Genomic DNA, 163,829 nt, shown 5'->3' with positions numbered 1-163,829 from the left:
AGAGAGCCCTTCGCGTATGCGAAGGGCTTTTTTCGTTGTAGCTATCCGAAATAAACGTCCTCTTATCACCCAGACGGTATGTGCCTTCATCACTGCATTGAAGCAATCAGCTTATTAAATCGGCTGATGAGGCCATAATAAAACCCGGCACCAGGCCGGGTAGTAAGCTAACTGCACGTCTGATCAGTGAATGACCTGGGACAGGAACGCCCGGGTACGTTCTGATTTTGGATTCGCAAAGAACTCCTGAGGTGGCGCAACTTCGACGATCTCACCCCGATCCATAAAGATCACCCGGTCAGCCACCGTTCGGGCAAAGCCCATTTCGTGGGTAACGCACAGCATGGTCATTCCATCTTCAGCCAGACCAATCATCGTATCCAGCACCTCTTTAACCATCTCCGGATCCAGCGCTGACGTTGGCTCATCAAACAGCATAATTTTGGGCTTCATACAGAGTGAGCGGGCGATGGCGACACGTTGCTGCTGTCCACCTGAGAGCTGCCCTGGAAACTTATGCGCATGCTCGGCAATACGTACGCGTTGCAGATAGTGCATTGCCAGCTCATCAGCTTCCTTCTTAGGGATCTTTCTTACCCAGGAAGGGGCCAGCGTACAGTTCTGCAATACGGTCAGATGCGGAAAGAGATTAAAGTGCTGGAAGACCATACCGACTTCGGTGCGCACGCGCTCGATGTTGCGAACGTCATCGTTAAGGTGGATACCGTCAACGACAATGCGCCCCTGCTGGTGCTCTTCCAGATGGTTGATACAGCGGATGGTTGTCGATTTTCCGGAGCCGGAAGGCCCACACAGCACGATGCGTTCACGAGGTTTAACCTGCAGGTTGATGTCTTTCAGTACGTGGAACTGCCCGTACCATTTATTCACGTTCTCAAGCGAAATCATCAACGCGTCAGAAGAGTGTGTCATAGAGTCAGTCATTTAAAACCTCAGTGCGATGTACGCCCGGTGTGAAAGCGCTTTTCCAGATACTGGCTGTAGCGCGACATGCTAAAACAGAAGATCCAATAGACCAGTGCAGCAAAGACATAACCTTCAGTCGACATACCCAGCCAGGTGGGATCAACGGTTGCCTGCTGGACGCTGCTGAACAGATCGAAAAGACCAATGATGATGACCAGGCTGGTATCTTTAAACAGTGCAATTATGGTGTTAACCAGGCCGGGAATAGTGAGCTTCAGCGCCTGTGGCAGGATAACCAGCATCTGTGTCTTCCAGTAACCCAGCGCCAGTGATTCCGCTGCCTCATACTGACCTTTCGGCAATGCCTGCAGGCCACCGCGAACCACCTCTGCCACATAAGCAGACTGGAAAAGAATCACGCCAACCAGTGCGCGTACCAGCTTATCGATGGTCGTACCTTCAGACATGAACAGCGGCAGCATCACCGATGACATAAACAGCACGGTAATCAGCGGAACACCACGCCAGAACTCGATAAAGATTATCGACAGCGTGCGCACCACCGGCATACGCGAGCGGCGGCCAAGTGCCAGCAGAATGCCCAGGGGCAGCGCCCCCGCAATCCCTACCGAGGCGATAATCAGCGTCAGCGTTAATCCACCCCACTGACGTGTTTCGACACGTTCCAGCCCCAGATAGCCGCCATACAGCAGAAACCAGACAATCACCGGATAGATGACAGCCCAGGCGGCAATGTAGCGTCCACGATAGGGCAGGCTTTTAAGGAACATTGGCACTATCGACAGCAGGCCAATGACCAGCGCCAGATTGATACGCCAGCGTAGCTCATGCGGGTAAAGCCCATACATGAACTGGCCGAAACGCGCATGGATAAAGACCCAGCAGGCACCCTCTTTGGTGCAATCGGCGCGCGTCGTGCCAATCCAGTTGGCCTGAAAGACCAGCCAGTTCAGCGCAGGTGGAATGACGTGCCAGATTACCCAGATGCAAAACAGCGTCAGTAACGTATTAAACCAGCTGGAGAACAGATTTTTACGAGCCCAAAGCCAGGCACGACTGACCAGAGTCGTCGGGACAGGGGGCGTTTCATGCGTAGTTACAGACATAGTTATCCCGTTCTCTTAACGCTCAACCAGCGCAATTTTGCGGTTGTAAACGTTCATAAGCAGCGATATCAGCAGACTGATAATCAGGTAAACGCCCATTGTGATAGCAATGGTCTCAATGGCCTGACCGGTCTGATTCAGCACGGATCCGGCAAACAGCGACACCATATCGGGATAACCGATAGCGGCGGCCAGTGAGGAGTTCTTCACGATGTTCAGATACTGACTGGTCAGCGGCGGAATAATGACGCGCATCGCCTGCGGAATAATCACCTGGCGCAGCGTCACCGGATTCGGCAGGCCCAGCGATCGTGCCGCTTCATGCTGACCATGCGGAACCGACTGAATCCCGGATCGGATTACTTCAGCGATAAACGACGAGGTGTAGATCGACAGTGCCAGCGTCAGTGCCGCCAGTTCAGGAATCATCACCGAGCCGCCACGGAAATTGAATCCGCGCAGTTGCGGCACATCCCAGTGCATTGCTGAACCAAATCCAAGGTGCGCAAGCACAGGAAAGAGGATCAGCATCGCAACGGCTGCGGGCCATGTGCGACGTAACTCACCGGTTTTCAGCTGATGTTGACGGTTGAAGCGGTACAGGCCATAGCTGGCGGCCACGGCCAGCAGCAGCGCGATAACAAACGGCCAGCTGCCCGGTGCATAAGTCGGCCACGGGACGTAAAGCCCGCGATTGCTGACATACGCCAGATCAAACGCATTCAGCGCCTGACGCGGGCCCGGCAGATTGCGTAAGACCGCAAAGTACCAGAAGAAGATTTGCAGCAGGGGCGGGATATTACGGAAGGTTTCGATATAAATATTCGAAAGCTTACGCAGCAGCCAGTTGTCAGAAAGGCGGGCAAGACCTACCGCGAATCCAAGAATCGACGCGAAAACAATACAGAGCGCAGAAACCAGCAACGTATTGGTTAATCCAACCAGAAACACGCGGGCGTAGGTATCTCCCTCCGTGTACTCAATCAGATGCTGAACGATGCCGAAGCCGGCAGTGCGCTCAAGAAATCCAAATCCCGATGTAATGCCGCGATTAGCAAGGTTGATAATGGTGTTATGTACCAGATAACCCACCACACCAACTACTGCGACGATGGCGATGAACTGATAAATCCAGGCGCGAACCGTGGGATTACCAAATGAAAAATCCCTTTTCACGGTTGGGCGTTGTGACATGTTGAAACCTCAGTAACGAAAGCTGGGGTAGGGCACCGCAGAATACGGTGCCCGATTGGTGAGGTCTGTTAACGTACCGGTGGTGCGTACTGAATCCCGCCCTGGTTCCACAACGCATTCTGACCACGCGCGATCTTCAGTGCGCTGTCTTTACCGACGTTACGGTCAAAGCTTTCCTGATAATTGCCGACCTGTTTAATGATGTTGTAGGCCCACTTGTTATCCAGCTTCAGATCTTTACCAAAATCACCCTCAGCACCCAGCAGATGCGCCATGTCCGGGGTGGTCGGCTTCGCTGTCATCTGGTCAACGTTTTTCGAGTTGATGCCCATCTCTTCCGCGTTCAGCATGGCGTAGAGCGACCATTTAACGATGGTAAACCAGTCATCATCACCACGACGCACCAGTGGCCCCAGCGGCTCTTTGGAGATCACTTCTGGCAGGACGATGAATTCGTCAGGTTTGCCGAGCTTGATGCGCAGGGCATAAAGCTGAGACTGATCGGACGCCAGTGTATCGCAGCGACCGCTGTCCAGTGCCTTCGCTGATTCATCAGAGCGATCGAAGGTCACCGGCGTATACTGCATTTTGTTGGCTTTGAAGAAATCCGCCACGTTCAGCTCGGTATCGGTTCCCGCCTGGATACAGACGGTGGCACCATCCAGCTCTTTTGCACTTTTCAGCCCGGCTTTCTGGTGAGTCAGGAAGCCGATGCCGTCGTAATAATTCACGCCCGCAAACAGGAAGCCCATGCCGCCATCACGCGATGAGGTCCAGGTGGTGTTACGTGACAGTACATCCACCTCGCCTGACTGCAGAGCAGTGAAACGCTCTTTCGCGGTCAGGGGGGTATATTTCACTTTGGTTGCATCGCCAAATACCGCGGCAGCCGCAGCACGACACACATCCACATCGATACCGGTAAACTTGCCGCCAGCATCTGCATAGGAGAAGCCCGGCAGGCCGTCACTGATACCACATTGAACAAACCCTTTTTTCTTTATCGCATCCAGTGTGGTGCCTGCGTGTGCCTGCTGAGCAATGGCAACCAGCGAGGCGGCAGCGATCAGCGTAGAGAGCATCATCTTTTTCATAAAGCATCCTGTGTGGCGGGATCATGTTGTTATGTTTGCGCACTTTAATGTGCGTTTTTCCTGTCTGTGGCGGTAAGCCATCCACGACTCTGCAAAGCTGATGCCAGGTTTGCAGGATCCTGAATTCGTATGAAAGAACGGTTAATAATCGGAAGCACCTGGAAAGTTTCGCTAATATGGCGCACCAAAAGGAAGCAATACGAGTCGACCCGATCACATTTAGTGCAAATAGTTTCACTATATGAGAGCAGTGTGAGCGCTCGCTCAGTCAGGAATGTATGAAGAGAAGGCGTTGCTTTTTTATGCGCAGAAAGTCACATGCCCAGCAATGACGGGAACGCGCAATGAGATGAGGATCAGGATAAGTACGAAAACGGACGACGCAGATCGAAAACGAGAGAGTGAAATATCACGGCAGCAATTGCAACTATAGTTACCATATTAGAGGCAACTGTTTCACGCTCCCTGCCATTAGTTTGTGGGCTGTCGCACAAATAAAAACGCCAGCCCGAAGGCTGGCGTGATTAACAGACCGAACTAAAACTCAGTTCATGCCGTATTTTTTCAATTTCTTACGCAGCGTACCGCGGTTGATACCCATCATCAGGGCAGCACGGGTCTGGTTGCCACGGGTATACTGCATCACCATGTCCAACAGAGGCTGCTCGACTTCAGCCAAAACCAGCTCATACAGGTCGCTCACATCCTGACCATTCAGTTGAGCAAAATAGTTCTTCAGTGCCTGTTTAACCGAATCACGCAAAGGTTTTTGAGTTACCTGATCCTGTGAGTTAACGGTAGAAACGGTCAGTACGTCAGAATTTACGCGTTGTTCGAACATAGTTCTTTCAGCTCTTTATTTCGTTACGCAAGATTTTCGAAGTATGCCTCCAACGCCTCCAGCTGTTCGCTGGCATCCTCTATGGCGTTGAATGTGCGCCGAAACTGGTCATTCGGGGCGTGCTCCTGCAGGTACCAGGAGACGTGCTTTCGCGCTATACGGTATCCCTTGCCTGAACCGTAAAAGTCGTGCAGCTCACGTATATGCGAAACAAGCAAGCGCTTGACCTCTGCCATTGGCAGCGGGGCAAGCAACTCCCCAGTGTCCAGATAATGCTGGATTTCCCGGAAGATCCACGGTCTCCCCTGAGCAGCGCGTCCTATCATCAGAGCATCGGCCCCTGTATAGTCGAGCACTGCTCTGGCTTTATGCGGGTCAGTTATGTCTCCATTCGCGATAATCGGAATGGAAACACTCTGCTTAACTGTCCGAATGCTGTCATATTCAGCTTCTCCGTTGAACAGGCAGGCACGAGTGCGACCATGTATCGTCAGAGCCTGTATACCGCAGCGTTCAGCCAATTGGGCAATCGCGACACAGTTCCTGTTTTCAGGATCCCAGCCAGTACGGATTTTCAGCGTGACCGGCACGTTCACTGCGTTAACCACTGCGGAGAGAATGGACTCCACCACGGCGGGATATTGCAGCAAGGCTGAACCAGCCATTTTGCGGTTAACCTTCTTGGCAGGGCATCCCATATTAATGTCGATGACTTGTGCACCAGCCTCAACATTAATGCGTGCAGCTTGCGCCATTTCGCTGGGATCGCAACCGGCAATTTGCACGGCGCGAATGCCTGGCTCATCGCTGTGAACCATACGTAATCGAGATTTGTCGCTTGCCCAGACTTCCGGGTTAGAAGACAACATCTCAGAAACTGCCATGCCTGCGCCCATTTCGTGACACAGCGTCCTGAACGGCCTGTCGGTAATACCGGCCATCGGTGCTGCAATCAGTCGATTTCTCAGCTGGAGGTTTCCAATACGCATGAAGTCAGAATGGCCATACTGTGTCTGCAAGGCGGCGTATATTACGCATTTTTGCAGGAAGATGAAAGGCCAAACTTTGAACAATCAGCAACAAATATCAATGAAATCCGGATGATGATCAGTGCTATTCTTTATTGGTCTTAAATAACAATGACTTACTTATTTATGCTGAAATTGTGAACAAAAGTTTTTCCAGAAAAGTACGTCAATTCGCCAGATAAAAAACGTCACATTCCGTGATTAACGATACAAGCATCCATGACAAATCGGGAAAGCCCGCAACTTACGCTACGGGCTGGCTGAATGTTCTGTTAAGAGACTTTGTTACCGCGACAGCGATATCAGAGTAAACGGACAGGCGCTACATTCAGGCTTTAATCCCGGTAATCCGGCACCACTCCTCTTTAACCGCAACCGGGTCAAGCGCGAACTCGCTGGCATAGGCTTCACAAACGCCTTCTGCCTGGCTCTCAAGCACGCCCGAGAGGCCCAGATGACCGCCAGACGTCGGCAGCACGCTAATCAGAGGGGCCAGTTCACGCAGCGGACCGGCCAGAATGTTGGCCACCACCACATCAGCCTGCAGATTGTCGGGTTGCTGGTGGGGCAGATAGAGCGACAGGCGGTCGGAGACGCCGTTGCGCTCAGCATTATCCCGGCTGGCCTGAATAGCCTGCGGATCGATATCAATGCCAATCGCCTGAGCCGCGCCCAGCTTCAGCGCGGCGATCGCCAGGATCCCTGAGCCACAGCCGAAATCGATCACCGTTTTGCCTTCCAGATCCAGCCCATCGAGCCAGGTAAGGCAGAGCGAAGTCGTTGGATGCGTACCGGTTCCAAATGCCAGGCCGGGATCGAGCATCACGTTGACGGCGTCAGGATCCGGCACATCACGCCAGCTTGGACAGATCCAGAGACGCTCACCGAAGCGCATCGGGTGGAAGTTTTCCATCCATTCGCGCTCCCAGTCTTTATCTTCGATCTGCTCGATCCGGTGACGGAAATCGTTACCCAGCAGCGGATGTTGCGCCAGTTCGGCGGTAATCAGGGACATATCCGTTTCGGCATCGAACAGGCCGATAACGTCGGTATCGCCCCACAGGCGCGTTTCACCCGGCAGCGGCTCATAAACCGGCGTGTCGTGGGTATCCTGAAAAGTTACAGAAACCGCACCGATCTCCATCAGCGCATCGCTCAGCGTTTCCGCATGTTCACCTGAGCTGTTAATTTTAATTTGAATCCACGGCATAACGTCTCTCTTTCCGTCAATGTTGTGGCGCGTCGACCGTTTGCGGTGCGCGTCCAAACAGGTTACCCACTAAAAAGGCCAGCAGGCTTAAAAGCAGGGAGGGCACGATGGGGTGAAAACCCAGGATCTGCAGGTTAAGGCTCGCCATAAAAGCGTAGCAGCCTCCACCCACCACCATGCCGGTGATGGCCCCTGCGGCATTGGCGCGTTCCCAGTAGAGGCCCAGAACCAGCGGCCAGAGGAAAACCGCCTCCAGGCCGCCAAATGCCAGCAGGTTGAGCCAGATAATCATATCGGGCGGGTTCCAGGCCGCAATCAGCAGCAGAATACCCAGTGCGAAAGTAATGGTGCCAGACAGCAGCCGCAGCCGCGTCTCATTTTCCAGCTGTTGCGGGGCGACACGCAAATAGAGATCTTTAATCAGCGTGGCCGACGCCTGTAACAGCTGGGCATTGATGGTCGACATAATCGCCGCCATGGGTGCTGCCAGAAACAGCCCGGCTGCTAACGGCGGCAGCACGGTAATCATCAGGGTCGGAATGACACTATCCGGCACGGTGAGATCGGGCAGTATCGCACGGCCCAGCGCACCGGCCAGATGCATGCCCAGCATCAACACCACCACAACAATGGTGCCCAGAATGATGGCCCGATGCACAGCTTTGCTGTCTTTGTAAGAAATACAGCGCACGGCAGTGTGCGGTAAGCCGATCACACCAAAGCAGACCAGCACGACGAACGAGCTGAGGAAGGTTGGCGTGATAATCTCGCCGGGCCCCTGCGGCGACAGCAGAGCCGGATCGATGTCATGCAGTTTCTGCACGGCCGTGCTCAGGCCACCGGCCTGATGAATCACCGCGAAGAGCAGCAGAAAGGTGCCAATCAGCATCACGATGCCCTGCATAGCGTCATTAAGCACGCTGGCACGGAAGCCGCCGAACGCGGTGTAGAGCGCAATCGTGCCGCCAAAAATCAGCAGACCGGTGTCATACGGGATGCCAGCGGCGGTTTCGAGCAGCCGCGCACCGCCAATAAACTGCACCGTCATGGCACCAATAAAAGCAATCAGCAGACTCAGACTCGCCAGCCAGATCAGCAGCGGGCTCTGATAGCGGGCGTAGAGCATATCATTCAGCGTCACCGCATTATGCTTACGCGCCAGAATGGCAAACTTTTTCCCCAGCACACCCAGCGACAGCCAGACGGCGGGCACCTGCACCATCGCCAGCAATACCCATCCCAGCCCATATTTATAGGCGGCACCGGGTCCCCCAATAAATGAGCTGGCGCTGATGTAGGTGGTAGTAAGCGTCATGGCCAGCACAAACCCGCCCATGGAGCGGCTGCCAAGGAAATATTCAGTGAGGAAGCTGCCTTCACGTCTTTTACGAACGGCAAACACCGACAGCGCGGCAATCACGACCAGATAAATCAGTAACGGCAGGATAATTTCACTGTTCATTTTTATCCTCCAGCGACATGTCGCGGAAAATGACCCGCACCATCATCCAGCACAGGAAAATGAATAACAGGGGCGCAAACAGGCAGGAGAGTTCAAACCAGCGCGGCAGGCCGGTAACACCGATTTCACTGCCACCGAGCCAGGCAGAAAGCCCCCAGGCAGCGAGCCAGAGCAGGGTGAGATAAAGCGACCAGCGCGCCTCTTTATGTGCCTGTATAAAACGAGCATCCATGATTCAACCTTAACGCCAGCGGCAAAAGAAAAAGGCCGGATTAACCGGCCTCAGACTGACTCAGCGTTGCGATTATTTCTCGTGCAAGCCGAGTTTTTTCTCCAGATAGTGGATATTCGTTCCACCGTGCTGGAAGTTTTCGTCGGACATTATTTTCATCTGCAGTTCAACGTTGGTTTTGATACCGTCGATGATCAGTTCCGCCAGCGCATTTTTCATGCGAGCGATGGCCACGTCACGCGTTTCGCCATAGGTGATCAGCTTGCCGATCATGGAGTCGTAATAAGGCGGTACGGTGTAGCCTGAGTAAATATGCGACTCCCAGCGCACGCCAAAACCGCCTGGTGCGTGGAAGCGGGTGATTTTACCCGGACTTGGCAGGAAGGTGACCGGATCTTCGGCGTTGATACGGCACTCGACCGCATGTCCGCGAATGATCACTTCATCCTGTTTGATTGACAGTGGCTGACCGGCAGCAATGCGCAGCTGCTCTTTAATCAGGTCCACACCGGTAATCATCTCTGTCACCGGATGTTCAACCTGAATACGGGTGTTCATCTCGATGAAGTAGAACTCACCGTTTTCATACAGGAACTCGAAGGTGCCTGCGCCACGATAGCCAATCTCGATACAGGCTTTAGCACAGCGATTGCCGATGAAGCTACGCAGTTCCGGCGTGATGCCCGGGCCTGGCGCTTCTTCAACCACTTTCTGATGACGGCGCTGCATGGAGCAGTCACGTTCACCCAGATAGATCGCGTTACCCTGGCCGTCAGCCAGTACCTGAATCTCAATGTGGCGCGGATTCTCCAGATACTTTTCCATGTAAACCATGTCGTTGTTGAAAGCCGCTTTGGCTTCCGCTTTCGTCATGTTGATGGATTGTTCCAGTTCTTTGTCGCTGCGCACTACGCGCATACCGCGACCGCCGCCGCCGCCAGAGGCTTTGATGATGACCGGATAACCGATGCGTTTCGCAAAGGCGCGGTTTTTTTCCATGTCATCCGTCAGCGAGCCATCAGAACCCGGTACGGTTGGAACGCCTGCTTTCTTCATCGCGTTGATAGCAGAAACTTTGTCGCCCATCAGGCGAATGGTATCTGCTTTCGGGCCGATAAAGATAAAGCCGGAGCGCTCAACCTGCTCGGCAAAATCAGCATTCTCAGAGAGGAAGCCGTAGCCAGGGTGAATCGCCACCGCGCCGGTGATCTCTGCAGCAGAGATCAGGGCCGGGATGTTGAGGTAACTTTTTACTGACTGCGCCGGGCCGATGCAGACGGTTTCGTCTGCCAGCAGCACGTGCTTCAGGTCACGATCCGCGCTTGAGTGTACCGCAACAGTCTTGATGCCCAGTTCTTTACAGGCACGCAGAATGCGCAGCGCAATCTCACCACGGTTAGCAATAACAATTTTATCCAGCATGATCTGCCCCGTTACTCGATGATAACCAGTGGCTCGTCAAATTCGACCGGCTGACCGCTTTCAACCAGGATAGCTTTCACTACGCCTGATTTATCAGCTTCGATCTGGTTCATCATTTTCATGGCTTCGACGATGCACAAGGTGTCGCCGGCATTCACTTTCTGGCCAACTTCCACAAAGGCTTTCGCATCCGGGCTCGGCGTACGGTAGAAGGTGCCTACCATCGGTGAACGCACGATGTGACCGCTGATTTCAGCTGGTGCTGCTTCGGCAACCGCTGCAACAGGGGCAACGGCTGTCGCCAGCGCGGGCTGTTGAACCGGCGCAGCGTAAGCCTGCTGCATCATCGGGTAACCTGTGTTTGCAGGTGCACGGCTGATGCGAACGGACTCTTCACCTTCAGAGATTTCCAGCTCAGAAATGCCAGACTCTTCAACCAGTTCGATCAGTTTTTTAATTTTACGAATATCCATGAGTGGGGTTCCGTACTCAGTTTGATTAATTAGTGTGAGACAGGCGTTTTACTGCCGTTTGTAAAGCCCATGTGTAGCCGTCAGCGCCAAGCCCACAGATCACGCCAGCAGAAACATCAGAAAGATAGGAGTGATGACGGAAGGGCTCGCGGGCATGCACATTGGAAAGATGAACCTCGATAAACGGTATTGCTACCGCCAGCAGGGCATCACGCAGTGCGACACTGGTATGGGTAAACGCGGCAGGATTAATGATGATGTAATCCACATTGCCTTTGGCCTCATGAATGCGATCAATCAGCTGAAATTCAGCATTGGTTTGCAGGTGGCTTAACTCCACATTCAACTGGTCTGCCTGACGTGTCAAATCGTCAACGATCTGACGCAGCGTGGTGTGACCATACTTCTCAGGTTCACGTGTTCCCAACAGATTCAGGTTGGGCCCGTTCAAAAGCAGAATATGTAATTTATGCGCCATCGTGCTGCCATCTCCCGCAATCATTGAGGCATCGCGTAAAATACCTTGCGAATCTTCATTTGTCACCTTTCAGGCTAAAAAAGAAGACCCGACGAGCAATAAAGCCGGGCATTATATCCGTTTCGTGTCATTTCGCAGCAAAATACTGGTCTTATCTGCGAAGATGATCGGATGTGGCCTGCGGGCCACATCTTTTATCAGAAAACAGCAGAGGAAAACAACGGGGGAAGTACTAGCGCGGCCACCATTTAAGGAATTTTTTGTAACGCCAGGCTAACAGTATCGCAGCAAGCAAGGCATAGATAAGTGGCTGGGGGGACACCGTTTTCACTGACCAGATATAGTGGATAGGTACCAGAATCGCCACCAGGTAGACCGCGTTATGCAGGGTTTGCCAGCGCTTCCCGAGCCTGCGCTGAGCGCGCTGAAACGAGGTTACCGCCAGGGCCAGCAATATCAGCCAGCTGATAATTCCCAGCGTCAGATAAGGGCGGGAGATCAGCTCGCTGCCCAGCAGACGCAGATTGTCAACGCCCAGCTCCAGCAGGTAATAGCTCAGCAGATGAAGGGAAGCCCAGACAAACGTCCAGACGCCAAGCAGACGCCGGGTGCGAATTAACAGCGGCTGCCTGCCATAACGTGCCAGCGGTGAAACCAGCAGCGTACCCAACAGCAGTTTCAGCGCCATGCGGCCGGTAAAATGCTGAATATCTTTTGCCGGATCGGCGCTCAGACCACCCTGCATTGCGGCAAGAATCAGATAAACCAGCGGCAGCAGGGCTGCCAGATGCAGGATCACCTTGAGCCACATGATCTGTTTTATCGACAGGCGCACCACCTAATAATTCTCCCGTAAATCCATGCCACGGTAGAGCGACGCCACCTGGTCGGCGTAGCCGTTAAACAGCAGCGTTGGCTGATGTTCAACCTTCAGGCTGCCGCCAGGGCCGATAAACCGTTCGGTAGCCTGCGACCAGCGGGGATGATTAACGTGCGGATTCACATTGGCATAAAAACCATATTCATCTGCGGCAATCTGGTTCCAGGTGGTCGGTGGCTGATTCGCAGTCAGCGTGATTTTGACGATCGACTTGATACCTTTAAAGCCATATTTCCACGGTACCGTCAGGCGAATCGGTGCGCCATTCTGCGGCGGCAGCGCTTTGCCATAGACGCCGGTGGTCAGGATGGTCAATGGATGCATCGCTTCGTCCAGACGTAAACCTTCGACATAGGGATAATTAAGCCCACCGCCAATAAAGCGATCTTTCTGGCCCGGCATCTGCTCGGGATCGTACAGCGTCTGGAAGGCAACAAAACGCGCTTTGCTGGTGGGTTCTGCCAGCGAGAGCAACTTATTCAGCTCAAAGCCTATCCAGGGCACCACCATCGACCAGGCCTCCACGCAGCGCATGCGATAGATCCGTTGCTCCATGGCGAAGCGTTTAAAGATGTCATCCATGTCCAGGGTCACGGGCTTCGCCACTTCGCCATCGATAGTGAGTTTCCAGGGCTCTGTTTTCAGCGTGCCGGCATTGGCAGCCGGATCGGCCTTATCCAGCCCGAACTCATAGAAATTGTTGTAGCCGGAAACTTTATCCGCTGGCGTCAGCGTCAGGTCGGCCTGATATTGCGCCGGTTTGGTAAAATCCAGCGGACGGCCTGCTGGCGCGGGTGGGCGATCGTTACCTTTAAACCAGCTAAGAATATCGGCATTCGCCACGCCCGGCATACCCATCGCCGCAGCGCTCAGGCCCAGCGTTTTCAGCACCTGACGGCGCTTCATATTAAAGATGCTTTCCGGCGTTACGTCGGCTTCGGTCAGAGAGGGTATGCGTTTCATGGGGCTTCTCCAGAAGGATGTCATCAACCAGCATGATGACTATCGCTGATATCAGCCAGTTTCGCCCTCAAAATGTGAAATTTCCTGGCTGGCCTGTGCGATGAGAATGCGCTGAAAAGTGTCGGGATCAACGTCAGCCATGATATCCCGACGATATACTTCGGCTTCATGCGACTCGGCGCTGTCGGCAGCGGCAAATTATGCTATTTTGCTCGCGTTTTCGTCAGGCTGACGGTACAAAGTGGGGTGATCCGGTTATCACCGCAGCAATACAGGCACAGGGATGCGATTAACCACAAAATTATCTGCGTTTATTACCTTTCTAAGCCTGCTGGCGATGTCATTAATGCTGGCAGGCAGCGCATTCAGTGTTTTCTGGTTCAGTCATCAGCGGGTTGAACATCGGGCGCAGGTGCTGGCGACCGAACTGGATCAGGCAATGTTCACCGACACGCCAGAACAGCTGCATAACTGGCTCACGCGCATGATGCCAGTAATCAATGCCGAGCAGATTTCCGTTTACAGCGGCAGGCAGACTTTCCTCACCCTCTCCCGACACGAAAACCAGATGCTGGAAGACGAACCCAATCGTTTTCTTCAGGTTGATGTGCCTTTGATGCACCAGACCGGCTTACAGCTGCGGGTTGTCACGCTTGATCCTGCCAAAACCTGGCTGCGATCCATTACCGGAACCTATACGCTGTGCATTCTGTTTACCGTGCTGCTGGTGATGAGTCTGGTGTTGCTGGCGATACATCGCTGGCTCACTCGTCAGTGGCGTGGCATGGAGCATCTTGAAGCGCGGGCAGAGGCGATCATTCACGGCGAACGCGGTGTTGTGCCGAAACGGGTTGTGGATGAGTGGCCACCCAGGGCGAGCCGGGCGATGGATGTGTTGCTGGCAGATCTGCAGGAAGCGGGCGAACAGCGTCTGCGTATCGACACGCTGATCCGCACCTTTGCTGCGCAGGATGGACGCACCGGCCTTAACAACAGGCTGTTCTTTGATAACCAGCTCGCCACCCTGCTGGAAGATCAGGAAAATGTCGGCACCCACGGTGTGGTGATGATGGTGCGACTGCCCGATCTGGACACGATGAAAGATTCACTGGAGCCCGCGCTGGTTGAGGAATACCTGTTTAATTTCGTCAACATGCTCTCCACCTTTGTGCTGCGCTATCCCGGAGCCCTGCTGGCACGCTATTTTCGCAGTGATTTTGCCGTACTCCTGCCGCACCGCAGTCTCAAAGAAGCAAACAGTATTGCCGACCAGCTGATCAACGCTGTTGATTCTCTGCCGCCGATGCGGCAGGTCAATCGCGATGATCTGATCCACATCGGTATCACCGCATGGCACAGCGGGCAGACGGTCCTGCAGGTGATGGAAAATGCCGAGATGGCAACGCGACGGGCAGCACTGCTGGGGGGGAATAACTGGACCAATGGCGCAGGCAATCCTCAGGACGCCGGGCGGGGCAGTGTGCGCTGGCGAACCCTGCTGGAAAACACGCTTAGCCGTGGCGGCCCGCGGCTGTACCACAAGCCTACCGTAAATACCGAAGGTAAGGTGCAGCACCGGGTCATGCTGACCCGTATCTTTGACGGCGATAAAGAGGTGCTGGCCGCAGAATATATGCCGCTGGTGCAGCAGCTTGGCATGGCTGATGGCTGGGATCGTCAGCTGGTGACCCGTATTGCGGCACTCTCTGAACTCTGGCCGGAAGAGACGCTGGTAATGCCGGTGACCATTACCTCGCTTCTGCAACGTTCCTTTGTGCTCTGGCTGCAGAATATGCTGCTGCAGTGCCCGAAAGCGCAAAGAAAACGATTTTTATTTGAACTTGCCGAGGCAGATGTCTGTCAACACATCAACCAATTAGCGCCGGTTTTCCGTGCACTTAAGGCTTTTGGCTGTCGGGTCGCGGTGAATCAGGCGGGGTTAACCGTAGTCAGCAGCGCCTATATCCGGCAGCTGCCGCTGGAACTGATCAAGCTTGATGCCGGTCTGGTGCGCAACATTGAGCGGCGGACGGCAAATCAGCTGTTTGTGCAAAGTCTGCTGGAGGTCTGTAAGTCCACGGGCATTCAGGTGTTTGCCACCGGTGTTCGCACAAAAGCGGAGTGGCAGACATTAGTGGCGCTGGGTGTCGCAGGCGGGCAGGGCGACTTTTTTGCCCCTTCGCTTCCGGTTAACAGTAACGTGAAGAAGTATTCCCAACGTTACCGTATTTGATGATTTGCTGTCGTAATGACGGGAATTCACGGTTTTTTTAAAGGTTAAGCGCTATCTGAATCCCTGACCCTGGTGCCGGAAATGTTAAATTTTATGTCGGGCATGGTGAGGGAAAATAGCGTGAAAAGCAGTGCTGATGGCGTCTGGTCGCCATTCTGCTGTTGCGGATCGCCGGTTCAGATGACTTAAACGCAATCAGGCGTCTTTTTTCACCGAAGCAGAACGTTTTTGCGCCTTGTGGCAGCTTCGTGTGGTTGGTAAAGTAAGCGGATTTTATTTTCCGCCCCCAGCTTGCAGGATTATCCCTTAGTATGTTTAAAAAATTTCGTGGCATGTTTTCCAATGACTTGTCCATTGACCTGGGTACCGCGAATACCCTGATTTACGTAAAAGGACAGGGCATCGTGCTGAACGAGCCTTCCGTGGTTGCCATTCGACAGGATCGTGCCGGTTCGCCGAAAAGTGTCGCGGCCGTAGGTCATGACGCTAAACAGATGCTCGGCCGTACGCCAGGCAACATTGCAGCTATCCGTCCGATGAAAGATGGCGTTATCGCTGACTTCTTCGTGACCGAAAAGATGCTGCAGCACTTCATCAAGCAGGTTCACAGCAACAGCTTTATGCGTCCCAGCCCACGTGTGCTGGTCTGCGTACCCGTCGGCGCTACGCAGGTTGAACGTCGTGCGATTCGTGAATCCGCTCAGGGCGCTGGCGCGCGTGAAGTCTTTCTGATTGAAGAGCCGATGGCTGCCGCAATTGGTGCAGGCCTGCCCGTTTCGGAAGCGACCGGTTCAATGGTTGTTGATATTGGTGGCGGTACCACCGAAGTCGCGGTGATCTCCCTGAATGGTGTGGTTTACTCCTCATCAGTCCGTATTGGTGGCGATCGTTTCGATGAAGCTATTATTAATTATGTGCGTCGTAACTACGGTTCACTGATTGGTGAAGCGACCGCAGAACGTATTAAGCATGAGATCGGTTCAGCCTATCCGGGTGATGAAGTCCGTGAAATTGAAGTACGTGGCCGTAACCTGGCAGAAGGCGTACCACGTGGCTTCACGCTGAACTCCAACGAAATTCTGGAAGCGCTGCAGGAGCCGTTAACCGGCATCGTCAGCGCCGTGATGGTTGCTCTTGAGCAGTGTCCGCCTGAGCTGGCGTCAGATATTTCAGAGCGCGGCATGGTGCTGACCGGCGGTGGTGCGTTACTGCGCAACCTCGATCGTCTGCTGATGGAAGAGACGGGCATTCCGGTTGTGGTTGCTGAAGATCCGCTGACCTGTGTGGCTCGCGGTGGCGGCAAGGCGCTGGAAATGATCGACATGCATGGCGGCGATTTGTTCAGCGAAGAATAATTGCCTCAACCGGCTGAGAACGCAATGATCATGCAGGGGAGTAGCATGTGAACCGGCGAAATCTGTGCCGGTACAGTGCGTTCAGCCCAGGGAAGCACGGTGTTTTGCCGTCGCTTCCTCTCCTGTTGTCGAGGATCACGCAGATTATATGAAGCCGATTTTTAGCAGGGGCCCATCCCTGCAGTTGCGTCTTTTCCTGGCGGTCATCGTGGCTATTGCCATTATCATTGCCGACAGCCGGGTGAGCTCATTCACCCAAATACGCAACTATCTGGATACGTCGGTCAGTCCGTTTTACTTCCTGGCCAATGGGCCACGTCAGCTGCTGGATGGCGTGTCGGAGTCGCTGGCGTCGCGTCAGCAACTGGAGCAGGAAAACAAAGCGTTACGTCGTGAGCTCTTCCTGAAAAACAGTAACCTGCTAATGCTGGGGCAATATAAGCAGGAAAACGCACGCCTGCGTGAACTGCTGGGTTCACCGCTGCGTCAGGATGAGCAAAAGATGGTGACGCAGGTCATCTCCACCGGCACCGATCCTTACACCGACCAGGTGGTGATCGACAAAGGCAGCGTTAACGGTGTCTATGAAGGTCAGCCGGTTATCAGTGATAAAGGCGTCGTCGGTCAGGTTATCGCCGTCGGGCAACTTACCAGCCGTGTTCTGCTGATCTGTGATGCGTCACACGCTCTGCCTATTCAGGTGCTGCGTAATGACATTCGTGTGATTGCTGCAGGTAACGGCTGTACTGAAGATCTCCAGCTTGAGCATCTGCCGGGTAACACCGACATTCGGGTCGGCGATGTTCTGGTGACGTCTGGTATCGGTGGTCGTTTCCCTGAGGGGTATCCGGTGGGCGTGGTTTCCTCAGTGAAAGTGGACACCCAGCGCGCTTACACGGTGATTCAGGCGCATCCGACCGCCGGTCTGCAGCGTCTGCGCTATCTGCTGCTGCTGTGGGGCGCGGATCGCAACGGTGATATGCCGCTGCCGCAGGATGAAGTGCATCGCGTGGCGAATGAACGTCTGATGCAGATGATGCCGCAGGTCTTACCGCCAGCCGGGGAGATGGGCCCGCCAGCGCCTTCCGCACAGATGGGACCACCGGCCCCTTCAGGCGGCAGTAGCAGCGGACAGAGCAGCGGCTCCACGCGTTCACGCGGGGGCCAGCCTTGAGTCGATATCGCAGCCAGGGACGTTGGGTCATCTGGCTCTCTTTCCTGGTCGCGCTGATCCTGCAGATCATGCCGTGGCCGGATGAGATCTATATGTTCCGGCCCTCATGGCTGCTGTTGATCCTGATCTACTGGGTGCTTGCACTGCCGCACCGGGTCAATGTCGGTACCGGGTTTATGCTCGGTGCTATCATGGATCTGATTGCCGGATCTACCCTCGGCGTACGTGCGCTGGCGCTCAGTATCATCGCCTACCTGATTGCCTTTAAATTCCAGTTATTCCGCAACTTAGCGTTGTGGCAGCAAGCGCTAATGGTTATGGTGCTGTCACTGGCGATGGATGTGATTGTCTTCTGGGCAGAATTCCTGGTAATCAACGTTTCATTCCGACCTGAAATTTTCTGGAGCAGTGTCGTCGACGGTATTCTCTGGCCCTGGCTATTCTTACTCATGAGAAAAATTCGTCGTCAGTTCGCTGTTCAATAAGGAAATTTATGGTAACCCTCTATCTTGCTTCCGGTTCACCGCGTCGTCGTGAGCTGTTAACTCAACTTGGCCTGACCTTTGAGCGCATCGTGACTGACGTTGAAGAACAGCGTCAGCCGAATGAAGCGGCGGAGATCTATGTCCGCCGTCTGGCGAATGACAAAGCGCGGGCGGGTGTCAGACTGGCCGCGCAGGACCTGCCGGTGCTGGGCGCGGATACCATTGTGGTACTGAATGGCGACGTGCTGGAAAAACCACGCGATGCCGCCGATGCCCACGCGATGCTGCGTAAACTTTCCGGTCATACGCATCAGGTGATGACGGCGGTGGCGCTGGCCGACAGCCAGCAGACGCTGGATTGCGTCGTGACCACTGATGTGACATTCCGCACCTTAACCGGGCGCGACATCGACGACTATATTGCTACCGGCGAGCCGATGGATAAAGCGGGTGCATACGGTATTCAGGGCAGAGGAGGAAACTTTGTCCGCAAAATTAATGGAAGCTACCATGCAGTGGTCGGATTACCTCTGGTTGAGACAGCGGAGCTGATCAGCCATTTCCAGTCACTGCGTGCCGTAAGGGGTCAACATGACGGCTGAATTACTGGTTAACGTCACGCCTTCTGAAACACGCGTTGCCTATATTGACGGCGGCATCCTTCAGGAAATCCACATTGAGCGTGAAGCGCGGCGCGGCATTGTTGGCAATATTTACAAAGGAAGGGTAAGCCGTGTTCTGCCCGGCATGCAGGCCGCCTTTGTCGATATCGGCCTGGAAAAAGCGGCCTTTCTGCACGCTTCTGACATCATGCCGCATACTGAATGTGTGGCAGGTGACGAAAAGAAAAATTTCATCGTGCGCGATATCGCCGAACTGGTGCGTCAGGGGCAGGACCTGGTGGTGCAGGTCGTTAAAGATCCGCTTGGCACCAAAGGTGCCCGGCTGACCACGGATATTACCCTGCCTTCACGTTACCTGGTCTTTATGCCGGGGGCATCGCATGTCGGTGTCTCACAGCGCATTGAAAGTGAGAAAGAGCGCGACCGGCTGAAAGCGGTGGTGGCAGATTACTGTGACGATCTCGGCGGCTTTATTATCCGTACCGCTGCCGAGGGCATCGGGGAAGAGGAGCTGGCGCAGGACGCGGCTTTTCTCAAACGTCTCTGGACCAAAGTCAGCGAGCGTAAAAAGCGCAACCAGACCCGCTGCCTGCTCTACGGCGAGCTGGCGCTGGCTCAGCGAATATTGCGTGATTTTGCGGGCGCAGCACTGGATCGTATCCGGGTCGACTCCCGTCTGACCTGCGACATGCTGGTGGAATTTACCGGTGAATATATCCCGGAGATGGCCGGTAAACTGGAACTTTACAACGGTAAACAGCCTATTTTCGATCTCTTCGACGTCGAAAATGAGATTCAGCGCTCGCTGGATCGCAAAGTTGAACTAAAGTCAGGCGGTTATCTGATTATCGATCAGACCGAAGCAATGACCACTATCGACATCAATACCGGTGCATTTGTGGGCCATCGCAACCTTGATGAGACGATCTTTAACACCAATGTTGAGGCCACTCAGGCAATCGCCCGCCAGCTACGGCTGCGTAATCTGGGCGGCATCATCATTATCGACTTCATTGACATGAGCAATGAAGACCACCGACGCCGGGTGTTACATTCACTGGAAAGCGCGCTCAGCAAAGATCGGGTCAAAACCGGTATTAATGGTTTTTCGGCGCTGGGTCTGGTGGAGATGACGCGTAAGCGGACCCGTGAAAGCATTGAGCATGTTCTGTGCCAGGATTGCCCGGTCTGCAAAGGGCGTGGCACGCTGAAAACGGTTGAAACGGTCTGTTATGAAATCATGCGTGAGATTGTGCGGGTTCACCACGCGTATGATTCTGACCGTTTCCTGGTTTATGTGTCACCCACGGTGGGTGAGGCGTTAAAAACTGACGAGTCTCATGCGCTGGCTGAAGTTGAAATCTTTGTGGGTAAGCAGGTTAAAGTTCACGTTGAAGCGCTCTACACTCAGGAGCAGTTCGACGTGGTGATGATGTAACGTCAGCCCGTTACCGGTTTTACTGGTTGCCGGGCTGAATAAACGCCCTTGTTTGGGATAAAATGCGCGTTTTAACGCTTTTATCTGAAGACGGTCGGGTATGAGAACCAACTATCCGTCGTTTACGGAACACAAGGAGAGGCGTGAGTGAGGCAGTTGCCGAGGATTTTGTTACTGCTGGTCGCGGCAATCATCGTGATTGTCGCGCTGCTGGTCAGCGGATTGCGTCTGGTGATGCCGCATCTCGACAGCTATCGCAACAACCTTCTGCAATTCATTTCCGACAAAACGGATGTGCCGATCACCGCCAGTCAGTTACAGGGCAAATGGGAGAATTTCGGCCCGACCCTTCAGGTTCGTGACCTCAGCGTTGATCTGCATGAAAACGGCAAACTCACGATTAAACGCATCAATCTGGCGCTCGATGTCTGGCAGTCTCTGCTGCACTGGCGCTGGCAGTTCCGCGATCTGACCTTCTGGCAGTTGCACCTCGACACAAATCGTCCGCTGCTGGATAACGACAAAGAAAAAAACAGCTTCCGTCCGGCGCAGATCAACGAACTCTTCCTGCGCCAGTTTGACCACTTTGACCTGCGTGACAGCACCATCCGCTTCCGTACCCCCTCCGGCCAGCATGCTGAGCTGGCGATCCCGCGCCTCACCTGGGTCAATGAAGATAACCGCCACCGGGCTGAAGGCGAAGTCAGCCTGTCCAGCTTCACCGGCCAGCACGGCGTGGTTCAGGTGCGGCTCGATCTCAACGACAGCAACGGTTTACTGAATGATGGGCGCATCTGGATGCAGGCCGATGACGTCGACATGCGTCCGTGGCTGGGCCGCTGGATGCGCGACAATACCCGTCTGGACAGCGCCCGCTTCAGTCTCGCGGCCTGGGTTAACCTGCGCGATGGTGACATCTATGCTGGCGATCTGCTGCTGCGCAAGGGGGGAGCCAGCTGGCAGGGTGAGACCGGACGGCATCGCATCGAGGTCGATGGACTGACCGCGCATCTGTCACGCTTCCAGAATGGCTGGGTGGTCAATGTGCCGCAGACCCGGCTCAGTACCGACGGCCAGTCCTGGCCCGCCGGTCATTTTTCACTGTTATGGCGTCCTGAAGATAAGCAACTGCTGGGGCCGGATGGTCAGCAGGAAGTGCGGGTACGCGCCACACAGCTGGTGCTGAGCCATATTGCGCCCCTTGTTCCGCTGTTTGCGCCGCTCTCTCCGGCGCTGTTTGAAAACTGGCAGACGCTGCAGCCACAGGGCATCATCGAGGGCCTGGCGCTCGATATTCCATTGCAGCAGCCTGAAAAAACCCGCTTGCAGGTAAAATGGCGTGATTTCAGCTGGCAGCACTGGAAACTCTTGCCGGGCATCAGTCACCTGAGCGGAGAAGTGCGCGGCAGCCTGAACAACGGTCAGGTCAGCGTGGCGATGGGGGCCGCGACCGTACCTTATGGTGATATGTTTCAGGCACCGTTAGAGATCAAACGGGTGACCGGTGCGCTGCGCTGGCTGCGTGATGAACATGGCCTGACGCTGGCGGGCGAAAATCTTGATCTTGAGGCGCGATCGCTCTGGGCGCGCGGCGACTTCAGTTACCAGCAGAATAGCGGCAGTGAGCCCCGTCTGGATATTCTGGCGGGCATCCGGGTGACCGATGCTGGCGATGCGTGGCGCTATTTCCCGGTGCCTCTGATGGGTAACGGGCTGACGCACTATCTCAGTGGGGCCGTGAAGGGTGGCAGGGTGGATAACGCCACGTTGCTGTTTGCCGGTAATCCGGCGCTGTTCCCGTTCAAACACAATGATGGCATGTTCCAGGTCTGGGTGCCGCTTCGTCAGGCGACGTATGCGTTTCAGCCTGAATGGCCCGCGATCAGCAATCTCGATATCGACCTGAACTTCCTGAACGACGGTCTGTGGATGAACGCACCAGTGGCCAGACTGGGCGAGGTCGAGGCACGTAACGTCAGTGCGGTGATACCCGATTACCTGAAAGAGAAGCTGATCATTGATGGTGACATCAGGGGTGAAGGCCAGCAGATTGGTGACTATTTCCAGCAAACACCGCTTAAACCTTCACTGGGTGCCGCGCTGGAGCAGCTGGAAATCAAGGGCCGCGTCGGTGGCCACCTGAATCTGGACATTCCACTGGATGGCGAGCAGGTGCATGCCCGCGGTAATGTCGATCTGAACAACAACTCGCTGTTTATCAAGCCGTTAAAAACCACCATCAACGCGCTTTCGGGACGCTTCCGTTACGACAATGGCAATCTGGCCAGTGAGGATCTGCGGGCAAACTGGTTTGGTCAGCCGATGGGCGTCCGTTTCAGCACCCAGGAGAACCCGGATGACTTTGGCGTTAACGTCAAACTTCAGGGCGACTGGCAACCCGCTAAAATCAGCCAGATTCCGGCCGCCGTCAGCAGGCAGCTGGGCGGACATCTGCCGTGGCAGGGTGATGTTAATATTACGCTGCCTCATCACGGCGGGGCGCGTTATGACGTTGCGCTGAACGGTAATGCTAAAGAAGTGAGTAGTCACTTACCTGCACCGCTGGACAAAAAAGCCGGTGAGGCGATGCCAGTCACCATCCAGGCCAGCGGCGACCTGAACCATTTCGATCTCAGCGGCAGCGTGAAGGCGAACCACCGTTTTAACAGTCGCTGGTTGCTGGAGCCGACGCTGCGCGTAGATCGGGGTATCTGGCTGAATGATGCAGGGAAAACGCCTGCGCTACCCGATCATGAAGGCATGGTGCTGAACCTGCCTGCGCTGGATGGAGAGGCCTGGGTCGCGATGATGGCTGCCGGGGGTGCCACGGGCGGACGCGAATCAGCGGGAGGCGGTGACTTCCGGACCGGCGGCATTACGCTGCCAGGCAATATCACGCTGCACAGTCCGGCGGTCACGCTGGGCGGGCAGCAATGGCATGAGGTTAAGGCGACGCTGGCACAGCGTTCAGGCGGCAGTGGGGAGGTCAGCGTTAATGCGAAAGAGCTGCGCGGTGAACTGGCCATGGCCCCTAAAGCGCCGTGGCAGGTGAACCTGGATTACCTCTACTACAATCCGCAGTGGGATAACGACGCAGGCAAAGGCGGCAAACAGCCTTCTCAGCAAGCCACCCAGATTAACTTCAGCCAGTGGCCCGCCTTACAGCTGCGCTGTAAAGAGTGCTGGGTACTGGGCCAGAAATATGGTCAGGTATCCGCGACGCTGCAACCCAAAGGAGAGACGTTAGCGCTTACTAACGGTAAAGTGGATACTGGCAGCTCGCAGCTTAAAATTAACGGTGAGTGGGTTAACCGTCCGGGCGATCCGCGCACCTCACTGAAAGGTACGCTTAAGGGGCCGAATATTAATAACGCGACCAACTGGTTTGGCGTGAATACCCCGCTGCGCGATGCGCCCTTTGATATTGCCTACGACCTGCACTGGCGCTCTGCACCCTGGCAGCCTTCCGCAGAGACGCTGAGCGGCACCCTGAAAACCCACTTTGGCAAAGGCCAGATTGCGGATGTGAACACCGGCACGGCGGGGAAAATCCTGCGGCTGGTAAGCTTTGATGCACTGTTGCGCAAGCTGCGCTTCGACTTCAGCGATACCTTTACCAACTCTTTCTATTTCGATTCGATTAACGGCACCGCCTGGATCGAAAACGGCGTAATGCGCACCGATAACCTGCTGGTGGATGGGCTGGAAGCGGATATCGCGATGCAGGGGAATCTCGACCTGGTGAAGCGTCAGATCGATATGGAAGCGGTGGTTGCGCCTGAAATCTCAGCCTCTGTCGGTGTGGCGACCGCGTTTGCCATCAATCCGGTCATTGGCGCGGCAGTGTTTGCAGCCAGTAAAGTTCTGGGCCCCCTGTGGAACAAGATATCGCTGCTGCGTTATCACATCAGTGGCCCACTGGATAAACCGGAAATCAATGAAGTGCTGCGTAAACCGCGTGAAACAGACAACAAGTGAATTTGACGCCGTACCGGAATTACCGCAGGCTATGATTATCTGAGCACATAATGAGTGAGAAACGATGACTCTGAACCTGGTAAGTGAGCAGTTACTGACTGCTAACGGCATTAATCAGCAGGACCTATTTTCCCTGTTAGGGCAGCTTTCAGAACGTCGTCTGGATTATGCCGATCTCTATTTTCAGTCCAGCTTTCACGAGTCCTGGGTGCTGGAAGACAAAATCATTAAAGATGGCTCATACCATATCGATCAGGGCGTCGGCGTGCGTGCGGTCAGCGGCGAGAAAACCGGCTTCGCCTATGCCGACCAGATTACGCTGAATGCGCTGCGTCTCTCCTCTGAAGCAGCACGCAGCATCGTGCGCGAACAGGGAAATGGCAAGGCGCACACGCTGTCTGCCGTGATGAACCGTTCGCTCTATTCGACGGTGGATCCGCTGAGCAGCCTGACGCGTGAAGATAAGATTGCCCTGCTGCATCGCGTTGATAAAGTCGCTCGTGCGGCCGACCCGCGAGTGCAGGAAGTCAACGCCAGCCTGACCGGGGTTTATGAGCAGGTGCTGGTGGCCGCAACTGACGGTACGCTGGCGGCAGACGTTCGTCCGCTGGTTCGCCTCTCTATCAGCGTTCAGGTTGAAGATCAGGGCAAGCGTGAACGCGGCGCAAGCGGCGGCGGCGCACGAACCGGCTATGCGTTCTTCCTTGCAGATGAGAATGGCGAAGTCCGCGCTGACGCCTGGGCGCGTGAAGCGGTGCGCATGGCGCTGGTTAACCTCTCCGCTGTAGCGGCACCGGCCGGTGCGTTGCCGGTGGTGCTGGGTGCAGGCTGGCCGGGTGTACTGCTGCATGAAGCGGTGGGTCACGGTCTGGAAGGCGACTTCAACCGCCGTGGCACTTCCGTATTCAGCGGTAAAATCGGGCAGCAGGTTGCCTCTGAACTCTGTACCGTGGTGGATGACGGCACCCTTGAAGGGCTGCGCGGTTCACTGGCGGTGGATGATGAAGGCGTTCCCGGTCAGTACAATATGCTGATTGAGAATGGTGTGCTGAAAGGCTACATGCAGGACAAGCTGAACGCGCGACTGATGGGTGTCAGCCCGACCGGTAACGGACGTCGTGAATCCTATGCGCACCTGCCGATGCCGCGTATGACCAACACCTATATGCTGGCAGGCAAGTCATCGCCGCAGGATATCATTGAGAGCGTTGAGTATGGCATCTATGCGCCGAACTTTGGTGGCGGTCAGGTGGACATCACCTCCGGCAAATTTGTCTTCTCAACGTCAGAGGCTTATCTGATTGAGAAGGGCAAAATCACCAAACCGGTCAAAGGTGCCACGCTGATTGGCTCCGGCATTGAAGCGATGCAGCAGATCTCAATGGTGGGGAATGATCTTGCGCTGGATAAAGGCGTTGGCGTCTGCGGTAAAGAGGGCCAGAGCCTGCCGGTCGGGGTGGGTCAGCCAACCCTGAAGCTGGATAAACTGACCATCGGCGGCACCGCCTGATGTAACCGCAACAACAACCCGCCGCCTGGCGGGTTGTTAGCTTTTACGGTGCTGCTGATACTGTTCAGCCACCTGTTCAAAATAACCGGTCAGATAATCAATGCAGACCTGCACCTTAAGCGGCAACTTATCCTTTTCGGTATAGAGCGCATACACCGGACGCGGATCGGACTGATAGTGCGGAAACAGAATATCGATCTCGCCTGCGGTGATCTCCTCAATCACCCACATCATCGGCACATAGGCGATGCCATTACCCGACTTCAGCCAGCGGATCAGCGTCAGCGAATCATTGGTCACGAAACGTCCCTGCGGTGCCAGGCGGGTTACCAGACCTTCAGGTGCAATCAGCTCGAAATTGTTGTCGGGCCGGACGCTATATTCCAGCCAGGAAAAATTATCGATATCACCCGGTTTCTCCGGCGTGCCGTGCTGTGCCAGATAGCTTTTGGCCGCGCACACCACCATCGGCATCGCGCCAAGGCGACGTGAAAAGAGGCTGGAATCTTTTAGCGCGCCCACCCTGATGACCAGATCCAGACCATCGGCGATCAAATCCGGGGCCGGAACGCCGGTGACGAGATTCACACTCAATCCCGGATATTCCCGCAGCATATCGCTGGTCATACCCGCCAGCACGTTCTGCGCCATGGTCGAGGAGCTGCCAATACGCAACACGCCAATCGGTGTATTGTTAAACGCGTAGAGCTGCTCATGCACCTGCGTCGCTTCCGCCAGCATACGGCGGCAGCCCTGATAATAGATTTTGCCCGCTTCTGTCAGCCCGATACTGCGGGTACTGCGGTTCAGCAGCTTCACCTGCAATGCATCTTCCAGTTTCGCGACGATCTGGCTAATTGATGAGACGCTCAGATGAAGCTGACGCGCCGCCGCGGTAAACGAACCCAGTTCGACCACTCTGGCGAAGACAGACATACCTTTCAGTCGTTCCATTATTTACTCTGGCTTAAAAGTGATTTAGATCACATTCGGTAGAAAACGTATAGTCAGGCGCGTTATTATAAGCGCGCCGGGGTATTTCCCGGTGATTCTTCATTGCCTGATACCCTTCGATGATACGCTATTATTAAGCCAGCTGCGGTTCGGATAGCGCTGCCAGAAGGTTTTCCTGCGACATCTGAAGAGGCAACGAAGTATCCCGGCAAGGTCGAACTAAGGATTTGTGATGAGTGTGCTTCCGGTATTTGTCATGTTTGGGCTCTCTTTTCCGCCCGTTTTCATCGAATTGATTATTTCACTGATGCTGTTCTGGTTAGTGAAACGCGTGCTGACGCCGAGCGGTATCTACGATCTTGTCTGGCATCCGGCACTTTTTAATACAGCGCTTTACTGCTGTGTGTTTTACCTTGTCTCCCGTTTATTAGTCTGAGGTTGAAGTGAAAGCACTCATAAGAAAAATCGCGCGCTACGCGATCACCATCCTGCTGGTCATCATTGCCGTGGTCATTATCTTCCGCGCCTGGGTGTTCTACACCGAATCACCCTGGACGCGTGATGCACGCTTTGCGGCTGATGTGGTAGCGATCTCGCCTGACGTTACCGGTCTGATTACCGAGGTTCCGGTACACGACAACCAGCTGGTGAAGAAGGGCGATACGCTGTTTGTGGTTGATCGGCCGCGCTATCAAAAAGCGCTGGAGCAGGCACAGGCGGATGTTGAATATTATCAGGCACTGGTGAGTGAGAAGCGTCGCGAAGCGGGACGCCGCAACCAGCTTGGCACCTCAGCCATGTCGCGTGAGGCGATCGAGCAATCCAACAACGATCTGCAGACCAGCGAGCATCAGCTGGCAAAATCAGTGGCGACACGCGATCTGGCGAAGATCGATCTTGAGCGTACCACTGTAACTGCGCCCTCGGATGGCTGGGTCACCAACCTCAACGTTTACCAGGGTGAGTTTATTACCCGCGGTTCTGTGGCAGTGGCGCTGGTTCAGCAGCACTCCTTCTATGTGCTGGCTTACCTGGAAGAGACCAAGCTGCACGGTGTTGAGAAGGGCTTCCGTGCGGAAGTGACCCCACTTGGCAGCAACATTGTGCTGCGCGGCACGGTGGACAGTGTGGCAGCGGGAGTCACCAACAGCAGCAGCTCGGTCGACAGCAAAGGGATGGCGACGGTGGATTCCAACCTGGAGTGGGTTCGTCTGGCACAACGGGTGCCGGTGCGCATCCGGCTTGACCAGCAGCCCGGCAATCGCTTCCCGGCAGGCACCACGGCGACAGTGGTCATCACCGGTCAGGCCGATCGCCAGCCTGAACAGGTTTCACCCATGAGCCGACTGTTTAATCGCCTGCGTGAGTTTGGTTAAGAGGGCGATATGATTGAGTTTCTGCGTTTCCCGGTAAAGCTTACCTTCGCGCTGGTGCTGGCGCTGATGGTGGGTTTTCATTTTAATCTCGAAACACCGCGCTGGGCGGTGATGACCGCCGGTATCGTGGCCGGTGGCACCGCTTTTGCGGCCGGCGGCGATCCCTATTCCGGGGCGCTGCGCTACCGCGGTGTTTTGCGTATTATCGGGACATTTATCGGCTGTATCGCTGCGCTGACTATCATGATCGCCACTGTGCGTGCGCCGGTCGTGATGCTGCTGCTGTGCTGCATCTGGGCAGGACTCTGCGTCTGGCTCTCTTCACTCATCAGGGTTGAAAACTCCTACGCACTGGGACTGGCGGGCTACACCGCGCTGATTATTGTGGTAACAGCCAACGCCAGCGGCGGTCTGACGCTGGTGCCTCAGTATGCGGTAGAGCGCTGCAGTGAAATCGTACTCGGCATTCTGTGTGCCATTCTGGCCGATATGATCTTCTCGCCACGTTCGATTAAAAAGGTTATCGACGCTGAAGTCGATTCGCTGCTGGTGGCCCACTACCAGCTGCTGCAACTCTGCGTCGCCCATGAAGATAAAGAAGAGGTCGATAAAGCCTGGAGTGCGCTGGTACGGCGTACCACGGCGCTGAACAGCATGCGCAGCCAGCTGATGATGGAGTCGTCACGCTGGAAGAACAGCAACCGCCGTCTGCAGATGCTCAACACCCTGTCGCTGACGCTGATTACGCAGGCCGCCGAAACTTTTCTGATCCAGAATTCCCGCCCGGACTACATCCCGCCCCAGTACCGGCTGATGATTGAAAAGCCAGCCTCAACGGTTGAAGAGGTGCATAAGCGCATGAAAGTGATGCGGCGGGTAATGGGTGCCAGTGGCAAATCAACGCCGGTGACCCTGACCAGCTGGGTCGGTGCCGCCACTGAATATCTGCTGCTGCTCAAAGGGATTAAAAGCAACAGCCGGATTACCTCACTGGAAGAGGAGATTCTGCAGCGCGAAGTGGTTATTCAGGCGCGTTCTGCTGAAACACATCATGCGATGATCAACGGTATCCGCACCTTCGTTGCGACCGCGCTGGGTTCGCTGTTCTGGCTCTACACGGGCTGGACGTCGGGCAGTGGCTGTATGGTGATGCTGGCCGTCATTACCGCACTGGCGATGCGTATGCCTAATCCGCTGATGATGGCCAAAGATTTTCTCTACGGCATGACGGTCGCGGTTCCGCTGGGTGCGCTCTACTTTATGTATATCCTTCCCGGCACGCAGCAGAGTGCGCTATTGCTCTGCATCGCTATTGGCATACTGGGTTTTATCGGCGGCATCTTCATTCAGCGGCGTCAGCTCGGCACGCTGGGCGCATTGATTGGGACGCTCAACGTGTTGGTTCTCGATAATCCGATGGAATTTCACATTAACGTCTTCCTCGACAATGTGCTCGGTCAGGTTATCGGCTGCTTTGTGGCGATGATGGTCATTCTGCTGATTCGTGATAAATCGAAAGCGCGCACCGGCCGCAAGCTGCTGAACCGCTTTATGTATGCGGCTGTGTCGGCCATGACCACCAATCAGGCGCGTCGACGTGAAAATCATCTTCCGGCGCTCTATCAGCAACTGTTTCTGCTGCTGAACCTGTTTCCGGGGGATATCAATAAATATCGCATTGCCCTGACGCTGATCATCGGTCATCAGCGGTTACGCGATGCGGAAGTGCCCGTAAACGCCGACCTCTCTGCGTATCACCGACAGTTGCGTTACACCGCTGACCGGGTGATCTCCGCCAGCAGCGACGACAAGCGCCGGTACTACTTTGAACGTCTGCTGAAGGAGCTGGATGTCTATCAGGAAAAACTGGTCCATTACGAGGCACCCGTCAGCGTAACAGAGCCGGTAAAACGGCTGGCGACGATGCTGGATAAGTACCAGAACACGCTCATCCAAATCTGAATCTGGCCGCTGCGGCCTGCAGCGGCCTGTCCAATCCCCGCCCATCACAAAATCTGTCGCTTTTGCCAACTATACTCTCCAGACGGAAGAGCAAAACTGACAGGAGCGAATCAATGAAATCACTGCAAGAGAGCGAACTGTTCCACACCGGTTATTTCGCGGACGGACAGTGGCATCAGGCGGCCTCCACCTTTGACGTGACCAATCCGGCGACCGGTGAGGTGATTGCACAGGTCGCAAAAGCCGGTAAAGCGGAAACGGAACAGGCTATTGCCGCCGCGGAGCGCGCCTTTCCCGCCTGGCGGGCGCAGACGGCAAAAGCGCGCGCTGAAATTCTTACGCGCTGGTACCAGCTGATCATTGAGAACAAGCGCTGGCTGGGACAGCTGATGACGACCGAACAGGGCAAGCCCCTGAAAGAGGCTGAAGGAGAAGTGGAATACGCCGCCAGTTTCATTCAGTGGTTTGCCGAGCAGGCAAAACGGGCTAACGGCGAGATCATTCCGCCAGCAAAACCCGGTTCCCGTATTCTGGCCACCCGCGAGCCGATTGGCGTTGTCGCCGCCATCACGCCGTGGAATTTCCCGATGGCGATGCTCACCCGTAAGCTGGGGCCAGCCCTGGCTGCGGGCTGCACCGGCATCATCAAACTTGCCAATAACACGCCACTCTCTGCCTTTGCCCTGGTGGCGCTGGCGAAGCAGGCGGGAGTGCCTGATGGCGTACTGAACGCAGTAGCGGGTGATACTCATGCCATCAGCGATGCGATTATGGCCAGCAAAGCGGTGCGTAAAATCTCGTTCACCGGCTCGACGCAGGTGGGCAAGCTGCTGATGCGTAATGCCGCCGACACCATGAAAAAAGTGTCGATGGAGCTGGGAGGGAATGCTCCCTACATCGTGTTTGAGGATGCCGACATTGATGCCGCCGTGCAGGGTGCGATTGCCAACAAATTTCGTAATGCGGGCCAGGTGTGCGTCAGCGTGAACCGTTTCTACATTCATAACGCCATCTACGACCGCTTCACTCAGCAACTGGCCGCCGAAGTGAACAGGCTTAAGGTAGGTAACGGCATGGACGAGGGGGTGATTGTCGGACCATTGATTGAAGCGTCGGCGGTGGAAAAGGTGGAGCAGCATGTTAATGACGCCGTCGCGAAAGGCGGCAAATTACTGGCGGGTGGCGAACGCCATGCGCTGGGCGGCAACTTCTGGCAGCCAACCGTGATTACCGAGGCGCATGAAGGCATGCAGCTCGCGCAGGAAGAGACCTTTGGGCCGGTGGCCGCCTGTTTCCGCTTTGATGACGAAGAGGATGTCATCCGCCGCGCTAACGCCACGCCGTTTGGCCTCGCCGCTTACTTTTATACCCAGAATCTGCAACGGGTGTTCCGCGTGTCAGCCGCGCTGGAAAGCGGCATGATCGGCATTAACGAATGTGCCGTCTCAACTGAGCTGGCACCATTTGGTGGTGTGAAAGAGTCTGGTCTGGGCCGTGAAGGTTCAGTCCTTGGCATGGAAGAGTATCTGGAGGTCAAAACGCTGCACCTGGGCGGTTTGAACTAACCGACACGAACGGGCGGCGAACGTCGCCCGCAGACGGAGCATGGGAGCCGTCAGCATGAAAATCGAGCGTTTTGATTTTAATGAAATAGTCGATCAGTCCCATTTCTTTCGCCAGTTCAGCGAGCGATTTGCACTGGAGGAGCGCCGCATCTGCGATCTGGATGGATTGTGGGATGTCGTGACAGGGGCGTTGTTGCCGATGCCGCTGGAGATTGAATTTGTCAACCTGGGCAGGGGGCAGCGAAGGCGCTATGGCGCACTGATACTGTTATTTGATGAGGCAGAAGAGGAGCTGGAAGGTCAGCTTCACTTTAATGTCAGATAAATCATCAGATGAAAAAAGGCCCCGGCGAGCGGGGCCAAAGGGTTCGTCATGAAGCTGACGAGGAGTTACTTATAAAGCTGTGCGGTGATGTGATAGTTATCACCGGTGCGCGCTTCAATCACTTTGTAGGCGCTGGCACCCTGTTCATCCGCTTTCTGTGAAAGCTCAGCGCGGTAATCCATTGGCGATCCCGCGGTTCCACTGATGGTCACGGTGCCCGCAGGCTGCAGGTTTTGCGTCTGGTCGCCGGTTACCAGCTGTGCGGCAGATGCGCCGAACGCCATAACGGAAAGCAGACTGACTGTAGCGATGGTTGTTTTGATATTCATGATTATCTCCTCAATACATTCAACAACCTGCGGTTAATCGTCACGGGCGGGTCGTCGGAATGTTTTGATGCCATTCAGGCATCATCACGGTTAATTATTTATAAAGCTCAGCGGTAACGTGCCAGGTGTTATCCTGGTTATTTTCAATGATGCGGTAGTGGCTGGCACCCTGCGCATCCGCTTTCTCAGACAGCACCTGACGAATATGGGTCTGGTCACCATTACGTCCACCAATGCTGATGGTCTGATTCATTGACTGCAGGCCCTGTGCCTGTTCATTGGATACCAGGCTGGCGGCACTGGCACCCACAGAGAACAGGGAGGCCAGGCCCAGTACAGCAATCGCTAATTTCGTTTTCATGGTTAACTCTCCTGAATTTTTTGCTTTAGCTCTCCGGAGCGCAAAAGGGCGCGTCAGACAGAAAGCCACTGGCATTATCGGGTTACGCCTTAGTTATACAGCGCAGCGGTAGCGTGATAATTGCCGTTGTTATAGGCCTCGATCACGCGATAGGCTTTTGCACCCTGCTGATCGGCTTTGTCGCTAAGTTTCTGTTTGATGTCCATCGGTGAACCGGCTACGCCGCTGACACTGATGGTGCCGACAGCCTGCAGATTCTGTGCCTGAGAAGCATTAATAGATTCTGCTGCTACAGCACCGAATGAAAGGGCAGAAAGAATGCTCAGGGTAGCGATGGTAGTTTTTACGTTCATAGATATTTCCTCGTCGTCTATTTTTATCTTTTTAGTTAGTGTGATTTGCATCACGAAAAGAAGTATAGAACTAATAACGATAGAAATTAATACCCCGCTAATAATGTTTTTTTGTGATTCTTTATCCTTATGGCTACTTTTAATAACTTAACGTTATAAAAAACGGGTGAAAAATAGCCTTTGGCCTGTTTTTAATCAGAAAAACAGTGAGATAGATCACTTTAACGTTTAGTGCGAAAGTCAGGGGTGTATCGGACTGGAGTTTGATTTGGATCCGGGCAATGGTGCCGCATCACTGGTGTAAAGCAGTGTAAAATAGCGCGAAAGGTTAAGCAGGGTAAGCGATCTGACCAGTGAACTCTGCGATTAAGAGGCTTGCTGGTGATGTGAAAGCGAGCCAGATGGCTCAATGCTGAACGGGGAAAATGCGCTGACGACCTGGCGCAGAATGACCGGTCGTCAGTTAACGATCAGAGTTCCTGTTCAAACAGGTTAAGAATGGCGCTGTGCAGTTGTTTAACCGTGAAGTCGCGAGCACGCGTTATAAAGATCGTGTCATCGCCAGCAATGGTGCCCAGAATTCCTTCCGATTTACCCAGTGAATCCAGCAGACGTGCAATCAACTGTGCTGCGCCCGGACTGGTATGAATCACCACCAGTGCATCGTTGTAGTCGATATCGAGTACCAGATTTTTTAACGGGCTGGTCGTGGTTGGCACACCCAATTCAGCAGGCAGGCAATAGACCATCTCCATCTTGGCATTCCGGGTGCGCACTGCACCAAACTTGGTCAGCATCCGCGAGACTTTGGACTGATTGATATTTTCAAAGCCCTCATCCTGAAGTGCCTGAACGATTTCGCCCTGGGAACTGAATTTTTCTTCTTTTAATAAGGCCTTGAAAGCCTTGATCAGATCGTCTTGTTTCGATGGGTTTCGCATAGGTTACCAATAAATAGAGAGAATAACCGCGCATCCGCCCGCGGCAGAGTGGTGATTATGCATTTAAATGCATTTTTATGCAATCGGTCGATTGATGAGCAGAGTTCGGGCGGCTAGCGGGCGGCGATAATAGCAAATAAATCCGCTCAGACCAAAACCCCCGTCACAGCCCCGAAAGGCGAAGGTTGCAAAGTTGTTATATTATTGATGGTGTAGTATCAGATGTAGTAACAGAAAACGCACACAGCCGTTCTCTGTCTGACGACGGCAAAGTTGTCGGTCATTCAGGCGCAATCATGATAAGTAACTTTTGAATCCGGCGAGCAGGTGTGAAAACACGTAGAATTAACAGCGGATATTTATCATCGCCTGAGCAGTTGATTAAGGTCTGACACAGATAGAATTTCGGCCCATCTCTGCCCCACCTTAATAAGGAGTTAAGAATGAAAGTTGCCGTTCTCGGTGCCGCTGGCGGCATAGGCCAGGCGCTCGCACTTCTGCTCAAAACCCAGCTTCCCGCAGGTTCAGAACTCTCACTGTATGACATCGCGCCGGTTACGCCGGGCGTTGCCGTTGATCTCAGCCATATTCCGACTGCTGTAGCCATTCAGGGATTCAGCGGAGAAGATGCCACGCCTGCCTTACAGGGTGCAGATGTGGTACTGATCTCTGCTGGCGTCGCGCGCAAACCGGGTATGGATCGCGCCGACCTGTTTAATGTTAACGCCGGCATCGTTCGTAATCTGATTGAACAGGTGGCGACTACGGCCCCTAAAGCGCTGATTGGTGTCATCACCAACCCGGTCAATACCACCGTTGCCATCGCGGCAGAAGTGCTGAAAAAGCACGGTGTCTATGACAAAAATCGTCTGTTCGGCGTGACCACGCTGGATATCATTCGCGCCAATACCTTTGTGGCCGCGCTGAAAGGCAAGCAGCCTGACCAGGTTGAAGTCCCGGTGATTGGCGGTCATTCCGGCGTAACCATTCTGCCGCTGCTGTCGCAGGTTCAGGGCGTCAGCTTCAGCGATCAGGAAGTGGCCGATTTAACTAAACGCATTCAGAACGCTGGCACCGAAGTGGTGGAAGCCAAAGCGGGTGGCGGATCGGCTACATTGTCGATGGGCCAGGCGGCCGCACGTTTCGGTTTGTCACTGGTACGTGCGCTGAAGGGTGAGGCTAATGTTGTAGAGTGTGCTTACGTGGAAGGCGAGGGTGAATATGCCCGCTTCTTCTCTCAGCCGCTGCTGCTGGGTAAAAACGGCATTGCGGAACGCAAGCCAATTGGCACACTCAGTGCTTATGAACAGCAGGCGCTGTCAGGCATGCTTGATACGCTGAAGAAAGATATTGAGCAGGGTGAAGCGTTCGTTAAGCAGTAACTGACGGCTCAGACTGAAAACGCCCGGCTTAGCCGGGCGTTTTGCATTACAGGCCGCCAGATTTAAAGGCGCGGGCGGCAGGTGTACCGTTGCTGGCAGGCAGCTTCTTACCCAGGGTTTCCATGCGCATCTGGAACGGCGGGAACGGCATCTCAATACCGTGCTGCTCAAACCCGAGCAGAATCAGCTGGTGCAGTTCGTGACGCAGCGGCATACGGTGTCCCATCTCGGCGGCATGTACCCTGATCTCAAACAGCTGAATCCCCTGCTGCAGATCGACCAGGAAGGCTTCCGGCGGTGGTGTATCAAGGACATAACTGCACCGCTCAGCCGCCTGCACCAGAATGGTTGTCACCTGCTCACTGCTGACTTTCGCCGGAGCCGGAATGGTCAGTACCACACGCGTCACGGAGTCGGACAGCGACCAGTTAATAAACTGCTCGGTAATAAAAGCCTTGTTTGGCACGATAATCTCTTTGCGGTCCCAGTCGGTGATGGTGGTCGCACGCGTGTTGATCCGGGTGATGCTGCCGGTCAGGTCACGGATCGTCACGGTATCGCCAATACGAATCGGTTTTTCGAACAGAATAATCAGGCCGGAGATGAAGTTGGCAAAAATTTCCTGCAAGCCAAACCCCAGCCCGACACCCAGCGCGGCAACCAGCCACTGCAGCTTCGACCACTCAATGCCGATCATGGAGAAACCTATCAGCCCGCCAACCAGCAGCAGCAGATATTTGGTCAGGGTAGTGATGGCATAACCGGTGCCGGGCGTCAGATTAAGATGCTGCAACAGCGCCAGCTCAAGCAGCGCGGGCATATTGCGCACCAGCTGGGTAGTGATAATGAACACCAGAATGGCGATCAGCACCGAACCCAGGGTGATTGGCTGAATCGACTCCACGCCCTGCACGGAGGTGCTGACATCCCACAGCTGGATATTTTCCAGGAAGCCAAAGGCCGAGTGGATTTCTGACCACAGCACGATCACCGAGACCAGGGCAATCAGCGTCAGGATAGAACGTACCAGCCGCAGCGACTGCGCACTGATCGCATCCAGGTCAATTACCGGTTCTTCAATTTCAATCGCATCGGTGTTCTGAGCGCTTTGCTCTTTCTCTTCTTCACTGCGCGCCCGGTTAGCCAGCATATCGGCACGACGCTGTCGGGCGCGATCAAAACCAAGACGGCGACGCTGAATCAGCATCCAGCGCCGGATAATGTGATAGATAACCAGCAGCAGGAACCAGATGGCGACCGATGTTTCCAGTCGCGCCAGCAGCGCCTGCGCGGTCGCCAGATAGCCCACGGCAGAGGCGAGAGCAGCCATCAGCGGCATGGCGATCATCAGGTTCCACAGCATCCTGTTCACCATATTCTCGCCACTTCCCTCTTTATCAAGATAGAGCGGAATACCGGAACGCTTCAGGCTTACGGTAACAATACTGATTGCCCCGCAGATCAGGATGAAACAGAGGCGGCCCAGCGTCGAAGAGAACTGCCTGTCTTCGAGATTGCCAAAGGCGATCAGCAGCATAATCAGCGGCACAATCAGGCCGATGCTCAGCGAGTAGTAGCGCATGGCCCGCGCCACCCGGTTCTGCGGCCAGCGGAAATGCACAATGAACAGTCCATTGGGTCGGGCAAAGGCGGCGCTGATCATAAACGCCCACAGCAACGGCAGCGTGGCGGTAATGCCATCACCAATGGCCACGGCGATAGGGTAGGGCCAGGCGTTCTGCAGGCCATAACCCAGCGCACCCCAAAGCACGGGCAGCGGCAGCGCCACCAGAATCGACCAGAACACGGTACGGATGGTCAGGCGGAAACGATCCTGGGTAACCTTGCCGACTTTGCTGGCGGAGCGTTCAAGAAACGCATTGAAGTGGCGGCGTGAGCTGATGCTGAAACCGACCAGCAGCAGGGCACCAATAATCGGCAGCACGGAGTTGCGGCTGGTAAACATCATTGCCATCGCTTTGCCAAGCTGACCCAGCGTATCCAGCGACAGCAGACGGGAAAGATCTTTAGCCAGATCCAGCGGATAACTCAGACCGATCGGACTGACGTCAGCGGTCCAGAACAGATAGCGGTGCGTTGCGTCTTTGACTTCCGTCAGCGCATCCTGCAGCTGGGTGTTGCCGACCTTCAGCTTGGTGATTTCCAGAATCAGGGTGTCACAGCCGGAGATCAGGGAGTTGAGCAGTTCACGCTGAGTGCGTAGCTGTGCATCCAGAATACGCTTCTGTTCTGCGGTGAAGGGCTGACCATCGGCCTGCCGTCCTTTGAGCAGCGTCTCCTGACGCTCCAGCAGATCTTCGTAATAGAGACGCTGCACGCGAAGCTGTGCCATCTCATTATCAATCTGCTGGGACTTGGGCATCTCCGGCAGACGCGCAACCTGCGCCCGTAGCGCTTCGCCCAGCAGGCTGGAAGCACCCAGCCATTGTGACTGTTCACGCAGAGTAGAGAGCGCCTGACGCACCTGAATAATCTGGTTGGTGGCCAGCCGCTGCTGCGATGCCACCAGATCCATACGCTGCGCCTGCTGATTCAGCGCAGCAGAGAGTTCACGGTTTACCCGAAACTGATCGCTAATTGCTGGCGGCAAATCACCGCTGTTTTCTGCCAGTTGCTCGGTGCGGGCCAGGGCGACTTCCGCTTCGCGTTGTCGCTGGTCATTAAGCTGGTTGCGCAGTGCCTGCAAATAGTTATCGAGCTGCGTTGCTTTACGCTGGTGGGCTTCAGCCCGCATCCGCGCCAGTTCCTGACGGTTATTGGCGGAGAGCTGTGCCAGCTCAAGTTCATCGACGAGCGCTTTATTTGCCGCACTTTCCGCCTGGCGAGCTGCCAGTTGCAGCTGCCCCTGCGGTGAACTGCTGCTGACGCCCTGCAGCCTGCGTTCACTCTCGGTCATCGCCCGACGCGCTTCCGTCTGCTGCTGCGGCAGCTGCGACAACGAATCACTGATTTCCCGTGCCCGATCCTGCTCCTGCCGCGCCTGACGCCCCTCTTCCAGCAACTGGCTGCTGACCTGCAGAATCTCCTGATCCAGCTCGGCACTGCTCATGTTATTGCGAACGGTTTTCCCGCTGTCGTTCAGTGCAGCGATCTGCTGGCGCAGTTCGCGTGCCAGACGTGGAAAGTCATCAATGACCTGCTGATATTGCGATGCACGCTCCAGCGAGTCGTCGCGTTCAGAGAGAAAGTTTAAGGCTGCTTCAATCGTCTGGATCTGTTCCGCCTGGGCCGGGGAACTTTTGGCCGATTTTATCTCTTCCAGCTGCTGTTTGAGCTGGCTGGCGTCAGGAAGGCTGGCCGCGAAGGCCGGGCTGCTGAGCCACAGGCTCAGCAGCAGGAGGAGAATCGAACGCACAGAGGACACTCAATTTAGTCGACGATGACGTCGGAAATGTCTGTCGCAACCGGCAGTGCAATCGCCAGCGGTTGACCCAGACGGGTTTTACTTTCTGCTTCCAGACTTTCAGCCAGCTTGACGCGACCGGGGGCGAACAGGTTGATAACGGTAGAGCCGAGCTTAAAGCGGCCCATTTCCTGGCCTTTCAGCAGGACCACCGCGCCTTCATCATCCGCTGCCGGATAGTGCCAGCGCTTGATCACACCTTCACGCGGTGGCGTGATAGTGCCAGCCCAGACGGTTTCGATGCTGCCGACAATCGTCGCACCCACCAGAATCTGCACCATCGGTCCGATATCGGTTTCGAAATAGCAGATAACGCGCTCGTTACGGGCAAACAGGTTGGGAATATTACGCGCGGTCAGCGGGTTAACGGAGTAGAGATCGCCTGGCACATAAATCATCTCACGCAGGATGCCGTTGCACGGCATATGGACGCGGTGATAATCACGTGGAGCCAGATAAGTGGTGACGAATTCGCCCTCCACAAATTGCGCTGCCATCCGCTCATCTCCCGCCAGCAGAGCATCAATCGTGTAGTGATGCCCCTTAGCCTGGAAAATCTGGTCGCCATGAATGTGGCCAAGCTGACTGATAGCACCATCTGCGGGCAGGGCGATCAGGCTGGCATCTGCATCTGACGGACGCGCATCGTCTTTCAGCGGACGAACGAAAAAGTCATTAAACGTGCGATAGCTGGCGGTATCGGGCTTGCGCGCTTCCGCCATGTCGACTTTGTAAAACCAGACAAAGATGTCAATGACCAGTTTGGTCAACCAACCACCGCGGCGACTGGCGCCCCAACCGGCAAGTTCAGTCAGCCATTTCTTCGGGAGAATATGATTCAAGCCGAGTTTTAAACGATCAAACACCTTAGCCTCCTGGCTATTTTATGACGTTGTAAAAAAGGGGCGGATTGTAGCAGCGACCCGTTCAGATGGCGACTATACCTGATTTCCGGCACGCTGCACGGTCCGGATGCGCGATCGGAATCCACCTCGCAAAATGCAGCGGCTTATCCGTTCAGACGCGGTTATACCGATTAACTTTCACCCTCGGGGAAATTTTTACGCGTTTTTACCTGCGCCATGCTCTCCAGAATACGGTGGTAGTTATCGAAACGGGAGGCGTGGATTTTTCCCTGTTCGACCGCTTCACGAATCGCACAGCCGGGATCGCTGCCATGTTTACAATCACGGAATTTGCAATAGCCCAGGAAGGGGCGGAATTCAACAAAGCCGTGCGTAACCTGCTCCGGCTCCAGATGCCACAGACCGAACTCGCGCACACCGGGTGAATCGATCACATCACCGCCGTGCGGAAAGTGATACAGGCGCGATGCGGTAGTGGTGTGCTGGCCCAGGCCTGAGCCGTCTGACACTTCGTTGGTCAGAATGGCGACCTGCTCATCTTTGTCGAAGCCGAGCAGGGCATTCAGCAGGCTCGACTTGCCGACGCCAGACTGACCGGCAAAGATACTCACGCGGTCGGTCAGGGCGGATTCCAGGTCATCCAGGCCATTTTTCGCCCGGCTGGAGACCATCACCACGCGGTAGCCAATGTTGCGATAGATATCCATCTGCTGATCAACAGCAGCACGTGCTTCGTCATCCAGCAGATCGGTTTTATTCAGGACCAGCAACGGTTCGATGTCCAGCGTTTCGCTGGCAACCAGATAGCGATCGATGATGTTCAGCGACAATTCCGGCAGGATCGCAGAGACGATGATGATCTGATCGATATTCGCTGCCATCGGCTTCACGCCGTCGTAAAAATCGGGGCGGGTTAATACGCTGGTGCGCTCATGCACCGCTTCAACAATGCCTTTGCCGCCGCTGGTGGCCGGACGCCATAACACCCGATCGCCCGTTACCAGCGAACGGATAGTGCGGCGGATATTGCAGCGGTGGGCGACGCCTGCGCTATCCTCAACATCAGCATGCATGCCAAAGCGACTCACAACGACCCCATCTGCAGCTTCACCAAACAGGTTGTCATCCGCTTCCGGACGCTCTCTGCGCTGGTTGAGACGGCGATCGTGGTTAGCGCTTACGCGACGTTGTTGGCCCTTCGACAGTTTATTTTTACTCACTCACCCTCACAGCGTTAGCCAGATTTCGCCCGGCTGGGCAAAACGTCTATGATACACCTTATTCATCGTGAATGACGACTACAGCAACCGCAGGAAACAGCATGGCTACTGGAAATGAACAGAATCTGATCTGGATTGATCTTGAGATGACCGGACTTGATCCGACGCACGATCGCATTATTGAGATTGCGACGTTGGTGACTGACGCCAACCTGAACATTCTGGCGGAGGGGCCGGTCATGGCCGTCCATCAGTCTGATGCGCAGCTGGCGCTGATGGATGAGTGGAATGTCCGTACCCACACCAACAGCGGTCTGGTTGCACGGGTGAAGGAGAGTAAGATTGACGATCGCGCAGCAGAACTGGCGACTATAGAATTCCTGAAACAGTGGGTTCCGGCGAATGCATCGCCTATCTGTGGCAACAGCATCGGGCAGGATCGTCGCTTCCTGTTTAAGTACATGCCTGAGCTGGAAGCGTATTTCCACTATCGCTATCTGGATGTGAGTACCCTGAAAGAGCTGGCTCGTCGCTGGAAACCGGCGATTCTGCCTGGCTTCAAAAAAGGCGGTACGCACCAGGCACTGGATGATATCCGCGAGTCAGTGGCGGAGCTGGCTTACTACCGCGAACACTTTTTGCAGCTTTAATCGGCGGTGGGTGTGCATGAAATCACCAGGTTGCTGATTTAATCAGCAAACGCGCTGAAAGCGAAAATTTTTGCTTTCAGACGCTTGCAGCAGGAACGATTTCTCGTATAATGCGCACCCCGTACCGGTGAAGAATTTATTAACGGTACAAGGCGCGGGAATAGCTCAGTTGGTAGAGCACGACCTTGCCAAGGTCGGGGTCGCGAGTTCGAGTCTCGTTTCCCGCTCCAGATTTAAAATGTAAGCAGTAACCTCTTTGCGGGAATAGCTCAGTTGGTAGAGCACGACCTTGCCAAGGTCGGGGTCGCGAGTTCGAGTCTCGTTTCCCGCTCCAGTTTTGATTAAGCAGTGCCCTTCTATGCGGGAATAGCTCAGTTGGTAGAGCACGACCTTGCCAAGGTCGGGGTCGCGAGTTCGAGTCTCGTTTCCCGCTCCAGATTTTACATCACCCTTGTTTCAGTCCGTTCTCCGGCTGTTTTTGGCCGTGTGATAGTGATGACTTCCTGAAGGTTATCCACAGCATTACCCCCCATCTTTCGTGCCTGTCAGGGCGATCTGCAAATTGTTTCTGAACAGAGTTATCCACAGCTTTGTGATTTAACCGGAGCGGTAGTCTCATTATTAAATAAACACAAATTTTTCATAAGTTATTGATATTTATGTTTATGCAGATATTTCAATTTGTTATTTCACAGCGAAATCAGCGTTGTTGCAGTTGAATGACAACGGCTTTTTATTTTTATTCACAGCATGTGGAAAACGATAATCAGCGGCTTGCTGTTCAATCATGCATCACGCGGTAAACCCTTTTCTACTGCACGAACCAGCCGTTTCTGCTGGGCTGGCTGCACTTCAACTACCTGTTGCTCGCGTTTCTGCTGCTGCTGCAGAAGTGCCCACTGAATATGTTCATCCAGCAATTCACTCTCACCGAGTCGTTGTTCAAGCACCGGAATGATGGGGGGCGACCAGGGCGCATTACCCAGCGCCACGGCAATATTTCGCAGCCAGCGTAAATGGCCAATACGGCGGATCGCCGAGCCTTCCGTGATGCGTAAAAACTTCGCTTCATCCCATTGAAACAGATCGATCAGCGCCGGAGCATGTAACGCCGCTCGCGGTGAAAAGTCGCTTTCGTCACTCAGTTGTCCATAGCGATTCCACGGGCAGATCAGCTGGCAGTCATCACAGCCATAAATCCGGTTGCCCATCAGAGGACGAAATTCTTCCGGGATAGCCCCTTCCAGTTCAATGGTGAGATAGGAAATACAGCGACGGGCATCCACGACGTAAGGCTCAACGATAGCGCTGGTGGGGCAAATCGTCATGCAGGCAACGCAGCGGCCACACTGTTCCTGCTGCGGGGTATCAACTGGCAGCGGAATGTCGATCAGCAGTTCGCCGAGGAAAAACCACGAGCCTGCTTCCCGATTCAGGATCAGCGAATGTTTGCCGGTCCAGCCAAGTCCCGCTTTTGCCGCCAGCGGGCGCTCAAGCAGCGGTGCCGAATCCACAAACGGTCTGAAATTGAGTTCGCCACAGTGCTGCTGGATCATTTCTCCGAGCTTTTTCAGTCGATTGCGCAATACTTTGTGGTAATCACGACCAAGTGCATAACGGCTGACATAGCCCAGTTGGGGATTTTTCAGCGTGCTGGCAAAGGCCGCTTTGGCCGGAAGGTAGTTCATGCGAACGCTGATGACGCGCAGCGTGCCGGGCAGCAGTTCATGAGGACGCGCCCGCATCATGCCGTGACGCGCCATCCACGCCATCTCGCCATGATACTGCTTATCCAGCCATTCCTGCAGACGCGGCTCTTCTGCACTGAGATCGGTATCGGTGATGCCGACCTGCTGAAAGCCGAGATCCAACCCCCACTGTTTAATCTGTTGTGCGAGTTGATGAAGATCGAGAGGGTATGACATGAGTGACCAGGATTCGAAGAAAAACAGCCGCAGTTTACCATATTCTGTCTGGCCTGCGCAGGCTGTGGCACAGCTTGAGCAACAGGGAGCCGATGCGCTCGGGATTACCCTGTATGAGCTGATGCTGCGTGCCGGGCAGGCCGCTTACACGCATCTGACTGCGCACTGGCCTGAAGCCAGCCACTGGCTGATTCTGTGCGGCCACGGCAATAACGGCGGTGATGGATACGTGCTGGCGCGACTGGGGCAGGCGGCGGGGAAAACCATTACGTTGCTGGCGTGCGAAAGTGAAAAAGCGCTGCCGGAAGAGGCGCAGCTTGCCCGGGACGCATGGCTGGACGCGGGCGGTGAAATCCACGCGGCCGAAGCGGCCTGGCCAGAGCAGGTTGGGGTGATTGTGGATGCCCTGCTGGGAACCGGCAGCCACCGTGCGCCCAAAGAACCCTATGCCACGTTGATTCAGCGCGCCAACGCCCATGCGGCACCGATACTCGCCATCGACATGCCCTCCGGATTGTCTGCCAGCAACGGCACCGCGCCCGGCGAGGTCATTAATGCCAGCCATACGCTGAGTATGGTCGCACTGAAACCGGGCCAGATTACCGGCAAGGCGCGAGACTATACTGGAAAGCTTTTTTATGCCGATCTTGGTCTGGCTGCTTTTCTGGCGGGAGAAGAGGCTCCCATCGCCCGTTATGATGCCAGCGCATTAACCCGCTGGCTTAAGCCACGTAAGCCCACCTCGCACAAGGGCAATCATGGCCGGTTGCTGGTTGTAGGCGGCGATGCCGGTACCGCTGGCGCAGTGCGAATGACGGCAGAAGCCGCATTACGTAGCGGCAGTGGGCTAGTGCGAGTGCTTACTCACAAAGATAACATTATTCCGATTCTGACCGCCCGGCCTGAAATTATGGTCGATGAACTGACGGATGAACGCCTGACGGAGGCGCTGGCGTGGGCTGATGTCATCGCGATTGGGCCCGGTCTGGGTCAGCGCGAGTGGGGGAAGCAGGCGCTGAAGCGGGTTACTGGCAGTGAAAAGCCGATGCTTTGGGACGCGGATGCACTTAACCTGCTGGCAATAAGTGCGGAGAAACGTCAGAATCGCATTATTACGCCGCATCCTGGCGAAGCGGCACGTTTGCTGAATATCGAGACCAGTGAAATTGAGAGTGACCGCTTACATGCAGCGCAGGCACTGGCGCAGCGTTATGGTGGCGTAGTGGTACTGAAAGGTGCCGGCACGCTGATTGCCAGCGAGCAGGGCGAAATGGCCTTTGCGGATGTGGGCAATGCCGGTATGGCCTCCGGCGGTATGGGCGATCTCCTGAGTGGAATTATTGCCTCGCTGGTGGGTCAGAAACTGACGCTGTTCGATGCGGCCTGCGCTGGCTGCGTTGCACATGGTGCAGCGGCTGATGCGGTGGCTGCAGAACGCGGTACACGCGGTATGCTGGCCACTGATTTACTGGATCTGCTGTGGCAGTTTGTTAATCCTGAGATGAATAAAGAAGCATGAAGACCTGTGTTATCTCTTTGCCCGATGAGGCGGCTACGCTCAGTTTGGGCGCTCAGCTGGCGCGCGCCTGTGGCAGCGCGGCAGTGATTTATCTCTATGGCGATCTGGGGGCGGGTAAAACCACCTTCAGCCGCGGCTTTCTGCAGGCGCTGGGCCATCAGGGCAATGTAAAAAGTCCCACTTACACCCTCGTTGAGCCTTACACGCTGGATGACCGTACGCTCTATCACTTCGACCTTTATCGCCTTGCCGATCCCGAAGAGCTTGAGTTTATGGGCATTCGCGACTATTTCAGCGGCGATGCCATCTGTCTGGTGGAATGGCCGCAGCAGGGTGCCGGTTTTCTGCCGCAGCCCGATCTCACCTTAACGCTGCGTTACGTGGGTGAGGCGCGTGAAGCGGAACTGACTGCACAATCTGCGTCCGGCCAGCAATGGCTTGAACACGTTGATCAGGGCAGGGATCAGGCATGATGTCACGGATGAAAAAGGCGCTGGTGACACTGCTGCTGATGGTGCTCTCAGCCCCCCTGTTTGCCGCCACCCTGTCAGATATTAAAGTGGCTAACGGCGACAGCCAGGCAACCATTACCCTGAATTTTGCCGGGCAGCCGGTCTACGGCTTTTTTCCTCTGCACAATCCCGACCGTGTGGTGCTTGATGTGCGCCAGAGCGGCGTCGTTCAGGGACTGCCGCTGAATTTCAGCGGCGAAAACATCGTAAAGCGAATTCGTACCAGCACCCCTAAAGACAAACAGAGTGTGAGGCTGGTGTTTGAACTGACGCAGGCGGGTAAAACCCGGGCAGTCACCCAGCGCAATGGCAACAGCTACAGCGTGGTCTTCACTATTACCGGCAAGCCGCCCGCTGTGACGCGCAGTGTGCCTGCGCCAGTCACAGCACCGACCCGTGTGCCAGCGCAGAGTGCCGCAGCGGCTAACCCGTTTAATTCGAATCCGGTGACGTCGGTAACCAGCACCGCGAGTACCGTACGTCCCGGCACTGTCATCAGCAAGAATGACACCGTGATTGTGGCCATTGATGCCGGACATGGCGGCCAGGACCCCGGCGCTATCGGGCAGCGCGGACTCAAAGAGAAAAACGTTACCATCGCCATTGCCCGTAAACTGCGGGTATTGCTGAATAACGATCCGATGTTCAAAGGCGTCCTGACGCGTGATGGCGACTATTTTATCTCGGTCATGGGACGTTCCGACGTGGCGCGTAAAGCCAATGCCAACGTGCTGGTCTCCATTCACGCCGACGCCGCGCCAAGCCATGCGGCGACCGGTGCATCGGTCTGGGTGTTATCCAACCGTCGTGCCAACAACGAGATGGCAAACTGGCTGGAACAGAAAGAGAAACAGTCTGAGTTACTGGGTGGTGCCGGTGACCTGCTGGCTAACAGTCAGGCCGATCCCTACCTCAGTCAGGCGGTACTTGATCTGCAGTTCGGTCACTCGCAGCGGGTGGGTTATGACATCGCTCAGAAAGTCTTGCAGCAGATGCGCAGCGTAACTTCGCTGCATAAGCGTCTGCCTGAGCATGCCAGTCTCGGCGTGCTGCGTTCGCCCGATATCCCTTCTTTGCTGGTGGAAACCGGCTTTATCAGTAATTCCTCGGAGGAGCGACTGCTAGGCAGTAGCGCACACCAGGATAAGATTGCGCAGTCGATCTATAAAGGTCTGCGCACTTATTTCCTGGCGCACCCGCTGCAATCCATCCCAAAGGAGGAAAACCTGCCGCTGGGCTCGTCGCCAGCGGTTAGCGTCGCCAGCAACCCGGCGACCGGGGTGACGCACTACACCGGCGCAACGCAGCGCCATACGGTAACGCGTGGTGAAACGCTTTCCGGCATTGCCGCGAAGTATGGCGTCAGCATGGACACGCTGCGCGACATGAATACCCTGAAGCGGGATGTGGTCTGGGTCGGACAGCGACTGAAAGTACCGGCCAGTGCAGCCGCCAGCCGGACCGCACGTGCCGCGCCGCGCGGTGTTGTGCGCCACAAAGTTGTGGTCGGTGACTCTCTGACCGGCATAGCCGCACATTACGGCGTCAGCCCGAAAGCGATAATGCAGACCAATAATCTGAAGTCGACCAACGTCATGTTGGGGCAGAACCTGAAAATTCCTGCATCCTGATTGTTTGCCCGGCCAGTGCGCCGGGCTGCCAGCTAAAAGGAAAATCATGCCGATTCAAATTTTACCGCCCCAGCTGGCAAACCAGATTGCGGCGGGTGAAGTGGTTGAACGTCCTGCATCGGTTGTTAAAGAGCTGGTGGAGAACAGCCTGGATGCTGGCGCGACGCGCATTGACGTTGATATTGAAAAGGGTGGCGCAAAGCTGATTCGCATTCGTGACAACGGCTGCGGGATCGTGAAAAGCGAGCTGTCGATGGCGCTGGCCCGGCACGCGACCAGTAAGATAGCTTCACTGGATGATCTGGAAGCGATCATGAGCCTGGGGTTTCGCGGCGAAGCGCTGGCCAGTATCAGTTCTGTCTCCCGTCTGACACTCACCTCACGCACCGCCGATCAAACCGAAGCCTGGCAGGCCTACGCTGAAGGGCGTGATATGGCGGTCACGGTGAAACCGGCTGCGCATCCCTGCGGTACCACGCTGGAAGTGCTGGATCTGTTTTATAACACGCCGGCACGCCGCAAATTTATGCGCACCGAGAAAACCGAGTTCGGCCACATCGACGAGGTGATTCGCCGCATTGCCCTGGCGCGCTTTGATGTCGCGCTTTCGCTAAGCCACAACGGCAAAATGATGCGTCAGTATCGGGCCGTCAGCGAGGAGACGCAACGCGAACGGCGGCTGGCTTCTATCTGCGGCACCACCTTTATGCAGCATGCACTGCGCATCGACTGGCAACATGACGAACTTTCGCTGCGCGGCTGGGTGGCGGATCCCGCCGGTTCGCGCCAGGTCAGCGATCTCCAGTATTGCTATGTGAATGGCCGGATGATGCGCGATAAGCTGATCAATCACGCTATCCGTCAGGCATTCCAGACCCAGCTTCAGGATGATCAGCAGCCCGCCTACGTGCTCTATCTGGAGATCGATCCGCATCAGGTCGATGTCAACGTCCATCCGGCCAAACATGAAGTGCGATTTCATCAGTCACGCCTGGTGCACGATTTTATCTATCAGGGCGTGGTCAGCGTGTTGCAGGCGATGGCGGCACCGGCCTTGCCTGCGGTTCAGGCAGAAGAGGCCGCACCGCGCTGGCAGCCGGAAAACCGTCAGGCTGCGGGCGGTAATCATTTTGCGCAGCCTGCGGCGTCGGCCAGCGAGAAGAAATCCTCAGCCTCCCCGCGTGAAACGCAGCCCGCACCGGCCTGGCAGAACAAAGAGAATGTTTATCGTCAGCGTGAGGGGGCGGTTTATCAGCAACTGCTGAAAACGCCAGTCAGCCCGACACCGCCGCCAGAAGCCCGCAAGCCAGCAGCGCGTCAGGGCGAAAAACCCTCGCCGCTGGCCGCCCATGCCCAGAGCTTTGGCCGGGTGCTGACCGTGTTGCACAACCACTATGCGCTGCTGGAGCAGGGTCAGAAATTAATGCTGATGGCGCTGCCGGTGGCGGCGCGCTGGCTAAAACAGGCGCAGCTTGAGCCGGGTGAAGAGGGGCTTAAACCGCAGCCCCTGCTGATCCCGGTGCGCCTGAAAATTGCCCAGGAAGAGCGGCAGGCAGCAAAAGAAAATAGCCGCCTGCTCAATCAGATGGGCATTGAACTTCAGCCCGAAGGGGACCATGTGACGTTGCGCGCGGTGCCTTTACCGTTGCGAACACAAAATTTACAAATCTTGATTCCTGAGCTGTTAGGCTATCTCGCCCGGCAGCAGGAGAACTCTGCGACGCAACTGGCCCAGTGGCTGGCGCGGCGTCAGGAAACAGAGTCCTCTGACTGGAATCACTCACAGGCGATCAATCTGCTGGCAGAGCTTGAACGGCTTTGTCCTCAGCTACTGAAATCGCCACCTTCAGGCTTATTACAGCCCATAGAGATTGAGAGCGCGGTTAACGCGTTGAAGCATGAGTGAACTAAACCAGGCTGGCCGGCCAAAGGCTATTTTTTTGATGGGACCCACGGCTTCTGGCAAAACCGCTTTAGCCATTGAATTGCGCAAGCAGTTACCAGTGGAACTAATCAGCGTAGATTCTGCCTTAATCTATCGTCAGATGGATATTGGCACGGCGAAACCGTCGGCTGAGGAGTTAGCAGTGGCCCCCCATCGTCTGCTTGACATCCGCGACCCCGCAGAAGCCTATTCGGCAGCGGAGTTCCGGCGGGATGCGTTAGCAGAAATGGCGGATATCGTTGAAGCCGGACGAATACCGTTGCTTGTTGGTGGAACCATGCTCTACTTCAAGGCGTTACTTGAAGGATTGTCGCCGTTGCCCTCGGCCGATCCCGACGTTCGTCAGCGGATAGAGCAAACGGCGCGTGAAAAAGGCTGGGAAGCTTTACACCGCCAGCTGTGTGAAATCGACCCGGTTGCCGGTAGTCGTATTCATCCGAATGATCCGCAGAGACTTTCGCGAGCACTGGAAGTTTTTTTTATTTCGGGTAAAACTTTAACGGAACTGACAAAAACATCCGGTGAAGCGTTACCCTACGACGTGCAACAATTTGCCATCGCCCCCGCGAGCCGTGAATTGCTGCACCAGCGCATCGCGTTGCGTTTTGAGCAGATGTTGGCGTCAGGATTTGAAGCGGAGTCTCGGGCCCTGTTTGCACGAGGTGATTTGCATACGGACATGCCTTCCATTCGTTGTGTTGGTTATCGTCAGATGTGGTCTTATTTGTCGGACGAAATCGATTACAGCGAGATGGTTTATCGGGGAATTTGCGCAACCCGGCAGCTTGCTAAGCGACAGATGACCTGGTTACGCGGTTGGGAAAATGTTCACTGGCTTGACAGTGACGAGCCCCGGCTGGCGCGTGATACAGTGTTACAGGTTCTTAGTGCGAAGCATGGGTGATTGTGTACAATTGATGGGTTATCGTGCGCAAATTTTTACGCAGTTTTTTTCAGAACCACAGGTTCTACTAGCAACAAACAACAAGCATATAAGGAAAAGATAGAATGGCTAAGGGGCAATCATTACAAGACCCGTTTTTGAACGCACTGCGTCGTGAACGTGTTCCGGTTTCGATTTATCTGGTTAACGGTATTAAGCTGCAGGGTCAGATTGAGTCATTTGATCAGTTCGTCATTTTGTTGAAAAACACGGTAAGCCAGATGGTTTATAAGCACGCCATTTCTACCGTTGTTCCTTCGCGCCCGGTTTCTCACCATAGCAATAATACCGGTGGCGGCAGCAACAATTACCATCATGGTGGCAGCAACTCATCTGCGCAGCCACAGCCACAACAAGACGGCGATAACGCGGAATAACGCGTCACCGCACAGCCAGGAACGGAGAACAGCGGTTTTCCGTCCTGGTCTTTTATTTAGCGAGGTTATAGCTTGTTTGACCGTTATGATGCCGGTGAGCAGGCCGTACTGGTACACATCTGGTTCTCCCAAGACAAAGAAACAGAAGATTTACAGGAGTTTGAAACCCTGGTCTCTTCTGCTGGCGTTGAGGCGCTGCAAGTGGTTACTGGCAGCCGTAAAGCGCCACACCCCAAGTATTTTGTCGGTGAAGGAAAAGCCGTTGAAATTGCCGATGCGGTAAAAACAACTGGAGCATCGGTCGTATTATTCGATCATGCCCTTACGCCCGCTCAGGAAAGAAATCTTGAGCGCCTGTGCGAATGCCGGGTCATCGATCGCACCGGACTGATTCTGGATATTTTTGCCCAACGCGCACGCACCCACGAAGGTAAATTGCAGGTTGAGCTGGCACAGCTGCGTCATCTTGCAACGCGTCTGGTACGTGGCTGGACACACCTTGAACGTCAGAAAGGCGGGATTGGCTTGCGTGGCCCGGGTGAAACGCAGTTAGAAACTGACCGTCGTCTGCTGCGCGGACGTATCAGTCAGATCCTGTCTCGTCTTGAGCGGGTTGAAAAACAGCGTGAGCAGGGACGACAGTCTCGTGCCAAAGCGGATATACCAACCGTTTCGCTGGTGGGTTACACCAACGCCGGTAAGTCGACCCTTTTTAACGCTATGACCTCTGCCAATGTCTTTGCCGCAGACCAGTTGTTTGCGACGCTCGATCCCACATTGCGCCGTCTGAATGTTGCCGATGTCGGGGACGTGGTTCTGGCAGACACGGTCGGCTTTATCCGCCATCTTCCTCATGATCTGGTTGCCGCATTTAAAGCCACGCTGCAGGAGACGCGTCAGGCGACGCTGTTACTGCACGTAATTGATGGTGCCGATCTGCGCGTGACGGAAAATATCGCTGCCGTCGATACCGTACTGGAAGAGATCGAAGCGGACGAAATCCCGACCTTACTGGTAATGAATAAAATCGATATGCTCGACGGCTTCGAACCGCGTATCGACCGTAACGAAGAGAACCTGCCGATTCGCGTCTGGCTTTCCGCCCAGACCGGTGCAGGTATTCCGTTGCTATGGCAGGCGCTGTCTGAGCGGCTGTCGGGTGAAATTGCCCAGCACGCGTTACGTCTGCCACCGGAGGCGGGGCGACTGCGCAGCCGTTTCTATCAGTTGCAGGCGATTGAGAAAGAGTGGAATGAAGAAGACGGCAGTGTAGGATTACAGATACGTATGCCCATCATTGAGTGGATGCGTTTATGTAAACAGGAACCGTCGCTGACCAGTTACATTGTTTGATATTGCCCAAACGCATTTACCTTAAAAATTGAAGATTGTCGCATTTCCGTTGCAGGCCCGAATACGCAGGATTTATCCGGGTATTTCGGATTTCAGCAGGGCGGCAACTGAGCAAATCCCTGGACGCTTACGCAGGTAAGTCACCGGGGAGAGCGAAGGCAGCCAGCATCGCTGCAATCCGAAAGATGAAGGGTAAAAATCGTAATTAAAATAAATGGAGTAGAGACATGGCGTGGAATCAGCCCGGAAATAACGGACAGGACCGCGACCCGTGGGGAAGCAGCAATAATCAAGGCGGCAACTCTGGGGGAAATAAGGGAGGACGGGAATCCGGGCCTCCTGATCTGGATGATATCTTCCGTAAGCTGAGCAAGAAGCTTGGTGGACTGGGCGGTGGCAAACAGAGCGACAACGGTCAGCGCGGCTCCGGCAGCGGTGGCAAAATTGTTGGCATCGTGGCTGTTGCTGCTGTGGTCATCTGGGCTGCAAGCGGTTTCTACACCATCAAAGAAGCGGAACGTGGCGTGGTAACGCGCTTCGGTAAGTTCAGTCACCTGGTTGAACCCGGTCTGAACTGGAAGCCGACATTCGTTGATCAAGTGCGTGCAGTCAACGTTGAGTCGGTGCGCGAACTGGCAGCGTCTGGCGTGATGCTGACCTCAGACGAAAACGTCGTGCGCGTGGAAATGAACGTACAGTACCGCGTGACCGATCCGGAACGTTATCTTTATGCTGTGACCAGCGCGGATGACAGCCTGCGTCAGGCGACTGACAGTGCGCTGCGCGGCGTAATAGGTCGTTCTACTATGGACCGCATTCTGACCGAAGGCCGTACCGTGGTACGTAGCGATACCCAGCGTGAAATTGATGAAACAATTCGCCCTTACAACATGGGGATCGCGGTGCTGGACGTCAACTTCCAGGCTGCCCGTCCGCCGGAAGAGGTGAAGTCTGCATTTGATGATGCGATTGCCGCACGTGAAAACCGCGAGCAGTACGTCCGTGAAGCAGAAGCTTACGCTAATGAGGTTCAGCCTCGTGCTAACGGCCAGGCGCAACGTATTCTGGAAGAGGCGCGTGCTTACAAAGAGCGTACCGTTCTGGAAGCGCAGGGTGAAGTGGCGCGTTTCGCCAAGATTCTGCCTGAGTATAAAGCGGCACCTGAAATCACTAAAGAGCGTCTCTACATTGAGACCATGGAACGCGTGCTGAGCCATACCCGCAAAGTACTGGTTAACGATCGGGGTAATAACCTGATGATGCTGCCGCTGGATCAACTGATGCGTGGCGGTCAGGCAACATCGGGCCAGAATGGTCAGAAAGGCGGTAATAGTTCTTCGCTGCCCGCCATCTCCGATCGCAACGCCAGCCGCAATGACACGTCGTCATACAGTCCGGACAATATCATGGATCAGCGTCGGGCGAATGCTCAGCGCAGCGACAGCCAGCGCGAAGGGAGAGAGTAATCGATGCGTAAGCCAATTGTTTTTTTAATTATTGTCGTGCTGGTGGCGCTCTATGCGTCGCTGTTTGTGGTGCAGGAAGGACAGCGAGGCATTGTCCTGCGCTTCGGTAAAGTCCTGCGCGACGGCGAAAACAAACCTCAGGTCTTTGAGCCGGGTCTGCATTTTAAGATCCCTTTCCTGGAAACGGTTAAAACGCTGGATGCACGCATTCAAACCATGGATAACCAGGCCGATCGCTTCGTCACCAAAGAGAAGAAAGATCTGATCGTGGACTCCTACATCAAATGGCGTATCAGCGATTTTAGTCGCTACTACCTGGCCACGGGTGGCGGTGATGTCTCTCAGGCAGAAGTGCTGCTGAAACGTAAGTTCAGTGACCGTCTGCGTTCTGAAATGGGGCGTCTGGATGTGAAAGATATCGTTACGGATTCCCGTGGTCGCCTGACCACTGATGTCCGCGACGCGCTGAATACCGGTTCTGCGGGCAGCGATGATGAAATCGCCACGCCTGCGGCTGATGATGCCATTGCCAGCGCAGCAGCCCGTGTAGAGCGTGAAACCAACAGCAGCGAGCCCGCGCCAAATCCGAACAGCATGGCCGCGCTGGGTATTCAGGTTATGGATGTGCGCATCAAGCAGATCAACCTGCCGACCGAAGTTTCAGACGCAATCTTCAACCGTATGCGTGCTGAACGTGAAGCGGTAGCACGTAGCCAGCGTTCACAGGGTCAGGAAGAGGCAGAAAAACTGCGTGCTCAGGCCGATTACCAGGTGACACGTACGCTGGCTGAAGCCCAGCGTGAAGCGCTGATCACACGCGGTGACGGTGATGCAGAAACGGCCCGGTTGTTTGCGGATTCGTTCAGCAAAGATCCTGACTTCTACGCCTTTATTCGTAGCCTGCGTGCCTATGAAAACAGCTTTAGCGAAAATCAGGATGTGATGGTGTTAAGCCCGGATAGCGACTTCTTCCGATATATGAAGGCGCCCTCTAACGCGACACGTTAAGAACTGATATAACCATCAGGCCGACAATGTTGTCGGCCTTTTTTTTGGGTATCAGAATGAAAACAAGCATCTGGATGGCACTGGCGCTGGTCTTAGTGCTGGAAGGGTTGGGACCGATGTTTATGCCACGCGCCTGGCGACGTATGATCCTGACGATGACCCGCTTGCCCGATCGCCTGCTGCACCGCTTTGGTGGCGGACTGGTCGTTGCGGGCATGGTGATTTACTGCATGCTCAGCCTGCATGGCAATTTGTAACCCGGTCCGTACCGGCTAAATTGTGTCTTTTAGCGGCTTTATGCCCAACATGTTGTAGTGATCAAAACTCAGGCAAAAAAGCGCGCAATCGTGTGCTAAAAGTGCTGAAAACCACGGGATCAGATGGTAGAATCCTTTTTTAAGCAATCGGTGATTTTGAGAAATGGGTAAGAACGTCGTCGTACTGGGCACCCAATGGGGTGACGAAGGTAAAGGTAAGATTGTAGACCTTCTGACTGAGCGCGCGAATTACGTTGTGCGTTATCAAGGCGGCCACAATGCGGGCCACACGCTTGTCATCAACGGTGAAAAAACCGTCCTCCACCTGATCCCTTCTGGCATTCTGCGCGATAACGTGACCAGCATTATTGGTAACGGCGTAGTGCTCTCTCCTGAAGCCTTAATGAAAGAGATGAAAGGCCTGGAAGCGCGTGGGATCCCGGTACGTGAACGTCTGCTGATTTCTGAAGCCTGTCCGCTGATCCTGCAATATCACGTTGCAATGGATATGGCGCGTGAAAGAGCGCGCGGTGCTAAAGCGATTGGTACGACCGGTCGTGGCATTGGCCCTGCTTATGAAGACAAAGTGGCGCGTCGTGCACTGCGTGTCAGCGACCTGTTTAACAAAGAAACCTTTGCTGCCAAGCTGAAAGAAGTGGTCGATTTCTACAACTTCCAGCTGGTTGAGTACTACAAAGAGCCAGCAGTGGACTTCGACAAAGTGCTGAGCGATGTGATGGAAGTGGCTGACATCCTCACGGGCATGGTGGTTGACGTCTCAGAACTGCTGGACAGCGCACGTAAGCGTGGCGACCTGATTATGTTTGAAGGCGCACAGGGTACGCTGCTGGATATCGATCATGGTACTTATCCGTACGTGACCTCGTCCAACACGACTGCAGGTGGCGTCGCAACCGGTTCAGGTATTGGTCCGCGTTATGTTGACTACGTGCTGGGTATCGTGAAAGCGTACTCAACCCGCGTGGGCGCAGGCCCGTTCCCGACCGAGCTGTTCGATGAAACCGGCGAATTCCTCTGTGCGCAGGGTAACGAGTTTGGTGCCACCACCGGACGTCGTCGTCGTACCGGCTGGCTGGATGCGGTAGCGGTTCGCCGTGCAGTACAGATTAACTCCCTGTCAGGTTTCTGCATGACCAAGCTGGACGTGCTGGATGGCCTGAAAGAGGTGAAAATCTGTGTTGCTTATCGCATGCCTGATGGCCGCGAAGTCACCTCTACGCCACTGGCGGCAGAAAACTGGGAAGGCATTGAGCCTGTCTACGAAACCCTGCCAGGCTGGAGCGAAACAACGTTTGGCGTTAAGACGCTGGAAGGTTTACCTCAGGCTGCGCGTGATTACATCAAGCGCGTCGAAGAGGTAACGGGTGTGCCGATTGATATTATCTCAACCGGTCCCGATCGCAGTGAAACAATGATTCTGCGCGATCCGTTCGACGCATAATGATTAAGGCCGGACGCTGTCCGGCCCTTGTTTTTCCACTCTTAGATGCCACTTAATACCCCTTCGCTTGTCAAAGCCTGTGCTGACTGAAAAAAACGCACGGTCAATCACACTCTGGTTTATCATCGTAGTTAATCGAATGGCGATCCGATTTAATCCTGACACCCATTGTAAGGCGAATAACGCAATGCCACGCCTGAAGGTTCACTGAGGTTACTGTGCAGCTCACGAGTTTTACTGATTATGGCTTACGGGCCCTGATTTATCTGGCCTCGTTACCTGAAGGCCAGCAGACCAATATTACCGCGGTGACGAACACGTACGGTTTGTCGCGTAACCATATGGTCAAAATCATTAATCAGCTGAGCCGGGCGGGATATGTCTCCGCGACGCGGGGTAAAAACGGCGGTATTCGTCTGGGCATGCCGCCACGTCAGATTGTAATCGGTGACGTGGTACGCAAGATGGAACCGCTACAATTAGTGGACTGCGCCGCCTGCTCCATCACGCCCGCCTGCCGTCTGAAGCAGGCACTGCACGACGCGGTGCAGCGCTTTTTGCATGAGCTGGATGGCTATACGCTGGCCGATTTGGTTGAAGGAAATACACCACTTTATGAAATCATCCTGTCCAAATCGCCGGCGGAAATAAATAACAAATGACATCGGAGGAACCGCTATGTCAAAAGATCCTTTTCAGGATAGAGAAGCTGAAAAATACGAAAACCCTATTCCAAGCCGTGAATTTATTCTGGCTCTGTTAGAAAAACGTGAAAAACCAGCCAGCCGTGAAGAGCTGGCTGAAGAGATGAATCTGCACGAAGAAGAGCACCTTGAGGCGCTGCGTCGCCGCCTTCGCGCCATGGAGCGTGATGGTCAGCTGGTGTTCACCCGCCGTCAGTGTTACGCCCTGCCAGAACGTCTTGATCTCCTGCGCGGTAAAGTCATCGGCCACCGCGATGGTTACGGCTTCCTGCGGGCAGAAGGTCAGAAAGATGACCTCTACCTCTCGGCAGAACAAATGAAGTTCTGTATGCACGGTGACGTCATTCTGGCGCAGCCGCTGGGTGCCGATCGCAAAGGCCGCCGCGAAGCGCGCGTGGTCCGCGTGCAGGAACCCCGCAATAACCAGATCGTTGGCCGCTACTTTACCGATGCCGGTGCAGGTTTCGTGGTGCCGGACGACAGTCGCCTGAGTTTTGATATTCTCATTCCGCCTGAAGAGACGATGAATGCCCGCATGGGGTCGGTGGTGGTGGTTGAGCTGGTTCAGCGTCCGAACCGTCGCAGCAAAGCGATTGGTAAAGTGACTGAGATTCTGGGCGATGATATGGGCACCAGCCTGGCGGTTGATATGGCTCTGCGTACCCATGAAATTCCGCACACCTGGCCGCCAGAAGTGGAAGCGCAGGTCAGCAAGCTGAAAGAAGAAGTCCCGGAAGAGGCCAAAAAAGGCCGCGTCGACTTGCGGAAACTGCCTCTGGTCACCATTGACGGTGAAGATGCCCGTGACTTTGATGATGCTGTCTACTGCGAGAAAAAACGCGGTGGCGGATGGCGTCTGTGGGTCGCTATCGCCGATGTGAGCTATTACGTTCGTCCTGGCACCCCACTGGATGACGAAGCCCATCAGCGTGGCACCTCCGTCTACTTCCCGTCGCAGGTGGTGCCGATGCTGCCGGAAGTGCTGTCGAATGGCTTATGTTCGCTTAACCCGCAGGTCGACCGGCTCTGCATGGTGTGCGAGATGACCATTTCGACCAAAGGTAAACTCACAGGCTTTAAGCATTACGAAGCGGTGATGAATTCTCATGCGCGTCTGACGTACAACAAAGTCTGGAACATCCTGCAGGGCGACAAAGCGCTGCGTCAGCAGTACGCGCCGCTGGTCAAGGATCTCGAAGAGCTGCACAACCTCTATCAGGTGCTGGATGCTGCACGTGAAGAGCGCGGCGGTATCTCGTTTGAAACGGAAGAGGCGAAGTTCATCTTCAACGCCGAGCGCCGTATTGAGCGGGTTGAGCGCGCTTCACGTAATGACGCCCATAAGCTGATTGAAGAGTGCATGATCCTGGCGAACATCGCTTCGGCACGCTTCGTTGAAAAAAATCAGGAACCGGCGCTGTTCCGCGATCACGATCGCCCGACCGACGAAAGCATCAAGAGTTTCCGCACCGTGCTCAACGAGCTGGGCCTGAGTCTGCCCGGCGGCAACAAACCGCAGCCTGTCGACTATGCGGCACTGCTGAAGCAGGTTGCCGATCGGCCTGATGCGGAAATGCTGCAAACCATGCTGCTGCGTTCGATGAAGCAGGCGGTTTACGACCCGGAAAACCGTGGTCACTTTGGTCTGGCACTTGCGTCGTATGCGCATTTTACCTCGCCAATTCGCCGCTACCCGGATCTCACGCTGCACCGCGCCATCAAATATCTGCTGGCAAAAGAGCAGGATGAAGGTAAAGGCCTGGTCCAGCGTGCCATTAAATACCTGATGCCGAAAGAGCGCAGCGTCGCCAAAGATATGACGACAGCGACCGGTGGCTATCACTACGACATGCCGCAGATGCTGCAACTGGGCCTGCACTGCTCCCTGACGGAACGCCGTGCCGATGAAGCGACCCGCGACGTTGCGGACTGGCTCAAGTGTGACTTCATGCAGGATCAGGTCGGCAACGTCTTCAACGGCGTCATCTCCAGCGTCACCGGATTTGGCTTCTTTGTTCGCTTAAGCGATCTGTTCATCGACGGTCTGGTTCACGTTTCAACGCTCGACAACGATTACTACCGCTTTGACCCGGTGGGTCAGCGTCTGATCGGTGAATCGGGTGGCCGTACCTATCGTCTGGGTGACACCGTGGAAGTGCGTGTCGAAGCGGTCCATATGGATGAGCGTAAGATCGACTTTGCCCTGATCTCCAGCCAGCGCCAGGTGCGTGGTGAAGGTAAAACCGCACGTGATCGGGCGAAGCGTGACGACAACGCGCCAGCGAAACGCCGTCGTAACGTGAACAAAAAGTCCAACTTCGAGCCGGACGCCGCATTCCGGGGAAACAAGGGCAAACCTGCCGCGGCGAATACCGAGAAAAAAAGTAAAAACGTCTCGGAAAAAACCCGTAAAATCGCCGCCGCTACCCGGGCGAAGCGCGCCAGAAAAAAAGCTGAGCCTGAAGGCTGAGCGTAACCTGATGCGCGTACCCGCCCTTTCTCATTGCAGAAAGGGCGGTCATTTATTCATTTCCAACCACTGAGCAGATCGATGAGCGAAATTATTTTTGGTATCCATGCCGTGCAGGCGCTGCTGGAACGTGATCCACAACGTTTCCAGGAAGTCTTTATCCTCAAAGGCCGCGACGATCGTCGCCTGCAACCCGTGGTCGCCGCGCTGGAAGCTCAGGGGATCGTGATCCAGCTGGCCGAGCGTAAATGGCTCGACAGCCAGGTTGAAGGCGGTGTGCATCAGGGCATCGTGGCACGGGTGAAGCCGGGTCGTCAGTATCAGGAAGGCGATCTGCCGGATCTGCTGCAGAGCCTGGAAAAACCCTTCCTGCTGGTGCTGGATGGGGTTACCGATCCGCACAATCTGGGTGCCTGCCTGCGCAGTGCCGATGCAGCCGGTGTTCATGCGATCATCGTGCCGAAAGATCGTTCTGCCCCCCTGAATGCCACGGCGAAAAAAGTCGCCAGCGGTGCGGCAGAAAATGTGCCGTTGATTCGCGTGACCAACCTGGCCCGTACCCTGCGTCTGCTGCAGGAGTACAACATCTGGGTTGTCGGCACCGCAGGTGAAGCTGACCATACCGTTTTCCAGAGCAAAATGACCGGCCCGATGGCGCTGGTGATGGGCGCGGAAGGGGAAGGCATGCGTCGTCTCACCCGCGAGCATTGCGATGAGCTGATCAGCATTCCGATGGCGGGCAGCGTCTCTTCGCTGAATGTCTCCGTCGCTACCGGCGTTTGCCTGTTCGAAGCGGTGCGTCAGCGCAACGCCTGATCCCCGATGTGATCCTCACCACAAATTAGTTTCTGTACCAGGCATAACTGCGCGTCATTCGTATATACCCAAAGGATTTCGGGTTGCATTGAGGCGGCAAGAGAACGAATCCCGATGAGCTTACATGAGTAAGTGATTCGGGTGAGTGAACGCAGCCAACAAAAATGCAGCTTGAAAGACGACGGGTATACTTACTGAGTGACATCCGCGAGGAGTGGTTATGACCTGGACAACACACACCGTTTTTAATCAGCCCCATCCTCTGAGCAACAGTAACCTGTTCCTGTCTGATACGCCGCTCGGCGAGGCACTCTCACGCGAAGGCGCGGGGTGGGATGGGGAATGGCTGGCGTCGGTAGGCCGCCAGCTGGGCAGCGCCGAGTCGCTGGAGCTGGGCCGGCTCGCCAACGCTGAACCGCCTGAACTGCAGCGCTACGATGCCCGTGGCGTCCGGCTGGATGACGTTCGTTTTCATCCTGCCTGGCACCTGCTGATGCAGGGCGTCTGCGCCAGTCGTCTGCATAACCTCAGCTGGCAGCCCACGGTGCGTGAACAGGCCAGCGTAGCGCGCGCTGCACGCTTTATTCTGCATGCGCAGGTGGATGCGGGCACGCTCTGCCCGGTGACCATGACGCACGCCGCCATTCCGCTGCTGCAGACGTATCTGCCCGCCGCGTTTGAGGGCTGGCTCGATCCGCTGCTCAGCGACCGCTACGACACGCATGCACAGCCCGGCGACCAGAAACGCGGATTGCTTATCGGGATGGGCATGACGGAAAAGCAGGGCGGCAGCGATCTCTTTACCAGCACCACCCGTGCCGAGCCGCTGGGCCCGCGCGGCGCGGGAGAAGCCTACCGCCTGACCGGTCACAAATGGTTCTTCTCGGTGCCGCAGAGCGATGCGCATCTGGTGCTGGCTCAGACGCCTGAGGGATTAAGCTGTTTTTTTCTGCCGCGCCTGTTGCCCGACGGGTCACGTAATGCCATCCAGCTTGAGCAGCTCAAAGATAAGCTGGGCAATCGCTCGAATGCCAGCTGCGAAGTGGAATTTCGCGAGGCGACCGGCTGGCTGCTGGGGGAGGAGGGTGAAGGCATACGGCTGATCCTGAAAATGGCCGGTATGACGCGCTTTGACTGCGCGCTCGGCAGTCATGGTCAGATGCGACGCGCCTTCTCTGTGGCGGTCTGGCATGCCCATCAGCGCCAGGTCATGGGGAAAAATCTGGTGGATCAGCCGCTGATGCGTCAGGTTCTGGCACAGCAGGCGCTGCAGCTTGAGGGGCAAACCGCACTGCTGATGCGGCTGGCACGGGCCTGGTCACAGCCCGCCAAACCGCATGAAGTCAACGTTGCCCGCTTATTCACGCCAGCGGCAAAATATGTGATTTGCAAAGCCGGTGCGCCGTTTGTGGCTGAGTCGATGGAAGTACTGGGGGGCATCGGCTACTGCGAGGCGAGTGAGCTGCCGCGCCTTTATCGTGACATGCCGGTTAACAGTATCTGGGAAGGTTCAGGCAATGTGATGTGCCTTGATGTCCTGCGGGTGCTTGCCCGTCAGGGCGAAGTCATGGCGATGCTGAGTCAGGAATTCGAGGCGGTGAAAGGGATCAATCGTCATTTCGATGCGCGCTGGCGACAGCTGCGGCTACAGCTTAGTCACGTTCCCGAAGAGCAGGCGCGAAACATCACCCACATGCTGTTGCAGCTGGCGACGGGCGCTCAACTCCTGAAATACAGTGAGCCACCGCTGGCTGATGCATGGTGCCAGCAGTGGCTCGATCGGCGGGGCTCACGCCCGCTTGACGCAGCAGTCACTGACCGGCTACTGGCCCGCGCCTGTGGCCGGTGAGGCACCGTAAAGAATCGCGCTGGCGTACCACAAACCGGGCATCACCGTTTCGCTCAGCATCACAATCTGATAGTAAGCCGCGCCAGCCTGATTGGCCCGGGCGGCGATGGCCCTCTGGGCATCATCCGGTGAGCCATGCACGTTAACGGTAATGTTACCCAGCTTCGGCAAACCGCCGCTCTGCGCCCGTGAAATCTCCTGCGCCTGTTGGGTGGGTGCAGGCGGGGCTTTTGGCGTGGTCTCAAGTGCGGAACAGCCTGCCAGCAACAGACTTATCATCAGTAAGTAAGCGAAACGCATAGCAAAACCCCTATTCAGGACGAAACAGTAAGTGTATGTCATCGCCCTGAATGACGTCAGGATTTCAGGCTGAAAACGCTGACCAGCTGGGTCAGGTGATGGCCTTTATCACTCAGATTTTGCGCGCTGTTTTCTGCCTGTGCCACCAGTTCGCTGTTCTGATGCGTCGCCTGGCTGATCTGGTTCATCGCCAGATTCACCTGGCCGATACCCGCCGCCTGCTCCTGCGCCGCCACGTTGATCTCGCCCATCAGCGCCTGTACCTGCTCGATGTGGGTCACAATGTCTGTCATGGCATCACGCGTCTGTTCAGACAGCTGGTGGCCCTCTGCTACGTTGCTGATAGAGGTGGCAATCAGTCCATCAATCTCTTTGGCGGCCTGCGCGGAACGCTGTGCCAGCGCACGCACTTCTGCGGCCACCACGGCAAAGCCGCGGCCCTGTTCACCGGCTCGCGCCGCTTCAACAGCCGCATTCAGTGCCAGAATATTGGTCTGGAAGGCGATTGACTCAATCACGTGCGTGATATCCGCAATGCTTTGCGATGACACCTTAATCGCCGACATGGTGTTGACCGAGCGTACCACTGTCTGGCTGCCATGACTGACGATATCGCTGGCTTCGGCTACCAGTGACATCGCCTGACGCAGGCTGTCAGCAGTGTGTTCGACCGTGGCACCAAACTGCTCCATGCTGGCAGAGGTCTGCTCCACGCTGCTGGCCTGACGTCCGATTTGCTCGCTGATGTTATGACTGCTGGCCGCGATGGTGTCCGTGCCGTCGCTGATCTCCTGCGCCGCACCGCGCACCTGGCCGACAATTTTTTCCAGACCATCGCCAATGCCGTTAATTGCAATGATCAACTGGCCCACTTCATCGCGACGGCGGGTATCCATATGAACCTGCAGATTCCCGGCGGCATACTGCTCCGCCAGATGGATCACCTGCTGCAGCGGACGGGTAATCGCCCGACGGCTGTACCAGACAAACCCCAGTGCGAAGATCACCACCAGAACCAGTCCGGTCATCAGGAACAGGTTACGGCTATGGGTAATCGGGGCGAGCAGACTGGCACGGTTAACTTCACCGGTAATCACCCAGTTCCAGCCTGGCAAATGCTGCCAGGCCAGCATCTGCTGCTCACCGTTGATCTCCACCTGCTGCATACCCTGCGGCTGCGTCAGGAGTGGCTGCAATGTCGCGCTATCCCAGTCTGGCCGTTTTCCTTCGTTGTGCTGATCGAACAGATACTCGCCCTGAGCCTTGCCAGGCGTACCGTTGAGCACAAAGAAATGACCGCTTTCACCCAGCCGGCGCGCCAGGATTTTTTCACGCATCAGGGCATACTGCTTATCAATGCCAACACCGACAAACAGGATAGCGACGACGTTGCCACTCTCATCTTTTACCGGCTGATATTGGGTGATGTAGCGATGGCCGAACAGTGTCGCCAGCCCCCGGTAGACTTCGCCCTGATGGACACTTTTCCAGGCGGCGCCACTGCGGTCAAGCTGCGTACCGATTGCGCGGCTGCCATCCTGCTTTTTCAGGGAGGTGGAAATGCGGATAAAATCATCGCCATTGCGCACAAAAATGGTCGCCACGGCGGCGGTACGTTCGGTGAAATCGTCTACGGCGGTCTGGTCGAGGTTCAGCGTTTTTAACCCGGCGCGCAGCACCGGCGTCGAAAAGTCACCGACCTGCACGTGGGCGCTTTCATCCAGGCTAAAGCGCTTAGGCAGAAAGCTGGTGAACAGGTCGGTATAATGAGACACCTCTTCGGTCAGGGTGGCGTTAAACATGGTGGCCATTTCACTGATGCCCTGCACCTGATTGTGCATGTCATCAATGGCGAGATTTTCCAGCTGGCGAGAGGCGTTGTGGCTTTGAGTCAGTGTCAGTACCAGCAACAGCAGTGCTACGCTGAGAGACGTCAGTACAGACAGCTTAACTCCGAGACTCAGTCCGCTGAGAGAGAGACGCTTCATAAATTACCTTTGATCACATTAGGGGAATACACGATCAACGGCAGAGCACGGGAAAAGTTTAGGACGAAATCCGGCGACGAAGCGCAGCGGGAGGCTTCGCTATTTCAGCGTCAGAACATACACTTGATGGGCACGTCTTGCCCCCGCTCAGGAGAGACCATGATTGAACTCACCACAGAAACGCTGGCCGGTATCGAATGCCTGCACGCCACGCCTGCCGGACAACGGCATCAGCCACTGCCGACCGTGCTGTTTTATCACGGCTTTACCTCCTCAAAAGAGGTTTACGCCTACTTCGCCGTTGCGCTGGCGCAGGCGGGATTTCGGGCAGTCATGCCGGATGCCGAGCTGCACGGCGCGCGTTATCACGGTGACGCCGATGCACGGCTGGGTCGCTTCTGGGACATTCTTAAACAGAACATTGATGAGCTGCCGCTGCTGGAGGCCGCGCTGCGTCAGGAGAATCTCATCGCGGGTGCGCGTTTCGCCGTGGCAGGCGCGTCGATGGGGGGCATGACGGCTCTGGGTGCCATGGCACGTTATCCGCAGATTCAGTGTGTCGCCTGCATGATGGGATCGGGCTATTTTATGCAGCTTAGCGAGTCGCTGTTTCCGCCGAAAGTGGCCGATACGCCGGACCAGAAGGCGCAGGTCGCGGCCCGCATGGCCCCGCTGGCAGACTATGATCCCTGTAACCATCTGCAGGCACTGGCAAACCGTCCGCTGCTGTTGTGGCACGGCGAGGCGGATGAGGTGGTGCCGTGGGCGGAGAGCGTACGGCTGGAGAGGGCGCTGCGGGATAACGGGCTGGCGCAGCATCTGACCTCACTGTCTGAAAAGCAGATTGGGCATAAGATCACCCCATCCGCATTGACGGCGCTGGTCAGCTTTTTTACACATCAGCTCTGAACAGACGGGCGGCGAATGCCTCTGCCGCCCGGAGATTACCGGCACTTACCAGTGTGCAGACGATTTTTCTGCTGCTCTGGCAGGCGCATTGACCGGGTTTCTTTCCGGCGTGTCCAGCCGGTTAACGTAGACATAACCCGATGCCGCTTCGCTGCTGTGACTTCTCATCTGCTGCGCACAGTCAGCATAGCTGGCAAGAGCGGGTGGAGACAGGAAGAGACCCAGTAAAGTGGCGATGACGAACGTTTTCATGCCCGACTCCTCACTTCAGGGAACACACTCTGAGAGACGCGACTAAGCGAACCGTCGCGTTCTTATTAAGTTTAGCGACTGAGCATATTATCGCCAGATCGTTACTCTGAACCTCTTCTTCAGCGTTTTTGAACAAACCGGTATTAACCCGTTGTATTTCTGTCATTAGCACAAAAAGCCACGGTATCTGGCACGCTACCGGCAATTTGTTTAAATGTGCGCTTGAGTTCAGGGGCCGTCACCAGTATGATTACGCGTCAATTTTTCAGCCGCATTCTCAGGCTGTGTCCCACAAGCGCTCGTTACGGCGAACGGTTGTGGGACACAGCCTATAACGTTCCTTGCTTCCATGGGCCGCGGCTGACCCCGACAGGAGGCTGAATAATCCGTAAGGAGCAATTTCGATGCGTCATTACGAAATCGTATTTATGGTTCATCCTGACCAGAGCGAACAGGTTCCTGGCATGATCGAGCGTTACACTGGTGCTATCACTGGTGCAGAAGGCACGATTCACCGTCTGGAAGACTGGGGCCGCCGTCAGCTGGCTTACCCGATCAACAAACTGCACAAAGCGCATTACGTTCTGATGAACGTTGAAGCGCCGCAGGAAGCGATCGATGAGCTGGAAACGAACTTCCGCTTCAACGACGCCGTTATCCGTAGCATGGTTATGCGCGTTAAAAACGCGGTAACTGAAGCATCACCGATGGTTAAAGCGAAAGATGAGCGTCGTGATCGTCGCGAAGATTTTGCTAACGAATCCGCTGATGAGTCAGATGCTGGGGATTCTGAAGAGTAATCCATCGTGACGGTTAATCGACTTCGCCTGTCTGGCACTGTGTGCAAGACACCGGTAAGAAGAGTTAGCCCGTCAGGAATTCCGCACTGTCAGTTTGTGCTTGAGCACCGCTCAGTGCAGGAGGAGGCCGGGTTTCACCGGCAAGCCTGGTGTCGTATGCCTGTTATTATCAGCGGCAGCGTCCATCAGGTGATTACTCAACATATAACGGTCGGCACGCAACTCACACTCGACGGTTTCATTAGTTGCCATCAGGCACGAAATGGCCAGAGCAAAGTGGTGTTCCATGCCGAGCAGATTGAATTGATAGATTCTGGAGACTAGCCTAATGGCACGTTATTTCCGTCGTCGCAAGTTCTGCCGTTTCACCGCGGAAGGCGTTGTTGAGATCGATTACAAAGACATCGCAACGTTGAAAAACTACATTACCGAAAGCGGTAAAATTGTCCCGAGCCGTATCACCGGTACTCGTGCAAAATACCAGCGTCAGTTGGCTCGCTGCATCAAGCGCGCGCGTTACCTGTCTCTGCTGCCGTACACTGATCGTCATCAGTAATCGGCAACTGTCCATTAACGACTTTAAGAGGATAAGGTAATGCAAGTTATTCTGCTTGATAAAGTAGCAAACCTTGGCACCCTGGGTGATCAGGTTAACGTTAAAGCGGGCTATGCTCGTAACTTCCTGGTACCACAGGGCAAAGCTGTTCCTGCTACCAAGAAAAACGTTGAGTTCTTCGAAGCACGCCGTGCTGAACTGGAAGCCAAACTGGCTGACGTTCAGTCTGCAGCTGCTGCACGCGCTGAGAAAATCAATGCACTGGGCACGGTCACCATCACGTCTAAAGCAGGCGATGAAGGTAAACTGTTCGGTTCAATCGGTACCCGCGACATCGCTGATGCAGTGACTGCAGCTGGCGTTGAAGTGGCTAAGAGCGAAGTTCGTCTGCCGAACGGCGTTCTGCGCACTACCGGTGAGCATGAAGTAGACTTCCAGGTTCACAGCGAAGTATTCGCTAAACTGAACGTGAAAGTTGTTGCTGGTTAATTTTATTAACTGAGCACCACATCAACGCCGGCCCTGTGCCGGCGTTTTTGTTTTTATCCCTTTCTGTTGGCTGCGGTTCGCGTCACTGCGCACGAATAAAGCTGCCATCTGGCTGACGGGTAAACAGCACCGGGCCGTTTGCGCCATCCACTGTCAGTCCGGTTACTGTCCCCTGCGCATCCTGACGAATTTTAACCTGCTGACCGCTTTTCAGTGAGCTGAGTGGCTGATCGCTGCCTTCCACCCGCGCCATCGCAAACACATCATTGACCGGCAGACTGTTGTCACGAAACAGCTGCGCCAGCGTCTGACCGGACGCGATGGTCAGGTTGCGCCACTCCCCCTGAGAGTCGGCTTTTGGCGTCTGCTGAGCGGGTGAAGAGGAGGACGGGCGGCTACCGTCGTTATCATAAATATCCGCCTGCATCGGCACCTCTTTTTCCGCCGAAGGGGTAACAGACTGCTCAACCGGATAGCGCAGCGTGCTGGCAGGCCAGAGAAACGCCACCAGCATAACCAGCAGGGCGGCCACAATGCCACGACGGTGCGGTGCAGGCAGCGGGTCCATCCAGCGAATGTTATCGGTGAAATGCCAGATACGCTGAAGCCAGGTCGGCAGGCGGGATGACGCGTCTGAAGCCATTCGGGGTTCCTCCTCTCCGGCAGGCTGCTGAGGCCTGCGTGCGGCCAGCCAGGTCTGCAGCCGGGATACAATATGTTGTGCACGCATCCTGCGGCGGCGTGGGGCAATCTGGCCCATGTTTGCTCTCTTATTCAGGTACTACAGACGGGGTAATCCCCGTCGATAGTTATAGTATGGGCAATACCGGCGCGAAGTGCCTGCCAGCATTGATAAATTTGACGGCTCTATTGTTTCTCTTTCATCAGTAAAAGTCATCTGCGACGCAGGGCATTTTACGCCAGCGGCCTGCGCTGCTATGCTGCCGGTTCGAATTTATCCGAGAGTGAAAGGAACGAAGATGACTACCCCTTCTTTCGACAGCGTCGAAGCACAAGCAAGTTACGGTATTGGTTTACAGGTTGGCCAGCAGTTGCTGGAATCTGGTCTGCAGGGTCTGCAACCAGAAGCACTGCTCGCGGGTCTGCGCGACGCGCTGGAAGGGAACTCGCCGGCCGTACCGGTTGATGTGGTTCATCGCGCACTGCGTGAAGTGCACGAACGCGCTGAAGGCGTGCGTCGTGAGCGCACCGAAGCCATGGCAGCAGAAGGCCAGGCGTTCCTGCAGGAACATGCACAGCGTGAAGGCGTGAGCAGTACTGAGTCAGGCCTGCAGTTCAGCGTGATTACGCAGGGGGACGGTCCAATCCCATCACGTCAGGATCGCGTACGTGTTCACTACACCGGTAAACTGATCGACGGCAGCGTGTTCGACAGCTCGGTTGCCCGTGGCGAACCAGCGGAATTCCCGGTAAGCGGTGTTATTCCTGGCTGGATCGAAGCACTGACTCTGATGCCGGTTGGCTCAAAATGGGAACTGGTTATCCCACAGAGCCTCGCGTATGGCGAGCGCGGTGCGGGTGCCTCTATCCCACCCTTCAGCACCCTGATCTTCGAAGTTGAACTGCTGGAAATTCTGTAATCGCCGGACGCTGCAACCACGCCGGTTGCAGCGTTTTCTCCCGCCTTATTTCTGCTGTAAATTTACCTGCCATAGCGCAAAGCCGATCGCATCTGTCCCTTTGGGCTGAAGCGGATACTGCGCATGTTGCTGAATAAATCCGGTCGCTTTATCCCCCGGTGCCGTTTCAAACTGGATATCGAGCGGGGTCGATGAAGTAATCGGGGCCAGACGCCAGTTATTGTCCGCCTTTGGCTGAACTGCACCGTGTGCTTTGGTTTCAGCACTGATATAAGCCGCAACCACAGCGCGGTTCTCATCCGGCGAAGCAAAGGCGATGGACTTATCGCCGGTGCCAGCAAACTTGCCGCCATAGGCACGGTAGTTATTGGTCGCGACCAGGAAAACAGCCTTCGGATCGACGGGCTTACCCTGCCAGCTAAGCTGACGGATACGTGAAGCGTCAGGGTGGATCAGCTTGCACTCCGCGTCGTAGCGTGCGGGCTGGGTCACATCAATCTGGTAATTCACCCCATCAATCACATCAAAGTTATAGGTGCGGAAATCCCAGTTGATCAGCGACTGCGTTTCAGGGCTGTGCGGATCGATCTGGTTAAACTGGCCCGCTGAGCACTCCAGCCACTCTTTTACCTGCGCACCGGTGACTTTCATCACCACCAGCGTATTGGGATAAAGATAGAGATCGGCAGCGTTACGGAAGGTCAGCGCGCCTTTCTCCACTTCGGTATAGCTGGACGGATCGTTTTTACGTCCGCCTGCTTTAAACGGCGCAGCAGCAGAGAGCACCGGCAGGCGGCCCAGATCCGGATCGCCCTGTATAAAGTGCTCCACATAGGCACGCTGTGCATTATTGACGATCTGCACTGTGGGGTCGTCCTGGACCAGCGACAGATAGCTGTACATCACGTCAGCGGACTTACCGATGGGTTTTGCCACAAACTCCCGCGTTGCACGGTGATCGTCAGCCAGCACCTTCACCAGCGCCGGATCCTCGGCGGCCAGCGATTTCTTCGCGGCGATGTCGTAGACTGGCCTCGCCTCGGCTTTGCCGCTGCTCACCTGCCAGCGTCCGCCCTCATTGTTCAGCACCAGGTCTACCACCCCCAGATGATCGCCCCACATGCCGGGCATCACCGCCGGAATTCCGTTCAGCGTGCCGTTAGCGATGTCTGCGCCCCTGATGCTGGCAAATTCCTTGCTGGGGAAGACCGCATGCGCATGGCCAAACAGGATAGCGTTGATGCCTTCCACCTGGCTGAGATAGTAAACCGAATTCTCTGCCATTGTGTGCCAGGGCTCGCTGCTCAGACCGGAGTGGGGAATAGCAATGATCACATCGGCCCCCTGCGCACGCATCTCAGGCACGTAGCGGCGTGCCGTCTCGGTGATGTCATCGACACGCACCTTGCCCTGCAGGTTGGCTTTATCCCACACCATGATCTGCGGCGGCACAAAACCGATGTAGCCAATCTTCAGGGTCTGCGTTTTGCCCTCGCGATCTATCACCGTAGTGGATTTGATGAGGTAAGGCGTAAACAGCGGCTTACCGCTCTTCACATCAATCACGTTGGCATTCACATAAGGAAAGCGGGCACCCGCCAGCGCTTTTTTCAGGTAGGGCAGGCCATAATTGAATTCATGATTGCCGAGGTTACCTACGCTGTAATCCAGCGTGTTGAGCGCCTTGAAGACCGGATGGATTTCCCCTTCACGCAATCCCTTTGCCGCCATGTAGTCGCCCAGCGGGCTGCCCTGAATGATGTCGCCGTTATCGACCAGCAGGCTGTTTTTCACTTCATTGCGTGCGGCGTGGATCAGCGTGGCGGTTCGCACCAAACCAAACTTCTCGGTTGGCGTGTCTTTGTAGTAGTCGAAATCCATCATATTGCTGTGCAGATCGGTGGTTTCCAGTACGCGTAAATCCACCGTTGCGGCCTGTGTGGCGATGGAAACGCTCAGGGCCAGTAACATCATTCCGGGCTTAAACATGCTTGCTCCTGCTGCAAATTAAATTAAGGCTCTCAAAATAATGTAAAAGCATGACAGATAGTCATTTTAAATCGTGATGGATATAACGTTTTGGCGCATCGGTGAGCGGCCTGTTCTGATACGACGGTGGCGCAGCGGCGCAGGCGTGGCGATAAACGGGTAACTATGGTATTGATATATCTATAAATTGATGGGAAAGCCCGCCTGAGAATGAGCACGGCAGGCTGAACTGCTAAAATGTCTCTAGCTGGGGTGAACCGATCTCACAGCAGACAGACACAACGAGGTGAAAAATGTTAGAGCAAATCTGCCAACTGGCACGCGAAGCGGGCGACGCGATTATGCAGGTCTATAACGGTGCCGCGCCGCTTGACGTTTCTCACAAATCGGACGATTCACCGGTGACCGCCGCCGATATCGCGGCGCATGACGTCATCATGAAGGGCCTGAAACAGCTCTCGCCTGAGATCCCGGTGCTGTCAGAAGAAGATCCCGCCGCCTGGGAGGTGCGTCAGCACTGGCAGCGTTACTGGCTGGTCGATCCGCTGGATGGCACCAAAGAGTTCATCAAACGCAACGGCGAATTTACCGTCAACATTGCGCTGATTGACGCGGGCAAGCCGGTGATGGGCGTGGTTTATGCGCCGGTGCTGGACGTCATGTACTCCGCTGCAGACGGCAAAGCATGGAAAGAGGAGGGCGGTCAGCGCGAGCAGATTCATGCCCGTGACGCGCGTCCTCCGCTGGTGGTCGTCAGCCGTTCCCATGGCGACGACGAGGAGATGAAAGAGTACCTGAAGCAACTGGGTGAGCATCAGACCGTTGCAACCGGCTCTTCGCTGAAGTTCTGCCTGGTGGCGGAAGGTAAAGCCCAGCTCTATCCCCGTTTCGGGCCAACTAACATCTGGGATACCGGCGCAGGCCATGCTGTTGCGATGGCCGCAGGCGCGCATGTACACGACTGGCAGGGAAAAACGCTGGACTACGCGCCGCGTGAATCCTTCCTTAATCCTGGCTTCCGCGTCTCATTGTTTTAAGGCTGGCGAAGCCTGCCATCCTCTGACACCCCGGCGTGCGATCCTCCTGCCGCCGGTGTGTCAGCGGTTATTCCTTCAGCAGTGAGGTGACCAGCGCCATCACTTTTGTCACTTCATCCTGCGTCAGCGACCCATCCTTCACAAATTTCACGTTGCCCTGTTTATCCAGCACCACAATGGCAGAACCGGCAGGCTGTAACTGCCAGGCATGCTGCACATTGCCCTTGCTGTCGATGACAAATTGCGACCACGGATACTGCTGCTTGTTGGTTTCGACGCTGCTGCGCACAAACATGCCCGTCCCCGGGATAGCATCATCGGTGTTCACGATAGTGGTGGTCTGATAGCGGTCGTGCGGCAGCTTCGCCGCTTTGATCGCCTCAATCAACGCCGCGTTCATCTCTTTAGCGGATGAGCGACCGGCAATATGCTGGACTACGCGAACTTTTCCACTGAGCTGCGCGCTATTCCAGTTTTTATAGCTAAACTTCTCCTGCTGTAATAACAGTTCGCCTTTATCATTGACCCCAACGGGGGGGACCCGCACCTCCTGTCTGAGGTTATGGGCCATCACGCTTGCCGGTATCAGTAAAGACAACGCCGCAGCTGCCAGAATATTTCGCATTGCTATTTCCTTAAGTGATCAGACCAGTCAGTCATTTTACTGCAATAGTAAGCAGGGATGATGCGCCTGTCCTGGAAAGGTGTCAGGTTTGTTATGGCCGCCACAATTCCTTAACCAATGAAGGTTTATACTGTGTTGTGTGAGCCTGATAACAGAGTGTTCTGTAATGATGTGTCAATTCAGTAAAAAAATTCACTTTTCGGAACACCAGTCGGTTTGAGTGTTCTATAGTTATCGCGTATTCGCGCTTCATGGGCTGGAGCCAAATTTGGAAACAGCGAAGCGTGCTTTAAAAATGTACAGGAGTTAGTCAGCATGAAGATCTTCCAGCGCTATAATCCGCTACAAATAGCGAAATATGTAAAAACGCTGTTCAAAGGAAGGTTGTACATCAAGGATGTTGGCGCGTTCGAGTTCGATAAAGGGAAAGTCTTAATCCCACGCGTCAAAGACAAACAGCATCTGAGCGTGATGTCAGAAATCAACCGCCAGGTCGTTCGTCTCAAGCTTGAGTTCAACTAATTAAAAGGGCGCCGGTGGCGCCCTTAGTGTTTATCCTGCCTTTTGTCAGTCTGAACCTGGACAGTGCTCTCCATCCTCACGGTCGCCGTATATGCGCCGGTTCAGTCAGTCTACTCTTCTTCGCTTTTCGTCATGCTCAGCACCGGCGGGCGCTCATCGATTCGGGTGACCAGCAGCTGGTCGATACGATAGCTATCAATATCCACCACTTCGAACTTGTAGCCAGCAAACTTCACAAAATCGGTACGCTTCGGAATCTTACGCAGCATATACATCATAAAGCCGCCGATAGTTTCGTAGTTGCCTGACTGCGGGAAATCATCAATGTCGAGCACGCGCATCACGTCATCAATCGGCGTGCCGCCTTCAACCAGCCATGAATTCTCATCACGCGCCACAATCTGCTCTTCCATGCCCTGGCCTACCAGATCACCCATCAGCGTGGTCATCACGTCATTCAGGGTAATAATGCCCACGACCAGCGCATATTCGTTCATGATCACCGCGAAATCTTCACCGGCGGTTTTAAAACTTTCCAGCGCTTCGGAGAGAGTCAGCGTGTCCGGCACAATCAGCGCAGAGCGAATCTGCAGGCCGCTGTTCAGCGCCATACTCTGATTGCCCAGCACGCGCAGCAGCAGCTCTTTAGAGTCAACATACCCGACGATATGATCGATATCACCGCTACAGACCAGAAACTTGGAGTGGGGATGTTCGGCGATTTTGGTCTTGAGGCTGGTCTCATCTTCATGCAGATCAAACCAGACGATATTCTCACGTGAGGTCATTGAAGAGGGAACGGTACGCGATTCCAGCTCAAACACGTTTTCAATCAGCTCATGCTCCTGCTTACGCAGCACGCCCGCCAGGGCACCCGCTTCAACGACGGCGTAGATGTCGTCAGAGGTGATGTCATCTTTACGCACCATCGGCAGTTTGAAAATACGGAAAAAGACGTTCGCCAGGCCGTTAAACAGAAACACCAGCGGACGCATTACCAGCAGGCAGAAACGCATCGGATTGATGATGCGCAGCGCAATGGTTTCCGGCGCGACCATGCCGACCCGCTTCGGCGTTAAGTCGGCGAACAGAATAAACAGGCTGGTGACGATGGTGAAGGAGCAGATAAAGCTGAGCTGTTCTGCCAGTTCCGGCGAGACAAATCGGTTAAACAGGCCGCTGAAAACCGGGGAAAACGCAGCATCGCCGACAATACCCCCCAGGATAGCAACGGCGTTGAGGCCAATCTGCACCACGGTGAAGAACATGCCCGGCGTTTCCTGCATTTTAAGCACGCGCTGCGCATTAACATTGCCTTCATCGGCCAGCAGTTTCAGTTTGATTTTACGGGCGGCCGCCAGCGATATCTCTGACAGAGAAAAAAAGGCACTGATGACGATCAGCAATAGAATGACAAGTAAGCTATCTAACATATGAGATCCAAAGGGTTATCCACTTGTCATTTTTGGCCTGGGCAGCGTGGGTAAGCGCAAACAGAGTTGGTTTATCCGTGAAACACAGCTATCCGTGCCAAAAATGTCTGCGCCTGTTCGACAAGAAGAGCGATGTCGGGGCAGAAATGAAAACAGGCGAAATGCCTGTGGTGGCAGATTATAGCAGGAGCGCTCATTGTGCCGCCAGAGGGCAAACCGCCGCATCAGACAGCATCTGCGGCCAGAGCGGCGGGTTATCGGCTCGGATTTATCTGAGTGAGCCATTCAGAACTGATCATTCCACCCCGCAGGAGTTGTATCGCGATCCCCAATTGCCGACAATACCCCGTTATTTGACTGAGATGTCAGCGTTGCGCCGCCGTTTGCCATAAAGTGCGGCTATGATGAGGGTGTTGCCGTTGCGGTAGTGCGGGCAAAGATGATTAATAAGTGCCCCGCGGAAAAGGGGCCGGCATGATTAACAGGAGTACAGGTGCCACGATTTTATGTTTATTGCATAGCTGGCCTGCTACTTGCCGCGCCCGCCCTTGAGGCGGCGACCGTGCGATTACAGGTAGACGGCTTAACCGGGGATCTCCAGAAAAATGTCAGGGCGCGCCTGTCGACCATCGGCAGCGATGAGGTCTCTAACGATGGGCGTTTTCGCGCACGTGTCTCTGTTGCGATAAAAGAGGGGCTGCGCGCACTCGGTTATTATGAGCCGACCATCGATTTTGAATCCCGCCCCGCGCCTGCGCAGGGGGGACGCCCGGTGTTAGTGGCGCATGTCACCCCCGGCGAACCGGTAAAAATCGGCGGCAGCACCATCGTGGTCGAAGGCGATGCCCGTAACGACGCCGATTATAAAGCCTGGGTCAAAGAGGGACGGCCAAAACCAGGCACGCAGCTTAACCACGGGCAATATGACAAATTCAAAAGCGGCTTCTCTAATCTCGCGCTGCGTAACGGCTATTTCGACGGCACTTTCAAAAAAAGCCAGCTCGGCGTCTCGGTTGAGCGGCATGAAGCCTTCTGGGATATTGACTACGACAGCGGCGAGCGTTATCGCTTTGGTGACGTGACGTTCCAGGGGGCGCAGATTCGCGAAGCGTACCTGCAAAACCTGGTGCCGTTCAAAGAGGGGGATTACTACAGCTCCCGCGATTTAGCCGAGCTTAATCGCCGCCTCTCGGCCACCGGCTGGTTTAATTCGGTCGTGGTCGCGCCCGAATTCAGCAAAGGACGCCAGACCAAAGTACTGCCGCTGAGTGCCGTGATGTCACCCCGCACCGAAAACACCATTGAAACCGGCGTCGGCTACTCCACAGACGTGGGTCCACGCCTGAAAGGCACCTGGAAAAAGCCGTGGATCAACGACAGCGGCCACAGTCTTGCGGCCAGCGCCTACGTGTCTGCGCCGGAACAGCAGGTCGATCTCAGCTATAAAGTGCCGCTGCTGAAAAGCCCGCTTGAGCAGTACTACACCTTCTCTGGCGGTCTGAAGCGCACCGATCTCAACGACACTAAATCCGATACCACGACGCTGGCGATGTCGCGCAACTGGGACAGCAGCAGCGGCTGGCAGAAGGCCGTTAACCTGCGCTGGAGCCTGGACCACTTTACGCAGGGCAGCGTGACCAACACCACGATGCTGCTCTATCCCGGCGTCAGCGTAAACCGCACCCGTTCACGTGGCGGTCTGATGCCGACCTGGGGTGATTCTCAGCGCTATTCCGCCGACGTCTCGGACACGACGTGGGGATCTGACGTCGACTTCCTGATTCTGCAGGCGCAAAACGTCTGGATCCGGACTTTGGGCGACAGTCATCGCTTTGTGGCGCGCGGCAATCTTGGCTGGATCGAAACCAACGATTTCGACAAAGTCCCGCCGGATCTGCGCTTCTTTGCCGGGGGTGACCGCAGTATTCGCGGCTACAAATACAAAAACATTTCACCGCGCGATGATGACGGCAAGCTGACCGGTGCATCTAAACTCGCCACCGGATCGCTGGAATATCAGTACAACGTGACCGGAAAATGGTGGGGCGCGGTGTTTGTCGACTCAGGCGAAGCGGTTAACGACATCAAACAAAGCAACATCAAAACCGGTGCGGGCGTCGGCGTGCGCTGGTCTTCACCGGTGGGCCCAATCAAATTTGATATCGCCAGACCCATCGGGGATGACGAGACACATGGATTACAATTTTACGTAGGACTGGGGCCAGAACTATGAAGCTGTGGAAAAAGGTCCTGATCGGTATTCTGATCTTTCTGGTATTGCTGCTGGGCGGCGTGGCATTTTTAATCGGTACGACGCCGGGGCTGCATTTAGTGCTGAAGGGCGCGTCGCGCTGGGTGCCAGGTTTGTCGATCAAACAGGTCGATGGCGGCTGGCGTAACCTGACGCTTAACGGTCTGCGTTACGAAATGCCAGGCGTCAGCGTGGATGCCGGGCAAATCCATCTGGCGGTGGATCTCAACTGCCTGCTGCACTCCTCCGTCTGCGTTAACGATGTCTCTCTGCGCGATATCAGCGTGGTCGTTGACAGCAAGAAGATGACACCGGCTGCGCCCGCGCCAGAAGAAGAGAGCGGTAACACGAACCTCAGCACCCCCTATCCCATCACGCTGCGCCATCTTGGTCTGCACAATATCAATGTCAAAGTGGATGACACGGCGATTTCGCTGCTCGACTTCACAACCGGTCTGCAGTGGCAGGATCGTGCGCTGACGCTGAACCCGACACACATTCAAAGCCTGCTGATTGCGCTGCCGAAAGCGGCGAAAGTGGTCAATGACGAGGTGGTTGAGCCGAAAGTCCAGCAGCCACATCCCGCGGAGAAACCGCTGGGTGAAACGCTGCAGGCGATGTTTGCGCAGCCCCTGCTGCCAGCGTTGCCCGACTTCCGTCTGCCGCTGGATATTGAGGTGCAGCAGATTCTGGGTGAACAGCTGCGCATTACCGGTGACACCGACATTTCCGTCAGCCGCTTACTTCTGAAAGCCAGCACGGCCGATCGCCACATGCAGCTGACGACGCTGGAAGTGGACTCGAATCTTGGCAACCTCCAGGGTAGCGGCCAGGCGACACTGGCGGATAACTGGCCGGTCGATTTCACCCTGAACGGCACGGTCAACACCGACCCGGTTAAAGGCGAAAAACTGGCGCTGAAACTGAACGGTGCGATGCGCGATGAGCTGAAGCTGGGGCTGAACCTTTCAGGCCCGGTGAAGGCGCAACTGGATGCCACGACCCAGCTGGCGGTGGCGGGACTGCCGCTGTCACTGCAGCTCACCAGCCCGCAGCTGCGCTGGCCGCTAACCGGTCCGGTACAGTATCAGGCGGATAACCTGGATTATCAGTTCAAAGGCAAAGCCACCGATTATGTGATGTCACTGCAAACCGCCGTGAAGGGCGAGTCTGTGCCACCGGCGACGGTCTCACTGACGGGTAAAGGCAACGTTGAGCAGTTCAGCCTGGATCGCCTGCGCGTGGCTGCGCTGCAGGGCAACATCGATCTTACCGCGCTGGTGGACTGGAGTAAGGCGATCAGCTGGCGCAGTGAATTGACGCTGGCCGGGATCAACACCGCTAAGCAGTACCCGGACTGGCCTGCGCGACTGGATGGCAAAATCACCACCCGGGGCAGCCTGTATGGCGGCAGCTGGCAGCTGAGCGTGCCGCAGCTCCAGCTGAAAGGGAATGTGAAACAGAACGCCGTGACCGCAGATGGCTCACTGAGCGGTAACAGCTACAACCAGTGGACGGTGCCGGGCATTAAGCTGGCACTGGGACGCAACCAACTGGATGTTAAAGGGGCGCTGGGCGACAGTCTGGATCTGGATGCCAGCATCGATGCGCCACAGCTCGACAATGCGCTGCCGGGTCTGGGCGGTGTCGTCAGCGGCACCCTCAAAGCGCGTGGCACCCTGAAGGCACCGCAGCTGCTGGCCGATCTCAACGCCCGTGGCCTGCGCTGGCAGCAGATGCAGATCAATCGCGTCACCCTGAATGGCGACGTCCGCTCCGGCGAGCAGGTGGCGGGTAAGCTGCAACTGCGCGTCGAGCAGCTGAAGCAGGATGCGCTGAACATCAGCCTGCTGACGCTGAATGCGGACGGCAACGAGCGTCAGCATCAGCTGAAGCTCAATGTGCAGGGCAAACCGGTCTCTGGTCAGCTGGCGCTGAACGGCAGCTTTGATCGTCAGGCCGGGCGCTGGAAAGGCTCGCTGAACGATACCCACTTTGATACGCCTGTCGGCGAGTGGCGTCTGACGCGTGCGATGGCAATCGACTATCTCAACAGCCGTCAGACAGCGACCATCGGGCCACACTGCTGGCAGAACCCGAATGCACAGATTTGTGTACCGGAGCCGGTGGAAGCCGGGCCAGCAGGTAAGGCGCATGTGGTGCTGAATCGCGTTGACCTGGCGATGGTGAAGCCGTTTATGCCGGATGCGACCCAGCTCAGCGGCCTGTTCAGCGGTGATGTGCGCGTCAACTGGACTGCCGACGGTGCTCTGCCGACCGGAACCGTGGCGCTGAAAGGCACCGGCGTGAAAGTGGTGCAGGATGTGCAGGGCAATAACCTGCCCATCGCCTTCGACACGCTGAACCTTAATGCCGCACTGCGGAACGGACGCGCCCAGCTCGACTGGCTAATCCGCATTGCCGGTAACGGGCAGCTGGATGGCAACGTGCAGATCGACGATCCGCAAAACCGCCGCACGCTGGGGGGTAACGTTAACATCCGCAATGTCTCCCTGGCGATGCTCAACCCGGCACTGATGCAGGGTGAGAAGATCAAAGGCAGCCTGAACAGCAGCCTGCGTCTGGGCGGCAGCATCCAGCAGCCACAGGTGTTTGGTCAGCTTGGCCTGACGGGTGTCGATGTGGATGGCAACTTTATGCCGGTCGACCTGACGGCGGCCAGCCTGAATCTGGTGTTCAACGGCATGAATTCTACCCTGAACGGGCTGGTGCAGACCGCGCAGGGCAACATCAACCTGAGCGGTAACGCTGACTGGAGCCAGCTTGATAACTGGCGTGCGCGCATTGCGGCGCAGGGTAGCCGGGTTCGCGTGACCGTGCCGCCTATGGTGCGCATGGACGTCTCGCCCGATCTGGTGTTTGAAGCGACGCCAGCGGCCTTTAACCTTGATGGCCGGGTCGATATTCCGTGGGCACGCATCACCGTGCAGGAAGTGCCGGAAAGCGCAACCGGCGTCTCGTCGGATGAAGTGATGCTGGATGAACAGCTCAAGCCTATCGCACCGAAAACCGCCGCGATTCCGATTAACAGCAATCTGGTGATCCACGTCGGCAACGATGTCCGGCTCTCGGCGTTTGGCCTGAAAGCGAAACTGAATGGCGATCTGAAGATGGTTCAGGATCGGTCGGGTCTGGGCTTAAACGGTCAGATCAACATTCCGTCCGGTCGCTTCCACGCCTATGGTCAGGATCTGATTGTGCGTAAAGGCGAGCTGCAGTTCGCTGGCCCGCCGGATCAGCCTTACATCAACCTGGAAGCCATCCGTAACCCGGATGCCACCGAAGATGGTGTCACTGCGGGTCTGCGCGTTACCGGCCTTGCCGATGAGCCGAAAGCGGAAGTCTTCTCCGATCCGGCGATGTCGCAACAGGAAGCCCTGTCCTACCTGCTGCGCGGTCAGGGACTGGGCAGTGACGGCGACAGTAACGCCCTTACTTCGGCGCTTGTTGGCTTAGGGGTTGCACAAAGTGGTCAGGTTGTGGGTAAAATCGGGGAGACATTCGGTGTCAGTAATCTGGCCGTTGATACTGCGGGTGTTGGCGACAGCCAGCAGGTGCAGGTCAGTGGCTATGTACTACCGGGTCTGCAGGTAAAATACGGTGTTGGCATATTTGATTCACTGGCGACGTTAACCTTGCGTTACCGCCTGATGCCCAAACTCTATCTGGAAGCCGTGTCCGGTGTGGATCAGGCTCTCGATTTGCTCTATCAGTTTGAGTTTTAGCAATGCGAATAATTGTCTACGGCAGTTTACGGCGCAAACAGGGAAACAGTCACTGGATGACGAATGCGCAGTGGCTGGGTGATCACCAGATTGAAGGCTTTGAGCTGTACAGTCTGGGGCATTATCCCGGCGTCATAGAGGGCAATGGAGCGGTACATTGTGAAGTGTACCGCATTGATGCCTCAACGCTTGCGGAGCTGGATGCGCTTCGCACTAAGGGAGGAGAGTACAAACGTTATCTGACTCAGACGCCGTTTGGCAGTGCATGGCTTTATGTCTATCAACGCTCAGTGGCAGGACGCCAGCGCATTATGAGTGGTGACTGGCTGAAGCGTGATGAGCAGCCAGAGGCCTGAACAAAAACACCGTCCGGATGGACGGTGTTTTTTTTTCGACTCAGAGAGCAGCAGAATTACTTCTTCTGTGCGCGCTCGTACGAGGAGATGATTTCGGCTTTCGCGGCTTCGGCATTATCCCAGCCATCCACTTTTACCCATTTGCCTTTTTCCAGATCTTTGTAGTGCTCAAAGAAATGGGTGATCTGGGCACGCAGCAGTTCTGGCAGGTCGTTCACATCTTTAATGTGATCGTACTCTTTAGACAGCTTGGTGTGCGGAACGGCAACCAGTTTGGCATCTTCGCCAGACTCGTCGGTCATTTTCAGCACGCCAACCGGACGGCAGCGGATCACGGAGCCTGGCACCAGTGGATACGGGGTCGGAACCAGTACGTCAACCGGATCACCATCCAGTGAAAGGGTGTGGTTGATGTAGCCGTAGTTGCACGGATAGAACATCGCGGTAGACATGAAACGGTCTACAAACAGGGCACCAGACTCTTTATCAACTTCATATTTGATCGGATCAGCGTTTGCTGGGATCTCAATGACAACGTAGATATCTTCTGGCAGGTCTTTACCTGCTGGCACCTGGTTCAAACTCATCTGGCATTCCTTCAGTAGTCGTATGTTGAGTGTCGGCTATTATAGCCAACTGACTCTGAAAGTATGCCCTCTTTTTGGCGTTTCGGAATGCGCCCAAACGCTACTTAGCCGCCACAAACAGCGAAACAATGCCTGCAGCAATCAGTGGCCCTACCGGTACGCCGCGAAAGAACGCTACGCCAATCACCGTCCCGATCAGGAGTCCCCCGATGACCGACGGCTGCACGCTCATAAAGTTCACCCCCCGACCGCCCAGCCAGGCGACAAAAATTCCCACCAGAATCGCCACAATCGACTTCCAGTTAGCAAACGACTTGAGCAGCGCGGAGGCGGGCAGTGAGCCGCTGGCCAGCGGTGCCATCACCGCCACGGTAAGAATAATGATGCCTAAGGTGATGCCCTGTTTTTCTACGTAGGGGAAAAACTGCGCCAGCGGGGTCATTTTGATCGCCAGCAGCACCAGAATGGAGAGGGTGACGGCGTTGTTGTGAACGAAATAACTCAGTACGGCAAGGCCGATCAGAATAAGCGTTGAGGCGTAAGCAGCCATGATTTCTCCCTGAAGGTGAATGAGCGCACTGACGTCAGTCAGCGCAAAATCCGATTATTGTTCAGCAATCATCAGGATTCGCACAACTGCCCTGGCTCAGTGACTGCAACATCAGCGCCTGATTACGCACCAGGCTCAGATGCTGGGCGCTCAGGGCCACGCTGCCCAGCGTACCCTGAGATTGCAGCTGGCTACGGCTCGCTTCAAGCCAGCTGTCGCGGTAGCTCAGCCAGGTGCGCTGGGCGGTGCGCAGTTTATCTTTAGCGTCGCCGGTCAGGGTTTTCATCAGCGAGCTGTACTGCTTATTCATCTGCTGATCCCAGGCCTGCGTAGCCGTGGCATAGCACTGGTTCATTGCAAGGGTTGCAGAGGCGTCGTTGAGGCAGCGATCCAGCGCGGCGTCGGCAGGCAGACTCTTCGCCATCGACGCCGTGCTGACAAACAGCAGCATCAGAAGTAATCCCGATTTCATTCTTTTCTCCGGATAACGGACAGGCGGCGATCAGCTTGAGTGATGTTCCCGTGATGATCAAGTTGATAACACTAATCAGGGTTAAAGTTTCGGGCCGTTACTGCCGATACCTTTTCCGTTTTAGGGCCGCTGGAAAATTCGCCTTTTCTCATACACGGAAATCATCAGGATGAAACAGATATCACTTCGCACGGGGTTGCTGGCATTGCTGGCATTTATGACACTGCTGCTGTTGGCGGTGAGTTTTATGGGTATCGTGGCAATTAACAAAGGGAATCGCTCGCTGGATGTGATTAACCGCATTCAGGGGATCGAGCTGAACAGTCTTTACCAGAGCAATTCAGATCTGATGCGAGCCCGCGCTAACGCGGCGCTGGCGGTGCGTAAAATTGAAATTGGTATGCTGGAAGAGGGCGCGGCAGTCACCAAACTGTCGCAGGCAGATGTGCTGTTATCACAGCAAAACCTGAAGCGCTTTATTGATGCCGGCACGGTGACGGCGCACGGGAAAATGCTCGCAGAGGCGATTTCAGCCAGTTACAAAGCCTATCTCGACCAGGGCATCAAACCGATGATGACCGCGCTGGATAAGCAATACACCGACGAATATTATCAGCTGCTGGAAGGCAACCTGGCGACGCTGGCAGCCAATTACGACAAGGCCGTCACAGACTTCAGCCAGTTCGCCGGACAGGTCACCGATGCCCAGCTTGCGCAGGCGGCCTACAACGAAACCAAAATGAAAATCCTGATCGCCGTGGCAGGCGTATTAACGCTGCTGCTGCTGGTGCTCGCCTGGCAACTGCTGCGCCGGATGCTGCTGCAACCGCTGAACCTGGCGATCGTTCATCTTGAGCAGATTGCGGCGGGCGACCTGTCGCAGGCGCTGCCGCCGTCCAGTAATAATGAGCTGGGACGGCTCAATCACGCGCTGGCCGGGATGCAGCAGTCACTGCGTACCTCGGTCAGTCAGGTACGCGAAGCCAGCATCCAGATCGACATCGGCAGCCGTGAACTGGCTGCTGGCAACGTCAACCTGTCGCAGCGTACCGAAGAGTCCGCAGCCTCGCTGGAGCAAACGGCGGCCAGTATGGAGCAGCTTACGGCCACGGTTCGTCTTAACGCCAGCAACGCCCAGCAGGCGCATCAGCTGGCTAACGCGGTCTCCGATACGGCCGATCGCGGCGCTGAAGTGGTCTGCTACGTGATGGAAAAAATGCATGAGATCACCGACAGCGCCAATCGCATCGGCGACATTCTTAGCGTGATTGACGGCATCGCCTTCCAGACCAACATTCTGGCGCTTAACGCGGCCGTTGAAGCGGCGCGAGCAGGCGAGCAGGGGCGTGGCTTTGCGGTAGTCGCGAATGAAGTGCGTACGCTGGCACAGCGCAGTGCGAACGCCGCCAAAGAGATTCGGACGCTGATCGGTGATTCCCAGTCGCGGGTCAAAGAGGGCAGCGAGATGGCAACGCGTGCCGGGGAAACCATGGATGAGATTTCGGGTGAGGTAATGCGCGTAACGGCACTGATGAAAGAGATCTCGATGGCCTCCGACGAACAGAGTCGTGGCATTGAGCAGGTCAATCTGGCGGTTACACAGATGGATGCATCGGCTCAGCAGAACGCGGCGCTGGTGGAGCAGGCAACTGCCGCGACTCAGTCGCTGGAAGCGCAGTCCAGTCAGCTTCAGGCAACGATGGCGCAGTTCAGGTTGCAGACGGCGTAAAAGCAGGGCGCGATTAACGCGCCCTGCTTTTTTATATGACGGCGTAAATCACTGCCGGATTAGCCCTGACGGCAATCCGGGAACTCAGCCAGGAAACGCTCGACGTCGTTCACCATCGCCTCATTACCGCAGTAGAACGGGCAGCGCTGATGCAGCGTGACCGGTGGAATATCCAGAATACGCTTCTGACCGTCGCTGGCTTTACCGCCCGCCTGCTCGGCCAGGAAGGCCATCGGGTTGCACTCATACAGCAGACGCAGCTTGCCCTGAGGATGGCTGGCGGTGCTTGGGTAGAGGTAGATCCCGCCTTTCAGCAGATTACGATGGAAATCAGCAACCAGCGATCCGATGTAACGTGAGGTATAAGGACGATGGGTTGCCAGATCCTCTTCCTGACAGAACTTCAGATATTTCTTCACACCCTGCGGGAAACGAATGTAGTTACCTTCGTTAATGGAGTAGGTGTAACCGGCAGGTGGATAGGTCATACGTTCGTGGCTGAGGCAGAACACACCCAGTGAAGGATCGTATGTAAACGCATGCACGCCTGCACCGGTGGTGTACACCATCATGGTGGATGAGCCGTAGACCACGTAACCGGCAGCGACCTGCTTGTTGCCTGGCTGCATAAAGTCCGCTTCAACCACAGGCGTACCCGGTTCACTGACGCGATGATAAATGGAGAAAATGGTGCCGACGGAAACGTTAACGTCGATGTTAGAAGAACCATCCAGTGGATCCATTAACACCACGTACTTACCGTTTTCCTCACCTTCAAAGATAACGAATTCGTCTTCTTCCTCAGAAGCGATACCGGCGACGATGCCACGCGCTTTCAGTGCTGCCTTCAGTTTTTCGTTCGCGAACAGATCCAGCTTCATCTGCTGTTCACCCTGAACATTTTCCACACCACTGGCACCGAGAATATCCACCAGACCGGCTTTATTGATGTCGCGGTGGATAATTTTGGCACCCAGCTTGATAGCTGAAATCAGCGCCGTCAGTTCACCTGTGGCGTGCGGAAAGTCGTGCTGCTTCTCGACGATAAATTCGCCCAACGTTTTCATAACACATTCCCTGAATCTTCGATGGAGTGGCAGCACGCGTAACAGTCTGCCAACGGATGCGTACGCAGTTTAGCCGATTGAACTTCAAAAACCATAGTCCTAATCCGTTTCTTCCGTCTGCGAGCGGCGTTACACTGTGCGCCGAACTTTTGAGTAATGGATCATGTTATGCGCATTCACATCCTCGGGATTTGTGGCACTTTTATGGGCGGTCTGGCGGTACTGGCACGTTCACTTGGTCATCAGGTGACCGGTTCAGATGCCAACGTTTACCCGCCAATGAGTACACTGCTCGAACAGCAAGGCATTGAATTAACGGAAGGTTATGACGCCAGTCAGCTTGATCCGTTGCCTGACTTAGTCATAATCGGCAATGCAATGACGCGAGGTAATCCTTGTGTGGAAGCGGTGCTGGAACGCAACATTCCTTACCTCTCCGGTCCGCAGTGGCTGCACGATTTCGTGCTGCGCGATCGCTGGGTGCTGGCTGTCGCGGGAACCCACGGAAAAACCACCACAGCTGGCATGGCAGCGTGGATTCTTGAGGCCTGCGGCCTTGAACCCGGCTTCATTATTGGTGGCGTACCCGGAAACTTCGATGTCTCGGCAAAATTAGGAAAAAGTCCATTCTTCGTCATTGAAGCGGATGAGTACGATTGCGCGTTTTTTGACAAGCGTTCTAAGTTTGTCCATTACTCTCCCCGAACGCTGATCCTCAACAACCTTGAGTTTGATCATGCCGATATCTTTGACGATCTGCGGGCGATCCAGAAGCAGTTCCACCATCTGGTACGGATCGTGCCGGGCCAGGGCAAGATCCTGCTGCCGGAGCATGATCCGAACCTCAAACAGGTGATGGCGATGGGCTGCTGGAGCGAGCAGGAGAGCGTTGGCGAGCATGGGCGCTGGCAGGCGAAGAAGCTGACCAACGATGCGTCTCACTGGGAAATCTGGCTCGACGGCGAAAAAGTCGGGGAAGTGAACTGGGCGCTGGTGGGTGAACACAACATGCATAACGGCCTGATGGCAGTTGCAGCCGCACGGCATGTTGGGGTGAAGCCGGAAGATGCAGGCCAGGCGCTGAACACCTTTATTAATGCACGTCGCCGGCTTGAGCTGCGCGGCGAAGTAAACAACATCAAAGTCTATGATGATTTTGCTCACCATCCGACGGCAATTCTGGCAACCCTGGCTGCCCTGCGCAGCAAGGTCGGCGGCAGAGCACGCATCCTGGCGGTGCTGGAGCCACGCTCCAATACCATGAAAATGGGCGTCAGCAAAAACGACCTCGCACCGTCGCTGGCGCGTGCTGATGAGGTCTTTCTGTTCCAGCCGCACCATATTCCGTGGCAGGTTTCAGACGTAGCAGAAGCGTGCATTCCGCCTGCACACTGGAGCGCAGATATTGATACCCTGGTCGAAATGGTGGCCAAAGCGGCTCAGCCAGGCGACACGATTCTGGTCATGAGCAACGGCGGGTTCGGCGGCATTCATCAGAAACTGCTGGACAGGCTGGCATAAAAAAACAGGCGCCCGTTTTGGGCGCTTTTTTTTAATCGTTATTTCCGGTCATATTATTTCCTGAATAAATCCCGCATAGTTTGAATCCGATCTGCTCTCTCTTTATTCAGTTGCCAGATTTTCAATCGCCGTGTCTCAAACAGAAAGGCCGCTCCTGCCGGTTATTTTTAGCATCAACGCTGTTTGTGCGAAGAAAGAAATAATCAGAAGAATTCAGGTTAATGCAGCAATTAACAGGTTTTCTTTACATGGCATCTTATATTAATTCGAATTTTAAATATAAGTTAATTTTGGGTTAAATGAATTCGGAAGGTTCATTACCCTGATTACTGAGAATAAGGACATTTTATGGAAAAAAATACAGCATTATCATTGGCGCTGGGCGTCACGCTGTTAGGCACGTCCGCTGCGGCGCTGGCAACGGCCACGGTGGATTACCGGCACGAGTATCGTCTTCGCGACCGCACGCACTATGATAAGCTGGGGCTGAGCACCACGCTGCCAGATAATATGTTTCTTGGCGTCGAAACCAAATTCAAAACTGGCGGGGCAGATCCAAAAGATAAATATTATAACGACACCGTGTTAAACGTGGTGGAAGTAACCTTTCTGAAATCGTATTACTGGGGGAACTGGACGCTGTCCCCTTTTATTCAGCCAGAATTTAACTCCTCGCGAACCGAATGGAAATTCGGTGTTGCACCCTGGTATAAGTTTAACGATAGCTGGTCTCTTGGTGGCCTTTATCGACTTGAACTGACCGATTATGCCCATCACGATGAATGCCGCACCGGTGGTATCGATTATTGCGATACAGAGCGGCATCGCACGGCAAACCGCTTTGATCTCTATCTGCGGAATAAAACCGATCGGCTCACCACCACCTATAAACTGGTGTATAAGCACGCCGATGCAAAACTGTTTGCTGATAAGCGCTATGACTATGAACAGGAGTTACAGTTCGACTATGCGCTTGGCAACGAACGCGTCTGGGTGCCTTACGTCACCTTCGGCGATATCGGACGTTCTGCTACCTCAAGCGAACGCCAGCTGCGGCTGCGCACCGGTATTCTCTATATCTATCGGTAAGCTGCCGGGAGGCGGGCAGGGCTGCCCGCCATGGCATTACTGCGCTTCAGCCAGTTCGCGCAGATACTGGAAAATCTGACGGGCAGACTTCGGTGGCTTGTTGCCCGCTTTCTCTTTCTGCGCGTTACGGATCATGCTGCGTAACTGCTGACGATCGGCATCGGGATAAAGCGCAATGACGTCGCTCATCGCCTCATCACCCTGCTCAATCAGGCGATCGCGCAGCATTTCCAGTTTGTGGAACAGCGCAACCTGCTGGTTATGGCGATTCTTGAGCTTATCCAGTGCGACGCGGATCGGCTCCACATCAATACTGCGCAGCAGTTTACCGATCAGCTGTAGCTGTCGACGGCGACCCTCTTTTTTGATGCGCTGTGCCAGTTCGATTTCGGTGCGCAGGCGCTCATCCAGCGGGATTTTATCCAGCGAGTTTTTACCCAGATCAACCAGTTCGGCACCCAGGCGCTTTAACTCTTCTGCATCGCGTTTAATTTCACTCTTACTGACCCAGATAATCTCTTCATCTTCTTCTTCGTCATTATCTGGCACATCGTCGAGCCACTCATCGGGCTGTCTGGTCATTTCCGGGCTCCCAAAAAAAAGAGGCTAATCCTACCAGTTTATCGGGTGACTGCGAAATTGTTCTCTGACTCTGATAGACTCAAATCATTCACACATAAGATTAGACGGCAGGTCGATGAACGTATCTACTCAGGTTGCAGAACAGCGAAAAGTACTGGAGCAGGCCATTGCGCAGGCACTGGAACTGGCTAAAGCAAGCACTGACAGCGCGGAAGTGGCTGTCAGTAAGACCACCGGCATCGGGGTCAGCACCCGCTATGGCGAAGTGGAAAACGTTGAATTTAACAGCGACGGTGCGCTGGGCATCACCGTTTATCATCAGAATCGTAAAGGCAGTGCCTCATCGACCGACCTCAGCCCGGACGCGATCAAACGTACCGTGCAGGCGGCGATTGATATTGCGCGCTACACCTCGCCCGATCCGTTTGCCGGTCTGGCTGACGCCGATCTGCTCGCCTATGATGCGCCAGATCTGGATCTCTACCATCCGTGGGAAATTGATGCTGACCGCGCCATCGAACTGGCAGCGCAGGCGGAACAGGCATCGCTGCGGGCCGACAAGCGTATTACTAACACCGAAGGCGGCAGTTTCAACAGCCACGTCGGCATTAAAGTTTTTGGCAACAGCCACGGTATGCTGCAGAGCTACTGCTCAAGCCGTCACTCGCTCTCCAGCTGCGTCATTGCTGAGCAGGATGGCAACATGGAGCGCGACTACGCCTATACGATTGGCCGCGCATTTGAAGATTTAAAAAGCCCGGAGTGGGTGGGTGCAGAGTGCGCACGCCGCACGCTTTCCCGTCTGGCCCCGCGCAAACTTCCGACCATGAAAGCCCCGGTCATTTTTTCCGCCGAAGTGGCGACCGGCTTGTTTGGTCATCTGGTTGGCGCGATCAGCGGCAGCAGCGTTTACCGTAAATCAACTTTCCTGCTGGACTCAATGGGCCAGCAGATTCTGCCATCGTGGCTCACCATCAGCGAGCAGCCACATCTGCTGAAAGGGCTCGCCTCCACGCCGTTCGACAGCGAAGGGGTGCGGACGCAGGCGCGCGACATCATCAAAGATGGCGTACTGCAGACCTGGCTGCTGACCAGCTATTCCGCCCGTAAACTGGGCCTGACCAGCACCGGTCATGCTGGCGGCATTCATAACTGGCGCATTGCAGGTCAGGGCCACAGCTTTGACGACCTGCTGAAGCAGATGGGGACCGGATTAGTGGTGACCGAGCTGATGGGGCAGGGCGTCAGCGCTATTACCGGTGACTACTCACGCGGTGCAGCCGGTTTCTGGGTTGAGAATGGCGTGATTCAGTACCCGGTCAGCGAAGTCACTATTGCCGGCAATCTTAAAGAGATGTGGCACAACATGGTGACCATCGGTGACGATATTGAAACCCGGAGTAATATCCAGTGCGGTTCAGTGTTACTGCCTGAGATGAAGATAGCCGGGCAATAAAGATGGATTTCTGAAGCAGCCTGTTGGCTGCTTTTTTTTCATCACAATAAAAAAGGAAGTAATGATGCGTAAGCATGTGATTGCAATGTTGTCGGCTTCTTTGTTGTTCTCCAGCGTCAGCCTGTATGCGGCAGATCTGGAGCAGGATATGGACACGCTGAATGCGAACCTGAAAATCGTCAGGAAAAGTGACAATGCGCAGGAGATGCAGCAGGCGTTAACCAAAATGCGTGCCGCGGCGCAGGATGCCAAAAAGTCCACGCCTGATAAGCTCGAAGGTCAGCCTGCTGACAGCGCGCAAATCAAAGACTACCACGCAGGCCTCGATTCACTCATCGCACAGATCGACGTGGTCAGTGCGCTGGCGAAAGCGAACAATGTGGATGGCGCAAAGCGCGAAGCCGCGAAATTTGATGACATCCGCAATACCAACCATAAGAAATTCCGCTAATGCGATCGCCGGTCAGCCCGACCGGCGGTCTTTTACCATCACTTCTGCTTATCACCGCGCGGTAAATCTCTGACCGGCACTCTTGCCATCGCACAACCTCCCCGTCTGACGCGGTTAAATCCATCACTTTGCGCATTATGCGACGCATGTCGCACTGATCGTGCAGCCTGCGATCTGACGCACAACCTTCACTTCAATTTCCACTTACTGCTGGAAATGTTGCCTCTCCACAGCCAGGGCGTTGGCCGTTAATTTGTTTCTAACGCGAATTATCCGGTTTAACAGGAGTAGCAAGGTGAGCAATAACGGCGTCCCGGTGTATGAAGCGCCACCGGAGAAAGTGCAGCAGCTGGCTGACAGTGTGATGACGCAGATTGCTGCCATCTATCAGCAGCATGGCATTCAGCCCAACGCGGTCCAGCAGCAGATGCTGCAATCGCATGTCGGTGCCATGGCGTCACGCTCGCTGAGCGGGGAGCCGCTGCCGGAAGTGGAAGCGGAGCTGTTTGAGGATATCCCATTGGAAACGTTAGCGCTGGCGCAGCAGGTCGTCGATCTGTTTGGCAATCTGCCCCGCGAAGAGGCCTGGCTGCTGTCAGTGCATATTGAAGTTGCGCGTTCAAACAATTAGAGAGGAGCACACCATGGTAACCGTAGTGATTGGCGATCGTTTAGGGAAAGGTCAGAAAGTGGCGGCGGGCATCGAAAAAGCGGGTGGCCGGGCCGTCGTCGTGCCAGGTGTGGCGGCTGACATGAAACTGGGTGACGTAATGAAGGCAGAAAACGCCGATTTCGGCATCTCGTTCTGCGGCAGCGGCGGTGCAGGTGCCATTACCGCCCAGAACAAGTATGGCTACAAAGCAAAGCATGGCATGCGTTCGATCGACGAAGGCGTTACCGCCATCAATGAAGGTGCCACGGTGCTGGGCTTTGGCTTTATGGATAAAGAAGAGTTGGGTGAGCGGCTGGTGCAGGCCTGGAACAAGAAGCACGGCAGCTGATTATGAAAGAACAATACGTTACCCAGGTGACGGTCGAGGGCAAAGGCGATACCAAAGCGAAAGCCTTTGCCGATGCCCTGAGTCGTGTGCAGAACCAGGTTCTGCGCGCGACGCAAAAAATTCTGCTGCGCATTGAACCCCAGGATGTCCGGGTGCTGCGCGCGCAGGAGAGCGTCAAAAACGAGAAGTTTCTCTTCTTCTTTCTGGCGCGCCAACGGCGGAGCTTCAGCGTCACGCTGGAGATCACCGTCAGCGTCACCGTTTTCGACACCGAACAGGTCACGTTCACGGCGGCATCATAAAACAGAACCTGTTCACATCAGCCCCCGTTTGCCCGATCCCTGCTGTTGCGATATCGCGGCGGTCAGGCCAGGGCAATGCGGCGGCGCGGGTATGACGGGTATAAAACGACAACAAGGTACAACAACATGTTTTTAATCATTTTGTTTAAGTCGTTGATCATTGGCGGGCTGGTAGGTGTCGGCGTTGGAGCAGGTGCGGCGCGCATGTTCCATGCACCAACCACCCAGGGCATGGGAGCCTTTCGTACGCTGGGCGAGCTGAACTCGTGTGAAGGCGATCCGGCATCCCACTTCTCCTTTGGTCTTGGCTTCTTTTTCAATGCCTGGGCATCGTCTGTCGCAGCCGGTTCATTCACGCAGGATGTGGACCATCGCATCATTCCAAACTGGGGTGCTGCTGCCTTGATGGTGAAGAATCGTAATGTGGCGGAGACGCTGCACGATCCGAAAAAAATGGCCATCGCCTGCGGCATCATCGGCATGATCGTGGTCGCCTTCCTTAACTCCACTGCCTCTGCTGTACCGGCTGCGCTGCAGGTTACAGCGGTCAAAGTGCTGGTGCCCGCCGCTAACCTGCTGGTGAATACCGTCATGCCGGTCATCTTCTGGCTGGCCGCGATCGATGCAGGCAAAAAATCAGGCTTCTGGGCCACCATTTTTGGCGGCCTGGCGCAGCTGATCATGGGCAACGCGGTGCCAGGCCTGGTGCTGGGTATCCTGATCGGTAAAGGCGTGGAAGAAAGCGGCTGGAACCGCGTCACCAAAGTGATGATGACCGCCATCGTGCTGCTGTTTGTCCTGAGCGGCTTCTTCCGTGGTTTCGACATGAAGCTGCTGCAGTCCTTCCAGCTCGGCATTCCCGGCTGGCTCGACATGATCCACAACTCAGTCAGCGGCAAATAAGAGGCGATGCGATGAACGAAAATAAAGGCTTCTGGTACGCCGACTGGTCTTTCCCGATCTTTGTTGGCCTGCTCTCTTCTGGCGTCTTCGCCGGGACGCACATGTATTACCTCTATGGCATCGGCGCGTTTAACGAAGTGGCGTTTGTCTCGATGCTGCGTTCAGGCATGGAGACCGGCGTCTACGGCGCGGTTGCCGCCTTTGGGGCCAGCTTCCTGTTCGCCCGCATTATCGAAGGCTCGCTGGTAGGGATCCTGGATATTGGCGGGGCGATTCAGACCGGCGTCGGCCTGGGCGTTCCGGCCCTGCTGCTGGGCGCGGGCATTGTCTTCCCTGTGGCGAACTTCGCAGCCTCGCTGGCGACGGGCCTGGTGATTGGTGTGGCGATTGGCTACCTGATTATTCTGGCGCGTAAATTCACCATCAATCAGAGCGACTCCACCTACGGCGCAGACGTGATGATGGGGGCGGGTAATGCGTCGGGACGCTTCCTGGGGCCGCTGATCATCCTGTCCGCTATGGCGGCATCCATTCCGATTGGTCTGGGCTCGCTGCTGGGTGCGCTGCTGTTCTATCTCTGGAACAAGCCGATTACTGGCGGGGCGATCCTTGGCGCGATGATCCTTGGGGCGCTGTTCCCGATTGCTCTCTGATCTCACCGGCAGCCCGGCAGCGGGCTGCCGTTAAGGAGAAACCATGTACGACTTGATTATCCGCGCAGCAAGGCTCAGCGATGAGCAGGTGGTGGACATTGCGCTGCAGGATGGCCGCATCGCGGCTGTCGGCAACGTGCAGGGCAAAGCACAGCGCGAGCGCGATCTTGCGGGCCGCTACTACCTCAGCGCTGGCTGGATCGACTCCCATGTTCACTGCTATCCCAAATCACCGATTTATCATGATGAAGCGGACGCGATTGGCGTCGCGCATGGCGTCACCACGGTTGTGGATGCGGGCAGCACCGGCGCAGAGCACATTGATGACTTTTACCAGCTGACGCGTGCGGCGCAGACCCAGGTTTATGCGCTGATCAATATCGCCCGCACCGGCATCATCACCCAGAATGAGCTGGCCGACATGGCGCAGATAGACAGCGAGGCGGTCCGGCAGGCCGTGGCGCGACTGCCCGATTTTATTGTCGGGCTCAAGGCGCGTATCAGCAGCAGCGTTGTGGGGCAGAACGGCGTGCAGCCGCTGATAAAAGCCAAAGCAATTCAGCAGGAGACCGGCGGTCTGCCGCTGATGGTTCACATTGGCAATAATCCGCCCAATCTTGATCAGATTGCGGATCTGCTCACCACGGGCGACATCATCACCCACTGCTTTAATGGCAAACCCAATCGCATTCTGACGCCGCAGGGCGAACTTAAGGCCGCCGTCAGACATGCTATCGCACGCGGCGTAAAACTCGATGTCGGTCACGGCAGCGCCAGTTTCAGCTTTGAGGTTGCCCGTGTGGCCATTGCGCAGGGCATCGTGCCCGACACCATCAGCTCGGACATTTACTGCCGCAATCGCCTGACCGGTCCGGTTCACAGCCTGGCGCATGTGATGTCGAAATTCTTCAGCATCGGCATGACGCTGCCGCAGGTGATCGACTGCGTGACGGTCAATGCGGCTGCAGGACTGCGCCTGCTGCGTAAGGGACAGCTGAAAGTTGGCTACGACGCCGATCTGACTGTTTTTAGCGTCAAAGAAGAAACCCGGCCCTTTATCGATTCAGAAGGTGAAGAGGTCGCCGGTGAGAAGCATCTGGTTCCGCTGGCGGCCGTGGTCGCCGGTACGTGGATCGCGACTAAAGAAGGAATAGCGCATGACCTCGGTTTATGAAAAGTATGGCCTGAAGCCGGTTATTAACGCCTCTGGCCGTATGACGATCCTCGGCGTCTCCACGCCGTCGAGTGACGTGATCGATACGGTGAAATATGGCCTCGATCACTACTTCGAAATGAAAGATCTGGTGGATAAGACCGGTGCGTATATTGCCGGGCTGCTGAAGGTAGAGAACGCGCTGGTGGTTTCCTGTGCCTCCGCAGGCATCGCTCAGAGCGTGGCAGCGGTGATTGTGAAAGACAATGACTGGCTGGTGGATAACCTGCATGCCGCACCGCTGACCGTCCCGCACCAGATTGTGGTGCCGAAAGGACACAACGTGAACTATGGCGCACCGGTTGGCAGCATGGTGGCACTGGGCGGCGGGCAACTGGTGGAAGCGGGGTACAGCAATGAGTGCTCACCCGCCCAGCTGGCGGCGGCGATCACGCCACAGACTGCGGCGATCCTCTATGTGAAATCGCATCACTGCGTGCAGAAGAGCCATCTCGATGTGGCACAGGCCGCCGCTGTTGCGCGCCAGCATGGCGTGCCGCTGATCGTCGATGCGGCAGCGGAAGAGGATCTGCACTGCTACTACGCGGCGGGAGCCGATCTGGTGATCTACAGCGGAGCAAAAGCGATCGAAGGGCCAACCAGCGGGCTGGTGATTGGCAGACATCAATACGTCGAGTGGGTCAAACGCCAGACCAACGGCATTGGTCGCGCAATGAAAGTAGGCAAAGAGGGCATTCTCGGGCTGACGCAGGCGATTGAAAATTATCTGACGCAGCCAAAAATCAGCGGCGCGCAGATGGTGGAAAAAATGACGCCCTTCATTGAGCAGCTCAACGATCTGAAGGGTGTGACCGCCCGCGTCGTGTGGGATGCCGCCGGACGCGATATCGCCCGGGCGGAGATCGCGTTCGATGAAGCCGCGATCCAGCAACGTACAGGCGATCTGGTTCAGTCACTGAAAAAAGGCGACGTCGCGATCTACTTCCGGGGTTACAAAGCCAACGAGGGGATCATTGAAGCGGACGTGCGCAGCGTCAGCGCCGATCAGCTGCACCAGATTTTCATCCGCATTCAGACACTGTTAAAGGGAGAGAAACACGCATGACGCTGACCCCCAATTTTTATCAGGATCGCATCTGCCTTAATGTCCTGGCAGGATCAAAAGAGAACGCCCGCGCCATCTGGCAGGCAGCCGAAGGGCACGTGCTGGTCGGCGTGCTGTCGAAAAACTATGCCAGTAATGAAGCCGCTATCGCTGACATGCGCGAGTATGCCGCGCTGATTGATAATGCACTTTCCGTCGGGCTGGGTGCGGGCGATCCGAATCAGTCACAGATGGTGAGTGAGATTGCGGCGGTGCTGCAACCGCAGCATGTGAACCAGGTATTCACTGGCGTTGCCACCAGTCGTGCGCTGCTGGGCCAGTCCCAGACAGTTGTGAACGGCCTGATTTCGCCCACCGGTACGCCAGGCCTGGTGAAAATTTCCACCGGGCCACGCAGCGCCAGACAGCAGGACGGGATCGTGCCTGCTGAAACGGCGATTGCGATGCTGCAGGATATGGGCGGCAGCTCGGTAAAATATTTCCCGATGGGCGGTTTGCAGGCGGTGGATGAGTATCGCGCCGTGGCGGAAGCCTGCGCAAAACATGATTTCTGGCTGGAGCCAACCGGCGGCATCGATCTGGATAATTTTGGCGAGATCGTTCGCATCGCGCTGGAATCGGGCGTCAGCAAAGTGATCCCGCACGTCTACAGTTCGATCATCGACAAAGCCAGCGGAGAGACCCGTATTGACGATGTGCAGCAACTGCTGGCCATCTGTAAAACGCTGATGGCCTGAGGATCAGCCCAATCTGCCCGCGAGTGGCCGATCGCGCAACATGGACGTTGCGTAACGATCGCCGTAGGCTGATGTTCCCACTTTCTGTCTGCAAACAGGTAACGCTTGTGAGATTTCCCAATCAGCGCCTTGCGCAACTGTTCGATGCCCTGCAAAACGAAACGCTGCCTCAGGATGAGCTTGCGCGGCGTTTTGCCGTCTCGACACGCACTGTGCGCACCGATATCACGGCCCTGAATGCGCTGCTGGCAGACCATGGCGCTCAGTTTATCCTCAGTCGTGGCGCGGGGTATCAGCTGAAGATTGAGGATGCTCAGCGCTTTGAGCATCTGCAACAGCATAACGCGTCGCCGCTGCGGGTGCCGCGCACCTCGCCAGATCGGGTTCGTTACCTGCTGACCCGCTTTCTTACTGCGGCCTATTCGCTGAAGCTTGAAGAGCTGGCGGAAGAGTGGTTTGTCAGTCGCGCTACCCTGCAGAATGACATGGCAGAGGTCCGTGAATGGCTGGGACGTTATCACCTCACCATTGAGAGCAAGCCACACTACGGCATGAAGCTGTTCGGGAGCGAAGTGGCGATTCGTACCTGTCTGACGGATCTGTTATGGCAAATCGATCAGGCGCAGCCAGAGAGTCCGCTGCTGACCATTGAAGCGCTGAACAGCGGCATGCTGGAGACGCTGCGCCCGCTGCTGCAAAACTGCTTTGCTCAGTACAACATTCGCCTCAGCGATGAGGGCGAGCGCTATCTTCAGCTGTACTGTGCGGTGGCGGTGCGTCGCATCAGCGAGGGCTATCCGCTCAACGATCCGGGTGCCGAGGAGATTGGCGATGAGGTGCGAGAAGCGGCACATCAGCTGATTACGCTGATGCGCCCGCTGGTCAGTAAACCGATTTCACCGGCAGAAGAAAACTGGCTGCGGGTCAATATCGCAGCCAGGCGTATTCAGGCGATCGCCCCCAGCGCCATTAATGCCGATGACGCCGACGCGCTGGTGGATTATCTGCTCAGCTTTATCAACACGCATTACAACTTCAATCTGCAAAACGACCAGCAGCTGCGTGCCGATCTGCTCACCCACATCAAAACCATGATTACCCGGGTGCGCTATCAGATTCATATTCCCAACCCGCTGCTCGACAACATCAAGCAGCACTATCCCATGGCCTATGATGTCACCCTGGCGGCGGTCACCAGCTGGGGGAAATATACCCCTTATGTTATCTCCGAGAATGAGATCGGCTTTCTGGTGCTGCATATCGGTGTTGGCCTGGAGCGCCACTACGACGTCGGCTATCAGCGGCATCCGCAGGTGCTGCTGGTGTGCGACAGCGGTAACTCCACGCTGCGGATGATTGAGGCGATGCTGCTGCGAAAATATCCGCAGTTGCAGGTCACCGCTCGTCTGTCACAGCGCGAATATGAGGCGCGCAGCCGTATCGACGAGGATTTTGTTATCTCGACCATCCGGCTCAGTGAAAAAGAGAAACCGGTGGTGGTGATGTCACCGTTTCCCACCGGTTTTCAGCTGGAGCAGATTGGCAAGCTGGTGCTGGTTGACCGGACCCGGCCCTACATGTTGGCGAAATTTTTTGATGCCCAGCACTTTCACATCGTCGACAGGCCGATGACCCAGTCTGAGCTGTTCCGTCAGCTGTGCGATCAGCTGGAGGCCGAGGGGTTTGTGGATGCGGCCTTCTGTCCGTCAGTTGAAGAGCGTGAAGCGATTGTCAGCACCATGCTCGGCGAAGGGATTGCGCTGCCGCACTCGCTGGGACTGCTGGCAAAGAAAACCGTGGTGTATACCGTGCTGGCACCGCACGGCATCCCCTGGGGCGACGACACCGCCTATGTGATTTTCCTGCTGGCGATCAGCAAAAGTGAATATGAAGAGGCAATGGCGATTTACGATCTGTTTGTGACGTTCCTGCGCGAAAGGGCGATGACCCGCCTGCGGGACAGCAGTGACTTCACCAGCTTCAGGGCAGTGGCCATGGATTGCCTGAGCCGGTCTTAGCTTCGCCCTGAACCTGTATCAGGCGTTTAGTTTTTCTTCGCCAGCAGGCGGGGGATCTCGCGCAGGCACCAGGATTTGGCTTCGCCCATGCTGTCACGCCGCCACGCCATAATAATATCGACCTCGCGGGTATATTCCGGGCTCACGACCCGCAGACGACCTTCAGCGATATCCTGCTCCACTAACGAATAGGGCATGGTTGCCACGCCCAGGCCCGCCAGCAGCGCACGGCGCTTGTCGTCCATGCTGCTCACCGTCAGACGCTGCTGCTTGTCCAGCAACTGCACGGTCAGCACCGGACGCTCACGTGCGGTATCTGCTACTGCAATGCCACGGTATTTCACCCGCGTCACTTCAGACTGCGGTTCAGGCTCGTTATGAATCGGGTGATCCGCACTGGCGACGTAAACGCTCATCATGGTGTACAGCTTACGGGTATTGATTTCGGTTGAGGCGCGGAAGTGCATATCGGGGGCAATCACGATATCGGCCCGGCCCTGTTCCAGCCGTTCCCAGGCCCCCGCCAGCACTTCAGTAACCAGAGAAAACTGCGTGTTGGCTTTATCGGCCAGCCGCGTCACCAGGGGAAAGAGTGCATCGATGGGCACCAGCGCTTCGGTAACGATAGTCAGATGGGTTTCCCAGCCACGCGCCAGCGCTTCCGCATCGGTGGTGAGCTTATCGGCCGCTTCCAGCAGTACACGACCCCGCTCCAGCAGCATGCGTCCCACGTTGGTAAATTTGGTGCGGTGACCGGAGCGGTCAAACAGCACCACATCCAGCTCCTCTTCCAGCTTCTGCATGGTGTAGCTGAGGGCGGAAGGGACGCGGCCCAGTTCATCCGCCGCTGCGGCAAAACTGCCACGGCGATCAATCGCATCCATAACGCGTAAAGATTCAAGGGTTAACGCACGCTCTTTAGCCATCCCGGTTCTCTGTCAGGAAATTTGAACTTGCCGGGCAGATTAACTGGCTAACAATCCGGCGTCCAGACTTTTACCATGAGTGCATAAAGTCCGTGGCCGATCCTCGCCACCGGATGCCGGAGGTAAATAATGATAACGACACGCAGTGCGTCCGCATGTGGTCAGGCCGATTTCGGCTGGTTACAGGCACGCTACAGTTTCTCTTTTGGCCACTATTTTGATCCTAAACTGATGGGCTACGCGTCGCTGCGCGTACTGAACCAGGAAGTGCTGGCACCGGGTGCCGCTTTTCAGCCGCGCACCTATCCACAGGTCGATGTGCTGAACATCGTGCTGCAGGGTGAAGCTGAATACCGTGACAGTGAAGGCAACACTGTCAGCGTGCGGGAAGGTGAGGCGCTGTTGCTCTCTGCTCAGCAAGGTGTGAGTTACACCGAAATTAATCTGAGCAAAGAGCAGCCGCTGACACGCATGCAGCTCTGGCTCGCCGCCTGTCCGGAGCGTGAAAACCCGCGTATGCAGAAAATTGCCCTGACGGAAGGCCGGTTGTCCCAGTTGATCGCCTCGCCGGATGGCACAGACGACAGCCTGCAACTGCGTCAGCAGATGTGGATTCATCAGGTTGTGCTCGCTCCGGGCGAACACTACTCGCTGTCGATTCAGGGGCCGCGAGCCTATCTGCAGTCGATTCACGGTTCGCTGGAGGCGATGTCCGGCACGGATCATCAGGAGAAGCTGGGCTGTGGGGATGGGGCTTTTTTGCAGGAAGAGAAGCTATTGCAGCTGAAGGCGAAAACCGCAACCCGTGCGCTGGTTATCGACATCCCGGTCTGACAATCGGGCAATAAGAAAGGCGGCCCTGGCCGCCTTTTTGTGTATTGGATGTTACTTCAGCATGGTAAAGGCGGTAGTGACGTGCTTCACGCCGCTGACACGGCTGGCGACATCCGCCGCAGCCTGCGCTTCCTGTTGTGTCACCAGACCCAGCAGGAACACTTCGCCATTCTCCGTTGTCACCTTCACGTTGGATGATTTCACCTGATCGCTGCCCAGCAGCTGCGAGCGGATCTTGGTGGTGATCCAGGTGTCTGATGAGGTGGTGCCCAGCGTCACTTTCTGGCCAATGCGGATCTCATTATAAACCTCGGTTGCGCCATCGACGCCCATGGTGATCTGTTTGGCACGATTGGCAATTTCCTGCGAGGGTGCCTGACCGGTCAGCAGCACTTTGCCCTGATAAGCAGTGGCGATGACGCGGGCATCAGTTTTAATCTGCTGATCTTTTGCCAGCGCGTTAGTCACGCGTAGCTCCAGGGTGCCGTCATCAACCTGCGTTCCCACCGAGCGGGGATCGGTAGCCGTTTTGGTGGCAACCGCTGCGCCACCAGCGACAACCGCAACGCAGCCCTGCAGCAGCATGGCGGTTAACAGAATAGCTATAGCATTCAATGCTTTCATTCGTGCTCCTTCGGTCATTCCTGATGGGGAAAGAGAGTGTTATCGATCAGATCGCATAAGCAGTTAACGGTGAGCATATGCATCTCCTGAATACGGGCGCTGCGGTGCGACGGAATGCGGATTTCCACATCATGCGGACCCAGCAGTCCGGCGAGCTCTCCGCCATCATACCCGGTAAGCGCAACGATAGTCATATCGCGTGTCACCGCCGCTTCGACGGCCTTAACGATGTCGCGGGTGTTACCCCGGGTTGAGATAGCCAGTAACACATCGCCTGCATGTCCCAGTGCACGCACCTGCTTGGCATAAATTTCATCGTGCAGACGGTCGTTGCCAATCGCTGTCAGCATCACGTTGTCTGCACTTAACGCCAGCGCTGGCAGGCTGGGACGCTCGGTCTCGAAACGGTTGATCATGCTGGCGGCGAAGTGCTGTGCATTGGCGGATGAAGCACCGTTGCCACAGCTCAGGATTTTATTGCCATTCAGTAACGACTGCACCAGCGTCATGGCCGCACGGGAGATGGCATCGGGCAACGCCTCGGCTGCGGCAATCTGGGTTTGAATACTTTCGGTAAAACACGCTTTAATTCTTTCCTGCACACGACCACCTGGTTCTAAACGTCTGCATTAAAGGCATTCGGCAGCCACTCGAGCGCCGTGCCGGTAATGGCGATGATGTCGAAACGGCAATTCACTGTTTCAAAACTGCCGCCGCGTTGCGCCAGCCAGAGAGCGGCAGCGCGCAGCAGCTTTTGTTGTTTATTCCGGGTGACGCTGGCGAGTGCGCCACCATAACGCGCATCGCGCCGGTAGCGGACTTCAACAAACACCCAACAGTGCCCGTCCCGCATGATCAGGTCAAGTTCACCGTTGCGAAAGTGAACATTACTGGCGACCCATATCAGGCCAGCCTGCTCCAGATAGCGCCGGGCATTTTCTTCATGCCCGGCACCTGTCTGACGGCTATTTAATTGGCCGGTGCGATTTCGCCCCGACGATACTGGTTCCATGTCAACTTCCTGTTGATCACACAATCCGTGTCGGCACTGAGCTTGCCGGTGTTGCCATCCAGCGTGAAACCGGGTGACTGACGCATCTGGTTAAAGTGATTCGCCAGCGTCCAGGCATCCATTCCCATGGCATAGAGACGCACCAGCGAATAGTCATTATTAAATGACTTTGACGTCTGCTGCATCAGGCCAGGGTTGCTGCCGGAGAGCAGGGGAATATCGCTGAACTGCAGGCCATCCATTTCCAGACGGAAGTCCGGGCCGGCACCCGCCTGCGCGCTGCGCGAGCTGGCGTAGAGCGAAATGTTGCTGCGACTGCCGGTGCGCATGGTAATCATGGGTTTGATCAGCTGCAGTTCATCCTGCGTTGAGACGATGTAGACCGCATCGACGCCGCCACCGCTGCTGGTGCTGACCACATCTGGCGTGCCCTGCTCAGGTGCCGGAATGGTCAGGCCCGCAATCGTAACGCCCTGTGGTTCGGCGGGTGCCGCATTCACTGGCGTACCCGATAAGCTGATGCCCGCGCCGCTGTTAATGCCCTGTTTCAGCTCAGATGTCGATCCAAAGCGCTGCTGCATGACCGTGCTGCCACCCAGCGTCTGCCACTCCTGAGCAAAGGCGTTGGTCACACGATCGCCCAGTCCACTCCGCGGCACCAGCAACAGCGGCTGGCGTTTGCCCTGATCCCAGATATGGTGCGCGGCATCGCGCGCTTCGTCTTCAGGAGAAAGCGCAAAGTAGCACATATTCGGATGGTTCTGGATCTTCTCCGGCTCGTTAAGCGCCAGCACATTCAGTGGCGTCTGGCTGTTGGCGACCTTCTCAACGTTGCTCTTCAGCAGCGGACCGACCACGATAGTGGCACCATCCTGCTGTGCCTGCTGCATCACCTGCTCAATCGGCTGACTGCTGGTGTCATAGACCTTGATCTGCGCATTGCTGGCCGGTGCGGCGGCGGCAGGCTGAGACTGAGGCTGCGCCTGTGAGGTGGCATCAGCCGCCTGCTGTTGCGGTGCGCTGATGGGGTCAGAAGCTGAGCCTGCGACCGCAGCCGGTTGCGTGCTGGCCGTTGCATCGGCAGAGGCAGGCTGGGCAGCAGCAGGCTGAGCGACTGGTGCGGAGATGCCGTTCTTCGCATCGTTGAAGCCTTTCTGGATGGCATTGGCAAACACCTGCGCCTGGCCGTTCAGTGGCAGCAGCAGTGCGATGATGCTGGTAGATGCTTTGGTGTAGTTCTGCATCTGACTTAGCTGCGTTGGCAGCGTTTTGGCCGCCGGGTTCTGCGGATAGCGGGTCTGCCAGTCTTTGATGCCGGATTTCAGCATCTCACCGTCCTGCGCGTTAGCACGCCAGACCGCGAGCAGATCGAGCCAGCCCTGCAGCACGTTTTCGTCGGCATTAATCACCAGGTTGCTGGCTTCCTGCGGCGACATCTGCGTCAGTGTCTGCCAGGTCGCGTCAATGTTGGCCTGATGATCGGTGCCTTTCAGCAGCGGCTCCTGCGCAATATAGGTGCGCAGCAGCGAGAGTGAAGGGCGGCCCTGTGCGCTGGCGATCTGCAGGCTGTAATAACGCGCCAGCTGATCCTGCGACAGCGAACCGGTTTTAACTTGCGCTAACAGGGGGTCAGCATCTTTTGTTTTCTGCTGTGAAATCAGCAATTGCGCTTTCAGCAGCAGGCTTTCCTGTTGCTGCGTCTCTGAGAGTTGCTGCGGCAACTGGCTCAGTTGCTGCGTCGCTTCAGGATACTTTCCTTCCTTCAACAGGGCGCGGATTGCAAGTAATTGCCAGTCGGTCTTGCTATCATCGCTGCTTTGCTGCGCTTGCTGCAGATAGTAAGCGGAGCTGGCGGTGACTGGCCCCTGAATATTGACGGTTGAGGTTTGCGGCCCCTGACCGCTACATGCGGCTAAAATCAGCCCAGCAAGAATGACAGGCAGAAAGCGTCCTGCTTTATGACGAACGACTTTTGAAGGAAGCATACTGTATCCAGTGATGTTTTTTTCAAGATGCTCAATATTAAATCGGCAATTCGGATGAAACAATGAAACAACTCGATCGGGCAGAGATTTCTGCCAGCACGCTCTACATCGTTCCAACCCCGATTGGTAATTTGGGTGATATCACCCAGCGGGCGCTGACGGTGCTTTCGAGCGTCGATCTGGTCGCTGCGGAAGATACACGTCATACCGGGCTGTTGCTACAACATTTCGCCATCAATGCGCGACTCTTCTCACTTCATGACCACAACGAGCAGCACAAGGCTGAACTGCTGTTAACGAAGCTGCAGGAGGGTCAAAGCATAGCCTTAGTTTCTGATGCTGGCACACCGCTGATTAACGATCCGGGCTACCATCTGGTGCGTCGCTGCCGTGAAGCGGGCATCCGTGTGGTGCCGCTGCCGGGTGCCTGCGCTGCCATTGCCGCATTAAGTGCCGCAGGACTGCCATCCGATCGTTTCTGTTACGAAGGGTTTCTGCCCGCCAAAACCAAAGGCCGTTGCGATGCATTGCGGGCGCTGGTGCAGGAGCCACGCACGCTGATTTTCTATGAATCGACCCATCGTCTGATCGACAGTCTGCAGGATATGGTGAGTGAGCTGGGGGCTGACCGTTACGTTGTGCTGGCGCGAGAGCTGACCAAAACCTGGGAGTCGATTCACGGTGCGCCGGTCGGTGAGCTGCTGGCCTGGGTTAAAGAAGATGAGAATCGTCGCAAAGGCGAGATGGTGCTGATTGTTGAAGGGAAAAAGGTTGAGGACGACGACGCGTTACCGGCCGATGCGCTGCGAACGCTGGCGCTGCTGCAAAAAGAGCTGCCGTTGAAACGCGCGGCTGCATTGACCGCTGAGATCCATAGCGTGAAGAAAAATGCCCTTTATAAGTATGCACTGGAGCAGCAAGAGGCGTGACAAACGTCGGCGAATGTCCTATTATCCCGCGCCGAAGCTGACCAGACAGTCGCCGCTTTGTCGTCGTCCTCACGTGTGGGGAGACGGGCAGAGGGGAGGAAAGTCCGGGCTCCATAGGGCAGGGTGCCAGGTAACGCCTGGGAGGCGCAAGCCTACGACCAGTGCAACAGAGAGCAAACCGCCGATGGCCCAGAAATGGGATCAGGTAAGGGTGAAAGGGTGCGGTAAGAGCGCACCGCGCGACTGGCAACAGTTCGTGGCACGGTAAACTCCACCCGGAGCAAGGCCAAATAGGGGTTCACAAGGTACGGCCCGTACTGAACCCGGGTAGGCTGCTTGAGCCAGTGAGCGATTGCTGGCCTAGATGAATGACTGTCCACGACAGAACCCGGCTTAACGGTCAGCTTCGGCTTCTTCTGAAAACCCCGCTCTGGCGGGGTTTTTGCTTTTCGGTCGACGTACAGGCAACGATGAATGCCTGTCCACGACGCGCTTTATAAAAGAACGCGGCTTAACGGTCAGCGTCGGCTTCTTCTGAAACCCCCGCTCTGGCGGGGTTTTTGTTTTGCGGGAGACGTACGGGAACGATGAATGCCTGTCCACGACGCTCTTTATAAAAGAACGCGGCTTAACGGTCAGCGTCGACTTTTTCTGAAAACCCCGCTTTAGCGGGGTTTTTGCTTTTCGGTCGACGTACGGGCAACGATGAATGCCTGTCCACGACGCTCTTTATAAAAGAACGCGGCTCAACGGTCAGCGTCGACTTCTTCTGAAAACCCCGCTTATGCGGGGTTTTTGCTTTTCGGCAGCTAACAGCAGGCCGCTTAACCGCGGCCGTGCGGCTCATCCCAGTCAAACGCCGGACCCAGTGAAATGACGCCGTTCGGGTTGATGGTTTTGTGGCTGCAATAGTAGTGATGGCGGATATGCGGCAGGCTGACCGTTTCTGCAATGCCCGGCATCTGATAGATGTCACGCAGGAAACCGCTGAGGTTTCTGTAATCGCTGATCCGGTGACGATCGCATTTGAAGTGGGTCACATAGACCGGATCGAAGCGCACCAGCGTCGTCCACAAACGCAGATCCGCTTCGGTCAGCTGATCGCCGGTGAGATAGCGGTGCTGTCCCAGGATCTGCTCCAGCCGCGACAGCGAATGAAACAGCGCAGTCACAGCCTCGTCGTAAGCGGACTGCGACGTGGCAAAGCCTGATTTATACACGCCGTTGTTGACCGTATCGTAGATCCAGCTATTCAGCTCATCAATCTTTTCCCGCAACGCAACGGGATAGTAGTCACCGGCACGGGCTCCGACCGCATCGAAGGCACTGTTGAACATGCGGATGATATCAGCCGACTCATTGCTGACGATGGTGTTCTGCTGCTTGTCCCACAATACCGGAACAGTTACACGGCCACTGTATTGCGGATCGGCGTGCAGATAGAGCTGATAAAGAAACTCGTTCTGGTAGAGCTTATCGCCGGTCGCATCCGGGAAGGTGTCATCGAACGTCCAGCCATTCTCCAGCATCAGCGGATGAACCACGGAGACATCGATCATGCTATCCAGGCCCTTCAGCTGACGCATCAGCAACGTGCGGTGCGCCCAGGGGCAAGCCAGCGAGACATAAAGATGATAGCGGTCACGCTCGGCGGCAAATCCCGCTTTACCTGCCGGACCAGCACTGCCATCCGCAGTCACCCAGTTGCGAAAAGCCGATTCTGAACGCCTGAAACGTCCGCCGGTAGATTTGGTGTCGTACCAGGTGTCATGCCAGACACCGTCAATTAACTGTCCCATAATGGCTCCAATGCAAACAGGGCGGGGAAATTTCCCCGCCCTGTTAAGTATATGTGGCAATGCGCTTTATGTGAGATTAGCGCGTAATCGCCTGTGGGTTTCTTTTGCTGATCAGGCGGTCAATGCTATAGGCACCAGGACCCACCAGGCCTAACACCAGGAAACCACCGGCGATAGAGAGGTTCTTCATGAACATCAGCTGATTCACGCCTTCGGCAAAGTTACTGTGAAACAGAAACGCGGTCAGGATGGTGAAACCGGCAGTGAACAGGGCGGTGAAACGGGTCAGGAAACCAAACAGAATGGCCAGACCGCCACCAAACTCCAGCAGAATAACCAGCGGCAGCATAAAGCCAGGCACGCCCATCGCTTCCATATATTGCTGGGTGCCTGCGTAACCGGTGATTTTGCCCCAGCCAGCCGTAATGAACAGGATTGGCATCAGGATGCGAGCCAGTAACAAACCAACGTCTTCGAATTTTTTCATCATTTACTCCAGCACTATCAGGGATGCAGGGCAAACTGCCCGCAGGGTTTATGCCCGCTGAAAGCAGTTCTGCATTCATTGGGTTGATAGCTGGAGATGATAATCGCGGCGTGGAAAGGTTGTAAGCGAGATAAACTGTCAGTGTTCTTCAGAAATTCTGATGAAGAAAAGCCGGCCTTTTCAGGGCCGGCTTTAAGCAGGATTAACGCGGGGGCAGGGCGGACTTGATCATGCGCCAGGTGCTCCATGCACCGAATCCCCGCTTTGCCCAGCGCAGCAGCTTGTTGGGACTGCGAATGGAGTAAACAGCCAGGGCGCTGCTGCCGATGGCCAGATAGCGACGTAAGCTGAGGAAAGTAAACCAGCCGCGATCGTAGTGGGCGGTGCCTTCCAGCCAGTCACGCCGCGCAGCGCTTAAATCCAGCCGCTGCTGCTGCACATGCTTAAGCAGTTCATGGATGCGTTCTTCACGCTCGCGGCGGCTCATCAGCGCTGGTCCTCAAGCAAATTACGGTCTGTCTCCAGCTCTTTGCGCGTGTGGCGCAACAGCGTGGACTGACGTGATTTGTGAAGCGTCCAGAACCCGAAAATAACAGCCAGCAGGAAAAGCGTGCCTGTCGTGATGCCAATGGCCATCAGACGGTACTGCGCATCCACTGCCCAGATGATCAGCACCATCAGGCTCATCAGACCAAATGCGGTAAACAGCATTGTCAGGCCAACCATCAACAGCAGCTGTATCAGGTTCGCTTTCTCGTGCTCCAGTTCCACCACTGCCAGACGAACACGCGTCTCGACCATGCCAACCAGCGTGGTCACAATGCGCTGGCCGATGTTGATGACCCCTTTAGCCGGGCCGTGGTTATGCTGTGAGTCAGTCATAATTATCGACGCGAAATGAGCATGCCCAGTGCGACGCCAATCGCTGCACCGATACCCACGCCATGCCATGGATTTTCACGCACATAGCCTTCCGCTTTCTGCGCCGCTTCGCGGGTCGTCGCCGCAATACGCTCGCCTGATTCGCCAAGACGTTCACGTGAGCTATCCAGCGCCACACGCGCTTTATTGCGAAGTTTATCCAGCTCGCCTTTGGATTTTTCAGTGCTGCTGCTCAGCACTTCTTCCAGGGTGTCGGCAAGGTTTTTCAGTTCAGCACGCAAATGTTCCGATGATGTGTCTTTAGACATGAAATACTCCTTTAACATCAGTTGGTTAATTCCGATTAATAGGGCTCCGCCTGCAACTTTTTAAGCTCCCGGCGTGCTTCATCCAGTTTTTCCTGTCGCTTAGCAATTTTTTCCCTGTCGTGGCCCTCTTCACGCTCTTCCTTTAATGCGTGCTCACGCTCAGCAACTTTCTGCTTCTGAGCATTAATTCTTTCCAGATGAGCGGCCTCGAGCTTTTTATCACTGCAATCTGCCCGGACTTCGGTCAGCGCGCGCTCCAGTCCGTTAACCCGGCGCTGGTTGTTATGCTTCTGCGCCACCCCGATCTCACGCTGAATATCCTGTTCTTTCTGCTCACAAAGCGATTCTGCCGCCAGCAGCGAACCCGACAGCGAAAACAGTACGACACCCAACATTACTTGATATTTCATCGGTCCTGGACCCTTCCTTTGCGACCTGATCCCCCATCATCCGTGTCATCGTGTGATTTCGGCTGCTGAGAATCGACTCTCGGTTAAGCATAGACAGCGATAGTAAAAAGTTCAAAGAAGACCGGGAGATAGAGTGGCTTTCAGGCCGCCACATCATGCTGTGGCGGCCTGAAAAGAAAAGAGACGGGCTGATTACGCGAGGGAAAGGTGCTGAGCGTGCTCGTGCTGGGCCACAATAAAGCCCTGTGGCAGCAGGCGGCGTAATACTTTTTGCGCCGCCAGGCTTTGCTCTTCGCTGTCAAAATGGATGATAAGGGCGTCACCCGCAGGTGTGATGCTTTTAATCCGAATACCCTGCGCACTTAATTGCTGATAGAGATAAAAGCCATCAGGCAGCGTTGCGCCAGCATGAGAAACCCGAATCTGCACTACCGTCTCGTGCTGCATCAGAGGAGGGACGACGCAAAGTGCGATCAGCGCGAGCGCGCCAGCAATCAACCACGGTATCCACCGTTTAGGAATAGCCTGCAGCAGTTTCATTACTCGGCTTTCCCGTTTTGATTCGCCTGACGCTTACGCCATAACACCACCAGCGATCCCACCAGACCAAAGACCAGCAGCGCCAGTGGCAGCATCATCAGGAAGAACATCATTTCATCTTCGTAACGACGGAAAATCGGGGTTTTACCCAGCGCAAAGCCGATAACGGTCAGAATAACGACCCAGAGGAAAGCACTTACCCAGTTGAAGAACTGAAAGCGGGCATTGCTGAGGCCTGATAATCCGGCGATGGTCGGCAGCAGGGTTCGCACAAACGCGATAAAGCGCCCAATCAGCAGCGCAGACAAGCCGTGGCGATGGAACAGGCTGTGCGCACGCAGATGATACTGGGCGGGAAGATGTGAGAGCCATTTCTGCACCGTGGGCGTATTGCCCAGCCAGCGGCCCTGAATATAGCTTACCCAGCAGCCAAGACTGGCGCCGGTGGTTAAAACCAGAATCGTCAGGGGGAAACTCATGGTGCCTTTGGCAATCAGAACGCCGACCAGAATCAGCAGACTGTCACCCGGCAGAAATGCGGCAGGAAGAAGGCCATTTTCCAGGAACAAAATCATAAACAGCACGCCGTAAATAGCCCATACCAGCGTGGGATCGGAGAGGGTTTCATAATCCTGTTGCCACAGGGCATGCAGCAACGCTTGCAAAATATCCATCAATCATTCCTGAACATCATTGTTAAACATGTCCCACAGGGACTTAAACGCAGACCGGCATTTCGTTATAAATTTTAGGAGCGCAGCCTGGGCGGGATTTTCCGGATCCTTCCAGAATTGATTGTTAAATCAGCGACTTTATAACCCCCTGTCGCAAAGGGTAATAAAAGGGCGATAACTGTAACAAAATTCGCCTGTCTGAGACAGGAAAACTCGCTGGCGAACAGGAGTTTTACCTTGTGAAACGGCGTGTAAAAAGGAGCTTTACATGACCTGACACTATTGCAGATTAACTGACCATCTCAGGATGTTTTCAGGCTCTTTTAGCGGGCGTTACTTGACCCGTCAGGCAGGATGACCGGATTCTCACCAAACATGTAACGGTCCACGTTAAATTCAAAATCATCCGCCGTCGCGTTAAACAGCATCTGCTTAGTATTTTCCAGATGTTGCCACATTGCCAGTTTGCTGGCGGCGGGATCTTTACGCATCAGCGCTTTGAGAATCTGATCGTGGTCGTCGCACCAGCTAAGAATGCTGCGCTGGTCGATGTGTTCGTGAAGTTTAAGCCAGTAGGGATTGTGCAGACGATGCAGCCACATTTTTTCAACGATGGCGGCTAAGGCACTGTTCTGGGTGGACTGTGCGATACGCACATGAAACTGCATGTCCCACTCGGAGTCGCGGAAATGATCCTCCTGGCGGGCTTTTTCCTGAATCGCCATCAGGTCGATAATGTCCTGACGCGTCACCTGGGTGGCGGCGAACTCTGCCACATTGCTCTCAATCAGCTGGCGCGCCTGCAGCAATTCAAACGGACCAAAGGTGGCGAATTCCAGCTGGCTGCTGGTGGCGGCCACGCGATTCTGCTGCTGACTGGCGATAACATGAATACCGGAGCCTTTGCGGACTTCCACATAGCCTTCAACTTCCAGCATGATGATCGCTTCGCGGACAACGGTGCGGCTCACTTCCATCTCTTCGGCAATCAGGCGCTCAGCTGGCAGTTTGTCACCCACCGGATAGCGTCCGGTTTCAATGCGGCTTTTTAGCTCGCTGGCCAGCTGTTGATAGAGTCGACGGGATTCAGTGAGGTCCATAGCACAATCCTGATAGCAGACAGATAAGTTGTTATACCACTTCAGGACGTGCGAGGAAATGGGCTGGCGCAGGCCAGCCATGCAGATCAATTGTGAACGGCGCTGGCCTGCGGAATAACCGCTTCAGCCTTCAACTCTGAAATGGGTTTATTTTTCAGAACCGTCCAGATAACGACAGCACCCAGCAGATCAAACACTGCCAGCGCGGCAAACAGCGGGCTGAAGCCCAGCGTATCGGCCAGTGCTCCGACGACCAGCGCAAACAGGGTACTGGCGGTCCAGGCTGCCATGCCGGTTAAGCCGTTAGCCGTAGCCACTTCGTTGCGGCCGAAAACGTCTGACGACAGGGTGATCAGCGCGCCAGAAAGGGCCTGATGCGCAAAGCCACCGACGCACAGCAGCCCAATGGCGATGTAGGGACTGGTGAACAGCCCGATGGTGCCGGGAGCAATCATTAACACCGCGCCCATTGTCACCACCAGCTTACGGGAAACAATCAGGTTAACGCCAAACCAGCGCTGGAACAGCGGCGGCAGATAGCCACCCAGGATGCAGCCAAAGTCGGCAAACAGCATCGGCATCCAGGCGAACATCGCAATCTCTTTCAGATTGAAGCCGTAAACTTTAAACATGAACAGAGGGATCCAGGCATTGAAGGTTCCCCACGCCGGTTCTGCCAGAAAACGCGGCAGCGCAATGCCCCAGAACTGGCGATTGCGGATAATCTCCAGCGCCGACATTTTGCGGGTGTTACCGGTCTGATGCTGCGCTTCCTGACCGGAGATAATGTAGTCGCGCTCTTCATCGCTCAGTTTCGTCTGCTGTTTCGGGTGCTTGTAAAACACCAGCCAGCAAAGCGCCCAGGCCATGCTCAGCACGCCGGTAATGATAAATGCCATCTGCCAGCTGTGCGCCATAATCGCCCAGACCACCAGCGGCGGTGCCAGCATCGCGCCAATAGACGAACCGACGTTAAAGTAGCCTACCGCAACCGAGCGCTCTTTGGCCGGAAACCATTCGCTGCTCGCCTTAAGACCGGCCGGGATCATCGCCGCTTCTGCGGCACCGACTGCGCCCCGGGCCAGAGCGAAGCCGCCCCAGCTGCCCGCCATCGCCGTGGCGGCACAGAATATCGCCCATAATACGGCAAACATGGCGTAGCCAACTTTGGTGCCGAGCAGGTCCAGTACATAACCGGCTACCGGCTGCATCAGCGTGTAGCAGGCTGAATAGGCTGCCACAATGTAGGAGTACTGCTGCGTGGTGATATGCAGCTCTGTCTGTAATGTCGGGGCTGCCACGGCGATGGTGTTGCGGGTCAGATACCCCAGCACCGTTCCGAGCGTCACCAGTCCAATCATGTACCAGCGTAACCCTTTTATCTTACGCATCCTCTACCTCTTCCAGTTCTGTATGCGGTCTTGCCGCTGTTGTTATCTGGAGCGGGACAGCACGTGATGCAGTTTGCTCACGCCCGCAGGTCCTGTATCAGCAACCCTGTTATGACCTTGCCATTTGTGGGCCGCTAACGGCCTCACGATAGGGCGAGAGCCTAACTTGTTATACAACTTTAAAAGTTGAGAGCCATCACAAAAACCCTTTCTGTGCTGTGGGATACTGGAAACCTGCGTAATGACAGCCATTTAGCGCGCTGCGGGCGACAGAAATATCCATAACGGCACCCGGCTACCGTCGTTTATGTGAGTAGGATCGCAAATAAATCCGTATCGGGCTGAAATTGGTATGATAACTTTGGGCCATCTGTGGTTCCGTCGATGAGGAAGCTTGTATGTCACGTTTCATGACCGAGGATTTTTTACTGGATAGCGAATTCGCCCGTCGTCTTTATCACGACTACGCGAAGGATCAGCCCATTTTCGACTATCACTGCCACTTACCGCCGCAGCAGATTGCCGAAAATTATCGCTTCGCCAACCTTTATGACATCTGGCTGAAGGGCGATCACTACAAGTGGCGGGCGATGCGCGCCAACGGCGTGGCTGAGGCGTTCTGTACCGGTAACGCCAGCGATCGTGAAAAATTTGACGCCTGGGCCCGCACCGTGCCGCACACCATCGGCAACCCGCTCTATCACTGGACTCACCTGGAATTGCGTCGCCCTTTTGGTATTACCGATACGCTGCTTTCTGAGAAAACCGCTGACAGCATCTGGCATCGCTGCAATGAACTGCTGGCACAGGATAGCTTTACCGCACGCGGCATCATGCAGCAGATGAAGGTGAAGATGGTTGGCACCACGGACGATCCGCTGGATGATCTGCGCCATCATCGCGCACTGGCAGACGATGCCAGCTTCAGCGTCAAAGTGCTGCCGAGCTGGCGTCCCGACAAAGCCTTTAATATTGAAGCGGAAACCTTCCTGCCGTGGATCGAGACGCTGGAGCAACTGACCGACATCAGCGTGCAGCGCTTTGACGATCTGCGCAGCGCATTGCATCAGCGGCTGGATCACTTCGCCGCACACGGTTGTAAGGTTTCCGATCACGCGCTGGATGTCGTCTGTTACGCCGAGGCGGATGACGCCACGCTGGATGCAATCCTGGCGCGTCGTCGTAGCGGTACTGCGCCGAATCCGCAGGAAACGGCACAGTTCAAAACGGCGGTACTGGTCTGGCTGGGCAGCGAATATGTCCGCCGTGGCTGGGTACAGCAGTATCACATTGGCGCATTGCGCAACACCAACCCGCGCCAGTACCAGCTGCTGGGACCGGATGTGGGCTTTGATTCCATCAACGATCAGCCGCTGGCGGAACCGCTGGCACGCCTGCTGGGCGCACAAAATCTCAATAACGCGCTGCCGAAAACCATTCTTTACTGCCTGAACCCGCGTGATAACGAAGTGCTGGCCACGATGGCAGGCAACTTCCAGGGCGAAGGTCAGGCGGGGAAAATGCAGTTCGGTTCGGCCTGGTGGTTCAACGATCAGCTGGACGGTATGCAGCGTCAGATGACCCAGCTGGCGCAGATTGGCCTGCTCAGCCGCTTCGTCGGGATGCTCACCGACAGCCGCAGCTTCCTTTCCTACACTCGTCACGAATATTTCCGCCGGTTGCTGTGCCAGATGATGGGCCGCTGGGTAGCGCAGGGGGAAGCACCCGCCGATGAAGCGCTGTTAGGCCAGATGGTACAGAACATCTGCTTCAACAATGCCCGCGATTACTTCGGCATCGAACTGGGAGCCTGATAATGAAAAGGCTAAACCGCCACGACTTTCCGGGTGCGGTCTATCGCGACCGGGTGATCCAGTTCGGCGAAGGTAACTTTCTTCGCGCTTTCATTGACTGGCAGATCGACTGGCTGAATGAACATCAGGGCACCGATGCCGGGATTGTGGTGGTGCGGCCGCGCAACCGTGAAGTCCGCGACAGCCTGAATCAGCAGGATGGCCTTTACACCACGCTGATTCGCGGCCTGAACGATCAGGGCGAGCAGGTCAGCGAAACCCGGCTGATCCGCAGCCTCAACCGTGAAATTCAGCCCTGGCAGCAGTTTGGTGAGTTTATGGCACTGGCGCGCAATCCCGATCTGCGCATGGTCTTCTCCAACACCACCGAAGCGGGCATTGCTTTTGTCGGCACAGACCAGCTCACCGATCAGCCCGCCAGCAGTTTCCCCGGCAAACTGACGCAGCTGCTGTGGGCGCGCTATTCCCACTTCGGGGGGGCCAGCGACCGGGGCTGGCTGGTGGTGCCGTGCGAGCTGATTGACCACAACGGCGATACGCTGCGTGATTTGGTGCTGCGTTACGCCGACCACTGGCATCTGCCATCAGAATTCAAAACCTGGCTTCATCAGCACTGTGCCTTTTACAACACGCTGGTCGACCGCATCGTCACCGGCTTTCCGGCAGAAAGCGAGCAGTTGCAAAGTGAGCTGGGTTATGACGATCGCTATCTGGTGGCGGGCGAAGTCTACTACCAGTTTGTGATTCAGGGACCGTCGGCGCTGTTCAGTGAACTGAAGCTGGCGGCGCTGTCACCGCAGGTCCGGCATGTGGATGACATTGCGCCCTATAAAGCGCAGAAAGTGGCGATCCTGAATGGCGCGCATACCGCGATGGTGCCGGTGGCTTTTCTGGCCGGGATTGAGAGCGTGGGGGAGGCAATGGCCGATCCGGCGATTGCCGGTTTTGTCGATAACCTGCTGCGTCACGACGTGATCCCGACGCTGGGTCTGCCGGATGATGAACTGCACGCCTTTGCCGACGCGGTAAAACGTCGCTTCCGTAATCCCTTTATTCGCCATGCGCTGCTGTCGATTGCCCTCAACGGCATGACCAAGTTCCGCACGCGCCTGCTGACGCCCCTGCTTGCCGCCCATCAGCAAACCGGCGTGTGGCCGACGCACATCACCTTTGCACTGGCGGCGCTGATAGCTTTCTACCGGGGTGAGTCAGCCGGAAAAAGCTGGCCATTACAGGATGAGCCGCAGTGGTTACAGCGCTATGCCGACGGCTGGAAAGCGGTTGATGCAGACCAGATGTCACCGCAACAGCTGGTACACGGTGTGCTCAGCGACGCACAACACTGGGGCGAAGATTTAACCCGTCAGCCCGGACTGGCTGCGATTGTTACCCGACACCTGCAAAATATCATCGCTCACGGCATGCGTGAGGCGCTGAATCAACTGAGATAACGCTATGCAAGACGCAATTAAAATTGATCCCCGCGACAACGTCGCCGTGGCGTTACGTGACTTAGACGCGGGTGCCACAATTGAGCTGCCGCCACTGCATGTGTCGCTGCAGCAGGCGGTCGGACGCGGGCATAAATTTGCCCTGCAGCCAATCGCGCAGGATGAGCTGGTAATCAAATATGGGCTGCCGATTGCCCATGCCACACAGCCTGTGGCCGCCGGTGAGGTCATCCATTCGCAGAATGCCCGCACGAATCTCAGCGATCTGGATCAGTATGCCTATCAGCCCGATTTTGTGACGCTGCCGCCGCAGCCGGGTGATCGTGAGGTACAGATCTACCGTCGCGCCAGTGGCGAAGTCGGCATCCGCAATGAGCTGTGGATCCTGCCGACTGTCGGCTGCGTCAACGGCATTGCGCGTCAGATTCTGCAGCGCTTTCTGAAGGAGACGCAGCAGGCAGAAGACATCGACGGCGCGTTCCTGTTCAGTCACACGTTCGGCTGCTCGCAGCTGGGGCAGGATCACGAAAATACCCGTACCATGCTGCAGAATATGGTGCGCCATCCCAACGCGGGCGCGGTGCTGGTGATTGGTCTTGGCTGCGAAAATAATCAGGTCGATGCGTTTCGGGACACCCTCGGCGCATTCGAAAGCGACCGGGTCGAATTTATGGTCTGCCAGCAGCATGATGACGAGGTGGAAGCCGGCCTGGCGCGTCTGCATGCGTTGTATGAAAAAATGCGCCATGACCGTCGCGAGCCGGGCAGACTCAGTGAGCTGAAGTTTGGGCTGGAGTGCGGCGGTTCGGACGGCTTTTCGGGCATCACCGCAAACCCGTTGCTGGGGCGATTCTCGGACCAGATGATCGCCAATGGCGGCACCACCGTGCTGACCGAAGTGCCAGAGATGTTTGGCGCAGAGCGCATCCTGATGAGCCGCTGTCGCGATGAAGAAACCTTCCGCAAAACGGTGGCGATGATCAACGACTTCAAACAGTACTTTATCGATCACCAGCAGCCGATCTACGAGAACCCATCGCCGGGCAACAAAGCGGGCGGCATCACCACGCTGGAGGAGAAGTCGCTGGGCTGTACCCAGAAGGCGGGGCAGAGCCAGGTGGTCGATGTCCTGAAGTATGGCGAACGGTTAAAAACGCCGGGGCTGAATCTGCTGAGTGCGCCGGGAAATGATGCGGTCGCCACCAGTGCGCTGGCGGGGGCGGGCTGCCACATGGTGCTGTTCAGTACCGGACGTGGCACGCCGTATGGTGGTTTTGTGCCAACGGTGAAGCTGGCGACCAACACACCACTGGCAGAGAAAAAACCGCACTGGATCGACTTTAATGCCGGACGGTTGATTGAGGGGATGAGCATGGATGCGATGCTGGAAGATTTTGTCGACAGCATTGTGGCGATTGCCAGCGGTCAGCCGACCAACAACGAAAAGAACGATTTCCGCGAGCTGGCGATTTTCAAAAGCGGGGTGACGCTCTGAACAAAAACGACCCGCCAGAGTGCGGGTCGTTTCAGACTGTTGAGAAGCCCATATGGGGCAAATACAGCAGCAATGAATAAGCTCAACGCGCAGGGAACACGGTCAGAGGAGAAAAGCGTCCCGCGCCATAGATGGCGGTTTTTGCGACTTCCGATCTGGCCGTGTTCCCTTCGCAGGGTCGGCCTCACCGCCACCGGGCCGGACTTTATCAACAATACTAAGCGGCCGGTATCAGATTCACGGGCCGCTTTTTATGTTTACTGAATCAGGCCCGACTTGTTTCGCGCGCCGCTTCTGCCTGACAGACGGCGGCCGTAAACAGAATATCGGTGGAGGAGTTCAGCGCGGTTTCCGCCGAATCCTGCAGGACGCCGATAATAAAGCCGACCGCTACGACCTGCATCGCCAGGTCATTCGGAATGCCGAACATGTTGCAGGCCACCGGAATCAGCAGCAGCGAACCCCCTGCCACGCCCGACGCCCCGCAGGCGCAGAGTGACGCCACCAGACTCAGCAGAATCGCCGTCGGCACATCAATGCTGATCCCCAGCGTATGCACTGCCGCCAGCGTCAGTACGGTAATGGTAATTGACGCACCCGCCATACTGATGGTCGCGCCCAGTGGAATCGACACCGAATAGGTATCCTCATCCAGATTCAGACGTTTCGCCAGTGCCATATTCACCGGAATGTTGGCGGCAGAACTGCGGGTAAAGAAGGCGGTCACGCCGCTTTCACGCAGGCAGGTGAAGACCAGCGGATAGGGGTTACGGCGGATTTTCCAGAACACCAGCAGCGGGTTGACCACCAGCGCCATCAGCACCATACAGCCCAGCAGCAGCGCCAGCAGGTGGGCATATTGCCACAGCGCACCAAAGCCGGTTGAGGCAAGAATTGACGCCACCAGACCGAAAATACCAATCGGCGCGCAACGAATCACACAGCGTACCAGCCAGGTCACGGCCTGTGAGGCATCATTGAGAAAGGCGCGGGTGCTGTCACTGCTGTGACGGAACGCCAGCCCAAGACCAATGGCCCACACCAGAATGCCGATGTAGTTCGCCTGCATCAGGGCCGTAATCGGGTTTGAGACCATGCTCATCAGCAGTCCGCGTAACACCTCAGTGATGCCGGAAGGGGGAACGATTTCCGTGCTGCCCACCGCCAGCGTCAGCGTCTGTGGAATCAGATGGCTGAAGACCACCGCGACCACCGCCGCGAAGAAGGTGCTCAGCAGATAAAGCATAATAATGGGCCGGATGTTGCTCCGCTGGCCCTGCTGGTGGTTAGCAATCGAGGCGATGACCAGCATCAGTACCAGCAATGGCGCAACTGCTTTCAGTGCACTGACAAACAGTTCACCCAGCAGACCAACCGCCAGCGCGGCATCGTGTGAAATCCAGGCGAGCGCCACACCGGCGATCAGCCCAATCATGATTTGCTTCACCAGGCTACCGGCGAGCAGCGTGCCCAGACGTGCGGAGAGAGTTTTCTGCATAATATTTTCTATATTTTGTCGCGGATGTAGTTTCAGACACGATGTTTTGCATCGGCTAAAACGGTTTGCACGGCGGAGTATAAGGAAAAGAGCGGACGAGAAAAGAGAAAGTTCTGTCGCTGTGGAGCAGGTCGGATTTTTATTATGCTGGATAGTGGAAGTGTGACAGAGAGATGAAATGGCGTGGCAGGCTGCCGCAAAATAAAACAGGGGCATCCGCTGCCCCTGCAGGTAATTATGGTGCGATCTTTTTCTGGTCTCTTTTGCGGTTAACCCAGGCATTGATCAGCAGGGTTGATGCCAGAATGGCACCGACCACGCTCAGTGAGATGCCGACCGGGATGTGGTAGAGGTCGACAATCAGCATTTTAAAGCCGATAAACACCAGCACAATCGCCAGGCCATACTTCAGCATCGAGAAGCGTTCTGCCACGTTTGCCAGCAGGAAGTACATGGCACGCAAGCCCAGGATAGCGAACAGGTTTGAGGTCAGCACGATAAACGGGTCGGTGGTGACGGCGAAGATGGCCGGGATACTGTCGACCGCAAAGATCACGTCGCTGAGTTCCACCATGATCAGCACCAGCAGCAGCGGAGTGGCAAACAGCACGCCGTTTTTGCGGGTGAAGAACTTCTCGCCGTCGAGATCGTCGGTCATGCGTAAATGCTTACGCAGCCAGCGCACCACCGGCTTGTCGCCCACGGCACTGTCATCCTCTTTCGCCAGCGCCATTTTCACGCCGGTAAACAGCAGGAAGGCACCAAACACATAGAGGATCCAGCTGAACTGCGTGACCAGCCAGCTACCGGCGAAGATCATAATGGTACGCAGCACGATAGCGCCCAGTACCCCGTAGATCAGCACACGGCGCTGCAAATTGGCCGGAATGGAGAAGTAGCTGAACAGCATCAGCCAGACGAAGACGTTATCGACCGCCAGCGCTTTTTCCAGCACGTAACCGGTCAGGAAGGCGAGTGTCTGCGTATTCGCGACTTCACGTCCCGCGCTGCCCTCCAGATACCACCAGAAGGCGGCGCTGAACAGCAGTGAGACGGAAACCCAGATCAGCGACCAGACAGCCGCCTGCCTGAAAGACATGGTCTGCGCGCCGCGGCGTCCCTGCAGCAGCAGGTCGATAGCCAGCATGATAAGCACCACAACCGCAAAGCTGCCCCACAGTAAAGGCGTACCCACAGTTTGCATATTCGTATCCTGTCTTAAAAAAATAAAAAACGGCTGAAGTCAGAAGACGTCAGCCGCTTATTTTAGTGTAAGCAAACCTCGCCTTCCGGCAAGGTCTCACTTACAACACAGAAACAGATTCCGGGTTGCCTGATGACCGGATGCTTTCGCAACGTAGTGACGATCAATCAGCTTACAAGTTACTCCCCTTTGCAGGAGGCTACGTTACGGTGTAGCCGCACAGGAAGCAACACCTCTCAGACATATTTAGAAATATTTACACAGCGGCCCCATCGGCCGGGAAAATGACCCCGGTCTGACGGCGGATTTCGGTCAGCAGTGCTGCGGTAATGCGCGACACTGCAAGCGCCGGATGGTCCACCTGACGCTCCGCAACCAGCCGGGCAAAAGCGGCGGCTTCATACAGCATGGTGTTGATATGCTGCGGCTGACTCAGCGCCTGCTTTTCAGCACCGCGAGGGATAAAGGTCAGCTGCTGGCACTCCGAAAGCTTTTCGATGACCAGCGCGCCTGCTTCACCCTGAATCTCGCTGGGCAGGCTGGAATCACTCACCTTAGAATGCAGAATCGTGACGTCGAAATCGCCATAGCTCAGTACCACCACGCCGTGTGCGTCCACGCCGCTCTCAAGCAGGGTCGCGGTAGCCTGCACGCGGTCTGGCTCGCCCCACAGCGTCACCGCCGAGGCCAGGCAGTAATAGCCAATATCCATCACCGAGCCATTCGACCAGCGAGGATCGAAGGTATTCGGATTCTCACCGTTGAGATAGCGCGGATAGCGCGAGGAGTACTGGCAATAGTTCAGCAGCGCTTTTCGCAGTTTTCCGACGTCAGGCAGCGCCTGCTGCAGCCGCAGGAAATTCGGCAGGCTGGCGGTCTTAAAGGCCTCAAACAGCACTACCTGATGCGCACGGGCGCAGGCGATCATCTGCTCCACTTCTGCCAGATTAGAGGCCAGCGGTTTTTCGCAAATCACATGCTTGCCGTGCGACATAAACAGCAGCGCCTGCTGGCAGTGCAGGGCGTTCGGGCTGGCAAGATAGACCGCATCGATCTCCGGGCTGGCGGCCAGGGCCTCCAGTGAGGTAAAGGTCTGTCGGCAGGGATAATCGGCAATAAAGGCGTCAGCCTGCTGCTGACTGCGTGAATAAACCGCACAGAGTTTCATTGCGCCGGTTTCATGAGCAGCATCAATAAACTGGCGTGTAATCCAGTTTGTTCCCACAATGGCAAAACGAATCACGTCATCTCTCCGGTAGCGGTAAAGCGGCAGAGTAACATCTCACCGACGCTGTGCAAGCACGCCGGGCAGGCAGGGATTGATCCTGCGATCCGCATTCCAATACTATGCGGAAGCGATGATAAACAGGCACCAACCAGGGAGCACAGGTGAAAGCAAGTAAGCACGCATTAAACTGGACCACACTGCTGATTGCCCTTCCCGTCGGATGTGCGGCGTCGCTGGTGACACTCGCTTTTCGCGGCATCATTGAACTGATCAACCATCTGCTGTTTGCCCGCAGCGGCGACATTACCGAATCGCTGCATCTCTGGCCGTGGATCTTCTGGCCGCTGCTGGTGGGGGCAGGCGGGGTGCTGGCGGGCTATTTTCTGCGTTATGCGGTCGCTATTGAGCAGCAGCAGACGGTGAAAACCGATTATCTTGAAGTGATCAACGCCCGGCTCGATGCGGTCCCGACGCGAACCTCGTTATTCCGCGCCTTGTCGTCGATTGCCAGCATCGGCAGCGGCGCGTCGATCGGTAAAGAGGGGCCGATGGTGCAGCTCTCGGCCCTGTGCGGCAGCGCGATCGGCCGCCTGTTACCCGCCTCACTTAACCTGAAAAACAGTGACGTGGTGGCGATGGCGGCCGCGGCGGGTCTCTCGTCGGTCTACCATGCGCCGCTGGCCTCGGCGATTTTTGTGGCTGAGATCGCCTTTGGTATTTCAGCGTTGCAGCGGCTGATCCCCCTGATTATCGCCTCGGCGACGGCCGTGATGACCATGTGGACGCTGGGCTTCCGCAGTGCGCTCTATCCGCTGGCAGACGTGAACTTCGCGATGGATCTCAGCAGCCTGCTGATGACGGTGGTGATTGGGTTGTGCGCCGGTCTGGCGGGCTGGATGCTGATTAAATGCATCGCCCGCAGCAAAGTGCTGTTCAGCCGGGTCGCCTCCCTGCCCATGCGCCTGGGGGCGGGCGGCTTTGCGGTAGGGTTACTGGCGCTGATCTCCACCGATATTCTGGGCAACGGCTACGAAGTGATCGTGAAAGTGATGGCGGGCGACTATCTGTTGCCTGGGCTGCTGTTGCTGCTGTTGCTGAAAACCCTCGCCACCAGCCTGTCAGTCGGGTCGAACGCGGTCGGCGGGCTCTTTACCCCTTCGCTGCTGATTGGCGCACTGCTGGGCGTCATCATTGCGACGGTGGGGGCAATGCTGCATCTGCCGCTGGGTAATGTGCTGCTCTATGCCGCAATCGGGATGGCGGCGGTGCTGGCGGCGGTCAGTCAGGCCCCGTTAATGGCGATGCTGATGGTGCTGGAGATGACGCTCAACAGCAGCCTGCTGTTCCCCCTGATGATCGCCACCGTCCTTGCGTCGATGGTGGTTTATCGTCTGCAATCTGCCAGTACCTATCCGGTAGTGAGCCATCACTTCAGCCGTTCAGAAGCGAAATATGATTTCGACAATATGCGCATTGCCGAGCTGATTATTGCTGGTGCGGCGTTGCAGCCGGAAGAGTCCGTGGGGCAGGCGCTGGCGGTCAGTTCACTGAAGCGTGAACGCTACGTCTATGTCATCAACGCCGCAGGCGCTTTCCTCGGGGTGGTGTCGATTCATGAGATTTCGCGCCGGGTGCTGGCGCAGGAGATTACCCTGGATTCACCGGTGCAGTGCGTGATGGATCAGGATTTCCCGGTGGTCTATCAGAATCAGAGTATGCGTGAGGGCTGGGAAGCCTTTGCGGCCGTCACGCTGGAGCGACTGCCGGTACTGAATAATCCCCAGGAGCGACGCTTTCTGGGCGCGCTGACCAAAACCAGCCTGATTCAGAAAGCGCAGGAGTTTCTTTAAGCCGCGTTGCCGCGCATCGCCTGGTCAGTCATCCACAGGCGCGCATCAAATTCGAGCTGATGGTAATCCGGCTCCATATGGCAGCAGAGCTGGTAGAACGCTTTATCGTGATCTTTCTCTTTCAGGTGCGCCAGCTCATGCACCACGATCATCCGCAGAAACGGCTCCGGCGCAAGGCGGAAAAAGGTCGAGATGCGGATTTCCGCTTTCGCCTTGAGTTTGCCGCCCTGAATCCGCGAGATGGCAGTGTGCAGCCCGAGTGCATGTTTCATCACTTTGATCTTGTTATCCCACATCACTTTGCTGATGGGCGGCGCATTGCGCATGTAGCGATTTTTCAGCGCCTGCGTGTAGTCATACAGCGCTTTATCACTCATCACGTCGTGGGTGTCCGGGTAGCGTTCCTGCAGAAACGCACCTAAGCGCTGGTGGGTAATCAGCGTCTGAACCTGCTCAAGAAGAGGGGCAGGATAACCCTGAAGGTAGATCAGTGAGGACATTAGGGATTCCAGGCGAAAGACAGTATACTGCGCCCCCGTTTTTGGGGCGAAAATCAACCAAAGTGTACCACGCCGGAGAATTCATGAGCCAACTTGAACTGAACGATCGCACACTGATCCTGCATCGCTTCCCGCAGATGCGTGACGAAAGTCCATTACAAGCCTGGGATGCGGCTGATGAATATCTGTTACAACAGGCGCTGCCAGAGGGACCGGTGCTGGTCTTCAACGACAGTTTCGGAGCATTAACCTGCGCCCTGAATTCGCGCACCGTCTGGCACGTCAGCGACTCCTGGCTCAGCCAGCAGGCCGCCCGTCAGAACCTTTCCTTTAATGGACTGGATGACAGCAACGTACACTTTGTTGATAGCCTGGCTGAACTGCCTGCAGCCCCGGCAGCGGTGCTGATTAAGGTGCCTAAAACCCTGGCGCTGCTGGAGCATCAGCTGCGCGCCATTCGCGAAGTCGTCACACCGGATACGGTGATTCTGGCGGCGGCTCGCGCCAAAGAGATCCATAACTCCACCCTGCAACTGTTCGAACAGATCATCGGTGAAACCAAAACCTCACTGGCGTGGAAAAAAGCGCGTCTGATCTTCAGCCAGTTCAGCCAGCCTGCACTGCGTGAGGCCACGCCAGCGCTGGTCTGGCCGCTGGATGGCACCCCTTATCAGATTCACAACTACGCCAATGTCTTCTCGCGTGCGTCACTGGATATCGGCGCCCGGCTGTTTGTGCAGCATCTGCCGGAAAACATTGAGGGTGAAATTGTCGATCTGGGCTGTGGCAACGGCGTGGTAGGACTGATGGCGCTGGAGCAGAACCCGCAGGCTGAGGTGCACTTCGTGGATGAGTCTTACATGGCGGTCGCCTCCAGTCAGCTTAACGTGGAAGTGAACCGTCCTGAGGATCTGTCGCGCTGTCAGTTCCGGGTGAACAACGTGCTGAGCGGCTATCCGTCGGATCGGCTGCACGCGGTGCTGTGCAACCCGCCGTTCCACCAGCAGCACGCAGTCACCGATCATCTGGCATGGCAGATGTTCCGCGATGCCAAACGCTGCCTTCAGTATGGCGGCGAGTTGCGTATTGTCGGCAATCGCCACCTCGATTATCACCACAAGCTGAAGAAGCTGTTCGGCAATTGCACGCTGATCGCCTCTAACCAGAAGTTTGTGGTGCTGCGTGCGGTGAAAATGCGCTAGTCAGACCGTGAGGGCCAGCTGCGTCGCCTGCGCAATCGCACGACGCGCATCCAGCTCCTGCGCCACGTCTGCACCGCCTATCACCGTCACCACCTGTCCTTTTGCACGCAGCGCGGCTTCCAGTTCGCGCTGCGGCTCCTGTCCGGCACAGATAATCACGTTATCGAGCGCCAGCCGTTGTGTTTCACCGTTGCGCCGCAGATGCAGGCCGCTGTCATCTATCGCCAGATAGTCCACGCCGCCCCACATCTCTATGCCACGCGCCTGCAGACTGGCACGGTGGATCCAGCCGGTGGTTTTTGCCAGTCCGGCACCCGGTTTTCCCGTACGGCGCTGCAGCAGCCAGATTTGCCGTACTGCGGCAGGCGGCTCGGGCTTCACCACGCCGCCGCGCTGCGTCAGACTGGGGTCGATGCCCCATTCGGCGTAAAACGCGGCCCGATCCTCATCATGCGAAGGTTGTGAAAGATACTCCGCGACATCAAAGCCAATACCGCCCGCGCCGATTATCGCTACCCGTTTGCCCACCGGACGCTTATCGCGCAGCACCTCAAGGTAGCTCAGCACGCTGGGGTGATCGATACCCGGAATGTCGGGTGTACGTGGCTGAATGCCGGTCGCCAGCACCACTTCATCGGCGTCACTCAGCTGATCTGCCGTGACCCGACAGCCGGTTTTCACCGTCACGCCTGCGGCCGCCAGCTGATGGCGGAAATAGCGCAGGGTTTCGCTGAACTCCGCTTTACCGGGGATCTGCCGGGCTATATTGAACTGGCCGCCAATTTCGTGCGCGGCTTCATACAGCGTCACCTGATGTCCGCGCTGTGCCGCCTGCAGCGCATACGCCATCCCGGCCGGACCGGCACCCACCACCGCCAGCCTGCGCGGTGCGGTGCTGGCGATAACCGGCATCAGCGTCTCGTGGCAGGCGCGGGGGTTAACCAGACAGGAGGTGATCTTACCGGCGAACACCTGGTCAAGGCAGGCCTGATTGCAGGCAATGCAGGTGTTGATGCTGTCGGGTTCGCCGCGCTGTGCTTTGCTGACAAAGGCGGGGTCGGCGAGGAAAGGGCGCGCCATCGAGACCATATCGGCGCAGCCCGACTGCAACAGCTGCTCGGCGACGGCGGGGTGGTTGATGCGATTGGTGGCGATCACCGGCACCGAAACATGGGCGCGCAGGCGCTGGGTCACCCAGGCAAAGGCCGCACGCGGCACGCAGGTGGCGATGGTCGGGATACGCGCCTCGTGCCAGCCAATACCGGTATTGAACAGCGTAATGCCGCACTGCTCCAGTTCGCCCGCCAGCAGCAGCGTCTCCTCCAGCGTGCTGCCCTCTTCGATCAGATCGAGCATCGACAGCCGGAAGATGATGATAAAGGCGTCGCCGGTCGCGGCACGTACCGCCCGGGTAATTGCCAGCGCGAACTGCATCCGCTGACGGAAGTCGCCGCCCCAGCGGTCATCGCGCTGGTTGGTGTGTTTCACCAGAAACTGATTAATCAGGTAGCCTTCGGAACCCATGATCTCCACACCATCGTAGCCCGCCTGCTGGGCCAGACGGGCACAGCGGGCAAAGTCATCAATGGTCTGTTCAATCGCTGCCTCGCTCATCGCCTGCGGTGTAAACGGGTTAATCGGTGCCTGACGGGCCGAGGGGGCAACCAGATCGGGCTGATAGCTGTAACGGCCGGTATGCAGGATCTGCAGGGCGATTTTCCCCTGATGCTGATGCACCGCCTCCGTGATCTGCCGGTGCCAGCTGCATTGCGTCTCGTCGGTGAGCATCGCGCCATGCGCGGCAGTGACACCCTGCGCATTGGGGGCAATGCCGCCGGTGACGATCAGCGCAACCCCTTCACGCGCCCGTTCGCCGTAGAACGCGGCCAGCCGGGCTGCGCCATCCGGGTGTTCTTCCAGGCCGGTGTGCATCGAGCCCATCAGAAAGCGGTTTTTCAGTCGGGTAAAACCAAGGTCCAGCGGCGTAAACAGCGCAGGATAATCAGGATTGACGGACATGATAGTCACTCACAGACAAGTGGTCGGATGAGTTTACTCTAGCCACTTCTGCGTTAAAAAAAAGTGAAAGAATGTCAGGGTGTGAGTGAAATCATAAACAAGGGCAGGGGCTGACAGAGGGATCCTGTGTCTGACGCCGCACCGCCATCCGTGGCCTGCGCGGTTTTACTACAGGCGTTGCTTATAATGTTCAGGCCGTTTAACCGGCCCGAAACCGTTAACGCCGCCGAATCCACGAAAAACGTGACTGATAGCCGCTGCCATGATGGGTATTAAAGCGGTAGCTTGAACCCCTCCCGGCCATGCAGTAGGTGCAGACATTGACGTTGTCGATCTGCGAAGCGGGCACTCCCGCGTTCACCAGCAGCTGCGTCGCAAGCGCAGGCAGATCAAACCAGACGCCGTGCTGGTGGGCGGAGGCCTGAGGGCGCTGCGCCTGGGGATTGACCGGCTGGACCTGGTGCCAGCGCAGCCCGCTGGCGAACGCCGGGTTCTGTGCAATCTCTGCCAGCTGCGGTTCGGCCAGTTCATAGCAGCAGGGCCCCATCGCCGGGCCAATAGCCACCACCAGGTCCTGCGGCGCGCAGCCCTGTTCGCCCAGTTTTTCCACGGCGCGGGTCAGCACGCCCGCCAGCGTACCTTTAAGTCCGGCATGAACCGCGGCCACGATCCGCTGTCTGCGGTCGGCGAATAGCACCGGCAGGCAGTCGGCGGTGTACACTGCCACCGGGCGCGTTCCGCTACCGATGACGCCATCAGATTCGCAGCTTTTAGGCGGGATGTTTTCAGCGTCGGTGACCACGGTCGCGCTGTGGCGCTGATGGCCCCAGGCGGCATCGGCAGGTGGCTGTTCACCGGCGGGCTGGAACGCATATTCGAGCCACTCCAGTGCGTCGAGCAATGGCGAGCGCGGGATCACGGCCATAAGAATCTCCTGTTATAACAGCGTGTGTCAGGCTGCCCACAGCTTACGTTAACTGCTACATTTTTGAAGCTTCTCCTCAGATCTTTATCACCTTAAGGATGAAATGATGAAAACCTCCGCAAAACTTGCTGCATCCGGACTGATCGCACTGCTGCTGACGGGCTGCGCCTCATCGTCACATCAGACCGCGCAACAGCAACTCGGCCAGCAATCGGTGCTGGCGCTGAACTGGTTCCAGCAGTCTGGCGAATATCAGGCACTGACCTGGCAGGCGTTTAATACGGCGCGCATGGCGTTTGATCAGGCTCCGTCGCTGACCGGCAAACCCAAAGCGGTGATTGTCGATCTGGATGAAACCATGCTGGATAACAGTGCTTACAGCGCGTGGCAGGCAAAAAACGGTCAGCCGTTCAGTAGCAAAACCTGGTCAGCCTGGACGCAGGCGCGTCAGGCGAAAGCGGTGCCGGGTGCGGTAGCGTTCGCACGTCATGTCACAGAAAATGGCGGCACGCTGTTCTATGTGTCGAACCGCGATCAGAAAGATTATGCCGCCACGGTTGCTAACATGCAGCAGCTCGGCTTCCCCAACGTCAGCGATAAAACGGTACGTCTGAACACCGACAGCTCCAATAAGCAGGCGCGTTTCGATGCCATCAAAAACGCGGGCTATAACGTGGTGCTCTACGTAGGCGATAACCTCAACGATTTCGGGGGGGCGACCTGGCATCAGGGTAATCAGACGCGTCGCGATTTTGTGAATCTTAACCACCAGCAGTTTGGTACGCAGTTCATCGTGCTGCCGAACCCACTCTACGGCGACTGGGAGAGCGGAATGGCGGATAACTACAACAAACTGACGCCGGAACAACAGCTGTCGGTGCGGGATTCACGCCTGCAAAGCTGGAACGGTAAATAATTCGTCAAGAAAAAGAGCCTGCCCGGTCAGGCTCTTCTCAAGAATGGCCCTGATTTACTTACCGCCGTCACTATTCTGCTGCAAATTAAATTAATCATCTCTTGCTTCATTCTTATCTCATTACAGGCATATTTAACTGGCTGTCAGCTATTAAGCCGGTTGATTGTGCTAATGGTTAATTTTTTAATTAAGAGGATTCCTGGCAAAAAAGCACGCCGGTTGGTATGGCAGCGAATATCCCTTCTTTTATTACTTGTATTTATTTGTCAGCATTAACTTTAGTTAATTTTCCGTTGAAACTTAATTTATTGATATTCTTGAATAAACTGGTGTTTCAGTTTATTTCCCTTCATTTCTGCCGCTGAATTAAATTTACTTAAGCCTGACCTTTACTGACCGTCAGCTGACAAAAGGCGTGTTGTTAAATCGCTGTGAAATATTGCGCGTGCAATGAAATTGGTTAGCGTCTATAACCTTTTTCTGTGACTCAGTTCTTATTAACCTGGCGGCTCACGCTTTATTTATGAGCCGATACACTTTGTGGTCAGCCAGGATGCGACATCCCGGTAGTAGAGAGAAGATGATTGTGACGACACTTAAACCCTTATTAGCGAAAAATCGCAGTTGGGCATTACAGCGCCGCCAGCGTAATCCGGATTATTTTAAAAACGTCCTTCATCAGCAAAAGCCACACTCACTCTGGATTGGCTGTTCTGATAGTCGCGTTCCGGCAGAGGTATTAACCGGCTCCCATCCCGGTGAACTCTTTGTGCATCGCAATATCGCTAACATGGTGATTGAGGACGACGATAATTTACTGAGCGTGCTGCAATACGCACTCTTCTTTCTCGGCGTTAAACGCATTGTATTAAGCGGTCACTATGGCTGCGGCGGGGTAGAGGCCGCGCAAAATTTTCCCGGCAGCGTGCTGGATGGTCAGGAGAGCGCGCTGGCGAGACGCATCCAGACGCTGCGTGATGATATTCAGTCAGGTCTGACAGAACATTCCCCCTCAGACGCGCCGCCGGGTGAACAGCGTGATCGGCTGGTTGAGGCCAACGTTAAGGCACAATTCGCCCGGCTGGTAAAAACGGAACCGGTCAGGCAAATCTGGCAATCGGGCCAGGAACTGGACGTGTTTGGTTGTGTTTATGACCTGCGCTCCGGCCATCTCAAAGAGCTGATTCATCAATCTGCAGAGGAGTCTTCACTATGAACCTCGATACCCTGCGTCGCGATATTCCTGCGGGTCTGGTGGTTTTCCTGGTCGCCTTACCGCTCTGCCTGGGCATTGCACAGGCCAGCGGATTACCGCCGTTTGCCGGTCTGCTGACCGGTGTGATTGGCGGTCTGGTGGTCACGTCGCTGAGCCCATCCCGGTTTGCCGTCAGCGGCCCGGCGGCGGGCCTGGTAACTATTGTCGTTGCCTCAATGGCAACACTGGGCAGCTTCTCTGCCTTTCTCACTGCGCTGATTATCGCCGGGGCACTGCAATGTGTGTTTGGCCTGCTGCGCGCCGGGCGGTTTATTTCACTGGTGCCGGGCAGCGTCATTAAAGGGATGCTGGCGGCGATTGGCCTGCTGCTGATCATGCAGCAGATTCCGGTGGCGCTGGGTGCCGCTGGCGATGCGGAGCTGGTGTCGCTGGTGACAGGCCAGATGACCTTCTCGCTGCCCGCCATCGTGGTGGCCGGTGTTGGCCTGGCCATTTTATGTCTCTGGACCACCGCGCCGGTGAAACGGATAAAAGCGCTTGCCTGGATCCCTGGACCGCTGATTGCCGTGCTGATCGGTTGCCTGGCGACAGTCGTGGGAGGACGACTGTTCCCTGAGATGACCCAGGGGCTGGCGCGCATTTCACTGCCCGCGTTTGACAGCGTTTCCGCGCTGGTGGCTGAACTGGAAACGCCCGACTGGATGGCCTGGCAGAATCCACAGGTCTGGGTAGTTGCGGTGACCCTGGCACTGGTCGCCAGTCTGGAGACCCTGCTGAGTCAGGAGGCGCTGAAAAAACTGCGCCCTCAGACGCCCGCGCCGTCACCCAATAAAGAGATGTTCGCGCAGGGTATCGGTAACCTCGCGGCCGGTTTTCTTGGCGCGATGCCGATAACGGCGGTGATTGTGCGCAGTTCGGTGAATGTCAGTGCAGGTGCGCAGACCAGGCTGTCGATCTTTATTCATGGTGTGCTGCTGCTGATTTGCGGTATGTGGTTCAGTGAGATGCTGAATGCTATCCCGCTGGCCAGCCTTGCTGCCGTGCTGCTCTACACCGGTTATAAGCTGGCGACACCCAAACTGTTTATCGAGCAGTTCCGCATGGGGGCGCAGCAGTACGTGCCGTTTCTGGCCACCATCGTCGGTATTATCACGCTGGGTATGCTGGTTGGTATTGGCATCGGCATCGCCACGCAGATCCTTTACAGCATCTATAAGAGCCATCGCAATGCGCTGCAGCTCACCCGTTATGATGACCACTACGTGCTGCGTTTTCAGCAGAACCTGACCTTTATGCATAATCCAAAGTTGCAGGGATTGCTGGATGAGATCCCGGAGAACAGCGTGGTCATCGTTGATAACGATAATGCGGAATATATCGATCCCGACGTGAAAGCGGTATTGAAAGATTTTGGTGATAACGCCGACAAACGTGGCATTCGCCTGAGTCAGTGGCCGGTTGCGGTAAAGTAGCGTTTAACGCAACGACAAAATGGTTTCAGAGGCAAAAATCGGATATCTCGGATATCCGATTTTTTTATTTGCGAGGCATAATAAGTTCCCGATTTCTGCTGTCATCTGATGGCTTTAGCCTCTGCAGGATAACTTTCCTGAATCAGCCCATGAAATGAGGTTTTATCGCCGGATGACTTTGAGGGTATTCAGGATTTAATCATTCTGACACCACGCGCCTGTTCAGGCTGGCGTGGACAGCCAGCCTCTCTGCGACAAGGTCCGGATGTATGCGCATACAGCTGTTTGACGAGCACAACCCTAACAAGAACGCATTTTTGCTGTTTTTCATCACGTTGCTATTTTGTTTTATCGGCGGGCACCTGCGCTTTCCGCAGGAGCTGTCTCTGTTCTGGCCGGTTAACGCAATCGTTACTGGCATCATCGTCCGCAATCCTTTTTTGCATCAGACCCGCTATTACCTCGCCATCTTTGCCGCGATGGTGTTTAACGACACCGTTTTTTCAGGCTGGGCGCTCTCTGCGTTTACCCTCAACCTGGCGAATCTTCTGTTTGTGCTGGTGGCAGCGACGCTGCTGGTAAAGCATATTCAGCACGACTCTGGCAGTGAGCGTATTACCAGTGTTCTGCGCATTTTTCCTGCCTGTCTGCTGGCCGCGCTGGTCTGTGCCAGCTGGGGAGCGCTGGCACAGCAGGCTGATTTTGATGCTGGCCTGGCGGCGGCCTGGGGGGACTGGTTCAGCGAGCAGTTCTCAACCGGGCTGATGCTGCTGCCCTTTTTGCTGACGCGCGACTGGTCATCGCTGTCGCCCCGCCAGTTTTTGCAGATCCGCAAGGTGGCACCGGTCATCGCCGTGATCGTTTCGCTGATGACGGGCGCGATGATGGGGGGCGCGGGCAGCCTGACGCTTCCGGTTCCGGCGCTGGTCTGGTGCGCCATCGTGCTGCCGATGCCGCTGACCAGCCTGGTAATACTGCTGACCGGCATTACCGAAATCGTTCTGGTCTCTCATGGCGTGATGAATATTCAGGGCGATGACAACCTGTTGCCGATCAGCCATCTGACGTCGGCGCGACTGGGTGTGGCGACCATCGCCATCAGTCCGCTGATTGTCGCCGCAAGCATGGATGCAATCCGCCAGCTTAATCAGCGTCTGGCGCTACGGGCGAATTACGATTTCCTGACCCGGCAGCTGTCGCGCTCCGGCTTGTATGAAAGCCTGCGTGTGGAGCCGATTTTCCCGGATCGCAAAGTGGGTGTAATCCTGCTGGACGTCGATTACTTCAAAGCCATTAATGACAATTTTGGTCATGATGCGGGCGACAGCGTGCTGGAAGAGATCGCCCGCCGGATGCAACGGGTGGTGGGTAAAGCGGGGCGCATCTGCCGTTTCGGTGGCGAAGAGTTTGTGGTGGTGCTGTTCGATCAGAATCCGGAAAAGCTCTATTTCCTGGCCGAAAGCATCCGGCAGAAAATGGCGAAAGAGAAGTTCTGGCTGCAGGGCAGCACGGCCACGGTCACCGTCAGCCTGGGGCTGGCCCATGGCAGTGCCGATGAAGAAACGGAGTGGCACCGCGTGATCAACCGGCTGATCTCCGCGGCGGATAAAAATCTCTATCTGTCTAAACGCAATGGGCGTAATCAGACGTCACCGGTTAACTACCGCACTGTCACCAGCGACGTGGCATAACGCCTCGTCACCGGGTCCGGTCAGCTCACGCTGCTTTTCAGGGTGCTGGCCTGCTGGTGGCGTTCAATCGCCAGGTCGATCAGACGGCTGATCAGGTCCTGATAGCTGAGTCCGGCGGCCTGCCACAGTTTCGGGTACATGCTGATATTGGTGAAGCCGGGCAGGGTATTCACTTCATTGACAATAATCTCGCCGTCGTCAGTCAGGAACACATCGACGCGTGCCAGGCCAAAGCACTCCAGCGCGGAGAAGGCCTTGATGGCGACGTCACGGATTGCATCGCTGGTTTCCGGTGTAATGGCCGCCGGGACCACCGTCTGCGCACCGCTTTCAGAGATATATTTGGTGTCATAAGAGTAAAAGGCGTCATGCACGACCACTTCGCCGCAGGGGCTGGCTTCAGGCGCATCGTTGCCCAGCACCGCACATTCGATCTCGCGGCCTTTGATACCCTGTTCAATCAGCACTTTGCGGTCAAATGAGAAGGCCAGCGTCAGCGCAGCATCAAATTCTTCAAGGCTATCCACTTTGCTGACGCCCACCGATGAACCCTGGTTGGCGGGTTTGATAAACAGCGGCAGGCCAAAGCGGGCAATGACGGCTTCCGGGTCCAGCTGGGGGCGCTGCGCCTGGGTGACGCTCAGCCACGGCGCGACGTTAAGCCCGGCATCGCGTAACAGCCGTTTGGTGAAATCTTTGTCCATGCTGACAGCAGAACCCAGCACGTCGGAACCGACAAACGGTAATGAGGCCATACGCAGCAGGCCCTGCAGGGACCCATCTTCACCCAGCGTACCGTGCACGATCGGGAAGATAACGTCGATCTGCGACAGCGGATGGGCGTTGTGGCGGATGATGATTTGCTGCTCAGTGTTGCCTGGCACCAGCGCCACATCTTCAGCGGCGTGATTGAGCGCGATCAGCGCCGGGTTTTCAGCGTTGAGTAAGAAGTTTGACGCATCACTAAGACGCCAGTGCCCCTGTTTGTCGATGCCCAGCAACACGACGTCAAACCTGCTTTTGTCGATCGCCTCAAGGATATTTTTGGCCGACTGCAACGACACCTCATGCTCAGCCGATTTCCCGCCAAACACGATCCCTACCCGCAACTTAGTCATCTACTTTGCCCACTGAAAAAATCAAAACCACAAGATAGCATGGGGGTTGCGCGGGAAGACAGGGCAGGGGAGATAATTATGGAGGGAGGAATATCATTGTCTGAGGAGTGCTGGTCAGAGAGGAGTCTGAGCGTATGGCAGGAGGTTGAATTGGTTACGTCAGTCAGGTTTTAGGACGCACCCGCCACTTAAGAGAAATGAATACAAAAAAACCGCTTCAATGAGCGGCTTAAATATATGTTTTTTTTATGAAGAAATTTGGTGGCCCCTGCTGGGTTTGAACCAGCGACCAAGCGATTATGAGTCATATGAATAGCTTGTTTCATCGTTTTTCATCTTTAACCATATCTACACATTAATAAATATAAATCAGTCATTTATGATTATTTCTTGGTTTCATGTTGTTCCGGGTTTTTCCTTTCAGTATCATCCTTACGTCACCTGCTACATCACCCAGAAAACGGCAGTAAAACTTTTCTCGTAAGGATTTTCTTTTGGCAGATAATTTAACGGACTCAATGGTGCGCGGACTGAAAGCGCGCGATTCGGCTTATCAGGTATGGGACAAGAGTGGTGAGCGGGGAGCAGGGCGTCTGGGGGTTAAAGTTGAGCCATCCGGGCAGCGGGTTTTCTACTATCGCTACTACTGGGATGCTAAGCGCCACTTTATTCAGTTGGGTCGTTACCCTGAAATGTCATTAGCTCAGGCTCGTCAGCTTGCGAAAGGTTATGCCGGTACGCTGAAGGAAGGGAAGAACCCTAAGGTCGAGAAGGCTGAACAGGACATCGCGCTGGAAAAGCAAAAGCGTGCCGAACAGTTAAAGGGTAGCATCGAGCAGCTTATTCAGGGCTACACCAAAAAAATGCGGGAAGATGGAAAGCGGACATGGCAGCAGGTGCTGTACCGACTGGAAAAGGAAACCTATTCCTTCATCGCCAAAGATACGAAAGCTAACGAAGTCAAACCGCTACATATCAAACAGATTTTGTCTGCCATCATTCAGCGCGGGGCGAGCGTTGAAGCGAACCGTGTGCGCTCTTATCTGATGGCAGCTTTCAACTACGGGCTCAAAGCGGATAACGATCCGGCCAACCACCAGCAGAACGTGATGTTTGGACTTGAGATGAACCCGGTTAGCGTCATCCCTAAGCAGTCGGCTGCTGAGAAAGCGGGAACCAACTGGCTGAAGTTGAATGAGCTGCAACAGCTGATGGGTGACTTTCCCAAAACGCCAAGCGTTGGCAGCACGGTGAGCTTGCTGCTTAATTTATGTGTTTACGCTGGTGGGCAGCGCCCGCATGAACTGGCTTCCAGTCGGTGGGATGCCGTGAACTGGGAAGAGAAAACACTGTTGATTGTTGCTGACGTCTCAAAGAACAAGCGCGACCATTTGGTGCCATTAACGGATTCAGCTATAGAAATTCTGGAAAGGCTGAAGAGCGAGAACGTTAATGATAGCCCGTATATCTTCCCGCAGAGGTTGGATGCGGGTAAGCATCTACGAACTGACAGCTTTGCTCAAGCCATCATCTATTATCGCGAGCATTTTCCTGACAACCCCATGTTTGTTGCTAGGGATTTACGGCGGACCTGCAAAACACTGATGGGCGAAATCGGTGTCTCGAAAGAGTTGCGTGACCGCATTCAAAACCATGCATTGCAGGATGTCAGCTCGAAGCACTATGACCGTTATGATTATCTTGTAGAGAAAAGAAGGGCATTAGAACAGTGGGAAAATAGGGTTAATCATGTTGAACAGGCCACCAGCAATGTAGTGAATTTATTCCAGAGAGGATGAGAATTGGCTAAATATAGTCTCAATTCTTTGAAAAGCATTTTCCAGCTTGGTTCGTCGGATAGCGTATTGTTGAATAGACTGGGCATTATTGATGAAGCAGAATTTGATGTGTTATCAGTTCAGGCAGATCCTAGGTTACAGTCTTTTGACGAGCATTAAACGTTTTAAAGGCTATTCAGGCCGAAATCACTGACAACTATATGCCGATGATACAGCTTGTTGACGATTTTTTGCCAAATTAGCGAGCTAAACCGATAGCTTTTGCTTTAGCTTGATACTGCTTAAGATTTTGCTCAATTTTCTGCACAGCTTCACCCGTTTCAATAGCCGTTGAGCTGGCAACGGAGCGGTAAATTTGTTGCCTGGTGATTTTGGCGCTGGCGGCTCGACTTTGCATTGTGAGGTCTCCATTGTGCTTATCGGGTTTGTAGTGGGTGGGAGATGAGCTTACAAGATGGTTTATCAGAGTGTGTTTGCTGGAAGGTAGCCCACCATTCAGGTGGGCTTAGTTGTTTAATCCTGATAGCTGGCTCTTGCTCTCACTTCTTGCATGTTCATTCCGTGATGAAAACGCTGATGTCCACACATCCAGCATGAACAGAGACATGGCGTATGATAAGCCTTACCGATATTGACGATAGTCGCACCTTCAGGCCAGCTGTAAGCCGCATTATTATAATGACCGCGTTTAGTTTTGAGCCTTTTCATATGATGGCGACGAAACGCTCGATTTCTTGTATGCATGGGTAATCCCCGAATATACCGTCGGGGCAGCCACACCTTCGTGTGACCGCCGGAACGGGTATTCGGAGTGGAGGATTTTACGCATTGTTATGATCCTTATTAAAATTCATTCGCCTTAATGCCGGAAAATTCTACTCGTTAGTATTCCAGTTTCTGAAGTAATTTTTCAATCTTTCAACAGTGTGTCGCCACTTTGATGTTGTCGGTTTACAAACGGTGTTTTGATTACCGAAGAACCCGAGTTCATTTACTGCATCCTGTTCACTACGGGTTTCAAGCCATTTAACTGAGACAAAATACTCAGATTTATCGGGATCACCTGAGTTATCGCGATAAAGGTTTCCATGCTTAAGCACGTCCATCGCGACTTTTTCGCCAGCCTCAGTATTGATTGTAAAGCTGCTGGCTGGCTCAACGGCACTTTGCACAATACCGACGCCAACATAACCTGTTTTTGGGATGTTAACCCAGACGCGTTGACCGGGCTGAAGCTGTTTTAAGGTCTGGCTGTACCAGCTTCCGCCACCAGCACTGATAAAGCCATAACGGCGCGCCTCTTCCCAGTTACGACTATTTGAGTCACCGAACGAGACATAGAACTCTCCATTCCAGGGTTCTTTTGATTGAGCACTCGTACCTGCAGTGGCCTGAGCAGCGTTAGTTTGCGTCTCGCTGGGATCAAGAAGCCAGGCGCGACTTAAAAGCTGCTCGTCCCCGTGCTGAAAGACCTTGAAGAACAGCACGTTAATAGAGATACCATTTTTGCTTAGATAGTCGACAATGCGTTCGGTGGACGGATCCAGTTCCGCCGCTACGATAATGATTTGATGCGACTGGTTAATAGACTCTTCTTCTAACTCAGTATTGAAACGTTGCTTAAAGGCGTCACCCAGATTACCGCCGCCAGAGAATTTTTCATAAATTTGTGACAGGCGGTCTGCGGTTAAATCATCTACCCATGAAGCGTAATCCAGCGCCTGAGCGACTACCTCGCGCGGTGTGCGGTCGCGTTTCAGCTCTATCAGGATTAGCGAGGCATCAGGCGCTATCGCCAGCAGATCAATACGCCCCTTATCGAGCGTATTTTCCTGATGCCCGATAATCATCCACTGATCTGAAAGAATGGCTGGGTTGTTCAAGATCATTCTTTCCAGCAAACTCTCGCTGTCCAGTTTGCTGATAGTCAGTGGCTGGGGGTTATCCCCCACCCGCCAGATAGCATGGCGAACCGGCATCGTCTGTTCCTTAGTTTAAGGCTGCATCAGTAAGTGCATCCGCTAGGTGAAGCTGAGTTTGCTGGGCGGATTGCAGGCGAGATTTGAGAACGTCACATAGTAGCATTAGATTATTAATTTTTTCGGTAATTCTATATTGCTCGTTTGAAGGAACTACAGGAACTAAAGCATTTAAAATCCTATCAGGTGAAGTGTGACGAACAGTTGTACCTGTACATGTTCTTGCTAATTCAGTTCTCAGGAGCTGGCTGTTGAAAAACCAAAAGATGAATTCAGATGTTACCCCTTCATAATAGATTTCTAATTTACCTAAACGCTGGTTGTGTAAATACATGTACTCATCTTTTGGAATGAAAGCAGCACTCCCAAGTAATCCCGGAGCCTGCTCGGTCATTGGTATAATCAAGTCACCAGGATTTAATATGAACTCTTCATCAAGGGGGCCATCATAGTACTTAGTCTTATCACCTCGATGCCTAAAGCCTCCTGTTTCATAGAAATTACCAGGAGTTGTTAAAATATATTTACTTCTGAATTCAACAAAAAAATTGCTTTTGAATGCATAACCATTCTTAAGCGATAAAATATCACCAACCCTAGACCACATCCATCCTTTTGGCAACTCAAACGGTATGTCATCATCACTGATTGGCGGCAAAAGTTTTTGTTTTTTAATTTTACCTTCTTTCACCAGTTGCGCTTTTTCCTGCTCAATACGTTTAAGCAGTTCAGATGCAGGTTCATCGTTGGGGTCTTGCGGAACCAATTTACCCATCACCGCCAGTTGCAGAATGGTTTGCTTAAGCGCATCAATGCTGGCTTCTGTGGTAAACAGCGTGTCTAAATGCTGGCTGATTCGCACCCAGTTTTCGGCTAACTCTTCGGCGTTTTTGCTGTTAGTGAGCGTTGCCAGCAAGGTTTCAACCAGCTGGGAATGTGCGTCAAGACTGGTCAGAGATTGCTGCTCCAGTTGGTCGCAAAGGGACATGAGTTCATTTACTTTTTGAACGATATTTATTTGCTCGTTCACAGGAGCTAGAGGTGTTAACGCATTTATTGCTTTATCAGTACCTAACCTTGGCATATTCATGCCATGTGTTGATTCGTTAGCGTATCTAATGAAGCTAGGAGATTTTAGTAATATGCTCAGATATTCTGAAGTAATTCCGTTGAATGGTCTGACGGGGATTATCTCAGTGGTGCAAACGCCATCATCATCAGCAATAAGTACTTTATTTAAATATGGGCGTAACTTTCCATATAGTACGTCCCCGCATGAAAATCTATTTTTTGAGCTTTTGAATGGGCGCTCGGAAAAAGTAACTCTATTTAAAAGTCTGGATGTTTCTTTTTCAATATCTTCGAGTTCAACAATCCATGTGTTGCTTTTAGCATCTTCAGGCTCTGCTTTATCACATTGACCATAATTAGTCAGAAAACCTAACGATGTCCATTCCCAGCTCTCCGGCAATTCAAACGGCGTTTCATCCTTATTAATTTTTGCCAAAGGCTTCTGTTTTTTAATTTTTTCCTGCTTCATCAGCTCGGCTTTTTCAGCAGCAATGCGTTTTAGCAACTCAGACGCAGGTTCATCATTTGGGTCCTGCGGCACCAGCTTGCCACGTACGGCCAGTTCCAGAATCAGTTCACGCAGCTTTTTTATGCCATAAAGATCAATCTTGCCGTTGTTGCCGCGTCCAGCGGTTGAGCGTGTCTGTAAGGCAGAAGTCCAGGTATTGATATGCTGGGTGATCAGTTGCTCAGCAGACATCAGTTGACCTCCTTACCCGCAAGCGCGGCACCGAGGATATCGCGAAGCTGGTGGCGCAGCTGGTTGATTTCGGTTTGCTGCTGCCGATACTGCGCCAGCAGCTCATCGGGATCGTGGCTGATTGCTTCTGCCTGATGCGAATTCTTAATATCAAGGTTGAAGTTACGAGCAATGACTTCATCAATGCTGACTTTCCAGGCGTGTTCGTTTTCAACACGGCTGGCAAAGCCGTCGGCTTCATTGCCCCACCAATCGATCTCCGGCTGAAACTCTTCGACCTTCATTGGGCGGGTTTTGCTGTAGTTTTTCACGCCTTCAGGATAGGGATGTTCATAGAACCAGATATCCTGCGTCGGCTGGCCTTTAGTGAAAAACAACAGGTTAGTTTTGATGCCGGTATAGGGATTAAACACGCCATTCGGCAGACGTACGATGGTGTGCAGGTTGCACTCTTCTGTCAGCAGTTTTTTGATTTTGGTTTTAACACCTTCACCAAACAGCGTGCCGTCCGGCAGTACTACGGCGGCGCGTCCTTTATCTGCCAGCACTTCCACAATCAACTGCAGGAAGAGATCAGCAGTTTCGCGCGTTTGCGTTTCAGAGGGAAAGTTTTTCTCGATGCCATCTTCTTCGGTGCCGCCAAATGGCGGGTTGGTAACAATAACATCGAACTGCTCATCCCATGAAGAGAGCGGTTTGCTTAACGTATTGTCATGGCGAATCTGTACCGGAACTTCAATACCGTGTAGCAGCATATTGGTGGTACAAAGCAGGTGCGGTAGCTGCTTTTTCTCTACGCCGTGAATCTGCTTCTGCAGCGTTTGGTGATCATCGGTGCTGTGAACGTAGTTGGCTTTGATATGATCAACCGTGCAAGCCAAAAATCCGCCAGTGCCGCAGGCGGGATCAATCACGCGCTCGCCTAGTCTGGGGTCGATACGGTTAACCATAAAGCGGGTAACGGCGCGTGGAGTATAAAACTCACCGGCGTTACCGGCGCTTTGCAGGTCGCGCAAAATTTGTTCGTAGATATCGCCAAACAAATGGCGTTCGTTGCTGTCGCCGAAATTAATCTCATTCAGTTTGTTGATGACCTGACGCAGCAGCGTACCGTTTTTCATATAGTTAAAGGCGTCACTGAAAGCTTCCCGTACCACAAATCCACGTGGATTTTTATCACGAGGTGCAGGCAGGTTTTTCAGGGCAGGGAAGAGATCGTCATTAACGAACTCAAGCAGCGCGTCGCCCGTTATACCTTCTGCATCAGCCGCCCAGTTGCGCCACAGATAACGTGCGGGAACCGGCAAACGATACTCTTCTGCATCCATTATGGCTTCTAGCTCTTCTTCCTGAGTGTCGAAAATTTTTAAAAACAGCAGCCATGAAAGCTGACCCAGGCGTTGCGCATCGCCGTCCACACCGGCGTCTTTACGCATAATGTCCTGTAAGGATTTGATAACTGAACTGATAGACATGTTTGTTGCAATTTCCGTAATAAAAAAGTCTGCCACCGAGCGGTCGCTACGGTGACAGACATTCAAAGGGAATCAGGCCGAGCGAGGAGGGAGTTCGTAGATTTCTTTTTCCAGTTCACTCACGGCACTCATGTAGCTTTCCTTGTCACCAAAGTTCTTTTTGATGATCTCCAAAGGGCGGCCCATGGTATCAAAAGGTCGAAGCTTCAGTACCTGAATATCTTCGATTTCCTTTACGCCCGCATCGGCGTATTTATCGAGCAGGTTGCTCAACACGGCCTGAGCCGACTCAGAGTATTTGGTAAAGTAGTTACGCTTACGCACATTATCGGCGCGTTCAAGGCGGGTGAGCGGCGGCTGACCGTACACGACATGACAGAGCATATCGAACGGATCCAGCTCTTTGCCGACCTCTTCCGTCAGCACATCCCAGATAATGCCCTGCTGTTCCAGCTCTTCGATAATGGCCTGTTTACGTTCAGCACTCTGCCAGCGTTGAACAAAATCGTCCAAAGATGCGTACTCTTTCATCAGCGTACGACGGGTGTAATCCTGAAATGATTCGGTAACCAGCTTACCGTCAGCGTCATAATACTGAACGCGTTTAGATAGCACATTAACAGCAACGCCTTTAACGTAAAACTTCCTGCGCCGTTCTTCGTCAGTTTCGGGCAGTTCGCCATCAGGTTCGGATTCTGTTGAGGTGCCAGAGGGATAATCCGGTGATGGTTCTTCTGCATGGCCTGTTTGGGCATCTTCACCCGATACATTATCTTCCAGTTGCTCATCAAAATCTGACTCTGGATCGGCGACCTCATCTTTTGTCGTGGTTATGACTTTCACTGGCAAGCCATCAAAGCGTTCATCTGCAAACAGTTCGGTGGCTTTTCGGAAATCCATAATGGTGAACCATAGCTTGTTGTAGCGTTCATCAATACGCGTGCCGCGTCCAATGATTTGCTTAAATTTGGTCATCGACTGGATGTTTTGTTCAAGCACAACCAGCTTACAGGTTTTGGCATCCACACCCGTTGTCATCAGTTCTGATGTTACGGTGATAACCGGGTAGGGCTTCTTCGGATTGATGAAGTTATCGAGCTGGTTTTTTCCCTCGGCCTCATCGCCTGTAATACGCATAATGTATTTATCATTTTCTTTCATTTGCGCTGCGTTGAGATTGACCAGGGCGCGCCGCATCCGCTCTGCATGAGGTATGTCATTGCAGAAGACGATGGTTTTATCCATGGGGTTGGTGCGCTTAAGGTAATCCGTAATGGTTTCCGCCACCAGCTGAGTGCGTTCATCAATGACTAAGTTGCGATCAAAATCTTTTTGGTTGTAGATGCGATCTTCGATCAGCTCACCATTTTTATCGACTTCTCCTTTCGCTGGACGCCACCCTTGCAGGTCAACATTGATATCAACGCGTACAACTTTATAAGGCGCCAGGAAGCCATCCTCAATGCCCTGCTTAAGCGAATAGGTATAGACCGGCTCACCGAAATAGTCTGTATTTGAAACCTCATGGGTCTCTTTCGGCGTCGCCGTTAAACCGACCTGAGTCGCACTACTAAAGTATTCCAGAATCTCCCGCCAGGCACTGTCTTCAGCGGCGCTGCCGCGATGGCATTCGTCAATGATGATCAGGTCGAAGAAGTCACGCGCAACCTGCTTATACGCTTTTTCATGCTCTTCGGTTCCTGTCATTGCCTGATACAGCGCTAGGTGGATTTCGTAAGCGGGATCGACGGTGCGGCCAGTGACTTTGGTCATTGCCTGCCCAAAAGGCTGGAAATCGTTGGTGCGGGTTTGATCAACAAGAATGTTGCGATCTGCCAAGAACAGGATGCGTTTCTTGTGCCTGCTTTTCCATAACCGCCAGATAATCTGGAAGGCGGTGTAGGTTTTGCCGGTACCGGTTGCCATCACTAATAAGATGCGGTTCTGGCCTGCTGAGATAGCCTCAAGCGTTTTATTGATTGCCTGAAGCTGATAATAGCGCGGCGATTTACCGGAGCCGTCTTCATAGTAGTCCTGCGTAATAACAGGCAGTTGTGCGGCGGTATAACCTTTCCAGAGACAGAACTTCCCCCATAACTCAGCAGGCGTTGGGAACTCTTCGAGTGTAATTTCTCGTTCCAGCTGATCAGGGGTCGTTTTGTCATGAAATACGAAGCCATCACCATTGGAGGCAAAGACGAAAGGAACCTCTAACAAGGCGGCATAACCCAGTCCCTGCTGCATCCCTTTTCCAATTTCATGCTTGTTTGCTTTCGCTTCAATGACTGCCAGCGGTAAGCCAGGCTTATGGTAGAGCACTATATCTGCTGATTTCACTTTCTGACGGGATGCCAACTTACCCCGCACAACTACTTTGCCATCACGTAACTTCACCTCCTGGCGAATTTGCGTCATGTCATCCCATCCGGCCTTCTTGACCGCAGGCAGAATAAATTTAGTTACGATGTCGGTTTCAGTCAGTTGAGCTTTGTTCACGCCAGCCATAGCATTTCCGGTCAGATTAAAGTGAAGGAATATGGACCAATTCTTGCACAAATAAAGAGCTTCGTTAATGCCTTTAGCCAACAGAATCAGCACGGTGAGATCTTCACCCTTACTAAGCCAAATATGCAGCTTTGTGCTTTTTGTTAAACCCTCCTTATTGATTATCCTCTTGTGTCCATCAATGCTCAGGGTCACCGCTACACTCGCTTGTAATTGCAGTAGAGAGTTCTCTTCTACTAGCTGGCTTAGGAAAAGTTCAATCAGTAACGCTTCTAACGATAGGACGTTTGGTACATGTATTCTTGGGAGATAGTGTGCGATGAGTAAAAGGTTGTTCCGTCTGGCAACATGGCGCGCTCATCGTCGTGAGAAGCCTAATACTGGGGCAGGCCAGCATTCCGTCATGTAGTGCTTTTATTTTCTGAAAGGGTCAGCGAGACAGCGTAGAAACGACAATGTCTGTTTTATCAGGTATTCATTGGTGCGTTTACGTTTTCACTGACATGAGCCTTTTTCTGGCAAGGCGGCGTTCAGATCAAGTACATACCCCATCATAATTAGGCAGATTACACCGCCAGACTAACTGAATAAGGATATGTTCAAAATGGCTCTACCCGACATAAATCTGTATGAAATTCGCCCGCACCGAAGCAGTCAGGCTGATGCATTCGAAGAGCTCTGCTGCCAGCTGGCAAATGACGAACCGATTGAGGACCGCATTCGCTTCGATCGAAAGGGGCGTGGGGGTGACGCGGGCGTGGAGTGTTTTGCCATGCTGAAAGATGGATCGGAAATAGGGTGGCAGGTCAAATTCTACTCCGATTTTAAGAGCATGATGACCTCACTAAGTAATTCGCTGAAGACCGCTCTAATTAAACATCCGGCGATGACCCGTTTTATCGCCTGCTTCCCATTCGATCTTTCAGACTCACGTAGAGACAACGTCCAGACAGCACTGGCTGAATGGAACAAATGGACGACTGAGCAAACAGAACTTTGCAGTGCGTCAGGTCGAAAGATTTCAATTGAGCGCTGGGACGCTCACGAAATTAAAATCAGGCTCACCGTCAATAATCCCCGAGCAGCAGGTCGTGTGGCATTCTGGTTCGATAATGAAACTCTGACGCCAGAGTGGCTCTCAAACGCTTTTGAGCGCGTTAAATTTAGTCTGGGTGATCGATACAGTCCTGAAAACCATATCAACCAACCCGTCAGGCAATCGATACTTGCCGCGCTCAGAGATCCTTCCGTATTTGAAGAAATACAGAATAATGCCGAAAAGATCGAAGATAAACTGCGTTCAATGCCCGGGTGCGGTGATGGGGACGAAAAAAGTATTATTCACGGCGCCGTCTGTGCGTTACGTCAGGCTGCTTTAAGTAGACCAGAACCTTTTCCTGCCTTGGACCTGAAAAACACGGTCGAAGCAGCCACGGGGGCGGCATTGACGTGGCTAAACCAACTGGAAATCAAGCATTCTGAACAGGACAAGTCTCACCCTGCGTTATCCAAAGCGTCCAATCTTGTCAGTGCACTCTATGCAGCCGCACGGATAATTGGGTCTGAGCGCTGCCAGCACATTAATTCGCGGGCGCTGCTTATTCTGGGAGATGCAGGATCGGGTAAATCACATCTTCTTGCTGACGCATGCGCTCACCAACTCCAATACAACAGACCTGCGCTGATGATCCTTGGGGGTAAGTTACCTGATGCAGAACCCTGGGGTGAAATTTTAAAAGAGTTAGATCTGCCTAAGCACCTGCAGGTGAAGCATTTCCTGGGAGCACTCAACGCTGCGGGTGAAACGGCAGGTGTTCGCACGCTCATCGCCATTGATGCGTTGAACGAAAAAAATGGGCAGTCAATATGGCCAGAACGACTGCCCGGGCTGCTTAAAGATTTGAGTGACTTTCCCTGGATAACTGTTGTGCTTTCCTGCCGCTCCACATATGAGGATGTGGTGATTCCTGCCACGCTTGAGGGTAATAAACTACCTCGTGTTTACCTCAAAGGTTTCAGTGATGCAGAGGTCGTGCATTATCTTTCGAAACGGGGGATCAGTGTTCCGGAAACGCCGCGCCAGCTTGAAGAGCTGCAAAATCCACTTTTCCTTCGGCTTGCCAGTGATGCAGTTAATAATGGCGAAAGTGAAACGATCTTACCTGAAACCCTGTCTGGCATATCCGGTACTTTCGCGCTGTACACCGCTGCAGTCACAAAGCATGTGGAGACGACTCTGAGAGTGGTACCGGCTCGTAAGATCGTGCAAAAAGCCATTGCGCTTCTTGTAAAGGAAATGGCTGATACGGGGCGGGGGCAACTGGGTTATGGTCGTGCGGATGCTTTGATTAGAACCATTCACAATGGCAGTGAAATGGCCAATGATCTCCTGTTCCAGCTGGCAAATGAGGGCATGCTGGCTATTGAGCCAGACACGCACTCGGTCAGCGATGAGGATGAGATTGTTCGCTTCGAGTTCGAGCGTGTTGGTGATCACATGATCACAGCGAACCTGCTGGAAAGAAGTGCTCTTCACGGTATTGGCGGGCTTTGTCAGCACGGTACTCCACTTCATGCTGCCTTGTCAGATAAAGGTTCCTTCATACGAGCAGGTTTACTTGAAGCGCTGGCAGTCCAACTGCCGGAGAAATACAACCTTGAACTGCTGGATCTGCACGGCATTCCCTGCGCAGACATGCTGGCAGTTCCTTTTGAAAAAAGCCTGCTAACACGGCAGCTCTCAGTTTTCAGCGCGCGCACCTGGCAGCTGGTTGAGGAAACAGGTGACGATGACCTGCGATATGACACGTTAATCGCGCTTGCGTCTGAGCCAGGCCATGCCTTTAATGTGACTTTTCTTGATGCCGAACTTCGACCGCTCAGCATGCCCGAGCGCGACGCCTGCTGGACTGCGCATCTTGCCTATTTTGAGCGGGCCGATCACCTTGTTAACTGGGCCTGGCACGCTAATCAATCGCGCATTACACCGGAACGTGCGGAACTGGCCGCTGTTCAGCTTGCATGGTTTCTGACAGCTACGCGGCGTCCACTACGGGATCGCGCAACCAAAGCACTGGTTGCGCTTCTGGCAGACCGGCCTGCACTGGCAAGCGCCGTTTGGGAGCGTTTCAGGGGGCTTGATGACGGCTACGTGACCGAGCGTGTACTTGCATCTCTCTATGGTGCTGCAATGCAGGGACGCTGGCGACAAGATCAGCTATCAAACACAGCTCTCACCATCCATCGCGACCTTTTCTCTGATCAGCGACTCACACAGAATGCGCTATTGCGGGATCATGCTCTTGGACTGATTGAATACGCGAAACTAAATGCAGCGGCTGATGACCCCGTTCTCATGATTACTTCACAGGTATCGTTTAAAAGCGTCTGGCCCATTGAGTACGTTTCTGAAGACACAATTGACGCTTACACGCGTGAATATGGGGCTGGAAGACGAGGGCATGATGAGATTGTCAATTCCTGTATCGACGGTGACTTTGGCCGATACGTTCTTGATCCTGCGGTGAGAGACTGGAGCCCGGCACCTCTGGGGACTGCCGTTTTGCCTACAGCTCTCGACTTGCAAGAGGAGTGGTTTGAGCAGTTCAAATTGTCAGCTTCACCGGAAATGCTTGAGGCATACGAGGCGTTAGTTAAGGCGCTCAGTCACAAGGGACCCAAAAGCAGTGCTTTTTCTACTGAAGAGCGTGCGCGCATCAATGAGGCAAAATTGCATTTCCGTACTGTCGTGGGTGATTCGGCCTATGAAGAATGGCGTGCCAAAGCAGAGAACTGGCGTAATGACGGTATGTATCAACGCGTTCCAGGAAGCAGCGCCGCTGAATTCAATCTTGGATGGGCGCGGCGCTGGGTCGTTATGCGCGCACACGAACTGGGCTGGAGTAGCGAACTTCACGACCACCTCGACTCCAGAATAAGGGGAAGCCGCAATAAGCATATGCTTGAACGCATCGGCAAGAAGTACCAGTGGCTTGCGCTCTACGAACTCCTAGCTCGTATGAGAGACAATCTGGCCCGGTTGCCCTCATGGGATGACGATAATGTGGCCATGCGCAACCTTGATCCTTCATTGCTGATTGCAAACACGTCTGAAGTAGGATGGCGAGACTTTAAGGGAGAGGCATTCTGGGCTGGTACTGCCCCCTACCTGCCAGCCATGACGGCTACTGAGGCCATTGCCTGGTTACATTCGGATGAGGATATTCTGGATGGGGCTGATGTCATCACTGTCACATCCCCTGAGGACGAGCACAGCTGGCTTGTTCTCAGAGGCTTTGAAGGCTGGAGCGAGTCCGCTCAAGAAATAAGAACCGAAAGCTGGAGACGGGTAGGTTGCATCGTTATTTCTGCTCAGGATCTGGGCACGGCGCTCAGTATCATGTCCGCAAAGCACTTTACCACTGATTTAGATCTCCCTATTGCAGAAGGGGGAGGCAATCACGTACATCTGGGTGAATACCCCAGGCACAGCTTTACTGCCGATTATACTGACTGGTTTGATGAGTGGCTACCAAACGGATGTCGCGAACACGGAAAAGGGATATCAGTATTGCCCACCACAGCGGAATATTCCGCAATGACAGGAGGCTATGACGGTTCTGTCACCGATAACATTAACATCTCTATGCCAGCATCCTGGATAATGGATGAGATGAAAATCCGGCTCAAGGATGGCAGATCTATCCTTTTTCAGGACAGCAGCAATAATGTCATTTTCTGGGATCCTGCAGTCACTCACGCAGGACGCAGCGCAGGGCTCATTGACAGAAAAGCATTCCTCAAATTGCTGCATGAGAAAGAACTGGTTGCTGTGTGGGCGGTGGCTGGGGAAAAAAATGCTTACAGTGAGGGCTATGGCAAGGGCTTCGGTGGCAGATTGACCTATACCTGCCTTTATCACTCCTGCGGAGAAGAGATACGAGAGATGCCGCGTTTTCAGAGCTTTGATGAACCCAGCGAGGAGCAACTAAAAGAATTCATGGGTGACGATCGGGGTATTGAAGTTTAAAACGGGATGGCTGGGAGGCAGCATCCGGGGAACACTCCGTTTCCTCAGACGCTGGCCGGGAACTCAGTCCGCTTTCCTCTCAAGTGAACCTCATCAATAGATAAGCTTGATTGTGACCGAAAAAAGTTGGCAGCTTGGCCGTCAGCGCTGCCGTTTCAATTGACCCTTGTCCCACCACGTTAAGTATTGCTGGCAACCGCTCAACTGGCCCTGCTGCTGGAGAGCATCGACTGGCGGCAGACAAAGCATGTGATGTTACCCCACAGGCTGTCGGCAAGCAGTTTCGGTCGTGGGCATCCTGGTCAGTAACCTACTGAATGTACTCTGTTAAACAATGTTGTGAAGGTCACCTGTGTGCGATAAGCTTTATTAACTCTTTAGCGTCGGACGTATTACGTCTAGTCGGGTGTTTAGCCAGACTCTAATTTATTGAGCGCATTTGGGGTTGCGAAAGTGTCGCACCCCTTACTCGTTCCTCCCTCGGGTTGCGACACTTTCGCTTCCTCCAGTAAAGAGTTAAACCCGGCAGGTTAACCCTGCCGGTTTTTTTCACAGGTGTACTTATGTCGGTTATCAACGATTTAGGCAAGCGCTTGAACCAGAGCGATCTGGCGGTGAAAGCGTTCCTGGAAAACGCGCCCAGTAAATATAAAGTGTACCGTATTCCAAAACGCACCACAGGGTTCAGGATAATCGCGCAGCCTGCGAAAGAGCTTAAGGCTTACCAGCGTGCCTTCACAGAGCTGTTCCATTTTCCGGTTCATGAGTGCGCCACGGCTTATCAGGAAGGTAAAAGCATCCGGGATAACGCGCTGGTGCACGCGCGTAATCCCTACCTGCTCAAAACAGACCTGGAAGACTTTTTTAATTCTCTCACGCCTGACATTTTCTGGCAGTGCCTGGAGCACTGTTCTGCAGATGCGCCAGAGTTTCTGAAAGAGGAACGCCGGTATGTTGAGCGGATCCTGTTCTGGCAACCGGCGAAACGCAGCAAACGACTGATACTGAGCGTAGGAGCCCCCTCGTCACCGGTGATTTCAAACTTTTGCCTGCTTGAACTGGACAGGCGCATTAGTGAAGCATGCCGGCATCTGGAGGTTGCTTACACCCGATATGCTGATGACCTGACCTTTTCCACCCGAATGCCGGGAGTACTCAGCACCATTCCAGCCTTGATTGATTCCCTGCTTAAGCAGCTGTTTAACAGTAAACTTCGGCTCAATCGTGGAAAAACCCTTTTTTCGTCCAGAGCGCATAATCGTCACGTCACAGGGGTCACGCTGAATAACGAAGGCGAGCTGTCTTTAGGGCGGGAGCGAAAGCGATTCATCAAGCATCTGATACATCAGTACGATACGCTTGATAACGAGGATAAAGCCTATCTGGTTGGCCTTCTGGCCTTTGCAAGTCACATAGAACCAGAATTCATTGTCAGAATGAACGCGAAGTACACGACTGAACTGATGGATCGCATAAGGAGGCAGCAGTGACAAAACAGAAGGCGCGTAGTGCCAGAAAAGGAAATCTGCTGGCTGCCTTTGAACTTTACCAGCATGCCAGAGACGGTGGCTCGCGCGAGCAGGAAGAGGCCAGACAGGAGTGGTTTGATCTTTGCTGGAATTACATTCAGGCGCCCGCGCAGGATAACCTGAACGTATACCAGCCAGAGAACAGCTTTAACCTGCGTTCTCTTTCGATGACGGATTATCGGCGCTTCGCTCAGCTCAGCGTTAACTTTGAAGAAGACCTTACGATCATCATTGGTGACAACGGTAAGGGTAAAACCAGCATACTGACGGCCATTGCACGCACGCTCAGCTGGTTCAGCGCCAACATTTTGAAAGAGGATAGCAGCGGACAACGTCTGAATGAGCACTCAGATATTAGAAATGATACGGAAAAAACTTTTACGGACGTTAATTCGAGCTTTACCTACGGCAAAGGTCTGAAGAACATTTCGGTTCGCCTTTCACGTTCTGTTCCTGGAGCCGCGGAAAGAAGGGAAAGCAGCGTGAAACAGGCAAAAGAGCTGGCTGACGTCTGGCGGGTTATTAATGAAGGATTGACGGTTAACCTTCCCCTCTTCGCATTCTATTCTGTGGAGCGATCTCACCCGCTCAGCAAGCAGACCAGAGAAAGTCATGAAAAGCGAGAAGAGCGCTTTGACGCCTACAACCAGGCCCTGTCGGGTGCGGGTCGTTTTGACCATTTTGCTGAATGGTTTATCTATCTCCACAAGCGCAGCGATGCCGAGGACATGGCCTTGATAGCGGTGCTGGAGGCACAGTCTACTGCGCTCAAAAATGTCCTGGACTCCGGGGTTGAATCCGTGAGGCCGCTGGTGGAGGAAACGAACAAGAAACTGTCGACCCTTAAACGTAAGCTGCTGACACATCGGACAAGTAAAACGATGTCTGAAGCAACCCAGATGGAGATTGTATCCACTGCGATCACATCGGTTATCCCCAGTATCAGCCGGATCTGGGTCGATACCGCCTCAGGTACCGATATCATTCGGGTTATCAATGATGGCAACGACGTCAGCATTGAACAGATTTCCGATGGGCAACGGGTATTCCTTGGGCTGGTTGCAGATCTCGCCCGCCGCATGGTGATGCTGAATCCGGTGCTGAAAAATCCGCTTGAAGGCCAGGGCATCGTGTTAATTGATGAGATTGAGCTGCACCTGCACCCAAGGTGGCAGCAGGGCGTTGTTCCAAGCCTGCGCACCGTGTTCCCCAATATTCAGTTCATTATTACGACTCACAGCCCGATTGTTTTGTCCACAACACACCGGGAATGCATTCGTGAATTCCGGGGAAACAATGAAAACGGTGAGTACAATCTGGACCTGCCGCCCATCCAGACCAAAGGCAATGAGAACAGCGAAATTCTCGAGCAGGTGATGCACGTTTCATCTACCCCAATGAACATCAGCGAGTCCTTCTTGTTGAGCGACTTTGAGCGATCGCTATTGGAGAATAGTGACGATCTTAGCAGGGAGTCTCGTGCACTCATGGAAGACATCACGAAGCATTTTGGCGAGGGCAGTACCGCGGTGAAAAAAGCGGAAAGTGTGCTGCGATTGCATCTCATGAAGAACAAAATCACCAGAGCAAAACGCAAAAAGGATACACAGGGATGAAAGCACTGATACGACCCGCAGGCCCGGTACAGCTTGGACAATACAGGGGAGGGCGAGATGAATGGAAAGATGTAGACCTTGATGATATCTGGCCTTATCTGACGCAAATGCAGGGGAATTTCTGTGCCTACTGCGAGTGTGATCTTGACCGAAAGCACGTTGAACATTTCCGCACCAGAGAATGTTTTAAAAACCTGACCTTTGACTGGAATAACCTGTTCGGTTCCTGCGGGGATACCCGCAAGAAAGGGGGATGGGCTCGTTGCGGGATCTACAAGGATAATGGTGCAGGAAAATATGATGTAGAGCATCTGATCAAACCCGATGAGGACGATCCTGATGAATATCTGCTATTCCTGACGACCGGTTTAGTCATGCCCGCAAAAGGCGCTGCCGGTCAGAAGCTTATGAAAGCGCAGGAAACTATACGGGTGTTCAATCTGAACGGTGATCCATCACTGGCTGGCCGCAGAAAAACAATGCTGAGCCATGTCTTAAGAGAGGTTACAGCGTTATACGACGCCTATGACGATCTGGACGAGGAGTTCTGGCACCAGATGCTTGACGATGCTTTACAGAATATCCAGCAGGTAGAATTCAGCACGGCGATCAAACATGCCTGGCAGCATAACAGCGAATACTGATACAGGATATTGCCTCCTCATTCGTTCTCTTCATCCGGGATACACCGTCCGACTCAATATGGTGAAGTGGAAAATTACAAGGTCAACATACCGACAATACTAACTGAGCGTTGTATCTAATACTGGGGACAGGTCAGCACAGTCACGTGCAAAGCCGGGCATTTCATCATCAAGCGCCTGTAGTGCTAACTGCCACTGATTTCCAGAGCGGTTCACTAAGTTAAAACACAAGGTGTATCTCTTTCTCACTCTAGTCAAGATGTGCTTGTTTTATATACAAAAACTGATTGTAGAGTTTCAAATTCTGATCATTGCGTTGTTTACCGTTTGATAGTTTTGATCATTATTAAGTGATCAGAATTCATAATCATATTTTTCAGCGATGTTTTGAAAAAATCACATCCAGGGTTTAATCAATATGGGATCAAAAAGCCCTATAGGAAAGTTAAACAGATACTGGCGGGCCGTAGTAACGTTCAAACCGTAGAAATCGGCATACTCTCTGACGTTACAATGCCTTATCCACGCATCACTGTAGTAGTTTTCATAATGCTTTGCCCAGATATCACTCATTGGCTGTCGCGACAACTGACGATGTGCTGTACGTTGGGGAAGCTGATGCTCAGAAATATATTCCTGGACCGTAAGCCGCTGCTGCTGGTGGAACTGTCGACGATGATAAACCCAAAACAGTACACGGATTGCTGCACCTCCACATTTATGCAGGTTGTTGTACATCAAGCGCTTAGGAAGCTTATGCGCTTGTGCATATTGTTGCTGCGTTACACCATTCAAAATCGCTTCACGACGATAATTTTGTTTGTGATATGCCCACTGGATGCGCCACGTATCGCTCCAGAAGTCGTAGTCCTTGTAATGCACGTCGCACTCTATGGCAGGCAGCAGGAAACGCTCAAACAACTCATCCAGCGTTGCAGGAAGAGCATGCAGATGCTGCTTTCTTTGCAAAAGCTGTTTATCAGTCAGCGGCACAATTTCATAACCGGTTAGCCAATCAATGCCGCCTACATAAGTCTTCATCTTACGATTAAGTGAGTGAGGCACCGAAATTTTAGCGTTTCTGCTTGTTTTATTTTCCATCGTTATCAACTTTCAAAGTAGTATTTACAGCCAGCACGCTAACAACCATGGATTAACCAGATAGTTACACAAATAGCGGCTTGCAGTAGACGGATTTAGGTAATACCAGCGGCAATACTGTGAAACGCTGATATTGCATGGCCAGTAATAGCGGTAGTAGCGCTCAAAATGACGGTGCCAGTGAGGTTTCAGTTTAGTGCCAGCCACGACGCTATTACCGTCAGGCAGGCGACCTTTAAGCATGCTAAAACGCTGCAGCGCTCGTCTGAGCGCCTTCATTGGCAGAGAGGCAGCCTTATCCAATTGTTGGCTATCTGACAAAGTTAGTGCCGTAGGCTTACCAGCAGAGTGCTTTACGGGAGTGAAAAGCGAATCCAGCTTTCCGGGAATAGGGCAATGCGCTTGTGCCCGATCAAAATGGGCAATCTGAGTACGTAATTGCGCAGTTTTAGTGTGTTTGGCTTTTTTTAAAAACGGGTAATGCCGGGTTCCGGAACGCGCAATGTCTTTAGCAATTCCTTCCTTAGAGTGCCGCTTAGCAAAGTAACTTACCCGCAGTAATAATGCGGTCATGGCCTCAGTGTCATTCTTTCGAATTAAATAGTAACCATGCTTTGGAAACCAGACCGTTCCGCGCGTTGCTATTTTCCAGCATCTCTCCACCAGCTTGTTAATTTTAAGAGGATGACGCACGCAGTTGCCATCAACCATCAGCAGGTAATGATAATGCTGTGCTGGTGCCTGATTCTGTTCTCTGACCCAAAACACCCGAGCAAAGCTTTTGGGATACTCCTTCCTTAGAGCAGGAATCAATAGCTGATGAAAGCGGGTAATAACGCGGTTATCAGCCGTGTACTGAGGCAGATGAAAATCATATCGGATTGCCAGAAAGCGAGAGCAACTGGCATAAGTTCTATCAACTGCCTTGAACAAAGAATTCATGATCTTCACATCCTGCTGACACTCTTCAGGCATGACTGGCCAGAGAACATCGTCATACAGAAACTCGCCTTTGGCCCGGATATCCGGATAAACCGTACTGCGCGCAATATTATTAATTACCGGTTCCTGATGGGCTGAATCCAGATTACCAGTTTTGATGTTTATCATAGGGTTACGGATGTATCAGAATCACGAATTGATAACGATTTGATGCGCTTGTTGTTTCAAACGGTTGCATCAGCAGATAAAAAGAAAGGCTGGAAATCCCAGCCCTTCTTACAGATCTAGTAGCAGTTATCGAGCCACTGTTCATATTGCGTGACTGTCCAGCCCATGGTTCTTCCGGCGCGTTTTTTTGGCGCAGGGAATTCCCCACTGTTTGCCCAGCGGTAAAGAGTAGTACGACTGCAATTCAAAAGAGCCATCATTTCATGAATGCGGATCAGGCGTTGGGGCCCGGGAAGATGGCTGACAGTTGTAGATAAAGAATTGATGTGTTTCATGTTAGGTCTCTCGGTAAAGAATTAAGATGAAACGTATCTTAAAAACCGAGAGAGTTTATGTCGTGGATACCTTAGAAAGATACCTTGGTGACCTTTGTTATCCTACTGATTAAGAAGGTTTAATTTTCTTGTTTTTTGCATCTGTCTCTTTTCAGCCCGCAACTGATGAAGATCAGTCACGTCGCGTTCAAGCAGGCTGATCGCTTCCCGAAGAATTTTCAGGCATTGCTCTTCACTCATTGGAAAACACCCTTCCGCTGGCCAGAATAGCGGGATCTTACTTTCGACCAACCTCAAAAGCTCCGGTGCTTTTGGCAGTAAATCCTTTGATGGGATGAGCCGGTTTTTGTCGTATAAACTGGCGATAACAGCGATGAAAAACTCTTCCCGTTTAGCTGCATAAGTTTCGGCTTTCTCTATAGGGGCAGCCAGACGTTTTTCCAGCGCCTCAATTTTTTCTTTAAGTGACAGGTTTTCAGCTTTCAAGTCCAGGGTATCTTGTTCAAACATTGGTGCTTCGGGCCTTGTAGTATCAAGCGGAACTCCAAGCGCGTCAGCAATTTCTGTCCGCAGAAAACCACAATCAGCCAGCTTATCAGTATTCATGACATCATCACTTACCGCCCGCAGTGCCGCCTCGGCATTAGGATAATAGTCAGGAGCACCTATGTTTGGCGCGCCATGTTTATCCAGGAGCTGGTATGGGACAATGGGTGGAGTGTCATACCAGCTTTCATATCTGAACCAATAAAGCGAAGGCTGATGCTCTGAACGTCGATACTTTTTTAACGCTAAAAGACACAGGGCGTTGTAGCTCTGATCTGGATAACGCTGTTTGAGCTGTTCAAAAAGAGTTTTAACACTGATGAAGTGTTCTGTATCGGACCGGCGCGCGAGTTGCTCATTACGCAATTGCTGAATGGAATCGTCGAAACTCATGGCTTGTTTTTGTCCTGCAATCCTGGGGGGCAGATAAGGCTGTCTTAATGATTGAATGTGGATGGCTGTCAGGCTTTTCGAAAAAGGAAATCAGGTTTCTGGCAACCGGCCAGCCAGACATTTAAACCCATACTACTTACGTCACCCAGCCATTCACTTACGTCACCCACTACATCACCTGATTCGCGCCCAAAGAAAAAGGAGTCAGACGATTTCTCATCTAACTCCTTGTTTTATTTGGTGGCCCCTGCTGGGTTTGAACCAGCGACCAAGCGATTATGAGTCGCCTGCTCTAACCACTGAGCTAAGGGGCCAGCGGAGCGGGGATTATAAAGTATCTCTTCAGGGCGATCCAGCACTCCGCCACTGGTTGCTGAAATAAGCAGCAGCGATTTAGCTGCTGATTTCTATAACAAATCTGGCAACTCGTGAAGCTGAAGTCGCAAAATGGTACGGATAATGCTTCTCCGTACCGTTAGCCAAACCGGACTTCCGATGCGACGGGTTGAGGCTGACTCAGTGCTGATGATAACGCGATGCCGATTTATCCCGCGAAAGGTGAGGGACCATCGCGCCACGCGCCCGATCGTAGTCGTGCCACAACTGTAAATCTTCCAGCGCCGGAATGGTTACCGCCTCTTTGCTGTCGAGACCGGCCAGCGCGGCATCCACCATCTGATCAACGTCCATCAGCATCTCAGCCGGAATTTCATTGATCGACTGCCCTGCGCGGTCGAAAATTTCGGTACGGGTCGCGCCGGGTAATACCGCCTGTACCTGTACGCCGCTCTCCGCGAGCTCACGCTGCAGGGCGCGCGTCAGGGTCAGTATGTAAGATTTGGTGGCGTTATAGGCACCGTTGAACATCTCGTGCATCAGCGACAGCACCGAGGCGATATTGATAATGACGCCGTGACCGCGAGCGTTAAATGCCCGGCCAGCCGCCTGTGCCAGACGGGTAGGGGCCAGAATATTTAACGCCAGCATGCTGTTGATGCGCGTGATGTCTGCTTCCAGGAATTCGCCTTCCACGCTCATGCCCGCGTTGTTCAGCAGCAGGGTAATCTGTGGGTTGGTCGCCAGTTCCGATTCAACGCGCTGCAGGTCCTGCTCATGCGTTAAGTCAGCCTTCATGACGGTTACCTGAATAGCGTGTTGCTGTGCCAGCGTGTCAGCCAGCGTGGTGAGACGTGCCTGATCCCGGGCAACCAGGATTAGATCATATCCGCGTGCTGCCAGCCGTTTTGCATAGGTCGCGCCGATACCGCTCGATGCGCCGGTAATTAATGCTGTGCCCGATAGTGACATCTTTTCTTCCTCATATGATGGTCGTCATAAGCATAAATATGACGATCATCATATTGGTCGTCAAGCTGGAGTATGATGACCGTAATAATTACTATGATAGCCAGAAGCTACCGGGCAGAAACCAGAGGGAAAAAGATGGAGAAGCACAGCAGCAAGGCGAATACGCGGCAGCGTATCCTTGATGAAGCGGCACGGGTGATGCGTGAAACCGGCACCGAAGGAATTGGTGTGGCGGCGCTGATGAAGCGGGTCGGTCTGACTCATGGCGGTTTTTATGCGCACTTTGCGTCACGTGAAGAGCTGGTTGAGGAGGTGCTGAAGCACATGTTCGCTGAAGCCGATATCGTTAAGCCCCCTCAGTCTGTGACCCAGCCAGCGCAGCAGCTGGCGGACTTTATTGACAGCTACCTGTCCGAGGCACATCGCAATACGCCAGCACAGGGCTGTCCGCTGGCGGCGCTGATGAGCGAAGTGGCGCATCTTCCACACCCGACGCGGCAGATCTTTGCACAGGGCTGTAATGCGATGCATGCCAGTCTGACGCAGATGTTGCAGGCGTTGAGGCTGCCTGACGCAGAAACGCTGGCTTCCAGCATGATGGCTGAGATGACCGGCGCGCTGGCGCTGGCGCGAGCTAATCCGGATGCGGAGCAGGCCAGCCTGATGCTGCAACGCAGCCGGACTGCGCTGAAGCAGCGCACGCTGGAGGTGGCGGCATGAGTGAGCACGCTATCCGCGACATCATCTCCTCCGGTCTTGATGTGCTGTTCTGCGGCATTAATCCCGGTCAGTCGACTGCCCATCAGGGTTATCACTTTGCCCATCCCGGTAATCGCTTCTGGAAGGTGATCCATCTGGCGGGATTCACCCGGGAACAGCTGAAACCGGAAGAAGAACAGCGCCTGACCGAAACCGGCTGTGGCATTACGATGCTGGTCGAGCGGCCCACGGTGCAGGCGAGTGAGTTAGCGCCTGATGAGCTGCGGGATGGTGGTAAGCGATTGATGCAGAAGGTGCTGGATTATCAGCCCGCCGCGCTGGCTATTCTGGGCAAGGATGCTTTTCGCCGCGCCTTTAAGCAGAGCAAAGTTGAATGGGGCAAACAGCCGATCTGCATGGGGAAAACTCAGGTGTGGGTGTTGCCGAATCCCAGTGGGCTTAATCGTGCATCGCTCGATGAGATGGTCGAAGCGTATCGCCAGCTGTATCAGGAACTGCATCCGGAGTGTGACTGAGTCCCGGCGTGGTGGGGGAGGGGCGGTAACAGGCAGGCATAAAAAACCCCGGCGAACCGGGGTTTTTGTCGGACTTAATCGTCGAGGAAGCTACGCAGCACTTCCGAACGGCTCGGATGGCGCAGTTTACGCAGCGCTTTCGCTTCAATCTGACGAATACGCTCACGCGTAACGTCGAACTGCTTGCCGACTTCTTCCAGCGTGTGGTCCGTGTTCATATCGATACCGAAACGCATACGAAGCACTTTCGCTTCGCGCGCGGTCAGGCCAGCCAGCACATCGTGGGTGGCAGAACGCAGGCTCTCTGAGGTAGCAGAATCCAGCGGCAGCTCCAGCGTGGTGTCTTCGATAAAATCGCCCAGATGTGAATCTTCATCATCACCAATCGGCGTCTCCATCGAGATCGGCTCTTTAGCGATTTTCAGGACTTTGCGGATTTTATCTTCTGGCATCAGCATACGCTCAGCCAGCTCTTCCGGCGTCGGTTCGCGGCCCATCTCCTGCAGCATCTGGCGAGAAATACGGTTGAGCTTGTTGATAGTCTCAATCATATGCACCGGAATACGGATAGTACGCGCCTGGTCGGCGATAGAGCGGGTGATAGCCTGACGGATCCACCAGGTCGCATAGGTCGAGAACTTGTAACCACGGCGATATTCAAACTTATCTACCGCTTTCATCAGGCCGATATTACCTTCCTGAATCAGGTCGAGGAACTGCAGACCACGGTTGGTATATTTCTTGGCAATCGAAATAACCAGACGGAGGTTCGCTTCCACCATCTCTTTCTTGGCGCGACGGGCTTTGGCTTCACCGATCGACATGCGACGGTTAATGTCTTTAACCTGTTCAATGGTCAGGCCAGTCTCTTCTTCAACCTGTGCCAGTTTCTGCAGGGAACGCATCACGTCATCCTGCACTTCCAGCAGCTTCTCAGACCACGGCTTGTTCATTGCCAGTGCGGCTTTGAACCAGCTTTCGTTGGTTTCATTGCCGGTAAACAGCGTGATGAAGTTTTTCTTCGGCATTTTGCACAGCTCAATACAGAGCTTCATGATCAGACGTTCCTGGGTACGGACACGTTCCATCATTGTGCGCATGCTGCCTACCAGGTAATCGAACTGCTTCGGTACCAGGCGGAACTGCTTGAAGACGTCGGAGAGATTCTGGATTTCAGCAACGGCGGCAGCATGACTGCGGCCTTTGCTTTTAATCACGGAGCGGGTTGTTTCATACTGCTTACGCAGGTCAGAAAACTTCTCGCGCGCCAGTTCCGGGTCGATTGAGTTATCGTCGTCGGAGCTGTCGTCATCCTCTTCATCTTCTTCTTCATCGTCATTACGATCGGCTTCAGAAAGTTCAGAGCCCACGTGCGTTGCGGTAGGGGCCAGATCTTCTTCTGCGTTAGGATCGACGAAACCGGTGATCAGATCGGAGAGGCGTGATTCGCCTGCTTCAACTTTGTCGTACTGATCCAGAAGATAAGTAATCGCTTCAGGGTATTCGGCTACAGAACACTGAACCTGGTTGATACCGTCTTCAATACGCTTGGCGATGTCGATTTCGCCTTCGCGCGTCAGCAGTTCAACGGTACCCATTTCACGCATGTACATGCGAACCGGGTCAGTGGTACGCCCGATTTCAGATTCAACGCTGGATAACACCTGAGCGGCAGCTTCCGCGGCATCTTCGTCAGTATCGGAGCTGTTTTCATTCAGCATCAGATCGTCGGCATCCGGGGCTTCTTCAACCACCTGAATACCCATGTCGTTAATCATCTGGATGATGTCTTCGATCTGATCGGAGTCGACGATATCTTCCGGCAGATGGTCATTGACCTCAGCATAGGTCAGATAGCCTTGCTCCTTACCACGGGTGACAAGAAGCTTGAGCTGTGACTGCGGGTTTTGCTCCATAAGACGGTATCCACACTTCTGTTAAATTAGATTGGTGTCGGTCGGCAGCGCGCCAACAATAGCAGTGAAGGCGTTTAATTCTTGCCGCTGCCTTCGTCGCGGCGTGGGCTTTGCCCAACAGTTATCGGCACTTAAGCCGCTTGTATAAATTTTTGGTGCTTATGGCCTGGCTTACTTGCCATTCTGTTCCCCGGCAGTGCTCGCCCTCCTCACGTACTTCAGTACGCTCCGGGCGCTGTGCGCTGGCGGTGACCAGACTGGCTTCGACGCCGACGGCCTTTAAAATCTGTGCTCATGGCCTGGCTTACTTGCCATTCTGTCCCCCGGCAGTGCTCAGGGAATCGAAACTGGCTGTAGCGGCACTAAAACAGGCAATCTGCCGTTCAGTGCGGGCAGCGTGCGATAAATCATGACTTCCTGGCAAACGCCTGACTCAGTGTCCAGAGCTCACGGCGCTCATCGGCGCTGAGTCCCTGGGTGCGTTCACGTGCAATCAAAAACTCCAGTCGCTCTTCAAGCGCTGAATCGTAGATGCTGGCCAGCGAGTCCTGAAACACCGCTTCGGCTTCTTCATCTACTATCATGTGGTTCCAGATCGCCAGCGTTTCAAGCGTCTGACTAAAATTTGTCCCGCGATATAACTCTAGTAGCTGTCCGGTGGTCAATCCAGGATTCTCATTACAGCGACCCACTAATTCGATAAATAGCGGTAAACCCGGCATTTTTGACTCAGACAGCCCATCCAGCGAAGGCACCAGAGTGGCCAGTTGCGGGTTCTGAACCAGCAACGCAATCAATACGCGCATGGTGGTCCGTTTCAGCGGTGGCGCAACCGGTGCCGTTCCGCTTGCAGCAAGCTTCGGCATCAGTTTTTCAAGCTGATTGTCGTCAAGAATACCCAGTTTATTCCCCAGCTCCTGACGCATATAAATACGCAAGGTCTCACCGGGAATCTGCGTAATCAGCGGTAAAGCCAGCGTGCTCAGACGCGCTTTTCCGTCGCGTGAGCTCAGATCCACCTGCGGCAGCAGGGTATCAAACAAAAACGAAGAGAGCGGCATGGCCTGCTCCATCCTCGCTTCGAAGGCGGCTTTACCCTCTTTGCGTACCAGCGTATCCGGGTCTTCCCCATCGGGTAAAAACATAAAGCGTAGCTGACGACCATCATTCATGTAAGGCAATGCGGTCTCCAGCGCACGCCATGCTGCTTCGCGACCAGCCCTGTCGCCGTCGTAACAGCAGATCACGGTGTCGGTGCTGCGAAACAGCAACTGAATGTGTTCAGCAGTGGTTGAGGTGCCTAACGACGCGACGGCGTAATCGATCCCGTACTGCGCCAGCGCAACCACGTCCATGTACCCCTCAACCACTAACAGGCGGGCGGGTTCAGGATGGTTCTTAACTGCTTCATACAGGCCATAGAGCTGGCGGCCTTTATGGAAAATAGGGGTTTCCGGTGAGTTCAGATACTTCGGCGTATCGTTACCCAGTACCCGGCCACCAAACCCGATGACGCGTCCACGCTTATCGCGGATTGGAAACATGACGCGGTCGCGAAACCGGTCATAGGTGCGGCCTTTGTCATTGCTGACCAGCATGCCCGCTTCCATCAATGACTCGCGGTCTTCCGATTGCTTACCAAAACGCCTGAGAACGTTATCCCAGCCTGCTGGCGCGTAACCTATGGCGAAATGATTGATGATGTCGGCGCTCAGACCACGACGATCAAGATAGTCCCGTGCGGGCTGCGCACTGGATTGCTGCAGACTCTGCTGATAAAAACCGTTCAGGCTCTCCATCAGCTGATACAGGCTCTGGCGCTGATGGCGTTCCATCTGGCTGGGCCCGCTGCCTGCTTCGTAAGGCACGTCTAAACCGTGGGAAGTGGCTAACTCTTCAATCGTTTCAACAAACTCCAGACGATCAAAGTTCATTAAAAAGTCGATAGCGTTGCCGTGCGCACCACAGCCAAAACAGTGATAGAACTGCTTTTCGCCGTTTACGGTGAAAGAGGGCGTTTTTTCATTATGGAAAGGACAGCACGCATGGAAATTCTTACCCTGCTTTTTCAGCTTAACGCGGGCATCGATAAGATCCACGATATCCGTGCGGGCAAGTAAATCATTGATAAATACGCGTGGAATTCGTCCAGCCATACGCCCCAGATTTTCAGCTCATAAACGGCAACAAGCCGCGCTTCCTTTCGGAAAGCACGGCCTTTTACTTGACTCTGTCTGCGTGAATCACGCGGTGGAGGCGGACCTCCGGAACGACTTAGTACAGACGAGTGCGGCGTGCGTTTTCGCGAGCCAGTTTCTTGGCGTGACGCTTAACTGCTGACGCTTTAGCGCGCTTACGTTCGGTAGTCGGTTTTTCATAGAACTCACGACGACGAACTTCAGCCAGAACGCCTGCTTTCTCGCATGAACGCTTGAAGCGACGCAGTGCTACGTCAAATGGCTCGTTTTCACGTACTTTAATTACCGGCATGTAACTCTCACCTCGATAAAATTCGGTTTTGCTGCTGACTGCGGCGCCAGCACATTTCAAAATGGTGCAGCATTTTACTCCAACTCAGGTTGGTTTGTAAAGCACCATGGATAATTTGAAACCAACAGGAGCGTTTGCCTGTGCGGCTGCCGGTTTTTCCAGGGGCGGGAGTATAGCGCACTCTTTAGCCGACAGAAAATGACTTTTTACGCGGGATGCCCGCGCTGCACAGACAATTGCTGTGATAAACTGCGCGCCGCAAGAATGAGGTGATGCAATGCGAATTCTGGGTATTGAAACGTCCTGCGATGAAACCGGCATCGCAATCTATGATGACGAGGCCGGATTACTGGCTAACCAACTCTACAGCCAGGTAAAACTGCACGCCGATTATGGCGGTGTGGTACCGGAACTGGCCTCACGTGATCACGTGCGTAAAACCGTGCCGCTGATTCAGGCGGCGCTGAAAGAGGCGGGTCTGGCACCGCAGCAGATTGATGCGGTGGCTTATACTGCCGGTCCCGGACTGGTCGGTGCGCTGCTGGTCGGCGCCACCATTGGCCGTGCGCTGGCGTTTGCGTGGAAAGTGCCTGCCGTGCCGGTTCATCATATGGAAGGCCACCTGCTGGCACCGATGCTGGAAGAGAATCCACCGGAATTTCCGTTTGTTGCACTTCTGGTATCGGGTGGGCATACCCAGCTGATTAGCGTCACCGGCATCGGTGAATACACGCTGCTGGGTGAATCGATTGATGATGCCGCAGGTGAAGCCTTTGATAAGACGGCGAAACTGCTCGGTCTGGATTATCCGGGCGGGCCCATGCTGTCGAAAATGGCGCAGCAGGGCACAGCGGGACGCTTTACCTTTCCGCGCCCGATGACCGATCGTCCTGGCCTGGACTTCAGCTTCTCCGGTCTGAAAACCTTTGCCGCGAACACCATTCGCGCCAATCCGGATGACGATCAGACCCGTGCTGACATTGCCCGCGCATTTGAAGATGCGGTGGTGGATACGCTGTCGATCAAATGTAAGCGTGCGCTGGATCAGACCGGCTTTAAGCGTCTGGTGATTGCCGGTGGCGTCAGTGCTAACCGCACACTGCGCGAGCAGATGGCGGTCATGATGCAAAAGCGCGGCGGTGAAGTATTCTACGCCCGCCCGGAGTTCTGTACCGACAACGGTGCGATGATCGCGTATGCGGGCATGGTGCGGTTAAAAGGCGGC

144 protein-coding genes, 4 tRNA genes and 1 other RNA gene (1 of these 149 running past the window's edge) are annotated in these 163,829 nt (G+C 54.8%); 78 read left to right on the top strand and 71 right to left on the bottom strand.

Annotation, left to right across the window (positions count from 1 at the left end; all coding sequences use genetic code 11):
* Positions 1-183: 183 nt before the first annotated feature.
* The 14 genes from N5J69_RS14510 to msrP all read right to left on the bottom strand — a co-directional run bounded on the left by N5J69_RS14510 (position 184) and on the right by msrP (position 13,331).
* A complete protein-coding gene (locus N5J69_RS14510) occupies positions 184-945 on the bottom strand; it encodes an amino acid ABC transporter ATP-binding protein (protein WP_010699823.1) in 762 nt (253 codons plus the stop codon).
* 8 nt (positions 946-953) lie between these two features.
* Positions 954-2,054 carry an amino acid ABC transporter permease gene (locus N5J69_RS14505; protein WP_279771200.1) on the bottom strand — a complete coding sequence of 367 codons (1,101 nt, stop codon included), beginning with the start codon at positions 2,052-2,054 and terminating at the stop codon, positions 954-956.
* A gap of 15 nt (positions 2,055-2,069) precedes the next feature.
* Positions 2,070-3,248, bottom strand: a complete 1,179-nt coding sequence (locus tag N5J69_RS14500; protein ID WP_279771199.1) for an amino acid ABC transporter permease — start codon at positions 3,246-3,248, stop codon at positions 2,070-2,072.
* A 68-nt stretch (positions 3,249-3,316) separates the two neighbouring features.
* Positions 3,317-4,342 (bottom strand): amino acid ABC transporter substrate-binding protein, encoded by a 1,026-nt coding sequence (locus N5J69_RS14495; protein ID WP_013359218.1) that lies wholly within the window; start codon positions 4,340-4,342, stop codon positions 3,317-3,319.
* A 544-nt stretch (positions 4,343-4,886) separates the two neighbouring features.
* Positions 4,887-5,183, bottom strand: coding sequence for a DNA-binding transcriptional regulator Fis (gene fis / locus N5J69_RS14490; RefSeq protein WP_003855228.1), 297 nt, complete (start codon positions 5,181-5,183; stop codon positions 4,887-4,889).
* Between the two features lie 23 nt (positions 5,184-5,206).
* Complete coding sequence (gene dusB / locus N5J69_RS14485) at positions 5,207-6,172, bottom strand: tRNA dihydrouridine synthase DusB (protein WP_013359217.1); 966 nt, start codon at positions 6,170-6,172, stop codon at positions 5,207-5,209.
* 367 nt (positions 6,173-6,539) lie between these two features.
* Entirely contained in the window at positions 6,540-7,421 is an 882-nt protein-coding gene (prmA, locus tag N5J69_RS14480; protein ID WP_279771197.1) for a 50S ribosomal protein L11 methyltransferase, read from the bottom strand.
* Between the two features lie 16 nt (positions 7,422-7,437).
* The gene (gene panF, locus N5J69_RS14475; RefSeq protein ID WP_279771196.1) at positions 7,438-8,883 is read right to left on the bottom strand and encodes a sodium/pantothenate symporter; all 1,446 of its coding nucleotides are present in this window, start codon (positions 8,881-8,883) and stop codon (positions 7,438-7,440) included.
* Positions 8,873-9,115: a YhdT family protein gene (locus N5J69_RS14470; RefSeq protein WP_279771195.1), complete on the bottom strand. Its 243-nt coding sequence runs from the start codon at positions 9,113-9,115 to the stop codon at positions 8,873-8,875. Before N5J69_RS14470 ends, panF begins: the two co-directional genes overlap by 11 nt.
* A gap of 72 nt (positions 9,116-9,187) precedes the next feature.
* Positions 9,188-10,537 carry an acetyl-CoA carboxylase biotin carboxylase subunit gene (gene accC / locus N5J69_RS14465; protein WP_279771194.1) on the bottom strand — a complete coding sequence of 450 codons (1,350 nt, stop codon included), beginning with the start codon at positions 10,535-10,537 and terminating at the stop codon, positions 9,188-9,190.
* An 11-nt stretch (positions 10,538-10,548) separates the two neighbouring features.
* Entirely contained in the window at positions 10,549-11,010 is a 462-nt protein-coding gene (gene accB / locus N5J69_RS14460) for an acetyl-CoA carboxylase biotin carboxyl carrier protein (protein WP_279771193.1), read from the bottom strand.
* A gap of 25 nt (positions 11,011-11,035) precedes the next feature.
* The gene (aroQ, locus tag N5J69_RS14455) at positions 11,036-11,488 is read right to left on the bottom strand and encodes a type II 3-dehydroquinate dehydratase (RefSeq protein WP_279771192.1); all 453 of its coding nucleotides are present in this window, start codon (positions 11,486-11,488) and stop codon (positions 11,036-11,038) included.
* Between the two features lie 232 nt (positions 11,489-11,720).
* Positions 11,721-12,323: a protein-methionine-sulfoxide reductase heme-binding subunit MsrQ gene (gene msrQ / locus N5J69_RS14450; protein WP_279771191.1), complete on the bottom strand. Its 603-nt coding sequence runs from the start codon at positions 12,321-12,323 to the stop codon at positions 11,721-11,723.
* Positions 12,324-12,326: 3 nt separating this feature from the next.
* On the bottom strand, positions 12,327-13,331 hold the full coding sequence (msrP, locus tag N5J69_RS14445) for a protein-methionine-sulfoxide reductase catalytic subunit MsrP (protein WP_279771190.1): 1,005 nt from the start codon (positions 13,329-13,331) through the stop codon (positions 12,327-12,329).
* Positions 13,332-13,614: 283 nt separating this feature from the next.
* Between msrP and csrD the strand changes: the two genes are divergently transcribed.
* From csrD to tldD, 8 genes are all read left to right on the top strand, one after another.
* Positions 13,615-15,564: an RNase E specificity factor CsrD gene (csrD, locus tag N5J69_RS14440; RefSeq protein WP_279771188.1), complete on the top strand. Its 1,950-nt coding sequence runs from the start codon at positions 13,615-13,617 to the stop codon at positions 15,562-15,564.
* A gap of 311 nt (positions 15,565-15,875) precedes the next feature.
* Complete coding sequence (gene mreB / locus N5J69_RS14435) at positions 15,876-16,919, top strand: rod shape-determining protein MreB (protein WP_003855260.1); 1,044 nt, start codon at positions 15,876-15,878, stop codon at positions 16,917-16,919.
* A gap of 148 nt (positions 16,920-17,067) precedes the next feature.
* Positions 17,068-18,093, top strand: a complete 1,026-nt coding sequence (gene mreC, locus N5J69_RS14430; protein ID WP_279771187.1) for a rod shape-determining protein MreC — start codon at positions 17,068-17,070, stop codon at positions 18,091-18,093.
* The gene (gene mreD / locus N5J69_RS14425; protein ID WP_009087513.1) at positions 18,090-18,578 is read left to right on the top strand and encodes a rod shape-determining protein MreD; all 489 of its coding nucleotides are present in this window, start codon (positions 18,090-18,092) and stop codon (positions 18,576-18,578) included. Before mreC ends, mreD begins: the two co-directional genes overlap by 4 nt.
* An 8-nt stretch (positions 18,579-18,586) precedes the next feature.
* Positions 18,587-19,180, top strand: coding sequence for a Maf family protein (locus N5J69_RS14420; RefSeq protein WP_279771186.1), 594 nt, complete (start codon positions 18,587-18,589; stop codon positions 19,178-19,180).
* The gene (gene rng / locus N5J69_RS14415; protein ID WP_003855268.1) at positions 19,170-20,639 is read left to right on the top strand and encodes a ribonuclease G; all 1,470 of its coding nucleotides are present in this window, start codon (positions 19,170-19,172) and stop codon (positions 20,637-20,639) included. The genes N5J69_RS14420 and rng overlap by 11 nt, the downstream gene beginning before the upstream one ends.
* 147 nt (positions 20,640-20,786) lie before the next feature.
* Entirely contained in the window at positions 20,787-24,617 is a 3,831-nt protein-coding gene (gene yhdP, locus N5J69_RS14410; RefSeq protein WP_279771184.1) for an AsmA2 domain-containing protein YhdP, read from the top strand.
* 64 nt (positions 24,618-24,681) lie between these two features.
* A complete protein-coding gene (gene tldD, locus N5J69_RS14405; RefSeq protein WP_279771183.1) occupies positions 24,682-26,127 on the top strand; it encodes a metalloprotease TldD in 1,446 nt (481 codons plus the stop codon).
* A 36-nt stretch (positions 26,128-26,163) separates the two neighbouring features.
* Here the strand turns inward: tldD and aaeR are convergent, their stop codons facing one another.
* Positions 26,164-27,081 (bottom strand): HTH-type transcriptional activator AaeR, encoded by a 918-nt coding sequence (gene aaeR / locus N5J69_RS14400; RefSeq protein ID WP_279771182.1) that lies wholly within the window; start codon positions 27,079-27,081, stop codon positions 26,164-26,166.
* 232 nt (positions 27,082-27,313) lie between these two features.
* Here aaeR and aaeX point away from each other — a divergent pair, with 232 nt between their 5' ends.
* From aaeX to N5J69_RS14375, 5 genes are all read left to right on the top strand, one after another.
* Positions 27,314-27,517: a p-hydroxybenzoic acid efflux pump operon protein AaeX gene (gene aaeX / locus N5J69_RS14395; protein ID WP_003855277.1), complete on the top strand. Its 204-nt coding sequence runs from the start codon at positions 27,314-27,316 to the stop codon at positions 27,515-27,517.
* Positions 27,518-27,524: 7 nt separating this feature from the next.
* Positions 27,525-28,457: a p-hydroxybenzoic acid efflux pump subunit AaeA gene (gene aaeA / locus N5J69_RS14390; protein WP_279771181.1), complete on the top strand. Its 933-nt coding sequence runs from the start codon at positions 27,525-27,527 to the stop codon at positions 28,455-28,457.
* Between the two features lie 9 nt (positions 28,458-28,466).
* A complete protein-coding gene (aaeB, locus tag N5J69_RS14385; RefSeq protein ID WP_279771180.1) occupies positions 28,467-30,419 on the top strand; it encodes a p-hydroxybenzoic acid efflux pump subunit AaeB in 1,953 nt (650 codons plus the stop codon).
* A gap of 113 nt (positions 30,420-30,532) precedes the next feature.
* Entirely contained in the window at positions 30,533-31,984 is a 1,452-nt protein-coding gene (locus tag N5J69_RS14380; protein WP_279771179.1) for an NAD-dependent succinate-semialdehyde dehydrogenase, read from the top strand.
* A gap of 55 nt (positions 31,985-32,039) precedes the next feature.
* A complete protein-coding gene (locus N5J69_RS14375; RefSeq protein WP_279771178.1) occupies positions 32,040-32,309 on the top strand; it encodes a hypothetical protein in 270 nt (89 codons plus the stop codon).
* A gap of 65 nt (positions 32,310-32,374) precedes the next feature.
* On the opposite strand, the gene yhcN (N5J69_RS14370) is transcribed toward N5J69_RS14375, so the two are convergent.
* The 4 genes from yhcN (N5J69_RS14370) to argR form a co-directional block, all read right to left on the bottom strand.
* Positions 32,375-32,638 carry a peroxide/acid stress response protein YhcN gene (yhcN, locus tag N5J69_RS14370; protein ID WP_010256072.1) on the bottom strand — a complete coding sequence of 88 codons (264 nt, stop codon included), beginning with the start codon at positions 32,636-32,638 and terminating at the stop codon, positions 32,375-32,377.
* A gap of 94 nt (positions 32,639-32,732) precedes the next feature.
* Positions 32,733-32,999, bottom strand: a complete 267-nt coding sequence (locus tag N5J69_RS14365) for a YdgH/BhsA/McbA-like domain containing protein (RefSeq protein ID WP_279771176.1) — start codon at positions 32,997-32,999, stop codon at positions 32,733-32,735.
* An 89-nt stretch (positions 33,000-33,088) separates the two neighbouring features.
* Complete coding sequence (yhcN, locus tag N5J69_RS14360) at positions 33,089-33,352, bottom strand: peroxide/acid stress response protein YhcN (RefSeq protein ID WP_279771175.1); 264 nt, start codon at positions 33,350-33,352, stop codon at positions 33,089-33,091.
* A 470-nt stretch (positions 33,353-33,822) separates the two neighbouring features.
* A complete protein-coding gene (gene argR, locus N5J69_RS14355; RefSeq protein ID WP_009087485.1) occupies positions 33,823-34,293 on the bottom strand; it encodes a transcriptional regulator ArgR in 471 nt (156 codons plus the stop codon).
* A gap of 443 nt (positions 34,294-34,736) precedes the next feature.
* Between argR and mdh the strand changes: the two genes are divergently transcribed.
* Entirely contained in the window at positions 34,737-35,675 is a 939-nt protein-coding gene (mdh, locus tag N5J69_RS14350) for a malate dehydrogenase (protein WP_279771174.1), read from the top strand.
* A 46-nt stretch (positions 35,676-35,721) separates the two neighbouring features.
* Here mdh and mscM read toward each other — a convergent pair whose 3' ends face one another.
* The 3 genes from mscM to rsgA form a co-directional block, all read right to left on the bottom strand.
* Positions 35,722-39,051: a miniconductance mechanosensitive channel MscM gene (mscM, locus tag N5J69_RS14345; RefSeq protein WP_279771173.1), complete on the bottom strand. Its 3,330-nt coding sequence runs from the start codon at positions 39,049-39,051 to the stop codon at positions 35,722-35,724.
* A 14-nt stretch (positions 39,052-39,065) separates the two neighbouring features.
* Entirely contained in the window at positions 39,066-39,965 is a 900-nt protein-coding gene (asd, locus tag N5J69_RS14340) for an archaetidylserine decarboxylase (RefSeq protein ID WP_279771171.1), read from the bottom strand.
* Between the two features lie 170 nt (positions 39,966-40,135).
* The gene (rsgA, locus tag N5J69_RS14335; protein ID WP_279771169.1) at positions 40,136-41,185 is read right to left on the bottom strand and encodes a small ribosomal subunit biogenesis GTPase RsgA; all 1,050 of its coding nucleotides are present in this window, start codon (positions 41,183-41,185) and stop codon (positions 40,136-40,138) included.
* Positions 41,186-41,286: 101 nt separating this feature from the next.
* Between rsgA and orn the strand changes: the two genes are divergently transcribed.
* From orn to N5J69_RS14315, 4 genes are all read left to right on the top strand, one after another.
* Entirely contained in the window at positions 41,287-41,835 is a 549-nt protein-coding gene (gene orn, locus N5J69_RS14330; protein WP_279771168.1) for an oligoribonuclease, read from the top strand.
* Positions 41,836-41,989: 154 nt separating this feature from the next.
* Positions 41,990-42,065: transfer RNA gene (locus N5J69_RS14325), tRNA-Gly, on the top strand.
* A 28-nt stretch (positions 42,066-42,093) separates the two neighbouring features.
* Positions 42,094-42,169: transfer RNA gene (locus N5J69_RS14320), tRNA-Gly, on the top strand.
* A 26-nt stretch (positions 42,170-42,195) separates the two neighbouring features.
* Positions 42,196-42,271, top strand: a tRNA-Gly gene (locus tag N5J69_RS14315).
* Positions 42,272-42,620: 349 nt separating this feature from the next.
* Here N5J69_RS14315 and queG read toward each other — a convergent pair.
* Positions 42,621-43,760: a tRNA epoxyqueuosine(34) reductase QueG gene (queG, locus tag N5J69_RS14310; RefSeq protein WP_279771167.1), complete on the bottom strand. Its 1,140-nt coding sequence runs from the start codon at positions 43,758-43,760 to the stop codon at positions 42,621-42,623.
* Between queG and nnr the strand changes: the two genes are divergently transcribed.
* The 15 genes from nnr (at position 43,759) to N5J69_RS14235 (ending at position 62,072) form a co-directional block, all read left to right on the top strand.
* Positions 43,759-45,279, top strand: coding sequence for a bifunctional ADP-dependent NAD(P)H-hydrate dehydratase/NAD(P)H-hydrate epimerase (gene nnr / locus N5J69_RS14305; RefSeq protein ID WP_279771166.1), 1,521 nt, complete (start codon positions 43,759-43,761; stop codon positions 45,277-45,279). The two genes, queG and nnr, sit on opposite strands and share 2 nt — an antisense overlap.
* Positions 45,276-45,752, top strand: coding sequence for a tRNA (adenosine(37)-N6)-threonylcarbamoyltransferase complex ATPase subunit type 1 TsaE (gene tsaE / locus N5J69_RS14300; RefSeq protein ID WP_279771164.1), 477 nt, complete (start codon positions 45,276-45,278; stop codon positions 45,750-45,752). Before nnr ends, tsaE begins: the two co-directional genes overlap by 4 nt.
* Positions 45,749-47,422, top strand: a complete 1,674-nt coding sequence (gene amiB, locus N5J69_RS14295; protein WP_279771163.1) for an N-acetylmuramoyl-L-alanine amidase AmiB — start codon at positions 45,749-45,751, stop codon at positions 47,420-47,422. The genes tsaE and amiB overlap by 4 nt, the downstream gene beginning before the upstream one ends.
* Positions 47,423-47,468: 46 nt before the next feature.
* A complete protein-coding gene (gene mutL / locus N5J69_RS14290) occupies positions 47,469-49,328 on the top strand; it encodes a DNA mismatch repair endonuclease MutL (protein ID WP_279771162.1) in 1,860 nt (619 codons plus the stop codon).
* Positions 49,321-50,271 (top strand): tRNA (adenosine(37)-N6)-dimethylallyltransferase MiaA, encoded by a 951-nt coding sequence (gene miaA, locus N5J69_RS14285; protein WP_279771161.1) that lies wholly within the window; start codon positions 49,321-49,323, stop codon positions 50,269-50,271. The genes mutL and miaA overlap by 8 nt, the downstream gene beginning before the upstream one ends.
* A 104-nt stretch (positions 50,272-50,375) precedes the next feature.
* A complete protein-coding gene (gene hfq / locus N5J69_RS14280) occupies positions 50,376-50,687 on the top strand; it encodes an RNA chaperone Hfq (protein ID WP_279771160.1) in 312 nt (103 codons plus the stop codon).
* 72 nt (positions 50,688-50,759) lie between these two features.
* Entirely contained in the window at positions 50,760-52,040 is a 1,281-nt protein-coding gene (gene hflX / locus N5J69_RS14275) for a ribosome rescue GTPase HflX (protein WP_279771159.1), read from the top strand.
* 227 nt (positions 52,041-52,267) lie between these two features.
* Positions 52,268-53,506 carry an FtsH protease activity modulator HflK gene (hflK, locus tag N5J69_RS14270; RefSeq protein ID WP_279771158.1) on the top strand — a complete coding sequence of 413 codons (1,239 nt, stop codon included), beginning with the start codon at positions 52,268-52,270 and terminating at the stop codon, positions 53,504-53,506.
* A gap of 3 nt (positions 53,507-53,509) precedes the next feature.
* The gene (hflC, locus tag N5J69_RS14265) at positions 53,510-54,514 is read left to right on the top strand and encodes a protease modulator HflC (RefSeq protein ID WP_279771157.1); all 1,005 of its coding nucleotides are present in this window, start codon (positions 53,510-53,512) and stop codon (positions 54,512-54,514) included.
* Between the two features lie 56 nt (positions 54,515-54,570).
* On the top strand, positions 54,571-54,771 hold the full coding sequence (locus tag N5J69_RS14260; RefSeq protein ID WP_010256126.1) for a DUF2065 domain-containing protein: 201 nt from the start codon (positions 54,571-54,573) through the stop codon (positions 54,769-54,771).
* Positions 54,772-54,934: 163 nt separating this feature from the next.
* Positions 54,935-56,233, top strand: coding sequence for an adenylosuccinate synthase (locus tag N5J69_RS14255; protein ID WP_279771156.1), 1,299 nt, complete (start codon positions 54,935-54,937; stop codon positions 56,231-56,233).
* A gap of 218 nt (positions 56,234-56,451) precedes the next feature.
* Positions 56,452-56,895, top strand: coding sequence for a nitric oxide-sensing transcriptional repressor NsrR (nsrR, locus tag N5J69_RS14250; protein ID WP_279771155.1), 444 nt, complete (start codon positions 56,452-56,454; stop codon positions 56,893-56,895).
* A 16-nt stretch (positions 56,896-56,911) separates the two neighbouring features.
* Positions 56,912-59,407, top strand: coding sequence for a ribonuclease R (gene rnr, locus N5J69_RS14245; protein WP_279771153.1), 2,496 nt, complete (start codon positions 56,912-56,914; stop codon positions 59,405-59,407).
* 81 nt (positions 59,408-59,488) lie between these two features.
* The gene (rlmB, locus tag N5J69_RS14240; protein ID WP_033734044.1) at positions 59,489-60,223 is read left to right on the top strand and encodes a 23S rRNA (guanosine(2251)-2'-O)-methyltransferase RlmB; all 735 of its coding nucleotides are present in this window, start codon (positions 59,489-59,491) and stop codon (positions 60,221-60,223) included.
* 220 nt (positions 60,224-60,443) lie between these two features.
* Entirely contained in the window at positions 60,444-62,072 is a 1,629-nt protein-coding gene (locus N5J69_RS14235) for an isovaleryl-CoA dehydrogenase (protein WP_279771151.1), read from the top strand.
* Here N5J69_RS14235 and bsmA read toward each other — a convergent pair.
* Positions 62,046-62,372 (bottom strand): biofilm peroxide resistance protein BsmA, encoded by a 327-nt coding sequence (bsmA, locus tag N5J69_RS14230; protein WP_279771150.1) that lies wholly within the window; start codon positions 62,370-62,372, stop codon positions 62,046-62,048. The genes N5J69_RS14235 and bsmA overlap by 27 nt on opposite strands.
* 56 nt (positions 62,373-62,428) lie before the next feature.
* Complete coding sequence (locus N5J69_RS14225; RefSeq protein WP_279771149.1) at positions 62,429-64,360, bottom strand: methyl-accepting chemotaxis protein; 1,932 nt, start codon at positions 64,358-64,360, stop codon at positions 62,429-62,431.
* 159 nt (positions 64,361-64,519) lie between these two features.
* Between N5J69_RS14225 and yjfP the strand changes: the two genes are divergently transcribed.
* Complete coding sequence (gene yjfP, locus N5J69_RS14220; RefSeq protein WP_279771148.1) at positions 64,520-65,269, top strand: esterase; 750 nt, start codon at positions 64,520-64,522, stop codon at positions 65,267-65,269.
* A 45-nt stretch (positions 65,270-65,314) separates the two neighbouring features.
* On the opposite strand, the gene N5J69_RS14215 is transcribed toward yjfP, so the two are convergent.
* Complete coding sequence (locus N5J69_RS14215) at positions 65,315-65,521, bottom strand: hypothetical protein (RefSeq protein ID WP_279771147.1); 207 nt, start codon at positions 65,519-65,521, stop codon at positions 65,315-65,317.
* A 404-nt stretch (positions 65,522-65,925) separates the two neighbouring features.
* Here N5J69_RS14215 and rpsF point away from each other — a divergent pair, with 404 nt between their 5' ends.
* The 4 genes from rpsF to rplI are packed head-to-tail and all read left to right on the top strand — an operon-like array spanning position 65,926 to position 67,366.
* Entirely contained in the window at positions 65,926-66,321 is a 396-nt protein-coding gene (rpsF, locus tag N5J69_RS14210; protein ID WP_003855334.1) for a 30S ribosomal protein S6, read from the top strand.
* A gap of 6 nt (positions 66,322-66,327) precedes the next feature.
* On the top strand, positions 66,328-66,645 hold the full coding sequence (gene priB / locus N5J69_RS14205) for a primosomal replication protein N (protein WP_279771145.1): 318 nt from the start codon (positions 66,328-66,330) through the stop codon (positions 66,643-66,645).
* A 4-nt stretch (positions 66,646-66,649) separates the two neighbouring features.
* Complete coding sequence (gene rpsR / locus N5J69_RS14200) at positions 66,650-66,877, top strand: 30S ribosomal protein S18 (protein ID WP_002210155.1); 228 nt, start codon at positions 66,650-66,652, stop codon at positions 66,875-66,877.
* A gap of 39 nt (positions 66,878-66,916) precedes the next feature.
* Positions 66,917-67,366 (top strand): 50S ribosomal protein L9, encoded by a 450-nt coding sequence (gene rplI / locus N5J69_RS14195; RefSeq protein ID WP_279771143.1) that lies wholly within the window; start codon positions 66,917-66,919, stop codon positions 67,364-67,366.
* 82 nt (positions 67,367-67,448) lie between these two features.
* Here rplI and N5J69_RS14190 read toward each other — a convergent pair whose 3' ends face one another.
* Positions 67,449-68,126 carry a LysM-like peptidoglycan-binding domain-containing protein gene (locus N5J69_RS14190; RefSeq protein WP_279771142.1) on the bottom strand — a complete coding sequence of 226 codons (678 nt, stop codon included), beginning with the start codon at positions 68,124-68,126 and terminating at the stop codon, positions 67,449-67,451.
* A gap of 220 nt (positions 68,127-68,346) precedes the next feature.
* On the opposite strand from N5J69_RS14190, the gene fklB reads away from it, so the two are divergent.
* Positions 68,347-68,967, top strand: a complete 621-nt coding sequence (gene fklB / locus N5J69_RS14185; RefSeq protein ID WP_279771141.1) for an FKBP-type peptidyl-prolyl cis-trans isomerase — start codon at positions 68,347-68,349, stop codon at positions 68,965-68,967.
* A 45-nt stretch (positions 68,968-69,012) separates the two neighbouring features.
* On the opposite strand, the gene N5J69_RS14180 is transcribed toward fklB, so the two are convergent.
* Positions 69,013-70,956 carry a bifunctional 2',3'-cyclic-nucleotide 2'-phosphodiesterase/3'-nucleotidase gene (locus N5J69_RS14180; RefSeq protein WP_279771140.1) on the bottom strand — a complete coding sequence of 648 codons (1,944 nt, stop codon included), beginning with the start codon at positions 70,954-70,956 and terminating at the stop codon, positions 69,013-69,015.
* Positions 70,957-71,249: 293 nt separating this feature from the next.
* Here N5J69_RS14180 and cysQ point away from each other — a divergent pair, with 293 nt between their 5' ends.
* The gene (cysQ, locus tag N5J69_RS14175; RefSeq protein ID WP_279771139.1) at positions 71,250-71,993 is read left to right on the top strand and encodes a 3'(2'),5'-bisphosphate nucleotidase CysQ; all 744 of its coding nucleotides are present in this window, start codon (positions 71,250-71,252) and stop codon (positions 71,991-71,993) included.
* 67 nt (positions 71,994-72,060) lie between these two features.
* Here the strand turns inward: cysQ and N5J69_RS14170 are convergent, their stop codons facing one another.
* On the bottom strand, positions 72,061-72,618 hold the full coding sequence (locus N5J69_RS14170; RefSeq protein ID WP_279771138.1) for a YtfJ family protein: 558 nt from the start codon (positions 72,616-72,618) through the stop codon (positions 72,061-72,063).
* A gap of 315 nt (positions 72,619-72,933) precedes the next feature.
* Between N5J69_RS14170 and N5J69_RS14165 the strand changes: the two genes are divergently transcribed.
* The gene (locus tag N5J69_RS14165; protein WP_003855513.1) at positions 72,934-73,140 is read left to right on the top strand and encodes a DUF1107 domain-containing protein; all 207 of its coding nucleotides are present in this window, start codon (positions 72,934-72,936) and stop codon (positions 73,138-73,140) included.
* 110 nt (positions 73,141-73,250) lie between these two features.
* On the opposite strand, the gene N5J69_RS14160 is transcribed toward N5J69_RS14165, so the two are convergent.
* On the bottom strand, positions 73,251-74,573 hold the full coding sequence (locus N5J69_RS14160) for a hemolysin family protein (protein WP_013359164.1): 1,323 nt from the start codon (positions 74,571-74,573) through the stop codon (positions 73,251-73,253).
* A gap of 493 nt (positions 74,574-75,066) precedes the next feature.
* Here N5J69_RS14160 and N5J69_RS14155 point away from each other — a divergent pair, with 493 nt between their 5' ends.
* From N5J69_RS14155 to N5J69_RS14145, 3 genes are read left to right on the top strand one after another with little or no spacing between them, the layout of a single operon-like run.
* Entirely contained in the window at positions 75,067-76,806 is a 1,740-nt protein-coding gene (locus N5J69_RS14155; protein WP_279771137.1) for an autotransporter assembly complex family protein, read from the top strand.
* Positions 76,803-80,570, top strand: a complete 3,768-nt coding sequence (locus tag N5J69_RS14150) for a translocation/assembly module TamB domain-containing protein (protein ID WP_279771136.1) — start codon at positions 76,803-76,805, stop codon at positions 80,568-80,570. Before N5J69_RS14155 ends, N5J69_RS14150 begins: the two co-directional genes overlap by 4 nt.
* A gap of 2 nt (positions 80,571-80,572) precedes the next feature.
* The gene (locus N5J69_RS14145; RefSeq protein WP_279771135.1) at positions 80,573-80,926 is read left to right on the top strand and encodes a gamma-glutamylcyclotransferase; all 354 of its coding nucleotides are present in this window, start codon (positions 80,573-80,575) and stop codon (positions 80,924-80,926) included.
* 56 nt (positions 80,927-80,982) lie between these two features.
* Here the strand turns inward: N5J69_RS14145 and ppa are convergent, their stop codons facing one another.
* The 3 genes from ppa to N5J69_RS14130 form a co-directional block, all read right to left on the bottom strand.
* Complete coding sequence (gene ppa / locus N5J69_RS14140; protein ID WP_003855519.1) at positions 80,983-81,513, bottom strand: inorganic diphosphatase; 531 nt, start codon at positions 81,511-81,513, stop codon at positions 80,983-80,985.
* A gap of 100 nt (positions 81,514-81,613) precedes the next feature.
* Positions 81,614-82,063 (bottom strand): DUF441 domain-containing protein, encoded by a 450-nt coding sequence (locus tag N5J69_RS14135; protein WP_279771134.1) that lies wholly within the window; start codon positions 82,061-82,063, stop codon positions 81,614-81,616.
* Between the two features lie 61 nt (positions 82,064-82,124).
* Positions 82,125-82,535 (bottom strand): lysozyme inhibitor LprI family protein, encoded by a 411-nt coding sequence (locus N5J69_RS14130; RefSeq protein WP_279771132.1) that lies wholly within the window; start codon positions 82,533-82,535, stop codon positions 82,125-82,127.
* A 169-nt stretch (positions 82,536-82,704) separates the two neighbouring features.
* Between N5J69_RS14130 and N5J69_RS14125 the strand changes: the two genes are divergently transcribed.
* Complete coding sequence (locus tag N5J69_RS14125; RefSeq protein ID WP_279771130.1) at positions 82,705-84,264, top strand: methyl-accepting chemotaxis protein; 1,560 nt, start codon at positions 82,705-82,707, stop codon at positions 84,262-84,264.
* Between the two features lie 59 nt (positions 84,265-84,323).
* On the opposite strand, the gene fbp is transcribed toward N5J69_RS14125, so the two are convergent.
* On the bottom strand, positions 84,324-85,331 hold the full coding sequence (fbp, locus tag N5J69_RS14120; RefSeq protein ID WP_279771129.1) for a class 1 fructose-bisphosphatase: 1,008 nt from the start codon (positions 85,329-85,331) through the stop codon (positions 84,324-84,326).
* Between the two features lie 168 nt (positions 85,332-85,499).
* Between fbp and mpl the strand changes: the two genes are divergently transcribed.
* Entirely contained in the window at positions 85,500-86,852 is a 1,353-nt protein-coding gene (gene mpl / locus N5J69_RS14115) for a UDP-N-acetylmuramate:L-alanyl-gamma-D-glutamyl-meso-diaminopimelate ligase (protein ID WP_279771128.1), read from the top strand.
* 348 nt (positions 86,853-87,200) lie between these two features.
* Positions 87,201-87,941 carry an oligogalacturonate-specific porin KdgM family protein gene (locus N5J69_RS14110; protein WP_279771127.1) on the top strand — a complete coding sequence of 247 codons (741 nt, stop codon included), beginning with the start codon at positions 87,201-87,203 and terminating at the stop codon, positions 87,939-87,941.
* Between the two features lie 36 nt (positions 87,942-87,977).
* Here the strand turns inward: N5J69_RS14110 and yjgA are convergent, their stop codons facing one another.
* Positions 87,978-88,523 (bottom strand): ribosome biogenesis factor YjgA, encoded by a 546-nt coding sequence (gene yjgA / locus N5J69_RS14105; RefSeq protein ID WP_279771126.1) that lies wholly within the window; start codon positions 88,521-88,523, stop codon positions 87,978-87,980.
* A gap of 115 nt (positions 88,524-88,638) precedes the next feature.
* On the opposite strand from yjgA, the gene pmbA reads away from it, so the two are divergent.
* The 11 genes from pmbA to N5J69_RS14050 all read left to right on the top strand — a co-directional run bounded on the left by pmbA (position 88,639) and on the right by N5J69_RS14050 (position 98,323).
* Entirely contained in the window at positions 88,639-89,979 is a 1,341-nt protein-coding gene (gene pmbA / locus N5J69_RS14100; protein WP_279771124.1) for a metalloprotease PmbA, read from the top strand.
* A 64-nt stretch (positions 89,980-90,043) separates the two neighbouring features.
* The gene (gene cybC, locus N5J69_RS14095) at positions 90,044-90,430 is read left to right on the top strand and encodes a cytochrome b562 (protein WP_279771122.1); all 387 of its coding nucleotides are present in this window, start codon (positions 90,044-90,046) and stop codon (positions 90,428-90,430) included.
* Between the two features lie 295 nt (positions 90,431-90,725).
* Positions 90,726-91,061: a glycine dehydrogenase gene (locus N5J69_RS14090; RefSeq protein WP_279771120.1), complete on the top strand. Its 336-nt coding sequence runs from the start codon at positions 90,726-90,728 to the stop codon at positions 91,059-91,061.
* Between the two features lie 13 nt (positions 91,062-91,074).
* Positions 91,075-91,431, top strand: a complete 357-nt coding sequence (locus N5J69_RS14085; RefSeq protein ID WP_009087404.1) for an SFCGS family glycine-rich protein — start codon at positions 91,075-91,077, stop codon at positions 91,429-91,431.
* A gap of 2 nt (positions 91,432-91,433) precedes the next feature.
* Positions 91,434-91,733, top strand: a complete 300-nt coding sequence (locus N5J69_RS14080) for a DUF4312 family protein (protein WP_279771118.1) — start codon at positions 91,434-91,436, stop codon at positions 91,731-91,733.
* Between the two features lie 126 nt (positions 91,734-91,859).
* Positions 91,860-92,636 (top strand): DUF4311 domain-containing protein, encoded by a 777-nt coding sequence (locus N5J69_RS14075; protein WP_008925780.1) that lies wholly within the window; start codon positions 91,860-91,862, stop codon positions 92,634-92,636.
* A gap of 11 nt (positions 92,637-92,647) precedes the next feature.
* Positions 92,648-93,289, top strand: coding sequence for a DUF4310 family protein (locus N5J69_RS14070; RefSeq protein ID WP_279771117.1), 642 nt, complete (start codon positions 92,648-92,650; stop codon positions 93,287-93,289).
* A gap of 43 nt (positions 93,290-93,332) precedes the next feature.
* Positions 93,333-94,463, top strand: a complete 1,131-nt coding sequence (locus N5J69_RS14065) for an amidohydrolase/deacetylase family metallohydrolase (protein ID WP_279771116.1) — start codon at positions 93,333-93,335, stop codon at positions 94,461-94,463.
* Entirely contained in the window at positions 94,447-95,568 is a 1,122-nt protein-coding gene (locus N5J69_RS14060) for a DgaE family pyridoxal phosphate-dependent ammonia lyase (RefSeq protein ID WP_279771115.1), read from the top strand. Before N5J69_RS14065 ends, N5J69_RS14060 begins: the two co-directional genes overlap by 17 nt.
* Positions 95,565-96,305, top strand: a complete 741-nt coding sequence (locus N5J69_RS14055) for a KDGP aldolase family protein (RefSeq protein WP_279771114.1) — start codon at positions 95,565-95,567, stop codon at positions 96,303-96,305. Before N5J69_RS14060 ends, N5J69_RS14055 begins: the two co-directional genes overlap by 4 nt.
* 107 nt (positions 96,306-96,412) lie before the next feature.
* Positions 96,413-98,323: a PRD domain-containing protein gene (locus N5J69_RS14050; protein ID WP_279771113.1), complete on the top strand. Its 1,911-nt coding sequence runs from the start codon at positions 96,413-96,415 to the stop codon at positions 98,321-98,323.
* 26 nt (positions 98,324-98,349) lie between these two features.
* On the opposite strand, the gene N5J69_RS14045 is transcribed toward N5J69_RS14050, so the two are convergent.
* Positions 98,350-99,249, bottom strand: a complete 900-nt coding sequence (locus N5J69_RS14045) for a LysR family transcriptional regulator (RefSeq protein ID WP_013359142.1) — start codon at positions 99,247-99,249, stop codon at positions 98,350-98,352.
* A 129-nt stretch (positions 99,250-99,378) separates the two neighbouring features.
* Between N5J69_RS14045 and N5J69_RS14040 the strand changes: the two genes are divergently transcribed.
* On the top strand, positions 99,379-100,083 hold the full coding sequence (locus N5J69_RS14040; protein ID WP_279771112.1) for a pirin family protein: 705 nt from the start codon (positions 99,379-99,381) through the stop codon (positions 100,081-100,083).
* A 51-nt stretch (positions 100,084-100,134) separates the two neighbouring features.
* Here N5J69_RS14040 and dolP read toward each other — a convergent pair whose 3' ends face one another.
* The 4 genes from dolP to N5J69_RS14020 are packed head-to-tail and all read right to left on the bottom strand — an operon-like array spanning position 100,135 to position 103,704.
* A complete protein-coding gene (dolP, locus tag N5J69_RS14035) occupies positions 100,135-100,707 on the bottom strand; it encodes a division/outer membrane stress-associated lipid-binding lipoprotein (RefSeq protein WP_013359140.1) in 573 nt (190 codons plus the stop codon).
* 14 nt (positions 100,708-100,721) lie between these two features.
* Complete coding sequence (gene diaA / locus N5J69_RS14030) at positions 100,722-101,309, bottom strand: DnaA initiator-associating protein DiaA (RefSeq protein ID WP_279771111.1); 588 nt, start codon at positions 101,307-101,309, stop codon at positions 100,722-100,724.
* Between the two features lie 14 nt (positions 101,310-101,323).
* Positions 101,324-101,719 (bottom strand): YraN family protein, encoded by a 396-nt coding sequence (locus tag N5J69_RS14025; protein WP_279771110.1) that lies wholly within the window; start codon positions 101,717-101,719, stop codon positions 101,324-101,326.
* Positions 101,677-103,704: a penicillin-binding protein activator gene (locus tag N5J69_RS14020; protein ID WP_279771108.1), complete on the bottom strand. Its 2,028-nt coding sequence runs from the start codon at positions 103,702-103,704 to the stop codon at positions 101,677-101,679. Before N5J69_RS14020 ends, N5J69_RS14025 begins: the two co-directional genes overlap by 43 nt.
* A gap of 62 nt (positions 103,705-103,766) precedes the next feature.
* Between N5J69_RS14020 and rsmI the strand changes: the two genes are divergently transcribed.
* Together rsmI and rnpB are read left to right on the top strand one after the other, a co-directional pair.
* Positions 103,767-104,633 (top strand): 16S rRNA (cytidine(1402)-2'-O)-methyltransferase, encoded by an 867-nt coding sequence (rsmI, locus tag N5J69_RS14015; protein ID WP_279771106.1) that lies wholly within the window; start codon positions 103,767-103,769, stop codon positions 104,631-104,633.
* Between the two features lie 33 nt (positions 104,634-104,666).
* An RNA gene (gene rnpB, locus N5J69_RS14010) (RNase P RNA component class A) lies at positions 104,667-105,045 on the top strand.
* A 412-nt stretch (positions 105,046-105,457) separates the two neighbouring features.
* On the opposite strand, the gene N5J69_RS14005 is transcribed toward rnpB, so the two are convergent.
* The 10 genes from N5J69_RS14005 to N5J69_RS13960 form a co-directional block, all read right to left on the bottom strand.
* The gene (locus tag N5J69_RS14005; RefSeq protein WP_279771105.1) at positions 105,458-106,432 is read right to left on the bottom strand and encodes a glutathione S-transferase family protein; all 975 of its coding nucleotides are present in this window, start codon (positions 106,430-106,432) and stop codon (positions 105,458-105,460) included.
* Positions 106,433-106,508: 76 nt separating this feature from the next.
* Positions 106,509-106,919, bottom strand: coding sequence for a DoxX family protein (locus tag N5J69_RS14000; protein WP_279771104.1), 411 nt, complete (start codon positions 106,917-106,919; stop codon positions 106,509-106,511).
* A gap of 202 nt (positions 106,920-107,121) precedes the next feature.
* Positions 107,122-107,406, bottom strand: coding sequence for a YqjK-like family protein (locus tag N5J69_RS13995; protein ID WP_150013541.1), 285 nt, complete (start codon positions 107,404-107,406; stop codon positions 107,122-107,124).
* Positions 107,406-107,801 (bottom strand): phage holin family protein, encoded by a 396-nt coding sequence (locus N5J69_RS13990; protein WP_279771103.1) that lies wholly within the window; start codon positions 107,799-107,801, stop codon positions 107,406-107,408. The genes N5J69_RS13995 and N5J69_RS13990 overlap by 1 nt, the downstream gene beginning before the upstream one ends.
* 2 nt (positions 107,802-107,803) lie before the next feature.
* Positions 107,804-108,109: a YqjD family protein gene (locus N5J69_RS13985; RefSeq protein WP_089414886.1), complete on the bottom strand. Its 306-nt coding sequence runs from the start codon at positions 108,107-108,109 to the stop codon at positions 107,804-107,806.
* 35 nt (positions 108,110-108,144) lie between these two features.
* On the bottom strand, positions 108,145-108,519 hold the full coding sequence (locus N5J69_RS13980) for a DUF1090 domain-containing protein (protein ID WP_279771102.1): 375 nt from the start codon (positions 108,517-108,519) through the stop codon (positions 108,145-108,147).
* Positions 108,520-108,711: 192 nt separating this feature from the next.
* Positions 108,712-109,059 (bottom strand): EnvZ/OmpR regulon moderator MzrA, encoded by a 348-nt coding sequence (mzrA, locus tag N5J69_RS13975; protein WP_279771101.1) that lies wholly within the window; start codon positions 109,057-109,059, stop codon positions 108,712-108,714.
* Positions 109,059-109,733 carry a DedA family protein gene (locus tag N5J69_RS13970; protein ID WP_098052313.1) on the bottom strand — a complete coding sequence of 225 codons (675 nt, stop codon included), beginning with the start codon at positions 109,731-109,733 and terminating at the stop codon, positions 109,059-109,061. The genes mzrA and N5J69_RS13970 overlap by 1 nt, the downstream gene beginning before the upstream one ends.
* A gap of 323 nt (positions 109,734-110,056) precedes the next feature.
* Positions 110,057-110,833, bottom strand: a complete 777-nt coding sequence (gene exuR, locus N5J69_RS13965) for a transcriptional regulator ExuR (RefSeq protein WP_279771100.1) — start codon at positions 110,831-110,833, stop codon at positions 110,057-110,059.
* 86 nt (positions 110,834-110,919) lie between these two features.
* A complete protein-coding gene (locus tag N5J69_RS13960) occupies positions 110,920-112,224 on the bottom strand; it encodes an MFS transporter (protein WP_279771099.1) in 1,305 nt (434 codons plus the stop codon).
* A 398-nt stretch (positions 112,225-112,622) separates the two neighbouring features.
* Between N5J69_RS13960 and uxaC the strand changes: the two genes are divergently transcribed.
* From uxaC to N5J69_RS13945, 3 genes are read left to right on the top strand one after another with little or no spacing between them, the layout of a single operon-like run.
* On the top strand, positions 112,623-114,038 hold the full coding sequence (gene uxaC, locus N5J69_RS13955) for a glucuronate isomerase (protein WP_279771098.1): 1,416 nt from the start codon (positions 112,623-112,625) through the stop codon (positions 114,036-114,038).
* Between the two features lie 2 nt (positions 114,039-114,040).
* Positions 114,041-115,489, top strand: a complete 1,449-nt coding sequence (locus tag N5J69_RS13950) for a tagaturonate reductase (protein WP_279771097.1) — start codon at positions 114,041-114,043, stop codon at positions 115,487-115,489.
* Between the two features lie 4 nt (positions 115,490-115,493).
* Positions 115,494-116,984: an altronate dehydratase family protein gene (locus N5J69_RS13945; protein ID WP_279771096.1), complete on the top strand. Its 1,491-nt coding sequence runs from the start codon at positions 115,494-115,496 to the stop codon at positions 116,982-116,984.
* Between the two features lie 265 nt (positions 116,985-117,249).
* Here the strand turns inward: N5J69_RS13945 and sstT are convergent, their stop codons facing one another.
* The 3 genes from sstT to N5J69_RS13930 form a co-directional block, all read right to left on the bottom strand.
* Positions 117,250-118,482, bottom strand: coding sequence for a serine/threonine transporter SstT (gene sstT / locus N5J69_RS13940; RefSeq protein WP_279771095.1), 1,233 nt, complete (start codon positions 118,480-118,482; stop codon positions 117,250-117,252).
* Positions 118,483-118,717: 235 nt separating this feature from the next.
* Positions 118,718-119,686 carry a TerC family protein gene (locus N5J69_RS13935; RefSeq protein ID WP_279771094.1) on the bottom strand — a complete coding sequence of 323 codons (969 nt, stop codon included), beginning with the start codon at positions 119,684-119,686 and terminating at the stop codon, positions 118,718-118,720.
* Positions 119,687-119,942: 256 nt separating this feature from the next.
* Positions 119,943-120,929: a Gfo/Idh/MocA family oxidoreductase gene (locus N5J69_RS13930; protein WP_279771089.1), complete on the bottom strand. Its 987-nt coding sequence runs from the start codon at positions 120,927-120,929 to the stop codon at positions 119,943-119,945.
* A gap of 146 nt (positions 120,930-121,075) precedes the next feature.
* Here N5J69_RS13930 and N5J69_RS13925 point away from each other — a divergent pair, with 146 nt between their 5' ends.
* A complete protein-coding gene (locus N5J69_RS13925; RefSeq protein WP_279771088.1) occupies positions 121,076-122,764 on the top strand; it encodes a chloride channel protein in 1,689 nt (562 codons plus the stop codon).
* Here the strand turns inward: N5J69_RS13925 and N5J69_RS13920 are convergent.
* On the bottom strand, positions 122,761-123,264 hold the full coding sequence (locus N5J69_RS13920; RefSeq protein WP_013359120.1) for a M48 family metallopeptidase: 504 nt from the start codon (positions 123,262-123,264) through the stop codon (positions 122,761-122,763). The two genes, N5J69_RS13925 and N5J69_RS13920, sit on opposite strands and share 4 nt — an antisense overlap.
* Positions 123,265-123,347: 83 nt before the next feature.
* On the opposite strand from N5J69_RS13920, the gene rlmG reads away from it, so the two are divergent.
* Positions 123,348-124,466: a 23S rRNA (guanine(1835)-N(2))-methyltransferase RlmG gene (rlmG, locus tag N5J69_RS13915; RefSeq protein WP_279771084.1), complete on the top strand. Its 1,119-nt coding sequence runs from the start codon at positions 123,348-123,350 to the stop codon at positions 124,464-124,466.
* Here rlmG and N5J69_RS13910 read toward each other — a convergent pair whose 3' ends face one another.
* Entirely contained in the window at positions 124,467-126,485 is a 2,019-nt protein-coding gene (locus tag N5J69_RS13910) for an NADPH-dependent 2,4-dienoyl-CoA reductase (protein WP_279771082.1), read from the bottom strand.
* 217 nt (positions 126,486-126,702) lie between these two features.
* A complete protein-coding gene (locus N5J69_RS13905; protein WP_279771080.1) occupies positions 126,703-127,410 on the bottom strand; it encodes a polyphenol oxidase family protein in 708 nt (235 codons plus the stop codon).
* A gap of 106 nt (positions 127,411-127,516) precedes the next feature.
* Between N5J69_RS13905 and N5J69_RS13900 the strand changes: the two genes are divergently transcribed.
* The 4 genes from N5J69_RS13900 to N5J69_RS13885 all read left to right on the top strand — a co-directional run bounded on the left by N5J69_RS13900 (position 127,517) and on the right by N5J69_RS13885 (position 132,705).
* Positions 127,517-128,326: a 5'-nucleotidase, lipoprotein e(P4) family gene (locus tag N5J69_RS13900; protein ID WP_279771078.1), complete on the top strand. Its 810-nt coding sequence runs from the start codon at positions 127,517-127,519 to the stop codon at positions 128,324-128,326.
* 580 nt (positions 128,327-128,906) lie between these two features.
* Positions 128,907-129,542: a carbonic anhydrase gene (locus N5J69_RS13895; protein ID WP_279771077.1), complete on the top strand. Its 636-nt coding sequence runs from the start codon at positions 128,907-128,909 to the stop codon at positions 129,540-129,542.
* The gene (locus N5J69_RS13890; protein ID WP_279771075.1) at positions 129,539-131,014 is read left to right on the top strand and encodes a SulP family inorganic anion transporter; all 1,476 of its coding nucleotides are present in this window, start codon (positions 129,539-129,541) and stop codon (positions 131,012-131,014) included. Before N5J69_RS13895 ends, N5J69_RS13890 begins: the two co-directional genes overlap by 4 nt.
* Positions 131,015-131,283: 269 nt before the next feature.
* The gene (locus N5J69_RS13885; RefSeq protein WP_279771073.1) at positions 131,284-132,705 is read left to right on the top strand and encodes a diguanylate cyclase; all 1,422 of its coding nucleotides are present in this window, start codon (positions 131,284-131,286) and stop codon (positions 132,703-132,705) included.
* Between the two features lie 20 nt (positions 132,706-132,725).
* Here N5J69_RS13885 and ddlA read toward each other — a convergent pair whose 3' ends face one another.
* The gene (gene ddlA, locus N5J69_RS13880) at positions 132,726-133,823 is read right to left on the bottom strand and encodes a D-alanine--D-alanine ligase (RefSeq protein ID WP_279771071.1); all 1,098 of its coding nucleotides are present in this window, start codon (positions 133,821-133,823) and stop codon (positions 132,726-132,728) included.
* Between the two features lie 494 nt (positions 133,824-134,317).
* Here ddlA and N5J69_RS13875 point away from each other — a divergent pair, with 494 nt between their 5' ends.
* Positions 134,318-135,622 (top strand): site-specific integrase, encoded by a 1,305-nt coding sequence (locus N5J69_RS13875; RefSeq protein WP_279771069.1) that lies wholly within the window; start codon positions 134,318-134,320, stop codon positions 135,620-135,622.
* Between the two features lie 238 nt (positions 135,623-135,860).
* On the opposite strand, the gene N5J69_RS13870 is transcribed toward N5J69_RS13875, so the two are convergent.
* The 5 genes from N5J69_RS13870 to N5J69_RS13850 all read right to left on the bottom strand — a co-directional run bounded on the left by N5J69_RS13870 (position 135,861) and on the right by N5J69_RS13850 (position 143,352).
* Positions 135,861-136,019, bottom strand: coding sequence for a hypothetical protein (locus tag N5J69_RS13870; protein ID WP_175558127.1), 159 nt, complete (start codon positions 136,017-136,019; stop codon positions 135,861-135,863).
* A 478-nt stretch (positions 136,020-136,497) separates the two neighbouring features.
* Positions 136,498-137,601: a nuclease gene (locus N5J69_RS13865; protein ID WP_279771066.1), complete on the bottom strand. Its 1,104-nt coding sequence runs from the start codon at positions 137,599-137,601 to the stop codon at positions 136,498-136,500.
* A gap of 10 nt (positions 137,602-137,611) precedes the next feature.
* Complete coding sequence (locus tag N5J69_RS13860) at positions 137,612-139,372, bottom strand: restriction endonuclease subunit S (RefSeq protein ID WP_279771064.1); 1,761 nt, start codon at positions 139,370-139,372, stop codon at positions 137,612-137,614.
* Positions 139,372-140,847 (bottom strand): N-6 DNA methylase, encoded by a 1,476-nt coding sequence (locus N5J69_RS13855; protein ID WP_279771063.1) that lies wholly within the window; start codon positions 140,845-140,847, stop codon positions 139,372-139,374. Before N5J69_RS13855 ends, N5J69_RS13860 begins: the two co-directional genes overlap by 1 nt.
* 72 nt (positions 140,848-140,919) lie before the next feature.
* Positions 140,920-143,352: a DEAD/DEAH box helicase family protein gene (locus N5J69_RS13850; protein WP_279771229.1), complete on the bottom strand. Its 2,433-nt coding sequence runs from the start codon at positions 143,350-143,352 to the stop codon at positions 140,920-140,922.
* Between the two features lie 595 nt (positions 143,353-143,947).
* On the opposite strand from N5J69_RS13850, the gene N5J69_RS13845 reads away from it, so the two are divergent.
* The 4 genes from N5J69_RS13845 to ptuB all read left to right on the top strand — a co-directional run bounded on the left by N5J69_RS13845 (position 143,948) and on the right by ptuB (position 152,170).
* Positions 143,948-148,381 (top strand): hypothetical protein, encoded by a 4,434-nt coding sequence (locus N5J69_RS13845; RefSeq protein ID WP_279771062.1) that lies wholly within the window; start codon positions 143,948-143,950, stop codon positions 148,379-148,381.
* A gap of 563 nt (positions 148,382-148,944) precedes the next feature.
* Entirely contained in the window at positions 148,945-149,871 is a 927-nt protein-coding gene (locus N5J69_RS13840) for a retron St85 family RNA-directed DNA polymerase (RefSeq protein ID WP_279771061.1), read from the top strand.
* Positions 149,868-151,526 carry a retron Ec78 anti-phage system effector ATPase PtuA gene (gene ptuA / locus N5J69_RS13835; RefSeq protein WP_279771060.1) on the top strand — a complete coding sequence of 553 codons (1,659 nt, stop codon included), beginning with the start codon at positions 149,868-149,870 and terminating at the stop codon, positions 151,524-151,526. Before N5J69_RS13840 ends, ptuA begins: the two co-directional genes overlap by 4 nt.
* On the top strand, positions 151,523-152,170 hold the full coding sequence (gene ptuB / locus N5J69_RS13830) for a retron Ec78 anti-phage system effector HNH endonuclease PtuB (protein ID WP_279771059.1): 648 nt from the start codon (positions 151,523-151,525) through the stop codon (positions 152,168-152,170). The genes ptuA and ptuB overlap by 4 nt, the downstream gene beginning before the upstream one ends.
* Positions 152,171-152,566: 396 nt before the next feature.
* Here the strand turns inward: ptuB and N5J69_RS13825 are convergent, their stop codons facing one another.
* From N5J69_RS13825 to N5J69_RS13800, 6 genes are all read right to left on the bottom strand, one after another.
* On the bottom strand, positions 152,567-153,271 hold the full coding sequence (locus N5J69_RS13825) for a hypothetical protein (RefSeq protein ID WP_279771057.1): 705 nt from the start codon (positions 153,269-153,271) through the stop codon (positions 152,567-152,569).
* Positions 153,272-153,295: 24 nt separating this feature from the next.
* The gene (locus tag N5J69_RS13820; RefSeq protein WP_279771055.1) at positions 153,296-154,381 is read right to left on the bottom strand and encodes an inovirus-type Gp2 protein; all 1,086 of its coding nucleotides are present in this window, start codon (positions 154,379-154,381) and stop codon (positions 153,296-153,298) included.
* Between the two features lie 116 nt (positions 154,382-154,497).
* A complete protein-coding gene (locus N5J69_RS13815) occupies positions 154,498-154,716 on the bottom strand; it encodes a helix-turn-helix domain-containing protein (protein ID WP_279771053.1) in 219 nt (72 codons plus the stop codon).
* Positions 154,717-154,818: 102 nt separating this feature from the next.
* Positions 154,819-155,655, bottom strand: coding sequence for a hypothetical protein (locus tag N5J69_RS13810; protein ID WP_279771051.1), 837 nt, complete (start codon positions 155,653-155,655; stop codon positions 154,819-154,821).
* 238 nt (positions 155,656-155,893) lie between these two features.
* Positions 155,894-155,969: transfer RNA gene (locus tag N5J69_RS13805), tRNA-Ile, on the bottom strand.
* A 202-nt stretch (positions 155,970-156,171) separates the two neighbouring features.
* Positions 156,172-156,963 (bottom strand): SDR family oxidoreductase, encoded by a 792-nt coding sequence (locus N5J69_RS13800; protein WP_279771049.1) that lies wholly within the window; start codon positions 156,961-156,963, stop codon positions 156,172-156,174.
* Positions 156,964-157,098: 135 nt separating this feature from the next.
* Between N5J69_RS13800 and N5J69_RS13795 the strand changes: the two genes are divergently transcribed.
* Both N5J69_RS13795 and mug read left to right on the top strand, forming a co-directional pair.
* A complete protein-coding gene (locus N5J69_RS13795; RefSeq protein ID WP_279771048.1) occupies positions 157,099-157,683 on the top strand; it encodes a TetR/AcrR family transcriptional regulator in 585 nt (194 codons plus the stop codon).
* Positions 157,680-158,198: a G/U mismatch-specific DNA glycosylase gene (mug, locus tag N5J69_RS13790; RefSeq protein WP_279771047.1), complete on the top strand. Its 519-nt coding sequence runs from the start codon at positions 157,680-157,682 to the stop codon at positions 158,196-158,198. Before N5J69_RS13795 ends, mug begins: the two co-directional genes overlap by 4 nt.
* 74 nt (positions 158,199-158,272) lie before the next feature.
* On the opposite strand, the gene rpoD is transcribed toward mug, so the two are convergent.
* The 3 genes from rpoD to rpsU all read right to left on the bottom strand — a co-directional run bounded on the left by rpoD (position 158,273) and on the right by rpsU (position 162,604).
* Entirely contained in the window at positions 158,273-160,114 is a 1,842-nt protein-coding gene (rpoD, locus tag N5J69_RS13785) for an RNA polymerase sigma factor RpoD (RefSeq protein WP_279771045.1), read from the bottom strand.
* Between the two features lie 407 nt (positions 160,115-160,521).
* The gene (gene dnaG, locus N5J69_RS13780) at positions 160,522-162,270 is read right to left on the bottom strand and encodes a DNA primase (protein WP_279771044.1); all 1,749 of its coding nucleotides are present in this window, start codon (positions 162,268-162,270) and stop codon (positions 160,522-160,524) included.
* 118 nt (positions 162,271-162,388) lie between these two features.
* A complete protein-coding gene (gene rpsU, locus N5J69_RS13775) occupies positions 162,389-162,604 on the bottom strand; it encodes a 30S ribosomal protein S21 (protein ID WP_001144069.1) in 216 nt (71 codons plus the stop codon).
* 277 nt (positions 162,605-162,881) lie between these two features.
* On the opposite strand from rpsU, the gene tsaD reads away from it, so the two are divergent.
* Positions 162,882-163,829: the 5' portion of a tRNA (adenosine(37)-N6)-threonylcarbamoyltransferase complex transferase subunit TsaD gene (tsaD, locus tag N5J69_RS13770; protein WP_279771042.1), read on the top strand. Its footprint extends 66 nt past the window's final position; only the first 948 of its 1,014 coding nucleotides appear in the window; it begins with the start codon at positions 162,882-162,884; the stop codon falls past the right edge of the window.

This window comes from Pantoea sp. GD03673, assembly GCF_029844725.1.
In the GTDB taxonomy this organism is placed as follows: Bacteria; Pseudomonadota; Gammaproteobacteria; order Enterobacterales; family Enterobacteriaceae; genus Pantoea.
Note: the sequence above shows the minus strand (reverse complement) of the source record. Positions and strands in the feature narration are given on the sequence as shown.

What these genes read in the sequence shown, in the direction of transcription:
- bsmA (WP_279771150.1), bottom strand. Translation starts at nt 62,372, where the DNA reads ATGCGTTTCGCTTACTTACTGATGATAAGTCTGTTGCTGGCAGGCTGT.
- rlmG (WP_279771084.1), top strand. Translation starts at nt 123,348, where the DNA reads ATGAGCCAACTTGAACTGAACGATCGCACACTGATCCTGCATCGCTTC.
- aaeX (WP_003855277.1), top strand. Translation starts at nt 27,314, where the DNA reads ATGAGTGTGCTTCCGGTATTTGTCATGTTTGGGCTCTCTTTTCCGCCC.
- N5J69_RS14040 (WP_279771112.1), top strand. Translation starts at nt 99,379, where the DNA reads ATGATAACGACACGCAGTGCGTCCGCATGTGGTCAGGCCGATTTCGGC.
- N5J69_RS14005 (WP_279771105.1), bottom strand. Translation starts at nt 106,432, where the DNA reads ATGGGACAGTTAATTGACGGTGTCTGGCATGACACCTGGTACGACACC.
- N5J69_RS14170 (WP_279771138.1), bottom strand. Translation starts at nt 72,618, where the DNA reads ATGCGAAATATTCTGGCAGCTGCGGCGTTGTCTTTACTGATACCGGCA.
- N5J69_RS14160 (WP_013359164.1), bottom strand. Translation starts at nt 74,573, where the DNA reads ATGTTAGATAGCTTACTTGTCATTCTATTGCTGATCGTCATCAGTGCC.
- N5J69_RS13990 (WP_279771103.1), bottom strand. Translation starts at nt 107,801, where the DNA reads ATGACTGACTCACAGCATAACCACGGCCCGGCTAAAGGGGTCATCAAC.
- tsaE (WP_279771164.1), top strand. Translation starts at nt 45,276, where the DNA reads ATGAAGACCTGTGTTATCTCTTTGCCCGATGAGGCGGCTACGCTCAGT.
- N5J69_RS13825 (WP_279771057.1), bottom strand. Translation starts at nt 153,271, where the DNA reads ATGGAAAATAAAACAAGCAGAAACGCTAAAATTTCGGTGCCTCACTCA.
- cybC (WP_279771122.1), top strand. Translation starts at nt 90,044, where the DNA reads ATGCGTAAGCATGTGATTGCAATGTTGTCGGCTTCTTTGTTGTTCTCC.
- N5J69_RS14165 (WP_003855513.1), top strand. Translation starts at nt 72,934, where the DNA reads ATGAAGATCTTCCAGCGCTATAATCCGCTACAAATAGCGAAATATGTA.
- N5J69_RS14375 (WP_279771178.1), top strand. Translation starts at nt 32,040, where the DNA reads ATGAAAATCGAGCGTTTTGATTTTAATGAAATAGTCGATCAGTCCCAT.
- N5J69_RS14470 (WP_279771195.1), bottom strand. Translation starts at nt 9,115, where the DNA reads ATGGATGCTCGTTTTATACAGGCACATAAAGAGGCGCGCTGGTCGCTT.
- N5J69_RS14190 (WP_279771142.1), bottom strand. Translation starts at nt 68,126, where the DNA reads ATGGGCCAGATTGCCCCACGCCGCCGCAGGATGCGTGCACAACATATT.
- N5J69_RS13800 (WP_279771049.1), bottom strand. Translation starts at nt 156,963, where the DNA reads ATGTCACTATCGGGCACAGCATTAATTACCGGCGCATCGAGCGGTATC.
- csrD (WP_279771188.1), top strand. Translation starts at nt 13,615, where the DNA reads ATGCGATTAACCACAAAATTATCTGCGTTTATTACCTTTCTAAGCCTG.
- N5J69_RS13960 (WP_279771099.1), bottom strand. Translation starts at nt 112,224, where the DNA reads ATGCGTAAGATAAAAGGGTTACGCTGGTACATGATTGGACTGGTGACG.
- hfq (WP_279771160.1), top strand. Translation starts at nt 50,376, where the DNA reads ATGGCTAAGGGGCAATCATTACAAGACCCGTTTTTGAACGCACTGCGT.
- accC (WP_279771194.1), bottom strand. Translation starts at nt 10,537, where the DNA reads ATGCTGGATAAAATTGTTATTGCTAACCGTGGTGAGATTGCGCTGCGC.
- N5J69_RS14225 (WP_279771149.1), bottom strand. Translation starts at nt 64,360, where the DNA reads ATGAAGCGTCTCTCTCTCAGCGGACTGAGTCTCGGAGTTAAGCTGTCT.
- nnr (WP_279771166.1), top strand. Translation starts at nt 43,759, where the DNA reads ATGAGTGACCAGGATTCGAAGAAAAACAGCCGCAGTTTACCATATTCT.
- aroQ (WP_279771192.1), bottom strand. Translation starts at nt 11,488, where the DNA reads ATGGCGCATAAATTACATATTCTGCTTTTGAACGGGCCCAACCTGAAT.
- N5J69_RS14180 (WP_279771140.1), bottom strand. Translation starts at nt 70,956, where the DNA reads ATGTTTAAGCCCGGAATGATGTTACTGGCCCTGAGCGTTTCCATCGCC.
- ptuB (WP_279771059.1), top strand. Translation starts at nt 151,523, where the DNA reads ATGAAAGCACTGATACGACCCGCAGGCCCGGTACAGCTTGGACAATAC.
- N5J69_RS13905 (WP_279771080.1), bottom strand. Translation starts at nt 127,410, where the DNA reads ATGGCCGTGATCCCGCGCTCGCCATTGCTCGACGCACTGGAGTGGCTC.
- N5J69_RS13890 (WP_279771075.1), top strand. Translation starts at nt 129,539, where the DNA reads ATGAACCTCGATACCCTGCGTCGCGATATTCCTGCGGGTCTGGTGGTT.
- N5J69_RS14130 (WP_279771132.1), bottom strand. Translation starts at nt 82,535, where the DNA reads ATGAAATCGGGATTACTTCTGATGCTGCTGTTTGTCAGCACGGCGTCG.
- N5J69_RS13995 (WP_150013541.1), bottom strand. Translation starts at nt 107,406, where the DNA reads ATGAGCCGCCGCGAGCGTGAAGAACGCATCCATGAACTGCTTAAGCAT.
- yhcN (WP_279771175.1), bottom strand. Translation starts at nt 33,352, where the DNA reads ATGAACGTAAAAACTACCATCGCTACCCTGAGCATTCTTTCTGCCCTT.
- ppa (WP_003855519.1), bottom strand. Translation starts at nt 81,513, where the DNA reads ATGAGTTTGAACCAGGTGCCAGCAGGTAAAGACCTGCCAGAAGATATC.
- yhcN (WP_010256072.1), bottom strand. Translation starts at nt 32,638, where the DNA reads ATGAATATCAAAACAACCATCGCTACAGTCAGTCTGCTTTCCGTTATG.
- pmbA (WP_279771124.1), top strand. Translation starts at nt 88,639, where the DNA reads ATGAACGTATCTACTCAGGTTGCAGAACAGCGAAAAGTACTGGAGCAG.
- N5J69_RS13870 (WP_175558127.1), bottom strand. Translation starts at nt 136,019, where the DNA reads ATGCAAAGTCGAGCCGCCAGCGCCAAAATCACCAGGCAACAAATTTAC.
- N5J69_RS14125 (WP_279771130.1), top strand. Translation starts at nt 82,705, where the DNA reads ATGAAACAGATATCACTTCGCACGGGGTTGCTGGCATTGCTGGCATTT.
- N5J69_RS13820 (WP_279771055.1), bottom strand. Translation starts at nt 154,381, where the DNA reads ATGATAAACATCAAAACTGGTAATCTGGATTCAGCCCATCAGGAACCG.
- N5J69_RS14020 (WP_279771108.1), bottom strand. Translation starts at nt 103,704, where the DNA reads ATGCTTCCTTCAAAAGTCGTTCGTCATAAAGCAGGACGCTTTCTGCCT.
- rng (WP_003855268.1), top strand. Translation starts at nt 19,170, where the DNA reads ATGACGGCTGAATTACTGGTTAACGTCACGCCTTCTGAAACACGCGTT.
- N5J69_RS14080 (WP_279771118.1), top strand. Translation starts at nt 91,434, where the DNA reads ATGAAAGAACAATACGTTACCCAGGTGACGGTCGAGGGCAAAGGCGAT.
- N5J69_RS13895 (WP_279771077.1), top strand. Translation starts at nt 128,907, where the DNA reads ATGATTGTGACGACACTTAAACCCTTATTAGCGAAAAATCGCAGTTGG.
- N5J69_RS14060 (WP_279771115.1), top strand. Translation starts at nt 94,447, where the DNA reads ATGACCTCGGTTTATGAAAAGTATGGCCTGAAGCCGGTTATTAACGCC.
- N5J69_RS13945 (WP_279771096.1), top strand. Translation starts at nt 115,494, where the DNA reads ATGCAAGACGCAATTAAAATTGATCCCCGCGACAACGTCGCCGTGGCG.
- hflC (WP_279771157.1), top strand. Translation starts at nt 53,510, where the DNA reads ATGCGTAAGCCAATTGTTTTTTTAATTATTGTCGTGCTGGTGGCGCTC.
- exuR (WP_279771100.1), bottom strand. Translation starts at nt 110,833, where the DNA reads ATGGACCTCACTGAATCCCGTCGACTCTATCAACAGCTGGCCAGCGAG.
- N5J69_RS13935 (WP_279771094.1), bottom strand. Translation starts at nt 119,686, where the DNA reads ATGCAAACTGTGGGTACGCCTTTACTGTGGGGCAGCTTTGCGGTTGTG.
- yjgA (WP_279771126.1), bottom strand. Translation starts at nt 88,523, where the DNA reads ATGACCAGACAGCCCGATGAGTGGCTCGACGATGTGCCAGATAATGAC.
- N5J69_RS14380 (WP_279771179.1), top strand. Translation starts at nt 30,533, where the DNA reads ATGAAATCACTGCAAGAGAGCGAACTGTTCCACACCGGTTATTTCGCG.
- fbp (WP_279771129.1), bottom strand. Translation starts at nt 85,331, where the DNA reads ATGAAAACGTTGGGCGAATTTATCGTCGAGAAGCAGCACGACTTTCCG.
- rpsR (WP_002210155.1), top strand. Translation starts at nt 66,650, where the DNA reads ATGGCACGTTATTTCCGTCGTCGCAAGTTCTGCCGTTTCACCGCGGAA.
- N5J69_RS13900 (WP_279771078.1), top strand. Translation starts at nt 127,517, where the DNA reads ATGAAAACCTCCGCAAAACTTGCTGCATCCGGACTGATCGCACTGCTG.
- rlmB (WP_033734044.1), top strand. Translation starts at nt 59,489, where the DNA reads ATGAGCGAAATTATTTTTGGTATCCATGCCGTGCAGGCGCTGCTGGAA.
- N5J69_RS14510 (WP_010699823.1), bottom strand. Translation starts at nt 945, where the DNA reads ATGACTGACTCTATGACACACTCTTCTGACGCGTTGATGATTTCGCTT.
- N5J69_RS13850 (WP_279771229.1), bottom strand. Translation starts at nt 143,352, where the DNA reads ATGGCTGGCGTGAACAAAGCTCAACTGACTGAAACCGACATCGTAACT.
- N5J69_RS13840 (WP_279771061.1), top strand. Translation starts at nt 148,945, where the DNA reads ATGTCGGTTATCAACGATTTAGGCAAGCGCTTGAACCAGAGCGATCTG.
- panF (WP_279771196.1), bottom strand. Translation starts at nt 8,883, where the DNA reads ATGAACAGTGAAATTATCCTGCCGTTACTGATTTATCTGGTCGTGATT.
- ddlA (WP_279771071.1), bottom strand. Translation starts at nt 133,823, where the DNA reads ATGACTAAGTTGCGGGTAGGGATCGTGTTTGGCGGGAAATCGGCTGAG.
- mpl (WP_279771128.1), top strand. Translation starts at nt 85,500, where the DNA reads ATGCGCATTCACATCCTCGGGATTTGTGGCACTTTTATGGGCGGTCTG.
- mutL (WP_279771162.1), top strand. Translation starts at nt 47,469, where the DNA reads ATGCCGATTCAAATTTTACCGCCCCAGCTGGCAAACCAGATTGCGGCG.
- N5J69_RS14055 (WP_279771114.1), top strand. Translation starts at nt 95,565, where the DNA reads ATGACGCTGACCCCCAATTTTTATCAGGATCGCATCTGCCTTAATGTC.
- msrP (WP_279771190.1), bottom strand. Translation starts at nt 13,331, where the DNA reads ATGAAACGCATACCCTCTCTGACCGAAGCCGACGTAACGCCGGAAAGC.
- aaeR (WP_279771182.1), bottom strand. Translation starts at nt 27,081, where the DNA reads ATGGAACGACTGAAAGGTATGTCTGTCTTCGCCAGAGTGGTCGAACTG.
- N5J69_RS14065 (WP_279771116.1), top strand. Translation starts at nt 93,333, where the DNA reads ATGTACGACTTGATTATCCGCGCAGCAAGGCTCAGCGATGAGCAGGTG.
- N5J69_RS14070 (WP_279771117.1), top strand. Translation starts at nt 92,648, where the DNA reads ATGAACGAAAATAAAGGCTTCTGGTACGCCGACTGGTCTTTCCCGATC.
- N5J69_RS14255 (WP_279771156.1), top strand. Translation starts at nt 54,935, where the DNA reads ATGGGTAAGAACGTCGTCGTACTGGGCACCCAATGGGGTGACGAAGGT.
- N5J69_RS14045 (WP_013359142.1), bottom strand. Translation starts at nt 99,249, where the DNA reads ATGGCTAAAGAGCGTGCGTTAACCCTTGAATCTTTACGCGTTATGGAT.
- uxaC (WP_279771098.1), top strand. Translation starts at nt 112,623, where the DNA reads ATGTCACGTTTCATGACCGAGGATTTTTTACTGGATAGCGAATTCGCC.
- rpsU (WP_001144069.1), bottom strand. Translation starts at nt 162,604, where the DNA reads ATGCCGGTAATTAAAGTACGTGAAAACGAGCCATTTGACGTAGCACTG.
- N5J69_RS13810 (WP_279771051.1), bottom strand. Translation starts at nt 155,655, where the DNA reads ATGAGTTTCGACGATTCCATTCAGCAATTGCGTAATGAGCAACTCGCG.
- N5J69_RS14085 (WP_009087404.1), top strand. Translation starts at nt 91,075, where the DNA reads ATGGTAACCGTAGTGATTGGCGATCGTTTAGGGAAAGGTCAGAAAGTG.
- prmA (WP_279771197.1), bottom strand. Translation starts at nt 7,421, where the DNA reads ATGCCGTGGATTCAAATTAAAATTAACAGCTCAGGTGAACATGCGGAA.
- mug (WP_279771047.1), top strand. Translation starts at nt 157,680, where the DNA reads ATGAGTGAGCACGCTATCCGCGACATCATCTCCTCCGGTCTTGATGTG.
- N5J69_RS14000 (WP_279771104.1), bottom strand. Translation starts at nt 106,919, where the DNA reads ATGAAAAAATTCGAAGACGTTGGTTTGTTACTGGCTCGCATCCTGATG.
- N5J69_RS13985 (WP_089414886.1), bottom strand. Translation starts at nt 108,109, where the DNA reads ATGTCTAAAGACACATCATCGGAACATTTGCGTGCTGAACTGAAAAAC.
- rpoD (WP_279771045.1), bottom strand. Translation starts at nt 160,114, where the DNA reads ATGGAGCAAAACCCGCAGTCACAGCTCAAGCTTCTTGTCACCCGTGGT.
- hflK (WP_279771158.1), top strand. Translation starts at nt 52,268, where the DNA reads ATGGCGTGGAATCAGCCCGGAAATAACGGACAGGACCGCGACCCGTGG.
- mreC (WP_279771187.1), top strand. Translation starts at nt 17,068, where the DNA reads ATGAAGCCGATTTTTAGCAGGGGCCCATCCCTGCAGTTGCGTCTTTTC.
- N5J69_RS14145 (WP_279771135.1), top strand. Translation starts at nt 80,573, where the DNA reads ATGCGAATAATTGTCTACGGCAGTTTACGGCGCAAACAGGGAAACAGT.
- mdh (WP_279771174.1), top strand. Translation starts at nt 34,737, where the DNA reads ATGAAAGTTGCCGTTCTCGGTGCCGCTGGCGGCATAGGCCAGGCGCTC.
- dolP (WP_013359140.1), bottom strand. Translation starts at nt 100,707, where the DNA reads ATGAAAGCATTGAATGCTATAGCTATTCTGTTAACCGCCATGCTGCTG.
- argR (WP_009087485.1), bottom strand. Translation starts at nt 34,293, where the DNA reads ATGCGAAACCCATCGAAACAAGACGATCTGATCAAGGCTTTCAAGGCC.
- N5J69_RS14495 (WP_013359218.1), bottom strand. Translation starts at nt 4,342, where the DNA reads ATGAAAAAGATGATGCTCTCTACGCTGATCGCTGCCGCCTCGCTGGTT.
- dnaG (WP_279771044.1), bottom strand. Translation starts at nt 162,270, where the DNA reads ATGGCTGGACGAATTCCACGCGTATTTATCAATGATTTACTTGCCCGC.
- yjfP (WP_279771148.1), top strand. Translation starts at nt 64,520, where the DNA reads ATGATTGAACTCACCACAGAAACGCTGGCCGGTATCGAATGCCTGCAC.
- N5J69_RS13855 (WP_279771063.1), bottom strand. Translation starts at nt 140,847, where the DNA reads ATGTCTATCAGTTCAGTTATCAAATCCTTACAGGACATTATGCGTAAA.
- N5J69_RS14420 (WP_279771186.1), top strand. Translation starts at nt 18,587, where the DNA reads ATGGTAACCCTCTATCTTGCTTCCGGTTCACCGCGTCGTCGTGAGCTG.
- cysQ (WP_279771139.1), top strand. Translation starts at nt 71,250, where the DNA reads ATGTTAGAGCAAATCTGCCAACTGGCACGCGAAGCGGGCGACGCGATT.
- rnr (WP_279771153.1), top strand. Translation starts at nt 56,912, where the DNA reads ATGTCAAAAGATCCTTTTCAGGATAGAGAAGCTGAAAAATACGAAAAC.
- N5J69_RS14150 (WP_279771136.1), top strand. Translation starts at nt 76,803, where the DNA reads ATGAAGCTGTGGAAAAAGGTCCTGATCGGTATTCTGATCTTTCTGGTA.
- N5J69_RS13885 (WP_279771073.1), top strand. Translation starts at nt 131,284, where the DNA reads ATGCGCATACAGCTGTTTGACGAGCACAACCCTAACAAGAACGCATTT.
- N5J69_RS13920 (WP_013359120.1), bottom strand. Translation starts at nt 123,264, where the DNA reads ATGTCCTCACTGATCTACCTTCAGGGTTATCCTGCCCCTCTTCTTGAG.
- rpsF (WP_003855334.1), top strand. Translation starts at nt 65,926, where the DNA reads ATGCGTCATTACGAAATCGTATTTATGGTTCATCCTGACCAGAGCGAA.
- aaeB (WP_279771180.1), top strand. Translation starts at nt 28,467, where the DNA reads ATGATTGAGTTTCTGCGTTTCCCGGTAAAGCTTACCTTCGCGCTGGTG.
- dusB (WP_013359217.1), bottom strand. Translation starts at nt 6,172, where the DNA reads ATGCGTATTGGAAACCTCCAGCTGAGAAATCGACTGATTGCAGCACCG.
- orn (WP_279771168.1), top strand. Translation starts at nt 41,287, where the DNA reads ATGGCTACTGGAAATGAACAGAATCTGATCTGGATTGATCTTGAGATG.
- N5J69_RS14235 (WP_279771151.1), top strand. Translation starts at nt 60,444, where the DNA reads ATGACCTGGACAACACACACCGTTTTTAATCAGCCCCATCCTCTGAGC.
- mreB (WP_003855260.1), top strand. Translation starts at nt 15,876, where the DNA reads ATGTTTAAAAAATTTCGTGGCATGTTTTCCAATGACTTGTCCATTGAC.
- N5J69_RS13980 (WP_279771102.1), bottom strand. Translation starts at nt 108,519, where the DNA reads ATGAAATATCAAGTAATGTTGGGTGTCGTACTGTTTTCGCTGTCGGGT.
- tldD (WP_279771183.1), top strand. Translation starts at nt 24,682, where the DNA reads ATGACTCTGAACCTGGTAAGTGAGCAGTTACTGACTGCTAACGGCATT.
- N5J69_RS13815 (WP_279771053.1), bottom strand. Translation starts at nt 154,716, where the DNA reads ATGAAACACATCAATTCTTTATCTACAACTGTCAGCCATCTTCCCGGG.
- N5J69_RS14110 (WP_279771127.1), top strand. Translation starts at nt 87,201, where the DNA reads ATGGAAAAAAATACAGCATTATCATTGGCGCTGGGCGTCACGCTGTTA.
- N5J69_RS13860 (WP_279771064.1), bottom strand. Translation starts at nt 139,372, where the DNA reads ATGTCTGCTGAGCAACTGATCACCCAGCATATCAATACCTGGACTTCT.
- N5J69_RS14505 (WP_279771200.1), bottom strand. Translation starts at nt 2,054, where the DNA reads ATGTCTGTAACTACGCATGAAACGCCCCCTGTCCCGACGACTCTGGTC.
- N5J69_RS14500 (WP_279771199.1), bottom strand. Translation starts at nt 3,248, where the DNA reads ATGTCACAACGCCCAACCGTGAAAAGGGATTTTTCATTTGGTAATCCC.
- rplI (WP_279771143.1), top strand. Translation starts at nt 66,917, where the DNA reads ATGCAAGTTATTCTGCTTGATAAAGTAGCAAACCTTGGCACCCTGGGT.
- N5J69_RS13970 (WP_098052313.1), bottom strand. Translation starts at nt 109,733, where the DNA reads ATGGATATTTTGCAAGCGTTGCTGCATGCCCTGTGGCAACAGGATTAT.
- N5J69_RS14075 (WP_008925780.1), top strand. Translation starts at nt 91,860, where the DNA reads ATGTTTTTAATCATTTTGTTTAAGTCGTTGATCATTGGCGGGCTGGTA.
- N5J69_RS14260 (WP_010256126.1), top strand. Translation starts at nt 54,571, where the DNA reads ATGAAAACAAGCATCTGGATGGCACTGGCGCTGGTCTTAGTGCTGGAA.
- N5J69_RS14135 (WP_279771134.1), bottom strand. Translation starts at nt 82,063, where the DNA reads ATGGCTGCTTACGCCTCAACGCTTATTCTGATCGGCCTTGCCGTACTG.
- miaA (WP_279771161.1), top strand. Translation starts at nt 49,321, where the DNA reads ATGAGTGAACTAAACCAGGCTGGCCGGCCAAAGGCTATTTTTTTGATG.
- sstT (WP_279771095.1), bottom strand. Translation starts at nt 118,482, where the DNA reads ATGCAGAAAACTCTCTCCGCACGTCTGGGCACGCTGCTCGCCGGTAGC.
- N5J69_RS14215 (WP_279771147.1), bottom strand. Translation starts at nt 65,521, where the DNA reads ATGAAAACGTTCGTCATCGCCACTTTACTGGGTCTCTTCCTGTCTCCA.
- N5J69_RS13845 (WP_279771062.1), top strand. Translation starts at nt 143,948, where the DNA reads ATGTTCAAAATGGCTCTACCCGACATAAATCTGTATGAAATTCGCCCG.
- N5J69_RS13950 (WP_279771097.1), top strand. Translation starts at nt 114,041, where the DNA reads ATGAAAAGGCTAAACCGCCACGACTTTCCGGGTGCGGTCTATCGCGAC.
- mzrA (WP_279771101.1), bottom strand. Translation starts at nt 109,059, where the DNA reads ATGAAACTGCTGCAGGCTATTCCTAAACGGTGGATACCGTGGTTGATT.
- N5J69_RS13910 (WP_279771082.1), bottom strand. Translation starts at nt 126,485, where the DNA reads ATGTCCGTCAATCCTGATTATCCTGCGCTGTTTACGCCGCTGGACCTT.
- fklB (WP_279771141.1), top strand. Translation starts at nt 68,347, where the DNA reads ATGACTACCCCTTCTTTCGACAGCGTCGAAGCACAAGCAAGTTACGGT.
- N5J69_RS13795 (WP_279771048.1), top strand. Translation starts at nt 157,099, where the DNA reads ATGGAGAAGCACAGCAGCAAGGCGAATACGCGGCAGCGTATCCTTGAT.
- amiB (WP_279771163.1), top strand. Translation starts at nt 45,749, where the DNA reads ATGATGTCACGGATGAAAAAGGCGCTGGTGACACTGCTGCTGATGGTG.
- N5J69_RS14365 (WP_279771176.1), bottom strand. Translation starts at nt 32,999, where the DNA reads ATGAAAACGAAATTAGCGATTGCTGTACTGGGCCTGGCCTCCCTGTTC.
- N5J69_RS14025 (WP_279771110.1), bottom strand. Translation starts at nt 101,719, where the DNA reads ATGGAACCAGTATCGTCGGGGCGAAATCGCACCGGCCAATTAAATAGC.
- queG (WP_279771167.1), bottom strand. Translation starts at nt 43,760, where the DNA reads ATGTCATACCCTCTCGATCTTCATCAACTCGCACAACAGATTAAACAG.
- accB (WP_279771193.1), bottom strand. Translation starts at nt 11,010, where the DNA reads ATGGATATTCGTAAAATTAAAAAACTGATCGAACTGGTTGAAGAGTCT.
- N5J69_RS13865 (WP_279771066.1), bottom strand. Translation starts at nt 137,601, where the DNA reads ATGCCGGTTCGCCATGCTATCTGGCGGGTGGGGGATAACCCCCAGCCA.
- fis (WP_003855228.1), bottom strand. Translation starts at nt 5,183, where the DNA reads ATGTTCGAACAACGCGTAAATTCTGACGTACTGACCGTTTCTACCGTT.
- rsmI (WP_279771106.1), top strand. Translation starts at nt 103,767, where the DNA reads ATGAAACAACTCGATCGGGCAGAGATTTCTGCCAGCACGCTCTACATC.